This is a genomic window from Photobacterium iliopiscarium (assembly GCF_003026395.1).
GTDB lineage: Bacteria > Pseudomonadota > Gammaproteobacteria > Enterobacterales > Vibrionaceae > Photobacterium > Photobacterium iliopiscarium.
This window is the reverse complement of the sequence record NZ_PYOO01000004.1, coordinates 115,343-346,028: the sequence shown is the minus strand read 5'-3', so window position 1 is coordinate 346,028 and position 230,686 is coordinate 115,343. Positions and strand designations below refer to the sequence as shown.

The 230,686-nt window shown below is 37.2% G+C and carries 196 protein-coding genes and 8 pseudogenes (2 of these 204 cut by a window edge); 96 read left to right on the top strand and 108 right to left on the bottom strand.

What is annotated here, in order from left to right; genetic code table 11:
- Together C9J51_RS09220 and C9J51_RS09215 are read right to left on the bottom strand one after the other, a co-directional pair.
- Nucleotides 1-362: the start of an FUSC family protein gene (locus C9J51_RS09220; protein WP_107274982.1), read on the bottom strand. The gene continues 1,579 nt to the left of window position 1, outside the view; 362 of the gene's 1,941 nt are visible here — the first part of the coding sequence; it begins with the start codon at nt 360-362; the stop codon falls past the left edge of the window.
- Nucleotides 363-553: 191 nt separating this feature from the next.
- A complete protein-coding gene (locus C9J51_RS09215; protein WP_045040258.1) occupies nt 554-913 on the bottom strand; it encodes a hypothetical protein in 360 nt (119 codons plus the stop codon).
- Between the two features lie 293 nt (nt 914-1,206).
- Here C9J51_RS09215 and C9J51_RS09210 point away from each other — a divergent pair, with 293 nt between their 5' ends.
- Complete coding sequence (locus tag C9J51_RS09210; RefSeq protein WP_045036130.1) at nt 1,207-1,488, top strand: hypothetical protein; 282 nt, start codon at nt 1,207-1,209, stop codon at nt 1,486-1,488.
- A gap of 148 nt (nt 1,489-1,636) precedes the next feature.
- On the opposite strand, the gene C9J51_RS09205 is transcribed toward C9J51_RS09210, so the two are convergent.
- Both C9J51_RS09205 and C9J51_RS09200 read right to left on the bottom strand, forming a co-directional pair.
- Nucleotides 1,637-3,139, bottom strand: coding sequence for an alanine/glycine:cation symporter family protein (locus C9J51_RS09205; RefSeq protein WP_045036129.1), 1,503 nt, complete (start codon nt 3,137-3,139; stop codon nt 1,637-1,639).
- Between the two features lie 565 nt (nt 3,140-3,704).
- Entirely contained in the window at nt 3,705-4,724 is a 1,020-nt protein-coding gene (locus C9J51_RS09200) for a ribonuclease T2 family protein (RefSeq protein WP_045040259.1), read from the bottom strand.
- Between the two features lie 463 nt (nt 4,725-5,187).
- On the opposite strand from C9J51_RS09200, the gene C9J51_RS09195 reads away from it, so the two are divergent.
- From C9J51_RS09195 to C9J51_RS09185, 3 genes are all read left to right on the top strand, one after another.
- Nucleotides 5,188-5,502 carry a hypothetical protein gene (locus C9J51_RS09195; RefSeq protein ID WP_045036127.1) on the top strand — a complete coding sequence of 105 codons (315 nt, stop codon included), beginning with the start codon at nt 5,188-5,190 and terminating at the stop codon, nt 5,500-5,502.
- Nucleotides 5,503-5,891: 389 nt separating this feature from the next.
- The gene (locus C9J51_RS09190; protein ID WP_082301501.1) at nt 5,892-6,764 is read left to right on the top strand and encodes an ABC transporter ATP-binding protein; all 873 of its coding nucleotides are present in this window, start codon (nt 5,892-5,894) and stop codon (nt 6,762-6,764) included.
- Complete coding sequence (locus tag C9J51_RS09185; protein ID WP_045040260.1) at nt 6,764-7,594, top strand: hypothetical protein; 831 nt, start codon at nt 6,764-6,766, stop codon at nt 7,592-7,594. The genes C9J51_RS09190 and C9J51_RS09185 overlap by 1 nt, the downstream gene beginning before the upstream one ends.
- 136 nt (nt 7,595-7,730) lie before the next feature.
- Here C9J51_RS09185 and C9J51_RS09180 read toward each other — a convergent pair whose 3' ends face one another.
- The 4 genes from C9J51_RS09180 to C9J51_RS09165 all read right to left on the bottom strand — a co-directional run bounded on the left by C9J51_RS09180 (nt 7,731) and on the right by C9J51_RS09165 (nt 13,811).
- On the bottom strand, nt 7,731-7,934 hold the full coding sequence (locus C9J51_RS09180; protein WP_036795050.1) for a hypothetical protein: 204 nt from the start codon (nt 7,932-7,934) through the stop codon (nt 7,731-7,733).
- Nucleotides 7,935-8,265: 331 nt separating this feature from the next.
- Nucleotides 8,266-11,139 (bottom strand): Hsp70 family protein, encoded by a 2,874-nt coding sequence (locus C9J51_RS09175; protein ID WP_045036125.1) that lies wholly within the window; start codon nt 11,137-11,139, stop codon nt 8,266-8,268.
- A 168-nt stretch (nt 11,140-11,307) separates the two neighbouring features.
- The gene (locus tag C9J51_RS09170) at nt 11,308-13,143 is read right to left on the bottom strand and encodes an Hsp70 family protein (RefSeq protein ID WP_045036124.1); all 1,836 of its coding nucleotides are present in this window, start codon (nt 13,141-13,143) and stop codon (nt 11,308-11,310) included.
- Complete coding sequence (locus C9J51_RS09165) at nt 13,143-13,811, bottom strand: DUF2760 domain-containing protein (RefSeq protein WP_045036214.1); 669 nt, start codon at nt 13,809-13,811, stop codon at nt 13,143-13,145. The genes C9J51_RS09170 and C9J51_RS09165 overlap by 1 nt, the downstream gene beginning before the upstream one ends.
- 476 nt (nt 13,812-14,287) lie before the next feature.
- On the opposite strand from C9J51_RS09165, the gene C9J51_RS09160 reads away from it, so the two are divergent.
- Nucleotides 14,288-14,641 (top strand): YajD family HNH nuclease, encoded by a 354-nt coding sequence (locus tag C9J51_RS09160; RefSeq protein WP_045036123.1) that lies wholly within the window; start codon nt 14,288-14,290, stop codon nt 14,639-14,641.
- A 133-nt stretch (nt 14,642-14,774) separates the two neighbouring features.
- Here the strand turns inward: C9J51_RS09160 and C9J51_RS09155 are convergent, their stop codons facing one another.
- The gene (locus C9J51_RS09155) at nt 14,775-15,857 is read right to left on the bottom strand and encodes a site-2 protease family protein (RefSeq protein ID WP_045040261.1); all 1,083 of its coding nucleotides are present in this window, start codon (nt 15,855-15,857) and stop codon (nt 14,775-14,777) included.
- Nucleotides 15,858-16,209: 352 nt separating this feature from the next.
- Between C9J51_RS09155 and C9J51_RS09150 the strand changes: the two genes are divergently transcribed.
- Nucleotides 16,210-17,136: an LpxL/LpxP family Kdo(2)-lipid IV(A) lauroyl/palmitoleoyl acyltransferase gene (locus tag C9J51_RS09150; protein WP_045036121.1), complete on the top strand. Its 927-nt coding sequence runs from the start codon at nt 16,210-16,212 to the stop codon at nt 17,134-17,136.
- Nucleotides 17,137-17,407: 271 nt separating this feature from the next.
- On the top strand, nt 17,408-18,343 hold the full coding sequence (gene lpxL / locus C9J51_RS09145; protein WP_045040262.1) for an LpxL/LpxP family Kdo(2)-lipid IV(A) lauroyl/palmitoleoyl acyltransferase: 936 nt from the start codon (nt 17,408-17,410) through the stop codon (nt 18,341-18,343).
- Nucleotides 18,344-18,412: 69 nt separating this feature from the next.
- Here lpxL and C9J51_RS09140 read toward each other — a convergent pair whose 3' ends face one another.
- The 3 genes from C9J51_RS09140 to C9J51_RS09130 form a co-directional block, all read right to left on the bottom strand.
- The gene (locus C9J51_RS09140; protein ID WP_045040263.1) at nt 18,413-19,702 is read right to left on the bottom strand and encodes a serine/threonine transporter; all 1,290 of its coding nucleotides are present in this window, start codon (nt 19,700-19,702) and stop codon (nt 18,413-18,415) included.
- 546 nt (nt 19,703-20,248) lie between these two features.
- Entirely contained in the window at nt 20,249-20,731 is a 483-nt protein-coding gene (locus C9J51_RS09135) for a YajQ family cyclic di-GMP-binding protein (RefSeq protein WP_045036118.1), read from the bottom strand.
- A gap of 137 nt (nt 20,732-20,868) precedes the next feature.
- Nucleotides 20,869-21,927 (bottom strand): 3-deoxy-7-phosphoheptulonate synthase, encoded by a 1,059-nt coding sequence (locus C9J51_RS09130; protein ID WP_045040264.1) that lies wholly within the window; start codon nt 21,925-21,927, stop codon nt 20,869-20,871.
- A gap of 318 nt (nt 21,928-22,245) precedes the next feature.
- Between C9J51_RS09130 and C9J51_RS09125 the strand changes: the two genes are divergently transcribed.
- On the top strand, nt 22,246-23,151 hold the full coding sequence (locus tag C9J51_RS09125; protein ID WP_045040265.1) for a putative PEP-binding protein: 906 nt from the start codon (nt 22,246-22,248) through the stop codon (nt 23,149-23,151).
- Between the two features lie 315 nt (nt 23,152-23,466).
- Here the strand turns inward: C9J51_RS09125 and C9J51_RS19765 are convergent.
- The 4 genes and pseudogenes from C9J51_RS19765 to cra all read right to left on the bottom strand — a co-directional run.
- Nucleotides 23,467-23,529, bottom strand: a pseudogene (locus C9J51_RS19765) (hypothetical protein); the annotation flags it as partial.
- A gap of 27 nt (nt 23,530-23,556) precedes the next feature.
- A complete protein-coding gene (locus C9J51_RS09115) occupies nt 23,557-23,769 on the bottom strand; it encodes a cold-shock protein (protein ID WP_045036117.1) in 213 nt (70 codons plus the stop codon).
- 690 nt (nt 23,770-24,459) lie between these two features.
- The gene (locus C9J51_RS09110; protein ID WP_045040266.1) at nt 24,460-25,494 is read right to left on the bottom strand and encodes an FUSC family protein; all 1,035 of its coding nucleotides are present in this window, start codon (nt 25,492-25,494) and stop codon (nt 24,460-24,462) included.
- 98 nt (nt 25,495-25,592) lie between these two features.
- Nucleotides 25,593-26,576 (bottom strand): catabolite repressor/activator, encoded by a 984-nt coding sequence (gene cra / locus C9J51_RS09105; protein WP_045040267.1) that lies wholly within the window; start codon nt 26,574-26,576, stop codon nt 25,593-25,595.
- Nucleotides 26,577-26,926: 350 nt separating this feature from the next.
- Here cra and fruB point away from each other — a divergent pair, with 350 nt between their 5' ends.
- The 5 genes from fruB to C9J51_RS09080 all read left to right on the top strand — a co-directional run bounded on the left by fruB (nt 26,927) and on the right by C9J51_RS09080 (nt 32,793).
- Nucleotides 26,927-28,045 (top strand): fused PTS fructose transporter subunit IIA/HPr protein, encoded by a 1,119-nt coding sequence (gene fruB, locus C9J51_RS09100; protein WP_045040268.1) that lies wholly within the window; start codon nt 26,927-26,929, stop codon nt 28,043-28,045.
- Nucleotides 28,046-28,092: 47 nt separating this feature from the next.
- Nucleotides 28,093-29,037 carry a 1-phosphofructokinase gene (gene pfkB / locus C9J51_RS09095; protein ID WP_045040276.1) on the top strand — a complete coding sequence of 315 codons (945 nt, stop codon included), beginning with the start codon at nt 28,093-28,095 and terminating at the stop codon, nt 29,035-29,037.
- Nucleotides 29,038-29,115: 78 nt separating this feature from the next.
- Nucleotides 29,116-30,870 carry a PTS fructose transporter subunit IIBC gene (gene fruA, locus C9J51_RS09090; protein WP_045040269.1) on the top strand — a complete coding sequence of 585 codons (1,755 nt, stop codon included), beginning with the start codon at nt 29,116-29,118 and terminating at the stop codon, nt 30,868-30,870.
- A 1,342-nt stretch (nt 30,871-32,212) separates the two neighbouring features.
- Complete coding sequence (locus C9J51_RS09085) at nt 32,213-32,455, top strand: hypothetical protein (RefSeq protein WP_107274981.1); 243 nt, start codon at nt 32,213-32,215, stop codon at nt 32,453-32,455.
- Between the two features lie 14 nt (nt 32,456-32,469).
- Entirely contained in the window at nt 32,470-32,793 is a 324-nt protein-coding gene (locus C9J51_RS09080) for a hypothetical protein (RefSeq protein ID WP_107274980.1), read from the top strand.
- Between the two features lie 403 nt (nt 32,794-33,196).
- On the opposite strand, the gene C9J51_RS19760 is transcribed toward C9J51_RS09080, so the two are convergent.
- Nucleotides 33,197-33,331 carry a hypothetical protein gene (locus tag C9J51_RS19760; RefSeq protein ID WP_407675582.1) on the bottom strand — a complete coding sequence of 45 codons (135 nt, stop codon included), beginning with the start codon at nt 33,329-33,331 and terminating at the stop codon, nt 33,197-33,199.
- Between the two features lie 187 nt (nt 33,332-33,518).
- On the opposite strand from C9J51_RS19760, the gene C9J51_RS09065 reads away from it, so the two are divergent.
- Nucleotides 33,519-34,007: a hypothetical protein gene (locus C9J51_RS09065; RefSeq protein ID WP_107274979.1), complete on the top strand. Its 489-nt coding sequence runs from the start codon at nt 33,519-33,521 to the stop codon at nt 34,005-34,007.
- A gap of 349 nt (nt 34,008-34,356) precedes the next feature.
- Here C9J51_RS09065 and C9J51_RS19725 read toward each other — a convergent pair.
- The 11 genes and pseudogenes from C9J51_RS19725 to C9J51_RS09010 form a co-directional block, all read right to left on the bottom strand.
- Nucleotides 34,357-34,624, bottom strand: a pseudogene (locus tag C9J51_RS19725) (site-specific integrase); the annotation flags it as partial.
- 178 nt (nt 34,625-34,802) lie between these two features.
- Nucleotides 34,803-35,144, bottom strand: a complete 342-nt coding sequence (locus C9J51_RS09055; protein ID WP_280522915.1) for a GNAT family N-acetyltransferase — start codon at nt 35,142-35,144, stop codon at nt 34,803-34,805.
- A 202-nt stretch (nt 35,145-35,346) separates the two neighbouring features.
- Nucleotides 35,347-35,555, bottom strand: a pseudogene (locus C9J51_RS09050) (site-specific integrase); the annotation flags it as partial.
- Between the two features lie 249 nt (nt 35,556-35,804).
- Entirely contained in the window at nt 35,805-36,311 is a 507-nt protein-coding gene (locus tag C9J51_RS09045; RefSeq protein WP_175354183.1) for a GNAT family N-acetyltransferase, read from the bottom strand.
- Entirely contained in the window at nt 36,308-36,580 is a 273-nt protein-coding gene (locus tag C9J51_RS09040; protein ID WP_016961200.1) for a type II toxin-antitoxin system TacA family antitoxin, read from the bottom strand. Before C9J51_RS09040 ends, C9J51_RS09045 begins: the two co-directional genes overlap by 4 nt.
- Nucleotides 36,581-36,708: 128 nt before the next feature.
- Nucleotides 36,709-36,887, bottom strand: a pseudogene (locus tag C9J51_RS19640) (phage integrase N-terminal SAM-like domain-containing protein); the annotation flags it as partial.
- A 323-nt stretch (nt 36,888-37,210) separates the two neighbouring features.
- Nucleotides 37,211-38,698: an oligopeptide:H+ symporter gene (locus C9J51_RS09030; RefSeq protein WP_045040951.1), complete on the bottom strand. Its 1,488-nt coding sequence runs from the start codon at nt 38,696-38,698 to the stop codon at nt 37,211-37,213.
- Nucleotides 38,699-38,847: 149 nt separating this feature from the next.
- A pseudogene (locus C9J51_RS19635) lies at nt 38,848-39,002 on the bottom strand (phage integrase N-terminal SAM-like domain-containing protein); the annotation flags it as partial.
- Between the two features lie 37 nt (nt 39,003-39,039).
- Nucleotides 39,040-39,219, bottom strand: a pseudogene (locus C9J51_RS19630) (phage integrase N-terminal SAM-like domain-containing protein); the annotation flags it as partial.
- 191 nt (nt 39,220-39,410) lie between these two features.
- A pseudogene (locus tag C9J51_RS09015) lies at nt 39,411-39,512 on the bottom strand (type II toxin-antitoxin system mRNA interferase toxin, RelE/StbE family); the annotation flags it as partial.
- Between the two features lie 197 nt (nt 39,513-39,709).
- Complete coding sequence (locus tag C9J51_RS09010; RefSeq protein ID WP_045040952.1) at nt 39,710-40,096, bottom strand: hypothetical protein; 387 nt, start codon at nt 40,094-40,096, stop codon at nt 39,710-39,712.
- Nucleotides 40,097-40,361: 265 nt separating this feature from the next.
- On the opposite strand from C9J51_RS09010, the gene C9J51_RS09005 reads away from it, so the two are divergent.
- The 4 genes from C9J51_RS09005 (at nt 40,362) to C9J51_RS08990 (ending at nt 43,228) form a co-directional block, all read left to right on the top strand.
- Entirely contained in the window at nt 40,362-40,769 is a 408-nt protein-coding gene (locus C9J51_RS09005; RefSeq protein ID WP_045040953.1) for a VOC family protein, read from the top strand.
- 54 nt (nt 40,770-40,823) lie between these two features.
- The gene (locus C9J51_RS09000) at nt 40,824-41,333 is read left to right on the top strand and encodes a GNAT family N-acetyltransferase (RefSeq protein ID WP_045040954.1); all 510 of its coding nucleotides are present in this window, start codon (nt 40,824-40,826) and stop codon (nt 41,331-41,333) included.
- Nucleotides 41,334-41,386: 53 nt separating this feature from the next.
- On the top strand, nt 41,387-42,082 hold the full coding sequence (locus C9J51_RS08995; protein WP_045040955.1) for an aspartate/glutamate racemase family protein: 696 nt from the start codon (nt 41,387-41,389) through the stop codon (nt 42,080-42,082).
- A gap of 126 nt (nt 42,083-42,208) precedes the next feature.
- Nucleotides 42,209-43,228, top strand: a complete 1,020-nt coding sequence (locus C9J51_RS08990) for a transposase (RefSeq protein ID WP_107274978.1) — start codon at nt 42,209-42,211, stop codon at nt 43,226-43,228.
- 351 nt (nt 43,229-43,579) lie between these two features.
- On the opposite strand, the gene C9J51_RS08985 is transcribed toward C9J51_RS08990, so the two are convergent.
- From C9J51_RS08985 to C9J51_RS08975, 3 genes are all read right to left on the bottom strand, one after another.
- Complete coding sequence (locus tag C9J51_RS08985) at nt 43,580-44,926, bottom strand: DEAD/DEAH box helicase (protein WP_045039615.1); 1,347 nt, start codon at nt 44,924-44,926, stop codon at nt 43,580-43,582.
- A gap of 93 nt (nt 44,927-45,019) precedes the next feature.
- Nucleotides 45,020-45,298, bottom strand: a complete 279-nt coding sequence (locus tag C9J51_RS08980) for a hypothetical protein (protein WP_045038647.1) — start codon at nt 45,296-45,298, stop codon at nt 45,020-45,022.
- A gap of 229 nt (nt 45,299-45,527) precedes the next feature.
- Nucleotides 45,528-47,726, bottom strand: a complete 2,199-nt coding sequence (locus C9J51_RS08975) for an immunoglobulin-like domain-containing protein (RefSeq protein ID WP_045039614.1) — start codon at nt 47,724-47,726, stop codon at nt 45,528-45,530.
- A 490-nt stretch (nt 47,727-48,216) separates the two neighbouring features.
- Here C9J51_RS08975 and def point away from each other — a divergent pair, with 490 nt between their 5' ends.
- A complete protein-coding gene (gene def, locus C9J51_RS08970) occupies nt 48,217-48,729 on the top strand; it encodes a peptide deformylase (RefSeq protein WP_045038649.1) in 513 nt (170 codons plus the stop codon).
- 85 nt (nt 48,730-48,814) lie between these two features.
- Here def and C9J51_RS08965 read toward each other — a convergent pair whose 3' ends face one another.
- Complete coding sequence (locus C9J51_RS08965) at nt 48,815-49,783, bottom strand: LD-carboxypeptidase (RefSeq protein ID WP_107274977.1); 969 nt, start codon at nt 49,781-49,783, stop codon at nt 48,815-48,817.
- A 317-nt stretch (nt 49,784-50,100) separates the two neighbouring features.
- On the opposite strand from C9J51_RS08965, the gene wecB reads away from it, so the two are divergent.
- From wecB to C9J51_RS08945, 4 genes are read left to right on the top strand one after another with little or no spacing between them, the layout of a single operon-like run.
- Nucleotides 50,101-51,186, top strand: a complete 1,086-nt coding sequence (gene wecB, locus C9J51_RS08960) for a non-hydrolyzing UDP-N-acetylglucosamine 2-epimerase (RefSeq protein ID WP_045039612.1) — start codon at nt 50,101-50,103, stop codon at nt 51,184-51,186.
- Nucleotides 51,176-53,377 carry a glycosyl transferase family protein gene (locus C9J51_RS08955; RefSeq protein WP_107249740.1) on the top strand — a complete coding sequence of 734 codons (2,202 nt, stop codon included), beginning with the start codon at nt 51,176-51,178 and terminating at the stop codon, nt 53,375-53,377. The genes wecB and C9J51_RS08955 overlap by 11 nt, the downstream gene beginning before the upstream one ends.
- Complete coding sequence (locus tag C9J51_RS08950; protein WP_107274976.1) at nt 53,370-56,471, top strand: NfrA family protein; 3,102 nt, start codon at nt 53,370-53,372, stop codon at nt 56,469-56,471. Before C9J51_RS08955 ends, C9J51_RS08950 begins: the two co-directional genes overlap by 8 nt.
- On the top strand, nt 56,393-57,316 hold the full coding sequence (locus C9J51_RS08945; RefSeq protein ID WP_082301454.1) for a DUF4434 domain-containing protein: 924 nt from the start codon (nt 56,393-56,395) through the stop codon (nt 57,314-57,316). The genes C9J51_RS08950 and C9J51_RS08945 overlap by 79 nt, the downstream gene beginning before the upstream one ends.
- Before the next feature lie 7 nt (nt 57,317-57,323).
- Here the strand turns inward: C9J51_RS08945 and C9J51_RS08940 are convergent, their stop codons facing one another.
- From C9J51_RS08940 to C9J51_RS08930, 3 genes are all read right to left on the bottom strand, one after another.
- A complete protein-coding gene (locus C9J51_RS08940; RefSeq protein ID WP_107274975.1) occupies nt 57,324-58,451 on the bottom strand; it encodes an anhydro-N-acetylmuramic acid kinase in 1,128 nt (375 codons plus the stop codon).
- Between the two features lie 150 nt (nt 58,452-58,601).
- A complete protein-coding gene (locus C9J51_RS08935) occupies nt 58,602-58,889 on the bottom strand; it encodes a hypothetical protein (protein ID WP_045039606.1) in 288 nt (95 codons plus the stop codon).
- Nucleotides 58,890-59,075: 186 nt separating this feature from the next.
- Entirely contained in the window at nt 59,076-59,987 is a 912-nt protein-coding gene (locus C9J51_RS08930; protein WP_045039605.1) for a LysR family transcriptional regulator, read from the bottom strand.
- A 289-nt stretch (nt 59,988-60,276) separates the two neighbouring features.
- Between C9J51_RS08930 and C9J51_RS08925 the strand changes: the two genes are divergently transcribed.
- The 5 genes from C9J51_RS08925 to C9J51_RS08905 all read left to right on the top strand — a co-directional run bounded on the left by C9J51_RS08925 (nt 60,277) and on the right by C9J51_RS08905 (nt 65,528).
- Nucleotides 60,277-61,470: a glycine C-acetyltransferase gene (locus C9J51_RS08925; RefSeq protein WP_045039604.1), complete on the top strand. Its 1,194-nt coding sequence runs from the start codon at nt 60,277-60,279 to the stop codon at nt 61,468-61,470.
- 102 nt (nt 61,471-61,572) lie between these two features.
- On the top strand, nt 61,573-62,604 hold the full coding sequence (tdh, locus tag C9J51_RS08920; RefSeq protein ID WP_045038662.1) for an L-threonine 3-dehydrogenase: 1,032 nt from the start codon (nt 61,573-61,575) through the stop codon (nt 62,602-62,604).
- 128 nt (nt 62,605-62,732) lie between these two features.
- Nucleotides 62,733-63,206: a VF530 family protein gene (locus C9J51_RS08915; protein WP_373455626.1), complete on the top strand. Its 474-nt coding sequence runs from the start codon at nt 62,733-62,735 to the stop codon at nt 63,204-63,206.
- 145 nt (nt 63,207-63,351) lie between these two features.
- Nucleotides 63,352-64,947 carry an ABC-F family ATPase gene (locus C9J51_RS08910; protein WP_045038665.1) on the top strand — a complete coding sequence of 532 codons (1,596 nt, stop codon included), beginning with the start codon at nt 63,352-63,354 and terminating at the stop codon, nt 64,945-64,947.
- A gap of 125 nt (nt 64,948-65,072) precedes the next feature.
- A complete protein-coding gene (locus C9J51_RS08905) occupies nt 65,073-65,528 on the top strand; it encodes a YaiI/YqxD family protein (RefSeq protein ID WP_045038663.1) in 456 nt (151 codons plus the stop codon).
- A 364-nt stretch (nt 65,529-65,892) separates the two neighbouring features.
- On the opposite strand, the gene C9J51_RS08900 is transcribed toward C9J51_RS08905, so the two are convergent.
- Together C9J51_RS08900 and C9J51_RS19575 are read right to left on the bottom strand one after the other, a co-directional pair.
- Complete coding sequence (locus C9J51_RS08900; protein WP_107274974.1) at nt 65,893-67,410, bottom strand: hypothetical protein; 1,518 nt, start codon at nt 67,408-67,410, stop codon at nt 65,893-65,895.
- Nucleotides 67,411-67,581: 171 nt separating this feature from the next.
- A complete protein-coding gene (locus C9J51_RS19575; protein WP_209428646.1) occupies nt 67,582-67,863 on the bottom strand; it encodes a site-specific integrase in 282 nt (93 codons plus the stop codon).
- A 622-nt stretch (nt 67,864-68,485) separates the two neighbouring features.
- On the opposite strand from C9J51_RS19575, the gene C9J51_RS08890 reads away from it, so the two are divergent.
- From C9J51_RS08890 to C9J51_RS08880, 3 genes are all read left to right on the top strand, one after another.
- Nucleotides 68,486-70,195, top strand: coding sequence for a L,D-transpeptidase family protein (locus C9J51_RS08890; RefSeq protein ID WP_045039601.1), 1,710 nt, complete (start codon nt 68,486-68,488; stop codon nt 70,193-70,195).
- A 384-nt stretch (nt 70,196-70,579) separates the two neighbouring features.
- Nucleotides 70,580-71,140 (top strand): class IV adenylate cyclase, encoded by a 561-nt coding sequence (cyaB, locus tag C9J51_RS08885; protein WP_045039600.1) that lies wholly within the window; start codon nt 70,580-70,582, stop codon nt 71,138-71,140.
- Between the two features lie 240 nt (nt 71,141-71,380).
- Nucleotides 71,381-72,460 carry a type I restriction endonuclease gene (locus C9J51_RS08880; RefSeq protein WP_045038569.1) on the top strand — a complete coding sequence of 360 codons (1,080 nt, stop codon included), beginning with the start codon at nt 71,381-71,383 and terminating at the stop codon, nt 72,458-72,460.
- 171 nt (nt 72,461-72,631) lie between these two features.
- On the opposite strand, the gene C9J51_RS08875 is transcribed toward C9J51_RS08880, so the two are convergent.
- Entirely contained in the window at nt 72,632-73,267 is a 636-nt protein-coding gene (locus C9J51_RS08875) for an SDR family NAD(P)-dependent oxidoreductase (RefSeq protein ID WP_107274973.1), read from the bottom strand.
- Between the two features lie 250 nt (nt 73,268-73,517).
- Between C9J51_RS08875 and putA the strand changes: the two genes are divergently transcribed.
- Together putA and C9J51_RS08865 are read left to right on the top strand one after the other, a co-directional pair.
- Complete coding sequence (gene putA, locus C9J51_RS08870; protein WP_045039599.1) at nt 73,518-76,667, top strand: bifunctional proline dehydrogenase/L-glutamate gamma-semialdehyde dehydrogenase PutA; 3,150 nt, start codon at nt 73,518-73,520, stop codon at nt 76,665-76,667.
- A gap of 3 nt (nt 76,668-76,670) precedes the next feature.
- Nucleotides 76,671-77,372, top strand: coding sequence for a proline dehydrogenase (locus tag C9J51_RS08865; RefSeq protein ID WP_045039598.1), 702 nt, complete (start codon nt 76,671-76,673; stop codon nt 77,370-77,372).
- Between the two features lie 96 nt (nt 77,373-77,468).
- Here C9J51_RS08865 and C9J51_RS08860 read toward each other — a convergent pair whose 3' ends face one another.
- Nucleotides 77,469-77,771, bottom strand: coding sequence for an antibiotic biosynthesis monooxygenase family protein (locus C9J51_RS08860; RefSeq protein WP_045038572.1), 303 nt, complete (start codon nt 77,769-77,771; stop codon nt 77,469-77,471).
- 341 nt (nt 77,772-78,112) lie between these two features.
- Between C9J51_RS08860 and C9J51_RS08855 the strand changes: the two genes are divergently transcribed.
- Nucleotides 78,113-78,346, top strand: coding sequence for a hypothetical protein (locus tag C9J51_RS08855; protein ID WP_045039597.1), 234 nt, complete (start codon nt 78,113-78,115; stop codon nt 78,344-78,346).
- A gap of 84 nt (nt 78,347-78,430) precedes the next feature.
- Here C9J51_RS08855 and C9J51_RS08850 read toward each other — a convergent pair whose 3' ends face one another.
- The gene (locus tag C9J51_RS08850) at nt 78,431-79,375 is read right to left on the bottom strand and encodes a DMT family transporter (RefSeq protein ID WP_045038574.1); all 945 of its coding nucleotides are present in this window, start codon (nt 79,373-79,375) and stop codon (nt 78,431-78,433) included.
- Nucleotides 79,376-79,700: 325 nt separating this feature from the next.
- Here C9J51_RS08850 and C9J51_RS08845 point away from each other — a divergent pair, with 325 nt between their 5' ends.
- Together C9J51_RS08845 and C9J51_RS08840 are read left to right on the top strand one after the other, a co-directional pair.
- A complete protein-coding gene (locus C9J51_RS08845; RefSeq protein ID WP_107180552.1) occupies nt 79,701-80,144 on the top strand; it encodes a hypothetical protein in 444 nt (147 codons plus the stop codon).
- A gap of 102 nt (nt 80,145-80,246) precedes the next feature.
- A complete protein-coding gene (locus C9J51_RS08840; RefSeq protein ID WP_045038577.1) occupies nt 80,247-80,867 on the top strand; it encodes an HAD-IA family hydrolase in 621 nt (206 codons plus the stop codon).
- Between the two features lie 133 nt (nt 80,868-81,000).
- On the opposite strand, the gene C9J51_RS08835 is transcribed toward C9J51_RS08840, so the two are convergent.
- Together C9J51_RS08835 and C9J51_RS08830 are read right to left on the bottom strand one after the other, a co-directional pair.
- The gene (locus tag C9J51_RS08835) at nt 81,001-82,641 is read right to left on the bottom strand and encodes a SulP family inorganic anion transporter (RefSeq protein ID WP_052667865.1); all 1,641 of its coding nucleotides are present in this window, start codon (nt 82,639-82,641) and stop codon (nt 81,001-81,003) included.
- Between the two features lie 300 nt (nt 82,642-82,941).
- Entirely contained in the window at nt 82,942-84,153 is a 1,212-nt protein-coding gene (locus tag C9J51_RS08830) for an MFS transporter (RefSeq protein ID WP_107274972.1), read from the bottom strand.
- A gap of 98 nt (nt 84,154-84,251) precedes the next feature.
- Here C9J51_RS08830 and C9J51_RS08825 point away from each other — a divergent pair, with 98 nt between their 5' ends.
- From C9J51_RS08825 to C9J51_RS08815, 3 genes are all read left to right on the top strand, one after another.
- On the top strand, nt 84,252-85,202 hold the full coding sequence (locus C9J51_RS08825) for a LysR family transcriptional regulator (RefSeq protein ID WP_045038579.1): 951 nt from the start codon (nt 84,252-84,254) through the stop codon (nt 85,200-85,202).
- A 223-nt stretch (nt 85,203-85,425) separates the two neighbouring features.
- A complete protein-coding gene (locus C9J51_RS08820; RefSeq protein WP_107274971.1) occupies nt 85,426-86,826 on the top strand; it encodes a Na+/H+ antiporter NhaC family protein in 1,401 nt (466 codons plus the stop codon).
- Nucleotides 86,826-88,913 (top strand): molybdopterin-containing oxidoreductase family protein, encoded by a 2,088-nt coding sequence (locus C9J51_RS08815; RefSeq protein ID WP_045039596.1) that lies wholly within the window; start codon nt 86,826-86,828, stop codon nt 88,911-88,913. The genes C9J51_RS08820 and C9J51_RS08815 overlap by 1 nt, the downstream gene beginning before the upstream one ends.
- A 52-nt stretch (nt 88,914-88,965) precedes the next feature.
- On the opposite strand, the gene C9J51_RS08810 is transcribed toward C9J51_RS08815, so the two are convergent.
- The 9 genes from C9J51_RS08810 to C9J51_RS08770 form a co-directional block, all read right to left on the bottom strand.
- The gene (locus C9J51_RS08810) at nt 88,966-90,342 is read right to left on the bottom strand and encodes a sensor histidine kinase (RefSeq protein ID WP_045039595.1); all 1,377 of its coding nucleotides are present in this window, start codon (nt 90,340-90,342) and stop codon (nt 88,966-88,968) included.
- Nucleotides 90,343-90,348: 6 nt separating this feature from the next.
- The gene (locus C9J51_RS08805; protein ID WP_045039594.1) at nt 90,349-91,026 is read right to left on the bottom strand and encodes a response regulator transcription factor; all 678 of its coding nucleotides are present in this window, start codon (nt 91,024-91,026) and stop codon (nt 90,349-90,351) included.
- A gap of 76 nt (nt 91,027-91,102) precedes the next feature.
- The gene (locus tag C9J51_RS08800; protein WP_244907423.1) at nt 91,103-92,719 is read right to left on the bottom strand and encodes a phosphoethanolamine transferase; all 1,617 of its coding nucleotides are present in this window, start codon (nt 92,717-92,719) and stop codon (nt 91,103-91,105) included.
- 380 nt (nt 92,720-93,099) lie between these two features.
- The gene (locus C9J51_RS08795) at nt 93,100-93,843 is read right to left on the bottom strand and encodes an EAL domain-containing protein (RefSeq protein ID WP_107274970.1); all 744 of its coding nucleotides are present in this window, start codon (nt 93,841-93,843) and stop codon (nt 93,100-93,102) included.
- A 9-nt stretch (nt 93,844-93,852) separates the two neighbouring features.
- Nucleotides 93,853-94,164: a helix-turn-helix transcriptional regulator gene (locus C9J51_RS19755; RefSeq protein WP_045038229.1), complete on the bottom strand. Its 312-nt coding sequence runs from the start codon at nt 94,162-94,164 to the stop codon at nt 93,853-93,855.
- A gap of 178 nt (nt 94,165-94,342) precedes the next feature.
- Nucleotides 94,343-94,648, bottom strand: a complete 306-nt coding sequence (locus tag C9J51_RS08785) for a helix-turn-helix domain-containing protein (RefSeq protein WP_045038230.1) — start codon at nt 94,646-94,648, stop codon at nt 94,343-94,345.
- A 428-nt stretch (nt 94,649-95,076) separates the two neighbouring features.
- Nucleotides 95,077-96,234, bottom strand: a complete 1,158-nt coding sequence (locus C9J51_RS08780) for a lysozyme inhibitor LprI family protein (protein WP_107274969.1) — start codon at nt 96,232-96,234, stop codon at nt 95,077-95,079.
- A gap of 254 nt (nt 96,235-96,488) precedes the next feature.
- Complete coding sequence (locus tag C9J51_RS08775; RefSeq protein ID WP_045038259.1) at nt 96,489-96,737, bottom strand: hypothetical protein; 249 nt, start codon at nt 96,735-96,737, stop codon at nt 96,489-96,491.
- Nucleotides 96,738-96,873: 136 nt separating this feature from the next.
- On the bottom strand, nt 96,874-97,359 hold the full coding sequence (locus C9J51_RS08770; protein ID WP_045038232.1) for a hypothetical protein: 486 nt from the start codon (nt 97,357-97,359) through the stop codon (nt 96,874-96,876).
- A gap of 165 nt (nt 97,360-97,524) precedes the next feature.
- Here C9J51_RS08770 and metC point away from each other — a divergent pair, with 165 nt between their 5' ends.
- Nucleotides 97,525-98,712, top strand: coding sequence for a cystathionine beta-lyase (gene metC / locus C9J51_RS08765; protein ID WP_107274968.1), 1,188 nt, complete (start codon nt 97,525-97,527; stop codon nt 98,710-98,712).
- A gap of 94 nt (nt 98,713-98,806) precedes the next feature.
- Here the strand turns inward: metC and C9J51_RS08760 are convergent, their stop codons facing one another.
- Nucleotides 98,807-100,273: a protein adenylyltransferase SelO gene (locus tag C9J51_RS08760; RefSeq protein ID WP_107274967.1), complete on the bottom strand. Its 1,467-nt coding sequence runs from the start codon at nt 100,271-100,273 to the stop codon at nt 98,807-98,809.
- Nucleotides 100,274-100,654: 381 nt separating this feature from the next.
- On the opposite strand from C9J51_RS08760, the gene cfa reads away from it, so the two are divergent.
- Nucleotides 100,655-101,797 carry a cyclopropane fatty acyl phospholipid synthase gene (gene cfa / locus C9J51_RS08755; protein WP_107237057.1) on the top strand — a complete coding sequence of 381 codons (1,143 nt, stop codon included), beginning with the start codon at nt 100,655-100,657 and terminating at the stop codon, nt 101,795-101,797.
- A gap of 71 nt (nt 101,798-101,868) precedes the next feature.
- Here the strand turns inward: cfa and C9J51_RS08750 are convergent, their stop codons facing one another.
- Nucleotides 101,869-103,266, bottom strand: a complete 1,398-nt coding sequence (locus C9J51_RS08750) for a hypothetical protein (RefSeq protein ID WP_045038236.1) — start codon at nt 103,264-103,266, stop codon at nt 101,869-101,871.
- 325 nt (nt 103,267-103,591) lie between these two features.
- Between C9J51_RS08750 and C9J51_RS08745 the strand changes: the two genes are divergently transcribed.
- The gene (locus tag C9J51_RS08745; protein ID WP_045038237.1) at nt 103,592-104,434 is read left to right on the top strand and encodes a CvfB family protein; all 843 of its coding nucleotides are present in this window, start codon (nt 103,592-103,594) and stop codon (nt 104,432-104,434) included.
- A 97-nt stretch (nt 104,435-104,531) separates the two neighbouring features.
- Here C9J51_RS08745 and C9J51_RS08740 read toward each other — a convergent pair whose 3' ends face one another.
- The 3 genes from C9J51_RS08740 to moeA form a co-directional block, all read right to left on the bottom strand.
- A complete protein-coding gene (locus tag C9J51_RS08740; protein WP_045038238.1) occupies nt 104,532-104,765 on the bottom strand; it encodes a glutaredoxin family protein in 234 nt (77 codons plus the stop codon).
- A 21-nt stretch (nt 104,766-104,786) separates the two neighbouring features.
- The gene (moeB, locus tag C9J51_RS08735) at nt 104,787-105,554 is read right to left on the bottom strand and encodes a molybdopterin-synthase adenylyltransferase MoeB (protein WP_045039591.1); all 768 of its coding nucleotides are present in this window, start codon (nt 105,552-105,554) and stop codon (nt 104,787-104,789) included.
- Between the two features lie 116 nt (nt 105,555-105,670).
- The gene (gene moeA / locus C9J51_RS08730; RefSeq protein WP_045039590.1) at nt 105,671-106,906 is read right to left on the bottom strand and encodes a molybdopterin molybdotransferase MoeA; all 1,236 of its coding nucleotides are present in this window, start codon (nt 106,904-106,906) and stop codon (nt 105,671-105,673) included.
- Between the two features lie 310 nt (nt 106,907-107,216).
- On the opposite strand from moeA, the gene folE reads away from it, so the two are divergent.
- Nucleotides 107,217-107,870, top strand: a complete 654-nt coding sequence (folE, locus tag C9J51_RS08725; protein WP_045038241.1) for a GTP cyclohydrolase I FolE — start codon at nt 107,217-107,219, stop codon at nt 107,868-107,870.
- 88 nt (nt 107,871-107,958) lie between these two features.
- Nucleotides 107,959-108,894 carry a LysR family transcriptional regulator gene (locus tag C9J51_RS08720; protein ID WP_045039589.1) on the top strand — a complete coding sequence of 312 codons (936 nt, stop codon included), beginning with the start codon at nt 107,959-107,961 and terminating at the stop codon, nt 108,892-108,894.
- Here the strand turns inward: C9J51_RS08720 and C9J51_RS08715 are convergent.
- On the bottom strand, nt 108,885-109,757 hold the full coding sequence (locus C9J51_RS08715) for a YjjW family glycine radical enzyme activase (RefSeq protein WP_045039588.1): 873 nt from the start codon (nt 109,755-109,757) through the stop codon (nt 108,885-108,887). The two genes, C9J51_RS08720 and C9J51_RS08715, sit on opposite strands and share 10 nt — an antisense overlap.
- A gap of 16 nt (nt 109,758-109,773) precedes the next feature.
- The gene (locus C9J51_RS08710; RefSeq protein ID WP_045039587.1) at nt 109,774-111,306 is read right to left on the bottom strand and encodes a YjjI family glycine radical enzyme; all 1,533 of its coding nucleotides are present in this window, start codon (nt 111,304-111,306) and stop codon (nt 109,774-109,776) included.
- 629 nt (nt 111,307-111,935) lie between these two features.
- On the opposite strand from C9J51_RS08710, the gene C9J51_RS08705 reads away from it, so the two are divergent.
- Complete coding sequence (locus C9J51_RS08705; protein WP_045038244.1) at nt 111,936-113,717, top strand: L,D-transpeptidase family protein; 1,782 nt, start codon at nt 111,936-111,938, stop codon at nt 113,715-113,717.
- A gap of 147 nt (nt 113,718-113,864) precedes the next feature.
- Nucleotides 113,865-114,596: an HAD family hydrolase gene (locus tag C9J51_RS08700; protein WP_045039586.1), complete on the top strand. Its 732-nt coding sequence runs from the start codon at nt 113,865-113,867 to the stop codon at nt 114,594-114,596.
- Nucleotides 114,597-114,694: 98 nt separating this feature from the next.
- Here the strand turns inward: C9J51_RS08700 and C9J51_RS08695 are convergent, their stop codons facing one another.
- Complete coding sequence (locus C9J51_RS08695; RefSeq protein WP_045039585.1) at nt 114,695-115,648, bottom strand: TerC family protein; 954 nt, start codon at nt 115,646-115,648, stop codon at nt 114,695-114,697.
- Nucleotides 115,649-116,571: 923 nt separating this feature from the next.
- On the opposite strand from C9J51_RS08695, the gene C9J51_RS08690 reads away from it, so the two are divergent.
- Nucleotides 116,572-116,970: a hypothetical protein gene (locus tag C9J51_RS08690; protein WP_107274966.1), complete on the top strand. Its 399-nt coding sequence runs from the start codon at nt 116,572-116,574 to the stop codon at nt 116,968-116,970.
- A gap of 72 nt (nt 116,971-117,042) precedes the next feature.
- Here the strand turns inward: C9J51_RS08690 and C9J51_RS08685 are convergent, their stop codons facing one another.
- From C9J51_RS08685 to C9J51_RS08670, 4 genes are all read right to left on the bottom strand, one after another.
- Nucleotides 117,043-118,413 carry an SLC13 family permease gene (locus C9J51_RS08685; RefSeq protein WP_045039584.1) on the bottom strand — a complete coding sequence of 457 codons (1,371 nt, stop codon included), beginning with the start codon at nt 118,411-118,413 and terminating at the stop codon, nt 117,043-117,045.
- 500 nt (nt 118,414-118,913) lie between these two features.
- Nucleotides 118,914-119,654 carry a SanA/YdcF family protein gene (locus tag C9J51_RS08680; RefSeq protein WP_107249852.1) on the bottom strand — a complete coding sequence of 247 codons (741 nt, stop codon included), beginning with the start codon at nt 119,652-119,654 and terminating at the stop codon, nt 118,914-118,916.
- Between the two features lie 198 nt (nt 119,655-119,852).
- Nucleotides 119,853-121,541, bottom strand: coding sequence for an NAD-dependent malic enzyme (locus tag C9J51_RS08675; RefSeq protein ID WP_045039583.1), 1,689 nt, complete (start codon nt 121,539-121,541; stop codon nt 119,853-119,855).
- 291 nt (nt 121,542-121,832) lie between these two features.
- Nucleotides 121,833-122,729, bottom strand: coding sequence for a 1,4-dihydroxy-2-naphthoyl-CoA synthase (locus C9J51_RS08670; RefSeq protein ID WP_045039582.1), 897 nt, complete (start codon nt 122,727-122,729; stop codon nt 121,833-121,835).
- Nucleotides 122,730-122,927: 198 nt separating this feature from the next.
- On the opposite strand from C9J51_RS08670, the gene C9J51_RS08665 reads away from it, so the two are divergent.
- A complete protein-coding gene (locus C9J51_RS08665) occupies nt 122,928-125,327 on the top strand; it encodes a helicase-related protein (RefSeq protein WP_107274965.1) in 2,400 nt (799 codons plus the stop codon).
- Nucleotides 125,328-125,439: 112 nt separating this feature from the next.
- Here the strand turns inward: C9J51_RS08665 and C9J51_RS08660 are convergent, their stop codons facing one another.
- The 3 genes from C9J51_RS08660 to C9J51_RS08650 form a co-directional block, all read right to left on the bottom strand.
- The gene (locus C9J51_RS08660; protein ID WP_045039581.1) at nt 125,440-125,895 is read right to left on the bottom strand and encodes a tellurite resistance TerB family protein; all 456 of its coding nucleotides are present in this window, start codon (nt 125,893-125,895) and stop codon (nt 125,440-125,442) included.
- A 104-nt stretch (nt 125,896-125,999) separates the two neighbouring features.
- Nucleotides 126,000-126,974 (bottom strand): zinc transporter ZntB, encoded by a 975-nt coding sequence (locus C9J51_RS08655; protein ID WP_045038253.1) that lies wholly within the window; start codon nt 126,972-126,974, stop codon nt 126,000-126,002.
- A gap of 124 nt (nt 126,975-127,098) precedes the next feature.
- Nucleotides 127,099-127,959, bottom strand: a complete 861-nt coding sequence (locus C9J51_RS08650; protein ID WP_045039580.1) for a helix-turn-helix transcriptional regulator — start codon at nt 127,957-127,959, stop codon at nt 127,099-127,101.
- Between the two features lie 126 nt (nt 127,960-128,085).
- Here C9J51_RS08650 and C9J51_RS08645 point away from each other — a divergent pair, with 126 nt between their 5' ends.
- Both C9J51_RS08645 and hrpA read left to right on the top strand, forming a co-directional pair.
- A complete protein-coding gene (locus C9J51_RS08645; RefSeq protein WP_045039579.1) occupies nt 128,086-129,477 on the top strand; it encodes an MATE family efflux transporter in 1,392 nt (463 codons plus the stop codon).
- A gap of 258 nt (nt 129,478-129,735) precedes the next feature.
- On the top strand, nt 129,736-133,617 hold the full coding sequence (gene hrpA / locus C9J51_RS08640; protein ID WP_373455669.1) for an ATP-dependent RNA helicase HrpA: 3,882 nt from the start codon (nt 129,736-129,738) through the stop codon (nt 133,615-133,617).
- 89 nt (nt 133,618-133,706) lie between these two features.
- Here the strand turns inward: hrpA and C9J51_RS08635 are convergent, their stop codons facing one another.
- The 3 genes from C9J51_RS08635 to C9J51_RS08625 form a co-directional block, all read right to left on the bottom strand.
- Entirely contained in the window at nt 133,707-135,152 is a 1,446-nt protein-coding gene (locus C9J51_RS08635; RefSeq protein ID WP_045039578.1) for an amino acid permease, read from the bottom strand.
- Nucleotides 135,153-135,578: 426 nt separating this feature from the next.
- Nucleotides 135,579-136,883 (bottom strand): inosine/guanosine kinase, encoded by a 1,305-nt coding sequence (locus tag C9J51_RS08630; protein ID WP_045038257.1) that lies wholly within the window; start codon nt 136,881-136,883, stop codon nt 135,579-135,581.
- Nucleotides 136,884-137,179: 296 nt separating this feature from the next.
- Nucleotides 137,180-137,878 carry a DUF2786 domain-containing protein gene (locus C9J51_RS08625; protein WP_045039577.1) on the bottom strand — a complete coding sequence of 233 codons (699 nt, stop codon included), beginning with the start codon at nt 137,876-137,878 and terminating at the stop codon, nt 137,180-137,182.
- Nucleotides 137,879-138,482: 604 nt separating this feature from the next.
- Between C9J51_RS08625 and C9J51_RS08620 the strand changes: the two genes are divergently transcribed.
- From C9J51_RS08620 to yghU, 13 genes are all read left to right on the top strand, one after another.
- The gene (locus C9J51_RS08620) at nt 138,483-139,730 is read left to right on the top strand and encodes an oligosaccharide flippase family protein (protein ID WP_107237891.1); all 1,248 of its coding nucleotides are present in this window, start codon (nt 138,483-138,485) and stop codon (nt 139,728-139,730) included.
- Entirely contained in the window at nt 139,723-140,655 is a 933-nt protein-coding gene (locus C9J51_RS08615; protein WP_045039576.1) for a glycosyltransferase family 2 protein, read from the top strand. Before C9J51_RS08620 ends, C9J51_RS08615 begins: the two co-directional genes overlap by 8 nt.
- Before the next feature lie 305 nt (nt 140,656-140,960).
- Nucleotides 140,961-143,087, top strand: a complete 2,127-nt coding sequence (locus tag C9J51_RS08610) for a polysaccharide biosynthesis tyrosine autokinase (protein ID WP_170073310.1) — start codon at nt 140,961-140,963, stop codon at nt 143,085-143,087.
- 30 nt (nt 143,088-143,117) lie between these two features.
- Nucleotides 143,118-144,221: an EpsG family protein gene (locus C9J51_RS08605; RefSeq protein ID WP_170073309.1), complete on the top strand. Its 1,104-nt coding sequence runs from the start codon at nt 143,118-143,120 to the stop codon at nt 144,219-144,221.
- Nucleotide 144,222: 1 nt separating this feature from the next.
- Nucleotides 144,223-145,026: a glycosyltransferase family 2 protein gene (locus C9J51_RS08600; protein ID WP_107237894.1), complete on the top strand. Its 804-nt coding sequence runs from the start codon at nt 144,223-144,225 to the stop codon at nt 145,024-145,026.
- A complete protein-coding gene (locus C9J51_RS08595; protein WP_045039574.1) occupies nt 145,026-146,114 on the top strand; it encodes a glycosyltransferase family 4 protein in 1,089 nt (362 codons plus the stop codon). Before C9J51_RS08600 ends, C9J51_RS08595 begins: the two co-directional genes overlap by 1 nt.
- On the top strand, nt 146,104-147,213 hold the full coding sequence (locus tag C9J51_RS08590; RefSeq protein ID WP_052667849.1) for a glycosyltransferase: 1,110 nt from the start codon (nt 146,104-146,106) through the stop codon (nt 147,211-147,213). Before C9J51_RS08595 ends, C9J51_RS08590 begins: the two co-directional genes overlap by 11 nt.
- Before the next feature lies 1 nt (nt 147,214).
- The gene (locus C9J51_RS08585) at nt 147,215-148,285 is read left to right on the top strand and encodes a glycosyltransferase (RefSeq protein ID WP_107237895.1); all 1,071 of its coding nucleotides are present in this window, start codon (nt 147,215-147,217) and stop codon (nt 148,283-148,285) included.
- A 448-nt stretch (nt 148,286-148,733) separates the two neighbouring features.
- The gene (locus C9J51_RS08580; protein ID WP_107274964.1) at nt 148,734-151,355 is read left to right on the top strand and encodes a phage tail-collar fiber domain-containing protein; all 2,622 of its coding nucleotides are present in this window, start codon (nt 148,734-148,736) and stop codon (nt 151,353-151,355) included.
- Between the two features lie 268 nt (nt 151,356-151,623).
- A complete protein-coding gene (locus C9J51_RS08575) occupies nt 151,624-151,761 on the top strand; it encodes a zinc ribbon-containing protein (RefSeq protein WP_045038041.1) in 138 nt (45 codons plus the stop codon).
- A 2-nt stretch (nt 151,762-151,763) separates the two neighbouring features.
- Nucleotides 151,764-151,991 (top strand): DUF2188 domain-containing protein, encoded by a 228-nt coding sequence (locus tag C9J51_RS08570; RefSeq protein WP_107237897.1) that lies wholly within the window; start codon nt 151,764-151,766, stop codon nt 151,989-151,991.
- Between the two features lie 391 nt (nt 151,992-152,382).
- Entirely contained in the window at nt 152,383-153,057 is a 675-nt protein-coding gene (locus C9J51_RS08565) for a haloacid dehalogenase type II (protein ID WP_045039569.1), read from the top strand.
- 50 nt (nt 153,058-153,107) lie between these two features.
- Nucleotides 153,108-153,965 carry a glutathione-dependent disulfide-bond oxidoreductase gene (gene yghU, locus C9J51_RS08560; RefSeq protein ID WP_045039568.1) on the top strand — a complete coding sequence of 286 codons (858 nt, stop codon included), beginning with the start codon at nt 153,108-153,110 and terminating at the stop codon, nt 153,963-153,965.
- Between the two features lie 101 nt (nt 153,966-154,066).
- Here yghU and C9J51_RS08555 read toward each other — a convergent pair whose 3' ends face one another.
- Nucleotides 154,067-154,447 (bottom strand): DUF4156 domain-containing protein, encoded by a 381-nt coding sequence (locus C9J51_RS08555; protein WP_045039567.1) that lies wholly within the window; start codon nt 154,445-154,447, stop codon nt 154,067-154,069.
- Nucleotides 154,448-154,629: 182 nt separating this feature from the next.
- Complete coding sequence (locus C9J51_RS08550) at nt 154,630-154,932, bottom strand: DUF3861 domain-containing protein (RefSeq protein WP_045038037.1); 303 nt, start codon at nt 154,930-154,932, stop codon at nt 154,630-154,632.
- 108 nt (nt 154,933-155,040) lie between these two features.
- Here C9J51_RS08550 and C9J51_RS08545 point away from each other — a divergent pair, with 108 nt between their 5' ends.
- Both C9J51_RS08545 and C9J51_RS08540 read left to right on the top strand, forming a co-directional pair.
- Nucleotides 155,041-155,469 carry a MarR family winged helix-turn-helix transcriptional regulator gene (locus C9J51_RS08545; protein WP_045039566.1) on the top strand — a complete coding sequence of 143 codons (429 nt, stop codon included), beginning with the start codon at nt 155,041-155,043 and terminating at the stop codon, nt 155,467-155,469.
- A gap of 65 nt (nt 155,470-155,534) precedes the next feature.
- The gene (locus tag C9J51_RS08540; RefSeq protein WP_045039565.1) at nt 155,535-156,494 is read left to right on the top strand and encodes a hypothetical protein; all 960 of its coding nucleotides are present in this window, start codon (nt 155,535-155,537) and stop codon (nt 156,492-156,494) included.
- 114 nt (nt 156,495-156,608) lie between these two features.
- On the opposite strand, the gene C9J51_RS08535 is transcribed toward C9J51_RS08540, so the two are convergent.
- Complete coding sequence (locus tag C9J51_RS08535) at nt 156,609-157,076, bottom strand: DUF411 domain-containing protein (RefSeq protein WP_244907481.1); 468 nt, start codon at nt 157,074-157,076, stop codon at nt 156,609-156,611.
- 94 nt (nt 157,077-157,170) lie between these two features.
- Nucleotides 157,171-157,509, bottom strand: coding sequence for a hypothetical protein (locus tag C9J51_RS08530; protein ID WP_045038034.1), 339 nt, complete (start codon nt 157,507-157,509; stop codon nt 157,171-157,173).
- Between the two features lie 243 nt (nt 157,510-157,752).
- Here C9J51_RS08530 and C9J51_RS08525 point away from each other — a divergent pair, with 243 nt between their 5' ends.
- Complete coding sequence (locus C9J51_RS08525; RefSeq protein WP_045038033.1) at nt 157,753-158,109, top strand: hypothetical protein; 357 nt, start codon at nt 157,753-157,755, stop codon at nt 158,107-158,109.
- A gap of 79 nt (nt 158,110-158,188) precedes the next feature.
- Here C9J51_RS08525 and C9J51_RS08520 read toward each other — a convergent pair whose 3' ends face one another.
- Nucleotides 158,189-158,911: a phosphatase PAP2 family protein gene (locus C9J51_RS08520; RefSeq protein WP_045038032.1), complete on the bottom strand. Its 723-nt coding sequence runs from the start codon at nt 158,909-158,911 to the stop codon at nt 158,189-158,191.
- A gap of 452 nt (nt 158,912-159,363) precedes the next feature.
- Between C9J51_RS08520 and nagE the strand changes: the two genes are divergently transcribed.
- The 3 genes from nagE (at nt 159,364) to C9J51_RS08505 (ending at nt 162,919) form a co-directional block, all read left to right on the top strand.
- Entirely contained in the window at nt 159,364-160,746 is a 1,383-nt protein-coding gene (gene nagE, locus C9J51_RS08515; RefSeq protein ID WP_045038031.1) for an N-acetylglucosamine-specific PTS transporter subunit IIBC, read from the top strand.
- Between the two features lie 180 nt (nt 160,747-160,926).
- Nucleotides 160,927-161,604, top strand: coding sequence for a response regulator transcription factor (locus C9J51_RS08510; RefSeq protein WP_045039564.1), 678 nt, complete (start codon nt 160,927-160,929; stop codon nt 161,602-161,604).
- The gene (locus C9J51_RS08505) at nt 161,585-162,919 is read left to right on the top strand and encodes a sensor histidine kinase (RefSeq protein WP_107237903.1); all 1,335 of its coding nucleotides are present in this window, start codon (nt 161,585-161,587) and stop codon (nt 162,917-162,919) included. The genes C9J51_RS08510 and C9J51_RS08505 overlap by 20 nt, the downstream gene beginning before the upstream one ends.
- A 132-nt stretch (nt 162,920-163,051) precedes the next feature.
- On the opposite strand, the gene C9J51_RS08500 is transcribed toward C9J51_RS08505, so the two are convergent.
- The 6 genes from C9J51_RS08500 to C9J51_RS08475 all read right to left on the bottom strand — a co-directional run bounded on the left by C9J51_RS08500 (nt 163,052) and on the right by C9J51_RS08475 (nt 168,665).
- On the bottom strand, nt 163,052-163,768 hold the full coding sequence (locus tag C9J51_RS08500; RefSeq protein WP_045039563.1) for a DUF3581 domain-containing protein: 717 nt from the start codon (nt 163,766-163,768) through the stop codon (nt 163,052-163,054).
- 186 nt (nt 163,769-163,954) lie between these two features.
- Complete coding sequence (locus C9J51_RS08495; RefSeq protein ID WP_045039562.1) at nt 163,955-165,733, bottom strand: bifunctional molybdopterin-guanine dinucleotide biosynthesis adaptor protein MobB/molybdopterin molybdotransferase MoeA; 1,779 nt, start codon at nt 165,731-165,733, stop codon at nt 163,955-163,957.
- The gene (gene mobA, locus C9J51_RS08490) at nt 165,720-166,313 is read right to left on the bottom strand and encodes a molybdenum cofactor guanylyltransferase MobA (protein WP_045039561.1); all 594 of its coding nucleotides are present in this window, start codon (nt 166,311-166,313) and stop codon (nt 165,720-165,722) included. Before mobA ends, C9J51_RS08495 begins: the two co-directional genes overlap by 14 nt.
- A complete protein-coding gene (locus C9J51_RS08485) occupies nt 166,300-167,013 on the bottom strand; it encodes an ATP-binding cassette domain-containing protein (RefSeq protein WP_107249776.1) in 714 nt (237 codons plus the stop codon). Before C9J51_RS08485 ends, mobA begins: the two co-directional genes overlap by 14 nt.
- A gap of 16 nt (nt 167,014-167,029) precedes the next feature.
- Nucleotides 167,030-167,731, bottom strand: a complete 702-nt coding sequence (locus C9J51_RS08480) for an ABC transporter permease (protein WP_045039560.1) — start codon at nt 167,729-167,731, stop codon at nt 167,030-167,032.
- A 160-nt stretch (nt 167,732-167,891) separates the two neighbouring features.
- A complete protein-coding gene (locus C9J51_RS08475; protein ID WP_231579437.1) occupies nt 167,892-168,665 on the bottom strand; it encodes a substrate-binding domain-containing protein in 774 nt (257 codons plus the stop codon).
- 363 nt (nt 168,666-169,028) lie between these two features.
- Between C9J51_RS08475 and C9J51_RS08470 the strand changes: the two genes are divergently transcribed.
- Together C9J51_RS08470 and C9J51_RS08465 are read left to right on the top strand one after the other, a co-directional pair.
- Nucleotides 169,029-170,486, top strand: a complete 1,458-nt coding sequence (locus C9J51_RS08470) for a sigma-54-dependent transcriptional regulator (protein ID WP_045039559.1) — start codon at nt 169,029-169,031, stop codon at nt 170,484-170,486.
- A 61-nt stretch (nt 170,487-170,547) separates the two neighbouring features.
- Nucleotides 170,548-172,542: a sensor histidine kinase gene (locus C9J51_RS08465; protein WP_197076370.1), complete on the top strand. Its 1,995-nt coding sequence runs from the start codon at nt 170,548-170,550 to the stop codon at nt 172,540-172,542.
- 345 nt (nt 172,543-172,887) lie between these two features.
- On the opposite strand, the gene C9J51_RS08460 is transcribed toward C9J51_RS08465, so the two are convergent.
- The 4 genes from C9J51_RS08460 to fdhD all read right to left on the bottom strand — a co-directional run bounded on the left by C9J51_RS08460 (nt 172,888) and on the right by fdhD (nt 177,892).
- Nucleotides 172,888-174,522: a C45 family autoproteolytic acyltransferase/hydolase gene (locus tag C9J51_RS08460; RefSeq protein ID WP_107274962.1), complete on the bottom strand. Its 1,635-nt coding sequence runs from the start codon at nt 174,520-174,522 to the stop codon at nt 172,888-172,890.
- A gap of 301 nt (nt 174,523-174,823) precedes the next feature.
- Nucleotides 174,824-175,723: a D-alanyl-D-alanine endopeptidase gene (pbpG, locus tag C9J51_RS08455; RefSeq protein WP_045038019.1), complete on the bottom strand. Its 900-nt coding sequence runs from the start codon at nt 175,721-175,723 to the stop codon at nt 174,824-174,826.
- A gap of 412 nt (nt 175,724-176,135) precedes the next feature.
- Complete coding sequence (locus C9J51_RS08450; protein WP_045039557.1) at nt 176,136-177,047, bottom strand: helix-turn-helix transcriptional regulator; 912 nt, start codon at nt 177,045-177,047, stop codon at nt 176,136-176,138.
- Nucleotides 177,047-177,892 (bottom strand): formate dehydrogenase accessory sulfurtransferase FdhD, encoded by an 846-nt coding sequence (fdhD, locus tag C9J51_RS08445; RefSeq protein ID WP_045038017.1) that lies wholly within the window; start codon nt 177,890-177,892, stop codon nt 177,047-177,049. The genes C9J51_RS08450 and fdhD overlap by 1 nt, the downstream gene beginning before the upstream one ends.
- A gap of 278 nt (nt 177,893-178,170) precedes the next feature.
- Here fdhD and C9J51_RS08440 point away from each other — a divergent pair, with 278 nt between their 5' ends.
- The 10 genes from C9J51_RS08440 (at nt 178,171) to C9J51_RS19405 (ending at nt 188,309) form a co-directional block, all read left to right on the top strand.
- The gene (locus C9J51_RS08440) at nt 178,171-178,662 is read left to right on the top strand and encodes a DUF3305 domain-containing protein (RefSeq protein WP_045038016.1); all 492 of its coding nucleotides are present in this window, start codon (nt 178,171-178,173) and stop codon (nt 178,660-178,662) included.
- Entirely contained in the window at nt 178,652-179,398 is a 747-nt protein-coding gene (locus tag C9J51_RS08435; RefSeq protein ID WP_052667846.1) for a DUF3306 domain-containing protein, read from the top strand. Before C9J51_RS08440 ends, C9J51_RS08435 begins: the two co-directional genes overlap by 11 nt.
- Before the next feature lie 294 nt (nt 179,399-179,692).
- The gene (locus C9J51_RS08430) at nt 179,693-181,402 is read left to right on the top strand and encodes a 4Fe-4S dicluster domain-containing protein (RefSeq protein ID WP_045039556.1); all 1,710 of its coding nucleotides are present in this window, start codon (nt 179,693-179,695) and stop codon (nt 181,400-181,402) included.
- A gap of 9 nt (nt 181,403-181,411) precedes the next feature.
- Nucleotides 181,412-182,029, top strand: a complete 618-nt coding sequence (locus C9J51_RS08425; RefSeq protein ID WP_045039555.1) for a TorD/DmsD family molecular chaperone — start codon at nt 181,412-181,414, stop codon at nt 182,027-182,029.
- Between the two features lie 66 nt (nt 182,030-182,095).
- Nucleotides 182,096-182,293 carry a twin-arginine translocation signal domain-containing protein gene (locus C9J51_RS08420; protein WP_045039554.1) on the top strand — a complete coding sequence of 66 codons (198 nt, stop codon included), beginning with the start codon at nt 182,096-182,098 and terminating at the stop codon, nt 182,291-182,293.
- A gap of 12 nt (nt 182,294-182,305) precedes the next feature.
- On the top strand, nt 182,306-185,164 hold the full coding sequence (locus tag C9J51_RS08415) for a formate dehydrogenase subunit alpha (RefSeq protein WP_045039553.1): 2,859 nt from the start codon (nt 182,306-182,308) through the stop codon (nt 185,162-185,164).
- Between the two features lie 11 nt (nt 185,165-185,175).
- Nucleotides 185,176-185,793, top strand: a complete 618-nt coding sequence (gene fdh3B / locus C9J51_RS08410; protein WP_045030423.1) for a formate dehydrogenase FDH3 subunit beta — start codon at nt 185,176-185,178, stop codon at nt 185,791-185,793.
- A 169-nt stretch (nt 185,794-185,962) separates the two neighbouring features.
- Nucleotides 185,963-186,973, top strand: coding sequence for a formate dehydrogenase subunit gamma (locus tag C9J51_RS08405; RefSeq protein WP_407675583.1), 1,011 nt, complete (start codon nt 185,963-185,965; stop codon nt 186,971-186,973).
- 199 nt (nt 186,974-187,172) lie between these two features.
- Nucleotides 187,173-187,892, top strand: a complete 720-nt coding sequence (cobB, locus tag C9J51_RS08400) for a Sir2 family NAD+-dependent deacetylase (RefSeq protein ID WP_045038009.1) — start codon at nt 187,173-187,175, stop codon at nt 187,890-187,892.
- A gap of 174 nt (nt 187,893-188,066) precedes the next feature.
- Complete coding sequence (locus C9J51_RS19405) at nt 188,067-188,309, top strand: hypothetical protein (RefSeq protein ID WP_146144495.1); 243 nt, start codon at nt 188,067-188,069, stop codon at nt 188,307-188,309.
- Between the two features lie 79 nt (nt 188,310-188,388).
- Here the strand turns inward: C9J51_RS19405 and potD are convergent, their stop codons facing one another.
- The 4 genes from potD to potA form a co-directional block, all read right to left on the bottom strand.
- A complete protein-coding gene (gene potD / locus C9J51_RS08395) occupies nt 188,389-189,441 on the bottom strand; it encodes a spermidine/putrescine ABC transporter substrate-binding protein PotD (RefSeq protein ID WP_045038008.1) in 1,053 nt (350 codons plus the stop codon).
- A 446-nt stretch (nt 189,442-189,887) separates the two neighbouring features.
- Nucleotides 189,888-190,655: a spermidine/putrescine ABC transporter permease PotC gene (gene potC / locus C9J51_RS08390; RefSeq protein ID WP_045038007.1), complete on the bottom strand. Its 768-nt coding sequence runs from the start codon at nt 190,653-190,655 to the stop codon at nt 189,888-189,890.
- Nucleotides 190,655-191,512, bottom strand: coding sequence for a spermidine/putrescine ABC transporter permease PotB (gene potB, locus C9J51_RS08385; RefSeq protein ID WP_045038006.1), 858 nt, complete (start codon nt 191,510-191,512; stop codon nt 190,655-190,657). Before potB ends, potC begins: the two co-directional genes overlap by 1 nt.
- Nucleotides 191,496-192,614: a spermidine/putrescine ABC transporter ATP-binding protein PotA gene (gene potA, locus C9J51_RS08380; RefSeq protein ID WP_045038005.1), complete on the bottom strand. Its 1,119-nt coding sequence runs from the start codon at nt 192,612-192,614 to the stop codon at nt 191,496-191,498. Before potA ends, potB begins: the two co-directional genes overlap by 17 nt.
- A 444-nt stretch (nt 192,615-193,058) precedes the next feature.
- Here potA and C9J51_RS08375 point away from each other — a divergent pair, with 444 nt between their 5' ends.
- Together C9J51_RS08375 and pepT are read left to right on the top strand one after the other, a co-directional pair.
- Nucleotides 193,059-193,889, top strand: coding sequence for a membrane protein (locus C9J51_RS08375; protein ID WP_045039617.1), 831 nt, complete (start codon nt 193,059-193,061; stop codon nt 193,887-193,889).
- 308 nt (nt 193,890-194,197) lie between these two features.
- Nucleotides 194,198-195,427 (top strand): peptidase T, encoded by a 1,230-nt coding sequence (gene pepT / locus C9J51_RS08370; protein WP_045039550.1) that lies wholly within the window; start codon nt 194,198-194,200, stop codon nt 195,425-195,427.
- 89 nt (nt 195,428-195,516) lie between these two features.
- Here the strand turns inward: pepT and C9J51_RS08365 are convergent, their stop codons facing one another.
- Complete coding sequence (locus C9J51_RS08365) at nt 195,517-195,759, bottom strand: hypothetical protein (RefSeq protein WP_045039549.1); 243 nt, start codon at nt 195,757-195,759, stop codon at nt 195,517-195,519.
- 154 nt (nt 195,760-195,913) lie between these two features.
- Nucleotides 195,914-197,398 carry a carboxypeptidase M32 gene (locus C9J51_RS08360; RefSeq protein ID WP_045039548.1) on the bottom strand — a complete coding sequence of 495 codons (1,485 nt, stop codon included), beginning with the start codon at nt 197,396-197,398 and terminating at the stop codon, nt 195,914-195,916.
- A 345-nt stretch (nt 197,399-197,743) separates the two neighbouring features.
- Between C9J51_RS08360 and C9J51_RS08355 the strand changes: the two genes are divergently transcribed.
- The 3 genes from C9J51_RS08355 (at nt 197,744) to C9J51_RS08345 (ending at nt 200,406) form a co-directional block, all read left to right on the top strand.
- Entirely contained in the window at nt 197,744-198,922 is a 1,179-nt protein-coding gene (locus C9J51_RS08355) for a D-alanyl-D-alanine carboxypeptidase family protein (protein ID WP_045038001.1), read from the top strand.
- A 162-nt stretch (nt 198,923-199,084) separates the two neighbouring features.
- Nucleotides 199,085-199,978 (top strand): tRNA 2-thiocytidine(32) synthetase TtcA, encoded by an 894-nt coding sequence (ttcA, locus tag C9J51_RS08350; protein ID WP_045030442.1) that lies wholly within the window; start codon nt 199,085-199,087, stop codon nt 199,976-199,978.
- Nucleotides 199,979-200,097: 119 nt separating this feature from the next.
- Nucleotides 200,098-200,406, top strand: a complete 309-nt coding sequence (locus C9J51_RS08345) for a hypothetical protein (RefSeq protein ID WP_045037999.1) — start codon at nt 200,098-200,100, stop codon at nt 200,404-200,406.
- 53 nt (nt 200,407-200,459) lie between these two features.
- Here the strand turns inward: C9J51_RS08345 and uspE are convergent, their stop codons facing one another.
- The 5 genes from uspE to C9J51_RS08320 all read right to left on the bottom strand — a co-directional run bounded on the left by uspE (nt 200,460) and on the right by C9J51_RS08320 (nt 205,776).
- Nucleotides 200,460-201,407: a universal stress protein UspE gene (uspE, locus tag C9J51_RS08340; RefSeq protein ID WP_045037998.1), complete on the bottom strand. Its 948-nt coding sequence runs from the start codon at nt 201,405-201,407 to the stop codon at nt 200,460-200,462.
- A 274-nt stretch (nt 201,408-201,681) separates the two neighbouring features.
- The gene (locus tag C9J51_RS08335) at nt 201,682-202,437 is read right to left on the bottom strand and encodes an FNR family transcription factor (protein WP_045037997.1); all 756 of its coding nucleotides are present in this window, start codon (nt 202,435-202,437) and stop codon (nt 201,682-201,684) included.
- Nucleotides 202,438-202,511: 74 nt separating this feature from the next.
- Nucleotides 202,512-203,189, bottom strand: coding sequence for a sulfite exporter TauE/SafE family protein (locus C9J51_RS08330; RefSeq protein ID WP_045039547.1), 678 nt, complete (start codon nt 203,187-203,189; stop codon nt 202,512-202,514).
- Entirely contained in the window at nt 203,176-203,385 is a 210-nt protein-coding gene (gene ccoS, locus C9J51_RS08325; RefSeq protein ID WP_045037995.1) for a cbb3-type cytochrome oxidase assembly protein CcoS, read from the bottom strand. The genes C9J51_RS08330 and ccoS overlap by 14 nt, the downstream gene beginning before the upstream one ends.
- On the bottom strand, nt 203,386-205,776 hold the full coding sequence (locus C9J51_RS08320) for a heavy metal translocating P-type ATPase (RefSeq protein WP_045039616.1): 2,391 nt from the start codon (nt 205,774-205,776) through the stop codon (nt 203,386-203,388).
- A gap of 154 nt (nt 205,777-205,930) precedes the next feature.
- Between C9J51_RS08320 and C9J51_RS08315 the strand changes: the two genes are divergently transcribed.
- Complete coding sequence (locus tag C9J51_RS08315) at nt 205,931-206,374, top strand: hypothetical protein (protein WP_045039546.1); 444 nt, start codon at nt 205,931-205,933, stop codon at nt 206,372-206,374.
- Between the two features lie 63 nt (nt 206,375-206,437).
- On the opposite strand, the gene C9J51_RS08310 is transcribed toward C9J51_RS08315, so the two are convergent.
- Nucleotides 206,438-206,596: an SDR family oxidoreductase gene (locus tag C9J51_RS08310; RefSeq protein WP_082064236.1), complete on the bottom strand. Its 159-nt coding sequence runs from the start codon at nt 206,594-206,596 to the stop codon at nt 206,438-206,440.
- Between the two features lie 172 nt (nt 206,597-206,768).
- Between C9J51_RS08310 and C9J51_RS08305 the strand changes: the two genes are divergently transcribed.
- The 7 genes and pseudogenes from C9J51_RS08305 to C9J51_RS08275 all read left to right on the top strand — a co-directional run bounded on the left by C9J51_RS08305 (nt 206,769) and on the right by C9J51_RS08275 (nt 214,956).
- Nucleotides 206,769-207,932, top strand: a complete 1,164-nt coding sequence (locus tag C9J51_RS08305) for an FIST signal transduction protein (RefSeq protein ID WP_045038043.1) — start codon at nt 206,769-206,771, stop codon at nt 207,930-207,932.
- Between the two features lie 5 nt (nt 207,933-207,937).
- A complete protein-coding gene (locus C9J51_RS08300; protein WP_107274960.1) occupies nt 207,938-210,037 on the top strand; it encodes an ATP-binding protein in 2,100 nt (699 codons plus the stop codon).
- A 440-nt stretch (nt 210,038-210,477) separates the two neighbouring features.
- The gene (locus C9J51_RS08295) at nt 210,478-211,830 is read left to right on the top strand and encodes an ISNCY family transposase (protein WP_107274985.1); all 1,353 of its coding nucleotides are present in this window, start codon (nt 210,478-210,480) and stop codon (nt 211,828-211,830) included.
- 214 nt (nt 211,831-212,044) lie between these two features.
- Nucleotides 212,045-212,961, top strand: a pseudogene (locus tag C9J51_RS08290) (ISNCY family transposase); the annotation flags it as partial.
- A 427-nt stretch (nt 212,962-213,388) separates the two neighbouring features.
- Complete coding sequence (locus tag C9J51_RS08285; protein ID WP_107237035.1) at nt 213,389-214,183, top strand: winged helix-turn-helix domain-containing protein; 795 nt, start codon at nt 213,389-213,391, stop codon at nt 214,181-214,183.
- On the top strand, nt 214,173-214,589 hold the full coding sequence (locus C9J51_RS08280) for a hypothetical protein (protein ID WP_045040743.1): 417 nt from the start codon (nt 214,173-214,175) through the stop codon (nt 214,587-214,589). Before C9J51_RS08285 ends, C9J51_RS08280 begins: the two co-directional genes overlap by 11 nt.
- A 121-nt stretch (nt 214,590-214,710) precedes the next feature.
- Nucleotides 214,711-214,956: a hypothetical protein gene (locus C9J51_RS08275; RefSeq protein WP_045038295.1), complete on the top strand. Its 246-nt coding sequence runs from the start codon at nt 214,711-214,713 to the stop codon at nt 214,954-214,956.
- 34 nt (nt 214,957-214,990) lie between these two features.
- Here the strand turns inward: C9J51_RS08275 and C9J51_RS08270 are convergent, their stop codons facing one another.
- The 3 genes from C9J51_RS08270 to matP all read right to left on the bottom strand — a co-directional run bounded on the left by C9J51_RS08270 (nt 214,991) and on the right by matP (nt 216,290).
- A complete protein-coding gene (locus tag C9J51_RS08270) occupies nt 214,991-215,392 on the bottom strand; it encodes a PPC domain-containing DNA-binding protein (protein WP_045040742.1) in 402 nt (133 codons plus the stop codon).
- A 65-nt stretch (nt 215,393-215,457) separates the two neighbouring features.
- Nucleotides 215,458-215,763, bottom strand: a complete 306-nt coding sequence (locus tag C9J51_RS08265; protein ID WP_045040741.1) for a DUF3634 family protein — start codon at nt 215,761-215,763, stop codon at nt 215,458-215,460.
- Between the two features lie 65 nt (nt 215,764-215,828).
- A complete protein-coding gene (gene matP / locus C9J51_RS08260) occupies nt 215,829-216,290 on the bottom strand; it encodes a macrodomain Ter protein MatP (protein ID WP_045038292.1) in 462 nt (153 codons plus the stop codon).
- A 195-nt stretch (nt 216,291-216,485) separates the two neighbouring features.
- On the opposite strand from matP, the gene C9J51_RS08255 reads away from it, so the two are divergent.
- Nucleotides 216,486-218,201 (top strand): AAA family ATPase, encoded by a 1,716-nt coding sequence (locus tag C9J51_RS08255; RefSeq protein ID WP_045038291.1) that lies wholly within the window; start codon nt 216,486-216,488, stop codon nt 218,199-218,201.
- Nucleotides 218,202-218,269: 68 nt separating this feature from the next.
- Complete coding sequence (fabA, locus tag C9J51_RS08250; protein ID WP_045029019.1) at nt 218,270-218,785, top strand: 3-hydroxyacyl-[acyl-carrier-protein] dehydratase FabA; 516 nt, start codon at nt 218,270-218,272, stop codon at nt 218,783-218,785.
- 317 nt (nt 218,786-219,102) lie between these two features.
- Here the strand turns inward: fabA and rmf are convergent, their stop codons facing one another.
- The 9 genes from rmf to pepN all read right to left on the bottom strand — a co-directional run.
- Nucleotides 219,103-219,276, bottom strand: coding sequence for a ribosome modulation factor (rmf, locus tag C9J51_RS08245; protein ID WP_045029021.1), 174 nt, complete (start codon nt 219,274-219,276; stop codon nt 219,103-219,105).
- A 173-nt stretch (nt 219,277-219,449) separates the two neighbouring features.
- Nucleotides 219,450-221,504, bottom strand: coding sequence for a DUF3466 family protein (locus tag C9J51_RS08240; RefSeq protein WP_045040740.1), 2,055 nt, complete (start codon nt 221,502-221,504; stop codon nt 219,450-219,452).
- Between the two features lie 11 nt (nt 221,505-221,515).
- On the bottom strand, nt 221,516-223,438 hold the full coding sequence (uup, locus tag C9J51_RS08235; RefSeq protein ID WP_045040739.1) for an ATP-binding cassette ATPase Uup: 1,923 nt from the start codon (nt 223,436-223,438) through the stop codon (nt 221,516-221,518).
- Nucleotides 223,439-223,444: 6 nt separating this feature from the next.
- On the bottom strand, nt 223,445-223,705 hold the full coding sequence (locus C9J51_RS08230; protein WP_045040738.1) for a glutaredoxin family protein: 261 nt from the start codon (nt 223,703-223,705) through the stop codon (nt 223,445-223,447).
- A complete protein-coding gene (rlmKL, locus tag C9J51_RS08225) occupies nt 223,706-225,844 on the bottom strand; it encodes a bifunctional 23S rRNA (guanine(2069)-N(7))-methyltransferase RlmK/23S rRNA (guanine(2445)-N(2))-methyltransferase RlmL (protein WP_045040737.1) in 2,139 nt (712 codons plus the stop codon).
- A 967-nt stretch (nt 225,845-226,811) separates the two neighbouring features.
- Nucleotides 226,812-227,354: a cell division protein ZapC gene (locus tag C9J51_RS08220; protein ID WP_045040736.1), complete on the bottom strand. Its 543-nt coding sequence runs from the start codon at nt 227,352-227,354 to the stop codon at nt 226,812-226,814.
- A gap of 212 nt (nt 227,355-227,566) precedes the next feature.
- A complete protein-coding gene (gene pyrD, locus C9J51_RS08215) occupies nt 227,567-228,577 on the bottom strand; it encodes a quinone-dependent dihydroorotate dehydrogenase (RefSeq protein WP_045038284.1) in 1,011 nt (336 codons plus the stop codon).
- A gap of 558 nt (nt 228,578-229,135) precedes the next feature.
- Nucleotides 229,136-229,354 (bottom strand): DUF2835 domain-containing protein, encoded by a 219-nt coding sequence (locus C9J51_RS08210; protein ID WP_045038283.1) that lies wholly within the window; start codon nt 229,352-229,354, stop codon nt 229,136-229,138.
- A gap of 120 nt (nt 229,355-229,474) precedes the next feature.
- Nucleotides 229,475-230,686, bottom strand: the 3' end of a protein-coding gene (pepN, locus tag C9J51_RS08205) for an aminopeptidase N (RefSeq protein WP_045040735.1). The gene runs 1,419 nt beyond the window's last position; 1,212 of the gene's 2,631 nt are visible here — the last part of the coding sequence; its start codon lies beyond the right edge, outside the window; it ends in the stop codon at nt 229,475-229,477.

Here is a 230,686-nt window from a genome sequence, read left to right as displayed (position 1 = left end):
CCAAAGAGACGAATATGAGGGCGCTGGTTAGACATTAAGCCATAAAGAATAGCAATTGAGCATAAGGTAATCGCACTTAACCACATGTCACTAAAGACTAAAAATGCCAAATAGGTCGCAACAACAGTGACTATTATTGAAATAGACAGTATCTGTAGTCGCTTCAAATAGGGCAGGTTACGGGCTTGAACCCCAAGTAACCATGCTGTAATTAAGCCTGAGATCCCTGCACTAGTAAAACCTAAACTATAGAATACGCCTAGGCTAACTAACATTGGAGCAGTTATACGAATTGAGTCAGGGATGTCTGCTGCATTGGAAAACCAGCGGCTAAACATAGTCGTTAACGTTGTTATTTTCATTATGGCGGCTTGTTAATAGTGAAACATGTAGATACGACTAAATATAGTGGTAAAGTAAAACTACAATTAGACGTAGATATATAATAAATAACGCAATACAAGGAATGCATTATTGATGAAATGGCTGATGGTATTAATGAAAAAGTAGGCAGTGTTTCTTATTAAACGCTGCCTTTTTTATAATATTATGTTTATTTTAGTAATAACTGACCAAGACAATTCATAGCGAAAGCGGCATCTTGTGCTGCTGTATTTACTTGTGTGATTAATTGTTGTGCACGTTCATCATCATCTTTTAGTGCGATTTTTATTTTATTAGTTAGCTGCTCTGCCATTTCTGTCTTTTGTTTACAGTCGTTAAATAATGCAGAAATAACTGCAACATCGATTTCACCACCTTTTGCAAACAAATCAGCTGCAATGCTATATACCGTATGAAATTGATTTGCAGTATCTTTTTTTCCTGCTTCAACATCTTTAGCCCACTCCGTAGACCATGTTTTAAAAATAACGGCAAGTTGTGGGTTAGGTTGTACTTGTATTGGTTGCATTATGTTGTCCTTGAAGTGGTTATACCTAGCATAGTAATGCAGCTTATAACGGGTTTAAAGGGCAATTTTTAGAAAGTGATGTCATCAAGTGAATTTAATATTAGTTGGATATTTTTAACGCGGAAAGTGGTGGTTAACTGTTCGATATTGAGATGAGTGTCACATAATTTAGTTATATATACCATTTTATATCAACATCTTTGAGAAACGGCTTGCATGCGACACTGTAACGTTTTACGTTAAACTTAGCCCTTGGCAGTAGTGATAGCCAAATAGGAGCTAAGGAGGAACTCATGATTAATGTGAACTTCGAATTGGCAAAGCAAGCCTATGCTAAAGTGTTAATGTATCCTTATGGTGGTGAAATTGAACAGCATGAATATACAGCACTGCGTGCCTTCCGTTGGGATTTAGCACGATCTGGCAAGCCAATTGATAAGGCCTTTGATTTAAGACTGCAAGCAAGTGGTTATCGAAAAATAGCGACACAGCCTGCAAAAGCCCATCGTCCACTTCCTGCGTGTGTTCTAGCACAAATGAGTGAAAGCTGGAAAAGCCAACATGGTTATCTATAATGTGTAAATATGCCTAAGGCTAAAGAATATATTTCTTTAGCCTTTTTTTATTTCTATTTTTTGATGAATATAATTAATACTCAAAATAAAGATAAAAAAAACCAGTCATTGCTGACTGGTTTCAATCGATAAATACTACCTAGTTATTCTATTTATTAAACGTATTGCCATTGGCTTCACGTGCTTCTGCAATAGTATCTGGGTGCCATGCACCTTCAATATCTTTTAGTTCTTTAAACTTAGAGCGATCAAATTCTGGTGTTTTACCTGCTTTAAGTTGTTCTTCATAATCTTTGATAACTTTAATCGCCAACCCAGATAAGAAGATAAGAGCAACAATATTAACCAGTGCCATTAAGCCCATAGAAACGTCAGCTAAACTCCAAACAACAGGCAGTGAAGCTACAGCGCCAAACATTACCATGCCTAAGACACAAAGGCGGAACAAGAGTAAACCTTTCTTTGTATTGCCGTTTAAGAACATAATATTTGTTTCTGCATAGGTGTAGTTTGCAATAATTGATGAGAAACAAAATAGTAAGATAGCTGAGGCAATGAAATAGGTTGTCCAATCACCTAATTGATTACTTAGGGCTTGTTGAAGTAGACCGATACCAGTAGCTGCATCCGGTGAGTTCATTACGCCTGATAGCATGATCATTGCCGCTGATGCGGTACAGATGACAATAGTATCAACAAATACGCCGAGCATTTGCACAAAGCCTTGTGAAGCGGGGTGGTTAGGGTTTGGTGTTGCACTTGCCGCTACGTTAGCCGCTGAACCCATACCGGCTTCATTTGAAAATAAACCACGCGCAATACCACTTTGCATTGCTTGTGAAGCTGTAAATGCTACACCGCCAGCAACCGCTTCATGCCAACCAAAGGCACTTTTTACAATAAGAGCAAGTACGGCAGGTAGTTCAGTAATGTTCATTGCAACAATAACGAGTGCAATCGCTAAATAACCCACCGCCATGATAGGAACAATTTTTGTTGATGCTGTCGCAACACGGCGTAAACCACCCATAATAAAGAAGGCAGTAAAGATAACAATAACGATACCTTGTGTCGTTTCATCCCAACCAAAAGAGTGGTGTAGTGCATCTGTGATGGTATTTGCTTGAACGGCATTAAAAACAAAGCCGAAAGCAATAATAAGGCAAATTGAAAAAAGAGTACCCATCCAGCGCTTGCCAAGACCTTGCTCCATATAATAAGCAGGTCCGCCACGGTATTGACCGTCAACATCTTTTACTTTGTAAACTTGTGCCAAGGTTGATTCAATAAAAGCCGTCGCCATACCAAAGATAGCAATCAGCCACATCCAAAAAATAGCACCTGGGCCACCAATGGTTAGTGCAACCGCAACGCCGGCCATGTTACCGGTACCAACACGTGCAGCCATTGATGTACAAAATACTTGATAAGAGCTAATACCGTTTTCTATTTCACGGCCGCTTTTTAATACATCAATGGAATGGCGGAATTGGCGAATTTGGATAAAACCAAGACGAACACTAAAGTAAATTCCCACACCTACCAATAAATAAACAAGAAGTTGTCCCCATAAAATGCCGTTTATTGAACCAATAATCGCCATTAAGGTATCGTTGATTGAACCCAGTATATTTCCATTCGTAGAAGTCATATTTTTTCCTGTTAATAAAACTATGCAACCTTGAAGGGCTACTTAGTGAAGAGGAACATTCATCACTTGTGAGTGCTCTTGTCATCGGTTTCTATAATAGGTTTTTTATTGCTCATAATTTGTAATATACATTGTTATTATTTATTACAATTATTAAACATGTAACCGATTTCATTGCCATCTAAGGCGATGCAAGTTAGCACAAAAAATCAAAAATCCTAGGTGATTTATATCACAAAAAAAGAATTATTACTATGTAACAAATTACATTTCCAATGATGATGGGTGTTTTTATTCTTTACAATCAGCAAGTTACAAAAGCGCGTGAGGATGAGCGTATAAAGGCTATTGTACGTTGTACATTATCATATGTTGAGATTTTACGAGTAAAAAACGGGTATTTATATTTTTAATATTAGTGGCGGTTATTATATTAGCGCTAGATTAATATCAACAATCATCGTAATTAACGCATTGAATGTAGAATATGAGGCAGTAAAGGAGATAGAGAGCAATATAATCAATTGCTCTCTTATTACATGGTAAGAACTAAATATGAGAATCGTTACTTTCCAGCGGCTTCAATATGTATTTTCTTATGACAATTACCGTAGAAGGGACGTCCTTTAGGACCTGATTCAAGTAGCTCTTGAAGGTTATTGTTAACATTAAATGATTTTCCTATATTCAATCGTACTTCATTTAAGTATTTACCTTGGCTACAAGCTAAGCTTATACGGTCAACGGCATTTGCACCAAAGTGAGAGATAAGATTTTTCTTAAAACTGGCTGTTGAGACATTATTACCAATATTGGCTTTGATAAATTGACCAATTGCAGAGGCATCTACTTTTTCAACCAGTTTAGTGGCTGTTAAAAAATAGTCATTAGCGTCGAGGTTTTGACAAACACCGTGTTTTTTCCATTCATATTCGCCAAATTTTGTTTGGTAATAAAAATTGGGCATCCATGGTGCAATGTCTTTTATTGTTGATGCTGAAAGATCTAAGCGAGCATAACGGTCACAATAGCCATATTTTGTGCCACAACTGGCTTTATTTGGCCATAATCCATGTAGCGTTAAATTAGTGATGTTTAATTTACCGTCATTAATTGCCGTACATTCAGGTTTATTACCTTTGTAGTTAACATGTTCACAAAATCCAGGTTGCCATGTTAATGCTAATACATATGAATCAAAGTCATTGCGGGTGTCACAACTTTTTGATGATGTTTTTAATGAAGTAGAAGTAGAAGTCGATGTAGAAGATTTAGTGAGGTCATCACTATTAAACTGTGTTGTGCCACATGATTTACTGACCCAACGCATTGCTGGGGATGCATTAGGGATAAGTATTTGTACCCAATCAAAATCTTTTTTATTAATGGCTTTTATTGCATATTGTTTATTGTTTACTAGTTGGGTGTTATCAGGATTAGTTTGTTTACGAAAAGATTGATAAGCCTCACATTGGCCATTTGACGTAAAGTTACCCGATGAATGAATTGATGCATTGGCAGCAAAGCTAGATAAAGAAATGATATTACCGACAATAACGGTAACTAAAAGAGAATTAAGACGCACAATTTGCCTACGATTGAATGATAATTTAATGCTAACTATAGTTGATTATTACACTTTTATTAAGGGATATAAGGTAGGGCATAGAATAATTAGATGTGATGTTGCCCGAAAAACAGCGTCAAAAAAGAACATACATACGATTTAAAGTGAATAAATTGACGATTTTTTTAAATTAGTGTTCACAATAAAGCTAACTCAGAGTAATATTCACAGAAGTAGCGTCCCCTGTTACACGAAAATGAAAAGATCAATTATAATAAAAGAGTCTTTAATCTGAATAAGTCATTTTAAAGAATGTTGGTCGGTAAAACACCAATCTCATTTATTCATCTGAGGTTACTAATTTCATTTAGCTAAATATAGAACAATGTTAATTTTTATTATTAAGATTGCTCATTTTATCAATGCATGCTTTGTCACTCTTATGTACAAGGCAAATTTGTATTATTATCCGAGGTTATTAATGGACAGTTTCGCGGCGGCAGAAAAAGCGCTCAGTGCAATGTTAAAAAGTGTAGAAGCGACAGGTGAAGTAAAGGAAGCTCGTGTTGACTATCGCCAAATTTTAATCGATTTTGCTGATGAAGTTCCCGGTCGTCAAAAAGCAGTAATTAAGCGTATTCCCCTTCAAAAAATAAATAATCTGATTGCCGTATTACATGAGTTTAAACAAGAATCACGTCATTCTCGTATGATTGAGCTTTTAGCTATGATGGAAAAGGATGAAGTGTCACCACATGATCTTGTTATTGAAGAGCCATCTAATAAAGTTGAATAGCGATATAAATCAATGATTAAACTAATAAAGTATGTTTAATTATTGCAATATAATTATGTTTATACTGCCGATGTTTTAATGCTATATTTATTGAGTAATTTCGATTACAGCCTTCTTATTTTAATATAGTAAGTTGCATTCTTATATTAACCACTTATTTGGTATACAGAGTTAATTATATTAGCTTTGTATACTCTCGCCTTACTTTTCATTATTAACTCATATTTTTGTGCATAGTGTATTTTATTATTAGCATCTGATTATCGGTATCATATAATCAAACGTTGTTTTATTTTTAAGATCCCATTTTGTCAGCTATCAATTTATAAAATAATTTTTTCTGTTATAACTAAACATTATTTCGATTCATTGGTCATTAAGGATTCTATGTGAGTAATATAAACTGTGATGAACCTTTTATTAAAGCTCAACACATTACCAAGTCTTATCATGATAAAAAAGCATTGGAAAACATTAGCTTTAGTTTATCGAGCGGCCAAGTCCTTGGATTACTTGGTCATAATGGTGCAGGTAAATCAACGTTAATTAAAACGTTATTAGGTATGCATAGTTGTACTGGTACATTGAGTATTTTTAACCTAACACCTGAAAAAAGTCGTGAAAAAATAGTTAAACATCTTGCTTATATTTCTGATGCTGAGTCTTTACCAGAATGGATGACAGTAAAGCAATTAATGGCATATACCATGGGTGTCCATCCTCGCTTTGAACAGCAAAAAATGCAGCAATATTTAGCACAAACGAAGATCAATATTAATAGCAAAATAAAAACCTTATCGAAAGGCATGAAAGTGCAGTTACATTTGGCACTGGTGATGTCTACCAATGTTAATGTACTTATATTAGATGAACCGACGCTGGGGCTTGATCTCATGTATCGTTCGACATTTTATCGCACTCTGATGGCATGGTTTTCTGAGGGGGATCGGGCATTAATTATTGCGAGCCATGAAGTCAATGAAATAGCCCATTTATTGACAGATGTTTTAGTGCTTAAAAATGGTCAAGTGGTTTTACAAGCTTCTTTATCCTCATTGGAGACAGAGTTTACGATATTATCCGTTAATGAAGAGAATATTGTTGCTGCAAAACAATTAAAGCCATTAACGGTGAACTGTCAGCTTGGGCAATACCGATTGTTGTTTGAGGGGGTTGAAAACGCTAAATTGGCATTGTTAGGTGATATTAGTCAACCCAGTCTTGCTGATATATTTTTAGCGAAACAGCAGGAGATGGCATAATGAAACAAAGCTATACCTTGGTAAAAACTGAATTATTAGAGCATAAAATTATTATACGGTTACCGTTGTTTTTAGCGTTATTTGCAACGGTATTAGTAGTAATGATTTTAAGTAATATTAATAATTTCTCGTTTAATATTCAGATGGGTGATATTGATGGCTGGCAACCACCCATTATCGCATCATCATTTGCAGGTGTTGTTGGCTCTATATCCTTTTTTATTGCTGGTATTGTTTCTTTATTGAGTTTTTTTACTTATTCAGCAAGAGCGCTCGCAAAAGAACGTAAAGAAGGCTCTTTGGCTTTTTGGCATTCAATGCCAGTAAGCGACAGGAAAGCCATTGCGATTAAATTGTTCATTGCATTAGTTATTATTCCCTTGTTTTCATCATTATTGTTATTGTTTGTTGATGTTATCGTCTGGATCGTTGCGATGTGGGTTATGCCTGCGGATATGCTAGTTGAGAATTCACTTTCTTTAGTGGCTATTGTGATGCATTGGGGGCAATTTATCTCAATGATGGCGGCAATGAGTTTAGCGTTATTACCTATTGCTTGTGTAATCTTTTGTGCATCTCAGTTAACAGATCATCCATTGCTAGTGTTGTTTGTTGCGATAACACTCGTTAAGTTCATCAGTTATATGCTGTTTGACTCAATGGCGATAGGGGCTTGGTTAAACCGCGTCAGTAATTTGGCGTTTAATATCTTAACTAATGCTCACCCTTGGCAAACATTAGCGAGTGTAGGATCAATAACATTATTGGGATTATTAATAGCGGCGGTAGGGTTATTTAAAATCAGTGTTTATCTGAGGAGTGGTGACTAGTCATTATTGCTTAGTGTTTTTTAAAAGAGAATGTAGAGCTACATTCTCTTTTATTTAACTTATAACTGAAAATGATTATTTTATTTCATATATACATTAAGTATATTGGTTCAGTTATAAATAATATAATTATCAATTAAGCAGCAGAAACAGATTCGATGTATTGTACTTCGTTTTTATATTTACGAACATTACGAGATAATGTGCCTTTTGGTAACTCATAACGCTTCTCTGCTTCGTAGCTTGATAACCCATCAAAAACCACAGCAGCAACAGCAACACGTTGGTTCTCTGACTTGAAGATACGTTGTGCGATTAAATCATATTGTGTATTTGTCATAATCTTGCCTATTTGATTTTTTGAGAGTGGGATAATGGTCGTTCCAATTCGTCCACTCAATGCTTGAAAAATGGTCGACTTGTTATATATATAACAAGTAAACAAATGCTGTTAGCAAGACAATAGCAATATGAACCTTAACAGAAGATTAATAGAATTATTTTTATAGTTTAATTTTTGCGTAAAAATGGAAAAATTAAATCAAAAGAGCTTTTTTTAAGTATAAAGGCAGTAATTACGCCTTATTTTTAAATAAGAAATGTTAGATTGAATATATGAAGTCAAATAACGGAAGGGATTAGCTCCCGTTATTTGATTATATTGATATTAATTAACCAATAAGACGTAAACCATTGGGTAATGCATCACCGAATACGCGTTTCGTTTCTTCCTCTGTCAATATTTTGACCTCAGATACCATTTCGATCCAACTGGCAGGTGCTTTGCTTTGCTTTAACTTAGTAATGACTTGTTGGCGTAGTTCATCATTAATGTCTAATGTGCGATCCCCCGTCATTCGCGTCATCATTACTGCCGCAAAGCCAATGTATGATTCTTTACGCCAATCATAATTCATTAGCTCTGGTAAGCAGTAAGAGACATGCTCCGCGGACAATAGGTTATGAGCACTGCCATAAAATGGTGAACGGGTTGCAATACGACCAATAGCCCACCAATGCGCTTGTGCATATTGTGTTTTCTGTAGGCGACCAAATAACCACTCAATCAGCTGTAGCTTCTTATCAAACGGTAAGTGTTCTAAAGAGGCCGCTAAGCGTACCATGTCTTCGTAGCTACGCTCTTGTAGCTCTTTATTAAGCTTAGCGTTACGACTTGCGCCAGGCGTAATATACTTAGCAAGATCTTTATAGATAAGTAGTTGCTGCTCTTGGGTTAAACCGCCAGAGACGCGACGCCAGAATGTCCACCAATCACACCATGTTTGAGTATTGGTATCAAATTGAATGCCATGTTGGTATAGCGGCCAAATTTGTTCCATACGGTATTCATCAGCAGGGTAGCCAAAGCCAGGGCGCATAGTAAAGCCCGCTAGCTTTAACCAGTTACGTTCATGGAGATCTGAGCGGCGGCGGCGTTTTTTACTATCAAGTAATGCATTGGCAAGTTCACGTAAACACGGTGTTTCCCATGCATCACGTTTACCTAAGATTTTATCGAGATCATTGCGCAGTGTTTTAACCGCTTTATTGTTATCGGTGGTTTTCGTGCCACCAAAAACTTTCTTAACAGCATCAATTGCTTCTGGCATTCTCGCCGGAAGTTCACTTTCAGCTAGCGTGCTATCACTGTCATCATTACCACGGTTTAAACGGGCTAAGTCTTTACGAATAGCAAATTCAACTTTCCAACGCTTAGCATTGTCATTAAGGCTGACGGCTTCAATTTGCAGGGTGCCTACTTCAGTTAACTGACAAGCTAGGGTTACTTCTTCACGATCTTTTTGGTTCGCAGCCAGTTGGTCACGGTCACGATCACTGTCTAAGGTCGCAATAAAAGGCGGCAGGTTAATATAACCATCACCTAATATTTCAATCAGTTCACCGACATCGTGATGTTTATCATTGGTAGAAGAAACTAAGTTAAACCGTACTGGTTCACCTAATGTTAGTGCAAATTTGCGGTGGGTTAGCGTGACTTCAATCCCTTCTTCAATCCCTTTAGGTAATAAGCAGATCCCTTGTTTGGTGCCTTTATTTTCACCAATAGTTAAGAAGAACGAACGGGCAGAGCCACCACCAATTTTTAGTTGTGCGCCATGACGGGCTTTAGCATAAGCAACAGCGCCAAAGGCAACCGCTAAATCAGGGTGCAAGTTTTTAAGTTCAGTGACGGGAGCGCCGCGCCAGCGAGAAATAATATCTAGCGTACGCGCTGATAGTAGGGGGCTGTTAAACACACCACCATTGAGTAGTACGGCAACCGGAATTGCAGGTTGATCATCACTAATAACGATTGAATCTGGATGATGCAAGTTAAAATCATTAAACGCTTCACGGCACACATTGTCATGCAGATCAATAAACTGCGCGACATGCTTACTGATAGCAGGATCTGCCGCATAGGGAAGTCCAAACTCAACCATCGCCGCTTGGCGTTGATTAGGTTGATCAGTAAAGGCGGTGATAGGGAAAAAACCATCAAGGGCGATGCTATGCACTTCTTCACGGTTTAACTCAATACTTTTAGCACCACCAATCAAACGTGAGCCACTGCCGAGCATGGTCACTTTGGCGTTGTCTGGTGCATTGCCTGATAATAACTTTTCTTTCACTTTTCGCGTTTGCTGAATCAGCTTTGATAACGCGGCAGGGCTGAGTTTTTTAGATTCGCCATGTAATCGTTGTTCGGCAACGTGTGCTAATGCTAAATCGAGATTATCGCCGCCTAACATTAAGTGATCGCCAACCCCAATACGATCAAGGGTCAACTTACCTTCATCAGTGCCGACTTTGATTAAACTTAAATCGGTTGTACCACCGCCGACATCACATACCATTAATAATGGAATGTCTTTTAATAATTCATCGGCATGTTGACGGTTTTGAGCATACCAGTCATAACAAACCGCTTGTGGCTCTTCAAGGAGTAATACTTTTTGCAATCCAGCCAGTTCCGCAGCTTCTAATGTTAGTGCGCGTGCTGATTCATCAAAAGAGGCAGGAACAGTAATTACAACTTCTTGCTGTGCCAGTAAGTCATTTTTATGGTGGTAATCCCATGCTTGACGCACGTGGTTAAGGTAACTTGCACTTGCAATAACCGGAGAGACTTTCTTTACATCAGACGTTGAGGCCGTTGATGACCACGGTAGAATGGCTTCGTTACGATCAACATGTTGATGAGATAACCAACTTTTAGCACTAACAACTTGGCGACCTTCCACTTTTGCACCTAATTCACGTGCAAATTCACCAATAATCACACTTGGAATTTCACCCGCAACAGGTTCAGCATTCCAAGGTAATACCAGTTGTGTTGAATCCATTTCACCTTCCGCGGGATGATAGCGAAATGAGGGTAATAGTGGTTTGCGCGCAACTTCACCCGGTGCAATTAATTGATCAATTTCAAAAATATGCATCGGACTTGTTTCTAACGTATCTGTGATTTCACAATAAGCGACAACGGTGTGTGTTGTACCAAGGTCAATACCAACGAGATAACGTGGAGAAGATGAAGACATGCTGGCTCCATAAAATAATTGAGATGAGAACATAGCCAGATGAGAAACGTTTGATGTGTCAGTGTGTTGCGGGTAATAAATAGGTGAAAGCATACCCCTGACATGTTTCATTGGCTGGTGGATAGATAAATAAACGGCGCACTATAAAGTGCGCCGTTGTGCGAACAATTATGCTTCGCGGACGTCAAATTCAACTTGCCATTTCTGACCATTATCAGTCGCAATGGCTTCAAGGCATAACATACCTAATTCGGTCACGTGTGACGCTAGTTTGACAGGAATAACCTCGCCAGCGCTACGACCTTCAGAGACAGGTAATGTCATTTGAATTGTTGGTAATTCTTCCATTTCTTCTGGCTGCCACCAATCAAGGTGCGTACCTGCAACATCATCACGACGTACAGTTGAACCGAAGAACTTAAATTGTACTGGTTGGCCGATAATCAAACCAAATTCTTGGCTTGGTACATTTGCTTGGCTGCCTTCTTCCATACCAAAAGGAGCAACACATAGCGCTTCTAGTGGTGGTTCCATTCCAGGAATAGCAGGCATTGCACTTTCAATACCAACGTAGTAACTACTTGCGATACCACCACGAATACGTACACCTTTACCACGACGTACAAAACCGTAGTATGAAGCGCCACTTGCAACGGCAAGATCAAGATCAAGTCCTGAAAGTAGTTTAGCTTCTGTAGAACCAGCGGTTGTTAGCCAGCCATTAATCGTTGTTAAGAGACGATCTGACAATAATGAAGATTTAAGTACACCACCGTTAAACAAAATAGCGGTTGGGCGAATAAAGCCTTCGTGCTGTTGTTCATACTGTGCAAAGAGTTCTTCAACTGCTTGGCTTTGACGGCTTAAGAAACTTGCTACATGGCGCGATACCGCAGCATCTTGTGCATATGGTAGACCCATTTGGGTTAATGCGCCGCGAGCTGTTTGTACAGGTAATTCTTCAATAGCAGTTTGAGGGAAGAAACCTTCAACTAGCGTTTGTTGAACTTCTTCTTGGGTTAGTTCAGTTTGTAACGTACCACCCAATAATTTAGAACCACGGCTTGGAACAACAATCGGCATAGATTGTAATTTAGCATCGTTCAGTAGCGCTTCTTTCGCATCACGACATGCATGCGTAATAGCCAGTACTTGCCATGGTTGTAATTGTTTGCCTTCTTGCGCAAGCTTCATCTTTAAGCGATAAGCGAGAGCAAGATCCATGTTGTCACCACCCAAAAGGATGTGATCGCCAACTGCAACACGATTAAGGGTTAAATTACCGTCTTCTTCAGTAACAGCAACTAACGATAAATCTGTCGTACCACCACCGATATCGACCACGAGGATGATATCGCCAACAGCGACTTGGTCACGCCAGTTTTCGTCGTTATTTTTGATCCAGCTATAAACAGCTGCTTGTGGTTCTTCAAGCAGAGTAAGGTGCTTAAAGCCAACATTGCGTGCTGCTTCTGCGGTTAATTCACGCGCAGCAGGATCGAACGATGCAGGTACTGTGAGTGTTACGTCTTGATCACAAATAGGCGTTTCAGGATGTTGGAAATTCCACGCATCAGCCATGTGCTCAAGGTATTTTTGAGTCGCTTCTAATGGCGAGACTTTAATGACTTCTTCTGGGCTATTGAGTGGCAAGAATGCGTCACGACGATTTACGCCACCGTGACAAAGCCAACTTTTAGCACTGGAAATAAGACGAATAGGGGTCTTACTACCTAAGTTTCGTGCCATTGCACCAACAATAGCATTAGGTTTTGCATTCCAAGGAAGTGCAGTATCACCTTCAGCTAGCTCTGATTCATGAGCTTGGTACATAAATGACGGTAATTGATTTTTTTCTTCCACATTACCAGGCGTGGTTAATTGTGGAATCGCCATTACGGTGACGTCAGCGTTTTCATTTTCAAGATCAACATAAGACAGCACACAGTGTGTTGTGCCTAAGTCAATACCCACGCTGTAGCGATGTTGTTGTGTTTCTTGCATTATAGTTCTACCTCAGCGGCTGCGATGATATGTACATCATGGCCTTCTGCCAATTTAGGCAATTTAACATTTGTCACTTTCCAACCGCGATGGATTAAAGTGCCATTAAATGGTGCTTCACCAACGACGTTACCCGTTAGGCGTACTTCAGATGCGTTAAACCCTTGGGGTAGGGTAATACGTGATTCTTCTTCTTCAGCACGAACAGGTGCGAAGCTAAAGTATTCGTTAAGTACTTTCTGACCACCTTCATGAATAACACGAGCAGCGGCACCAATATCAGCATCTGCAAAGCCTTTAAGATCTTCTTGCATAAAATCAATAAAGCGCGCGTCTTGTTGTAAAAGTGACAGTAGTTGGAGAGCTGAATCGGGTGTTGATGTTTTTAGTTTAGGTTCAACTTCTACTTCAACGATCTTCTCAACAATTTTTTCTACTTCAACAATTTTTTCAACAGGTTTCTCGACGATCTTCTCAACGATTATCTCGACGGGTTTTTCAATCTCAACGATTTTTTCTACTTCAATCTCTTTTTCAACAATTTTTTCGATCTCAACAGGTTTACCTTTTTTCATTAGATACATTAACAAAAAGATCACTGCTAGTGCGCCTAAGATTGCGTGCCCCATGTCGATACTCTTTGGCATCGCCGACAAATCTACGTGCATCGCTGATAATTCAGTGAGCATATTGGAAACATCAAAAGCCATATTTGTTTACTCTTAGCGGTTAAAGGTCGATTCGTGAAACGTTCTGTTAGAATCAGCTTCAAATAATTGAATGAATATTAGCATAGACCTTTTACAAAGGTGTTATCTATACAAGGTTTTATCTTCTAAAATCTCGAATAAAAGGTCTCTTCGCTTAAATTACAGCCAAAATATTAAGTTAAATACAATGAAATTCTGTGTGATTTTTAACAGAAAAGATGGCTGACTTTTTATATGGAGGCTGTTAAAAACGATTTCAAGCTAACTGGTTGTATTAAAAGATCAACCTAGATTAAATTGTGATAGAGAACAGAAGAGCTGAAACTTTACTTGAAATTTGTTGTTCGGTGATGGTTCAATACGGCAATCGGCAGTAAGTTGCCTAAACTACTAGAGAGACTAGTGGTTTATTTCTTTATAAAATAGGTCAAGATATGTCGTCTGATTATACAGGTACTAGTGCTGCTTATGCTCGCCAAGAAGCGGGCTACCGTGAAAAAGCATTAAAAATTTATCCTTGGGTATGTGGTCGTTGTTCGCGTGAATTTGTTTATTCAAATTTGCGTGAGCTAACTGTTCACCACGTGGATCATGATCATACTAATAACCCTCAAGATGGTAGTAACTGGGAATTATTATGCTTATTTTGTCATGATCATGAACATGAAAAATACACCGATGCAGATAATGGTCAGGGCAGTGTAATTCGTGCGGGTGAAGATGATCATCAAGCAGCGACGTTTAATCCTTTTGCTGATCTTAAAGCAATGATGGAAAAGAAGAAATAATATAATACGCGAATAAGAATTAGATGCTGTTATTGATTATAACAGCAAAGAAAAGCCAGCAATTATTATTTGAATGCTGGCTTTTTTATTGTTACTTTTTGTCGTGTTGCTCTATGTGGTTAAGCTAACGTAATTAAGTGCCTAAAATTTGTAGCGGCAAGCTAAGTAAGCTGTCACCTAAGCTCGCAAAATACGCAATAATACCCATAAAAGCAGCGACAAGGCTGACATACCATATCGTTGAGAAAATTTGACCGTAGCGATCTAACGGTAATAAATGACTTTGGTGACGTTGTCGCCATTCAAAGATAATTTCTAAGCTACCCATGATCAAGAGAAAGCCAAATAATGTCAGCCCTAGTCGATAGCTTAAAATAATTCCTGCAACTGCTGCTAATGCACAAGCAATAATACCTATCTTACTGTTCATTGAAAAACTAATGCTTTTTAGAACATGACCGCCATCGAGAGGCAGAATAGGCAATAAATTAAACAGATTTAACAGTGCATTAAAGACAGCTAAGCCAGCAAAGAACATTTCACCGGTGATCCAATAGGCAATCATGCACGCTAATGACATGATTAAACCAAATGCAGGCCCCATGATTGAAATCACCACATCTTGCCAGCGAGTATTAATTTTCTCGTCGCTTAATGCTAATCCACCCAAGAAAGGAATTAAGTAAATACCTTTGGTTTTCATGCCAAAATATTTCATAGCACGAATATGACCGTATTCATGGAACACTAAACAAGCCAATAACGCTAATGCAAATTGAATTGAGAATAGCCATGAATAAGCCGCGAGACTTGCAGAGGCGAGAACCACTTTAATTAATTTAGCACTTTTGAGTGCTTTCATGCCCAATGATGCTAATCCAATTAAGCTGAATCTTTTTTCTGGGACGATCACTTGTTGTGGTTGTTGACGCTCAATATCTTTATCATTACGTTCGCCTTGTGTAATGATTTGTTGATCTGCACTCGCTTGGTAATGGATCAGAAACGGTTGCCAACTCAAGCTACCATTAAGTTGGCATTGAATGGTTTGTTCATTATTTGAAAGCTCAAACTGATGTGTAAACTGATCTGTATCGGTTGGCGCTGCTGCTATTTGTGAGACTAAGGTGTTATCCCAAAATAATTGTTGCCATCCGGCCATTGAGCCTTCAAGTCGTAACGGCTTACCTAAAAAATCGATAACCAATAATTCCAATGCATTATATCCACAGAATAAAAAAAGATAAGGCGATTATACGGGAAAAAGCAGAATGGACGAGTCCCTGTTACGGGTTGTTACATATTACATGTTATAAGCAGAAAGAATTGCTATTGGCTATAAATAACATTTTGATAATTAAGAGATTTAATTATTGATAATATTTTAATGTGATTATTTTTCATACGTTTTTTTTGAAAAGTTTGCTTAGCGTCAATTTTCATCATAAATAAGCGAGTTTTACTTTTTACTATTATAGTTAGGCCTTATTATAGACAGTCATCTAATTATTATATTTTTTGTATTTTTTTGGATAAAAAATAACGAAAAAAATGGGTCACAATATCGCATGAGTTTTAAAAATAAACCTGTATTTACACGATCATTACTTCACCCTCGTTATTGGGGTACATTAGCATTAGTAGGGTTAATGTATTCACTTAGTTTACTACCGTATTCGGTTCAATTGTTTTTAGGGAAACATATTGGTCGTTTAGCGATTAAATTAATGAAAAAGCGTCAACATATCATTCATCGTAATCTAGAATTATGCTTTCCGTTAATGAGTGTGAGTGAACGAGAAAGTCTAGTTAAAGAAAATATTGATAACACGGGATTAGCACTGTTCGAAACAGGCATGGCATGGTTTTGGTCTGATGCACGTGTTTGTCGTCATGTTACGATTAAGGGCATGGAGCATATGGAGCAATTAGAACGTGAAGGTAAAGGCGCGTTAATGGTTGCGGTGCATTCAATGAACCTTGAGCTTGGCGCACGTGCTTTTGGTATTAAAAAAACAGGTATGGGTGTTTACCGTCCTAATAATAATCCGTGTTTTGATTATTTCCAATATCAAGGTCGTTCACGATCTAACCGTACTTTAATCGATCGTAAAGACGTTAAAGGCATGCTACGAGCATTAAAAACAGGTAAGCGTGTATGGTATGCGCCGGATCATGATTATGGTTTACGACGTTCAACTTTTGCCCCTTTATTTGCGGTAAAAGACGCTTGTACAACAACAGGAACCAGTTTGTTGGTTGATGCATCACATTGTGCTGTCGTGCCATTTACCATGGTACGTGATAATGATTCAGGTCATTATACGTTAACGATATGCCCGCCAGTTGAAGGTTTTCCTCACAAAGATTCTGATGCCGCAGCTGTGTTTATTAATAAGATTGTAGAGCAATCTATCATGGCGGCACCTAGTCAATATATGTGGTTACACCGTCGTTTTAAAAATCGTCCAGAAGGGCAGTCAAGTCTTTATTAATTAAAGCAACATCATAAAAATACTGCGAAAGCTCACTTTTTAAGTGGGCTTTTTTTATTTTATATATAGCCAATAATTAAAGTTGATTTATTAACCAAATAATAACTAAACTTAATCTTTGCTGTATAGCAATTATTGGGATATTACATTGACTTGCATTCAATAAAGTATTTTACATAATATAATGGCACGATTAGTTATGTGAGTTTTTTAAGAGACTGTTTAGAATACGTATTCTTAAAATATGAGCAGAGGAACCCTGTGTTTTATTATGAGTAGATTTACTGAGCCAGCATTTCGTAAAGCTTTCTTACATCCGCGTTATTGGCCTGTTTTAATATTAATAGGAATAATGTATTTGCTAAGTTGGCTGCCTTATTTTATTCAGTTTCGTTTAGGGCAATGTATTGGCCGATTAGTCATGAAGATGATGTCCGGTCGCCGCGATACAGTCCAGCAAAATATCGCTCTGTGTTTTCCCTTTATGGCGGAAGAAGAGCAACAACATATAATGAAGCAGAATATAGATAACGCTGGGCTGGCCTTATTTGAAACGGCAATGGCGTGGTTTTGGCCTGATATTCGTGTAGAACGGCATGTTGAGGTCGAAGGATTAGAGCATCTAGAACAGTTACAACAGCAAGGAAAGGGTATTTTACTAATAGCAGTACACTCTATGAACTTAGAATTAGGTGCACGTGCTTTTGGTTTAAAGACTCCAGGTGTTGGCGTATATAGACCGAATAATAATCCCTGTTTTGATTACTTCCAGTTTAAAGGTCGTGTACGTTCCAATAAATATATGCTTGATCGTAAAAATGTGAAAGGCATGCTTAAAGGCTTAAAAAATGGTGAGATATTATGGTATGCGCCGGATCAAGATTATGGTCATGGTCGTAACTCAACCTTTGCTCCTTTATTTGCAGTAAAAGAGGCCTGTACGACAACCGGCACCAGTTTGTTGGTTGATGCTTCAGGTGCGGTGCCTTTGGCTTTTGCGATGATTCGTAATAGTAACAGTGGTAAATATACGTTAAAAATATTTCCGCCATTAACTGAGTTTCCACATAAGGATCCTCATGCTGCTGCGGTGTATATCAATAAAGCAGTTGAACGTTCTATTATGTCTGCACCAAGTCAATATATGTGGTTACATCGACGGTTTAAAACCCGTCCTGAAGGTGAGCCGAGCTTATATCATTCATAAGCCATTGATGTGAGAAAATAAAAAACCGAGCTTTTAGAGCTCGGTTTTTTTGTATGATGGCGTGCAATATTACTGTGCTAATGAGTAGAAAATAGCAGAGATAGACATTAAACCAATAATCGTTACAAAAATATTACTGATAGCCCCTGAATATTTTTTCATCGCGGGTACTTTCTTTATTGCATACATTGGCATAATAAACAGCAACATCGCAATAACGGGTCCACCTAAGTTCTCAATCATACCTAAAATACTTGGGTTTAATGTTGCAACTGCCCAAGTGGTAAGCAGCATAAACAAGGCAGTGAAGCGGTTAAGTTTTTTATCTGAAAGTGTCTTGTTATTATCACGAGCGACTTTATGAATAATACCATTCAAACCTTCACTAGCGCCTAAATAGTGGCCTAAGAACGATTTTGTTATCGCAATAATTGCCACAATCGGCGCAGCATAAGCAATAACAGGGGTATCAAAATGATTCGCTAGGTAAGTCAAAATTGAGGCATTTTGTGCTTTAGCTTCGATGAGGTTAGCAGGCGTTAAGCTTAATACGCAACTGCAAACAAAAAACATCACCGTAATAACCATCATAATATGGGCGCGTAATAAAATACGAGAGCCTTGACGTTCAGCGTTAGCACCATATTCTTTTTCTTTAGCGACAGCGAATGAAGAAATAACAGGTGAATGGTTAAACGAAAATACCATCACTGGTAAAATTAACCATACGGCCATTATTACCGTACTGCTACTGCCATTTTGAGGAATAATATCTGTGAAAATCGCATTATTCCAATGAGGGACAAGATATAACGCAAGCATCAGTAGAACCGCAACAAAAGGGAAGACTAAGATGCTCATTGCTTTTACGATCAGTTGTTCACCTAAACGAACAATGGCCATTAAAACCAGAATTAAGATCAAAGCCAAAATTGCACGTGCTGGTGGTTCAATACCGAGCTGAAACTTCATAAAGCTTTCAACAGTGTTAGTTAAAGCCACACTATAAACGAGTAAAATAGGGTAGATGGCAAAGAAATATAAAATGGTAATAAGTTTACCCATATTTTTACCAAAGTGCTCTTCAACCACCTCTGTAATATCAGCACCAGGGTTAGCACTTGATAGTACAAAACGCATCATCGCTCGGTGAGCAAAAAAGGTCATTGGTAACGCTAAAATCATCATTACGATAAGGGGAATTAAGCCGCCAACCCCCGCATTGATTGGTAAAAATAAAGTGCCAGCACCAACTGCTGTGCCATATAAACCGAGCATCCATACGGTATCACTTTTACTCCAGCCGAGCTTTTGGGTATTTTCGGTTGTTGCAGTTGTTTTCTGTTGTGCGGTGCCCATTATGGACATCTCCTTTATTTTCTTTTCAGTCACTGCATACCGAGATAAGTGAAGCCAAACAAACAAGCAAGCAAATAGATAGTGATATACAACAATGACAATTGCTGTAAGAGGTGAGCGTTCCGTGATCGTAATAAGCATTTCCGTGCTAGTTATCGTTGCTGTTGTTGTTACCTACCTTAGTTAGCCATAGAGAATGAAAAATAATTAACCATTATTGAGGTGGGTGATTATAGGGTATAAGCATGCGTCGCAACAATTTTTGCAAATAAAAAAATTTGTTTGCTTAAAAAGTATTCTTTGATGTGATTTTTATGTTGATAATGTTATTTGGTGGTTTTTTAATGGGGTTATTTTGATTATTTGATGTTTAAGAAGTGTTTTATTTTATATTTGTATGACGTATTTGCGCATAACAGTAAAGTATAATTTTAATAATTACAGTTTAAATGTTATTACTTTTTTTAAACACTATCAAAAATAGTTGAATAATTAAATCAAAAAAAAGGAAGCGTTGATACGCTTCCCTTATGATATTTGCAGTGATTAGTCACGGAAATTATCAAATTGGAACGGTTGACCAAGATCTTGTGAGCGAACTAATGCCATTGTTGCTTGTAAATCGTCACGCTTTTTAGCCGTTACACGTAATTTTTCACCTTGAATTGCAACTTGAACTTTTAATTTAGCGTCTTTAATCGCTTTAACTAATTTTTTAGCGTTGGTGGTTTCAACACCTTGCTTAAATTCAATGTTCTGTGACGCTGTTTTACCTGAGAAATTGATTGATTTACGCTCAAGTGCATTGGCATCAACACCACGTTTAGCAAGGTTGCCACGTAAAATTGCTACAATTTGATCAAGTTGAAATTCTGATTCTGAAGTAATTTTTACGATTTCTTTGTTTAATTCTACGTTGGCTTCAACACCACGAAAATCAAAACGAGTACTAATTTCTCGGATTGAATTATCTACCGCATTTTTGATTTCTACGGTATCTACTTCGGAAATAATATCAAAACATGGCATGTTATTGGCCTCTAACCTGAATATGGGAAAATTATCCCGTTATGAATTAACGCGTACATTATACTGTTAATTTAATATGAGGAAAGGAGCAACAATATATTGGTGCTCCTTTATTATATTAAAAGAGTAAAACAAAATTATGCGTTGGCATCTTTAATGGCACTGGCCAGCATATCAAGCATCACTAACGTGTCATTCCAATCGATACAAGGATCTGTTATCGATTGACCATAAACAAGTTTGCTTTCTTTACCGCAGATAACCGCTTGATTGCCTTCTTCGATAAAGCTTTCAGCCATAATGCCTGCAATAGACGTGCTGCCATTACGAATTTGCTCACAAATATCAGCCGTAACATCAAGCTGGCGTTTGTGTTGTTTTTGGCAATTACCATGGCTAAAGTCGACAATTAACTTCGGTGCTAACTCAAATTCAGCCAATGTCTCGCAGGCTATCGTTATATCTTGCTGGTGGTAATTTGGCATTTTGCCACCACGAAGAATAATATGACCATACGGATTACCAGCAGTACGATAAATGGTCATTTGACCATTTTTATCTGGCGAGCAAAATAAATGTGATGCGCGCGTAGCACGAATAGCGTCAATCGCAATTTTAATATTGCCATCAGTGCCATTTTTAAAGCCAACAGGGCAAGACAGTGCTGATGCCATTTCACGGTGAATTTGAGATTCAGTGGTGCGGGCACCAATGGCTCCCCATGTAATAAGATCTGCAATATATTGACCGGTGATCATATCTAAAAACTCAGTCGCAGTGGGTAGCCCTAGCGCATTAATATCAATTAATAATTTACGCGCTTTATGCAACCCAGTAGCCAGATCAAGGCTACCATCTAAATGTGGATCTGAGATTAAGCCTTTCCAACCAACAACAGTACGCGGCTTTTCAAAATAAGTACGCATAACGATAAATAGTTGGTCTTTATATATTTCTTGTACAGCCACAAGGCGTTTCGCATAGTCCATAGCAGCGTCGGTGTCATGAATTGAACATGGCCCTACAATCACCAAAAGACGTGAATCTTTACCTGATAAGATTGCTTCTACTTGCTTACGTGCACTATCAACATGCACCGCAATAGCATCTGTTATTGGTGACGCTATTTCTACTTCTGCTGGGGTCGGCATTCGGCCGAGACTTATTGTGCGAAGCTCATCTGTTTTCATTGGCATAATAGTTTGCCTACCTTGGGATTTCTGTAATAACCCCGTTAAGATAGCCCAAATCAGCACTGGAATAAACCAAACTTGTGATAACAAATAGGTTTTTAATGAATAATTGTGGATATTGTTAGCTGAAAGGGTGATTTTGCATGCAATTATTCATCAACATAAACACGGTGGCATATACTTAAAACGTTGAATAATTGTTATCACATATCGTTTTGTTCTTGCGTGAAAATTAAACACACAGTAAGGTCAATAAAGGTCTATTTTATTGGTGTAAATGGATAGGCATTAGGTTATTTAACATGGAGGTATAGGTAGAGTATGACAACACAAACTGAATTAATGTTGGCAACAACAGCGGTGTTACACAATGCACAACAATTAGCGACGCTAAATAATGACGGTATTGGGTTAGTTTCGTTAGATGATCTTATTGCTACCGACGTTGGTATTCATCCGTTAGTTTTTACCCAACAAAATCTTTTATCTGATGCGACTCAGCAAGCGTTACAACAAAAAATAGCTGATCAATATGGTCAACAGACTGTCGCGTTGGCTGAATATTATGTTGCTTTGTTGGCTGAGTTATTAGTGTCCGCAGCAAGACAACAAGGATCTGCGCCATTAAAAGTACAATTAGCAGGGGCTAATGCCGAATGTCGATGCCAACTATTAGGTGCTGAACTAGAAGCCATTGAAACTAATCCACAATTAGGATTACGCGGTGCGAGTCTTTATGCTGACGTTAATTATAAGACCAGTTTTGCGTTGCAATGTGAGGCGATTAAACGTGCTCGTGCAGCTGTTGGTGGTGACACGATTGAATTGGTAGTACCGTTTGTACGTACTTTTAGTGAAGCGGCAACTATGATTGATTTGTTGGCTGAACAAGGTTTATGTCGAGGTGCAAATGACTTAAAAGTCCATATGCTTTGTTCTGTGCCTGCAAATGCATTATTAGCGGATACTTTTATTCATTATTTTGATGGTTTTGTCGTGGATGTTACGCAATTAGCACAATTGGCATTAGGACAAGACTTTGCCAATGCCAAACTTCATTATCGGGTTGATACTCAAAATGATGCGATAATAACACTATTAAAAATGTTGTTAGCTGTTACGGGGAATGCGTCAAAAGAGTGCGATATTTATTATGATGCTATTTCACAAGCGCCACGTTTACAACGGTGGCTGATGGATCATGAAGTGATAACGGTTATTTGTTAAGAAGAGAAACCTGCGCTATTAATAAGACATAATAACGCAGGCTTGTTGTTTTTTCTGATTACCACTATGTAAGGGCCATGTTATGTTCAAATAAATTGTCATATTGTAGGCAGACACATAACCAATGAACCATGTAATGCGGATAAATATTAAATCCCTGTCTTTAGCTCACGCTTTACCGTGAGATAGCAATATTAAACGGCTATAATAAGGAACGTCCATTTCGTCACCGTTTATTTAGTCAGTAGTAAGTTAAATTCTAAATATTAAATAAAAGTAAACATCTTACTTTTATTTAAATAAGTTGGGTCTATATTAAATAATTAAGTAAATATATATGAAAATAACAGATATAAAAAATGCCGGCCATAGCCAGCATTTTTATTATTTATCAGCGAGGATAAATTATAAAGCTACAACATTTGAAGCTAGAAGACCTTTAGGACCTTCTGATACTTCAAAAGATACTTTTTGGCCTTCAGCTAATGTTTTAAAACCATCTGAAGCAATAGCAGCGAAGTGAACGAATACGTCAGCACCGCCGTTGTCTTGAGAAAGGAAACCAAAACCTTTTGCTTCGTTAAACCATTTTACTAGACCAGTTGTTTGATTAGACATGTAATGTCCCTTATATAAATATGATTAATTAACCGCTAAAATGCGATGTGCTAAGTGGTTAAATTATTAATGTTGCTGCCAATACAAGGGAAACACTGAAGTACAAAACGATAACGTTACTGTAGCTGAGGGTTTAACTATTACTTGGTGTTGCATTTAATAACTCTTTAAACAACAGAGCAAGACGCTATAATACCACTTGATTATTTTATGTACATCTATTTTTATTAATAATAATATTATTATTGATTGAGTTTCTGTAACTTATTGAAGTTAGTATGTAATTAATAAATAGTTCAACGCTTAAATGAAAATAGTAACCATAAATAATGATTACTATTTAAGATAAATAACGTTTCAATTATTAAATTGAATAATTAACCACCTAATTACTGCTATTTAACCGCCATAGTTAAATAATATTTTATCCTTCAATATATTGCAGGATAGGGTAAACGCCATGCTTAAAAATTAATCCAATTTCAGAAAGGCTTATCTATATTCGAAATTCGAATTTATACACATGTACGAAATTGAAAAATAAGGTGGAGAACGTTTATTTAATCTGCGTTGGAAAATGGTGATATTTGTCCTGAATGTTATGCAAAATCACCACCGATACTTGAGAAAGTATTAACCTTGGCTGAGTCTCGGTGGTAATTAGGTATTTTTAAGAAGAGAACAACAGTTTTATTGATTGATAATCCGCAATTGAATGATTAACGCCTCTAGTCGACTCATAAATTGGCGAGTTAGCCAAAAATAGCCATAAATACCCAGCGCATTAGCCGTATCATCTGGCGATATTGCTTCTGCCATTGTGGGTAACAGATCCATATTTGGTAATGTATCAATGTTCGATAAACTACTATGATTAATTGAAGCCTGCTCTAACTGACTTAAAATAGTAATAATATGTTGTTGATAGACTTTTAGATCGTTTTGAGCCAGTAATTGACGACGGCTAATATCTGAACTCCAATGAGTTTCAATTAATTGTTCAGTTACACTAATTAATGAACGTTGCACGGTAATAATTGTTCGATAATGACCCGCAAGTTTATGCCTTTCTTTTTGCACATTAGGCAATAGAATGATCATCTTCATGTGTCGTTCTAATACTTCACGTTTCATGGCATTTAACTGCTTAATACTTAGCATGTGGGCTGAAGCGTGTGCTTGGTAAAGCTGACGTAATGCGCGTAAATTTTGATTAAACAGTAAATTCCAACCGGTTATCGCACGAATAGGTAATAGTAAAGAAAAGGCAATCGCAATCAAACTACCAATAAGAATATTAGCAACACGCCATAATGCGACGCTAACCTCTAACGCAGTGTCTCCTTGATAAGAAACAATGATGAGTGTCATTACGGCTAAAAAGAAGAAATAGATATTTTTACCGTAAGATTTTAAAGACAGTAAAAAGACCCACGCCAACATCCATACCGGAATCAGGTAATCAAACTGATCAGGGAATAGCACCGTTAAAAGTCCTAATATAGCCCCTAATAATGTGCCTCCAATACGCTGAAAGCCTTTATAAACAATCGCACCAGCGTAAGGTTGCATCATAACGACAACCACGGTGACAGGACCCCACATTGAATGTGGAACGTGGACAACAGCATAAAAGGCAAGCGTAAAAGCAATCGCCAATGTTACCCGTAAAGCATGAGAGAATTGTGCATGCGATATTAATAATGCTTTAAGACGTAAATACATGGTGGAGCCTATAGCAACCTAGTAAAAAGAGATAATGATAAGTAATCGTGTATTTTTTCATTATTGTTATTATTCTGCAATGAATAATAGCAATATCATTAACGATGAATGACTTGGCGCGGAATTACCTCAACATTCGGTTCATAGCTACCTTTTATTGCTTCTAGTGCCAATGTAAGCGCATGATCGGCGATAACTTCAAATTGTTGTGGTAATGACTGTATTTTATTGGGTAAAAAATCCAATAGGCGGTTATCACCAAACGTTGCAAGATAAGTACGACTCATTAGTTGTGGATTTTTAAGTAAACAATCCAGTACCCCTTCAAACAAGGTATAGGATGTTGCTAATATCGCATCAGGAAAACAGTCATCATCAATCCATTGCTGAACCATACGTTGCCCATTTTGCTGACTAAAATGCTCCCCATAACTCATAATAGTCGTCACAGGTTGTGAATGGCGGTTAATCGCTGCGGTAAAGCCTTGCTGGCGTTCTTTCGATACTCCTAAATCTGCAACGGCACCAATAAGACCAATACTGTTAATGGGCTTTCTCAATAATGATTGTGTCAGTTGATAAGCACCTTCTAAATCTTCACTGATCACTGAGATAAAAAACTCATCGTCTAATGCACGGTCAATGGCAATTACAGGTACGCCATTGGCTTGAATCTTTCGATAAAATGTGTTATCAGAAGCAAGGGCACTGGCGACAATTAATGCATCAGTTCGACGGCTTAATAGCATGTCGGCAACCTTCATTTCGGTTGCAGGATCATCATCAGAGCAAGAGATAATCATTTGATAACCGGCTTTGCGCGCATCACGCTCTAATAACTTAGCAATTTTGGCATAACTGCTGTTTTCTAAATCAGGAATGATCAGCCCGAGTGAATGGCTGTTTCCAACTCGAAGCGAGGTAGCAGCATGATCGGGGCGATAGTTATGTTCTTCAACAACAGCCATTACTTTGAGCTGAGTTTTTTCACTAATACGATATTGTTTTGCTTTACCGTTAATAACATAACTTGCCGTTGTTCGAGACACGCCTGCTAGTTTTGCGATTTCATCCAATGTCATTATCGTTATCCGTTGTGAATTCATGTTAGGGAAAGCATCAGAGATCTAATCGGGCTGATTGTTATTTACTAAATATAAGTTTGTGCGCTTGATCATATATTCACTTAATGCATACTTATCAGTGTTTGCAATTCTAGCTGAAACGATTCAGTATGCAAGCTGAAAGGTTTCAGCAGGGTGTTGTTAAGCGATAAACACCCGTTGTGAACATTTTTTATTTCCCGTTTTGCTGAAACGATTCAGCTATTGATAAGCACATACTGCGATGAAGTGAATAGGGTTTATCAATAGCTTAATGAACAGCACTATAAATAGCGACGATCTCACAGAGAATTGAATCGGAGAGTTACATGTTATCACTGTCTAAAAATGATATTTCGATGCAGCAAACGGCATCTAACAAACAAGACGCAATCAAAGCGTTGGCGGCTGATCTTGAAGCAACGGGATTAGTACAGACAGGGTATGTCAATGGCATGCTTGCCCGTGAACAACAAAATTCAACGTATTTAGGCAACGGTATTGCGATCCCACATGGTACGACTGAAACCCGTGATTTAGTTAACCATACCGGAGTGAAAATTCATCACTTTCCACAAGGTGTGCCATGGGGCAATGATAATACGGCTTATATTGCGATAGGGATTGCGGCTCAATCGGATGAGCATTTAGGCATTCTAAAACAGTTAACCAAAGTGTTATCTGCTGATGGTATTGAAGAAAAATTACGCCATTGTGAGTCTGAGCAAGCGATCATTACCTTATTAAGTGGTGATGAGCAGCAAGAGGCTGAGTGTAATGCTGAGCTTATTTTGAAGCAATTTCCTGCGCAAGATTTATTACAGTTAACCGCTGTTGCTGCGGGCTTAATTAAATACCAAGGATTTGCAGAAACAGCCACCGTCACTGATGCGATTAGCCAAGGGGCAAGTTATTTAGGGCAAGGCTTATGGTTAGTTAAAAGTAATAAGCAGGTTAAACGTACCGCGATTGCAGTGGTAACACCTCAAGAGCCTTTTGAAGAATTAGGTCACCCTGTGGCGGGTATGATCATGATCGCGGCCAATAATACTGCTCATAAAGCGAACCTTGAATACCTCACATCTTTGATTTATCAAGGCAAGATTGCGCAATGGTTAGCATCATCAGCACAAGAAATGGTAACCGCACTGACGCAAGTCGCATTAGAAGGCAATCAAGCTATATTTACGATTCGTAATCCCCATGGTTTACATGCCCGCCCTGGTGCAATGTTAGTTAATACTACCAAGAAATTCGATGCGGATATTCAAGTGGTTAATATCACCAGCGACAGTAAGCCCGTTAATGCGAAAAGTTTAATGAAAGTGATTGGTCTTGGTGTGAAATGCGGTAATGAATTGCAATTTACCGCACATGGCAGTGATGCAGACGCGGCATTAACGGCAATCGGTCAAGCTATTGCTGATGGCTTAGGCGAAAAACTATAAGGATCGCAGCAATGACAATTTCAACCTTACAGACAGAGATTCAAACCATGCACCATGTTGTTAAACCTAACGTTGTTGCGGTAACACTCAACCCAGCATTAGATCTTACTGGAAGTCTAGCGACCATTTCGCTAGGCCGTGTCAATGTGGTTGAACACGGTAATTTACATCCTGCGGGTAAAGGCGTGAACGTTGCTAAAGTCTTAGCAGAGCTTGGTGCTGATGTGACAGTAACGGGTTTATTAGGAGCTGATAACCAAGAACCTTTTTGCCAATTGTTTGAGCAAATCGGCGCAACAGATAAGTTTATTCGCGTGGCGGGTGCAAGCCGGATTAATGTTAAATTAGTCGAAAAAAATGGTCAGGTAAGTGACATTAATTTTCCTGGCGTTGCCGTTACAGCTGCCAATATTTTAGCCTTTGAAAAAACATTATTTGAATTAGCAGTCACCCATGATGTATTTGTGATTGCAGGTAGCTTGCCACAAGGTATTACTCCTGACATGTGCGCTAATTGGTTAGAAAAATTACATCAATTGGGCAAAAAAGTGTTGTTTGATAGCAGTAAATCAGCATTAGAAGCAGGTTTAGAAGCCCATCCGTGGTTGGTTAAACCGAATGATGAAGAACTGGCTGAATGGGCAGGACAAGCATTAGAAACGCAACAACAATGTATGGACGTTGCGGAACAAATTGCAGCTAAAGGGATCACAAATGTTGTGGTATCACTCGGTGCAAAAGGGGTGATGTGGCTTAACCATGAAGGCTGGTTACATGCTCAACCGCCAAAAATGGACGTAGTGAGTACCGTTGGCGCAGGTGATACTTTAGTTGCTGGTTTATGTTGGGGTGAACTTAATCAACATTCAAAAGCACAGTCATTACAATTTGCGACGGCATTATCAGCAGTAGCGGTGACACAAGTGGGTGTTGGTGTTGAGAATATCAATAAAGTTAATGATATTGCTAAACATGTCATTGTAACTCAATAGCTTAAGTACATAGAGATTAATCACATCATTGCTTAACGACAGAAGAACATGTGAAGCAACATTGACCAAGGTGTAAATATGAAAATAGCATTAGTAACAGCTTGTCCTAGCGGCATCGCAACCACCATTATCGCAGCGGGTTTATTAGAAAAAGCCGCCGCAGAGCTACAATGGCAAGCAAGCATTGAATGCCAAACTGCATTTAATCCAACCAAAGAACTGACTCAACAACAGATTGATGATGCTGAAGTGATCATCATTGCGGCAGGAATCGCTGTTGATGATACCCGTTTTGTGGGTAAAAAAGTTTATCAAGCTGATATCACCGCTTGTTTTGAAAATACCAAAGCATGGCTAACAGACGCCGTTACACAAGCACAAGTATTAACGGCAGCCAGCACTCAACCTGTCGCTGATGAAACCGAAAATGCGATTAAGAAAATTGTCGCGATCACCGCTTGTCCAACGGGTGTTGCTCATACTTTTATGGCAGCAGAAGCGTTGACAGAAGAAGGTCAGCGTCAGGGTTATGATATTAAAGTTGAAACCCGTGGCTCAGTTGGCGCTAAAAACCAATTAACAGATGCGGAGATTGCAGCCGCAGATTTAGTCATTATCGCTGCCGATATTGAAGTAGACTTAGCCCGATTTAATGGCAAAAAGCTTTACAAAACCAGCACAGGATTAGCACTCAAGAAAACCAAACCAGAAATTGAAAAAGCCTTTGCAACTGCTACTGTATATCAACATTCTGGAAATACTAACGCTCAAAACACAGATACAAAAACTGAAAAAGCAGGGCCGTATAAACACCTAATGACAGGTGTGTCTTACATGTTGCCATTAGTGGTAGCTGGTGGTTTATCCATTGCCTTATCGTTTGTATTTGGTATCGAAGCCTTTAAACAAGAAGGCACGTTAGCCGCAGCCCTAATGACCATCGGTGGTGGTTCAGCATTTGCGTTAATGGTGCCAGTATTGGCGGGTTTCATCGCATTCTCAATTGCAGATCGCCCAGGTTTAGCACCGGGTTTAATTGGCGGTATGTTAGCTAGTACCACGGGCGCGGGTTTCTTAGGCGGCATCGTTGCCGGTTTCCTTGCAGGTTACAGTGCTAAATTTTTGGTTGAAAAAATCAAACTGCCACAATCAATGGAAGCGCTAAAACCGATTTTGATTGTGCCATTATTAGCCAGCTTAATTACCGGCTTGGTAATGATTTACATTGTTGGTGGTCCAGTATCAGCAGCAATGGCAGGTTTAACCACATTCTTAAACAACATGGGTTCAGCGAACGCGGTATTACTGGGTATTATCCTTGGTTGTATGATGTGTTTCGACTTAGGTGGTCCTGTAAACAAAGCCGCTTATACCTTTGGTGTTGGCTTGTTAGCTTCACAAACCTATGCCCCAATGGCAGCAGTAATGGCAGCAGGTATGGTGCCAGCAATGGGTATGGGTTTAGCAACATTCCTTGCGAAGCGTAAGTTCTCAGCCAGCGAAAATGAAGCAGGTAAAGCCTCGTTTGTATTAGGCATGTGCTTTATTACTGAAGGCGCGATCCCATTTGCAGCCCGCGATCCAATGCGTGTTATTCCAAGCTGTATGATTGGTGGCGCATTAACAGGTGCATTATCAATGTTGTTTGGCGCAAAACTAATGGCTCCACATGGTGGCTTGTTTGTTCTGCTCATTCCAAACGCAATTTCACCAGCGCTACTTTACCTTGTCGCCATTGCTGCGGGTACGGTAGTAACAGGCGTGATGTACGCATTCTTAAAGCGTCCAGAAGAAGGCTCTGTTGCTGCTCAAACGGCACAAGCTAACGCGTAATTAATAGCGAATACACCATTATTTAAAGCCGACTTCATTGTCGGCTTTTTTGTGGGGGGATAAAGGGGATAGATTGTAAGGGACGAGGGATTAGGAATAGCGCATATTGTTATAAAAGCCACAATAGCTCGTCATTCCCTACAGTGAGATTACGAACGAGATAGGGAATCTATTTGCAGCGCGTTGAAGTGTTATTATTTTTGATATTTTTAAGCGCTTACTGAAAATTCCGAGAGTAAATACAAAACCCACCCTCGTCATTCCCTACAGTGAGGTTACGAACGGGATAGGGAATCTACTTACAGCGCGTTGTAGTGTTATTACATTTTGATGTTTTTAAACGCTCACTGAAAATTCCAAGAGTAAATACAAAACCCACCCCGTCATTTCCTACAGTGAGGTTACGAACGCGATAGGGAATCTATTTACAGCGCGTTGTAGTGTTATTATTTTTTGATATTTTTAAACGCTCACTGAAAATTCCAAGAGTAAATGTAAAACCCACCCTGTCATTCCCTATAGTGAGGTTACGAACGTGATAGGGAATCTATTTATAGCGTGTTGTAGTGTTATTATTTTTTGATATTTTTAAACGCTCACTGAAAATTCCTAGAGTAAATACAAAACCCACCCCGTCATTCCCTACAGTGAGGTTACGAACGCGATAGGGAATCTATTTATAGCGTGTTGTAGTGTTATTATATTTTGATATTTTTAAACGCTCATTGAAAATACTGAGAGTGAATACAAAAACCATCCCGTCATTCCCTACAATGAGGTTGCTAACGCGATAGGGAATCTATTTATATCGTGTTGTAGTGTTATTATTTTTTGATATTTTTAAGTGCTCACTGAAAATTCCGAGAGTGAATGCAAAACCCACCCCCGTCATTCCCTACAGTGAGGTTACGAACGAGATAGGGAATCTACTTACAGCGTGTTGAATCGTTATTAATTATTATTTTTTAAATGTGGTGATTGGTTATTTAAATAAGACAGAAATTGTTCAATATCATCATTATCTAATTTGTCAGGATGTTTTATATATATGTATTCTTTTATATAAGTTAGAAAGAGAGAAGCCATTGCGCACCTTTTATACTGTTAATACATACAGCAATTAGTATTAGTAAAAAAAGTGGAAACTAAAAGGCAGGTGCCCGATTTTGTGACTTCTATCGGGCAACCAATGTAATAATGTTTTTGATTTATAATGTTTTTTGTATAATGACGAATTAAATACGGGCGCAGGTTCAAAGAACAAATTCGGGCAAGTTGTTAATATAATAAGTTGTTATATTTTCGGTGATACATCAGTAATGTATTTAGAGGTTGTAATACTATGGATTGGAAAAACAAGTTAAAAATTAATGATGGCGATGTGGTTAAATTTGTCAGCAAATTTGAAGCTGGAAATTTAGGGCAGAATGAACGATATAAGTATGAGATTGTAAATTCTCAAGGTCAAACTGTTGGTTCTATAAAGTACGTCGAGTATACATCAATTAAAGCTCCATTTAATCAAACATACTCTCTTCAACAGTTTGATATTGATGATAATGAAGTGGTTTTTGAACGTTGGTAAGTAAGGGGTTATAAATGATCACAGTAAAAATAAATAAAATAAATGTTCAAACGGTTAGTAAAGACGATGTTGAGTCACAAGTTAACGCATTAAATGATATGACGTTTTTAGATTTCAAAAATCTACACAAATCAGCTATTGATAATGCCGTTACGAATAACCTTAATTCAGATGATTATCTAAATGTAGTATCTGTCTATTTATCCATGAACAACATTAAAGTTAATGATGTTAAGTGGTTCAGGATAGAAAGCAGTAGCGTTGGTATTATTTGTTGTCACGGTACAGAACAAAGTGATAATGACATTATACAGTCTATGCTTGTTCAGCTGTCCTAATGAAAATATAACAGATAAGGATATGTGTCGCGCAGCCGACACCTATCCGAAGTGTTGGACAAGCCCGAGCGGCTTTATATAAGTAAATATTGCGAATGTAATGAAGTGTGATGCTAAAAAGAAGTTGAGCGTTATCCTTGGCGTGAACCAATCAAATTAATTTATTGATTTATAATTAGATCCTCTTTAATTATTACGCGTTAATGCCATTATCCTTATTGTTTTACGTTTTTATCTGGGTCGAAAAATCCCCGCCAATTGCATGACATGCTGAAAACATAGGACACCCATAATATTCGTAAACCACTACGATCAATTCTAACGGTGCTCCATGAATGGGTTTTAATCAGTTGGGCAAAGTATCGCTTGAGATCATCAGTGGTTAACGTATCAGGTGATTTATTCAATGGTGAGTAATGCGACGAAGTGCACGACTATAACCATCAATAGTAGCTGGACGTTTACCTTGCAAGGTTAGGTGGGTAACATGTTGTTCATAAAGATAATCTGAACGTTGTTGTTGTTCGTTATTCATCATTAGGCGTATTAAAGGTAGTTTAATCGCTGTCTGCTTTACTCTGCCGCGCAGCGGCTTCGTTCAACAAACGGTTTAAGAGTGATTCGCAACGCGTGGCATTTTTACTATGCGTTGCGTTCAGTGAGGTGGTATGCGGAAGCATCGGTATTTCGTTGCTCACACCTTAACAGGGCGTAAGGTTTCAAAAATGAACATAAAGAAAGTTTGGTTAATTTTAAGCTCAGTTTGGATAGCGTTGTGGAGTTATCTTTATGTCCCAGTTTTACTTGAGGAGGTTGAGTCTTTCGAAAGTAGTGTAAGTGAGCAGTTTAGAAGTGATGTTTTACTGAATTTTAAGAAGTGTCTTTTGGATAATGGTACGGATTATCTGTCAGTCAAACTAGACTCCGTAACTTACTGTAAAGACTATGTTGCGAAACAATGCGGTAACGTTCTGTTTTGTAGTAAAGACCTGTTTCGTGAATTATGTTTTAAAAGTTATATTGAGCCATGCAGACACTTTGCTTTCGTTGATCCAAACAAGATGGATGGGGTAGATCGCTCCTTGAAAAGGAAAGCTGGATTGTTTATCGAAAAAGGCTATTATTTAGCGTTCCTGTTCTATATCGCTTTTGTGGTGATCATTCCCTATTTAATGTCCTTAGCTCCAAAAATTAAGAAATGGTTATATACGTGAGATGAAGCCTAACAGATAAGGATATGTGTCGCGCAGCCGACACCTATTCAAGTGTTGGACAAGTCCGAGCGGCTTCATATAAGTAAATATTGCGAATGTCATGAAAGGTAATGTTGAAAAGAAGCCGTCATTCCCTACAGTGAATGCCCGTGAGGGCGATAGGGAATTGTGGTCGCCACAACGAATCTACCATTAGCGTGTCGTAGAATTACTATTTCATTGGTGTCTTTTAGGCTCGATCACGCTATTAATAGATCACGGATAGCTCATGCTTCGCTTCCGAGATGACGGATAATAGGCAGTGAATTCTTTGTTGCTATACGTAAATTAATTCTCGCCATTCTCAATCACGTTGAAGTACATGCTTAAAGAAAAACTGTAATCCATTACGATCAATTCTAACGATGCTCCATGAATGGGTTTTAATCAGTTGAGCAAAGTATCGCTTGAGATCATCAGTGGTTAACGTATCAGGTGATTTACCTAAATGGTGAGTAATGCGACGAAGTGCACGACTATAACCATCAATAGTGGCTGGACGTTTACCTTGTAAAGTTTAGGTGGGTAACATGTTGTGTATAAAGATAATCTTAACGTTGTTGTTGTTCGTTATTCATCATTAGTCTTATTAAAGGTAGCTTAATAGTTGTCGGCTTTACTCTGCCGCGCAGCGGCTTCGTTCAACAAATGTATCAATACGATGCTTATAACATTCGGCGTTTTTGGTTTGAAGTATAATTGGTTTTGAAAGTTGGTCGTCAGCACGTGTTATGGCGGAGTTAACTGCTTCTTGGTTTAAATTAATTCACCGATACTAGCTCTAATGTCTGCAATTGTAATAAACAGTTTGTTATCAGCGTCTTTAAATGCGGTAAAACCGTATTTTTCATAGAAATCCTCAGCGCCATCTTTTGCATCAACAATGACGACAGGGAAGGCGACCGTTTCACTTGCCATTAATAGTTTTCTAAGCGCATCAATCAAAAGCCATTCACCGAAACCCTGACCTTTGTATCTATGGTCAACGGCTAAGCGGGCAATCAAACCACCAGAAGTTATACCAAAACATAGGACACCCATAACTTTCCATTTCGAAAATAGATAATAATTAACGTGATTATCTGAGCTTACAATCATCATTCCCTACAGTGAATGTCTGCGAGAGCGATAGCGCGATTACCATTAGCGTGTCGTAGAATTACTATTTTATTGATATCTTTTAAGCTCGATCACGTGATGAATAGATCACGGATAGCTCATGCTTCGCTTCCGAGATGACGGATAATAGGCAGTGAATTCTTTGTTGCTATACGTAAATTAATTCTCGCCATTCTCAATCACGTTGAAGTACATGCTTAAAGAAAAACTGTAATCCATTACGATTAATTCTAACGGTGCTCCATGAATGGGTTTTAATCAGTTGAGCAAAGTATCGCTTGAGATCATTAGTGGTTAACGTATCAGGTGATTTATTCAATGGTGACTAATGCAACGAAGTGCACGACTATAACCATCAATAGTGGCTGGACGTTTACCTTGTAAGGTTAGCTAGGTAACATGTTGTTAATAAAGATAATCTTAACGTTGGTGTTATTCGTTATTCATCATTAATACTCCATTATAAGGAGTATTAAAGGTAGCTTAATCGCAGTCTGCTTTATTCTGCCGCGCAACAGCTTCGTTCAACAAAGCTATCAACACGATGTTTATAATATTCGGCATTTTTGGTTTGAAGTATAATTGGTTTTGAAAGTTGCTCGTCAGCACGTGTTATGGTGGCGTTAACTGCTTCTTGGTTTAAATTAATTCACCGATACTAGCTCTAATGTCTGCAATTGTAATAAACAGTTTGTTATCAGCGTCTTTAAATGCGGTAAAACCGTATTTTTCATAGAAATACTCAGCGCCATCTTTTGCATCAACAATGACGACAGGGAAGGCGACCGTTTCACTTGCCATTAATAGTTTTCTAAGCGCATCAATCAAAAGCCATTCACCGAAACCCTGGCCTTTGTATCTATGGTCAACGGCTAAGCGGGCAATCAAACCACCAGAGGTTACACTGTGATGTTTCTTCTGTAATTTAGGAGGTAAATCCTGAATATCAATCGGTGTCATTGTCAATGTGTAATAACCAATAATGTGCTCAGGACATTGCTTATCTTCAAGAACAAAAGTACGAGTATTGTCTTTCTTAGCTTGTTGGCTTGCCATAACTTTTAAGTAATTATTGAGTGCGGTAATACCACAATCAAAACGATTTCGGTCATGTTTAGCTTTTTCTAATTGGACAGTATTCATTATTGAGTTTTATCCATATAACGTGAAGCGGCTTTTTGTAATTTACTATTTGGTTTAGCTGGTTGGTCTAACGCAGTCATTAAAGTCATAGCATCTTGCTGGCTTAGTTGTAGGGCTCGTTCACGTTCCATAATAGTTTTTGCTTTTTCTACAGCTGCACTAAGCACAAATGAGTTAATGCTAGACATACCGGCAATAGCCGCAGCTTGAGATAGTAGTTCTTGTGTATCAATATCTACACGTGCTGTAATACGAGGTAATGTAGTAGCCATAATAATCTCCATTCAGTGTCAAAGTGGCACAGGTGAATTGTAGTTTAATTATTATACGCTGACAAGTTTTGTGCCATTTTGGCACGCTGTAAGAGATGGTAAGAAAAGAGATAGGACACCCATAACTTTCGTAATCCATTACGATCAATTCTGACTGTACTCCATGAATGGATTTTAATCAGTTGAGCAAAGTATCGCTTGAGATCATCAGTGGTTAATGTATCGGGGGATTTATTTAATGGTGAGTAATACGACGAAGTGCACGACTATAACTATCAATAGTAGCTGGACATTTACCTTGTAAAATTAGGTGGGTAACATGTTGTTCATAAAGATAATCTAAACGTTATTGTTCGTTATTCATCATTAATACTCCATTATAAGGAGTATTAAAATTGGTGTGGTGCTTGCTATGCGACGGCAGCAATTAATCAGATATTGCCTAATGAGTTAGAAATACAGTCAGAATTTTGTATGCAAATCCTGGCGATGTTGAATCTGTTTTACCCTGAAATGTAAAAATCAACGTGTAGTTCTTCACACGCTTACAAAACAATAATAAAAAGCAGAATGAGCATCAAGCTTCATTCTGCTGTTGTGTTTAAGTCAGATGATTCTTATTGATTGAACTTAATGTTGCTTAATCAACTCAAGAGATTCAGATTGTGAATTTGTCATCATGCGATTCAATTTTGGTACTGTGATCGCCATTACAATAGCAACCGCTAGAGTAATAAAACCAATGTTTTGGAATAACTCAGTGTAAACAGGCAGTGTATCTAGAGGATCAGTAAGATGCTCTGGTGTCACACTAAAAGTAGCAACATAGCCACCAATAATAAATGATGCCGCCTGAGTTAAGAACCATGCACCCATAGTAAAGCCCATCAAACGTTGTGGTACTAAGCTAGCAACCATCGCAAGGCCAAGACCACTGATCATTAGTTCACCTAAACTTTGGAATAAATAAACTAAAACCATCCACCAAATAGAGACCATACCTGCTTGGTCTGCAAACCAGTTTCCCGCAGCTGCTACTGATAAAAAACCGAATGCGCTCATAAACATACCAACCGTAAATTTACCCGGCATGGATAAGTCTTTATTTTTATTTCCATAATATGTATATAAGTAAGCCAAGATAGGACTACAAAATACAACCCAAAATGGGTTTAATGCTTGTAAGCTCACAGGGTTTATATTGATACCGAATAATTCAGTATGAACGTTATTAATAGCAAAGAAGTTTAATGACGTTGGCATTTGTGCGTATAACACGTAGAAAATAATGGCTTGCAGCATAAGGATAAAGGCAACGATCATTTTGTTACGTTGTTCGCCCGTTTCTTTTAACGTTTCTTTTAAGAAAAATCCAACAACCCCGATACCAATTGCACCAAGAGCCAAGTTAGCCATCATAATATTTTGCAGTAACCATGCACAAATTAAAGTAGAGGCAATAGTTCCAATTAGTACAATTAAGGCTTTAGTTTTATTTAGTGGTTGAGAATCTGGTTCTGAACCTATCCCTTGCACTGTGCTACGAAGAGAAAAGTAGCTAAATAGGCTAGCTATTAATCCTAAACCACAGATTAAAAAGGCATATTCATAACCATAATTATTCGCAATTACAGGGCTTAAAGAAAGCGAAACGAGTGAGCCAATATTGATTGACATATAATAAAGGGTAAATGCACCATCTAGGCGTGAGTCACCTTCTTCATAACATTTAGCTAATAAGCTTGATGGATTTGCTTTAAATAAACCATTACCTACCGCAATAGAACCAAGCGCTAAATAGATAAAATTAGGGTTCAGGATGGAGAAGCCCATCAAGAAATAACCTAAAGCAAGAACAATGGCTCCAAAGACCATGGTGCGCTTAGTACCTAGAACATAATCTCCGACGTAGCCACCGACAGAGACAAGCCCGTAAACTAAGGCGGCAAATGCACCAAAGGTAACGAAAGAGTCTTGCATGCTAAAACCAAGCTTATCTACGAAGTAGACGGCGAGGATCCCTTGAAGTCCGTAGTAACCAAATCGCTCCCATAATTCAATGAAAAATATCATTTTGAATGGTTTCGGTTGGTTTAATATACTTGATTTATTTCCCATATTAGTTATTTAACCTAGCAAGTAGATGTTGTGGTGGTATTAAACGTTAAGTTAGATCTTATTAACGTGATATTCATTTGCTTTGAGTTAGTTTTACTGTGAGGTAAGTCCCATTAGATCAAATAAAAAACATAGGACACCCATAACTTTTGTAATCCATTACGATCAATTCTGACAGTGCTCGATGAATGGGTTTTAATTAGTTGATCAAAGTATCGCTTGAGATCACTCGTGGTTAACGTATCGGGGGATTTATTTAATGGTGAGTAATGCGACGAAGTGCACGACTATAACTATCAATAGTGATTAAACTAAAAAACATAGGACACCCATAACTTTCATTATTGATTACAGTGAATTCTGACGGTGCTCGATGAATGGATTTTAATTAGTTGATCAAAGTATCGCTTGAGATCACTCGTGGTTAACGTATCGGGCGATTTATTCAAATGGTGAGTAATACGACGAAGTGCACGACTATAACCATCAATAGTGATTAAACGTTTATCTTGTAGAGTTAGGTAGGTAACATGTTGTTAATAAAGATAATCTGAATGTTGCTGTTGTTCGTCCAATAATCGCATCAATACGATTTGCTACATTCGGTGTTGTAGGTTTGTCTTTGGTTTAGGTGTTTTAGGAGGTAAAATTCAGCTAGGTCTACATAGTAGTAAACGTGTTATGCAGGCGTTAGTTTGCCCACTGACTACAATCAGTCGGTAGGGAATTTTTGCTTATGGTGTAGAACTCGCATTACACGAATTGCTGAGCCATCAACCCAGTAGGAAACGATCATTGAGATTTCCGGGATTAAAAAACATAGGACACCCATAACTTTCCATTTCGAAAATAGATAAGAATTAACGCGATTCTCTGAGTTGACCGTCTATTTGCCTTGAGTTGAAATATTGTTGAGTATAAATAACGGTGTACTATTGCTGGTTGTTGGATGTTTATAGTTATTGATGACACTCGGACGGTTAGTTTGCCGAGTATCTTTATTTTAAACTGTTAATTCAAATGTAAGGTTAAATATTTAGAAACAGATATGGATTCAATAAAAGAATTAGCATCTAAAGGATAAGATATATGAGAGCTAATTATCGCAGCATTATATAAACAATAAACCAATTCTACTTTGATTATATTATTATCTAATTCATCACCATTAATTAACTCTTCATTTTCACCGTTAGCTATTGCATTAATGGCTTTTTGTAAGGAGATGCTTAATAATCGAGATTCTGAATCATAATTAAATGAATGTACTGCAAATTCATCAATAGAGATATCAGCTCGATTGTTACTATAAGTATCAATAAAAATAGGCTTAATATGTCGCTTGAAGTCTATTGAAATATTGCCATGTAAATCAAATGGGTATCTAATTGTTTTCATTGCATTAAACCTGTAGTTATTTTCTACATTTTAGCTAAATTTATTCGTTATTAAGATAGCATTTTGTTTTTTTTATTTAAGCGAGTGCTAATATGAATGGTGTGATCCGGTAAGTTTTTAACTATGAATACCCACTTTTTATAAAAGACAGATGCTTTCACGATGCTTACAAATATTCTTCGGTTTATTTAATATTCATCATATGCTCCATGAGTTTATGGCAGAAATCAGGTAGAATTCTGTTTTTACATAGGGTGAGAATGATATGAATAAGCTTGTTGAACAAAGAATTGGTAATATTGCTTTAGTTGTTGAAAACTATGATGATGCGATTGATTTTTATACTAAGAAACTGCAATTCGAGCTTATCGAAGACACAGATTTAGGCGGTGGTAAACGGTGGGTTCAAATTTCGCCACCAAACTCTACAGGAACTCATTTACTTCTCGCACAAGCAAGTAATGATGAGCAATTAAAGTCTGTTGGTCATCAAGCGGGTGGTCGTGTCTTCCTATTTCTTCAAACGAATGATTTCTGGCGTGACTATAAGTTTATGCAAGCGCAAGGTGTTGAATTTACAGAAGAGCCGCGTGTAGAAGAATACGGTACGGTTGTCGTGTTTAAAGACTTATATGGTACTAAGTGGGATTTGTTACAATTAAACCAAAAATAATTGGTTCGTAAAGAAGATGTTTGAACAGTATTACTATTTTTAGGAACCTATTTGATGAAACTAATATCTGAAACAGAACAACTAATAATAAGACAATTAACGCTAGATGATGCTGAATTTATTATACAGTTATTGAATGAAGAAGCGTTTATTCGTTATATAGCAGATAAAAATGTTCGAACACATGCAGATGCTGTGAATTATTTAACTAATGGGCCATTAGCGAGTTATCGTGATTATGGTTTTGGATTAAATTTAGTGTTATTGAAAGAGACAGCAACGCCGATTGGGATCTGTGGTTTATTAAAAAGAGAAGAATTAGATTATCCTGACTTAGGCTATGCATTTTTGACTGAGTTTTGTAAAAAAGGGTACGCAACTGAAGCAGCTTCTTCTGTGCTTAATGTCGGAATGAAAGATCACTCTTTAAACACAGTCTTAGCGGTTACATTACTTGATAATGAAGGCTCTAATCGGTTATTACAAAAAATAGGGTTTGAGCTTAAAGGAACAATGGCGTTGTACGGTTCTCAAAACAATTTATATGAGTATACGTCGGCATAAAGGTAGGACAGCCATAACAGTTCTATATCATTTTTTAAAGCATGGAGTGCAGTATGAAAACAATCGGAATGTTAGGTGGCATGAGTTGGGAATCGACGGCAAGTTACTACAAATCTATTAATGAAGGTATAAAAGCTGAACTCGGCGGGCTTAGTTCTGCAAAAATTTGTTTATACAGTGTGAACTTTGAAGAAATTGAAAAATTACAGCATCAAGGGCGGTGGAATGAAACGGCTCTTATTCTTACACAGGCAGCAAAAGCGGTTGAGGCTGGCGGTGCTGATTTTTTAATTATCTGTACTAATACTATGCATAAAGTTGCTTCAGAAATTGAAGCCGAGATATCGATTCCTATTCTTCATATTGCAGACGCAACGGCGGAAAAATTAGTCAATGATGGCGTTAAAAAAGTTGGGCTATTGGGTACACGTTTTACAATGGAACAAGATTTCTATAAAAGTCGGTTAACGGATAAGTTTGAAATTGAAGTTATTGTACCAAACGCTGATAGCCAAACTATTGTTCATGACATCATTTACGATGAGCTTTGTAGAGGAATTATTACCGCAACATCTAGAGAGCAATATTTAAATATTATCAATGAATTATATAAAAGTGGTGCTGAAGCTGTGATTTTAGGTTGCACAGAAATAGCGTTATTGGTTCAACAGCAACATACCAACATTCCGTTATATGACACCACTGAAATTCATGCGCTCGAAGCCGTTCAGTTAGCGCTCTCAAAATAGTTAGGACAGCCATAAAAGAAATATAGAAAGAAAAAATACGGGACAGCAAAATACAGGACAGCCAAAACATTGCAGACTCTCTATAAGTTACTACACTTAAGCTTCACGTTGCTTATGGTGGAAGAAATGACAGTCTCAAGACGTAAATTGATCGAACCTCAAATTACTCCGTATTATCATATTATTAATCGCTGTGTTCGGCGGGCTTATTTGTGTGGTGATGATCCGTATAGTGGTAAGAATTACCAACATCGACGAGGTCGGATCGTGAATAAAATCAAGCAATTGTCTGAGGTGTTTTGTATTGATGTTTGTGCTTATGCCGTCATGAATAACCACTATCATTTAGTCTTGAAAATTGACATACAGCAGCAACAGACATTATCACTTCAAGAGGTCATTTCCCGTTGGTTACAGCTGTTTAATGGTCATCCTATTGCGGTAGATTTTGTTAATAATGGCAATGTTGGTGCAGATAAGAAACAAGCGTTATCAACATTGGTTGCAGAATGGCAGTCACGATTAGGCAGTATTAGTTGGTTTATGCGCTGTTTAAATGAAGAAATCGCTCGTAAAGCCAATAAAGAAGATGATTGTACTGGTGCTTTTTGGGAAGGGCGTTTTAAATCTCAAGCGTTGTTAGATGAACAAGCATTACTTTCTTGCATGATGTACGTTGATTTGAATCCGATTCGAGCCGGACTGACAACATCGTTGCACGACTCTGATTTTACTTCAATTCAACAGCGAATAGCAGAATGCCATCAAACGTCTATAGCAAAAAAATCGACCTTAAATTCATCATTAATTAAGCGCTCTAAAATTGGATTATTGCCTTTTGTTGGCGCTGAGCATCAGGCTAAACAGGCGGGGATTCAGTTTGATTTTGTTGATTATTTAGAGCTGATTGATTGGACTGGACGTAGTATTCGTGATGATAAAAAAGGCTTTATTCCTGCCACTCAACCTAAATTATTACAACAAATGGGCGTTAATGCAGAAGCGTGGTTAGATAATAGTAATGACTTTATGGAGCACTATACTAATGTGAGTGGTAAATGGTCGCGAATGTGTTCGTTTCAACAGCATTTTGGTGGCCGTTGGTGTAAAGGTAAGGTCGCTAGTCAAAGATTACACCCTCACTAAATTTCTTTTTGTAATTACAGAAGCTTATTACCGCAATAATCGTTTATTGTGGAATTTGGCGATCTTGTTAAACAAGAAATAAGGTATTTTATTATTGTGAGGTTGGTTTTTGTTACATTCAAAACCGAAGTAAATGGTATGTGGTTGTTATTGTCTCAGTGTGTAGTGGTTTTGATGCTAGAAAGATATGGCTGTCCTATTTTAGTTTATTTTAGTTATGGCTGTCCCATATTAAAACGGTCTTGCTGGATTGTTAGCTTGGATTTGGAAAAGATATGCCTGTCCTGTCTTAGGAGGGGAGAAAATATCGCCATAAAATTGTATAACAGATCTTATGGCGATTTATATCAATTAAACGGATTTAGGCTTACGCGTTCCGCGTGGAATGCCGGTATCACGATCAGTGATTGGTTTACGGTTTCTTGGTTTCTTTGCCTTTGGTTTATCAGTGCTTGGTGAATTGCTACGCGGCTTATCGTTGCGACGTGGCTTGTCACCGTTACTATTATCATCTTCAGGTTTTTGATATTTAGGCTTGAAGTTTAAAATAGAAATCGGCACTTCTTTGGTTGGTACAAAACCTTCAATTTCTTTACGAACGATTAGGTGACCTAATAAACGTTCAATCATGCATAAGTTTTTGAAGTTATCGCGTGATACAAATGAAATCGCTTCACCTTTAGAGCCCGCACGACCCGTACGACCGATGCGGTGAACATACTCTTCAGGTGGGAAGGGAAGATCATAGTTAACAACACGGGTTAGCTCATCAATATCAAGACCACGAGCCGCAACGCCTGTCGCGATTAAGTATTTTACTTTACCTGCTTTAAAATCTTCTAATACTTGTGCACGAGAACCTTGGCTACGCCCACTGTGGATTGCTTCTGCGGCAATACCACGTTTTTCAAGTTGGCTTACTAATTTAGCGGCACCGTGCTTGGTTTCGATGAAGATCAATGCTTGATCCCATTGTTGCTCATTAATTAAATGGCTCAATAGAGAAGACTTCATGTCTTTATCAACAGTGATCAAACATTGGTCAATTTTAGGTTGTGATGCTTCATCTTTAGCAACGCTAATTTCAACAGGATTACGAACAGCTGTTTTAGCAAGAAGACGCACTTGAGATGATAGTGTTGCCGAGAACAACATGTTTTGGCGATCAAGCGGTAAACGTTCGATGATCTTATTGATATCTTCGATAAAGCCCATATCTAACATACGGTCAGCTTCATCAAGCACTAAAATTTCAATCGCATCAAAGTGGATAGCACGTTTGGTGTACATATCCAATAAACGACCAGGTGTCGCCACTAAAATATCAACACCTTCAATTAGGCGACGTTTTTGTGGTTCGTAATCAACACCACCGTACATTGCCATTGAAGTTAAATTAGTGTGTTTGCTGTATTGAACAATATTTGCTTCAACCTGAACCGCAAGTTCACGTGTAGGCGCAAGAATTAATGCACGAACGCGTTTAGCTCGCACTTGCTGGCCATCATCAAGCATTTGCAGAATAGGAAGAACAAAACTGGCCGTTTTACCGGTACCTGTTTGTGCTGCTGCAAGTAAGTTTTTGCCGGTTAGTGCCACCGGAATGGCTTTTTCTTGAATCGGCGTAGGAGTGGTGTAACCCATATCGGTTACTGCTTTAACGATAGCGTCGCTTAATCCAAGCTTAGAGAAAGGCATGTAGAATCTCAGATAAATAAATCAAATAACGGCTATCTCTAAAAGTTAAAGTAATAGCCGACGAACAATGCCGTGGATTATAGCACGGCTACCTTAGGTCATTATATTATTTCGCATTAAGCCACGGCGGACGTTTTTACATAACTTTCCAAACTGGCGAATTTCATCAAATTGTGGCGTTACCCCACGTTCAATCGCATGTTCCCAGTAACTGACTTCGGTATCGACTAGTTCTAATAATTTCTTAGGGCAGCCAATACATTTATTATCTGGTCCACAAACAAAGGTTTCAGGTTCATAAAGTGGAAATGCCTGTTTAACCTCAGTCAGAAGTTGGCGCATTGCCGTTTGACGATCAGGTTTTTTATTCATGGTATCACGTGTATCTGGGCTAAATTGGTATTCTAATTAAGCATAGTTAAAATAACCATGTTTATCTTATGCAAAGGTATTATTGGAAGGTATTGTTACAAATGTTATTAAAAAGATGAATTGATTGGTATTAGGGCTAGAAAGTTGATTTTGTCATCATAAAAAAACCAGCAATAAGTTATTTACTTACCGCTGGCTTATTATTAATTACCCATAGTTATTTGGATAATTATAATTTATCCCAAGCATCAGCCCAGTATTGGCTTGTTGCTGGTGCGTATGATGCACTTGCACACCAACCTGTGTATGGCCATGGTTTACATTGGTATACATTGCCATCAGACGCTAATACTTTATCACCTGCAAGATAAGCTTTACCTGCTTCATAAGCTGGTGCATCTGTAACTGGTGGCTCAATAGTGCCTTTATCTTCTAAAGTGAAATGTGCACGTTGTTCTACGCTGTCATTGTTTGATTCAGCAATCATACGCAATGAGTATGTGCCAGCAACAACATTATCAAGCACCATATTAATGGTTTTGCTGTTATCGACCTTAGCCGTAAATTGACCACCTGAAACAGGGTAGCCCATTGCATCAATAACATCGATTTGTACTGAAGCTGCTTTATTTGCACTGTAATTAAGGGTTAATTTTGCAGTGCCATTAGTGATGGTGTAGTTGCTATTAATGCCTGTTAAACTCGCAGTAAAATCAAGCTCAGGTTGCTCTGTATCACCACAATCTGTGTCGCCAACTTCACGCCATACACCCCATTCGCCAGTGGTACCCGGTTCATGACCTTGTGTCCACCAACCTGCTTGCCACTCTTTATTGTTATGGCTGACAACATCACCTTCAACATAAGTTGCATCTGCTTTCCATGCTGGCGTACATACGATAGAACCATCGTTAACCACCACAACACGTTTTACGGTTACTGTTTGGTTTGCACTATCAGTAATGCGGTAAATCAATTCATATGAACCTGCAATTGCTGTGTTTACTGTGCCAGAAACAGAAATGTTTGTTGTTAGATCGCCGTCTTCAGCATCTGTTGCAGAAACGCCAGCCATTGGGTCAAAGATGTCACCCACTTTGATAACGCTATTAGCTATGCCAGTAAATGTTGGTAGGGCGCTAAAGACAGTGACTTTACGTGGTGATACGGTCTCGTTGTCATTTGAATCTGTTACTGAGTAAGTCAGCACATAATCACCAACACGTTGAGTATCAACATTACCCGTTACCGCGATTGAATCGGTTAGATTGCCATCTTCTTTATCCGTTGCAGTAACACCAGCTAATGGGTTAAAAGTGGTTTTATGTTGAACGCGAGCATCAGTAATACCTGCAATGGTTGGTTTTCCAGGTTGAACAACAGGCGGAGTTTGGCTGTGAACAAATGGACCATAGGTTTCAATAAAGCTGCTGTTGTACGCTTTACCTGATGCGTCAGTACCGATATCCCAGTTAATTGACCATGTCATTATACCGCGAAGAGGTTGTGATTGTTTTTCAAGACGTGCAAAAGCATTAAATAGGTCTTGAGGATTCTTAATAAAACCAGTTGCTGCGGCGTCAATGTTAGTTGGAATACCAAACACTAATTTGTCGTGTGGAATAGTGGTAAAACCACGGGTGCCATTAACCAATGAATCCGCAATGTAATAGATGAACTCTTCTTTTAATGTATCGTTGTTTTGTGCAATCCAGCCTGGGCCTTCAACGTAAACACCGTCGCCACCTTGGTTGTAAAATTGAGGGTTGATCCAATCGTAGTAACCATCAAGAGCGGTGATATAAGGAATATATTTACCCGCAGCGGTTAAGTATGGGAACTCAGGAGCCATAGTGATAAGGAAGTTTTTACCTTGTTCACGGTAGTGATCTTTTACGATGCGCAATGCAGCAGGAATAACAATTTGGTTATCTTTTGCATCAATAGCCGCTTGCTCAAGATCGATATCAAGGCCATCAAAGCCATAAACATCAGTGAGGCGAATAATTTCAGCGGCAAAAGCATTTTCATCGCCTTTTTGTAGCTCAACGTGTGCATCTGCACCACCAAGTGCCAGTATAACGGCACGACCTTGATCGTTCAGTAGCTTAATTTGGTCGATAAATTGTGATTCAGTTAAACCTGTTGCTGGGTCTAAATGAAAAGTAGGGATACGACCTTCGGCAGTGTCATAAACTTTCATAAAAGAAACAGCAACCACATTATACATTGGGTTAGTGGCTTTAAGGCTCATAGCGGGAGCATTACCTGCTTTATAACCACGACCGTCAGCCCAGTTATGCCAATAACCAACAACCACGTCATTTTCAGGGTTAACCATTTTTTCACCAGCATTGGCAGTGAAACTCATTGAGGTTAACGCAAGAGCAATAGCGTTTAATGTGAGAAATGTTGTTTTTTTATTCATTTATTTGACCCTGAAAGAGGTAAGAATGGTAATGATAGAGCGAATAAATGCTACCACAATGATTATTGATTAGAAGCGTGATTGTGTAACAAAAAACATTGAAATCATTCGGTTATTTGTCAATTAATTGTCGGATAAGTATCATTTTTACTTGTAATTGAACAATGAATTATTAGATGATGTTTTTTTGGAATTAAGAATGAATAAAGTAAGCGGAAATATGAAAAATCAGATGAAAAAAGGAAATATGCTGTAAGGGATGGTTGTGATTATATTATGAACAAATATTAATAAAACAGTTCTTTTTATTATAATTAAACCATTGGATTAGATTCACTTATTGAATTAATTGTTATTATCAATTGTTGCTGAAGCCATTTTTTAGGTAAAATAACGCCATCAACAGAATATCGTAGGGATTTTGATCCTTCGCGAGAATCTGATAAGTTACCGCAAAGTAACCTAAATACTAGATTAAGTAAGAGATAAAATGGCAATTTTACAAGTAATAACCGCACCAGACCCACGACTAAATATTCAAGCTGAAGCAGTAACTGATGTTAAATCTGAATCTGTTCAACAACTTGTAGATGATCTACTTGAGACATTATACGGTACAAGTAATGGTGTTGGTCTTGCAGCTACTCAAGTTGGCCGCAAAGAAGCCATTGTTGTTATTGATATCTCAGAAGAACGTGATCAACCATTGGTGTTAATTAACCCTGTTGTTGAAAGTGGCGAAAATAAAGTAATGGGGCAGGAAGGGTGTCTGTCTGTACCTGATTACTATGCTGATGTAGAGCGTTTTGAGGCGGTTGTTGTAACAGCGCTAGATCGTGAAGGTAATGAATTACGTTTTGATCGTGATGACTTCCTTGCCATTGTGATGCAGCATGAAATCGATCATCTTAAAGGTACATTATTCATTGATTATCTTTCACCGTTGAAGCGTCAGATGGCGATGAAGAAAGTGAAAAAATACATTAAGACGATGGCTAATTAATAACGCGATCTGATTTGATAAAAAGGCTGTTGAGTTAATCTCAGCAGCCTTTTTTTATGCGGTTTGTATGGAAGAAATTGCCTCTTTAATGAGGTTTTTGACATAATGTTACGTATTCTATATTAGCCAACTCAGAAATATCTTGGTTACACTGTAACTTAATGGTATCACCTAATATAAATGGTTGGTTATATTTGCCATGACCAAAGAAAGGAAAGTAATACACGGGCTTATTACATTGATCAGCAAATCGTTGTAATACTGTTTTGTACATCATTCGTTCTTGATCTGTTGGATCGATAGAATAATATTGACCAAAAATAATCGCCTCTACATTGAAATCATTTAAAAACAATAATTGCTGTAAGTAGCGATCTAATTGACGAAAGGTCACACCGATATCTTCGAGCAAGACTACCTTACCCGTGAATTCTGGCTGATATTGAGTACCAAACGTTGCGGCAACAAGAGTGTGGTTACCACCAACTAAAGTCCCATTCATTGCCGTCGCTTGGTGTGCCAATGCATTAAGTGGCAATACGTTATTATAGGAAATACCGCTGTTCATTATCTCTGATATATCAGGTAACGGTTGCTGATTTGTTGTGCCCATATCAAGGTGGTTATTCGCATTAACACCATGAATTGAACGCCATCCTAGTTCATTATTTAGAAAACTATGAATAGCAGTAACATCACTGAACCCAACAATCACTTTTGCTGGAATGGCTAATAGCTGCTGCTTATAACGGTGTAGGTACGGTAATAAGTTTAATGCACCACCGCCACCACGATAAAACCACAACACATCAATTGTTGAATCAAGTAATGCTTTAATTAAGTTATGGGCTCGAGCTTGATCGGTATCAACATAGCCAAAATCTGAAATGTTTTGCTGTAAATAATGGCAATTGACGTGATAGCCATGACTCTCTAAAACGCTAACCACTTGTGGTACTTGCGTTGGGTCAAATTGAGTAGAGCAAGCAATTAAGGCAACATTTTTATAATGACAAGGCTCTTTATTTGGCAAGGGTATGGCTTTTTTTTTCATTTTAGTTCTCAAAAATAAAGAATGCGATTATTTTAAGGGTATTAATCTTACTTGTAAATTAAAGTTTATTTTATAATATTAACTTATAAAATATAGACATATAGATAATAAATTCCATGATGGTATTTTACTATCAAATATTAATTCTTTATTGGTATCTTATTGTCAGTTATATTCTATAATTATTATGATACATATAAATAAATATTATCGTGGTTTTTTTTAATGTTTTTTATCTTGTTTTTTATTATGTTTTTTGTTATTAAGTTAATATATTAATGTCATAATTTATGTTGGTAGAATAATAAGGTTATTTTATGGTAGATAATAAGAAAATATTAATTATTACAGGAACAAGGCCTGAAGTTATTAAAATGGCTCCTGTTTTTCATGCACTAAAAAGAAATAATGTTTATGTTGACTGGTGTCATACAGGACAACATGATGAATTAGCTATGCAAGCTTTTAATATATTTAATATTAAGCCTACTTATATATTATCACGACCTGAAGGTAATAGTGTGACATCATTATTGTCAGGTTTAATGAATAATGTTCAGCAAATCCTTGAAATGATAAGTTATGACGCGGTATTGGTTCATGGCGATACAGCAACGACATTAGCAGGAGCAAAAGCGGCATTTTATAATCAGATTCCAATCATTGCTCATGTTGAAGCAGGTTTACGTTCTGGGGATTTACGTCATCCATTCCCTGAAGAATCAAATCGCATATTAGTCAGTAAGTTAGCAACAAAGCATTATGCTCCAACATTATTAGCTTATGCTGCTCTTGTTTCTGAAGGAGTGCCTACATCAAATATAATGTTAACGGGTAATACCGTTGTTGATGCTCAACTTTATTTATTAGAACAAGGGCTATTACCGAATGAAAAAAGTAACAATATTATTGTAACTGCGCATAGACGTGAAAATTGGAATAATATTAAAACTATTTGTAATGCATTAATTAAACTATCAGAATTAAGACCTGATCTTATTTTTAAGTTTGCGGTTCATCCAAACCCTATTGTAAGAACTCAAGTAGAAGAAGCATTATTAGGTCAAGATAAAATACATATTATTGACTCATTAGACTATTTTGAATTACAAAAATCATTAGTATCCGCTAAGCTTGTTATTACAGATTCCGGAGGCATCCAAGAGGAAACACCAACATACCGTATTCCAACTGTTGTTTTAAGAAAAACGACAGAACGACCAGAGGCTATTAATGAGGGTTTTTCTATTTTAGCGGGTGCAGAGTGCGAAGAGGAGATAGTAAAAGCATGTTTATTGATGCTGGATAAAACTATATCTGATGAAATGAAGAATCCATTTGGTGACGGTAAAGCATCATTAAAAATAGCGGATGATTTAGTGAGAATGCTTAATGCTTTTTGATTTTTTTATAAACTATTTATATGCCCTAAAATATATATCGTTAGTTCTGATGTTTTTTCTTGCTATTTTTGGTATTGATGATCTGTTTATTGATGTTTATTTTTGGACAAGAAAACTGTGGCGTAAAGTCACGGTGTACCGTCGTCATGATCATATGGACGCGGATGAATTACTGGTTAAATCCGAACAACCTATCGCGATTATGGTACCTGCGTGGCAAGAGCACGGTGTCATTGATAAAATGGCACATTTAGCTGCAACTGGCTTAGACTATGAAAACTATCAAATTTTTGTAGGTACTTACCCTAATGATCCACAAACACAAACAGATGTTGATAATGTGTGTGCGCAATTTTCACATGTACATAAAGTTGTTTGTGCTCAACCCGGCCCTACAAGTAAAGCTGATTGCCTTAATAATATTATTGCTTCAATTATTGAGTTTGAGAAGAAAGCTAAAATAGAGTTTGCCGGCTTTGTATTACATGATTCGGAAGATGTTATTTCAGCGCTAGAATTACGTTTATTTAATCATTTATTACCTCGAAAAGATCTTATCCAATTACCCGTTTATCCTTATGCGCGTAAATGGTATCAAATGACCCCTGCTCATTATGTGGATGAATTTGCTGAATTACACGGTAAAGACGTTATTGTACGTGAGTCATTAGCTGGGCAAGTACCTAGCGCGGGTGTCGGCACATGCTTTAGTCGTCAAGCTATTTTACGCTTATCCGTAGAGGGTGATGGTCTGCCGTTTGATGTGCAATCTTTAACGGAAGATTACGACATTGGTTTTCGTTTAAAGCAATGGGGCATGGAAGAAATCTTCGTGCGTTTTCCTGTTATGGGAAAAGATCATGTGACGTTACGTGAATATCATTTTGGAGTATCAAAGCGAGAAGGAAGCGTTGTATGCGTGCGTGAATATTTTCCAACCACTTTTAATACCGCCGTACGACAAAAAACGCGCTGGATCATCGGAATTGTTTTTCAGGGAATGAAAAACCACAAATGGACCAAAGATTGGAAAATTAATTACTTTTTGTGGCGTGATCGTCGTGGAGCGATGAGTAACCTTGGCGGATTTTTAGCTATGTTGCTTTTATTTCAGATGGTTGCATTAACGCTATACAGTACATTTGTTCCTGATAGCTATCACTTTTTATCATTATTAAGTGATGATCCTATGGTTAAAGTCTTGCTCTATATTAATTTTATTTTATTTTTTAATCGTACATTCCAACGGGCTTTCTTTGTCACTCAGTATTATGGCTTCTGGCAAGGATTCTTGTCATTTCCGCGGATGGTGTGGGGCAATATTATTAACTTTTTTGCTAATGTTCGTGCGATCCGTCAAGTTGTAGAACAAGGTGACCCTCGTCGTGTTGCTTGGGATAAAACTACCCATGATTTTCCCATCGTTGATGACACCATTCGCCGTATACCGTTAGGTCAAATACTAATAGAAAAAGGGCAGATCACTGAAAAGCAATTAGAACAAGCGTTGGTGGCTAAACCGACGAATATGCTTTTTGGTACACATTTGGTATTAAAACATTATGTCACTAATGAACAATTAAGTGCGGCAATTGCAGTTCAGGTTGATGCCAAGTATCAAGCTTGTGATCCTTTTGAATTAGATCCTCGTACCATCGATCGATTACCTAAAACGTTAGCTTTAAAATATTCAGTCTTGCCCATTAAGTATGACAATGGAACACTTATTTTAGGCTGTAATAAACGCCTAAATCCAGTTGCAATTAATGTTATTAAGCGCCAGTTACAGTGTGAAGTGTCATGGGTAATTATTACCAATGGTGCTGTTATGTTGGGATTACGCTATTGGTATTTTGATCAGCAAGAAACTAATCCATCAATTAAATTAGACCAAGCGGTGGCAGAGAAACAACTTCCTGTATCTGAACGTCAGTATGTTATGGATCAATATTATGCTTCTCGCATGCAATTGGGCGATTATTTATTAGCATTAAAACTGATAGAACCAACGGTATTAAATCAAGCAGTGTTAGCGTTTGCTCGTACATTAGATATTAGGTTTGGTGACTTTTTAGTTTCTCAACAATATGTTTCATCAGCCGCTATTAGTGCTGCGATGGAACTAAAAACCAAACAAGAAATGAGTGTCAGTCAACTGATACAAGCACAAGGAGCTGGTTTAGGTGAGTAATAAATTACACAGCTTATCTTTATGTTTGCTAGTGACATCAACTGTGACGCTTGCCTATGATGATAAAGCCCTAAATATTAGTAAGGGCATGACGGAATATCAACATTTTGCTACTTATCCTTTTATTGATAAAGCAATGCGTGATGAAAAGAATGGTCAGTACAAGGAAGCATTTACTGAATTAGAGCATGCATTAAAAAAAGCACCTAATAACCATGAGTTATTAAAATATGGCATTGAATTATCGATAAAAATGGATAATTACCAATTGATGGAGCCTTGGCTTGAAAAGTTACCATTAGCCCAACGGAATGCCTTAAGTGTACATTTAAAGTTGACGCAACTTAATCATCCGAAGTTATTGACTTACTTTGAGTTACATCAGTTATTAGAAGGGTTGTCACTACACGATCAAGAATTAGGTTATCAAACCTTATTTTATGCGAATTTGCATCATTATGGTGCTAAGAAAACGCTGGCTTGGAGTCAGTCGATTCCCTTTAATCTTAAAGTGAAATCAGCGATAGCACCTGAAGCACAACTTGCTTTTTCGCAGAAAGATTACGTTGGGACTATCGATGCTTTGGCTCATTTAGCTCAAGTTGATAAGCTTTCAAGGGATGATCGCTACATACTTGCGCTTTCCTATTTGAAACTTGGGCAAATTAAGCCTGCGTTAGCATTAGCGAATACTGATCCTAATAGTCATACTTCTAATCGAATACTAACTGAATATGCTTTCCATCTACTTGGTCAGAAAGACTATGTTAAAGCGATGGCTGTATTTAGTGAGCTTGAAAAAAACAAAGGGCTAAATGCAGAAGCTTCTGTCGCTTATCAAGATCTGAAAAAATTAACAACCGAGCAAATAGCCCAGAAAGCAGCGCTTGAATATACACCGTGTACTCAAGAAGTGGTTGAGGCCTTACCAAATAAGCACCAAGCCAGAATATTACTTGCAGGTTGTGATCCTACAACTCATTCAGCGCAATGGCTTAATTTGGCTGAAGCGAGTAATGCGATAAACTTATTAGAAAAAACATCATTTTCTAATCAACGCTTAGCGAAAAAAAGAATCAATATTCTAGTAAATAGTTATGTAAAAACAAATAACTGGAAAGCGATTACACGTTTATCAAAACAACTTCATCAACCATCACAATTATCTGTTCTTGCTACAAGTTATGACAAGCTCAAGCAATATCCACAAGCGGCAACAATTTGGCTTAAATTATATCAGCAGCAGAGAAAAATTAGCTTGTTGAAATCGGCTCTTTATGCGTTATCAAAGGCTAATAACCATGATGAGATGAGCCAGTTATTATCTAGCTTATTGAAACAAAACAGTACTGCATTACGGTATTCTGCGATCACTGGTGCATTTGTTGATGACTTTTATGCAGCAAGCGATGCTTATTCACTGACACAAGTTAGACAATTAAATCAACATCTTTCAATGAGTAAACAAATAAAGAGCGATTATTGGGTAAATGCCAACCAATGTGACGATGTAATCAATACAGATCTTAGTGCTCAGCCTGCATTCGCGATTATGGCAGTTGCCCAATGTAAAGCTGAAACAAATAAGCAGCAAGCTATCACGATAGTTGAAGCGATTGAACCTAAAGGGATCATGGAACAATTGTTATTAGGCTCTTGGTATGCGGATATTAATAATAATCAACAAGCTATTACACATTGGCAATCAGTTCCTCAACCGCAATTAAATGATTATCAATTTCATCAGTATATTAATAGCTTATTAGATCTTAAATTATTGCAACAAGCGCAAAGTTTATGGCGTCAGCGATCTATTAATAGCTCTCAGTGGCAGCGTATTGATGGCAGTAGGATTTTTCTAGGTTTAGGTAATGCAACCGAAGCCGAACGTTTACTGACACAAGCGCATGATCCTTTTAAAAAAGAGCCAGAAGCGATCGCATTGTTTCATGTCTACCAGCAGACCCAGCAAACAGCAAAGGTCACCTCAGTTTATAACCAAATTCAAGCTCGATATGGTGCTAATAATCAGTTAATGCAAGAATATGCATTTTATTTGAGTCGACATCAGCCCCAGCAAGCTGCGTATGTTATGCAACGCTTGTTTGAACAACCAAACTATCAACCTAATGTCTTTATATTGACCGCATATGGGGATGTACTCGCTAAATTAGACCATAATAAACAAGCTAAAATTCGCTATCAGCAAGCGATAGATTTGCTATTGGAAGACAAGAAACCATTAACTGAAACAGATAAAAAATTGCAGCATTATCTTCAAGATTCACATCGTAATGTGTATCAGGGCTGGGCTTTTTCTGTCGCTGGATGGGTTGGTCAAAATGCAAGTAGTCGCTCGTCGTTAATTACCGGTCAAACGGGGGATTATTACCAACAGCTTGAAGCTAAATACTATTTTAATGAAACCCAGTGGCAATTACCAAGATCTGCTCTATACATTAACTATGGGTATAGTACCAATTTTACGGATAGCGTATCTGTTGGTGGCGATCAGCAAAATTATGGTAAAGGGTTTAATGATGCGGTAGAGGTTGGCCTAGAATGGAAACCATTGAAAGAGTATACGGTATTTATTCGCGGAGGCTTAAAATCACAGAAAACCATGAATGATTATCAAGTAAATCCATATTTAACTATTCGTGGCGATCTACTTGCCAATGATGCATGGAGTAAGGCGTGGAAATACGATCAACAGCAATGGTGGTTTCAACAATTATATGCCGAAGGGGTCGCCAACCTTGCTAATATTGATAATTTATCATTCTTTGGTCGTTATGATTTAGGCCGTGTTGTTAAAGTTTCTGATAACCATAAGCAGCGTATTGTCCCCTATGGTTTTATGCAATATAGCTACTCTTCATATGATGCAGAAGAGACATTAAATATCAAAACAACAGATAACGATGTACGTTATGGATTAGGCGTGCTGTGGTTAAGCGAATGGATGAGTAACCATTATGATGGATATAAACTCATATCCGAATTGGGGATGGAATGGCAGTATGTAGGGCAAAGCAGTACCGCAAAAGAGGGCGACAATGCCTTTTTATTACGCTATGCATTGTATTACTGATTATTACTGGTTGTTATTTAACTAAACCAAAGGCTGATATTGGATTTCTGTATCAGCCTTTGAATCGTGATAAACCAATAACAATGCAGGAATGGAAAACGTTGCTGGTTGATATTCAACAGCAACGTATGAATTCGTTGCTGATTCAGTGGTCGCAGTATGGTACAGAAAAATTTGATGGCACAAATGGCTGGCTAGCAAAACGTATTGAAGCATGGTTTGCTCAAGGTGGAACGGTGTGGTTTGGCTTGTATTCAGATCCAGCGTATTTTAAGCGCATCCATACGCAATCATTGTCGCAACAAGCGGATTATTTGAATCATTATTTTGTTGAGCTTGAAAAAACATATCAGCGCTGGAAGCCATGGTTAACTCAGCATTCAGCATCGATTAAAGGCTTTTATTTGCCGCTTGAGCTGAGTGATTATGATTTTCCAACATTACAGCAGCGACAGCAACTTACGGCATTATTGGCGACACAAGCGCATAACTATAATAAACCATTGATGGTAAGTTTATATTTATCTGCCACTATTGATGCGCCAGCTATTGTTCAGTGGGTTGAGCAGTTAACAGAGGCGGGTATTAAAGTGATTGTGCAAGATGGTAGTGGTACGCAAGCCTTAACTGAGAAGGTGAGACAACAGTACCTGTCATTATTACCGTCAAAAAGTGGCATTATTAGAGAAATCTTTAAACAATCTTCAGCAACGCCTTTTGTCGCTCAACGATTGCCATATTCTTATTATCAACAAGCGACGCAACAAGAAATAAACAGGGATACCTACTATTTTTCATTAAGGTATGCCCCATTTAGTCAGGGTGTATTAAAGCTTGCTGATTAGTTATTTGTTAATCCGCAGGATAAATCGCGCCTAATTGGGCTAAACGACTGGCTCCAGTCACTTCGGGTAAATTACCTGATTGATGATGCATGGTGCGATAGGCAAGCCATGCAAACGCCATTGCTTCCATGTTATCAATATCTACACCACGATCTGCGGTTGTCATAACCTGCCAGCTTGGTAGCAGTTCTGCAAGTCGCTGCATTAAAATCGGGTTATGGGCGCCGCCACCACAGACTAATAGTTCATTTGGTGTAACGGCAGGGGTTAGGCCTGTTTTTTTAACGTCATTAGCAATAGTTTGCGCGGTATATTCAGTGAGTGTTGCTTGAATATCACAAGCAGAGAGTTGCAGTTCAGCAATAGCAGGTTCTGCTAAATACTGTTGTAACCATGTTAGGTTAAATAATTCTCGGCCAGTACTTTTAGGGGCTGATAGCTGCAAATACGGTTCAGACAATAAGCGAGTTAATAATACTGAACTCACTGTTCCTAGACGGGCCCAATTACCATTCTCATCATAACTTTTTTGCTGGTGGAGGTTGATCCATGCATCCATCAACATATTACCAGGGCCAGTATCAAAGCCTGTTACCGCTTTATTGGGTTCTAATACGGTAATGTTAGCAATGCCGCCAATATTTAAAATAACCCGAGTACATTGGGTTGTACTAAAAAGTTGTTGATGGAAAGCGGGCACTAACGGTGCACCTTGACCACCAAATGCCATGTCTTTGCGACGAAAATCAGCAACGGTAGTAATACCTGTTTTGGCGGCAATAATATTGGCATCACCAATTTGCATCGTAAACGCATATTCTGTGTGGGGAGAATGAAAGACGGTTTGACCGTGGCTACCGATAGCGGTGATACCTGTAGCATCTGTTTGGGTTTTATTCAGCAGCGCTAATACGGCATCTGCAAAAAGGTGACCTAAACGGTGGTCTAGTTCACCCAATGTTTGCAAATTGGTTGGTTGGCCTAAACAAATATCTAATAAAGATTGTTTGAGATTATTACCCATAGCAAAGGGATGCGAACCAAGTAATCGAATATTATTGTTGTCAATTTCTACGAGAACAGCATCAACGCCATCCATGCTGGTGCCTGACATTAAACCAATATATTTTTCCATCGCTGTTCCCACTGTATTTCAATTTAACGGCTGCTGTTTATCATAACCGTTAAGCAGTTAATTATACTGTTCGAAGTATAAGCTATACCGTCACTCTAATCAGAAGTGACTGAGAAATAAAGTAGCGATGGAATATTTACGTTAATTGTTTTAATGCATGACACTACGAGAAGCGGCAAGACTATTAGCCCCTTGCTGTTGAACGACGTTGTTCATTTTATTCGCAAATTCAGCTAATTCATGGCTCACCGCAGAGCTAGCAATAATCGCATCATCAAGATCGAAAATTTCAATCATATGGCCAGTTGTACCGTCATCATAAGTGCCTGAAACAAAATGAATGGCAGTATCAGTTAGAATTGAACGGCCATAGGTATTCTCGACTAAACGCATCCAGTGGATTAATTCATCATGATTTTCTATGATTTTTGAGTGCATTAACACTGATCCTTTTGCATTGGAGGCATACATTGAGGGGACCGATTGTCCTTTATTTTGTGATGGCCTTTTATGCACTAAGTGTATCAGTTCAGTGAAAATGATAACTTTAGCGTTACTACAAAAATAAGTGTCAAAAAAAACAAAAAGTGACAAAAACGCACATTTTCTTATTTAATCAATGATTTACGAGTTAAAATTTGCTGTTATGTAGTCAATAAATGCTCTTAGTCGGGCGGGCATAAATTTAGTTTGAGCGTATTGCAGCGCAATATCTCCATGATAATTACCACGAATCGTCCATGCAGGTAATACTTGTATAACCGCACCTGTGAGCAAAGCATCTTTGATCACAAAATCAGGGAAAATACCAATCCCTAAGTTATCTTTTACACCATTAAGTCGCATTTGAGAGTGATTAACCGCATAACGACCACTTACGGTAACGCGATGGCGTGTATGTTGTTGTTCAAAATCCCAAATATTGTCAGTATTGGTTTCCCCTAAATACAAACAATCATGATGGACAAGATCTAGTGGTGTTTTGGGCGTGCCACGTTGTGCTAAGTATTCAGGGCTGGCACATAGCATTAGATCGACTTTACCTATTTGCTTTAAAACTAAATCCTCACTGGGCTTTTCAGTTAGCCTAAATACCACATCAATCCCTTCTTTTATAATATCAATATCGCCATCACGGGCTTTAAGCTTTAATTGAATATCAGGGTATTGGGTTAAAAATGGCGTTACTAAAGGTTGCAATACAATCGCTAAAAACGCTTTGGGAGCCGCGACGGTAATCATGCCCGCAGGCACAATTGGCTCTGAATGTGAGATTTCAATCGCTTGTTTAGCGGCATCAAACATTATCGTACATTGGTTATAAATACGTTTACCCGACTCACTGATCATTAATGTACGCGTAGTACGTTCTAATAATTTAACGGAAAGTGCAGTCTCTAAGCGTGATATTTGTTTACTCAACGCAGAAGGGGTGACATTGAGCTTTTTAGCTGCCGCAGTATAACTGCCTTCATCAACCACCACGATAAATACCGCCAGATCTGGCATTAGTGCGATTAGCTTATTAGTTTCCATTCATTTGTGCCTGAGAGTCAATAATCATTTTCCATGGTATGGGATAATACTGTGGTTAGGTTTGAATTAGAATGCTGAAAAGTGACCAATTAAGTTCTAGTTCAAAGTGTTGATAAAAAGCACCAAATAGTTAGCGATTTTCAAATAAAAAAGGTGTAAAAGGAAAGTTACTCCCTAGACTTCGATATTTAATGCTGCTGTTGCAGGATGTTATTGGTCTGAAAGAGTAGCTTTTAGGTTTTATTAGCAATTGCGCTTAGTTACCATCCAATAAATCTGTGAGGAACACATGTCTTCTGCATTCTATAAGCAAATTAATCAGCAAATTGAAGATGTTAAAGCTGAAGGACTATACAAATCTGAGCGTATTATTACATCTGCACAACAAGCAGCCGTAACGATCCAATCGGGTGAAGAAGTATTAAACTTCTGTGCAAATAATTACTTAGGTTTAGCTAACCACCCTGAATTGATTGCTGCTGCAAAAGCAGGTATGGATCAACACGGTTTTGGTATGGCATCGGTACGTTTTATTTGTGGTACACAAGACGCGCATAAAGAATTAGAGCAAAAACTATCGAATTTCCTAGGAATGGAAGACACCATTCTTTATACCTCATGTTTTGATGCGAATACGGGTCTATTTGAAACGATTTTAGATGCTGAAGATGCCATCATTTCAGATGCACTAAACCACGCCTCTATTATTGATGGTGTACGTTTATGTAAAGCAATGCGATTCCGTTACTCAAATAACAACATGGAAGAGCTTGAGCAACAATTGATCGCAGCTAAAGAAGCGGGCGCACGTAATACATTGATCGTAACTGACGGTGTGTTCTCAATGGATGGCGTAGTGGCTAACTTGCCTGCTATCTGTGATTTAGCCGAGAAATATGGCGCACTTGTGATGGTTGATGATTCTCACGCTGTTGGCTTTATGGGCGCAAATGGGCGTGGTACACACGAGCACCATAATGTAATGGATCGTATTGATATCATTACAGGTACGCTTGGTAAAGCAATGGGTGGTGCATCAGGTGGTTACACATCAGGTAAGAAAGAAGTGATTGATTGGTTACGCCAGCGTTCACGTCCATACTTGTTCTCAAACTCTGTTGCGCCAGCGATTGTAGCTGCATCAAACCGTGTTATTGATCTATTAGCTGAAAGTGGTGATTTACGCGATAACTTATGGATTAATGCGGCGCATTTCCGTACCCGTATGACAGATGCTGGCTTTACTATGGCCGGTGCTGATCACGCAATCATTCCAATTATGTTGGGTGATGCAAAAGTAGCAGCAGAATTTGCTGAGCGCGCACTCGCAAAAGGTATTTACGTCGTCGGGTTCTCATTCCCAGTAGTACCAAACGGTAAAGCGCGTATTCGTACTCAAATGTCAGCAGCACATACCCGTGAGCAACTTGATAAAGCGATTGATGTCTTTATCGAAGTAGGCAAAGAGATGGCTATTATCTAGTTCGTTTTTCGTTGTTAACATCGGCACGACTTTAGCCATTCGCTAAGGTCATTATATAGAACACCGCTAAACGGTTGTTCTAGCTTTCATGGAATAAGTGTTATGAAAATCAAAGCTCTGTCTAAATTAAAGCCTGAAGAAGGTATCTGGATGACTGAAGTAGATAAGCCGCAAATGGGGCATAATGATCTACTTATTCGTATTAAGAAAACAGCTATCTGTGGTACAGACGTACATATCTACAACTGGGATGAGTGGTCACAAAAAACCATTCCTGTACCTATGGTTGTCGGTCATGAATATGTGGGCGAAGTTGTAGGCATGGGACAAGAAGTGCGTGGCTTTAACTTAGGCGATCGTGTTTCTGGTGAAGGGCACATCACCTGTGGACATTGCCGTAACTGTCGCGGTGGTCGTACCCATTTATGCCGTAATACCGTTGGTGTTGGCGTTAACCGTGAAGGTGCGTTTGCAGAGTTTTTGGTTATTCCTGCGTTTAATGCATTTAAAATTCCAGATGATATCTCAGATGATTTAGCGTCAATTTTCGACCCATTTGGTAACGCGGTTCATACTGCATTATCGTTTGATCTTGTCGGTGAAGATGTATTGATCACCGGTGCTGGCCCAATTGGTATTATGGCAGCCGCGGTTGCAAAACATGTTGGTGCGCGCCATGTTGTGATCACCGATGTTAACGAATACCGCTTAGATCTTGCGCGTAAAATGGGTGTGACTCGCGCAGTTAACGTTGCCAATGAAAACCTAACTGATGTTATGGCTGAATTAGGCATGAAAGAAGGCTTTGATGTCGGCTTAGAAATGTCAGGCAATCCAATGGCATTTAACAGCATGTTATCTAGCATGAACCATGGCGGTAAGGTTGCATTACTTGGCATTCCACCATCAGACATGGGCATTGACTGGACACAAGTTATCTTTAAAGGCTTAATCATTAAAGGTATCTACGGTCGTGAAATGTTTGAAACATGGTACAAAATGGCAAGCTTGATTCAATCAGGCCTAGATCTAACGCCAATTATTACACACCATTACAAGATTGATGACTTCCAGCAAGGCTTTGACGTTATGCGTTCAGGCATGTCGGGTAAAGTGATTCTTGATTGGGAATAATGATATCAATAGCAACAAATAGTTGATTAATAATAGGCGAGCTTAATGCTCGCTTTTTTTATTAATGATTATTTTGCTATTATTAGTATAATGCGCGCCACTCAGCGACTACTTGTTAGGAAATAGACATGCAAGAACTAGAACAACAACCAGAAAAAAAAGTAAAAGAAATGACGCTAGAGCAGCAATTACTACAAAATAACCCATTACATGGTCTTAGCTTAGAGAAAATGCTAACAGAGTTAGTTGATCATTACGGCTGGGAAATCCTTGATACTGCAATGCGTATGAATTGTTTTAATACAAAGCCTTCGATTGCAAGCAGCATTAAGTACTTAAAAAAAACAGAATGGGCACGTGAAAAAGTAGAGGCATTTTATTTGTCTCGTTTTAAACGTATGCCACGCGCATCTGAAGCTGAATTTGAACTTCCACCACGCATGCGTACGTTTGCTCATGGTATTAGCCCAAAAACACCAATGGAATTAACGGTTGAATCTATTTTGCTATCACAAGCAAAAGCAGCATCAGCGCATAAAGAACGTTCAAACAGTGGTCGTAATGGTGGTGGCCGCAGTAACGGTGGTCGTTCTCGCCGTTAATCATTGGTTACTAAATAGCAGCACTAATTTAGGGTGATGTATGTCACGAAAGCTGCTATACTAGTCAACAATTTAGAGAAAAAGTCGCCTATCTTGAGCGGCTTTTTTAATGCTTGATATATTCACAAATTTTGGAAACAGTACATTGATTTCAACAGCTAATATCACAATGCAATTTGGCGATAAGCCATTATTTGAAAACATCTCAGTTAAATTTGGTGGTGGCAACCGTTACGGCCTGATCGGCGCAAATGGTTGTGGTAAATCGACATTCATGAAAATCTTGGGTGGCGAACTAGAGCAATCTGGTGGCACTGTTTCTCTTGATCCTAACGAGCGCATGGCTAAGTTAGGTCAGGATCAATTTGCATTTGAAAACTACAGCGTTATTGACACTGTAATCATGGGCCATAAAGAACTATGGACTGTGAAAGAAGAGCGTGACCGCATTTACTCACTGCCTGATATGACAGAAGACGACGGCATGCGTGTTGCTGATCTTGAAGTTGAATTCGCAGAAATGGACGGCTACTCATCAGAAGCGCGTGCAGGTGAACTTCTTCTTGGTCTTGGTATTTCAGAAGATCAACACTTTGGTCTTATGAGTGCTGTTGCTCCAGGTCTTAAAGTTCGTGTGTTATTGGCTCAAGTATTGTTTGCTAACCCAGACATCATGCTTCTTGACGAACCAACGAACAACTTGGACATCCATACAATTGCATGGCTTGAACAACTTCTTCTTGCACGTAACTGCACAATGATCATCATTTCGCACGACCGTCACTTCCTAAACAGTGTATGTACACACATGGCTGACTTAGATTACGGTGAGATGCGTTTGTTCCCTGGTAACTACGACGAATACATGATTGCAGCAGAGCAATCACGTGATCAGTTACAAGCTGACAATGCGAAGAAGAAAGCACAAATTGCTGAACTACAAACGTTCGTAAGCCGCTTCTCTGCAAACGCATCAAAAGCAAAACAAGCAACATCTCGTCAAAAGCAACTAGACAAGATTCAAATCACAGCTGTTAAAGCGTCTAGCCGTCAATCTCCATTCATTCGTTTCGATCAGGAAAAAGAACTGTTCCGTAACGCACTTGAAGTTGAAAACCTAAAACAAGGTTACGGCGATAACATTCTTATCAATGGTGTAAACTTATTGGTAGAAGTGGGCGAGCGCATTGCGATCATCGGTGAAAATGGTATTGGTAAATCAACTTTCCTAAATACACTTGCGGGTCAAATGGACCCAATGGAAGGTATGGTTAAGTGGTCTGAAAACAACAATATCGGCTTCTATGCGCAGGATCACAGCTCAGATTTCGCTGAAGACATCACACTACTAGAGTGGATGGGTCAGTGGAAGAAAGAAGGTGACGACGAGCAAGTTGTTCGTGGTATCCTTGGTCGTATGCTGTTCTCACAAAACGATATCAAGAAATCAGTTAAAGTGATTTCTGGTGGTGAGCAAGGTCGTATGCTGTTTGGTAAGCTAATCATGCAACGTCCTAACATCCTACTAATGGATGAACCAACAAACCACATGGACATGGAATCTATTGAAGCACTTAACCTTGCGTTAGAGCACTTCAAAGGTACATTGATGTTCGTATCACACGACCGTCAGTTTGTAACGTCAGTTGCAACACGTATTATTGAGATCACTCCAGCAGGCGTTGAAGACTTCCACGGCACTTACGATGAGTACATTGCTAAGAAAGCGCTAATTGGTTAAGTTTCATTATTAATGAAGCGGCCTAAGCCAAAGAATTAAATAAAAGCCGCCTTTATTAAGGGCGGTTTTTTTATAGATAAATTTAACGTGTTCATTCACGTAATCTCAATATTTAAGGGAAATCTATGAAAATTTGGGTTGATGCAGATGCATGTCCAAACGTAGTGAAAGAGATTCTTTTTCGCGCAGCAGATCGCGCTAAAATAAGTGTAACGCTGGTGGCGAATCAATATATCCGCACACCACCATCACCATTTTTACGCTCGATTCAAGTAGAGCAAGGCTTTGATGTGGCTGATAACTATATTGTTCAGGAATGCGAAGTAGGGGACTTGGTGATCACCGCTGATATTCCTTTGGCTGATGAACTGATCACCAAAGGCGCACACGCATTAAACCCACGCGGTGAGCTTTATACTAAAGACACCATCAAGCAACGCCTACAAATGCGTGATTTCATGGAAACCATGCGCAGTAGTGGAATTCAGACTGGTGGACCGTCTGCATTAACACAAGCAGATCGCCAAAATTTTGCTAATAAGCTAGATGCTTTCTTGGCTAAAAATCATAAGATACAATAAGTTATAGCTATGGGGTGAACTCAGTTTCACCTCCTTTTTTCCCTTCAGTTGTATTCACATTTCTTCTTATTTTCCTGATAAATACCAATTGCTAACGTTTTGCTAATATGAACTGCTAATATAAATGATTATTTTGAGTTTTTTTAGAAAATGTACGTGCATAATTATTTAAAATAAGTGAATTTTATGAATGTGAGATGAGGCGATTAATATTGTCTATAATGGTCAGAATTAATTATTGAAATAAAGTTTAAATTTATTTATATGTAATATTTTTATAAAATCTCTATGGGTTTTGGTAAATAATAGATAGCCATATATCGTTTATGAGCTAGCAATTTAGCTAACTCATACAATTTTTCAGTTAATTATGCTCGTCTATATACCTTTTTATCGATTGATTTTCAAGTTTGTTGATTTGTTCGTTGGTAGGAATATGATCATTAAAGGACAACGTATCTAGAATTTCAACTTTATAAGCTTGGTATATGAAATCTTCTGTATTGCGAGCAAATACTAGAGTAATAGCACCAAATGCAGAGCTACCTAATACTACGATGAAACTAACTGGTTGCTTTATTTCTTCAAGTTTCTTTTCTGGCGTGTCTTTAGCCCTTAATTGAAGGCTATCGACATCGTTTTGGAGAAGTTTACATAAGGCTTGGATTCTATTTTCGTCTTGAATTAGTTGTTCCATATGAACTTCTAAAGAACTATCTATATCAAACTTATTTTTTAAAAACTGAAGGTTATTGACTAAATCAGAGAAATCACCATGATTATGTTTTATATCGCATTGATAAGACATTGATCCATTTTCTATCCCGAAGTCGAGCTCTAGAAAAAGAGGTTTACCAGAGTTACTAGGACTAAACACTTTGAAAAAACGGATGCATTCTTCTATCGACACTTTTTTATCGAGTGTTTCATGAAGCTTAATGTTTTCAAATGAGTCTTTAGTCATTATTCCAAGTTCAATGGAAAATAAATTTGATTTAAATAACAATCTATTATATTCAGTTAGTACACTTGGAACCTGTACTAGTTCAGCGTCAAATGATATGGATGATGAATAAATACTAGTTTTAAAACGTAGCTTGCATTTACTATGTATTTTTGGAGATACTTCAATTTCAGCTTCGTCGGATTCTTTAATGTTTATCCCGTTTAGCTTAAATCGCGTGTCTTGTATGAGTGCATCCTTAATATCCAAAGAAGTAGCTAAGCCTAATGCTTTATTCATAAAGTAGTCTTCTAATTCTTTACCACTTGTTTTGAAGTGGAGTTGGTAACCACCATTTTCGTAGCCTACAGTTTTAGTTAATTTATCTTTATCTTGCTGGTATTTAGCAATGCCATCAGGAGTAAAATTAACTATTTCATCTCTTAGTACTTCACCAGTATTCTCTCGTAGTTTATTATTCTTTCCGTAGCTTACTTTTAATTCAATTTTGTTTAGTTTTTTTGGCGTTTTTAATAAATGGTTTTGACGGATTTTCTTTAATATTCTTGTTATTAGTTTCTCGTCTACGTGAACTAGATATGAGTGTTCAAGTACGGGAGATATAGAGTTGTCATATTCGTAAAAAAGGATAAAGGCGGGAGAGGTATAATCTACTAATCTCTTCAAAGCTGATAGTTTTATATTAACACTTTTATCAGTACGTTGAGTGGATTTTAGTTGTATTTTACATTCAATAGGTTTTTCTTGTTTATCCTGAGGTGCGTCTGATTTTATGTAAGGAAATTCTACTAAATGATCCCATCCCATAGTATCCTCTTCTAGAGAACGATTTGCTATAAGTCCTGCCGATGTACACCATCGAGATAACTCTTCTTCACCAAGCTTTCCTAAATTGACGTTATATTCGAAATCGGACAATTTAAACCTCTTTATATGTTTATTTTTCTTAAAATATTAAATGCATATCATATCATATGTAAAGTGAGTTTATTTTATTGGTATATTGAATCTAGGTTAATGCATTTAGTTGAATTATTAATTTATTGACTATAATGCAAAAAGCCCTCATTCAAATAGGAGAGCTTTTTGCTATTGATCACTCTTTGGTTTATTAATATTTTTTAGGTTAAGTGGTGGCACCATATTTACTTTACGATCATAGGTATTAACTTGAGCAAATTCTTTATGGCCAGAGAACCGTTGTTTATCAGCCATTGTTCCTTCGTAATCGGAAATACCTTTAGCTTTTAAATCATGGAATGTGAAATCAGTATTGATGCCATATTCTAAAGCGGCTTTCTTTTTTGCTGCCTGCCAATAATCTTGTAGTGAACGACCGTGAACCTTTTGGCCATTAGGCCGACGAAGCACAAAGTTAGTTGTTTTTCAGCTAACGTTTCAGATAGGGCAATTGCTTCACGTAAGCGTGGTGACCACATCTTGATTTGTTTCTTGCCAGTTTTAGACTGAGTAATGAAAATACCATCTTCTAATAAATGCGAGTACTCAAGCTTTAATATGTCGCCTTTACGAGCAGCACATAAATAGGCCAGCTCCATTGCAACTTTGGCGTCTTTTAAGGCTCGATCACGTGATGAGTAGATCACGGATAGCTTCGTTCCTCAACTTCCGAGATTACGGATAATAACCAATGTCATATTGGCGCTGTTATGCATAATTCTTTACTCTCAATCCGTTGAAGTAATTGCTTAAAGAAAAACTGTAATTCAGTATGTTTAATACTGACGGTGCTCTGTGAATAAGCTTTAGTTGAACAATGAATATTCGCTAGAAGGTGGGAGTGCCGATCACCAGTGATTCACCAAATAACCACTATAGCGAATGCTTTGTGTTCCATTTGGTTATAAATGGATCGCAAACGGCTCCTTTTTAACTTTTTACTCATCATTCTTGAAATCTTTGTCACTTTTAATGGTGAATGCTTTTAATTCTAAAAAAGCATATTCTTACTTTTTTAGTAAAGGACCGTTGAATGAAATTTAATCGAAAAAAAATGACAACATTGATTCGTTCAGTAATGACCGTTTCAGCATTACTAACCTGTGGATCAGCTTTGGCTGCTGATAATGCGGTGACCAATACGTTAGATTTACATGTTCTAGATAGCGTTACAGTGAATAGCACCGCATCTTTGTGTTCAAACTCAACGGTCAAAGTGTGTAACGGTAGTATTTTGAATGCGCTGTATGCCAAAAATAACTTCATGCCATATTGGTTAAACCCAGTGCTTGTCAATGCGATCATGCCGCAATTACAAGCGCTGGCAGATTCCAATACGCTACCAGGTATGAAGCAGCGTCTAAAAGAGTTGAAGAAATTAGCAGTATTGCCAGATCAGCGCGGATATGATTTGTTATTAACCGATACGTATCTAGTTTACGTGGATTATGTGCATCAATTAATGCAAGATCCTCGCCCATTATACAATTCACATCCAGTAACATTGGCGCCTTTGACATTAAAAATGGTGCAGAGTTATTTCCCATTAACGGTTCAAAAGATCAATTCTCTTATTCCTTCTTCGCAGTTTGTTCCTACAATGGGGGTGATTAACCACCTATTAAGCTTGCCAGCTAATCCACTTGATTCGAGTAATGTTCACTTTGATAAGGTTGTTTACCTCGGTGATGCCATCCCTTATGGTCCTAAAGTGGCGACAGTGCTTTGGAATTTAGGTTATTTAACTCAGCCTCAGTATCAACAGATTATTGCTCAAGCGACGATTACAAATACCGGTGTGATGAATCAAGCGATTAAAACCTTTGAAGGGAATTATGGTTTGAAGATGGACGGTATTATGGGACCTGACGTTGTAAGCCAATTAACACGCCCTTATTCTAGTTTGGCGCGTATTACGGCATTGAACTTACAACGTGAACGTTTTGCGCAATTGGAAGGGAATGGTCCACAAATTATTGTCAATATTCCTGATTTCAAAATGACGCTATACGATAACAACAAGCCTGTATTTGAATCGAATATTATCGATGGTATGCCAAAACGCCCAACCAATTTGTTTCAGTCATACATTAATACGGTTGTGATTAACCCTTACTGGTATGTACCTGAAACAATTAAAGTTAAGAATATTATTCCAGCGGCTAAAGCTAATCCTAATTTTCTAAAGAATAACCGTATTGATGTTATTGAAAGTTGGAGTGATCGCTCTGTCGTGCCACCACTTTCAATAGACTGGGCAACAGTGAACCCAAAGACATTTACACATCAGTTCCGTCAAGATACCGGCCCTGAAAACGCCTTAGGCCGAGTGGCATTCTTGATGCCTGATTCGTTTGCGGTGTATATGCATGATGAATCAAAATCAGAGTATCCATTGTTTAAACGCCATCACCGCGATTTCAGTTCTGGTTGTATGCGTGTTCAAAAACCACGCCAGATGGCTACGATGATTTTGTCTTATCAAAATATGCCGACGTTACCTTCTGTTGACGATATGATTAATACCAACAATCACCGTGAGATTGGCTTGAAGGTGCGTGTGAATCTTGATGTGGCTTATTTAACGGCTTGGGTAACACCAACGGGTCAGTTAGAGATGCGTCATGATATTTACGGTTACGATAACCCTCGATCTAAACCGATTCAGAATCAATTTATTTCGATTCCAAACTATCGTACACATCAACGTATTAAATTGGCATTGAATGGTCAAAGTAGCTAATTGAAACATTTGAGAAACATAGGACACCCATAACTCTTTTAAAAATAGCAGGGAAAATCTGATCTTCTTTGCTGCCCGTTCAGTGCAGTCAGATAAATGTAATATTGAAGATCTAACGTTCAATGTAAAAAGCCCTCACTTTAAGTATGAGGGCTTTTTTGTTATTGGTTATTTTAAGGAAAAGACAGGACACCCATAACTTTCCATTATCATCATTTTCTATTAAATATCCATAATAATGAAATGGATACTTAATAGAACAGATATGGCTGTCCTATGTTTTGCTACTGGTTTTTTGTTATTAATAGTAATCATACATAGTTAACATAAACCTCTGGGTCGGTGTGTTAATCTGCGCTCTTTATAATTCAGTAAGTAGCAATGATGGTTTCAGATCATTTTAATGGTAAATTTGAAGTCGAGCTTAAATATCGATTGAAGTCTATATCTCAGTTTTTAGCAATATTAAAATCAATGACGCATGAAATTATGCTTCAAGATAATATAGAATCTGATTGTTACTTTGATACCCCAAAACAACAGCTTTTAGCTGAAAATAAAAGCCTTTGCATTCGTGAAATGGCACCGTCAGGCATTAAGCTTTGGATCGTAAAAGGACCAGAAGCTGATCGCTGTGAAGCTGTAAATATTACCGATGTTAATAAAGCAAAAAGCATGCTTACCACAATGGGTTATCAAATTGTATTGGCGATGAAGAAAACCCGCAGTATTTATTTTGTGGGTAAGTTTCATATTACTGTTGATCATCTTGATGGGGTAGGTGACTTCGCTGAATTTGCCATTATGACTGATGATGAAAGTTTACTGGATAGTTATCGAGCTGAATTGGTTATATTAGCTAATAAGTTTGGTTTGAGTGCAATAGATCTAGAACAACGTTCTTACCGACAAATGTATTTTGAAACCTGTGTTAAAAATAAATGAACCCCATAACTTTTCATCTAAGAATATAGATAATAATGAACATTGTTATTTCAGCAGACGATCGCCATTCTTTAAAGTAAGTGTTATCAATATCAATAGGTAATATATTTATTTCGTATTAAAAATTATACATAGATCAAATAATAACAATTTATGCTAGCGTTTTAGTGCTTTTATATAAAGTTAATATGATACATTGCTATATGCAATTAATTTAATCGTTTAATTAGTGGTGTATAAATGGACTTTATCGATCGTTTACAGAATCTTTCAAAAAAAATATCACAGATAGGTTCTACATTAGAGACAGAAGAAGCAACAAAGAACGCGCTTATTATGCCATTCTTACATACAGTTTTGGGTTACGATGTTTTTGATCCAACAGAGGTTGTGCCTGAATTTAATGCAGATACAGGTACTAAAAAAGGAGAAAAAGTGGATTATGCTCTCCTTAAAGATGGTGAAGTTCAAATTTTAATTGAATGTAAAAAATTTGGTGAAAAGTTATTAACTAAGCATGCAAGCCAACTTTTTCGATATTTTTCAGTTACTAATGCACGTATTGCTATTCTTACTAATGGTGATATTTATGAGTTTTATACAGATTTAGATGCCCCAAATAAAATGGATGAAAAACCATTTTTGATCTTGAATATGTCGGATTTAGACGAACATATTGTCCCTGAAGTGAAAAAACTGACTAAGTCTTCATTTGATGTGGATTCAGTTGTTGATGCTGCTGGAGAGCTTAAATACCTTAATCAGATCAAAGCTGTATTGAAAGAACAGTTTAATGCTCCAGAAGAGGAGTTTGTTAAATTCTTTACATCTAGGGTATATGAAGGTGTACAAACTGCAAAAGTTAAAGCTCAATTTTTAGATATTACAACTAAAGCTTTAAAGCAATTTTTAAATGATAGTATTAATAATCGGTTGAAGTCTGCTATCGGCACTAATGACGAAATTCCAGTGAATGCGCAGCTAATATCTGAGTCTGTCACTGAAATTGATATAGTAGAAGAAAAATCAAAAGTTGATACAACTCAAGATGAGCTAGATGGCTTTAATATTATCAAAGCCATTTTACGGTCAAAATTTGCAGTTTCACGTATTACTCATCGAGATACACAAAGTTATTTTGGTGTGTTGTTAGATGATAATAATAGAAAGCCATTATGCAGATTACATTTTAATGCAAAGCAAAAATATTTGGGTGTTGTCGGTGAAGATAAGAAAGAAATTCGTCATCCAATTGAAGCATTAGATGATATTTTTATGCATAGCGATTTATTGCTAGAAGCGGCATCTAAATTTGAATAACAAATAGAACACCCATAAATTTAACTTAGAAAGCGGATAATAAGCACTGATATTATCTTCATTCTCGACAGTAAATTCTCGCGAGAGCGACGCATAACGACATAATGAATAATCACAAGGAGGTAAGCATGGCATTACCTCCTTGTCTTTTACTGCTGTGAGTCGTGATGTTTAGTAAGGTGCGATATTAGGATCTACACACTGAAATGTTTGATTAATACTCGCGTTATTTAACAGTAATTCATGGCTTAATCGTGCTACTTCGCCGCGAGTAATCGCACCGTGTACTTCTTCATTTTGTGATAACTGACCGTGGTGTGTTGGCTCTCCATCTTTAAGCCCACCCGGACGCAGAATCGTAAAATTCAATGCACTGCTTTTAAGCCACGCTTCCGCCAGTGTTTTTTCTCGTAATGCTCTACCAAAGACGTTTTTAGCGCGATCTGACATAAATTGCCATGAATCGCCACAGCCTAAAGATGTAATCAGTAATAGACGTTTAGAGGTGCTTTTTTCAAGCGTATCAATCAAATAACGATGACCAATATAATCCACAGGGATATCCGCATGAAAGCTGCCCATTGTTGAAATGTTGAGCGTATTGTCAGGCAGTATAGCAACCGCATTTTCAACTTGTGTTTTATCTGTCGCATCGCAAGTAATAGACATGAGATCGTACTGTGCAATGTGAGGGTTTTTGGTTGGGTTTCTGGCAATAGCTATTACATTGAAGCCTTGCTCATGGAAGTAGTCGACCATGGCTGCACCTAATCCACTGCTTGCACCCCATATGGCTATATTATTCATTATTACAGTCCAGTTGTTGATAATGATAATAGTTTGCATGTTTATAAAAAAATAGCCAGCACGTAATGAATGAAAGCCTCGCTAATTAAATAAAAACTCAAATATCTTTTATTGGAATATTTTGATATTGACCTCATATTGTTACCTTTTTGTTATGTAGTGTGGTAATTAAAAGGTAATGTCATAGTAGAGAAGGATAATCACGCCACAAACGCTGATTTATAACGCAGATTATATCGAGGGATTTATTATGTTTAATGCCGCTGATGTTTTACAGCCATCTTTTATTGAACAACCTCTTGATCGGTTGTGGGCGTTGATTTCTCCTTATTATGCGGTTGATGAGTCAGAGTGGTTAGCGCAATTAATACCATTAGCAACACCGTCATTACAAGAACATCTAGATATGGATCAGCACGCGGCGGCATTAATTGCTCGTGTTCGCGCGGACAAAAATGCGATTCAAATGATAGATGCATTGTTGCTTGAATATAGCTTAGACACCAAAGAAGGGGTGTTATTAATGTGCTTAGCTGAGGCATTAATGCGTATTCCTGATACTGCGACGGCTGATGCTTTGATTCGAGATAAATTAAGCGTTGCGGATTGGAAATCTCACCTCAAACATTCAGATTCTTTGTTTGTAAATGCTTCGACATGGGGGTTGATGCTAACTGGAAAAGTTGTTGGGTTAGAGATATCGAAAGATGGTTCTGCAACGGATGTTATTAATCGATTAGTGAATAAAATGTCGGAGCCCGTGATCCGCCAAGCCATGCATCAAGCGATGAAAATTATGGGCTATCAGTTTGTATTAGGGCGTGATATTACCGAGGCAATGAAGCAAGGGCAATTAAAGCGCGATCAAGGCTTTAGTTATTCGTTTGATATGCTAGGTGAAGCAGCATTAACGGCTGATGATGCCACTAAGTATTATCAAGATTATATGACGGCGATTGTTGCAGTCGGGCGTGATAGTTATTCGACCATCGATGGGGCGCTTCATCATTCCTTAAATTCGACAGTCTCTATTAAGTTATCTGCATTACATCCTCGCTATGATGTTGCTAACACCGAACGTGTCGTTACTGAAATGTATGACGCGTTATTGTCATTATTGTGCTGTGCGCGTGAACATAATGTTGGAATTACGATTGACGCTGAAGAAGCCGATCGGTTGGAGCTTTCACTGTTATTATTTCAAAAGTTATATCAATCACCACAACTGCAAGGTTGGGGGCAATTTGGCATTGTTGTTCAAGCTTATTCAAAGCGAGCCTTAGCTGTATTAGCGTGGGTGGCGGCACTAGCCAAAAAACAGGGTGATAGTATTCCATTGCGACTTGTAAAAGGTGCTTATTGGGATAGTGAACTGAAAATTAGTCAGCAAGGCGGATATAGCGCTTATCCGGTATTTACTCGTAAAGAAGCGACCGATACATCGTACTTAGCGTGCGCGCGGCTGTTGTTATCTCCCGCGCTTAACGGGGTTATTTATCCGCAATTTGCTACCCATAACGCCCATACTGTGAGTGCTATTGTTGCGATGGCTACACATGATAAGTTTGAGTTTCAGCGTTTACATGGTATGGGAGATGCGCTGTATAACCATGCGATGGCGATGCACAATGTTGCGGTGCGTATTTATGCTCCCGTTGGTAGTCATAAAGATCTATTGCCTTATTTGGTGCGGCGATTATTAGAAAATGGGGCTAATAGTTCGTTTGTTCATCGGCTCGTTGATGCTGATTGTCCTATTGAAGCACTCATTGAGCATCCTGTTGAGACACTAAAAAAACGGTTAACATTACATAATAGTTTGATTCCTTTACCGCCTGATATTTTTGGTGCTGAGCGCCGTAATTCAGTTGCGATTAATATTGATATTGAATCGCAATGGCAGCCATTTAATGCGGCAGTAACGGCTTTTTCTGAGTATCAATGGCAAGCTGCGCCGTTACCTCAATATCATTTGATGAGTGATGTTATCGCAGAAATAATGACAGTAACTGCACCTTATGATCGCCGTGAAGTTGTCGGTAAAGTCATCTTTGCCAATGAAGAACATGTCGAGATGGCTATAACACAGGCGGCTGATGCGTTTGCTAATTGGTCTACATCTTCCGCTTCTGTTCGATGCAGTTATTTATTACAACTGGCTGATAAATTAGCGTTACACCAGCATGAATTAGTTGCGTTATGTCACCGTGAAGCGGGAAAAACCATTCAAGATTCGATTGATGAAATACGTGAAGCGGTGGATTTTTGCCGTTATTACGCTCAACAAGCAATCCTTAATTTTGAATCACCACAACAGATCACTACTTATGACGACATTGAGCAACAATTACGTTATCAAGGACGGGGCGTTTTTGTCTGTATTAGTCCGTGGAATTTTCCATTAGCTATTTTCATTGGTCAAATCAGTGCTGCACTCGCTGCTGGTAATACTGTGGTTGCAAAACCTGCGGAACAAACGTCATTAATTGCTTATCGCGCGATTGAGTTATTGTTGGAAACAGGGCTACCACAAGGGGTTATTCATCTGTTACCTGGGCGTGGCGCGCAGATAGGTTCACAATTATTATCCGATGAACGCATTGCTGGTGTGGTATTTACGGGCTCGACCCCAACAGCACAAACAATAAACCGTATTTTAGCTGCAAGGGAATGTGCACCAGTACCGTTGATTGCTGAAACGGGAGGGCAAAATGCCATGATTGTTGATAGCACTGCATTACCTGAACAAGTGGTGCGTGATGTTATTCGTTCGGCATTTGCTTCTGCGGGTCAGCGTTGTTCTGCCTTACGGGTATTGTTTGTTCAAGCTGATATTGCAGATCGAGTGATTGAGCTTATCAAAGGCGCAATGGCTGAGCTGAGTGTTGGTTGTCCTCAATACCATAGCACCAATGTTGGCCCTGTAATTGATGCCGTTGCTCGTGAAAAGCTACTAACGCATATTGAAACATTAACTCATCAAGCAACATTAATTGCACAAACACCCTTGGCCGCTGAGTGTCAATTTGGTGATTTTGTTCCTCCGACAGCCATTGAAATTAATAATCTTGATTTACTTCAACAAGAGCATTTTGGCCCTATTTTGCATGTGGTGCGCTTTAAATCCTGTGAATTACATCAAGTTATTGACCAAATAAATCAGACCGGATTTGGATTAACGATGGCAATTCATAGTCGCAATCAATGTACCTATTTTGATATTGAGCAACGTGCCCAAGTGGGAAATTGTTATATCAATCGAGATCAAGTTGGTGCTGCTGTTGGCGTTCAACCGTTTGGTGGGCAAGGATTATCAGGAACAGGTCCTAAAGCGGGGGGACCGCATTATTTATACCGTTTTACTCAAGAGTATGTGCAACCTATTCATCATAAGGAGTAATTGATGCAGCATAATGTAACTACAGTGCAGCGGTTAATTGATACGAGTCATGCTGCAATGATCTTATGGAATCAGCTTGGTTTTGAACTGCGGGCTGAAATTTTACGAGGTTGGGCGCAACAACTGCCGTTAAAGTCTGCCGCGATGGTGCAATTTCAATGTGCTAATGCACTTAAATATGCCGCTAAACATGTATTAATGCCTGGGCCAACAGGTGAGAGCAATACCCTTTATTGTAGTGGGCGAGGTGTCTTTATTGTTACTACGCAAGAGGGCATAACCGAAGAAGCAATTGTCGGTCAATTAACCGCTGCATTGGTATGTGGCAATTCAGTCTTAGTGTGTTTGGCGGATACTCAGTATGCCGAACGAATTGTTGCTCAACTTGAACACGTTGAGAGCCTCGCTAATGTGATCACCGTGGTCAGTGGTAGCGCGCTAGATACGTTAGTTCAGCACTCATCAACGGTTGGTGTTGCTTATTGTGGTGATGTTCAAGGTGCGCAGCAATTGGCGCGGCAGTTAGCACAACGAGAGGGATTATTGGCTCAATTAGTTGTTGAACTTGATGGTATCACACTGCCTATTATTGGCAGTCAGCGTTATTGTTTACGGTTTATTACTGAACGTACACGCACGATTAATATTACTGCGGTAGGGGGAAATGCAACCTTGTTAGAACTAGGAAGTGGGGATATTGGATAAATAAAAAGCCCTTAATGAATAAACTGACCATTTCTAAATGGGATCTTCAGTTCATTTACGTAGTAAGGGCTTTATGTCAGCTATGATTTTTATAGATTAAAGGCAGCTTTCAAACCCTTCAAAGTTTGGCGCACCTAAATAGATCTCTTTGTTGCCTCGCGCGTTAGCATGGGCTTTGCGGAATTGTTCTGACTGTGTCCAATCTTCAAATGCTTGGCGAGAGTGCCACACTGAATGAGATGCAAACAGAGTATATTCATCATTAGACGTCCCTTGCAGTAAATCAAATGACTGAAAACCAGGGACAGTATCTAGATAAGTATCACGATTTTTCCAGATATCGATAAATTCTTGTTCAGAACCTAAACGAATTTTGAAACGGTTCATTGCAACGTACATACGATGTCCTTAGTGAGTTTTGCTATACATAATAACTATTATTATCATATCAGTGGTCAATTTTACCACTGATAAAAATAGAATATGTATTTGCTAAAAAAGAACACCAGAAAAAGAAAATAGAGAAAAGAAACATAGGACACCCATAAGATTACTCGTTTTTTAATGCTTCTTCTATTTTGTGATCAATGACTAAGTTGGTAATTCTCTCAAGGTATAAACTGATGCCAATTCAAGAAAATAGATAGCATGATCATTATTATATTCATATGGTTACATGAGATCATTCCTATCTTTGAGCTTGATAGTCACGTTAATGAATTTGTGATTTGGAGAGGCAAATGAAGGCTGTTTTTTCTGGTAAAGATTGTAATAAAGAAAGTTCTACATATTGGTTTGATGTATCAATCAATATTATTGGTGAGGCCGATGGTCTTGTTCTCGGTGTTGTCGAAAGCCAGAATGAAGATATTTGTATTGTAGACTGTGAATCACATGGTATTAAAGGAGCATGGTTTGCGCCTTATGTAACGAATTTGCCAGATTATGTATCTAATGTAGAAAGAGCGATGTAGTCGTTTTCACACTTTTTAATGGCATGTTTGATGGGTGGCCTAATGAGCCACCCTTTTTGTTGTTAATTATAAGATGACGAACAATTAATTAAGCTGTTCAATCGGCTTATTTTTTTTCAATAAATGCGGTAATAATTGCATGGTTGCCACCGAGCCAACAATGACAATAATACCTATTATTGATAATGAAGTGAGATGAGCGGCTTTTATAATATTAGGCCACCATCCCATACTGACAACAAAAGCCGTTGACATAAAACTGATCACTGGGGCAACAGCAACAACAGCACTCACTTGAGCCGCAGGCCAGAAAACTAACGCTTTAGCTAATGCACTATAAGCAATTAACGTATTGAATGCACAAAATAAAGCAATACTCCAATCAAACGTTGTTAGTGCGGTAAATTGAGTAAAATCCGTTAATGGTGTTAATAGAACCATACCAATACCAAACACACACAGTAAAACGTTAGAGGTCGATATTTTAGCCATTAATGATTTTTGTAATAGGGTATAACACGCCCAAGATAATGCTGAAAATTCAATAATGCCAACACCAATTAGAACTTTACTTCCTGTATTTATATGCCCACTAATATTGGGATGGAAGAACAGAATAATACCAACAGCTAATGTAAATAAGCACGAAAGTTGGATTGCCGTTAAGCGTTCTTTAAAAAATAACAGGCTACCAAAAGCAAGAAAAAATGGGGCGACTTGAAAATTTAATTGTGCTTCACCTGGTGATAAATATTTTAAGGTTAATACAAAAGTAACATAGTTAAGTGTTAAGAATACGCCAGCAAATAAAAGTTTAATGATTTCCTTTATTGTTATTTTTCGAAATTGCTGCAAATTATTAGAGGTTAATTGAAGAATAAAAAGGATAATAAAAGCAATAAAGAAACGGAACCAACTCAATGATGTTGCATCAATAAATTTTTCAGAAAGTTTTAGAGCTATAGGCAATATTCCCCAGAATAAAAGTGTAATACTACTGTAAAGTAGGCCAAGCTTATTATTTGTCATAATGATTGTTCTTTATGTAATGATATAAATCTCAAGTAATATAAATGAAGTGCCAATAGTATTGTATGACAAATATCAAGATGGGAATGATTGAGCGTATATCTATATTTATTTAATTGATTTATATATTTATAAATCTAGTCATTTGTGTTTTTTGATGTTATTTTTTGTTTGAAAATTGAGAATTAAAATAGTTAATGCTGATAAGGTTAGGATTTTCTTATAGTTAAAGTTGTTGTTGCCTGCTTTCATCAGCCTCGGTATTGGGTATAATTACTTAATCATTAATGTATTTACATGTGTAAGCATCATTTAAGAGGTAGTTATGTCTAACAAATATGAGTCAATGGTCGGTGATTATTGTGTTGTTGTAAACGCAATTGAGTCTTACGTCGCTTCTAAAATTACAGACTTTGAGTATTGGGATGCTGAAGGTTCTAAGTTTTTTGTAGATACTGAATCAGCAACATATATGTATGACTATGTTGAAGCCGCTATCATTCTGGGTGTTTCAGAAGTACAAATGCAGCACTTTTTTGTGGTGCATTGTTGCCTAGGTGATTACTTAGATGGCCTAATCGGTGAAAAAGATCCTGAAGCTTGGGATATGAAAGATCAACAATTAGTGGTGACTTACACTGATAATTCAGAAGATGTATTTCAAATCGCTGATATCTGTGAATTAATGAGTAAAACTGAAGCAGTAGGTTGGACTTTTGCTGATTTAGTGAAAGCTGAGAAAGTATTGCAACAACAAGCAAATAGTTAATATTACGTATTAGATTGGATATGTGCCGTAATAGTGGCACGTATTCTAACCCTTGTTGTGATATTTGTTGTGTATTTCTACGTTAAGTGTAAGTGGTTATAAATGGTTTTAATTTTTGATTTTGATGGAACAATTGCAGATACATTTAATTTGTATATTGATGTAATGAGAAAGATCTATCATGAATATAATTTTAAATATATTGATGATGACGATATTGAATTATGTCGAGCGATGACCAGCAAAGAGATCATTCAATATTTAGGAATATCACCGTTACAAATACCAATGATAGCCCATCGAATTCGTGGTGATTTTACTCAGCGAATGAAAGAGCAAAAAATATTCACGGGGGTTGATTCTGTTCTTGAAAGCTTAAAACAAGAAGGGCATAAACTCTTTATATTGAGCTCTAATTCGGAAGAAAATATTAACATTTTTTTAAGATTAAATAATATTACTCAGTTTGATGCTGTCTTTTCTAAGTCAAGTATCTTTGGTAAATCAGGGATCATAAAAAAGATCATCAATAAGAATAAGATTATTACTGATGATGTTTATTATATTGGCGATGAAACACGAGATATTGAAGCAACTAAAAAAATTAATATTAAAAGTATTGCTGTTACATGGGGATATAACAATCGAAAGGCGCTTCTCGATAAAAACCCTGATTATATTATAGATAAGCCGCAACAACTTCTCGCATTATTAGCGATGTAAAATACATCAAAAAGACATTAAAGACAGGACACCCATAAGATCGCTATTTTGTGATAACCCATTGTTATATCTTCAATGTGGTCATACTTTTCTGGTGTATAAGTTATGGCTGTCCTATCTTATCTTTCTGAGTTTAACGGTATGCTGTAATCGCAACCTCAATATTTTTATACTCTATTTCTTGTCCTAATATGGTTAGCAAATTAGTTGTTTCAACTAAACGTCTAAATCTTGGGTGTTCAATATTAATAAAGATCAACGTTATGTTTCGGTGGGCTAATTTTTGACTTAATACTTCAATTTTATCAACGGCCGTTAAATCCATATCACTAATACTGCTGGCATCAATAATAACTAGGCGTAGTAAAGGGCGAGTATTGACGAGATTTAGAATACGCTCTTCAAAATATGAAAAAGTGGTGAAATATAAAGGTGCTGAAAAGTGAAGTACAGCAACATCTTCTTCTGCGGATAAGTTATGTTCTGGATTTAAACGAGAACGGTGTCCCCAGTGATCACCGTTAGGCTCACGAAATAATTCTTCACAGTTTGGGCGTGTAATAATAAATACGCTATGTAGTAATGATAATAAAACACCAAACATGACACCAATATCAATACGAAAAGTAACGATCATCAATATCGTTGTTAAACATAAATAGAATTCTTGGCGGTTTTGATGATAGATCCGTTTAATCTCATTCCATTTAAAAATACTCAAACCCACATACATTAAAATTCCAGCCAAGGTTGCTTTGGGAATTAAATGGAAAATGTTTTGAGCATAGAGTAAAACAAGGCAAATAACGGCAGCAGAAAATAATGCTGCCCATTTTGAGTGCGCGCCACCTTGTTGAATTAACATGCTACGTGGTGGGCTAGCATTACCAGGGAAGCCTCCGATTAAACCAGACAACACTGAACCTAAGCCAATACCTGCAAAATCACGATTAAAATTAGGCGTTGTATTACGATCTTTAATGGTACTAGACACCGCTGATGTTTGGACAATACAAATCATGGCGATCAATAATGCTAACGGAAAAATTGTTAACGCTTGATGCCAAGGTAAGCCAATAAAAGCCCAATGAAGTTCAAAACCAGCAGGATTTGATAATGTTGGAATATCGATGCTGTGTGAATTTAACGCGACTTCAATTGCGATGCTAATCGCTAAAGCAACAAGCGCTGCGGGAAAACGTTTATATTGGCGACTAAACCAGAAGATAAAGGCAAACACGCCGCCACCGATGAATGTCGTGATGAGATTCAGCTGTGTGATGTGCTGCGCTAAGTGGTAAAGCGTTTGAAATGGCGATGCTGAACTGTGCGGTAAGCCTAAAATCGAAGGCAGTTGGCTAACAATGATATGAATTGATACGCCCGCTAAAAAGCCTAGGGTTACCGGATAAGACAGTAAATTAGAGACCCAACCTAACTTAAATATATAAACACACAGTAAAATTCCACCTACCAGTAATGCTAATAATGACGCTAGTGCCATATATTGTACGCTAAATAATGTGGCGTAACTGGCAAGACTGACAGCAAAAATAGGGGCAATAGTTGAATCAGCACCACATGATAAATAACGATTGTTTCCAAAGATAAAAAAACCAAGACTGGATACAACAAAAACGTATAAACCATAAATAACAGGGAAACCAGCTAAATGTGCAGTTGCCATTTGAGCGGGAAGGGCAATTGCCGCAACTGATAATCCTGCAAAAATATCCTGACGCCACGCCATCATATTATGTACTTTATTTTGCATTTGATACTCCGATATCAAGATGACGTTATATAATTGGCGTGCATAATCTCATTCTTTATAAGAATATCAAAATAGATAATGCAACATGGATGGTGGTAACACTTTGAATAGGTAAAGATAAATGTATGATAGCCGTAGATAAAGGCAATAATGGCTATTTTATATTGCGAATGGTCTTGTTTTATATTTCAGATAGTTAGGTGTTGTATGTGAGCAACATACTGGGACATATAGAATATACGATCTGTTATTAAAATGAAGTGATGAGTGTTACCTCATCAGCTTCGTTGAGATGAAAATTTAAGCCGTGTGAGTGCGGGTATTTGGTTTTAATCGCACAATTAATGCGATTAATGGCGTTACGATAGCAAGCACTAAAATGCCGTTCCATCCTACATGTTGGTAAAGGTAGCCGCCGAAAGCAGATCCTATTGCCATTCCAATAAATACAAATGTAAACAAGATCGAATTAAGACGTCCTCTGGCTTCAGGCTGTAGGCTGTAAACAATCGTTTGATGTGATACTAACGATGCGTTAATACCAAAATCAAACAAGATGACACACACAACTAAAAACGCGATCTGAAAATGTATGGCGAGTAATGGAATAAGGAACATTGCGATAAACGACACTATAACAATACTAATCGTCAATAAGAGTATTTTATTTGCGCCTAAACGATCGGCTAGTCCGCCAGCTAACGGTGCAGCGATAGCCCCCGCGGCTCCGGCTAATCCAAACAGCCCCGCTGTGGCACTGCCTAAGTTGTAGTTATGTAATAAAAATACCGCGAGGGTTGTCCAAAATGCGCTAAATGCAACTGATAGTAATCCTTGAGCGATAACTGATTGTCTTAATTGCGGATATTGATGCCATAGTGGTTTTAATGATCGCATTATCTGTTGATAAGTAAGTGTATTTTGAGCCGGCATAGTGGGTAATGAAACCCAAAAATACACCATTAACATCATGATAGAGGCGGCGGCTAGTTGAAAGATAGCTTCCCATCCCCAAAATTGACCAATAATACCGCTAAAGACGCGTGATAAGAGTATGCCTGACAATAAGCCTGTCATGACAATACCAACTGATTTTCCTCTTTGACTAGGTGGCGCGATTGCAGTGCTTGCGAGCACGATATCTTGTGCTGTTGTTGCTAAGATGCCAATGAGTAAGCTTGTTATTAATAAATTTGGAAAAGTGGCACTAAGGCTACATAAGCCAAGTGCGCCACAAAGCAATGCTAATTTAGTAATGATCAGTTTTTTTCGATTGATCATGTCACCAAGAGGAACTAGGAAAAAAATACCTAGCGCATAACCGATTTGCGTTAACGTTGGAACCAGTCCTACTTCACTGATTTTTAGCTGAAAGGCGTGTGATAATAAGCCAATAATAGGCTGGCTGTAATAAATTGAAGCGACACTAAATCCTGCCCCGACAGATAAGCCCAATAGTTGTTTAAACGGTAATATTTCATTGTTTTTCAGTGTATTAGTATTGAGTGTCATCTTTGTTTCCGAGAACTAAAAATCTTTAGTAGGAATATGCCTGAACACGATACAATTTTGTAGAGGGCATTATCGTAATATTGTTATACACTCAGCGTATGAATATACATAATCCTAAAAATCTCGATCGAATTTTGTTACTGACAACGTGGGTAAGAATTGTTGAGGCTGGCAGTTTAAGTGCCGCAGCTAAACAGTTAAAGACGACTCAGCCTACGGTCAGTCGACGGTTACAATCGTTAGAACAGATGTTTAAATGCAAGTTAATGCTTCGCACGACACATCAATTAAAATTAACCGATGAGGGAGACACTTGCTATCAGTATGCTAAGCAGTTATTAGAGCAGTGGTCGATATTAGAAGATACGGTAGGGAGTGATACGACGTTAATTAAAGGTCGATTAAGGGTAAGAGCGCCACATGCTTTTGGACAACAACAATTAATCAAACCGTTAATGAAATATTTAACTATTTATCCTGAAATGCGTATTGATTGGCTCTTGAATGATACATCGCCTGACTTTCTTGCTGATAATATTGATTGTGCTATTCATGTTGGTGCAATTACAAATCCAAATGTTGTGGCGAAACTGATTGGTTATGTGCCACGTATTATTGTTGCAGCACCTGAGGTAATAAAAAAACACGGTGATATTAAGAATATTTCTGAATTACAACAATGGCCTTGGATCGCGGTTAGTACATTTTATAATCATGAGTTAATACTAAAAAATACGCTATCAAATGAGTTATCGGTATTAGGGATTGATCCGATTTTATCAACCGATAATCTTTATTCAGCATTGGAGTGTATTAAAGGTGGGCTTGGCATCGGTGCAATATCATCATGGTTAGTTAAACCTTATTTACTGACCGGCCAACTTGTCCATATGGCAGAGCATTGGCAAGCAGATCCATTACCTGTTTATTTTGTTTATCCCTATTCAAATTATTATTCGAAAAGATTGCGGTTATTTATGGAAATTATGACGATAGGGATCCAACAAATGATCGGAATAGATCCTAACGGTGATTATTCTAATCTGTAGATTATCTATAAGATTCCAACGCTAATGAGCAATGATAATGATACTTACATTGCTCTTAGAACAATCGGCGTTAAGTCACCAAATGTAATCGACAGTAGTTCTGATGTTACAAGTGATTGATTATCTAAATATATTGCATGTTTATGAATGTTATATTCCAATACAGAATACATTTAATCTGTATAATTATTCGCTCACTTTCATGTACCATGGGAATTAAACCATGCTGTCAGATACACCTCGATTACCAACTGTCACAGAATCATCTTTTTTATTAAGTATGATTACTCTTATATTAATGGCTGGAATATTATATGCAGGCCTTGATGTGCATATCTTATTAATTTGTACCGTTGTTCTTACGATGCTATTTAGTTATCGTTGTGGTTATGGTCTCACTAAACAAATAGATCTTATTGGTGATAGTTTAAAAGAAGCAACAGGCGCAATGTTTGCTTTTATTCTTATTGGTATGATCATTGGTGTTTGGATTTTATCCGGCACTATTCCTGCCTTAATTTATTATGGTCTTAATTTTGTTTCCGCTGCGTATTTCTTACCCGCAGGATTTTTAGTTTGTTGTGCAATCACTTATGCGACAGGCACGAATTGGGGCGCAGCCTCTACGATTGGCGTCGCGTTAATTGGTATGGGGTTAAGCTTAGGATTTCCTTTGCCTGTTATCGCCGGTATGATCATTTCTGGTGGGGTTTTTGGGGTGAATTTGTCACCTGTTTCAGACGTCACTATATTGGCATCAGCCACTGTTGGTAGCCAAGTACAAGACCATCTTAAATCACTTTCTATTGTTGGCTTACCGACAGTGATTATCGCGACAGTTATCTATTACTTTATGGGTAATTACTATATTGGAATGGGGACAACGAGCGTAAATCATATTGTCGAATTACAAAATACAATTAGCCATATTTTTCAGATTACTCCTATTGTTTTATTACCAATAATAATCACATTGGGAATGACTTTATTTAAAGTACCCTCACAGATAGCCTTATTTTGTGGTATTTTTTGTGGTGCGATCATTGCGATAATTATTCAGAGCCAACCATTAAATCAAATATTCTCATCCTTAAATATGGGGTATCAAATTCCATCTGGCGATCCTCTTCTCGATAAATTACTTATTCGTGGTGGGATCCAAAGTATGATGTGGACTTTCTCTTTAGCTTTTATTGCATTAGGTATGGGTGGATTATTACAGCATGTTGGTTTTCTTCGCGTATTATTAAAACGTATTTTACCGCATATTCGCTCTACTTTTAGTTTGGTTGCAACAACGCTTTTTACCTGTGTACTTGGTAATATGGCAACCAGTGAAGTTTATATCTCAATGATTTTAAATGGTTCACTTTATAAAGAAGTGTATGCTGATCGCGGTTTATCCCCACATATGTTAAGCCGATTACTTAATGAAGGCGCAATGACCTCGGGTATGTTGATTCCATGGACAACGGCAGGGGCATTTATGACGGCAACATTAGGTGTTAGTCCCTTTGTATATGCGCCTTATGCGGTATATGTGTGGCTTGTTCCTTTAATTACTTTGATGTCTGTTGCTATTGGTAAAACAGTATTAATTCCAACCTTATCAGAGAATGTATAATGAACAATGTTATAACTACAACATGTGGATTATGCAGTACTGGTTGCCGTATTAATGTTGATTGTAATGAGCATAATCAATACTCAATAAAAGGCGATAAATGCGATCCCGTTACGCATGGCGCATTATGTAAAAAAGGGCTTCATGCTATTGATATTATGCTTCATCCTGAACGCTTAACTCAACCATTAAAGCGCACAGGTAAGCGTGGTGAAGATCAATGGATAACGATCAGTTGGCAGCAAGCGCTTGATGAAATTGCTTTAAAGTTTAATCACACTCAAAATACGTTTGGTGACAATAGCTTATTTTTTAGTTACGGCTACTCAAAAGATTTTATTAATACTCAGTTATTGAAATTAGCCAATGCTGCTAATAGCGTTAATATTCATGGCCCGGAAACAGTCTGTTGGGCGCCATCAAAATACGGTAAAGAATATACGCTAGGCTATAATCCTGGCGCTGATATTAATCAACATACTGATTGTATTATATTTTGGGGTGTTAATAAGCATAATACCCGTTTTACTGAAATGCGGGCTATTAACCATGCAATAGAGCATGGTGCTACAACGATTTGTGTTGATCCTCAACAAACGCATCATGCTAAAAATGCAAATTATTGGTTACCACTGGTGCCAGGATCTGATCTTGCGTTAGCGATGGCAATGATTAAAATTATTATCGATAAAGCGTGGTATGACACCGTATTTGTTGCTGATTTTTGTTATGGTTTTTCAGCATTACAAAGTCATATTGATCAATTAGATTTATCTTATCTTGCTAATGAGTGTCAATTATCCATTGAGATGATCACTGATATTACACAGCAATATATCAACGCTAAATCTGCGGTAATAATAACAGGTAATGCGCTTGACCATAATCCGGATAGTTTTCAAGTTAATCGGGCTATTGCAATATTAATGGCGTTATCCGGTAATATTGAAATTCAAGGCGGACAATCAAAACCCCAAGGCAAATCATTAGTTAATGGTCGGTGGCCTTATGATCCACAAGATGTTGATCAAATATCGCCAACGATCAGGCAGCACAGTGTTGGATCACCACCGATCCCTGAGTCTTTCAGAGCCACCAGTCAGGGATTAATGGATGCGATGTTAACGGGTCAGCCTTATTCAATAAAAGCAGGGTTGATTGTTGGTACTAATCCAATGACCAGTTGGCCTGACAGTAATAAAGTTAAGCAGGCTTTTGAACAACTTGATTTTTTAGTAGTATCTGAATTATTTATGACGCCAACAGCCATGATGGCGGATATCGTATTGCCAGCCGCCAGTTTTTTTGAGTATGCAGGTGTGACTCAAGGACAAGACGGATCGATTCATTATCAGGCGTCATTACAACAGGTTGGTGATGCAAAGCCTGATCATCAAATTATTACTGAAATTGGTCACGCAATGGGGATCATGCCTGTTTATAATGACAATGATTTTTGGAAATCAGCGTTATCACCCGTTAATATTGATTTAATGCAATTAAAAGCACAAACAAGCATTCTTGCAGCTGTTGAGAACCAACAGACATTATCTTATTTATCGGTAGGTTTTGATACCCCCTCAGGGAAAGTTGAATTATATAGCCAAAAATTGCATGAATTAACCTTGGATCCTATTCCCGTATATAGACCTAATTTATCCGTAACAGATCGCTATCCATTAAGAGTCACTACGGCTAAATCTCGACATTATATGTTTTCTCATGGACGTCAAATATCATCATTAAGAGCGAGGCATCCTTTTCCTATTGTGAAAATTCATTCATCGTTAGGGGAAAAGGAGCACTTAAAAGAGGGTGATATTGCGGCAATAGAAACTGCGCCAGACAAGATTATTTATCAACGAGTTAAATTTGATGATAATTTAAATATTGATACCATTATTGCGGATTTGAGTTGGTGGTTTCCTGAAATGAAAAGTAAGCAATTATCAGGTGCTTTTATATCAAATTATAATGTATTAACGACTACAGATACCGGTACTCATTCAGATATAGGTAGCTTTTATATTAATGGCTTGCCTTGTCGTATATATAAAGCGACTAATATCGAATTGTCGACGATCTAAATAGAGAAAACCACATCTTATTTTTAATTGATAAGGTGTGGTTTTATTCTCTTTATTGAGCAATAGATACTGTAACCGTAAAATCACCCGTTATTGTCTGTGTGATCGACAATGGGTATTGATTAATCTTACAAATATTATTAATAATCGATAGTCCTAAACCGTAGCGGTTATCATCTGATCTTGAACTATCATATTGATATAAAGGTTGAATTAACTTTTTAATTTCAGTTTCTGAGTAGTTGCTCGTCGCAACATTTATCACTTCGATAATGATATTGTGTGTATTATTAAGCACATTTATTTGAATGGTAGAGGCGGGTGGGCTGTAAAATAAAGCATTATCAATAAGGTTAGTTAAGATTGTTTTTAGGCTAAAGTTATCGGCAGTAATCACTGTATCTAAGTGTGCTTTAAGCTGTATTCTATTCGCAATGTCTTGATATTTAAACGTAAGTTCATGCTGAATGCTATTTAGTAATAAGGTGATATCAATCGGTTCTTTGTAGAGTTCGATGGTTGATGATGTTCGCTGAAGTAATAATAAATTTTCAACAATAACTCGCATTCTATTGGATATCTGTAAAATATCATCAGTAAATGTTTCTGCTAATCTGGCATCATTAGGAAAGCGCTGGTGGACTTCAGTTAACGTAATCAGCTCTGCAATCGGGGTTTTTATTTCATGTGCAATATCAGATGTGATCCGCTTTTCATTTTCAATACTATTGCGGTGAATATTCAGAAAATTATTTAATTCTTTGATGATTAAATCTATTTCTGAATAATGTTTCTGTTCATAAAATGCAAAATCGTTATTTGAGTAAGTGTTATTATTGTTGAATTTTTTAATTTGTTGGTTTAATGATTCTAAAGGAGATAAACCTTGGAGTACGATTTTTTTTGCCACAATTCGCATTATTATCATTGATAATAAAAAGCTGCCAATAAGTAATATATCTAATATGCTCGTAATACGATCAAGGCTTTGGGTTGATGTTGAGACTGTAATATACATATAGTCACTTGATCCATCTTTGTTTCTGTGAATATATGAGGATAATAGTGCTTGTCCTGGTTCGTTGTTTGGCATTGTCACATCAACGAATTTATATGAATTAATAGGAATTTTGGTGTGAAGTAAGTCTAATTCAGGGTAGGGACGAAGCGATGTTGAGCGTTTGATTGTTTGGTTGTCTTGCCATATTTGGTAAGCATAATGGCTATCTGAACTATCAGTGTTTGATATGATATTATCATGAGCTAATGATTTTATTTGATTTACTTTTTCTTTTAGTTCTATTTTGAATTGTTGCTGAACCCAGTCATCAACACTGACATCAACAAAGGTAAACACAATGATAATAAATAATCCAAAAATAGCTGAAATAGAATTAATGAGATTTCTTTTTATTGAGCGTGTTTTCATTATTAGTTACCCCTCAATATAATAGCCAAAACCGCGTTTGTTTTTAATTGGAAAGGGCGCATTAATCATATTTGATTTTATTTTTTTACGTATAGTGGAAATATGCGCTTCAATGGTATTTTTGGACATATAATCAAAATTATTGGCAATATTATCACTGATCATTGTTGCACTAAGAACTTGATTTTTATGATTAAAAAGGTATTCAATGATTTTGAATTCATTAGGTGTGAGCTCAATATCGATCATTTTATAACGCAAACTCATGGTGTTTGAATCTAAAATAAAACCATTAATATTGATGGTGTTAGTGAAATTATTAATAATACCACGACGGGCAATAGCAATGACTCTAGCGTGTAGTTCATCAAACGAAAACGGCTTGGTAAGATAGTCGTCTGCACCTTGGAGCAATCCATTAATGCGATCTTGATGTTGGCTGTTGGCTGATAAAATAAGAATTCGTGTTTGAATTGCTGATTGTCTTAATTGTTTGAGTATTTCCATACCATTTATGCCCGGCAGCATAAGATCTAAAATAATAATATCGTAAGGGTTATTAAGCGCTAAGCTGAGTCCATCCGTACCGTTACTTGCCTCATCCGTTGTTATGCCTAAATTATTGAACCCAACCACTAAACTACGGCGTAATGCAGAGGAATCTTCGATGATTAATAACTTCATTATAAACTCAAATTGAAAATGTATACTTATACAATATGTATAAGTATACATTAAATTATAATGTTATCTTAGTCGTTTAAGATGGAACTCGACAGCTTGTGCTAATATCAAGTGCAGGATTGATCACCTTAGACTTAACGCCATAAAGCCCTAATAAACTATGGAACAAATTATCGTGTGATAAGTGGCCAATGTCTTCTTTGCTTCTTAGGCAACTCAGGTTAATGCCTTTTTGTTGAGCATATTGGGTTGGTATCCACAGTAACCATGGCACATGTTTTTGTTCTTTCGGTGCGATTGGAAAAGGTGCGCCATGTAGATAAAAACCATTTTCACCCAGAGATTCACCATGGTCTGACATATATAGCATTGCTACATTGTATTTCCCTTCGTTTTTCTTCAATAACTTAATCACTTGCTCATCGACATAGTCGGTGTAGAGAATAGTATTGTCATAAACGTTTTTAATTTCTTGGTCAGTACAGTTTTCAATATCACTACGGTTACAAGACGGTTTGAATTGATCAAACTGTTTTGGATAACGTTGGAAATACGTTGGACCATGGCTACCAATTAAGTGTAAGACTAATAATTTGTTCTTATCATCTTTATTAATAAAATCAGCAGCTTTCTTTAGCATTACGCCATCGTAACAACTTGTTCCATCACAGTATTGATTGTGTTGTGACGTGTCAGTTGTTACATACGGTACTCTAGCGGCAACGCCTTTTGAGCCACCATCATTATCAATCCATAATACTTCAGCGCCAGCACGATGGATAATATCAACGGCATTATCTTGGCTGTAAGCGCGATCTTGATTGTAGTGAGCGCGAGTTAAATTAGAGAACATGCAAGGAACAGATAGTGCTGTATAAGTGCCGCAAGATTCAACATTTTTAAATGAAATAATGCCTTCGTTTTTAGTGTAAGGGTTAGTATCTCGTTTATAGCCGTTGTAAGCGTAGTCATAAGTACGTGCAGTTTCACCTAATACCATAACAAATAACGTTGGTTTATGATTTTCAGTTGGCAGTAGTTTTGCATCTAAGCCTTGTTTTTTGTAGGGTAGAGGCTTGTAAATAAACTCTTTGTATAAGTATTTTCCACCAGCGTAAACATGGCCTGGAATGATCATTCTATTTAAATAATGGTTATTACGACCCACTGCGGCATAACTTTTATAGTTAGTGAGTGCGATAATAAGCAATGCTGTCATTGCTATGCCAATAAGAATAATTCGAGCAATGATTTCTTTTAAAAAGGTTTTACGCTTGGTTATTTTTACACAAGCGATCCAAATACTGGGTAGTAAACCAAATACAACGATATAGGTTATAGAGTGTAAATTAACATACGACCATGCTTCATCTGAGCGTGTTTGGAAGATACTTTCAATAATGGCATTATCAAATAAAGTGTGGTAATTCACTTCAGCAAACAAAGCCATTGATGATGTTATCGTTAAGAAAATCATGATGGTTTTGAAGATATAAGGCCAACATAAACAACTAAAAATAATAATAAAAGCAGCGATTAAAACAATGGGTGCAGTATAGGGGAAAATTGGATTAGCGACGTTATGACTAAGCGAAAATATTTTCGCTAACGTTGGAAAATTAAATAATAAGGCAAAATAAAGGGATAGCCAGACAATGAAACTCGTCATTTTTAAGTGGAAAATATTGCGCATTGTTTACTCTTTATCAGCAAAGGAATGTCGCTATTATCGATTGTGTAACTTAAGACTTACTTAAGGTTATTGAAAAAATAAATGACATTGCCATCACTGGAATCGATTTATAAACCAAGTTGAGCAAATAAACTACAATTCTCAGTTTTTATTGTGATAGATAAAAGTTTTATTTATACATTATGCATAATCAATAATTGATATCGGTGGTTGTTATTAAAGTGGAGCAATATAAAGATGTCAGAGTATGCTATTGAGGGATTTTTTTATGTGCTACATTTTACATAAGGTTTGTGGTGCTTTATCGTTAATGATTATGTTTAAGTAAATTAAAGCACCGTAATTGATGAAATGTTATCTGTTTTCGAAATTATCACTTATTAGAAAGAGGGTTGGTATAGTTTATCTTTTAAGGCGACAGGTTTAGAGAATAGATATCCTTGATACATTTCTATATCTAATGTTGTCAATTTTCTAAAAACACGTTCGTTTTCTACACCTTCAGCGATGATAGGTAGATTAAAGTAATGTATTAGCTTTATCATTGATTGTAATGATTTTAGTTTTTCTAAATCATGATCGATGTCTTGAACAAATAATTTATCTATTTTTACGTAATCGAAAGGGTAGTCAAATAATCGATCATTAATATTATTACCACAACCAAAGTCATCAAGTGCTATTTTTATACCTTTAATTTTCAAATAATGTAATATTATTTTAAAATTATTAATATTACTTATATCATCATTTTCTAATATTTCAATAACAACATTTACAAATATGTTTAATTGAGTCAATAAATGGATAACCGAGCTCGTTAAACTATGACTGTATATATTAATCGATACGAATAAATTATTATTTTTATATAATGTGAAATGTTTAATTAATTGTTGTAATAAACTTATTGTTAAACGTTCAGAGAGCTGTTGGTCATCTTTTATTATGGGGATAAAATGTAAAGGTAATCGGATCTTATGTTCAGAGACAATCCATCGAGCAAGAACCTCATATCCGACTAACTTTTTGTTTATATTGACTATTGGTTGAACAAAAGGTTGTATTTTTCCTGTTGAAATCGCATCAGTTATTTGTGTTTTTTTGATTGCAATACTGTTCATATTCGACCATTAAGACAAATGATTATTTAGGTGTTTTTCTATTAATAACTCTAGCAGTTTAATATAATGATTTTTTTCTATTTCTGTTTTCCCTTGGAATAAAAAAGTAAGGTTATCTAATTTGCTTGAGTAATAGTCATTATAGAAAAAAGTAATATTTTTTTTAGTTATCAAAGAAATGTTAAATAGCACATCAGAACGTGGTATTCGTGTTCCATTTTCAATATCAATATAGGATTGTCTTGATATTTTCAATAAATCGGACATTTCTAATTGTGATATTTTTGATTCTATTCGAGCTGTTTTTATGTTGTTATGCATAAAAATTAGAGATTATCTCCATTATTTAAAGTAATTATTATTGATAATTCTTTAACTTTTAAATAGTATAGATTTAGAAGTTGTTCTATATCTGATAAATCATCATTTAATATTTTTTGTTGTATAAAGTTTCGCATTATTTTTACGGAAACTAAGCTTTTGTCATAATGTTTTTCTATCATAATTTACCGCTAATTATATCTTCTTCTTCTATTTGTTTGATTAATAAAGATAAAATATCATTACTAACGTTGTGCTCAGTGATGATGTTTTGTATTTTCTTTATATGTTTATCTTCAGAGTGATAAAAATAACTAATTTCCTTTCCTGATAAAATAGATAATTTTTTAATGATATCTGCTTTAGGTAATATCTCACCTCGTTCTATTCTAACTAAAGTACTTCTTGATATACCTAGGGCAAAGGCCATATCGTTTTGCGATAGCTTTAATGAATATCTAAGCCTAAGTATTATTATATTCATTTGAAATTGATTAGTTAGCAGAACATTGGTGTATTCTACAATATGGTTCTACTTTTTTTAAATAAAATAATAGATAAAATATGCTTTTGTATTAAAAATAGGACATAGAATAAAAGTAACATTCAAACGGATAAATGCCTATTTGGAATATTTTTGTAATTAATAATTCAGCATTAATTATTTGATTTTTTGAATGAGTTATCATATTAATTAAATATTTATTTAAACTTTTTATATTTTTTTATAAATATATTTTTCAATTCTCAGTATGTGATAATTGCGAGTAATGATAATAACTTGGTTTATGATAAGTTTGTACTTACCTTGGTTGTTAGTATGAAGAGCAAGAGATATATCAGTGATATTGAAACTAACCGCATTTCTGATTTAGATCTGCGGTTATTTATTATTAATAGATGTAATAAAAACTAAGGTAATGTTATTTTTTCTTGGGTTGTAGTGCGAGTGCTACAACTAAGAGAATCTTCAGTTCTTGGGCACTGACTACCAAAACTATGTCGGGTTGTGGTGATTGTCATGGTATGACTTGCAGTATTGATATTTTTAATCGCATAACTGGTATCAGTGTGTTCTTTCGTCATTAACACTTCATCTGTGTTTACATTTTTAATGACTAATTTCCCGTTATTAGAACCGCCACCGGGTTGTGGATAGTTAGGTAATAAGGGGGAATTTTCTAAATAAGCAATGCGACTATTGTTGGCATAAAAATGGGCATTATATGGGGCTAAGTAATGTTGTGTCGTTGCAGAAAGCTGTTGTTTATCATTATGAATAATCACATCATAACCATAATTTATATTACCACCACCAGCAGGTTGCATCATAGCTTTTAAAATGACATTTTTACCATTAGGGCTAAATTTATAAGGTACAAAAATAGCACTGCTATTACCGGTTCGACTGGTAGAGGCTAATGTACCAATAATATAAGGATGTTGATTGTTTGCATCAGAAGCTACGAGTTTGAGTTGCCAGTTATTACAACGGTTGTTTTTAAGAGAGCTACATCCTACAAACGTTCGTACTACTGTATTGCATTGGGCATTAACTAAAGATTTAGCGTAAACGTATTGACTTGGAATTAATTGAGTCACATTTTTAGGGGGACGACGGGTAATACCTGAGCATTGCTGAGTGTTATTTTTTACGTTGTTTGCATATTTTCGTAATGTGCTATCTAAACGTTGCCATTTTTTACTGACAGTGACTAACGCTGTTGCATTATGCTTAATATCATACAATTGACGTTGAATATTAAGTTGAATACAACCTTGCATATATTTTTGTTGGTTGCATTGCTTTTTTATATGTTCATGCCACTGATTTTGCGTATTTGTTGTTACTACTTGATCAACAGGGGACTGTGTTTTTTTTAATTGCGCATACGCTTGCTCAAGTCGGTTATTCATTTTGGTTAATGCCGAGGAAGCGCAGATCGTTTTTTCTATTGCAGAGGCTGGGTTATTGCATTGCAGACCTTGAGCATTAACGTTAACACTAATGATGAGAGCACTACCCATAATCACCAAAGGTAATAATGGTTTGTAAGAAGATAATGGCATTGATAATGTCCTTCAAAATTTTAGTCAGTTATGTTGTTGGCGTTATCTTGCCGTAGGATTATAAATAAGGTGGTTAATATTAAAATGGATAACGATATTTATAAGGTAAATGTATCTATATATTTAACTCTGATAGTAGATCATTAACTTATAAAATAGCAAACCATTGTTTATCGGTTTTTTTTATTGATGAAAAAAACGCCTATCATTATTAATGAGGCGTTTTCTATATAATGGAGAGATAATTGTATTAATTAATGAGTACGGCGAGGGCCTTTGCTGACTAATTCTTTGCCGTTTTCAAAGACAGCATCGCTCACCCAGCGTCCGTAAATAAGCTGTTGTTGGTTATTAAAAACAGCAACAAAGTGACGACCATCAGTGTTGTTAGTTGCCATACCGATACCTTCGACACTTTGTAAGCCAAGGCCACCGTTTTCAACTGAAAGTAAAAAGGCTTCTAGTTCTTCAAGGCTATCGATAACGCTTAGTTCATTATTAATCATTGTTGTACTCTTTGAGTGGTTACATGTTGCGATGGCATATTTTAAGGAAAAACGATCAATTACACTAGCCTAATTGTTGCAATGATAAGTTGAAATAATAGTGATTAATAATCAATGGGTTATTATCTTGTCATCATTGTAATTGTTGGGATAACAGTAATGCTGCGATAATAAAGCCATCTTGATGTTGGTTATTTCCTTCAATATAAGCACTGGCAATTGTACTATTATTGGTTGATAACCATAACGTACCATTGGGTTTAATGATGGCATTAGCAACGGTGCCATGGTTATCCTGTAACCAAATTTGATTACCACTACGCAAGATTGCAAATGGAGGTTGAGTGCTTATTTCATTAACCCATATTTGATTGTTTTTAATAACAATAACCCCCTGATTATTTGTTAATGCTTGGGTGATTTTATTCTGATCCATTTGGTCAAAAATAACAAAATTAGGTGTCTGGGTTTGATTGGTTGGTAACCAAATTTGATGATTTTTTATTATGGCATTGGGTGTAATACTTTTGTTATTGCTATTTAACCAGATATTACTGTCGGCAAAAGCATGACTAGAAAATAGTGCTATGGTCAGTATTACGAGATATATTTTTTTCATTGGTCTGTTACCTAAATCTAGAATGTAAATAATATACATTATTAGCGTTAGCTTGTGATGGTCGAATAGTAGTAATTAATAACTTTTCGTTTCTAGTTAGATATGCTTATTCGTGTTATACAATGAAGATTCAATAACATACTGACGGCACATTGAGGGAGTAACATGTCTAGTCATAAAATAAATACTCAACTAATCACAGCTGGGCGATCAAAGAAATTTGGTTTAGGGGCTGTAAATAGTGTTATTCAACGAGCATCTTCATTAGTATTTGATTCTGTCGCAGATAAAAAGCAAGCCACGATCAATCGTGCTAATGGTGAATTGTTTTATGGTCGTCGAGGCACATTAACCCATTTCTCATTACAACAAGCGATGGTTGAAATTGAAGGTGGTGCTGGATGTTATCTTTATCCTTGTGGTGCGGCGGCGGTAGCAAATTCAATTTTAGCATTTGTGAAAGCGGGCGATCACCTGTTAATGACTGGCGCGGCTTATGAACCAACTCAAGATTTCTGTAATGTGGTATTGAAAGGGCTTAATGTTGACACGACTTATTATGATCCTCTCATTGGCGCTAGTATTGCGGACAAAGTGCAACCCAATACTAAAGTGGTGTTTTTAGAATCACCAAGTTCAATCACCATGGAAGTGCAAGATATTCCGGCTATTGTTAAAGCGGTTAGGGCGATTAACCCTGAAGCGGTGATCATTGTTGATAATACATGGGCTGCTGGGGTGTTATTTAAAGCACTCGATCATGATGTAGACATCTCTGTTCAAGCTGGCACTAAATATATAGTGGGTCATTCTGATGCAATGTTAGGTACTGCGGTTGCAAATAATCGTTGTTGGAATCAATTGCAAGAACGCTCATATTTAATGGGGCAAATGGTGGATGCTGATACTGCTTATATTGCGGCTCGCGGTTTACGCACAATGGGAGTACGTTTAAAGCAACACCACGAGAGCAGTATTAAAATTGCAGAATGGTTAGCGCAACATCCTCAAGTTGAACGGGTTAACCATCCCGCGTTACCTAGTTGTAAAGGTCACGAATTTTTCCTACGTGATTTCAATGGTAGCTGTGGTTTATTTTCTTTTGTATTAAAAAAACGTCTTGATAGTCAGCAGATTGCGGATTTCTTGGATAATTTTAAACACTTCAGTATGGCGTATTCATGGGGCGGTTATGAATCTCTTATTTTAGCTAATCAGCCGGAAGAGCTTAATCGTATTCGTCCTGCGGGTAAGGTTGATTTTGAAGGTACATTGATACGGGTTCATATTGGATTAGAAGATTGTGATGATCTGCTTGATGATCTTGCGCAAGGGTTAATGCGTATAGCGTAAGTTTTATAAATTAAACGCCTTAGCATCAATATATTAAGGCGTTTAATCAATTAATTTTAAATATTTATTATCTCAAATGATCAATGTTGGTCTTTTATGATGAACAACTTATCTCAAGATGCTTACCCCAATGTGGCGGTAGTTGAGCTAATATTTCTGCGTTTTTATGCTCATCAAAGGGGCGGGCTAATACCGTCATTAATTGATCTATGAGTTGATAGTCACCTTGTTGTGCTTTTTCAATGGCTTGTTGAGCAAGGTAATTACGTAGAATATATTTAGGGTTATGTTGCTGCATCACGGCTAAACGTTGGTTATCGTTAGGTTCAAGTAATAATCGTTGCTGATAACGATCTAACCATTTTTTAAGATCTGAAGTACATGGGAATAATTCACTGAATAAAGAACAGCTGTGAGGTAAGTCTGTCACCGTAATATATGACAATGTTCGAAAGAATAAACTGTAGTCAACATGATGCTGCTGTAACAATTGCAACAGATCTGAAAATAAGGCGCTATCGACATCGTTCGTTAGTGTTAATCCTAATTTTTGGCGCATGTTATGGCTATATTGTTGTTGCAGCTGGTGTTGGTAATGCTCTAAACCATGATCTATCTCTGTTTTATCTAAGAGTGGCGTTAGGGCGTAACCTAAAGCTGATAAGTTCCATAAAGCGATTGAGGGTTGTTGATCAAAAGCATAACGGCCAGAATAATCTGAATGATTACAAATATAATGAGGGTCATAATCGTCAAGAAAACCAAATGGACCATAATCAAATGTTAGTCCGAGTATCGACATATTATCAGTGTTCATAACGCCATGTGCAAATCCTACTGCTTGCCAAGCTGCGATCATTATTGCGGTGCGATGACAGATCTGTTTAAACATCTCGGCGTAAGGGGAGTCTGTTGTGGTTAACTCAGCAAAATGATGTTCAATCACATAATCGGCTAATTGTTGCAGTTCTGCATGTTGGCCGCTATAAAACAGGTATTCAAAATGCCCAAAACGGAGATGACTTTCAGCAACGCGAATAAGTGTGGCGGCTGTTTCTATTTTTTCTCGTGCAACAGGTGTTTCACTACCTATAATTGCTAATGCATGTGTTGTTGCAATGCCAAGGCCTTCCATCGCCGCACTGGCAAGGTATTCACGAATTGATGAGCGTAAAACCGCGCGTCCATCACCCGTTCTAGAGTAAGGTGTTTTGCCCGAACCTTTTAAATGTAAATCCCATTTTCTACCGTTACTTGTAATAATGTCACCAAGCAGTAGTCCACGACCGTCCCCAAGATCGGGATTATATTGACCAAATTGATGTCCACAATATTTCATTGCTAAAGGTGATAATCCTACCAATGTTGCGTTACCGCTAAAGATATCAACAAAGCTTGGGTCAAGTGCTGTAATGGAAGTAAGCTCAAGTTTTTCTGCGACAAGTGGATTAAAATGCACTAGAAAAGGGCTATCTAAAGGCTGTGGTGTAACCCGTGTTCCAAGACTGTCAGGAAGATCACAATAGCTATTAGTAAATGTCAGTGTCGATAATGTTTTCATGGGCATACCTATAGCTAAAGAAGGGCGTTATTTAAGCTTATCGAGTTATGATAAATAAACAAGGGATGAAAAGTAGGGGTATTAGTTACATTGTGGAATCAATTTCTTTTTTATAAAATTAACCGTTAATTTAATAAAATAATAAACAAGTATAAATCTATTAATTATTCATGCGATGTTCATTAGGAACATATTATAAATAAGGCTGAAATATATATAAAAACTATTTTGTTGGATTTTTCCGTTTATATTTTTTGTAACTTTAGATTTAAATAATGTATGGGAAAAATTGTTAAATCTTATTTTTCAACAATTGAACTTGTTGTCGACCTTATTTAAAGGCAATTTGTCATATAAATCGTTATATAAGGAATATTAGTGATGACAAATGAAAAGTTTTTCCAAAATCTATTATCTCATGCTGATGTAATTATTAATGGCTCTCGCCCTTGGGATCTTCACGTTCATGATGAACGGTTATATGATCGTGTATTAACTGATGGTTCATTAGGTTTTGGTGAAAGCTATATGGATGGCTGGTGGAGTTGTAATGCGATTGATGAAATGATCAATCGTGTATTACATGCCCGTATTGATGAAAAGCTAGATTTATCGACTAAACTGGCTGTTGGTTTAAAAATTGGCGCATCAAAAGTAAAACACCTTTTTAATCATCAAAGTATTGATCGAGTTACTAAGGATGTACCTTTCCATTATGACTTAGGTAATGATTTATTCGCATCAATGCTTGATAAACGAATGACATATACCTGTGGGTATTGGAAAGATGCAACCGATCTTGATAGTGCTCAAGAGGCCAAACTTGATTTAGTGTGCCGTAAAATGGGGCTTAAACCAGGTATGCGCTTACTGGATATTGGGTGTGGTTGGGGCAGTTTTATGAATTATGCAGCAGAACATTATGGGGTTATTTGCGATGGTTTAACGCTGTCAAAAGAGCAATCGGCACTGGGTCAACAACGTGCTGATGATTTAAACCTTCCTGTCAAATTTATTGTACAAGATTATCGTCTACATACACCGGAACAACCTTATGATCGTGTGGTTTCTATTGGTATGATGGAACATGTCGGCCCTGATAATTATTCTGATTATTTTAAAGCCGCTTACCGCTATCTGGCTGATGATGGAATATTTTTATTACATACCATTGGTAGCCCCAACTCTAAAACAGAAACAGACGCATGGATAAATAAATATATCTTCCCAAATGGTGTGGTGCCATCAATGACGCAGATTGGCTCGGCTGCGGAAGATTATTTTAATATTGAAGATGTGCAAAATATCGGCCCTGATTACGATAAAACATTAGTCGCATGGAACGAAAAATTTGAGCAGAATTGGCCTGAAATTTCAGAACATTATGGTGAAAAATTCTATCGTATGTGGCGTTACTATTTATTGTCATGTGCGGGCGCATTTCGTTGTCGTGATCTCAATGTGTGGCAATTTGGATTAACAAAAAAAGGCGCTGAATTACCCGAGTGTGTACGCTCTAATTAATGATAAGTAGTTATGGTTATTAATGAGAATGCCCTCGAGATGAGGGTATTCTCATTTGTACGGGTTATAAATTATGAGTTACTGACGTTGATAGCTTGTTTAGGCTTCGATTTTTTAGGCTCTGGTGTAATAATAACTTCAATATCAACAATTTTTGAACGACTCATGATGATTTTCCACCGTTGAATTCGTACAGTTTTATCTTCATCTGTTTCTTTGGTGATCAAGTTAATTAAATGTCTTTTTTCTACCGACTCTTTGGTGACTTGACCGTCTTTGAGTTGATAGAGACGTTGTGAGCCTTTTTCCATTAATGTTGCAATCGCACGTAGGTCAAGAATAATTGACTCTCGAGTTTGTTCATAACCACTTAAAAATTTAGTGGGTGACATTCTGGTGGTACTTTTATAATGCAAAATGGTTTCTTCACGGTGAGACACATTATGCTTACGTGTTTTTCGAATAACTTCGGGTAAACTGTCGTAACTAATAAATTCTAACCATTCAAGCTGTTGTCCAATAACATTACCCGTATTGGCATCAAAAAATTGCTTTCTCCAACGAGCTTTACCTTTTCTCATCCATCGCCAGAGCATGGTTTTTAAGTCATCTTTAAAGACTTCACGTGCCGCATAAATAAATGACAGTACAACAATGAATGAGGCAGTAATATCACCCAACATACCGCGTGCTTTTATCAGTATTAAGGTCACGAAAATCATGACAATGCCGGCCGCTGCCCCTGTGACAATTTTACGGGTATTTTTACCTAATTCGATTGTCTTTTCACTCATGGTGACAGGGTATTCAATTAATCGACGCAATAATCGCATTTTATTCGACATTCGCGTTGGGTCTTGCATTGCTCTGACGGAGTTATAATTGTTATCGGTACGGTGTTGGGCTTCTCTTTGACAGATTTCTAATAGCTGTGGCTTAATTTCATTATACTCAGTCCCTCGGGGTAAATGGGCGATGAGTTGTAGCAGTCGTTGTTCTGTAAACCAAGATAAATAGTTATCAATATTCTCATAATATTTAAGTAGTTTTTTATCGGTTGGAATGTTACGACGTAATCGCTTTAGAATACGAACGGCTAGCTGTGCTGCTTCTTCGATCTCTTCTTGTTTAGATTCATTGCTATCACCTAATAATTGCTGCGTTGTTTTTTCCAAGGCTAACGCATATTGGTAGGCGTAAAGGCTCAAACTTAAACGGTACTGCTCAATAGATAATTTTCCTCGACTAGCAAGGCGACTATGCACTAAAGGCAGGTGGTTTATATCACTGAAATAAGTACGTTTGCCATGAATGGCATTATGATAAAACTCTTCTTCAGAGATGATATTGGCATTTAACCCCAGCTCTCCTGGGATAAATATGTACATATCAAGCTGTCGATTAGTTGTTTCTTGAATCACATGAGATATTTTGAGTTTATGCCCATCTTTTTTATCGACAGTAATCACTTTTAGTTAGCCCTCCGAGGCGAATGCTAAATGGCATAAATAGGTTATCATTGAGATTATATGAGAATATTTTTTTGTCTATTATTTATAAATCACAATTATTGAGGCTAATAGAATGAAAAAACATCAAATAATTGCAGATAGGTTGGGCGAAGGGTCGCAACATCACGTATAATGCCGACATCATAAGCGCAACCCGTTCATTATAACGTATTGCCTAGTCAGTGATAGTTAATTAATTATTGCGGCTAAAAATTGCTTGATAAAGATATTGAACCAACTGCACTGTAAGCGTGTTGTTGCCTATAAAGAGAGTACCTGATACATGATTAAAATTGGACAATACAACACTCTAGAAGTTATCAAATTGGTAGATTTTGGTGTGTTCCTTAATGGTGGTGATGATTTCGGTAATATCTTGTTACCAAAGAACACTGTGCCAGCAGGTACTAAGCTCGGCGACAAGCTTAAAGTTTTTATTTACTTTGACTCTGAAGATGAAGTGATTGCAACCACGGATGAACCATTGGTTGAAGTGGGTGGTTTTGCTAAATTACGTATTGTTGGTGCAACGACTATCGGTGCATTCGCTGATTGGGGTTTACGTAAAGACTTGCTAATTCCGTTTAGTGAGCAACGTCGTCGCTTAGAAGAAGGCGAAGAAATCATGGTTCGTGTTTACACGGATCGTGCATCTGGTCGTATCGTTGGTTCAACTAAGTTTAACCGTTTCCTTGATCTTACACCTGCTAATTATAAAGTGGGCCAAGAAGTACAAGTGATCATTGCTGAAACGACAGAACTTGGTTACAAAGCGGTTATTAATGGTGAGCACTGGGGTTTATTCTTTAAAACAGAAGCTTTTGGCAAACTGTTTATTGGTAAGCAACTAAAAGCATACATTCAAGAAATTCGTCCAGATGGCAAAATTAACCTATCTCTACAAAAAGTAGGTTTAGGTAAAGTTGACGATTTAGCGGATAAGATCTTAACATCTTTAGAGATCAAAGGTGGCTTTATTCCTGTTAGTGATAAATCTAGCCCTGAAGATATTTTCCGTGTATTCCGTACCAGTAAAGCAACGTTTAAAAAGACGATTGGTGGCTTGTACAAAAAAGGTTTAATTGTGATTGAAAAAGACGGTATTCGTCTGAATGATAACGATTAATCACCACTAATTTCGCGTTTAGTGAAGATAAAAAAAACCGACATTCAACTAGAAATAGTAAAAATGTCGGTTTTTTTATGCATTTTTTGTGGCTATATTAATCGTTGTCGTGCAATAGTTTTTCGAATTTGGTCATATTCCAGCCCATAAGCACACTATCCCCAATTTTTATAACAGGGACAGAGCGAGCGCCCGTTCGACTTAATTCTTTTCTACCTTGTGGGCTTGCCACATCGACTAAACGAAATGGATAACCTTTTGTTTTCATATATTGCTGAGCATCTTTACAATGCGCGCAATTTTTTTGAGTAAACAGGGTAATACGTTTCATAATAATTAATTCATTACTCTATTAGCCACATACAGGACAGCTTGGCTGTTGCATTAGTTTCATCTCGCGCCAACTCATGCTCATAGCATCGAGCATCAAGATTTTACCCGTTAATGGCGTGCCAACATTGGTGGCTACTTTTATTGCTTCCATGGCTTGTACTGCGCCAACAATACCGACAACAGGTGACATAATGCCAGCCTCAACACAGGTTAATGTTTGTTGACCAAAAAGGGCACTTAAGCATTGGTAGCAAGGCTCTCCATCACGATAACTATAAACACTTATTTGGCCTTCCATTCGAATAGCCGCACCAGAAACTAATGGTGTTTTAGTCTCAAAGCATAAGCGATTTAGCTGGTTACGGGTATCAACGTTATCACAGCAATCCAACACTAAGTTGTGCTGTTTAATAAGTGGTAGTAACTCTTCATCGGTTAATCGTTTAGCGATAGTCTCAACGGTTAAATAAGGGTTTATTGCTGTTAATGCTTGTTTGGCCGATTCAACTTTGAGCATGCCGACAGTCGCATCAGTATGCAAAACTTGGCGCTGTAAGTTAGAAACTTCAACTTTATCATCATCAATCAAGGTAATTTTACCCACGCCAGCTGCTGCAAGGTATTGTGATGATGCACAACCTAAACCGCCTGCACCTAAGATTAACATTGAAGCGGCTTTTAATGCTTCTTGGCCTTCAAAATCAAATTGGCGCAGAATAATTTGGCGATTATAGCGCAGCATTTCTTGATCTGATAATTCAGCATGAGTGTGTTGTTGTGTTGTCATAAGTGAAATTACCGTTATTAGCTGGTGATTCGAGTACACGTTATTTGAGGTTAGATTCAGCTGCTAATGTATTAGCCCTTTATTTATTACTGAGCGGCTAATACATTAATCATTAATTAGTACATGGTGTGGTTAAACATTTCAATGGTTACAAGTTCGCCTGCTTCAACACGGCCACGATCTTGTTCTAGTACCACAAAGCAATTGGCATGGTGCATTGAACTAAATGCGCCTGAGCCTTGGTTGCCTGTTGTTGCAACTTCAAATTGACCATCGCTATTAATGCTATAAATACCACGTTGGAAGTCAGTTCGTCCTGGGCGTTTTTTAAACATTGAGGTTGCTTTAGCTTGTAAACGAACAGGGGGTTGGTATTGGCTATGACCCGCCAGTTTTGCCAGCATTGGTTGTACTAATTGATATAAGGTCAGCATTGCAGATACTGGATTACCAGGAAGACCACAGAACCATGCATTGTTAATTGTACCAAATGCAAATGGTTTGCCCGGTTTCATGGCAATTTTCCAGAAACCAATTTTGCCTTCTTGGTCTAAAATATCTTTGGTGTAATCTGCTTCACCGACGCTAACGCCACCGGATGTAACCACAACATCAGCGTCTGTTGATGCAGTTATAAAGGCTTGACGTAGTTTCTCTGGGCAATCAGGAATAATACCAAGATCTAATACATCACAACCGAATTTATCTAATAACGCTTTCATACCATAACGGTTGCTATCGTAAATTTGACCCGCTGCAAGTGTTTCACCTACAGGGCGTAATTCATCACCGGTTGAGAAAAAAGCCACTTTAGGACGACGATATACAGCAAAAGAAGCAATACCTAATGATGCGAGTAATGGCATTTCACGTGCCGTTAGACGTGTACCTTTTACTAATACTGTTTCACCGTAATGGACATCATCACCAATAGGGCGAATGTTGTCGTTTGCTTTAGGCTTGACGTTAAATTGAATGCTATTGCCATCAACATGTGTTTCTTCTTGCATGATAACAACATCAGTTCCTGCTGGAATTTCAGCGCCTGTCATAATACGAACACATTGGCCTGCTTCACATGTTCCAGTAAAAGGAATGCCTGCAAATGACTTACCAATCATGGTTAGAGTATCGGTATGCTCAAGATCAGCAGCGCGAAGAGCATAGCCATCCATTGCTGAGTTAGCAAAAGGCGGTACATTAATAGGGGAAAGAATATCTTCAGCAAGCACCATACCCATAGCATCAGTTAATGCTACCGTGGTGATTATTGCTAACGGTGAAACTTGAGTCATAATATTATCTAACGCAGTTTCAATAGTCATTAAACCAGGTACGTCACAGCATCCCATAATCGTGTCCATTTTATTTATTAGTGATAATGAAAGTGAGCAGGTCTGAAAAATTCTCAGTTTGAGGCGGTATGTTTTACTCAGTTTCTTACTAAGTATTGTTCAGATTGCTAGTTATTGGGTAGTTTACCCTTTATTGACTACCGCTGTAAGGGATTGAATATACTAAAATACGTTAGATGTACGTCTTCCTAGGTAATTTGGTGGTGAAATTATTCTCATTTGGAGGTATTCTGCTAAGGATTTTAGCGCTGGCAAGGTCAGAAGGGTATGTCTTTTTTATTCTACCTAGGTCAGCTGGAGGAAAAGAATGACAGCATTAAGTGTATCTGCAATACAAGTACGTGACGCCTTAGCCGCCCGTGATCTAGAAACCCCGATGACGGCCGATGTTGTAAGTCGAGAAGAAAAGAAAGAAAAAATTGAATACCATATGCGTGAGATCTTATCGTTATTAGCGTTAGATCTGACGGATGACAGCTTGGTGGAAACACCACATCGCATTGCGAAAATGTATGTTGATGAGATTTTTTCAGGTTTGGACTACACCAATTTCCCTAAAATTACAGTGATTGAAAATAAAATGCACTGTGATGAAATGGTGCGCGTAAAAGACATTACATTAACCAGTACCTGTGAACATCATTTAATCACCATTGATGGTAAAGCGACGGTGGCTTATATTCCTCGTAGTAAGATCATTGGCTTATCTAAAATTAATCGTATTGTGCGCTTCTTTTCTCAGCGTCCACAAGTGCAAGAGCGTCTAACGCAACAAATTCTAGTCGCATTACAAACGCTACTTGAAAGTGAAGATGTTGCGGTTACTATTGATGCTACTCATTATTGTGTTAAATCACGTGGTGTAATGGATGCAACTAGCGTAACAACAACAACCGCTTTAGGTGGGATTTTTAAACGAAATCCAGCCACGCGTGCCGAGTTTCTAAGTGGTATTCGTTAAGCTGATTCTCGTTGTAACTGATTGTAATTTAGATGCTGGTCAATAGATTGTTGACTGGCATTTTTTATTGGTATTCTAGAGACGGTAAATGGATTTAATTAAGTTATCCCGCATTAGCATGAAGCATCTTATTACTCTACATGTAATGCTAGATACTCTCAGTGTGACTGCGTGCGCACAACGACTTTGTGTTAGCCCTTCGTCAGTCAGTAAAACATTAAGTCAGCTTCGAAAGACACTTAATGATGAATTGTTTTATCGCAATGGTAATCGATTAGTTTCAACACCATTAGCACGCCGTTTAGGCCCAACAGTGCATCAAATGATCAGTGATATGAATCAGATCATGACTCAAGAAGAGTTTGATGTTGCTAATTATGCAGGCAGCTTTTCATTGTCGATGCGAGAAAGCACCTTTGAATTAATTACAGCACCTTTGTGTGAACATATATTAAAACTTGCACCGAATATTCGGTTAGATATTTGGTCTAAAGATAATATTGGTGTCAGTGGTTTAGCAAAAGGGGTGTTGGATTTTATTATTTTGCCTCATGATCTCAGCCAGCCACCGAATATCGATAACAACTTAGTTTGGGAAACCTTATTTACGGATGGAATGGTGTGTTTAATGTCACCTGAACACCCGTTAGTCGAACAGTCACTGACGATTGATGATTATTTGCGGTATGATCATATTGGGATTGTTGATAATGATCTTAGTGTACCATTTTTTGAAATGCAGCTTATTCAGCAACATCGTAAGCGGAAAGTCATGGTGAATGTGGCTGATTTTGGTGCTGCGGCGACACTGTGTAAAACAACTGAGTTATTGTTTACTTGCTCAAAAAAATGGGCAGAAGTGGCAGCGCAAGCACAATCATTGATCATGAAAGAACTACCGTTTAATTATGGTCAAGTAGGGTACAGTTTAGTGTGGTATCAACCAAGCATGAATGATCCTGCGTTGCGGTGGCTGTATCAGCAAATTACAACGGTTGGACATAAAATTGGTCGTTATGCATAAACCGTTGGCAGAATTAGATTAGTGATATTACGTTCGGTTAGCTGCATTGCTAATGTTTCAATATCGGCTTGGTTACAGGTTACCCAGTTTAAGGATTCACCTGTTACGCCATGATGTTGAAACGCATTAAGCTTTATACGAACGTCATTATTTAATGTTGTTAAGTAAGCTGCAACGTCATCGATATATTGTTCATAATCGGTGATTTCAGGGATTTGCAATAACCGTATTTCATATAATTTTTGGTGTTGACTTAACCAAGAAATACTCGCCAATACTCGGTCATTATCACGGCCGGTTAGCCATCGATGAGTGGTGTTATTCCATGCTTTTAAATCAATCATCGCCCCATCAAGATAAGGGGAGACTGATTGCCATCCTGTAATGCTTAAACTACCGTTACTGTCGATCATACAACTGAGATGTTGCAAGCTGGAATCGGATTTAATCGCCTTAAAAAGGGCAATTATATACGGTAACTGTAATGTTGCTTCACCGCCTGTTACCGTAATGCCATTAATAAAGAATAAATTATCTCTAATTAATGCCAAGGTATCAGTGACTGTTAACTGCTGTGTTTTTGGTGTTGATTGTTTATTACACGTGGTTAGGCATGCATCACACTCAGTACAAGTTGCCATATTCCATACTACAAACGGTTTATTGTTTTGTGTGATAAGTTGCAATGATTGCGTTGGGCAGCTTGGTACACAATCACCACATTGATTACACATATCAATTGTTTGTGGATTATGGCAGTTTTTGCAGCGGTAGTTACACCCCTGCAAAAACAGCACCATACGATTACCTGGCCCATCAACACATGAGTAGTTCAATATTTTGCTGACGGTAGCAGAAATCATAGTAGGTATTCTTCATTTATTTTGATGGGTAAACAGGTGACATTTCACGGCTAACAACACGTGGTTGGCGCTCTAGAATATGTGTGTTTTCCGATGCTTCAGTACCTAACCAGGTTGTATTTGTTCGTGAACCTTGTTGTTTGAATTTCGCAATATCAGATAACTTAACCATGTAACCCGTCACTCGCACAAGATCATTACTGGCAACGTTAGCTGTAAACTCACGGAAACCTAACGCTAATGCACCTTTACATAATTGCACTAATGCGAGTGGGTTGTTCTTAATGGTCTCTTCAATCGTTAAAATTTCACTGATACCCGATGTATAGTATTTATGGTGTGCTGCTAGCGCCTTAATATGAACCACAGGATCGGGTTCGGTACCGTAAGGAATACGAATCCCTGGTGTAACGTCGTGATCGCAACTGATACCCCCTTGGGAGTGTAATAATGCTCGACCATTGAAACCGTATTTCACTGGGGTTGTTGTTACAATGTCACTTAATGTTTCACTGATTTTTAATCCGATGGCATTCGCATCTTCATTATGACCATATTTTGCCGTTGAACCTGATTTCTCCATCAGTATATTAACGGCTTCTGCCATGCCATAAATACCAAACATTGGGGCAAAACGATCTTCATAAATTAAACCTTCGGTGGTTAAGAAGCCCGTAAAGAAGTTTGATTCTTGATGTAAGAAAGTTGAGCGTGCGTCAATAAGTTCAAACATCAGCGTACTGTAATATGGCAGGGTTGTTGTGAGAAAGTCGTCAATGCTATTACTACGTAGCGCGACTTCTTTTAAACTCATACGTACTAATGTGTTTGCACCACCTGCAAGCGGAAGAGAGTTGTAGCAACTTACAATACCGAATCCCTGTTTGCCAAAAGCATCTGAGAACATTGGATAGTTAGCGATATGTGGCTTACTGCACTCACAGATATTATTACAGGCTTGTTGTAGCAGGCTCTCTGGCGTGATTGTTGGGTCATACATAAAGGTTAAATTAGGTGCGACTTGTTTAAGTTCGGCATCAATAGTTAAAATCAGACGGCAAACAATGTTGTCTGTTGGGCCAATGTTGACGTGCATAAAAGCATCTGGCAGGGTGCGATCTAGCATGATCCAGAAGTTTTTCAGCTTACGGTAAAGAGCCTCTTCGCTGATGTCGCTAACAAAAGGCAGCAAGATTTGATCGAGTTGACCAAGGTAAACGGGAATATTGGTAACAGAAGGTACGTGATGGTAAAGAATAGTCAGCAGGTTGATGGCTTCATCTAAATTTGTCGCAGGCTCAAGTTCTAAGTACTTTGAACCTTGTTGTAAAAATTTGGCGTAATCGGGAAGAACATAACGAGGTTTGAATGGTGCGTTACCTTCAAACATATCACAAATAATGTCAGCATTTTTGGCCGCTAAAACCGCGTTAGGGATTGGCATATAGTCTATAAGTGCTTCAGCTTCTAATGACAGGAATAATGTTTTTTGTTTCGTGCTTAATGTCGCATCAGTAATGATGTTTTTAATTTTAGTTTGTAATGTCATTGCTATGCTCTTCTTATATCCATAAATTTTATACGGTTAATCTACCGTATGTTATTTATTTCCAGAAGTGAAAAAGAACGAATTGTGTTTTTCTAAAATGGAAATCCATGGTGCGATTATCTTTCAGCAACAAGAAATGATTAAAACATTGTATTAATATATTGTATAGTATCGGGTCGATAGATTGTTATACCGCAGGCTAAGGTTAGAATAAGTGGTTATTACTGTATCTTAGTAGTAACAAACTGATTGAAGAGTGGGCGTTATATCGAGAAAATAACAACTATGCTTAATTATTAAGCGAGGTGTGCGCTAAAAAGCAAAAATTCCATTTTTTTAACACAAAACTATTTTTTCAATAAAAGAATTAAGCAATAAAAATTAATACGTTTTTAATCATGATGTTATGTGTTTTTTTTGTAAGATTTATAGATAAAAAATCATGAGATGGCATAATTAATTTTTTAAGTTTCATTTTTTGAATTGTATCATTTGTCAAAATTTGTCTAAATATACCTAGTTAGTTTTTTATGAACTATAGATTGCCGTCATTGCATATCAATAAGATAAGCTGTAATGCTAGGTATGGTATTTTTCGTTCTATTTTATAGGTAAGGATCGCTTTGACGATGTTTAATCCTCAACGTGTTGTTGCTAAACGAGTTAGCAAACTTTTAATGCTGTCGCTGATGGTACCCGGTAGTGTTTTTGCTGCTGAGGTTAGTCCTGCTGTACCACATAATGTCGCAGCTGTATCACAAAATAATAATGTGCCGATTGTCGGTTCTAGTGCGGTATTACCCAAAATGCCGGCTGATACACGAACCGCACCGTTAACTGCTGGCAGTGTTGATTGGTCTTCATTGAATAATCAGCATTTACAAAGCACAAAGATGTTATGTGGTGATACGACAAGTAACGTTTGTTTCGCATCGCAAATAGAACAAGCTTATGCACAAAATAAGTTTTACCCTCTTTGGAATACTGTAGCATTACGTAATGAACTAACATTACAACTTCAAGTGCTTGCTGACAGCAAAATGCTACCCGGTATTGCACAGCGTTTAGCTGAAATGAAGCAACTTGAACAAGAAGGCAATCTACGTGGCTATGATTTATTAGCGACAGATACTTACTATGTTTATCGTGCCTTCCAGAATTATATTGCTCAACATCGTAGTGTTTTATTTTTGTCTGAGCCTGTCAATATGACCCATAGCATGTTGGAATATGCAAAAGGTGATGACGCGTATCCAATGACAATGGCTAAATTAACAATGTATCGTCCTACATATGTTGATTTTGAACCAACGATAAAAGTTATTCAAAAATTTGAAAATTTAGCACCGCACCATTTATCGGCATCAAATTTTAAAAGCGTATATCGCCAAGGTGCTGTATTGCCAAAAGGACATGAAATTGCTCAGGTTCTATATAACCTAGGTGATATGTCAGCAGCTGATCGTGATACATTATTAGCTCAGCCAACAATTACTAATACTGGTCTAATGTTTAGTAGCATTAAGACGTTCCAAAAACGTCATGGTTTAAGCATTGATGGTATTGTTGGACCGGGTACAGTTAAACAATTAGTGATGCCTTATAGTGATATCGCACGTATTCTTGCATTGAATACATTACGTTTATCGGCTTTAAACCGTAATAATGATACTCGTGCACATATTTGGGTAAATATTCCCAACTATAAATTAGAAGTATTCGACAATGGTAAAAAAGTCTTTGAGTCTAAAGTTATTGTTGGCCGAGATACGCGTCCGACGAACTTATTCTCATCTGCAATTACAACCATGGTTGTTAATCCATACTGGAATGTGCCGATTACAATTAAACAGAATGATGTAATTCCGAAAGTTAAAATGTCTCGTAATTACTTGAAAGCACATAACATGCAGATTCTGAATAGCTGGCGTGATCGTACTGTTATTTCACCAAGCAGTATTGACTGGGCAACAGTAAATCCTAAAACATTCCCACATGAATTCCAGCAAGGTCCTGGTCCTCATAATTCATTGGGTAATGTTAAGTTTCTAATGCCAAATGATTACGCTATATTCTTACATGATACGCCTGCACATGGTCTATTTAGCCGCAATAAGCGAGACTTAAGCTCTGGTTGTGTCCGTGTTGAGCGTGCTGATGATCTTGCAAATTATGTTATTAATTATCAAAATCGCAGTAATATTGCACCCTTTAAAACAATGCTAGATACTAAGCAGCATAAAGTGGTGAGCTTATCTAAGCGTATTGATGTTGATTTTGTATACTTAACAGCATGGGTTGATCAAGATGGTCATCTACAAATGCGTAGTGACATTTATGGTTATGACTCACCACAAGCTAAGCCTATTAAAGCTAAATTTATTACGATGAAAGATTTTGTTAAACACTAATTTAGTATTGATTGCATAATCTGTTAAAGCCAGCACTAAGATGCTGGCTTTTTTATGTGCGCAATTTGCGTACTCAAGGTAGAATTTAGATATTATTTTAAAACAACATAGTTAGGGTGTCGTGATGTGCGGCGCAATGGGAATGTAATGTTAAAAGCTATTTTTTTAGATATGGATGAAACCTTATGTGCGACATCAGTTGCAGATAAACAAGCATTGGCGACGTTAAAACATTATGTTCAATCACAGTTTCCGACATTGAATGCAGATGTTTTTTGCGAACGTTATATCGCTGGAATTTATAAGAAACTCAATGGTGAATTTCCGCAACTAATAATGCTATTAGATAATGAATTACTGTTTCGTCAAACGTTAGTACAAACACTATTTTCTCAGCAACAGATCTCTCTTTCTTTTGAGCAAGCAAAGGCTATTCAAGCAGCGTTTGATGAGGGGCGTATGGCTGGATTTGATTTTTTTCCTGAAGTTAAAACGATGCTTGCGACGCTACGTCAGCAGTATAAGCTGGTGGTGATCACTAACGGCCCTGTTTTTTCTCAATATCCTAAACTTGCCGCCACAGAAATGGATCAACATGTAGATCATATTATTATTGGTGGGGAAGAAGCGGAAGAGAAACCTGCATTCAGTATTTTCAAAAAAGCATTAGATTTAGTAGGCTGTGAGCCAAGTGAAGCTCTACATATGGGGGATTCATTAGCGGCTGATATTGCTGGTGCAAATGGGGCGGGTATTGCTAGTGTGTGGGTTGATACTGGCAAGGAAAGCGATCATGACAAGCTTTCGCAAATCACACCATCATATATTGTGACGCAACCACAACAGCTCTTGAATGTGATAACGCAACATTTTGCTTAGTAAATAGTTAATGATTATAAAGTAAACAATAAAAATGCCACTGGTTATCGATTTTAGTTAGCAGTGGCATTTTTAATTTAATCAGTAATCAGCAGTGATTATTGTTCAGTTGTTTCAATATTACGTGTCTTCCATAGTGATGCACTGATAGCAATCGTAATGGAAAGAATGATTACGCAAAGTGAAATCACTGTTGGAATTGCATACGGTGAACCAACAAGTAACATTTTGATACCAATGAAGCTTAATATAAATGCTAACGCAACACGTAAATAACAGAAGCGGGTTAACATGCCTTCTAATACGAAATACAGTGAGCGTAAACCGAGTAGGGCAAACACGTTAGCAGTAAAGACTAAGAATGCTTCTTGAGTAACAGCAAAAATTGCAGGAATTGAATCCAGTGCAAACATTACATCTGTTAGTGAAATAACCGCGACCACAACTAATAGTGGTGTTGCTAACCAGCCTTTGTCATCTTTAACAAACATTTTATGATCATGATAATCATCTGAGACTCTAAAGAAGCGTTTTACAATACGTACAGGTGCTGAATTTGAGAAATCTTCTTGCTCTTCTTCACCGTCACGCCAAAGCTTAAAGCCTGTGTAAAGTAAGAAAACAGCGAAGATGTATAGGATCCAATGGTAATCAGCTAATAGTTTTGCACCAACGCCAATCAAACCTGCCCGTAAGAAAAGAGCACCAACAATACCCAACATTAGAATGCGAGGACGTAAACGTTCTGGTACCGTAAATTGACTAAAGATTAAGGCAAAGACAAATAAATTATCAACACTTAGAGATTTTTCTAATAAGTAACCTGTGATAAACGATGTTGCTGCTTGTTTATTAGTATATGTGCTTTCTGGCGCCATTTGTGGCCAATATAGATAAATAAAGCCCATAAAAATGAAAGCTAAACATACCCAAAAAACACTCCAAAGTGCCGCTGTTTTAATTGATATTTTACCGCCACGTGTTTGGTATAAATCCAATGCAAACATTAATACTGTTAATACAGCAAACCCTTCATAACTAAAAATACTCATAGAGTTCTCTCTTTTATATAAATATCGAGTGCATTAATTTATTGCTATTAGTCTTGTTGTTTATGTGACGATATTTATGAAAATTGAGTCAAATAAAACAGTACTTATAACAATGTATTATTGCAAAGAATAAAATACGAAAGGTATGCCATAGGCGAGCCTAAACAAAACCTTCCGCACATTAAAAAAACCCATGCAATTATGTTGCATAGGTTCGATTACATTTTTATGTAAACGATAATGGCATTGGTCTCGTCAAAATGGTGCTAGCAGTGGTGTCTATTGCAGACAAAAGTTACTGCGAGCAAATCCATTCACGGCTGCCGGAAGTGTATGACTTCGAGATGACGACAGGCGAACAATTGTGACTACTCCCCAAACGAGGCAATTTTAGACTTGTAATCCATAAGTTTCCAGTCGTTTTTGGGTTAATTGGGAACAATCTTCTAAATGGCTTTAATTTAGGACAATTAATTGTAAAGTTGCTGAATAAATTACCGTTTTATTATTGGGTTGTATGGACGCGATATCGTCATTGACGGATAACAAGTATTTATGAAGACGGTAAGAATTGTTCATATTAGGTTAGATTTGAGAATAATTATTGATGAGAGAGTAAATATTTTAATATTGATTATATTACTTACTGATTGCAATTTATTGCTACTAAGGATTTTGTCTTACTATAGAATGATTTTATAGATATTATGTTTTTTATAAAGCATTTGTTGTATTCTTAATGTTAAATAATTGTTTTTATTGTGTTTTTTATTGTGGTTGTGTAAATAGAACGTGATATCCATCACATACTTTAATTCTGAAGCGTACAATAAAAATTGATATAGACGTATAGTGATAATACAGGATGATTTCCGAACGATTTTGAAATTAAATGAATATTATGTTTCTGACTAAGGATAGCTATGGAAACAGTAATTGATAAAGTTATAGAAAAGGATGTGATTTTTGATTATACGGAGTTTCTATCTAAATCATGCCAGCAACGTTTGTCATTTATGGATGCTTTAAAATATTTAATCCCTTTATTTAAAGTGACAACAAGCACAATAGGGAAAACGCCTTTATCTTGTACTGAACGCTTAGAAAAAAAAGCATTAACAATACTATCAAGTAATACTAGTGATATTAATAACTTAATCCGACTATCATCGTTAGCTAAACAAGAAGGTATTATGCGACTTGTTGTTTATCTTCCATACTCGCTTGAAGCACAACAATTAGTTGAATTGAAGAGCGAAATAAAAGGCTCAATTGATTTTGTTCAGGGTAATAGCGAGCGATTATTGTTTATTTTAGACTAAAGTAAGCACAGAAAAGGTGACGATTATCGCCACCTTTTATAATGTTTTATTTTTCTGTGCTAGAGTGCTTTGTTACCAAAAGAGCCATGTAAACACGGTTAAAAATATAATGCAGACGATATTTAAATAAAAACCGACTCGCATCATTTCACTTTGCTTTATATAACCGGTGCTAAATACAATTGCATTGGGTGGCGTAGCAACCGGTAACATAAATGCACAAGATGCACTAATGGCAATTAATGCAGAGAGTATAACGGGTGATACACCTAATGCTTCAGCAACGGTTGCAAACACAGGGACTAATAAAGCAGCACTTGCTGTATTACTTGCAAATTCAGTAAGAAAGACTACAAAAATAGCCACCCCAAGGATGGTGAGTAAAAGACCTGCTTGTTGCAACATATTACTGAGTTCGTTAGCCAAAAAGACGCTAGTACCAGTGGCTTTAAGAATATTACTTAAACAAATACCACCACCAAACAGTAATAAAACCCCCCAATCCGTTGAGTTTTTAATATCCTTCCATTCAACAACTCGTGATACTGCCAACATGATGATAGCGCTTAAAGCAACTAAGGTATCAAACTTGGAATAACCACCTAAAAAAGCATTAATCGGATTACTGAAAACCCACAAAGTAACGGTCACTAAAAAGATCGCCATTGTGATTAACTTACCATTACTCCATTGAATTGGGCGGTGATCGAGTTCAAATTGATGGTTTAGGTCGGGTTTTAATATTACATACAATAGGGTAACGGTAACCGGTAATAGAATAATAGTAACGGGAACCCCAAAGGCCATCCATTCAGTAAAACTTAAACCCACTTCAGCCGCTGCAATCGCATTGGGTGGACTACCAACGATGGTTGCGATACCACCAATACTGGCACAATAAGCCGTACCTAATAACACAAAAACATAGGTATTATGGCCACTTTTTGTATTGACCTTACTTAAGACACCGAGTACAAGTGGCAGCATCATCGCGGTGGTGGCGGTATTACTGATCCACATTGATAACCCAGCAGTTACACCAAACAGCATGAATACAGCAACGGACATACGACCTTTAGCTGCAATTAGCACTTTATCAGCAATAACTTGGTCAAGTTGCTGTTTGTGTAATGCTGCGGCAAGTGCAAATCCTCCTAGAAATAAGAAGATAATAGGATTGGAAAAACTGCTTAACGCTTTTGATGTATCAAAAACACCAAATCCGACAGCAAGAAGCGGTACGAGTAAGGCTGTAATACTGACGTGAATGGCTTCAGTTAACCACATAACAGCAATAAAAAATAAGATACTTAAACCAATTACAACATTACGTTCAAAAGGTAAGGTGTTAATGAGTATAAGCATTATTAAGCTATTGCTGATTAGAATTAAGCTACTTCTATTAAATAACCAATGTTTAAGTGTGAGAGCGAGGGTTGTCATAGGTGAATCTTCCATATATTGAGGCTACATTATTTTTATTGTTAGCTTTAATAAGCGGAAATGATAATACGTTGTGTTGTGGTAGTGTGAATGTGATGGAGGTATATTAATGAGGTATGTTTGTTGGGTATTTGTGCGTATTGTGATCTTAATGTAATTTTATGATTGGCTGGGTTCTATTTGTAGAAGCTATTTATGGCGGTAATATCGCATTTTATCTTTATATTATTTTGTAAAATATAATCAGTGCTGTACGTCTTAGCGTGTGATAATATTCGCACTGCAATGGAGTGCTTATAATCATAATGGTTAGCGGACAATGAAAGAAAAAAAGATTGGCTTAACTAAAAAAATTCATAAAGAAGCTCAAGAACATATGAAGTGTGTTCGACAACGGGTTTTTGACAAAATGAAGAATAAAAAAGACAGTTAGTTATAGGGTTTAATTAAAGACTAACTGAAAGCCAGATGTTTATACGTCTGGCTTTTTTAATGTGTTGTTATTGTGATTCTGAGCGTGTTTTTATCGCTGCGGATGGCACAATTATCTTGTCGGCGATAGGCGTGGGATCATGTTTGATAGGCGCTTGTATCAATGGATCAATAATTGGCTCTTTAGGTCCTAAAAATTTAGGCTGTACATGTAATATAAATAAATCAATCATTGCTTTAATACGAGCAAATACTTCACGTACTCTAATTTTAAAACTTGCCATACCACGTCGAGGTTCTTGAACCGCTAAACAGGTTGCGTTGATATTATAGTGATTGGCAATAAACAGCGCACGTTCACAATGAAACTGCTGAGTAATAATAACAAAGCGATTAGTATCAAAAACTTCTTTTGCTCGAACAACCGAGTCAAGAGTACGAAAGCCAGCATAATCCAGTACTATTTCATTTTTAGCCACGCCGGCTTTTAATAAGTCACGCTTCATTGTACGAGGCTCATTATACGATCGATGTGCGTTATCACCACTAACTAAAAAAACATCAACTTTATGTTTGTTATAGAGATCGACCGCGGCAGACATGCGGTAGGTGTAATAAGGATTGAGGGTTTTAGCGATGTATTTACTGGTGCCTAAAACTAACCCCACTTTATACGCGGGTAGTTTTGCCGGATCATGATAAATTTGACTTTCAGTTTGTGCTGAAACCCAACGATCAAGTAATAACAGTGTCGCAACAAAGATAATAAAGAGAACTGCAAGAGTGCGAATAATGTTGAGCAGTTTCATAATCATCCAAACTGAAAATGTAATCATTTATTAATATCTTACCCTAATAAATGATGTTTTTGTTTAAAAAATCGCAAACAGCAGCACTAATAGCAACGGTTTGTATGTTTTGCATTCAATACAATGCGTGAAATTACGTGTAATAAAAATCCGAAGTGTTCTGTACACTTCGGATATTAGATATAGGTTACTGTTTCGTTAGAATGAAGTACGTTTGTAACGACGGTATCCTGATTTCCAGAAATTAGCGTCAATTTTCTCACGAATACGTTCATCTGAATGTTTAGGTGCTTTATGCTGCTCGACGGCTTTTTTAGCTACAGCAAAAGCAATTTTACGTGATACTTTTTGAATATCTTCAAGTCCGGGAAGTAGTGGGCCTTCACCATGAATGGCTAATGGTGAGCACTCAGCTAAGGCGCGGCTACTTTCCATCAACATTTCGCTAGTAACTCGATGAGCATTAACGGCTAGTACACCTAAACCAATACCAGGGAAAATATAAATATTATTACATTGAACAATCGGGTAGGTTTTACCTTCATAAACAACAGGCGCAAAGGGTGAGCCTGTCGCGACTAATGCGTTACCTTCTGTCCAATGAATTAAATCAAATGGTGTTGCTTCAACACGACTGGTTGGGTTTGATAGTGGAAAGATAATAGGGCGAGGACAGTGAGCGTACATTTCACGAATAACTTCTTCACTGAATAATCCCGGCACACCAGAAACACCAATCAGTACGGTTGGTTTTGCATTTCGCATAACATCTAATAATGAGATGTTGTTATCCGATAGTTCCCAATCTTTAATATTGGTGTTCTTTTGGATCAGTGCTTGCTGGAAGTTAAGTAGGTTTGGCATGTTTTCAACTAACAAACCCCAACGATCCACCATATAGACTTGGCTACGTGCTTGAGCATCTGTAATACCATCAGCTGTCATTTGCGCGATAATAGCTTCTGCAATACCACAGCCAGCAGAACCTGCACCTAAGAAAGCAATACGTTGATCAGAGAACTTAGTGCCAGCGGCTTTACATGCTGCTAATAATGAACCAACAGTGACCGCCGCAGTGCCTTGAATATCATCATTAAAACAACATACTTTATCTTTATAACGCTCAAGTAATGGCATCGCATTTTTTTGAGCAAAATCTTCAAATTGAATTAATGCTTCAGGCCAACGATGTTTAACGGCTTGAATGAAATCATCAACAAAGTTGTCATATTCAGCGCCCGTAATTCGAGTATGACGCCAACCCATGTACATTGGATCAGACAGTCGTTGTGGGTTATTAGTACCTACATCAAGTACAACCGGTAAGGTGTAAGCCGGGCTAATACCACCACAAGCGGTGTAAAGCGATAGTTTACCAATAGGAATACCCATGCCACCGATACCTTGATCGCCTAGGCCTAGAATACGTTCACCATCGGTAACCACAATGACTTTTACATTTTGGCGTGAGGCATTGTTAAGCATGTCTTCAATACGATCACGGTTTGGGTATGAAATGAATAATCCACGACCGCGACGATAGATATTTGAAAAATCTTCACAGGCAGAACCAACCGTCGGTGTATAAATGATCGGCATCATTTCTGTAATGTGGTTTTCTACAAGACGATGGAAAAGTGTTTCATTAGTATCTTGAATATTGCGTAAGTAAATATGCTTATCCATGTCGTTATCGAACTTCTGATATTGCTTATAAGCACGTTCAGTTTGTTCTTCTATTGATTCGATAGCTTCAGGAAGAAGACCTTCTAAGTTGAAGAACATACGCTCTTCAATGGAGAATGCACTGCCTTTATTTAATAGTGGCGTCTCAAGAAGTATTGGGCCAGCATAAGGAATATATAAGGGTCTTTTATTATTGTTCATACGATAAACTCTGTTGCGATTAAGCCAGAAAATGGGCTAAGAATTTCTATGCTGCTAATGCTAGAACTTCATCGTTGATAATTCAAAGGCTAGAGTGATTTATTTCGAGAAAGCGGTCATGTTTCTGATGTTTATTTTATTAATAAGCAAAAATATGACTGTTTTTTATGGCAACTAACAATTTTGGTAAAATAAAAGCCCTTTGATAAGAGCTTTCATTTATAAGATGAGATATGTATCGGTGTTACTAACGCAATAGGATCATCTTGTTACTATTTTTTGCTACACGTATCAATAATGCCAAGGGAACTTACTGAAATCTTTATCGCGTTTTTCAAGGAAGGCATCACGACCTTCTTGCGCTTCTTCCGACGCGTAAGCTAAGCGGGTTGCTTCACCGGCAAATAATTGCTGACCGACAAGACCATCGTCTGGCAGGTTAAAGCCGTATTTAAGCATACGCATTGCAGTTGGCGATTTACTGTTAATTTCTTTCGCCCAACGTAGTGCTTCTTCTTCAAGCTCAAAGTGATCAACTGCTTTGTTAACCATACCCATGTCATAGGCTTCTTGAGCGCTGTAGTTAAAGCCACAGAAGAATATTTCACGTGCACGTTTTTGACCGATCATTTTTGCAAGGTATGCAGAGCCATAACCTGAGTCAAATGATGCTACATCAGGGTCTGTTTGTTTAAATACCGCATGCTCTTTAGAAGCAAGGGTTAAGTCGCAAACAACGTGTAAACTATGACCGCCGCCAACAGCCCAACCAGGAACAACCGCAATCACGACTTTTGGCATAAAACGAATAAGGCGTTGTACTTCAAGGATATGCAATCGACCCATACGCGCAATATCAGCCGTACCAGCATCAGCGCCTTCGTATTTATAGCCATCTTTACCACGGACACGTTGATCGCCACCTGATGAGAAAGACCACTGTCCTTTATGAGATGGACCGTTACCTGTAATTAATACACAGCCTACATCTGACCATTGACGAGCGTGATCAAGCGCAGTGTAAAGTTCATCGACAGTTTTAGGGCGAAAGGCATTTAAGCAATCAGGACGATCAATGGCAATACGTACTGTTCCATGCGCTTTAGCACGATGGTAAGTGATATCTTCAAAGTTAAAGCCTGGAACGGTTTCCCATAATTCAGGGTTAAAAATGGTTTTGCTAGTCATACGGCACAGCCTCCATAAGTTGATGCTGTAAGGCTAGGGAGTTACAGCAAAAAGTCAATTATTGTAGCGGTAAACTGACATATTTACTGAAATTTAGTGTTGATTGTTTATGGAATCAACAACTATGACGGCTAGCCAATGACAACATCGTTGAATATTGTCACAATGACAACGTCAGAATCAGTAATAGATTGAATTATGTACGCTTCATTGCCTATCGATAACCTTAAATCCGATTTTTTAGCCGCATTATCTCAGCAACACATTGTGGTAGAGGCTGAGACTGGCTCAGGAAAGTCAACCCGCTTACCGTTGTGGGCTGCTGAGTTAGGTCGAGTCTTAGTCGTGGAACCGCGACGAGTTGCTTGTACTTCATTAGCTGACTATCTCACCACAAAAACCGCGAATCCACAGCAAATTTCAGTGGGTTATGCGATTCGTTTTGAACAACATTTTAATGCTGATACACAAGTCGTTTTTGCGACACCGGGAGTTGCATTACGCTGGTTAAGTGATGATCAGTTAGCCTTATTTGATACTGTGATCATTGATGAATTTCATGAACGGCGTTGGGATACTGATTTACTGCTCGCTCTTTTAAAACAGCGTCAAAGCCATCGTTTAGTTGCCACCTCGGCGACAATGGATAGCCAACGGTTAGTGAAATATTTAGCGGCGACGCATTTGCATGCTACTGGGCGTAATTTTAAGGTAGATGTTTATCATCATGCAACTGATACTCAAACTATGCCCAGTAGTGATCGTCTAGAACAACGGATTGTTAAATTAGTCAGTCAGCACTATGCTGATCATCAAGATATCTTAGTATTTTTACCCGGTAGAAAAGAAATAACAGCTGCTACGCAAGCATTGAGTCGTTATTTTGCTGCTGCCATTGCCGCCGATGAAATAGATGTGATCCCGCTACATGCTTCTGTTACCGATGATGAACGTCAACGGGCATTAACCGCAAGCAATAAGCAACGTATTATTTTAGCGACCAATGTTGCTGAAACATCACTGACGATTCCGGGTGTTACGCTCATTGTTGATTCAGGGTTAGAGCGCCGTACCCACCAGCGTAATGGTCGTACGGTGTTATCACTACATGCAATTTCAAAAGCCAGTGCAGATCAACGTAAAGGCCGTGCGGGTCGTGTGAAAGACGGTGTTTGTTTACGTTTATACGGTAAAGCGGCACCACTTGAGCGATTAACGCCCGCAGAATTACAACGTGAAGAGTTAGTTGAACCCTATTTAGCCGCGTTGTGCTGCGAGGCTAAATTTTCACAATTAGCGTTTATTGATCCTTTGCCAGAAAAAACGTTAATGAGTGCGTTTCAAACATTACAAACGATGAAAGCGGTAACGAATGATGAAGTGGTGACCGATTATGGTCGACGTTTATATCAACTACCGATTGACAGTTTATTTGCCCATTTGATTACTGCAATGCCTGAGCGCCGTCATCAAGAAGCAATGGTTGACTTAGCTGCTGCATTATCGATTCCGCAAAAACTGTGGCAGCCTCCTAAATCAGAACAAGATCAACAGGCGCTATTTTTATGGTTAGGGCAACAATATTGCGATGCGACAGCGTTAATTAAAATTGTAAGGGCTGATGTTGTACCCGAATGGCTAACCGTTGATGACAATATGCGCGCAGAAGCACGACTATTGGCAGCAAAAATGCGAGAGGTGCTGCAATTACCGCAGCTTGAGGCTGCTAGTGCTTTTCGTCGTCAACCGTGGATAGATGCTGTTATTACCGCAGTGCCTGAACTTGTTTATGTGCGTCGAGAGCGGCGACGACAAGCTTTGGGTAATGGTTTTAATGAAGTAACCTTAAGCCGCGATACTTTATTTGGTATTGAACATGACCAAGCAACAGAAGCTGCGATCGTATTTGATCAGTTTGCATTGCCAGGAAAGGGAATCAAACAAAACCTCGTGTTAGCAACGTGTATTGCACCTGTGACGCTGTCACAAATGGTTGCGCTTGATCTTGGTGAAAACCAGCAAGGGCAAACCGTTGAAACCAGTAAGGGGCATTTTCAAACCGCGATTAAACGAGTATATGCGGGGCGAGTGATTGATACACAATGGCAAGATGTTAGTGGCGGTGCGGCAAGTACTGCGATTGTTGATTTGATTTTAGCGAATGAAGTTTTAACGGGGTTGGCAACTCGAATCGTCACCGATATTCAACAATGGAATTTGTACCTTGGATTAGGACGTTATCAAGCGGATATTTGTCAGCGAAAGCCTGAAATTGTTGATGCGGGGATGTGGCTATTACAACAAATTGAAGATCTTGGGATTGAAACGATTGATGATATTGTTTTGTTCAATGCTGATGATTTTGTGTTTGATGGCATTCCTGAATGGGAGCGGGAAGAATTTGATAGTCAATATCCACACCGCGTGAATTTAAATGATTTTGAGATGCGAATTGAATATCAGATCAGCCGTAAAACGGTAATTGCACATTATCTTCAAGGTAATCGTAAACAAGATCCTAAGCGGTGGGAGTTACCACGTTGGCAAGGGTGGCGAATTAAATATAAAAAAGCCAGTCGAACAATCGATATCCATTAATGGTTATTTGATTTATCGTTTAAACAACAAGCCCACGATAGTGAATATCTACCGTGGGCTTGTTTTGTTAATGATCAGATTAGTGAGTAACTCATGCTAATCATTGATTGAATTATGACGCTAGTTTACCGGCATTGAGTTTAGCGCGAATATATTCAGAGTGATCTAAATAGATCAAGTCAGACACTTGTCTGATCACTGCTTCCTCTTGAGGATCAATCACACCATCCGCGTAAGCAACTTGCCACATGGCTTCGATTAACTGGTAGCGTTGTGGTTGTGATAATTCACGTAATTTATTAGTGAACTCATATAAAGAGATTGATTGTTGGCTTTGCTCTTGTGCTTGGCTTAGTAATACCGTTGCTTGTTCTTCTGTGGTATCAAGCAGTTTAATTAACAGTTGCACTTTAGCTTGTTCTTCTCGTGGATCACGATCATGGTCGGCATTTGCCACTTCACATAATAGTGATGCCATTGCTAAATTAAGTGTTGGCGTATCTACTGCACCAGCGCTGGCACTTTCATTCATAACTTGTCTAAACAAAGTTCGTAATGTTGAAAACATTGTGGCCCTTATTCTGATGATTATTACATATAACGAGTGTTTAAGTTTATATCGATATACGATAAAAATAAAAGTCACTAAAAATACGTTTGCAGTTTTATCTGTTATATCCACTTACGACGATAAAATAGTGCCAATTGTAAGATTAATACTCCAACCAATAATCCACAGAAGATTGAAAATGATAAATGATTTTCAGCCCCTGGAATACCATCGAGATTAACCCCAAATAAACCCGTTAAAAAGCCAAGAGGTAAGAATACCGTGGTGATAAGTGACAGAAAATATAAACGTTGGTTTAATGCTTCTGATTGCAGGCTCATTAACTCTTCTTGGGTCACATTAGCGCGTTCGCGAATAGCATTAAGATCATCAAGCGCATGACTGATTTTTTCATCAACTTCATGGATTTTTTGACGTTCAGCTAAAGATAGCAGTGGGGTGTCGATAGTAATTAATTTGGCTAATGCATCGCGTTGTGGTGTCATTGAATGGCGTAACTTTACCGTTTCACGACGTAATACAGCGATATTATTGCGTAATTTCATATCGCTATCGGTCATCACTTGCTCTTCAAGCTCTGTTAATTGCTCATCAAGAGTATCAATCACCGTCATTTTATGACTTACCAAATGATCACATAAGCTTAAAATAAAGTTACCAATAGTTGTGGGTCCAAACCCCCCGTTAATATGATCTGCGATACGCGAGATAGCGACAACTGGTTGATTAGAGGTGGTAACAATTAGGTTTTTAGTAAAATAACCACGAATAGAAACCATGCTATCTGACGGTTTATTTTGGGTGTTTTTATCAATGTCAATGCCGCGTAATGCCAAGAAAAAGCCATCTTTGGTTTGATTTAATCGTGGTCGTTCTCGATCATTGGTCAGGGAATCTTTTTCGATGTCAGGCAGCTGACTTTGCTGGATCCATTGCTGTGCTTGTGGTTGGGTATAGTTGAGATGTAACCAAAGTAGGTCATCCGTGGGTTGCCAGTTATTAATTTTATCAAGGGTCAATGCGGGTTTGGAATGATCGCCATTAAGTCGATAACAGTAAGCAAAACAATTTGGCATGGTGGATCCCTTTAATAGCACTAAGTACTTAAGTCTTATTTATTCTATACCTATAAGCTTAACCGATATAAGCCACCGATAGAAAATAAAATACAGAATGTTTATTGATTCTAACGAGCAGTGTTCAAGATCTGTGCTGAAAGCGAGCTCTAAATTGCCGTGGGCTAAAAGAACTCCAACGTTTAAAGCGGGTACTAAAATTGGTTGGGTTTGGATAACCACAAAAATCACTGATATGTTGAATTGGCCATGAGGTGGTAGTTAATAAACCGGCGGCATGTTCCATGCGTAAATGTGTTAAACGCGCCATGGGTGCTTGACTATAATATTGCTGACATAAACGGTGTAAATGTGGTTCAGAGCATGGATATAACGCCGCGAGATCTTTTACTGTCCATGGATGATGTAATTGTTGTTTTGCGTGTTGAAATACACGTTCTAAACGTTGTAATGCTAATGGTGAATGAGGCGAAGTGCGATGAGTAACTAATAAGCACAGTTGTTCAGTGATATTACTGGATAGTTGATCCGCAAGGGGATAGCTCAAACACAGTGCTTGTTGAAGACAACCGATAGTTTGAAATAATAATGAGCCTGATTGGGTTGGATAATAAGTTATCTCATGAGGGAAACGTTGATCCCAATAACTTTGTTGTTCAAGCATTACCCACGCCATATCCCAAATAAGATCAGGATTCTCGTTGGGATTGATATCAAAGCCGTTCTCATACCCAGGTGGTACATAAATCACATAGTCAGGTTGTAAATCCCATTTTTTGGCTGGAGTGCTAAGTATACCGCGGCCTTTGAGGGTAAATAGCAACATGTGCATATCAGGATTACGGCGGTAAAGAGTAAACGCTTCTTTGCCATAATTAATGCCGCACTGAATGATGTGCTTTTGTTCGAGAGCTAATGATTGCACTTGGTCAATAATGATTGATTGGCATTGTGGTGAGATATTTAAATGTTCAAACCATGCCATTAAAAAGTCCTTTTTTCATTAAAGTTGATAGTTTGGCAAACGTTTTTGATGGCTTAGAATAACCGTAAATTAACAATTTTAGGTATGATCATTGTCACAAGGTAACCGTTAATTGAGTATTTAATTATGACAACATGGCGCACATCAGCAGATAGAAATTTTTGGCAAAAAACATGGCGATTAGCATTACCTGTTTCTATGCAGTCAATGCTATTTGCATTACTGGGTTTAGTTGATGTGCTAATGGTGTCAAAACTGGGTGAATCACCAGTTGCTGCTGTGGGTATTGGTAACCGTATTTTCTTTTTTAACTTATTGCTGGTGGTCGGTGTCAGTGGTGCGGTTGGAGTATTAGCCGCTCAATATTTTGGTGCTGGCAGAATGGACGGTGTGCGTCGCACCTTATTGCAATCTTGGGTGTGTGCGATTGTTTTCACGTTACCTTTTGCGATTATCTATCGTTTATTTCCACAACAAATTGTGAGTGTTATTAGCGATCAGGCTGATTTTGTTATACATGCCAAAGACTATTTGTACGTTTGTGGTTGGAGCATTATTTTTACTGCGATTGTTGTGCCATTAGAGGCGGCTTTGCGTGCTGTTGGTGAAGCAAAAATGCCCACCTATGTTGGTTTGGTGGCGGTATTATTAAATGCGACTTTAAATGCATTATTGATTTTTGGTTTATATGGCTTTCCTGAAATGGGTGTTGCTGGCGCAGCATTGGGAACAACAATCTCTCGTGGTATTCAAACGGTGATTCTGTTGGTTGCAACGTATTATCGTCATCGTGAAATCTTACCTCTAGCGATTGATATTGATACAGCTAAAACGCCACAAGCACGTAAACGTTATTTAACTATTGCATTACCGATGATCATTCATGATGCAGGTTGGGCGATGGGGGTATTGGTTTACAGTTTTATTTTTGCCCAGTTAGGTGTGACAGAGCTTGCAATCATTAGTCTGTTATCACCGATTGAAGGGGTACTTATTTCTGCCTTTATTGGTTTTTCTGTGGCCGCTTCGACTATTTTAGGGCATGAATTAGGCGCTGAAAATTACCAACGAGCTTGGCATCAATCATGGCTCTTTATTGGGCTAAGTGTATCGATGGCCTTTGTGTTGGGTATTACGATTTGGCTAGCAAGTGACACGGTAAGCCTATGGCTACAACGGGCAGATACACCAAACTTAGCTATGTCGTTGAATGTGACAATGGTACTTGCTCTTGGGCTATTTTTGAAAGTGTTTAACATGGTGGGTATTGGCGGTGTATTACGCAGTGGTGGTGATATTAAATTCAGTATTTTCATTGATTTGTTTGGTCAATGGGGCATAGGAATTCCATTGGCTATTTTCACGGGAATATTTCTTGGTTGGCCTTTGCATTGGGTGTTAATAGCTATTTTGGCTGAAGAAGTGGTTAAGGTGGGGTTAACGGCTTATCGTATTCGTGGACGGAAGTGGTTAGCTAATTTGATTAATGATACCGACTCAGTATTAGTATCGGCCTAGTTGCTATTGCTGTTTATAAGTAAGATATCGCCCATTTGTGTGTACTCATAAATGGGCTTTTTTTATGACAGATTAGGACGTTGTTGGTAATTGTCTTTTTAGCGCGCTGCAATGGTCTGATTTTGTGATAGAATTAACAAAAATTTTGTAGTATTTCTATACTCAACACATGCTTAAAGCTTGTAGGTTGGGTTTTACTTAGTCATTGAAAAGTCAGGAATAACATTGAGTCAGTCTAACCAAACTCAACCAGACGTTTTGAATAATGAAAAAACGTTAAAAGCCGCGATTAAAGATTGCATGATGCGCGATCGTTTTCGATTGCACAAACGTGTGCAAGGTGCGGCACGAATTAAAAATGAAAAAGCCAAGCACGCGGTATTTGATGAAATTGCGTTAGATATTGCTAAATCGATGCAAATGGTGGAATTACGCCGTAATCATCGTCCTAAAATCATTTACCCAGCTCAATTGCCTGTTAGTCAGAAGAAAGACGACATTGCAGAAGCCATTAAACATAATCAAGTGGTTATTGTTGCCGGTGAAACAGGCTCGGGTAAAACGACTCAGTTACCGAAAATCTGTTTAGAACTGGGCCGTGGTACACACGGTATGATTGGTCATACTCAGCCTCGTCGTCTTGCTGCTCGTACTGTTGCAACACGTATTGCCGAGGAAATGGAGTGTGAGCTTGGTTCGCATGTCGGCTATAAAGTCCGATTTAATGATCAGGTTTCTGATCGTAGCCACGTTAAGTTAATGACTGACGGTATCTTGCTGGCTGAAATTCAGCATGACCGTTTTTTAAGTCAATACGACACCATCATTATCGATGAAGCGCACGAACGTAGTCTTAATATTGACTTTATCATGGGTTACTTACGCGAATTATTGCCTAAGCGCCCAGATTTAAAAGTTATTATTACATCGGCAACAATCGACCCTGAGCGTTTTTCAAAGCACTTTAATAATGCTCCGATCATTGAAGTTTCAGGTCGTACATTCCCAGTAGAAGTGCGTTATCGTCCTGTTATTGAAGATGGCGATGACACTGATCGTGACCAACTTGATGCGATTTTTGACGCGGTTGATGAACTGTGCGATGAAGGCATGGGCGATATTCTGATCTTCATGAACGGTGAGCGTGAAATTCGTGATACCGCCGATGCATTAGAAAAACGTAATATACGTCATACTGAAGTATTGCCGCTGTACGCGCGTTTATCTGCTAACGAACAAAATCGAGTGTTCCAGTCACATGCTGGTCGTCGGATTGTTTTATCAACCAACGTTGCTGAAACCTCGTTAACTGTTCCTGGGATCAAATATGTTATTGACCCCGGTACTGCACGTATTAGTCGTTATAGTTACCGTACTAAAGTACAACGTCTGCCTATTGAAGCGATTTCACAAGCCAGTGCAAATCAGCGGATGGGTCGTTGTGGTCGTGTACAAGAAGGTATCTGTATTCGTTTATATTCTGAGGATGATTTCTTATCTCGCCCAGAATTTACTGATCCAGAAATTCTACGTACTAACTTAGCGTCAGTTATTTTGCAAATGACGGCGATTGGTTTAGGTGATATTCAAGCCTTCCCATTTTTAGAAGCACCTGATAACCGTAATATTCAAGATGGTATTCGTTTGCTGGAAGAATTAGGTGCTATTAATCCTAAGGCAACCGATCCTCGTAAGCGTTTATCAAATCTTGGACGTCAGTTAGCACGTTTGCCGATTGATCCTCGTTTAGCGCGAATGGTATTAGAAGCACCTAAAACAGGATCATTACGTGAAGTGATGATCATTGCTTGTGCGCTATCCATTCAAGATCCGCGCGAACGTCCATCAGATAAAAAGCAACAATCAGATGAAAAACACCGTCGTTTTTACGATAAAGACTCTGATTTTGTCACGTTTGTAAACCTATGGGATTACATTCAAGAACAACAGAAAGAATTATCTAATAACCATTTCCGCCGTTTGTGTAAGAAAGAATACTTAAACTACCTACGTATTCGTGAGTGGCAAGATATTTATTACCAAGTTAACCAAGTTGTTAAAGAGCTTGATTTAAAGATAAATGGTAATGAAGCCAGTTATGACGGTATTCATATCGCACTGTTAAGTGGTTTGCTATCGCATATCGGTATGAAAGATCAAGAGAAGAATGAATATCAAGGTGCGCGTAATGCACGCTTTAATATCTTCCCAGGATCGGGCATTTTCAAGAAACAGCCTAAATGGGTGATGGTTGCCGAACTGGTTGAAACCTCGCGCTTATGGGGACGCGTTGCAGCAAAGATTGAGCCTGAATGGGTTGAACCTTTAGCGGAACATTTGATCAAGCGTAGTTACAGTGAGCCGCATTGGGAGAAAAAATCAGCCGCAGTACATGCGTTTGAAAAAATCACCTTGTATGGCATTCCGGTAGTTAGTCAACGCAAAGTTAACTACGGTAATATTGATCCTGCTTTGTCTCGTGAAATATTCATTCGTTCAGCATTAGTTGAAGGTGATTGGGATACTAAGCATAAGTTCTATCAGCAAAACCGTAAGCTATTGCGTGAAGTTGAAGAACTTGAGCATAAATCACGTCGCCGTGACATCTTGATTGATGATGACGAACTGTTTAATTTCTATGATCAGCGGATTGATTTAAGCGTAACGTCAGGTCGTCATTTTGATGGCTGGTGGAAGAAAGCCTCTAAAGAAAATCCAGAGCTGCTTAACTTTGAACGTGAAATGTTGTTCCGTGGTGATGCAAGCCATGTTACCGATCTTGATTATCCTAACTTTTGGCACCAAGGAAACTTGAAGCTTAAATTAAGTTATCAGTTCGAGCCGGGTGAAGATAACGATGGTGTGACGGTGCATGTACCACTAGCGATTTTAAACCAAGTGAAACCTGATGGTTTTGATTGGCAAATTCCGGGTTTACGCCATGAGCTTGTGGTTGCGTTAATTAAATCATTACCGAAACCGTTACGCCGTAACTTTGTGCCAGCACCTAACTATGCAGATGCTTTCCTTGCGCGTGTTAAGCCAATGGAAATGCCACTACTCGATGCACTTGAGAAAGAGCTAAAACGAATGAGTGGTGTTACTCTGGTGCGTGAAGATTGGAAATTAGAGCAGATCCCCGATCACCTTAAGATTACCTATCGTGCCGTTGATCATCGCAACCGTAAGTTACGTGAAAGTAAAGATATCTATGGCTTAAAAGAAAACTTGAAAGAAAAGGTACAAGAAACCTTATCGCAAGTGGCTGATGATGATATTGAGCAAGAAGGTTTGAAATCATGGACCTTTGGCGCGTTGCCTGAACGTTATCAACAAAAGCGTGGTGGGTTTGAAGTTAAAGCCTTCCCTGCGTTAACAGATAACAAAGACTCTGTTGGTATTAAACTGTTTGAAACCGAAGAAGAACAACATAACGCTATGCAAGCGGGTCAACGTCGTTTGATTTTATTAAACGTACCGTCACCGATTAAATATTTGCATGCAAACCTACCAAATAAATCGAAGTTAGGTTTGTATTTTAACCCATACGGTCGTGTGCTTGATTTGATTGATGACTGCATTGCGTGTGGTATTGATAAGCTAATAGAACAAAAGGGCGGTTTAGCTTGGCAGCCTGAGACGTTTGAAGCACTGAAAGAATATGTTCGTGCAGAACTTGGCGATACAGTGGTTGAGATTGCTAAGCAAGTAGAAGCCATTCTAACAACTGCATTTAATATTTCTAAGCGTTTAAAAGGTCGTATTGATTTACGTATGGCATTTGCAATGTCAGATATTAAAGCACAAATTGAAAGTTTAATATTTAAAGGCTTTGCGACTGAATGTGGTTGGAAGCGCTTACCTGATATTTTACGTTACATGCGTGCCATTGAACGTCGTATGGAAAAACTGCCGATTGATCCTAATAAAGATCGAGTTCATATTCTAAAAGTTGAATCTGTGGTTAATGACTACAACGAGTTGTTAAACAAGATCCCTAAAGGTCAACCCGTACCTGATAAGGTAAAAGAAATCCGCTGGATGCTTGAAGAACTACGTGTAAGTTTCTTTGCTCAACAGTTAGGTACGCCTTATCCAATTTCAGATAAGCGGGTGCGTAATGCAATTAATGAGTGCTAGTCACTTAATTTAGTAGCAATATAAACCCTATCAATGAAAAGGCCGATGCGATAACCGCATCGGCCTTTTTTTAGGGGGAATATTACTCATTAGTGAGTTTGAGTTACTGTTTTATTTTTTGTTGATGTTGATGTTGATGTTGATGTTTTAGCCGCTTTTTTCTCAAAGCGAGAGATCCACAAGTAAGCTAATCCTGCAAATACGGCAGTCATGAATACATTGATAAAGAAAGCCTTAACAAGATCAACACCAGGAGGGAAAGCAGACGCTGTCATACTGACCATAAAGATAACAATCAATACTGATACCATGCCCATACCAAACCGTCGCGAGCCCATGCGGAAATTACGTGGAGTATTATCATGCTTAAGGCGGAATACAAAGTAAGCCACCATAATAAAGATTGGCGGTAACATTGCTGTACCCGCGGTTAAGTTAATTGCGGTACTCATCATTTCTTGTACAGATTCAGAACCGAATCCGTTAGCGATTAGCATCACTAATACAAATCCAAACTGCCACCATGCAGCACGAACAGGTACACCATGTTCATTTAGCTGAGTTGTTTTCTCTCCGTAAACACCTTTAGGAATTTCAGAGAAGTGGATTTTAACCGGTGCCGCTGTCCACATCATCATTGCACCAAACATGGCAATAAACAGTATTACGCCAACAAAACGTCCGACTAACGGTGCTGAAAGGTTAAAATAGTGCGCCATACCTGTAAAGATCTCAACCATGCCACCAGAGTAAGAGAGATCACCACGTGCAACAAATACGTTAACCAATAACGAGCCAATCGCATACATGCTACCAATGATCACACCAGCGGTAATGATTACTTTAATAAACGATTTCTGGCCGCCTTTAACATCATTCAAATAAGCGGCGGCTGTTTCTGCGCCACCAGCAGCTTGGAAAATCCAACACATAATACCTAAAGTTGCCCAGTTAATGGTTGGCGTCATAGCTTCTAATGTGATCGGCTCTGCTGGTGGCGTGTCACCATTTAATGCCATTAAGGCACCAATAACATAAACAGCAAAGAGAGCGAAAACACCATAAGCAACAATTTCTGAAATTTTACCTAACCACGATGCACCCTTGGTTGAGATATGCGTCGCTGCGGCAAATAATACAATTGAAATCATTGACGTTACCATTGGTGAGAATGCATATTCATAACCGAGCATCGCATACGAAGCATAAGCAATAACGTTAGGTAACAATGAGATAAACCAGAATAGATTCACAAACCAGTATAAGAACGAGCCCATATAAGCGGCTTTTGTACCTAGTGGTTTTTTGATCCAATCATACATACCTGATTCAGAGTTCTTATTCGCAGAGACAAATTCAGCAATAATGAAAACAAAAGGAATGAAATAAACCAATGTGGCAAAAAGAAAAATGGGGGCTGAGCTTAGCCCTAATTCAATGTTGTTGTTAACGATATTACGGACATTGAAGACTGCTGCAAATGTCATCGACAGTAGAGCAAATTTTCCAATCGTACCGCGCATAGATTCAGACATGATGTCCTCCGTGGTTCAGATCGATGATAACTCAGACAGAAAGCGAAAGTATTACCAAAAGATGTGAGAAATAAATGACCAACTCAAAGCTCTAAAGCAACTGAGTCAGTTAACATGGAGTGAATTTTAGTAAAACTTTTACTAAAATATAGTAATGAAAACGTTTTCCTTTAACTTGGTCACAGTTTGTTGTCCATTGGGTGTCGACAATGTGATCTTAGTTAATAGTTGTTATTGGATTATAAATCATGCAAGAAAATGCATTAAAATGATGATTATTAGGTGTGTTTTTATATTTGTTGTTTTATTTCAAGTTATTAGAATGACGGTGATGAATCATTGAGGAGGCATTATGCGTGGTAAAATGGAGATAATAAAAAAGAGCGACAAATCGCTCTTTTTTGAAAAATAGTAATCTAGTCGTGATTAACGTTCCCAGTATGCTTCTTCAAGACAATCTTCATGTTCAGGTAAACCATGAGAAAGGCGAGGAGCATGCTGAGTTAGCACTTCATAACTTACGCGGTTTGAATATTGGCAAATTTGTGAGAATGAAGAATACGACAAGAATTGTGCAATATGTTTAGCAGAGTTGGGTACATTGATTTTATGGAAACGGTTCGCTGACATATCATGTAGCAGAGCAGATAGTGCTGCATCACCTGCACCATTGGTATTTTTTATCTCCATCGGGCCGCCAAGATAAGGGGAGATGTGAGAGTAAACACGGACAGGGTTGACGCAATCAGCTTTTGCCATTGGACGACTGAATTCATATTTATTAAATTCAGGAATACGGCCAGGTAATAGTGGCAGTGTTGATTCGCGTTTTAGCTCGTCATCAGTGTAACCCGCCATGTAAAGACCAGCAGGGCCCGCAGTACACAATACCATATCAACCCATTCTAGTGCTTTATCAGCAGCCATTAGTGGATCTTTTTCGCCAGTTAGTGCTTCGGCTTCTTCTTCGTTCATTGCGATACAAGTTACGTGTTCTTTGATGAATTCAATCCACCATTCACGCTTATCTTCAATTACGTATTTAGTGCCAAGCGTTAGTACAACCGGTACATTATTCTTTTTTGCAAATTCAATCGCTTTAAGTGCAGCATCTTTCATTGGGTCGGTTGGTTTACCGCGAACCAAATAAGAAGAAAGAACTAATGCAGAAGCTTGCTTAAATGCACATTCAGGAATGCTATCAGGGCTGAGTTGGTTCATTTGACCTTCATTGATAGCAAACGTACGTTCACCATCTTTGGTAATCAATGTGTAGCAACGACCAATAGGACCACAAACAGGCTGAAGGTAATCAAGATCAATACGACTAGAAGTATTGCAAAGGTAGCGGTAAGCGTAAGATCCAATTTTAAGATCTTTACTCATCACACCCAATAAGATGGATTTATCATCAGCAAGAACAGAGTAATTATGTAACGTATTACCAATGGTATCGCCAGGGTATTCATGGCTGATTAGTTTACGTTCTTTTAATTCTTGATATAGCAGTTCTGCTTTATCTTCATCAAGAACTAAAGAATGGCCTTTACTTAGAGCATGTCTGGCTAAGAAGTCATCATCTACACGGGCTTCAATATCAACAATCGTTTGACCTACGCCAACAAGATGTGATTTAGCTAATGGGTTTTCTTGTTGAATTTGAACAACCAATGGATCGCGAGCATTGACGGGGAAGTAATGCTTTGACTTACGTTGACCAGGAAATTTCATGTCTAAAGGCTATAGAAATAAGGGATTTTGATTCATTCTATCATAAAAATGAGAGATAAATCCCACTTCTTTGATGTTCTTACATTGAAACTGATTCTTTTGCTGATTTTTTAAACGACTTGTTCAAAAAGCTACGGTTAGATGCTAATAACGTAAGTTTGATGGTGCTTTTATTGTTCAATTGGTATGTTTAACTATAAATAAGTTAGACGTTCTTTATTGCTATAACTGGTTACGGAAAGAGATAGTTATAAAAAAAGCCGCAAAAGCGACTTTTTTGTTCAGAAACGATAAATTTAGTTTAAGCGTTTAAGTTCTTGTTGAGCACTTGTACCACCAACAGGACGACTTACAGAGATAGAACGGCCTTTTTTCATGCCTTTTTCATAATCATCAGTGAGCGCTTTCATCGCTTCTTGAAGTTGTTTCTTGAACGTTTCACGATCTAAATTCTCAAACTGCTTATCGATATAGTTCGCCATGCGTTGGTCATGATCATCATCAGTATTTAATACGGGCAGTTTTTCTAATGCGCCTTCAAGCCAGCCTGCTAGAAATGATGATACACGACGGGTTACTTCTGATGTACTGGTACCGGTACCCGCAAAACTATTACGAAATTGACCTGTCTGCTGGTTCATCTCTCGGTAAACAATATCAAATGCAAATGCAGCAAAAATTGCCCGTTCAGCAGCACCAATAAACTCCGCTTGTTTTAAGCCTTTGTAATTAGTAAGAACACACTCAACCCCAAAACGACGATTAATACCACGAATGATTTTTAGAATTTGAGAGCTAATATCCGTGGGTAATAATGTTTTTGACTTGGTTTTGCCCATCTTAATAAATTCAATATCGTCTTGTTCTAGACCATATTTGAGCATGAGGCGGTGAGCCATACGAATGGCTTGGGCTGCTTCGTTCACATTTGCTGAATTACCCAACTCAAGGCATTTTGCAATTTTCTTGAGGGCCTTTCGCTTCTGTTCTGACATTAAACATTCTCATGACTAAAAGAGGGCACATATTTTACCGCTTTATGGCCTCATACTACAAGTACGTAATTGCGATAATGGTGCGAATTGCCGTGAATTACGATAGGAGATTGATATGTTAGTTAGAAAGATCCTGCTTGAAGTGTAAAAATAGGTTCTTTGAGATTATTTTCCACGTATCGTAATTTTATATTTAAAACAAAAATTATGATTGTTATTATATTATTTAAATATTTATGAGATGAAGTTTTTGGAATTAATTGGTAATAGATGTTTTATTTAGATATATAATTGACGGTGATTATAATAAAGGATTTAAATATAATTTTTAATTATACTTAATAAGTAAAATTTTATAACTAATACGTATTTTTAAATTTAAAATAAGTATCAATAACTTGAAGGGAAGCTCTCTGGCTGATAGAATAGCTATTTTTATGATTCAGTTTGTTATCTAATTAATAATGTATTTAACATACTAATATTTTATAAAAGTATATATTTTTTAATACTAAGTATCATTAATATAGTAAGTAAAAAATTAGTTATGCAGTTATGTGTTTAATGAATATTTCTGGATTTTATTTTATAAAGTAGTGATTTTATGTTAAAAAGTATGATTTCTTTGTTATTTGTTCAAGGGAGTAATTATTTAATACCACTGTTAACATTACCATATTTAAGCCGAGTTTTAGGTATAGAAGGGTTTGGTAAATATGGTTTAACCTTATCAACAATACAATATTTTGTAATGATAGTTGATTTTGGCTTTAATTTATCAGCAACAAAAAAAATAGCAGAGATTCAAAACGATAAAAAAAAATTGTCGATTGTTTTTTATGAAACAATGATTGCAAAAATAACATTATGTTTAGTATCTATACTGGCAATTGTTGTCTTAGTATCATCTAATGTTAACCATATATTTTCTTCAACATTATATTATTCGATACTAATGTTAGTAGGAACTGTTCTATTACCAATGTGGTTTTTTCAAGGAATAGAAAAAATACCCGTAATTTCTTTTTTAATGGTGGTTACTAAATTATTATCATTACCTCTGTTTTTTATTTATGTAAAAGATAATTCAGATATTGGTATTGCTATTCTTATTCAATCATCAACAAACTTTATTGTTGGATTTTTCGCAATAATTTATATTGTTAAAAATAAGTTATTAGTATCGGTTAAATATAAAGAGCTATCAATTTATAAATCAATCCATGAAGCATCACCAATATTCTTAGCATCTTTTGCAATAAGCTTATATACAATGAGTACAACTATTATTATAAGTCTATCTTCTAGTATTACAGAGGTTGGCTTATTTTCTGCAGCGGATCGATTAAGAGGTGCTGTACTTGGTGTTTTCTTCATTATGGGGAATGTGATTTATCCTCGAGTTAATAAGTTATTAATGAGTGATACTCGAGAAGCTTATCGAGTAATAAAAATGACTTTTGTCATTCAAGGCATTTTGTCGATAGCAATTATCTTATTCATATTTGCTTTTAATAAAGAAATTGTATCTATTTTTTATAGTTCGGAATATAAAAGTGCAGGTGGAGTATTAATGATACTTTCATTTACAATATTATTAACCCTTGAATCAACTGTATTGGGTAATTATATATTATTACCTCATGGATATAAGAGAGAGTATACGATATTACCAATGATCGTTGCTGTTATTCACGTTCCATTATGTTATTACTTATCTCATAAATATGGTGCTATTGGTGGTGCTGCTTCAATTGTTTTTGTTGAATTATTAAGTTTTATAATACTATTAATAGTAGTAGCTAGAAAAAATCTTTTACGTAAAATATTTATTGGAGGCGAATATGCCTAAATTATTGTCAATAATTATTCCTGTATACAATGTTGAATTATATTTAGATGAATGTTTAAAATCCGTTTTTGATCAAATCAATGATGATGTTGAAGTCATTTTGATTAATGATGGATCTACAGATAGATCAAATGAGATAATAGAAAAATATAATAATGAATATCAATTCAAATATATTAATCAAGTTAATCAAGGTATATCAGCCACTCGAAATATAGGCTTGAAGGAGTCATCTTCAAAATATATTACTTTTTTAGATTCTGATGATATTTTAGCTAATGGAATTATTGATAAGATAATAGCAGAAATAAAAACATCTAAAATTGATCTCTATAAATTTAAATATAAAAAGTTTATAGATGGTGAAGATATAGATAAATCAACTTTACCATCAGGCAATGATGTTTTTATTAGTCGGAATGATATTGCAGAAGAAACTGATTTTTATTGCTGGCAGTATGTATTCAAACATTCATTATTTGAAGGGATCAGTTTTGATTGTGGTCGATGTTTTGAAGACCAATTAGTTATACCTTTAGTTATATATAAAGCATCAACATGTAAATTGATAGATAGTATAATTGTTTATTATCGAATGCGAAATTTTAGCATAACGAATACTGTTGAACTGTCTCATGTTGATGATGCTTTATTTGGGTTGAATCGATATTCAAAAAAATATAGCGAAGACAAAATTTATTTCTCCAAAATTTTAGCTGAGCAATACATATCATTTTTATCTAAATGTGCTAGGGCTGATCATTTAGATCATTTAAATGTAATAAAGACAATAGAAAAAGCTAATAAATTAATTTCTATACAAATGATGATAAATTCAAAGAATATAAAAGCAATAATATTTAGAGTGCTAAATAAAATGGTTTTTTATCGGTTACGAATAGTGACGAAGAAAGATTATTGTTAATATTGAATTAATAGTATTATAAAGCACGGGCTATATAATTAATATTATTATGAATTAACCTTTAATTATCTATATTTGATATGTATGGTTTTTATGACATTAAAGTATATTGAAATGTACTATAGTGGATATTAAGGATTGTAATCATGATATTTTATCGTTATTATGTATAAAGAAGGTCGTACTTAATTTGTTTTAGTTATATTTTTAAATGTAATTAATAGCTTTTGTTTTATAATGAAAATATATCCATTATTAATATAATGGATATTTAGGTTGTTATGGTTGTTATGGTTATGCCTGATATGAAAAACACTGCAATAATTGATAAAGATGAAATAGATATTTTTGAGTATATTAAAATAATCAAAGATAATCGTTGGTTTATTATATTATGTATGGCTATTTTTATTGTTGTGGGTGTTTGTTATGTAAGATTGTCTACACCTGTTTATCAGGCAAATGTTATATTTAAAATTGATAGTGATAAATCTAGAATAAGTAATTTAGGCCAAAATATTGCTAATTTATTTTCATTATCATCAAGTACTACTATTGAAAGTGAGATTATTAAATCACGTGGTTTTTTGCGTAGAACTATAGATGATTTAAATTTAACAATAGTTGTGACACCACAAAAAACATCGTTTTTTAATTCGATTGTGGCTGGATTGTCTCGAGATCCCAAAGTTATAACTATTGATAAATTAGTAACAATAAAAAATGAGAATGAACATTTTAAACTAGTTGTTACTAATGAAAAATTAGGTCGCTATACATTAACTAATATGGCAACTAATACGAAATCAAATGGTGAAGTTGGGAAGTTAGAAAGAAATTCCGATTCAACTATTTTGGTTTCATCAATTAACGCGAAGAACGGTGATGTTTTTAATATCAATATAATTGATGGCTATCAAGCTGCCATTAATTTACAAAGTAGATTACAGATAAAAGAAATAGGTAAGAGTAGTATTGGTGGTACTGGTATACTTGAAATATCATTAACAGGAACGAATAAAAATAAAATTCAACATATTTTAGCTAATATTAGTGATAACTATTTATTATTTAATAAAAAACGCTATGCATTAGAAGCAGAACGTAGTTTGGCTTTTCTTCATGCGGAAATACCAATAGTAAAGAAACGTTTAATTTTATCTGAAAATAAGCTTGAAAAATACCGTGAAAGTAATGGATCAGTTGATCTTAGTATAGAGTCAAAATTAGCTCTAGGTTCATTAACAAATATTGAAACTCAGTTAAATGAGTTAGTGTATGAAGAGAGTAATATCGCAACAAAATACACTAAAAAACATCCGATTTATATTGCTTTGATAAATAAGCGTAAAATACTATTAACTGAAAAATTAAGACTTAGTAAGAAGATTGATAAATTTCCAACAACTCAACGTGAAATATTACGATTAACTCGAGTTGTTAAGTCTGATTCTCAAATTTATAACCAATTAAAACAAAAAGAGCAAGAATTAAGTGTTGTTAAGCAAACAGCGATAGGTACAGTAACTATATTAGATAGTGCGCATAGTTTTTCTCAGCCAATAAAGCCTAAAAAAACGCTTATTGTTATTATGTTTACATTCTTGGGATTTATTATATCAACAGTTATTGTGTTTTTAAGATATATGATGATAAAGGGTATTATATCTACTAATGAAATTAATGATCTTGGTTTTGAAATATATGGAAATATTCCATATTCAAAAAATCAAAAAAAGATAGTTAAAAATAAGAAAAATGAAGGTACTAATTTATTAGCAATTAGGCATCATGATGATATTGCTATTGAAGCTTTACGATTATTGCGAACTAATATTTATTTTTTACAGAAAAAAATGGATGCGAAAATTGTAATGTTATGTAGTCCTGATATCGGTGCTGGTAAATCATTTATAACTACGAATTTAGCTACCTTATTTGCAAAATCAGGAAAAAAAGTATTAGTTATTGATGCTAATATGAAAAATGGATCTATAGCCAATCTTTTTTCAATAAAAGCTACACTTGGATTAAGTGATTATTTAAAAGGGGATATCACAGTAGACACAATTATAACATCAAGTCAATTGGTTAATAATCTTGATGTTATTTGTTGTGGTAGTTTTGTTGATAACTCATCTGAATTGTTAATGACACCTAAACTTGAATCTTTAATGACTAAAGTATCATCTGATTACGATATAGTTATTGTTGATACTCCAGCAAGTTTAGCTATGTCAGATAGTGTGCTTATTAGTGAATATTGTAAATTACGTTTGGTTGTTGGTTATTTTAGTAAAACATCTCAAAAAGAGATCATGACTTTGAAAAAAATATTTTTAAAAAATGATATAGATATTACAGGATTCATTGTTAATGGTATTGATCAAAAGTCTAGTATTAATTGTGAATTCTCACATTATACGAAATAATTAACATTATTAATATTAATGATTTCTAATATGTATCAGTTCGATTATATTTATGATGTTATACCATTTTTAATAATTACATTATTAAGTATTTCTTGTATCAATAAAAAGGCAAATGGAATTTGTCTTTTTATTGCTGCTATTGTTGTTTATGGTATTGTTTCGTCTAGAGGGCTAGGTGTTGATCGTGATGCATTAGTATATCATTCTGTATTTAACGTTGTTCGTAATATACCTTTTGGCGAAATATCGAAATATTCATCTGTGATAGGACAGGAAGTAGGTTTCTTATCTCTAGAAAAACTTGCTAGTATTTGTGGTTTAGATTTTTTTGAGTTTAGATTTGTATTTAATCTTTTATGTTTAATTGCTTTACTTTATATAATATTCGAGTATATCCCTGGTAAATTTAGAATAATATCATATTTTATATATGTATCTATGTTTTTATTATTCAGAGACTTTACTCAAATTAGATTGTGTTTTGCATGTTTATTATCTGCAATATCAATACTAAAAATGTTAGATAATAAGCCATATAAAAGCTTTCTTTTATTTTATATTGCTGTGTTGTTCCATAATACATCATTAATTGTATTTGGTGTTTTATTGGTTGTACGATTTGTTAATGAAAAAACATTGTACAATATTAAGTTTGCATTATTTGTTATTTCTATTTGCGCTTTTTTATCGATATTAAAGCCTGCGAATTATTTAATAACTTTACCATTTATGCCATCTCAATTAACACGATACCAGGGGACTAACGATTTAAATGGTGCAACATTAGGCGTGAATTTCATTTTCTCTATCGTTTTGGCTGTTTTATTAGCTTTTTATTACAATAGGAAAGAAAGGAGAAATATTGGTTATAAATATCTTTATATATCAATGTTAGGGTCAACTTGCATCGCATTAGTATTTAATGGTGTCCCTATATTAATGAGAATGCAATTACTATGTTTTACTGGATTTATTTTTTTTCCGGCAATTTTATATGATATTTTTATGAAAAAGTCGTTGCTTGGAAACTATATATTTCAATTAGCAATTGCTGTTGTATTTGTTCTTAATTTTTATAAGAACTTATCCTCAGGCATTGTCTATGCTTATGTACCTTTTTGGATAAGATAAAATGTTAACAATATTTACTCCAACGTTTAATCGAGATGCTCATTTGATTAAATGTTATAACAGTTTATTAACGCAAAGTTATCGTGATTTTGAGTGGCTGATTGTTGATGATGGTTCAACTGATTCTACAAAAAAAGTCGTTGAAGCATTTCAGGAAGAAAACAAGATAACAATTAGATATATCTATCAGGAAAACGCAGGTAAACAATCAGCTTGGAATCGTGCTGTATTAAATGCTAATGGAAAGTATTTTATAGGTGTTGATTCTGATGATGCGTTAATTGAAGATTCTTTAGCATTGTTTTTTGAAAAATATATTCCAATGATTGAAAACAATGATGAAGTTATCGGAATTCGGGCTTTATCTAAACGCGAATCATCACAAACAGCAGATAGTACTTATTCTATTGATAATGAATATTCTATTAATTCATGGTTTGATGAGTTTGGTAGTCGAATTATTGGAGAGAGAATTGATATTTTCAAAACGAATATTTTAAAGGACTATCTATATCCTGTGAACGATAAGATTAAATTTGTTCCTGAAATCTGGTTTTATTCAACAATATCAACGAAATATAAGTTTTTATATGTTAATAAATTTTTGGGTTTTTTCTTTGATGATCACGGTGATAATAGATTGAGTCGTTCTGCTTTAGAGAAACATGCGAAAGGGCATTTAATTTCTCGTTCAGCGATGTTAAAAAAAATTCCTCTTCGTTGTTTTTTAAGTAATCCAGTAGCATTAGCTAAAACGATTATTCGATGGATTCAAGCTTCATATTTTGTTATTAAGAATAAGTGATGAAAAAAATTGTTTTTTTTACCGGTTCATTGAACCGTACTGGTGGTACAGAAAGAGTTGCTGCCATTATTGCTAATCAATTGTCTGAAAAGGGTTTTTCAGTGCAATTTTTAAGCTTATATGATGGGGAGCATTCTGCATTCCCACTAAATGACGATATTAAAAAAGATACCTTATTTGAATATAAATTGGTATTCAAAAAACATTACCATAAGGTAATTGCTAAATTAAGAAAATATATTAAGTCAAATGATATTGATATACTAATTAATATTGAGTCTATGTTGGCCTTGTATTCAGTTCCTGCTTGTTTGGGAATAAATATAAGGAATATTTGCTGGGAACATTTCAATTTTAATGTTGATCTAGGATTGAAACTTAGAAAGATATCTCGACAACTTGCAGCATTTTGTTGTGATGATGTTATTACATTAACTGAAACAGATAAAAAGCTTTGGTTAAAGAATGCTCGTTGCCGCGCTAATATTACGGCAATTTCAAATCCAGCATCTTTTGAATTAAGTCTCCCTCGACAATCGGTAAAGTCGAAAATTGCAATTTCAGCAGGACGTTTAACTTATCAAAAAGGATTTGATTTTTTATTAGATGCTTGGGCTTTAGTTATTAAGCAACGACAAGACTGGAAGTTACGTATTGTCGGTAGTGGCGAAGACGAGGCAGCATTAAAAGCACAAGCAGAAAAGCTTGGTTTAACTAATCATATCGAATGGATTTCTCATGTAAGTGACATGAAAGAGCAGTATCAGTTAGCTGATTTGTATGTCATGAGTTCTCGTTTTGAGGGGTTACCAATGGTGTTATTAGAAGCTATCTCTTCTGGTTTACCTTTGGTTTCTTTTGATTGTAAAACGGGTCCGAAAGAAATTATTGATTCAACGTGTGGTTGGTTAGCAAAAGATGGTGATATTTCATCATTAGCAGAGAAAATATTAATAGCATTTACAGTTTTTGATAATGATTCAGAGTATGCAAAATATAGTCAAGCTGCTATTAATAAATGCCGTTCAGAATTTGCTATTGAACCTATTATAAATCTATGGATGAAGTTATTAAATAATGAAAAATAAAATTTGTTTTATTACAACAGACTTAGGTATGGGGGGAGCTGAACGACAGATATGCGATTTAGCTGATGAGTTATGTGATTTGGGTAATCAAATTATGATAATTTCATTAACAGGAAAACAAGATGTTAAACCTAAAAATCCTGATATTGAAATTGTCGATCTCGGCATGGAAAAAACATTTTTAGGCCTACTCAAAGCGCTTTACTCTTGTCATTTTGTAGTGAAAAAATTTGCTCCGAATGTGGTTCATAGCCACATGATTCACGGTAATATGTTTGCTCGACTATTAAGATTGTTCACGAAAATGCCAAGATTAGTATGTACTGCTCATAATACAAATGAAGGCGGTAAAGGGCGAATCCTAGCATATAAATATACAAATTTTTTAGCTGATATTAATACAAATGTTAGCGATGAAGCAGTAGAAGCTTTTGTAAAATCTGGTGCGGTAAAAGAAAATCAAATGATTACTGTTGGTAATGGATTTGATGATAAAAAATTTGTTTTTTCACAGCAAGCAAGAACATTAAAACGTCAAGAATTAGGTATTGATGATGATACGTTTCTATATTTAGCTGTTGGACGATTAGAAGAACAGAAAGATTATCCTAATATGTTAAATGCAATGGTTATTGTTGTAAAACATGCCGTTGAACAGGGTAAAAAAATTAAGCTTGCTATTATTGGACAAAGTTATCTTGAGCAAGAATTAAAACAATTAACGAAAACACTAGGTTTAGATGATTTTGTAACATTCCTTGGCTTACAACGTGATGTTGAATGTTGGCTTTCTGCTGCTGACTGTTTTGTCTTGTCATCAGAATATGAAGGTTTTTGTTTGGTTACGGCTGAAGCATTATTAACGCAGTGTTTAGTTGTTGCTACTGATTGTGGTGGAGTAAAAGAAGGTGTTGGTGATGGCGGTTTTGTTGTCCCACCTCAAAATTCTAAAGCTTTAGCTGATGCGATGATAACTGCATTAACTATACCAAAAGAAGAAAAAGACAAATTAATAAAAAAAGGAAGAGATAGAATTATTAATCATTATTCTATTTCGGCGATTACAAAAACATGGTTGAAAATATATCAGAGCAAATAAAATGAAAAAAATATTGATTCTACATAATTCAACAAAAACAGCTTACTTATTTAGATTTAATTATATTAAATCATTAATTAGTAAAGGACATAAAGTTAAATTACTATCAGTATCTGATGATTATCTATCTGAGGAAAAATTGAAAGAAATTGGTGTTGAATTAGTATTGATAAAAAAAAGTAGACTTAGTACGTTCTTTTTATATAAAGAATTATTAACATTAGGTCGATGGGCTGATGTGATCATATCACATTTTTTAGCTTGTTCAATTTTATTATCTCCGATACTTTTTCTTTTTAGAAATAAAGTAACTGTAGTTGTTGAAGGATTAGGTACATTAGGTGAGTTAAATCATCGTTTTCTTTATTTCATCAAAAAAATCGTATCATTAATATCAGTTAAAAGAGTATTTATGAATGGCGATGAATATTCTAAACTCGGTAAAAAAGGTGATTTGGTTTTAAATGGTATTGGTATTGAATTAGAGAAATATAAAAATAATAATAATGAGATATTAAACAATAAAATCAAAATTTGTTATGTTGGTAGACTGATAAGACAGAAAGGTGTTGATGATTTATTTAAGATTATAGGTGATTTAAATCAAGAAGGATTTGAGTTTGAATTTCATTTCTTTGGCGATATATACCCATCTAATCCATCATCATTAAATGGGGAAGATATTTTAAAATTCAAAAACAAATTTAAAGAACAGGTTTTTTTTCATGGTTTTAAACAACCAATCATGCAGTATATTGATAAAATGAATGTTCTTATATTACCATCGCGAAGAGAAGGTTTTCCTGTTGTTGTCATGGAAGCAAATGCTCTGGGTATACCTGTTTTATGTTATAATGTACCAGGTTGTATTGATAGTGTTACTGATGGTATCAATGGTTTTATTTTTGAATATGGTGATTATCTTTCTATGAGTAAGAAAATTATACAGTTATCATCATTTGACAAAAACAGTTTTGAAGAATTATCGAATTCATGTGTGAAATTATCTAAAGATAATTTTGATGCCAATGATAAGAGCGCTATATTTATACGATATATTCTGGGTAACTAATTCATAAATATTTTATATTATAAATCCATTTATGAAAGAGATCTTACTTATAAGGTAATCACTGATTATTGAGTGTTATTTTTCGCTTTGTAAACTAAGATGTTAATTTAAACATATGTATAAATATTGTTGTGACGTTAAATTTATGTTTAATATTTGTGTTAATTAAAAATATCATGATAGTTAAAAATACGTAAGTTATAAATTTGGATGTATTTACTATAGTTATGTTAATAGTGACAATAACTATAGAATATATGACATTATAATTGTTAACTTATGAGTTTTATTAAAAAATAATTACAAATTATAGCACATATATTTTTATAATATATGTGCTATTTTTACATTTGCGGTTGTGAATTTTTATATTTTATATTTAATTCTTGATATATAGATTAAAGTGATTTATATATAATTATTATTTATTCTTAATAGGTATATAATCTTGAAGCAAAATAACTCTAGTCTTTCTCGGCGTTCATTTATTAAAAATTCATCAATGTTGGTCGGCGGGGTAGTTGTAGGTAGCTCTGCTTCTGCGGGGGAAGTTTATACTGTAGTAGCTAAAAAAGAGAACAATAAAAAAGATCCAGCTAATATTATTATAACAGATAGTGGTAGACTTATTTTTTCTAAACTAAGAGATAATGGGAATATAATAATATGTGATAAAATCATATTTGGTTATAAACCATATCGAAGTGATCTTCCTAATGAAAATGAAAATATTAATGACGATGAAATCGTTTATCGTGCTGATGTTACTGAACAAGCTCGTATTAATGATAATTCTGTAATATTTACGGCAATACTTTCTAATAATATTGGTGGTTTTGTATTTAATTGGGTGGGTTTATATTCTACTAAATATGATGCAATTATTGCAGTTAATTATCCTTCTGTTACTGTAAAAACAGTAAACGCTGGAGTTTTAATACAATCTATTATTTTAGATTATAAAGGGTTAGCTAAAATTACTAATATTACAAATGACCCTAAAAGTTGGCAATTTAATACAGCAAAGCGTATTGATCAAATTGATTATAATTTATCTCAAATGGTTATTGATCAAAATGGTAAAGATTGGTTTGTTGATGATAGTTTTTTAGTTACAAAAAACAAAGAGAGTGTAAAAATAAAAGCAGGTTCTGTATATTTAGATGGCATGAGAATTAAATTAAATGCAGATAAAATACTTGATTTTTTTAATGATAAATATATTTATGTAGATGTTTATTATGAAGAGTTAGATTTTGGTGAAAAAAAAGCGATATTGAACTTTAGTTCAAGTAAGCAACGAGTAGACGATTATGTAGATAGTAATGGTTATAAACATAAGATATATAATCTTTGCCATATAAATTCAGATGGTAGTTTTCGGGATTTACGACAGTTAGGGAAGACGACAAATGTTAATACTCGTCAATATTATGCACCTGATTATATAAAAAATCGCCAATGCTCATCCAGAGAAATGAATGAACTTATTCGGAAAGTACAAGCACACGGAGGTGGTGATATTATTTTAGGTGATCATGATTATGGTGTTGATGCTGTATTAAGACAAGATGATGGTTATCAAACTGGTTGGCATGTGCCGTTTACGCCAGCACAAGGTCAATCACAAACACAAGGTGTTTGTTTTATTTTAAGTTCGGGCACTAAAATTAGAGCGTTATCAAATAATATGATTATTTTGCGTGCGTCTAATAATTTTACTCGAATTTGTGGTACTGGTGCTTTTTCATCTGGTTTTCGAAATGTATTGCATATTGGTTTTATTCCGAATGATATGAATCAATCACAATTAGGATCTCAACAATTTTGTTATGTATCTACAAACATATCATTTTCAGGAGGATACTCTTGTGTTGTTTTTCAACCAGCAGCATCTATAGATGGACGTAGTTCAGGTAGTTATTATCATTCTATTGGTTTTAATTTTTACGATGTTAATTATCCAGTGTGGTTTAAACAGCCGTTATATTCAGATGATAATCTTACTACAACGACTTTTTTGGAAGGGATTAGAGGTCATCTATGCATAAGTGCTGGTAAATTTGAAGCTTGTGATGTGCACATGCAAAACTGTGCCTTTGAAGGAATGAGTGGAGAAGTAATTGATTTTATCACTTCTGGTTCATATGAGAATGTGTTTCATAACTCATTAAAAATATCAAATACAGATTTTGAAGTTTTTCAAGCCGCTACGCATGTATCTCGCTGGGGAATTATTTTAGGTCAAAATGTCAAATTTGTTAATGGTGATGTTGAAATTGATGCGACTCGATCTCCAAATGTTCAATATGGGAAGCAAGTTTTTGGTTCTTATGGCACAGTGAATATAAATACTCATGTTATTGAGCATGTGGTAGGAAAAGGAGACGATGAGAAAAAGTTATCTCATATTATGGATAACGATGGGTATCTTCAATATTCACGTAATTGCCCGGTAACCATTGATATTACTGATTATAAGTTTAATTATTCAGTATCTTTTCGAAATAAAGAAACAGTTATTGGTGGCAATTTAGCTGGAGGGGGGGAATATCGTCAAAATAATACTGAATATGGCTATATTGTTTTACCTAGTAGCTCAGAGCTAGCTAATGGTGGCTATGGTTATGGTGTTTGGATGGTGGAAGATCTTCCTGACTATAAACCTTTTTATGTTAAAGATCGTCATCACACAACTAAATATACAGTTGAGGCTGATGGTTCAGTATTAAATGCAACTGGCTCTTATGGTGTGATATCTGATCCAAGAACTAAAACAGATTTTACCGATGCTAGGGATTATACTGCGGATTTTATGAAATTGCGTATAGGTACTTATCATTCTAAGATTACTGGAAATAAACAAATTGGTTTATTAGCATCAGATTTACAAAAAGTATTTCCTTCTTTAGTTGGTAATATTGGTGATTTAACTTTAGCTAACGGTAATAAAATTCAAGATTGTTTAGTTGATAAATCAACACCATTAATATATATGCTTGTAAAGGTTGTCCAAGAACAGCAGAAAAAAATCGAACTATTAAGCGAAAAATTATTATCGGATAGATAAGGAAGAAATTATCTTCACTTTTTATTTTTAGGCCGAAATACCGCGATTATCATCAGGATTGTGGTTTTTGTCGATCCTGAAATATTTTATTTTTTTAGGGCACTATTCAATAGTAAAAGATTTGGCTGTCCAGAGTGATCTTTCCAGAGTGCTCTTATGAAGATAATTTGGAGTGACTTCGCAAAACACCGTTATTTTTAAGAGCATAATGACATTATATCCAGTAGTTTTGATGGGTATATCCTTGATTCAATATGGAGAAGATATAATGGCAACAACGGGAGAAAAACCGGGTAAAGGTGCTTATTATTGTGAAAAATGTGGTCAACGAGTTGATTTAGATGATCATACTGACACACTTCCACCTTGTCCTAAATGTGCTCATACCAAATACAAAAAAGGGTGATGATGACAAAAAAAAGTACCCATGTAATTTCAAACTCTGACGGTGGTTGGGATATTAAACAAAGTGGAGGACAAAGATCTTCAGGTCATTTTGAGACGAAGCAAGAAGCTGTCGATCGTGCAAGAACGATTAGTTTGAATCAAGAATCAGAATTAGTGATTCATAATAAAGACGGTAAAATTGCAGAAAAAGATAGTCACGGAAATGATCCATATCCACCCAAGGGGTAAATCATATTAATATTAGTTATGACACTCGGCATTATTATGTCGAGTGTTTTTTGGTTTAGAACCTGATATTTAAGGATATTCGTGTAGTTATAGCGATATATTTAATAGGGATTGATTGTAAATATGTTAGACGTGTCATTTTCTAAGTGTCGAGTAGTCAAAAAATATAAGGCTGATATCTAACGCGTCAATACGGTGATCTATTATAAAATAGAATATATCGCACATCAGGGATGCTGCGCAGTAAAATCTGTCACTTTGCTTTTAGAATATATCATCTAATTAATCGGTATATAGAATATTGGACAAGTTGAATTATCAATGTTAAGTATAGTTACTCTACGATAAGGATATCGTTTATGCGTTTTAACTTATTGTAAAGAGTAATTATATGAACAAGAAAGTGATACTTTTTGATATAAATGAGACGGTTTTAAATTTAGGGGCTTTAAAGCCAATATTTAAGGCCGCTTTTGGTAGCGAAGATGCGTTGTCTCTCTGGTTTTCAAAGTTACTGCATCTTTCTACGGTCTGTATTACGACAACAGTTAAAAGCAATTTTGCAGAGCTAGCCCGTATTACTCTTGATACGGTGGCTGCTAATTATAAGATTCAATTAACAAAAGGCCAGCGAACCGAGTTACTTGGCACTTTTTCAAATTTATCGCCTTATTCTGATATAAAGCCAGCACTTAGTAAGTTGCGCCAACACGGGTTTAAAGTTGTCGTTTTATCTAATTCATCATTAACCCTCATTGCAACACAAATGGAATATGCACAATTAACTGACTATTTCGATGACATTATTTCTGTAGAAGAGACAGGAAGTTTCAAACCTGATCCTACCGTTTATAAATTTGCGGCTCAAAAATTACAACAACCGATAGACCAATTATGTTTAGTCGCAACTCATGACTGGGATACACATGGCGCTTTATCGGTAGGCTTGAATGCTGCTTATATTGATAGAACGGGTGTACCGTATAATCCGTTGTATTTAAAACCAAAAATGTATTCAAATTCAATGATGGATCTTATTGATATGATCATTGCAGATAAACAATAATGCGATCAACTCGACTATTAGTAAACAAATAACAATTGTTAGGAGTTAACATGACAAATCAATACATTCCACCTAAACAATGGCAATTTGATAATAACAATGGTGGTCAATGGGCACAGATCAATCGTCCCGTGTCAGGTGCTACACATGATAAGGCACTACCGATAGGTAAGCATCCATTGCAGCTTTATTCTATGGGGACACCCAACGGACAAAAAATAACGATCATGCTTGAAGAGTTGTTAGCGGCGGGTAAATCTGACGCTGATTATGACGCGCATTTGATTAATATTTCTGAAGGTGATCAATTCTCTTCTGGCTTTGTTGATATTAACCCTAACTCAAAAATTCCAGCATTAGTGGATCATTCACAAGGTCAAGCGGTTAATATTTTTGAGTCTGGTTCAATCTTATTTTATTTAGCTGAAAAATTTGACCTGTTCTTACCTCCGTCAATTAACGATCGTACACAAGTAATGAACTGGTTATTTTGGTTACAAGGTTCAGCACCTTATCTTGGTGGTGGTTTTGGTCATTTTTATGCTTATGCAGATGAAAAACTAGAATACCCAATTAATCGTTTTACGATGGAAGTAAAACGCCAATTAGATGTGTTAGATAAACAGCTTGCGTCTCATCAATATATTGCAGGTGATGAATACAGTATTGCGGATATCGCAATGTGGCCGTGGTATGGCAATTTAGTATTAGGCCATCTTTATAATGCGAGCGAGTTTCTTGATGTGGTAAGTTATACTCATGTTCAACGCTGGGCAACAATGATACTTAATCGCCCTGCGGTACAAAGAGGACGCATTGTTAATCGTACTTGGGGCGAAGTATGGGAACAATTGCCTGAGCGTCATGATGCTCAAGACATTACAACCGTGTTATCACAGAAACCTTAGTTAATGTTAGGGCAGTCATTACAAACAATGGCTGTCCTAAATTTAGCGGTCATAAATTCAGAATTTGGCACAAGAATGCGAAACCAATGCCTGTTATGTTGTTATTTAACAGCGGGTATTATTTCAGGTTTAACGATTGAAGTAACGACTGGTTGCTGACATAAATAAGCATTAGCAAACATGGTTACTGAAGTAGAAAAACCAAGTGGTTGATAGAGATACACGGTGTTTGCACCTAATGCAGCGGCTTTAATACGCATTTGGTTTATTGTTCCCCAGAGCATGTCTTTATCCGCATGGAACCAATAGTCATAAAAATGACCTTCTGAACCATATACAATCCCTAGGCGTTGACAATTTTCAACAGCTTTCACATCATCCCAAATAACATCAACGTTGGCTGATTCTGTAGTAGGGAAAGTAACACAACCACTTAATAACAGTGTTGAGGCTAACATTGAGCTAACCATTAGTTTTTTCATGTAAGGATCACGGATAAAATAAATATCGCGCGAGTGTATTTAAAAAAAGATCATTAGCAAGAGAATAAAATCAATATTCAGACTGCTGCAACATTAATTAATGAGTAGTTTAATATTATGCGCAATGTAGTCTCGGTATTGATATTTTTACCTCCCCAAGAAAGATATTTCAGCTGATGAAATCACTTATCGATTAATGATTGTTTAACGGTATTTTTAAGTGACTGCATAAATGTTTTAAAGTGGGGCATAAAGTCAGCAAAAAGTGGATGTTTGCGGTTCATCACCATAACCGGGCCTAATAATCGCAGAGCAACACCGACTCTTGTTGCTTGCGTTGCATCTAACTCACAGCCTTCCTTCAAGTTTTTAACGATCTTAAACAGATCTTCTCTATCTTGAAATTCAAATTGCATGGTTTGGGCAGTAGATGACGGAGACTCTACTTCTTCAATGGTAATACGATAGGTTTTTTTATTAGGCATAATTGTACTCTTATTTGAAATAAACATAAACATAGTTGATAATATCAACTATACTTAGATTTGATTGATATTGTCAACTATATAATCCTTGGACATAGCGGAAATATAATGGTTAATAACAAAACGCTAGATAATTTATTTCAATTGGTACATGCGTTAAAACGTCAATTACATGAGCATATTGAACAACTTGATCTGGATATTACACCGATGCATGTTCGAGTAATTAAGATCATTAATAAAATAACACCGTGTACCGCTATTGATATAGCAACAGTGTTAGAACGAGATAAAGCACAAATTACACGGTTAGTTAACACATTAATAGATAAAGAATTTATTACTAAGGTAGCCCATCCAACAGACAAGCGAAGTTCGTATTTATGTGTTACTGATCGTGGTATAGAGATTGTCGCCAAACTGGCGATTATTGATAATACGATGCAGGAAAAAATAACAAAAAACATTAGTCTCGATGAGATAGCGTTGTTTCAACAGTTAGCCGATAAAATGACGGATAACCTTCGTTACAAATAACCTTGTTGTTCGGTGGCAGTCTTTGCATAATACTCAACGTACTTTAACTTATAAATAGCAGATAAATGACTTCTTCATACCATAATATTGATGTGCCTTTTAATTACCGTCATACCTGCTGGTTTTGCGGTGAACCGTATTTTGATAGCCATGCTTTTATGGCTGTCCCAAATTATGATAATCAAACTTTGCCGATTATGCTGCCGTGTTGCCAAGAGTGTTTTACTTTTGCTAATGCTGTAAAGGTCAGTAGCTTAGATTTACTGCGCGACAAAGTGAAACAGCAACTGCATAAGAAATACCATAAACATCTACAAATTGGGGTTAACTGGACCAAAGAAGAACTTGAATCGTCTGAAATGGAGGGTAAAGCTCTTGAAGGTTTTCGTTTTAGTGGTTGGAAGATGTTTGAAATTGCTAAAGATCGAGTCAATTACGCGGGATGGCCAATCAACATTGATGGCTTGCCTTGCTATGATGTGACGACGACATTTCAATTTGAATTTGATGGCATAATTTATACGAGTTTAAATCACGCAGTGACTCAGTTGGCAGCGTTGTATGCTATTCCTCAGCCTTATTTAGAACAAGTGATAGAGCTGGTCGGGCGTGAAAAAATGACCTATGCCTTACGTTTTTGTAAAACGACTTATGGCTATTCACCGGCAGAGCGTGAGTCAAGTCTTGGTAGTTTACGGGCGTTATTGGCAGAAGAGCAGGCTAATACACAAGTATCACATCGTTCGACGAAAGAACTACATAAAGTCGCGTTGGCTGATATTAAACAATTGATGCTGTACCGTACCATTATTGCACCGCCTGCGATTCAATGGGCATTAGAACGCGGTATTCAAACACTAGTCGAGTTAGCGGATCACGAAGACGTATTTTTTGAGCATTTTGGTAAAGATTCAGAGTTAACTGCTTTTACCTATTTTAATGGTTTACAAATTTACTTTGAAAAACGCGAATTAGATCCCGAGTGGGCTGAAAATGATGATCCTAATCGAGCATTATTTCAGTAACAGAATCCAATAAATAAGCCCGTTGATGTGTTTATCTCTTTGAGTATAAGCAAGGTCAACGGGCTTTTTTGTTTTATTATTGCTATTTAATGACAAGTGAATGGGTGATCGTGATTAATTATGTTTAGCCCACACCATCGTGCGACCTTTATCATCAAACGCGACTACGTTATAGCTGTCTTTCTTATCACCATATTCCATACCAGGGGATCCCATTGGCATTCCTCCAACAGCCAAGCCTTTCATTCTTGTTGGTTTGCTCGCTAAAAAACGTTTGATATCAGCCGCAGGAACATGACCTTCAAAAGTATAACCTTCAATTTGAGCGGTATGACAAGACGCATACTCAGGTAATACGCCTAGTTTGATTTTTGTGGGGGTGAGATTTTCTTGATAAACGTTTTCTAACTCAAAGCCATTATCTTTCATATGTGCGACCCATTCTTTACAGCAACCACAATACGGTGATAAATAATTCGTGCCTTTGATAATAGGTGCTGTTGTTACTGTTTTTGTGTGTGTAGTTGCCGCAACCGTTGTTGCTGAAACGAAAAGAGCACAAGTTAATAAAGTACGTTTGATGATCATAATAACATTCCTAAATAACGCGATGCATGCCATTAAACTATGGCTGCAAATAAATGATGTAAGTAAGTGGATAAATATAGCGAAGCACTTACGCCATCGGTGGTTTTAGTAATGGTTCATGATAATAACGAGGAGAATGGCATAATTCATTTGTGAGTATTTCGGTACTACGAAAGGATTGAAAACTAAAGTTAGATAACAATGCTGGCTGATGTTGTGATGAACAATCATTGTCATTACAGTCATCATAACAATGAGTGCTAAGAGTGTTGGTTACAGTTGTTGTATTATCACAACAATGAGTAAGTTCTACATCATTACAATGGGTGATTGGCATTATTGTTGAGGTGTACGCATATGCTGTATTGGTTAATACAGTAATGATAAGTACGCTATGAACAATAAAATAGAACCAATGACGTCGCATTTTTAGATTAACTTACTCTTTAATGATTTTTTGCATTATAGGTTTAATACGCCATACAACAATGAATAACTTGTAATAAAGTATTAAATACACCTATATTACATTGCTTACATGAATGTCTGACACATATTCTTACAGCTAATTTATGGATAAAAAAATCAATTCGTTTAAATTCATCCTTGCGCACTGTGATGAATAACGTTGGGTTTATTCAATGTATTAAATGCGCTTTTAGGAAAGAAGATGCAATATACTGAAAAAGATCGTCGAGTTTTGCACGACACATGGATGAGCTACAAAGCAAAAATGCGTATAACTCAAATAGAAATGGCGAAAAAGCTGGAGTTAACGCAACTTGAATTTTCAGACATTCTGCGAGGGGATTCTGTTATTCAACAGCAGTTTGTTAATGATTTTTGCGGTATTTTAAATATTGATCCGGTGTTGATTCTGCCTTCGTTACGTGAAGCCGTGCAAAAGGGATCGTTAGCTAATTCAATAATCAAAAATACGTTTATCTTTGATGGTGAGATTAAGAAAGTAACGTATGTTGGTAATCAGCTTATTGTTGAATACGAACATACACCAAGCATCAGTTAGATTAGATGTGAGGTATTGCTATTTATTCTAGAAAAAAGGCTCATCGCATTATGCTATGAGCCTTTTTTATTGTTCGATATTATTTTTTGTTTTTCTTTGCATTCTCGTCCCATTCAGGGATAAAGAAATAAAGTATTGCTGCTGAAAGTATGGAACCCATTACATCAGAAGGGAAGTGCATACCAAGCCATAAACGACTAATACCAACGCCTGTTGCCCAAATAATTAGGCCACCAGCTAAAAGATATTTACCTCGACGAATAAAGAAACCGCCCCAGAATAAAACACAGATAGCAGCAAAAATAGTATGACCTGATGGGAATGAGTAGTTAGTTTCACCTTCCCAACTACGTAAACGCCAAGGACTAACATAAACTCCCGCTTCCTTTACAACGTTATCTTTAGCAGCTGAATCTAACGCATAGAAAGCGGCCGGAGAATCAACTAAATGTAAGCGTTGTAATTCATAGGTATAAGGGCGAGGAATAGCGGTTTCATGTTTTAATACTGTTTTAGTGACAAAACTTAACACTAATAAAATACCAAATTGAATCCATACTTTAGTGATGGTTTTCTTTGGTAATCGCATGAAAACAGGTGTCAGGCATAATAATGCAGCGGTAATAAGGAAGAATGGACTGCCAGCACTGCCAGTTAATAAGGCAAATGAAATACCTGCTGCATTACTTACCGGTGTCGTTAATGCTGAGACTGGAACAATATGGATTGCAATAAATAGCAATATAGCAAATAAACCTAATGCGAAAAAATTAGGTAATTTTTTAGATATAAAAGTCATCATCGAGAGCGTTCTATCTTGTCATGTAATAATAATTAAGTAAGCCATAAAAAAAACTGTCGACTGTCATAAAATTGACAGTTTTTCATGATTTAAAACGGCTGCCTTTTTCGCATAAATAACACAAAATGTCATTAAGAAAATCGTTGAACAACAATTTCTATACTTATTTGTCAGGTGATGTTCATGTTTCTCAACTTATTAACAATGAAATAATAATTTAAATGCAGAGTATTTACAAAATTATCGGTTGTAATAATGTAAATTTTGTAAGTTTTATGAGGGTGTTTTAGTGATATTTCTCAATTTGTGAAGGCTATCACGTGAAAAGGTGCAAACATTAAGAAAACTTAATGTTTATCTTAAACTAAGTTTAGCTAACTACTGTATGGTTAGCACATGCTTAAACGACATATGTTGTTTATTAATTTTGATGTAATGATATGGAGAAGGGAATGAGTATTCTTGGACATTTCCAAAAGCTCGGAAACGCGATAATGTTTCCAATCGCAGTATTGCCTATTGCTGGTATTTTATTGCGTATTGGACAACCCGATCTATTAAATATACCTTTTATTGCAGCGGGTGGTCAGGCGGTTTTTACCAACTTAGCGCTTCTATTTGCAATGGGTGTTGCGGGTGGTTTTTCAAAAGATAATTCAGCAGCAGCAGCGATTGCCGCAGCAGTTGGTTATTTCATTATGATGGCTGCAATTAAGACGCTTAATGCTGATGTTGATCCCGGTGTTGCTGGCGGTATTATTATTGGTGTCTGTGCGGGTCTATTATATAACCGTTTCCATGCAATCAAATTGCCAGAGTTCCTTGGCTTCTTTGGTGGTAAACGTTTTGTTCCTATCATTACCGGTTTAGTTGCACTGATTCTTGCTTTTGCATTCAGTGTTATATGGCCTCCTGTTCAAGATGGTATTAACCATTTAGGTCAATGGATCCTAACGAGTGGCGTACCTGGCGAATTCGTTTATGGTGTTGCTAACCGTCTATTGATTCCACTTGGTCTGCACCACATTCTTAACAGTATGGTTTGGTTTGTATTTGGTAACTATACAGATCCTGCTACTGGTCAAGTGGTTACTGGTGAAATCTCACGTTTCTTCGCGGGTGACCCATCTGCGGGACGTATTCTAAGTGGTTTCTTCCCTGTAGTAATGTTTGGTCTTCCAAGTGCGGCATTAGCTTTCTATGTAACCGCTAAGAAAGAGAACAAGAAAGTTGTTGGTGGTATGTTGTTAAGTGTTGCATTAACTGCATTCTTAACTGGTATCACTGAACCAATCGAATTCATGTTCATGTTCCTAGCACCAGGCTTGTATGTAGTACACGCTATCTTGATGGGTCTTAGTATTGTTGTTGCATCAATGCTTAATATCCACATGGCGTTTAGCTTCTCATCTGGTTTGATTGACTACATCCTGAACTTTAACGCTCCAGCAGCGCATAATTCATGGGAAATTATCCCAATGGGTCTAGTGGTTGGTGCGCTTTACTTCGTGATCTTTGTTGGTGCGATTAAGATGTTTAATCTTAAAACACCGGGTCGTGAAGATGCACCTGAAGAAGATTCAAACCCAGATTCAGACAGCAAGGCTGATTTAGCAGTACAATACCTAGCAGCACTAGGTGGCAAAGATAACTTAACTGATATTTCTGCTTGTATTACTCGTCTTCGCCTAGGTATTGTTGACCGTACAATCATCAATGACGCTAAACTAAAACAGTTAGGTGCGAAGGGTGTTGTAAACGTAGGTTCAAATAACCTTCAAGTTATTATTGGTCCACAAGCTGAAATTATTGCTAACCAAATGAAAGCACTTTAAGTCTTCATTCGTTAAGTAATAGAAGTATTCGCGATTTCATAACTTCCCCCTATGGTCGCGTTAAACGGTCTACCTCTGGTAGGCCGTTTTTTTATATCTAAAAATAAAAGTGGACGGTGTATAATACCGATCATTATCAACAAAGTATTAATGAGTGATTAGATCTAGGTTCGGCATGAAATGAAAATATTAATAATTGAAGATGACCTGACTACGCGTGAATTTGTTGCGAGGGGATTACGAGAGCAGGGTTTTGTTGTCGATGAAGCTGAGGATGGTCACCAAGGCTTAATGATGGCAACCCGTTGTGAATACCAGCTAATTATTTTAGATCGCATGTTACCGCAATTAGACGGTCTTAAAGTGCTAGGTGCATTAAGAGCGACGGAAAACCATACGCCAGTATTAATATTAAGCGCGATGGACAGTGTTGAAGATCGGGTTATCGGGTTAACAGCTGGGAGTGACGATTATCTTACAAAGCCCTTTGCTTTAGCTGAGCTTGTTGCTCGCGCCAATATTCTTGTCAAACGTAATCAATTAGTCGCAACGGTTTTGTCTGAATATAGCTATGATGATTTACGATTAGATATTAAATCACACCGTGTATGGCGTGGTTCTCGGTTAATTAACTTACAGCAAAAAGAGTTCTTGTTACTGCAATATTTGATGGAACATGTTGAAAGTGTTGTTTCACGAATGAGCCTATTTGAATCGGTTTGGAGTTATCATTTTGATCCCAAAACCAATGTGATCGATGTTCATATTGCTAATTTACGAAAGAAACTAGAATTAGATGGTGAGCCAAGTTTAATTCATACTGTTCGAGGGGCTGGTTATGTCTTACGCCGGGTCTGAAAACCTGTCGCGATCAACTATTTTTAAAGTGTTGATGTATTTTATTACCTGTGTCGCTTTTATTTTTATTCTATTTATCAATCAGGTAGTGGTTAGTTCTGAAACGTTTTATCACCAGCAATTAAAACGTGATTTGGTTAATGAAGCTAATTTGTTTTCGATGATAGTTAATAAAGGTGATAGCGCTGCTTTATATAGAACGATAGCACAACGTAAACTAAGTAATACGACATTTAGCTACGTCATACAGCCAACAAAGCGTATTAACAAAGAGTTATTAATATATCCAACAGCGTCTTTTATCTTTGGTCATGGTAAAACATCGCAATTATCTCAAGTGGTACCGTTGCCTTTGGGAATGGAATTAGTCATAAAGATTAATCCTCAATTTATGCAATCGTACCGACAAACTGTTATTCCGATGTTGCTTTCTGGTATAGCGGTGCCTGTGATTCTTATGTTGGCTGGAGCATCATTATTTGCGGTGGTCATTTTAAAAAAATTAGCCCGGGTTAATCAGGGTATGAACCGCGTTATATTGGGTGAGAAAGGGGTTAAGTTACCAGTAAGTGCCAATGATGATGAATTTGATGTGTTAGCGATGCATCTGAATTTTTTGATTGAACAGGTAGAAAAAAAGGAAACATCGTTAAAGGAATTATCGGTTGGAATGGCACATGATTTACGTACTCCAATTGCTCGTATGAAATTACGCTTAGAACGGTTATTAACCCAAAATACAGCACCGCACACCAAAGAATTAGAAGCGTGTCATGATGACTTAGAAGTCTTATTAAGTATGTTTAATGGCATGTTGGAAATTGCTAATTTAAACAGTGGCAAGCAGCATATTGACAAAGAATGGGTTGATTTGTCTCAAGTGTGTCGTGATGTTGTTGAGTTTTTATTGCCTATTTCAGATGAGAAACAACAACGACTGAGCTTTAGAGAAGACCAACCATACCGATTACAAGGTGAACCTAGTTTATTATTTAGGGCTGTCTATAATCTGGTTGAAAATTCAATTAAGTACACGCCTGAGCAGGGTGTTATTGATGTTATCGTTGATCATTTTGGCGTGGTTGTGATTGATAATGGCATGGGGGTATCAAATGAAGATAAAAAACGTATTCGTGAACCTATGTTTCGCGCTGATCGTAGCCGTACCCATCAAGGTTTTGGATTAGGATTATCGCTAGTTGAAGCGGTGGTTATTCGCCATAATGGTGAGTTAGTTTTCAGTGATAATCATCCAGGATTACGATCACGACTGTATTTACCACTCGCGTCTGAAGTTAGCAATAAAGATCAATAAAACATCACTAAATACCATCACCATCAAAAAAGCCCAATCGATAGTCGGTTGGGCTTTTTCTTAGTAATACATTTTTGAGTAATAATGAATGAGACTGATTAACGATGACTTAATTAACTATTAACTATTTTGTTAATTGTTAATAGCGTTAAATTTGTCTTTGCGCTCATTAAAACGTGACACTAAGTCATCAATACTATCTTGGCAATAAGGCTTTAAGCCACTCATTACCATGCGCTTACTGCCTGTACCTACAATCTCTCCGTTTTCTTTAAAGCAGAAATGAAGAGTAACATTGCCACGTTTGCCTTCTACTTCAATAATAGAATCGGTTAGTTCAACAGTGGGCGCAGTAAGGTCTAAACGAGTGAAATCAAGTTCCATACATTCATAGATCACCAATGGGCGTGTTGGGTTGATCATGATGTCTTTAGATTTCATCAATGGAACCATGATGTGAGGAAAGTTCATTCCTGAAAATTGCACATAGTTTTTAGTGACTTGTGAAATTAACACTTCATTTTTTGTTGTTTCACCGCTACGTTTAACATCCATGTAAACTTTACCCTTACAGTCGATCACTGCTAGCTCTGTAGGGGATTTTATATCTATAAGTAGGCAGCTTGATTCATTGATCATGCCTGCAAATTCGAAACGCATTTTTTGGCTAAGGCCAACATTTGCTAAAAGAACCGAAAATAGCAGATCGCCAGGTACACAAAAACGCTTGTTATCTTCATCGTGAATAGGGTTAAAGTCACCGGCTACACGTTTTGCAAAATGGCTTGCTTGTGCACGAGTAAAAGATAATTCACCGCTGTTATCTGAATAATATGAATCTAAAAACATGTTTACTTATAATACCTAAAAATAAGACTGCCGCTATTCTACAACATAAACATCACTTTAATGGTCTAGCCAGATGATATTAATGTAAATACATATATTGATGAAATGCATAGTAATAATAGTCGGCAAAAAAAGTCCAACTAAATACGGTTGGACTTAGTAAGACAGCCAGAATAGCCGTATTGGTTACAAACGGATATCGAGTGGGATCACTGTAACACTATCACCAATTTGTGCATATTCTTGTTGTGGTGAAATTTCTATTAGACAATTAGCCTCGCTCATTGAACGTAAAATACCAGATCCTTGTGAACCAATTGTTTTGACGGTAAGACGACCGTTAGCATCCCACTTAAAATAACCACGTAAATATTCAGTGCGTCCAAGACGAGAACGCAGAGGTTCTGCTGCAATGGCAGTATATGTTTGTGGTTGCCAATCTTGATAACCTTGTTGTTTACGAATCGCGGGCTCTACAAATTGTAAAAATGTCACCATAACAGCGACAGGATTTCCCGGTAAACCAAAGAACGGGATATCATTAATATGACCAAAGGCGAGTGGACGACCAGGGCGCATATTGATTCGCCAGAAATTAATTTCACCTAGCTTATCAAGAATAGTTTTAATGTAGTCAGCATCACCAACAGAGACGCCTCCTGAAGAGAGAATCATGTCAGCTTGTTGGCTAGCTTGGTTCAATGTCGCTTCAAGCGCGGTTTCACTGTCTTCAATAATACCTAAATCAACGACTTCACAACCTAGACGAGTCAGTAAAGCAAATAAGCTATAGCGGTTGGAATCATAAATACAGTTTTGGCGTTGTGCTTCACCGGGGGCTTGTACTTCATCACCGGTTGAGAAAATAGCGACACGAAGAGGAGTATTAATGGTTATTTCATTGAGCCCAAGTGATGCGACCATGCCAAGCTCTGGTGCTGTGATGGTTTGTCCTTTTGCGACCGCAACTTGATCAATCGCAAGATCTTCACCCGCTAAACGGACATTTTGACCTGCTTTAATCGCACCCATAGCAAGATTGAACGTGACAGTGTCACCATCTTGATGTGCTTGTTCACGCATAACCACGGTATCAGCAGCTTGAGGAACGGGTGCGCCTGTCATGATACGTACTGCTTCACCTGCTTGTAGCGGGTGTGGATAATGATGCCCAGCAAGCACTTGACCGACAACGGTATAGCTATTGAGATTAATATCTGTGCCACGAATAGCGTAACCATCCATTGCTGAATTAGTATGTTGTGGCACATTTACAGGTGAGAGAATATCAGTATGTACGATATGATCCAGTGCGTGTTTAAGCTCAACGATCAGTGGGTTATCAATGGTCTTTATTTGCGCAAGAATACGCTGGCGACCTTGTTCAACCGATAATAGACCTTGTGGCTGAACATCATCACAACTGGCTGTTTTTATTGGCTGTTGTTGTGATTGAAAACTGTATTGCACCACGAAATCGGTTAATTGTTCGAGATCATCAATGCTTATTTGCGGTAAGGCTGTGTCGGCTTTAATGTCACTCGCAATCGCAATAATATTGTTATCGTCTTGAAATAACCACGGTTTATTAATCACTTGACGGTGTAATTCAATTTTAGGGAAATCGAGTGATTTAAAACCTTCGACTAAAATTAGATCAAGCTGAGTTTGATCTAATTGGTTAATTAGATAGGGCAAAGTTGCTTCAGTTGTTGGTGTTTCACTGATTAATGCTCGGCGATAACGCGAGGAGATAAGCATTTGGCTTGCACCTGCTTTGCGTAATCGGTAGCTATCTTTGCCTGGCTCATCAAGATCAAAATTATGGTGTGCGTGTTTAATAACGGCAACGCGTAACCCACGTTCGACCAATTTAGGTAACATAGCTTCAAGTAGGGTGGTTTTTCCGGTACCACTGAATGCAGCAAAGCCTAATAATGGTACTGATGCGTTAATTTGAGTCATGGCGTGCTCCAAATTGTGATAATTCATCAGGGGTATTAAGGTTAATAAAAGCATCAGTTTGGTCACTAAAATCAACCGTGATCATATTGCATTGGCGATAAAGTAAAATGATTTTACGATCACCATTAGCTAAGAAAGCTTCTAATTTAGGTAAGATACGACGATGAAGTAGTGTTACAACAGGTTGAATGTAATCACCATTATGAGCAACCGCTATATCAGTGTCAGGTTGACATGCCGCTGCCATTCGAGAAACTAAATCATGAGGGAGTTGCGGGCAATCACAAGGTACAAATCCAATCCAATCGTTATCAATGTGGTGTAAAGCTGCATGCATGCCACCGAGCGGGCCGGGATAGTTTTCAATGCTATCACCAAACACATCACCATATTGGCTGTAGATATTCTGATTACGGTTAGCATTAATGCTGATATGAGATGTTTGGGGAGTCAGTGTATCAATAACATGTTGAATAAAGGGTTGACCTGCAAGTTCAATCAGGCCTTTATCGTTGCCTCCCATACGGCTGGCTTGGCCACCCGCTAAAATGACCCAATGGGTTTGTTCAGGCGTAGGCATAATTATCCTTATTGTTTTTGATATCTGTAACGAGTTGGAGATCGGCTCGTTCAATTAATTGGGTGTCATTGATTGTCCATTGACGGCGACAAAGTGCAGTGAGTGCATTTTGCTGGTGGCTGGTGATCACTAAACTGGTGCCACGTGATAATAAATCTTCCGCTAAAATGACTTGGCGATTGATGGATTCTTGATCCATGCTGGCACTGGATTCATCCATTAATAATACGCTAGGTTTAAGTACCCATGCGCGTGCCATAGCGACGCGTTGGCGTTCACCACCAGACAATACCGAGACATGTTCATCAGCTAACGTTTCAAGGCCGACCATGCGTAGTGCATTTATCGCTTCGTTTCGACGTTTTTGGCGATCTTTAATCGCAAATCTTAATCCATAGCATACATTGTTAAACACGGTAGCATCAAACATGTACGGTGTTTGGTGTAAGTAGATAATACTCCCTTCATAGCATCCACTAAAGAGGCGTTTAAAAAAAGTATGTTGGTGAATATTAACACTGCCAGTGGTCGGCTTTTGTAATCCGGCTAAGACTTTCAATAAGGTCGTTTTACCTACGCCGTTATCACCCGTTAAATAAATGGCATCTCGAGGGGCTAAATTTAGTTGAGGAATGTGAAACAGTAATCGGCTTTTAAAACGAACAGAGAGGTCGAGTGCCTGAATAGAAGCTGGAGTCATAAGAGGCCTCGCTTAGTTAGTTAGTTCGCAAATGGGCTTTGCCACGCGCGATAGATAAAATAAAGTTTAGACCCAAGGCTAAAATAAGTAACACCATTCCTAATGCGACCCCTTGAGCAAATGCACCTTTTGAGCTTTCAAGTGCAATGGCAGTTGGAATATTTCGCGTTGAATTTAAAATATTGCCTCCCACCATCATTGAACAACCGACTTCAGTGATTACGCGACTAAAAGACGCCACAACAGCGGCAAGTAATGGAAATCGGCTCTCCCACATTAAACTGAGTAAAGCACGAGGATAGCTAGAGCCTAATGTTAATGCGGTTTCCCATGCGCGACGATCACTGTTTTGAAATGCGGCATGCATCATTGATATTAGTAACGGAAAACAGATTAGCACTTGGCCTAATATCATCGCTTTTTGAGTAAACAACATTTGCCAATTGCCGAGGGGGCCTGCACGTGAGAGCAACATATAAAGCAGTAAACCAATGACGACGGTAGGTACTGATTGTAAGGTGTTAATTAACGACAATGTTAGCCAACGCCCAGGAAATTTGCCATAAGCTAAAGCAAAGGCAATTAACAATGAAGGAATAATCACCAAGGCGATGGCAAAGAGAGACACAGAAAATGATACGCCAACAATGCCCCAAAGTGCGCCATCGCCGCTAAAGAGAAGTTGAGTCGCTTGTTGCGTTGTCTGCCAAATATTCATTGTGGTGTATGTTCTAACCTAAAAAATACGCCGATGAATGCCATCATTCACGTTATTAACAGTAAGTCTAAAGCGTTATGTTATAACTGTGATCTCATTATAGTTAATGAGTGAATAAACATTTATCGGCGAAGTGTTACATTAAATTAAGATGTTATTTTTATTGCGTTTGTGCATCAGCAACGAATAATTGCTTACCGTGACGTTGGTAGTTATTAATCAGTTTCTGTGCTTTAGGGTTAACTAACCAATCACTGAATGTTTTAGCGCCTTGGTAGTTAAGATCAGGGTAGCGGCTTGGGTTAATCAAAATAACTTGGTAGGGGTTAAATAAACGCTTATCACCCTCAACCATGATTTCAAGATCAAGTTTGGTTTCATAGGCTAACCATGTACCGCGATCTGTTAATGTATAAGCTTGTAATTCTGACGCCATGTTAAGTGTTGGACCCATACCTTGACCAACCGCTTTGTAGCCACCGAAGTTAGGCTCCATTTTTGTTTGAGCCCAGATATTAAGTTCTTTTTTATTCGTACCTGAATCATCACCGCGAGAAATAAACACCGCATTATCTGTCGCTATTTCTTTTAATGCATGTGCGACATTTTTATCCCCTTTGATTTTCGCAGGATCATTTTTCGGGCCAACTAAAACGAAATCGTTGTACATTAATTTACGCGGTAATACGCCAAAGCCTTTTTCAACAAACTGTGCTTCTGATTGTGGAGCATGCGTCATAACGAGATCAACATCACCGTGTTCACCCATGCGCAATGCTTTACCTGTCCCTGCGGCTAGCACTTCGACGGTATAACCGGTGTCTTTAGTAAATACAGGCAATAAGTAATCCAGTAATCCTGAATGATAGGTGCTGGTGGTCGTCGCTAGACGTACCGTCTTATTCATTGCTGTTTCTGTGGTCGCATAAGCCATCGTTGCCGATGCGCAGCCAAGAATAACTAAAGTTGTTTTTAATAAGTTCATCAACGTTCCTGATCGATTGGTTTGCATTAAAAAATGCTGAGATGATAAGTCACAAGTTTTTGGCGCTGAATATATGCGGCAAAATGACCCATCTTCCCGCAATAAAGAGCACTGCTCAGCTATAAGCAAATAAAGTGCCACCTTTTAAATGTTGATGAAAAGGTCTTATTATGTGATTTTGGTATCAAATATTACGTAAAATAGGTTAAAGATAACCGAAGTTGTACTTAATGATAAAACAATTTTGACTTAATGATTCGTAGTGAGACAAAATGTCGCAAATTTTAGTTTGGTTAAAATGTCTCGGTATCTATGTCTGATTTTAGTTTGTCTTCATCTTGGACTGCGGTTTCTGTATTAGTGGTTGATGATGAGCCAGGAATGCGCACGATTTTAAAGAAAGCGTTAAGTAAAAAATTTGCTCAAGTTGATACCGCAGGAAGTATTGAAGAAGCTGAAGAGATTCGTAAACGTTGCCATTTCGATTTATTAATTGTTGATATTAACTTGCCCGGTCGTTCTGGTATTGAATGGCATGAAGCGTTTGATCCGACAACACGTCGTAGTGATGTGATTTTTATGACCGGTTATGCGGATTTAGAAATGGCAATCCAAGCCTTACGTGCTGGTGCGTCTGACTTTATTCTAAAACCGTTTAATCTTGATCAGATGATGCAATCAGTGAATCGTTGTATTGAACGTCGGTTAGTGGAACGTCAAAATTTCGCATTGCAACGTGATGTTGAGCGTAGTTACCCCGTGAATATCATTGGTGATGCGCCGGCGACACAAAAGATGAAAAAGCTGATCGCTCAAGTTGCACCATCTATTGCTGCGGTATTAGTGGAAGGTGAATCGGGTACAGGTAAAGAATTGGTTGCGCGCGCTTTACATCAATTAAGTAAGCGTACTGGGCCTTTTGTTCCTATTAACTGTGCCGCCATTGCCCCTGAACTTTTAGAAAGTGAATTGTTTGGGCATGTCTCTGGTGCATTTACTGGCGCGAAGAAAAGCCGTGAAGGTCTGTTTCGGGTTGCCAATAATGGCACGTTGTTTCTCGATGAAATTGGTGAAATGCCATTAGCTATGCAGTCATCATTGTTACGCGCCCTAGAACAAAAAGCGATTCGTCCTGTGGGCTCTGAGCGAGAAATTCAAATTGATGTTCGTATTGTTGCGGCGACTAACCGTAACTTAAAACTTGAAGTTGAAGAAGGGCGTTTTCGTCGAGATTTGTATTATCGACTTAATGTATTAACCATTGATTTGCCATCATTACGTGAACGTGTAGAAGATATTCCGTCATTAACCCATCATTTTACACAGCAACTCTCAAAAGATTTAGGTATGAAAACGGTTAATTGGACCCATGAAGATATTTTGGCAATGCAGGCCTATTCATGGCCCGGTAATATTCGTGAATTACGTAACATGATGGAACGCTGTATTTTGCTGGGTAAGCCACCAGCAGATTATTGGCGTGAATTACAAGGTGATGCATTACCTGTTTCTGTAACCAATACGCAGGGAGTGACAGGCGAAGAATTAGAGATACATGCCACACATCCGCAACGACCATGTCAATGCCATGAAGACGGTGAAGATCAGTATTGTTACCCAGTTACGTGGACATTAAAAGAAGTTGAAAAAGCACATATTATGCAAGTTGTTGATGCTAGCGATGGTAATAAATCAGCAGCAGCTCGTCAGCTCGGTGTGGCAAGGAAAACATTAGAGCGTAAATACAAAGAATGGACTGATGAATTATGATAAAAATAATCTTATGAAAGTAAAAGCATTTATCTTAATGTGGCTCTGGCGCTTTAAAACCATGGTGCGTTATCGACTTTTAGTGCTTACATCTGTGCCTATATTTCTTACATTATTAGCGCTAATTGCAATTACCTTTTATTGGACGATAACCTACACTTGGCAAAATGCATTAATGAATGTAAGAGCTGATTTAGCGGTGGCTCATCACAGTATGGTGCTTTTAAAAAAAGAACAGCGGATGGAGTTACAAGCATTGGCTAATTCTTACGGTTTTCAGCGACGGTTACGTTTTAATGAAACGGCATTAGATGAGTGGGTACGTCAGCAAGATAAAAATCATCAATTAGATTTTGTGGTATTACATTCAGTAAATGATATTGGAATGTTTTCAGCACAAGAGCAACAGTTATTACGTGCAGGAAAAGAGCAGACTTTTTTTCAAGTACTAAACAGTACAGCGCTTTATGATTTAAATCCCAATTTACCCGCAAAAGCGCAATTACCGTTACTTAAAGAAGGCACGATTGAACAAAAAGGACTGGTTAGTCGTAGTTTAGTCCCTATTTTTAATCAGCAAGGTTCTCTTAAATGGATTTTAGACGGCGGTATTTTATTAAACAATAGTACTTCGCTGGTGGATCGTATTCGTAATTTAGTTTACGCCGATGGTACGTTACCAAAGGGAAGTCTTGGTACTGTCACTTTATTTATGGGTGATGTTCGCATTAGTACTAATGTGCCATTAGACAGTGCTAATCTTATTGGTCGAGCGGTAGGAACCCGTGTTTCGAAAGAGGTTAAACAACATGTCTTGCAACAAGGGAAAACGTTTGTTGATCGCGCCTTTGTGTATGATAGTTGGTATGTTTCTGCTTATGAGCCGTTACATGCGAATAACGGTAACGTAGTCGGAATGCTTTATACGGGCTATTTGCAATGGCCATTAATTTATCGGCATCTAACCAATATTATTGAAATGGGGATTAGCATTATGTTGGTATTGTTATTCACCAGCATTATTGTTTATAGAGGTTCGCGTGATTTATTTTTACCAATAGAGAAAATTTACCAAGTTGCAAAAGCGGTACAAATGGGGTTAAAGCGACGTGTTGGTAAATTAGATTTGTGCGAAGGGCATGAATTACAAATATTAGGCGCGCAATTTGATTCTATGTTGGATCAACTAGAGCAACGTAACGGACTTATTAAGTTGACCGCGAAAGAGTTGGAAGACAAAGTTGAACAGCGCACCCAGAGTCTGCATCAAAAAACAGAAGAACTAGAACGTCATATTCAGTTATTACATCAAGCACGTTCTAAGCTGGTGGCCACAGAAAAACTAGCCGCACTGGGTGAGTTAACTGCGGGTATTGCGCATGAGATCAATAATCCGGTTGCTGTTATTTTAGGAAACATTGAATTAATTCAGCTAGAGCTTGGTGATAGCACGGCTGATGTTCAAGAAGAGCTGGCCGCCATTCATCTTCAAATTGATCGTATTCGTAATATTACTCGTAGTTTATTGCAATATAGCCGTCAAGGTGGTGTGCAAGATGAAGTGACATGGCATCACTTAAACTTGATTGTAGAAGAAAGCTTAACACTTGTGCGCTCTGGTACTAAAAAGATGGATGTTCAATTTGAAGTTAACCTTAAAGCTAAATGCAGTGTTGAAGCGAATCGTCATCAACTCTTGCAAGTGTTAGTTAATTTACAGATGAACGGTATCCATGCGATGGATGATAAAGGATTATTGAAGATAGCTACCGATGATTGGATTGATGAACAAGGTGAGGTATTAGGGGCGATGGTTGTTATTACCGATCATGGTTGTGGTATTTCAGTACAAAATATGAAACGTATTTTTGATCCTTTTTTCACGACCCGTCGTTCAGGAACAGGATTAGGTTTATCGGTCAGTCAGAGTATTGTGGCTAATGTCGGTGGAGAAATAACGGTTGAATCTGTTGAAGGTCAGGGTTCAATATTTACTGTGTATCTGAAACATAAGAAAGAATCGCCGAGTGAGCTGGATCTTCATGTGACAGCGTAACAAAGAAGAAGGTTAATGAATAACAAAAAGCCCCTTGGTAACTGCAATGAACAAGCAGTTACCAAGGGGCTTTTTTGTCGCGTTACATAATGGATAAACCAAGGATAAGAAACAGTGATGCGGTAAGAGATATTCGGCTAATAAGCCCTAGTGAGGAAGGGATAATCATTTCGGTATGCGGCATAGATGCTCCTTTTGTTTTAAGACAATTTAAAGCATAGCTTATATGTTTGTATCATATTGTTTTAATGTTTAATTTTTTCGATAAAATGAGAGTTAAAACAATAATCGCGGTCATATTGAATCAAAAAGGTGACTAATGACCGCGATATGAGGTTCTATTAATTAGATAAATTTCATCTCTGTCCATGGTTCAGATGGGCGACTTAATAAATAACCTGATTGCCATCCCCATTGCTGGTGGGCTTTAATAAAGGCTTTTGCATCAAATGGTGCGCCATTCGCACGACCAAAACGCGCATTGATAGTTAAGTTTTTAATATCATTGCTGTTGGCAACTTTACCATCAACAGAGCCTGCTGGTGTAAAGGGTACGTTCCATACGGCTGCTGGATCAGAGACATACGGTTGTGAATCTTTATCATATTCAGCACAAATATTACGTGATGATGCATCCATTTTGTTTAGGTAGACATCATAAGTATCACCGAGCATTTTTTGACCTGTTGCCACATTAATTTTACCGTTGTATTTATGCATCAGTTGGATCCAACGTAAACGACGAGCACCTTCTTGTTGACGAATATCGTTGTAGTCAACATCAGAACCTTCAATATAGCGTAAACGTGGATCAACAGAGACGTTTTCGCCAGTGAAGTAGCCTGATTTTAATTCATTGAAGTATTGATAAACACGACCTTGACCAAACTTAGCAATATGGTTGTTATTAATATCACCGATGAGCCATGTATTAGCATAACCACCATTGTTGCTTTTTTCTTCAAGCTTGATCCAACTATCAATGTTATTAGCATACTGACTTGCTTCACGAACTCGAATAAATTCAGGAGTGCCACCGGCTTTCCAATCCATCACGTTGGCTAATGTGGTTTCTACAACGGCAAGACCTGCGCCTGTTTCCCAGAAGTCGGTACCAGATTCAATCATACCAGGTGTTGTTTGGAAGGCCATTTTGTAACCTTTATCTGGTGTAATATCTAAAATGACGTTAGAAAATTGACCAGACCAGAAATCATTAAAGGTTTCGTGACCAATGACAATACCTTTATTATTTGTCGCGTTGCCTGTTGCGATAAAGGCACTGCAATTACCTTTAGCACCTTCAATGTTGGCACTGTTTTTACTTAGTTCAACATTATTGGTGTTCATTTCAGCTTTAGTATACGGGGCAGGGAATGCGGATGTATTAATTAAACCAGGATCAACCCACTTGGTATAATTATGCATCCCCACTGAAGGCCACCAGTAACCTGTAAGCTCAATCATGTCGTTCCAAGTAATGATGTCAGCAAGAGTGACATGCAAACCTGCGGCATTAAGACCTTTTGCAATTCCTTCCATCTCTTGGCGAAGTTCTGCTGGGATCTTACTTTTTGTTTGTTCTAGCGCAGCTTTCTGCCATGAACTATAAGGCACACCGGTTGTTAGGTAGGTCATGCTCCAACTGTCTTTCCACGCTAATTTAAAATCAGGCGCGATAAGATAACCATATTGGAAACCACGATCAAAAGCGTTGCCTTTAATACCGACATGCCACCAGCCATTCTTTTTCACTAATTTAGCTTGATCAACAATTTTTTGTTGTTGCTCAGTTAATTTGGTTTTGTATAACGCGCCAGTCACAGGAGCTGTAATTTGCTCAAGTAAGGGTTTCGGTGGGTATTGAGTTAAATTTTGTGTATCAGAAGTTGATGCGTTGGCATAACTCACAGATGCAAGGGCAATAACACATGCAAGCACTGTCTTTTTACCTAGATGATGTTGTGAAATATTATTCATAATAAATATGTTGTTTGAGGTGAGAAAGAGGTGCTCATTATCCCCACTTTTTTCTGTTCAACAAGACATTGAGCAGTAGTGATTACTTTATAAAATGTAAACATAACCTGCCATTTTTTATATAATTCTTATTGGTTAGAAATACAAAAAAGAAGATTAATTTTTAATGATAACCAAATAATTTTGTTACTAATAGTCGTTAAAGTGAGATGTTAAATTGCTAAATGTAGGGTTATTGAAATAAAAAAGCCAGCATCATGAATGCTGGCTTTTTACGATATGAACTAACAACAATAATTAATTATTTGGTTAATTCTTTCAGTTTTTTATGTTGGTAATATTTAGCATCAGCAGTAATTGATGTGCTCTTACCTGTTTGTAGCCATTGCTTAATACGGCCAGCATCACCAATTGGTGTCATTTTGCCTTGTGAATCAAGCATCACCATTAGGATCTTCTTACCATCAATCGTTGTTACCATCGCTAAACAACGACCAGCTTCATCAAGAAAGCCCGTTTTGCTTAGATTAACTGTCCACTTTTTACCACGTACTAGCGCATTGGTATTGGTGTAACCTAATTTATAACGAGGGTTAGTAAAGTAAGCGGTGTGAACTGCACCATTAGTGCTGTAGTTACGAATGGCAGAATACTTGTAAGCAGCGCGTACCATCTTAGCAACGTCTGATGCTGTTGAGCGGTTTTTAGGGTTAAGACCTGAACTATCAACAAAGTGAGTGTGGGTCATACCGAGTGCTTTAGCTTTAGCATTCATTGCGCGAATAAACGCGTTGTAACCACCTGGGTAGTTAGCAGCAAGGGCAGCAGCCGCTAAGTTTTCAGATGACATTAATGCAATGTGCATTGTCTCGCCACGGCTTAATTGTGAACCAATACGAACGCGAGAATATGTATTGTACATATGCTCTTTATCCGTTTTAGTGAACGTGATTTTTTGGTTCAGCGGTAACTTCGCGTCTAATGTTACCATCGCGGTCATTAGTTTTGTTAGTGACGCAATTGGCATCACGACATTGGAATTTTTATGATAAAGCGTTTTCCCTGAGCTTAGATCAATTACATAACTACTCACAGAAGCAGTCTGAAGATTACTTGGTTTGAGTTTGCTGGTGTTGATACTTGCGAAAGAAGAAAAGCTGACACTTGCAAGTGTAAAAAATAAAATTAAAGCGTTGCGCACAATGGCTCCTTGGATCCCATTTAAGAGGGAAATAATTATCCTGATATTGTCATCTTTTCGATTGTGGTTAAGCAAGTCATGTTTGTGTAAATCCTATTTATAATCGTTCATAAAACCAGCAGTTAAACCGAAGTTGCTAATGAAACACGATTCAATAAAATAATTGTTTAATATATTCACGATAAAATTAATTCTAACGCATTTAATTACCTCTAGTGATGACGTGAAATGAGGGGCGTTATTTTAAAGACCAGCATGATGAATGAAAATGGTTGTTATGGAGGCATTTTTCTTGTTATTTATTGTTGTGTTGGTTGTTTGATTTCTTTTTGTGGGCAGGAGATCTAACTGACTCGCTTAGAATGCAATCATTAAGGTCATAGTGCTATGACCTTTGATTTTTACTTGTAAATTAATTAGCACTCCATACTTGTTGGCCTGTACGGATAAAATTATAGCCGCCTAATTGGTCACCATGTGCTTGAATTTCACTATTGGTTAATGATTGTAATAGCTGTTGTTGTAAGGTACGGAAGTAAATATTTTTAGGGATAACCAGTTCAAATGCTTCTGTACATAGCGGTATAAAACCTAATCCAAATTCTCCTGCGGTACTTTGACTCGCGCAACCAATATCTGCTTGTTCTCTGGCAATCGCAGAAGCTAATTCACGTTCACTGTTACAACAATCAACTTGATTAAGCATCGCCATATTATAGCCATGACCATGGATCCATTCTTCTAATGCTCGCATACTTCCTGCGCCTTGTTGACGTAATGCCCAACGCCAACGTGGTGACAGTAATTCATGCAATTGAATAGAGCGGCTATTAACGGTATCTGCCAATGTAGGACTTACGACTAAGCCTTGTTTTCGCTCAAAGGCATGGACTAAGACCCAGTTTTTATGCCCAGGATATTGTTGCAATAAGGCCGGATGTCGCAAACTGGCTTCTTCTACATTTCCCCAATGGATAGCACAGATATCAACATGACCTTTGCTTAACATCGCCAGTCCTTGACGAGTTCCTGTTGAGGTATAACCAACAAGGGCAGTACTACCGAGTTGATTTGCCATTTTACCGACAATGCATTGTAGTAATGGATCATCAGAGCCTGCAATCAGTAACCGATCGTTTAAAACGCCATTATGGCAAGATTCTAACAACCACTTATCAAGCATGGCTTTAGGAAATAGCCATTTACCTGTTACTTTCGTTGCAGGCAGTAGCCCATCATTAGCTAAGGCATACACTTTCTTTTCATTAAGGTCGAGATATTCAGCTACCAATTTGGCATTCATAAATTCAGGGAAATCAGCCATTAGTCTTGATTACCTTTACTTTCGTGACCTTTAACATCCAGTTCGATGTTGTCGCTACCATTATAGATTTGAAAACGCAGTCCTTTAGCGCGAGCAATCATGGTAATACCGAGTTTCTTAGCAAGATCGTAGCCCATTTGAGTTGCACCCGATCGAGACAACAATACAGGAATACCCATTTGCGCGACTTTAATGACCATTTCAGAGGTTAAGCGCCCCGTGGTGTAGAAAACCTTATCTTCACCCGTTTGTTGTTGTAGCCACATTTCACCGGCAAGGGTATCTACTGCGTTATGACGACCTACATCTTCCACAAACGATAAAATCTCTGTGCCTTTACACACGGCACAACCATGAACAGCGCCGGCGGCTTTATAGGTTTCATTATGATGGGTCAATGCTTCAAGTAAACCATATAACATCGATTGTTTAATTTGTGGTTGCGGTAGGGTTATACCTTCAAGCTTTTTCATGACATTGCCATACATGGTGCCTTGACCACAGCCAGAGGTAACGGTTTTCTTTTCTAATTGTTGCGCTAAGTTTTCAGTATTTTCATGTGTGATGACAACTGCGGCATTGGTTTCCCAATCGATCATTACAGATTCGATCGCGCTAAGATCATTAATAAAGCCTTGGTTTTTTAAATAGCCTAATACTAATGCCGATGGACGTTCACCTAAGGTCATAAGGGTTACTACTTCAACCCAATTAAGGTACACCGTTAACGGATGCTCACAGGCAATCTCTTTTGTGTGTCGATCTCCATACTCATCAATAATGTCTACTGACATCGTTTGCTGCACTGTCGCTTTGGTTTTTATGATTTTAGGCAATGTCGCCATTTGAGATCCCTGCGTAATAAGTGTGGTGTGTTTAATTATGGATGTTGAAACCATAAGTTAAGCAAAGATTGTTCCAATATTACGTAAATTAACGCATTCATTATTAATCAGTAGATATTGATAAAAATGCGCACTTTTAATGTGGTTTCTTTTTATTGGTCTAATATTTGCTTATAGCTCCTTAATACGTGAAATCTTAATAAGTGAAATGCCGTTTCACATCAACAGTTTTCAATAACAAGATAAAGGCGGAATAGAACCCGCTAGTAGGAGTGAATGTGCCAAAACAAGCAGAACTTGAATTAAAGAAAAATGAACATGTTTGGCCAATTAATTTTCGCTTGCAAGCTGAAGAACGCCAAGTAGGTCGTTGGACAACTCATGCATGGACAATTGAAGATATTTGTTTGTATGAAGAAGATCTTGCTGTTGATATGACAATTGCTGATATAGGGGCTGGTAACTACATGATGCCTCTAGAACTTTTTCGTGATGAACGGATGGAATATCGGTTTAACTTAAATTCGCAAAGCCCACATTTATTCTTTATTTGTGCTGAAGAGGACGAGCAATTAAAACCTGTTTTAGTCACTGCTGCGCAAGGTGTCGCGGCACGTTATATGGATGGTGATTATGTGGTTCTACATATAGATATTCCATTAGCGATTCAAGCATGGATGGAAGCATTCTTAGGTCGTCATGGTGAATTGTTTGAATTTAAACGTAAACGTGGCGGCGATAAGAAAAAAGGACGTTCAAGTGGCAACTAATTTCTTTCAACGTTGGTCAAGCCGTAAGTTAACCCCTGTTGATAATACAGAAAGCACTAATACAGAAACGATGACTGAGACTGAAGCCGTTGATGATCCACTGACTCTTAATGTTTTAGATACCGCTGTAGAGGATGTCACTAATACCCGTGATAGTGAACAAACATCAATTGTTTCTTCTGCGACATCAGTTTCCCCAGCAACATCACTAGATGCTATAGCAGAAGAGTCGGTTATTGAATTGACGATTAATGATGCTGATAACGTGACTTATGACTCGGGAGTTGCGTCATTTATGCAACAACAAGTGACTAAGTCCGTAAAAAAGGCGGCATTACGTAAATTGTTTCATTCTGAAGAGTTTAATTATATCAGTGATATGGATGATAGCACTGAAGACTTCAGTAATATGCAAGGCTTAGCACCAGAAATTGCATCACAAATGCGGAGTTGGATTAATACCGTCACGGAGACAGCAACTGAAGCACTCAAAGATGATGGAATAACAGCATTAACATCAACGGCTGAGATTAATGCGGCTGATTCTATTATTGATTCTACAACCGTTGATTTGCCAGCTAACCATATAGCGATAGCCAGTGAGGATACAGCGAATGATGGGCTCGTTAATCATGTAGATACAACACATACCGATGAAGAGGTTATCCCTACGGCTGATTTATCGTTAACGCCCATTATTGATCGTGATCTTAAAAGTGATGAACAGAAATCCTAACGCGAAAAAATAAAAGCGTTTGAGAATTATTAATACTAATCATAAAAACAGACTGGGACAAAAAGGGAAGATTAATAAAATCGTAAAGAGAGACAATTTGGCGCGTTAGTTCGCTACAGGTAAGACAAAATGTCTCATTTGTTTATAACGCAATATCCTCGTTATGATTTTAGTTCCTTTTAGGTCATTTTATTCCGTGAAAAGTTGGATCGGTTATTGCTCTATATAGAGTAGAAGAAAAGTCATTATTTTCTAACGACACTGATTAGCGGTAGTGAGCAAACAGGAATAACAATGTTAAAAAGTACATTAAATGCATTTACTGATATTAATGGTGTCGCACGAGCTGCTGCCATTACAGGAACAATAGAACTTGCCAATCTTATTCCGCCAACAGTGACGTATGAAAGTCGTGGTAATTTATTGATCATTGGTGAAGCTGAACAACTACTTCACGTTGCCGATCAATTTGAAGCACTAAACAGTGTGACGTTACTGGCGACAGATTCAAAAACATGTGAAACCAAAACAGCGCATACCTTGTATTACAGTCAATCAATTACCGTAAAAGGATATCTGGGTGCATTTGATGTTCATTGCCGTATAGGGCATGACGCGACAGCCCTTGATATTAATGCACTTGAAACGAACTTAGCGAAAATAGCTATTGGACGTCAATGCTTTGATATTGTGCTTGATATGACAGCAACTGGGGTTATGAATGTTGAAATTCCAGCAGCGGGTTATTATGCCGTTGGTCAAGGTTCTGCATCTCAAGCATCAAAAAAACGTGTTGCTGAAAAACTAGCGACGCTGGTGGAAGATCTCCCTTCTATGATAGGGACATTTGATAAGCCTAAATACTTTCGTCTAAATCCTGATTTATGTGCGCATTCATCACGAAGTGTAAAAGGTTGTGATCGTTGTATTGATGCGTGTCCTGCGGGAGCATTAAGTTCAGACGGTATTGCAATTGCAATTGATCCTTACCTTTGTCAGGGAGTAGGAACATGTGCGACGGCATGTCCAACGGAAGCGATCAGTTATGCCTTACCTGATCCTCAAATTACGCAAAATTTTGTTCATAGTGTTTTAGCGCGTTATAAGCAAGAAGGTGGTCAATCTCCGACACTGTTACTTTATGGTGATCGTGATACTGCTGTGGTTAAAAAGGCTCTTGCTGTACTTCCAACGTCTGTTATTACGATTGCATTAGAAGAATTGGCAACTGTAGGGATTGATACTTGGTTTAGTGCCTTAGCTTATGGTGCACATCAAGTTCTATTAGCAACCAATACTACATACATTCCTGCAACGATTGATGCTGTATTAACTAATGAACTAACGATTGCTCAAAACTTCTTAACTGAATTGGGTTATGACGCTGATCGTATTTGTTTATTTGATTTTGCTGATAGTGCGAATTTTAAATGTTATGAAGCAGCCCTTGTTGATCCGATTGAAACGGCACTAACAGGCACTAAGCGTGAAAAACTATTTACTGTTTTAGAAGCGCTTAATCAGACAAGTCCAGCTCAACCAACCCATTCAGCTGTAGCGGCTAATGCCCCTTATGGCTCTGTAACATGTAAGACAGAAGATTGTACGTTATGTATGAGTTGTGTAGCGGTTTGTCCAACCCGTGCCTTACATGCCATTGGTGATCGCCCAGGCTTACTATTTGTAGAACAAGATTGTATTCAATGTGGTATGTGTGAAACCGCATGTCCTGAGAAAGTGATTACCCTAGAAGCCGGTTTTAATTGGGATTGGCAAACACGTAAAGCCGATAAACTTGTTCATGAAGAACCTGCTGCATGTTGTATTAGTTGTGGAAAACCTTTTGCCCCAGCATCTATGGTGAAAATGTTGACAGAAAAACTTCAAAGTCATTCACATTTTCAAGGAGAAGCTATTCGTCGTTTATCTATGTGTGAAGATTGTCGTGTTCGCGATATTTTCGAAAAGATGGAACAAGATCCACAAAGTCAGACAAGGGTATAAGGTCATTATATGGAAAACGCAGCTATGAATACTCACACTAATCCTGCCGATCAAGATGATTTGTTACGTATTGAAATTTATAACATGTTGGCACATTTATGTCGTCAAGCCCCTGAAAAATCTGCGCTTGAATTTCTTGCAAATCTAGATGTTGATACGGCACAAACATTTCAACGTCAGACCATGGCTTCAGCTTGGCCTTTATTAAAATTAGCGGCTCAGAAAACGACATTATTGAGTGTTGAAGAAGAATATCAAGATGTATTTATTGGTATTGGTCGTGGGGAAGTTATTCCATTTGGATCATGGTATTTAACCGGGTCTTTAATGGAAATGCCTCTGGCTTATTTACGTCAAGACTTAAAACAAATGGGTTTTGAACGTGCTCAATCTGTTATTGAACCAGAAGATCATATATCCGCATTGTTAGAGGTTATGGCTATGCTGGTGGAAGGTGGTGATGAACACCTTCAACAGACATTTTTTAATCGTCATCTTTCCCAATGGTGTGAAAAATTTTGTACCGATTTAAAAGCGGCTAAAAGTGCTGTGTTTTATACCGCTGTTGGTGAATTAGCTTGGCAATTTTTGACAATAGAAAAGACCCGTTTTTTAGAGTCCCAGTAAAAAGATACTCGCGATAATAAAAAATCGACATCTGTTCATAAGAATGTCGATAGAGGAGCAAACGCAATGAGTGAGCAAAAAACAAATGATAGCCGTCGCCAATTGTTAAAAAACATTGGTTTAACGGTAGCTGCTGGTGCTGTAGTAGCGGGAACGACAACTGCCGTTCAAGCTTCAACAACAGACACCGAAAAGAAAGATCCTAAAACAAAAAAAGGGTATCACGAAACCCAACATATTCGTGATTACTACAATACCCTATAAGCGGAGCCTGAAATGAAACTGACTAAACGTTCCGATAAAGTGAGCAAAGATGAAAACCAACTAGGTATTTCTCGTCGTTCTTTTATTCGTAATTCTTCTCTTGCTGCCGCTGGTGGTGTTGCAGGTGCAAGCCTTTTTGCACCTGGTTTTATGCGCAAGGCAGAAGCTTTCCCTGAAGCTGATTACAACGCACCTAAAGTGGTTAAACGTACCATTTGTTCTCACTGTTCTGTTGGTTGTGGCATTTATGCTGAAACGCAAGATGGTGTATGGACCCATCAGGAACCCGCTTTCGATCATCCTTTTAACGCTGGTGGACATTGTGCAAAAGGGGCGGCATTACGTGAACATGGCCATGGTGCTAAGCGCGTAAAATACCCAATGAAGTTGGTCAACGGTAAGTGGAAAAAATTAAGTTGGGAACAAGCATTAGACGAAGTTAGCCAGCAGGTACTTAAAATTCGTCAAGAATCAGGCCCAGATTCTGTTTACTTTTTAGGTTCAGCAAAGCACAACAACGAACAAGCATATTTGTTCCGTAAAATGGTGTCGCTATGGGGTTCAAATAACGTCGATCACCAAGCGCGTATTTGTCACTCAACCACAGTTGCAGGTGTAGCAAATACGTGGGGTTACGGTGCAATGACCAACTCACTGAACGACATGCATAATTGTAAGTCGATTCTGTTTATTGGTTCTAACCCCGCAGAAGCTCACCCAGTAGCAATGCAGCATATTCTGATCGCTAAAGAAACCAATGGTTGTAAGATTGTAGTGGTTGATCCTCGTCGTACACGTACGGCGGCAAAAGCTGATCACTTTGTTTCTTTACGTCCGGGTACGGATGTTGCCTTTGTTTGGGGTGTGCTATATCACATCTTCAATAATGGCTGGGAAGACAAAGAATTTATTCGTCAACGTGTTTATGGCATGGAAGAAGTGCGTGAACAAGTGGCGAAGTGGAACCCGAAAGAAGTTGAACGCGTAACGGGTGTACCTGAAGATCAAGTTTATCAAACGGCAAAAATGCTGTCTGAAAACCGTCCTGGCTGTGTTGTTTGGTGTATGGGTGGTACTCAACATACAACAGGTAATAACAACACCCGTGCTTACTGTATTCTTGAATTAGCCCTTGGCAATATGGGTAAATCAGGTGGCGGCGCAAACATTTTCCGTGGCCATGACAACGTTCAGGGTGCAACTGACTTTGGCGTGTTATCTGATAACTTACCGGGCTATTACGGTTTATCAGAAGGTGCTTGGAAGCACTGGGCTGAAGTATGGGATATTGATTACTCATGGCTACAAGGCCGTTTTGATCAAAATACCTATAACGGTAAAAAGCCAATGAACAGCGCAGGTATTCCTGTTTCTCGTTGGATTGATGGTGTTTTAGAAAATAAAGATAATATCGAACAACGCGATAACATTCGTGCGATGTTCTATTGGGGTCATGCCGTTAACTCACAGACGCGTGGACCTGAAATGAAAACCGCGATGGGTAAACTGGATATGATGGTGATTGTCGACCCATACCCAGGCGTTGCTGCGGTGATGAATGGTCGTACTGATAACGTCTATCTTTTCCCTGCAACCACACAGTTTGAAACGTATGGTTCAGTAACTGCAACTAACCGTTCGATTCAGTGGCGTGATCAGGTAATTGAACCGTTGTTTGATGCTAAACCCGATCATGAAATCATGTACTTATTGACTAAGCGTTTGGGTTTCTCTGATCAATTATTTAAACACATCAAAGTGGAGAATAATAAACCAAACATTGAAGACATTACTCGTGAATACAACAAGGGTATGTGGACAATTGGTTATACAGGTCAAAGCCCTGAGCGTTTGAAAGAGCATCAGAAAAACTGGGGTACGTTTGATTTCACTACCCTTGAAGCTATTGGCGGGCCGGTGAACGGTGAAACCTATGGTCTACCATGGCCATGTTGGGGTACGCCAGAAATGAAGCACCCAGGTACACATATTCTTTACGATACGTCAAAAACAGTCGCAGAAGGTGGCGGTAATTTCCGTGCCCGTTTTGGTGTTGAGCGTAATGGTGTCAGTATGCTGGCTGATGATAGTTATTCATTAGGCTGTGAACTTGAAGATGGTTACCCAGAATTTACCGCGAAGATGCTAAAGCAACTTGGATGGTGGGATGACCTAACTGCAACTGAAAAAGTGGCAGCTGAAGGTAAAAACTGGAAGACAGACTTGTCTGGTGGTATTCAACGTGTTGCGATTAAACATGGTTGTATTCCATTTGGTAACGCGAAAGCCCGTACTGTTGTATGGACATTCCCTGATGCCGTGCCTATTCACCGTGAGCCGTTGTACACACCGCGTCGTGACTTATTGCCTGAGTACCAAACATGGGACGACAGCAAAGCGATGTTCCGTTTGCCAACACTTTTCAAATCAATTCAAGAAAAAGACGTATCAAAAGAATACCCAATTATTCTAACGTCTGGTCGTCTTGTTGAATATGAAGGTGGTGGTGAAGAAACACGTTCAAACCCATGGCTAGCTGAACTTCAAAAAGAAATGTTTGTTGAAATCAACCTCAAAGATGCCAACGATATTGGCATTAAAGATGGTGAGATGGTGTGGGTTGAAGGTGCAGAAAAAGGCCGAATTAAAGTGAAGGCGATGGTAACCCCACGTGTTCGTGAAGGATTGGCTTTCTTACCGTTCCACTTTGGTGGTGAATTTGAGGGTGTGAGTCTACGTGAGCATTACCCTGAAGGTTGTGCGCCTTATGTTTCAGGTGAAGCGGCCAATACGGCAACAACGTATGGCTATGATCCTGTTACCCAAATGCAAGAAACCAAAGTTACTTTGTGTAAAATCACTAAAGCGTAAGGAGTCACCTGATGGCACGTATGAAATTTCTTTGTGACTCTAAGCGTTGTATTGAGTGCAATGGTTGTGTAACAGCTTGTAAAAACGCCAATTCAGAAGCGGTTGGTTGGGGCATTCAACGTCGTCGCGTTGTGACCTTAAACGATGGTCTTCCAGGGGAGACATCAATCTCAGTAGCTTGTATGCACTGTAGTGATGCGCCTTGTATGGCGGTATGTCCTGCTGATTGTTTTAGCCAAACAGAAGATGGCATAGTGCAGCACGATAAAGATTTATGTATCGGCTGTGGTTATTGCTTATTTGCTTGTCCATTTGGTGCACCACAATTTCCTAAGCAAGATGCTTTTGCTGAACGTGGCAAAATGGATAAGTGCACTTATTGTTCTGGCGGCCCAAATACAGAGCCTGGTTCTGAAAAAGAACGCCTGCTTTATGGTGCAAACCGTATCGCAGAAGGTAAGTTACCAATGTGTGCTTCAATGTGTTCGACTAAATCATTACTTGCGGGTGATGCTGAAAAAATCTCTGAAATTTTCAGTAAGCGTGTTGTGGCCCGTGGTGCTAAAGATGCGGGCTGGGCAAGTACTGATGATCTAGCTTACGACGCAAGTAAAGTACGTAAAGCTTAATCATCTTTAAATGGATTTAACGAGGAATGTTAAGTCCATTTATCGACTCGTGTAATAGTTAGGCACACTGTTGTAATAGGTGTGCCAATTAATCTGCTTTTTAAAGTGGATAGGAGCTTTAATGACTAAGCGAATTCAACGCTGGTTAACTATCATAGTTACCGCTTTAATGATGGTGTTTTCAGTATCCACAATGGCGAGTGGTAGTGATACAACGACCGCTGGTGAAGCCGTAGTTAAAAAAGAAGTGATCGGTTTTGCTGGGGCTGATTACTGGCGTATGGTAAAAGATGGCGAGAAAGGTTACACCACATCTGGTTGGCCTGAGCATGATGTTTTAATCAGTGTGCCAGGACAAACGTGGTATATCCTTAAAGAAAAGTGGATGTCACCATTAGGTGCTTTAGCGATTTTTGGTAGCCTAGTAATGGTAACGTTGGCTTATGTGGTCATTGGACCGCTAAAGTTAAGTAAGCCCAAAACGGGTCGTAAAATCAAACGTTGGAGCCGTATTGATCGTGCATTGCACTGGAGCATGGCATTCACCTTCCTTACATTAGGATTCAGTGGCTTAACGTTAGTTTATGGTAAACATTTTATTAAGCCCATTGTTCCTAGTGAGATTTGGGGATGGATCATTCTTGCTGCCAAGCAATACCATAACTACATGGGACCTATTTTTGCGATTCTATTACTTGCTGTATTGATCAAGTGGTGGCGTAAAAGTACCTTTAATAAAGTCGATCTTGAGTGGTTTAAAAAGATGGGCGGCATGGTGGGTAAACATAAAGGATCACATCCATCAGCAGGTTTCTCTAATGGTGGTGAGAAAGTTATCTTTTGGCTATTGATCGTGTTTGGTTTCTCGATTGCAGCCAGTGGCTTTGTGTTAGATTTCCCAATTTTCGATCAAACCCGTCGTGATATGGAGCTATCAAACTTACTCCACATGTTATCAGCATTGATTTTAATCTGTGGCTTTATATTCCATATCTATATTGGTTTATTTGGCATGGAAGCGGGTCTTGATGGCATGGTAACTGGCGAAGTTGATGAAACATGGGCCCGTGAACACCATAACTTATGGTTTGATGAGGTAAAAGATTTACCTGAAAATCAACCGGGTTATGAGCCTGACAAGCAGAATGTGGAAAAACCGACATCATCTCTGGATCGTTAACGATTAAACATTAAATAAAGGCCGATACACTTTGTTATTGAAAGTGTATCGGCTTTTTTTATGGGCATAATTTATGATTAATGGCAATACACAAACTCTCAGACTAACGTCTAATAAAAAACACCGTTAAACCATATAAAATCAGTGGTATAAATAGAATATAAAGATTAACCATTATTATCACCATAGGGATATTGTTATGTTATTTCCTTACAAAAATATTGTCGTACTAACTGGAGCGGGTATTTCTGCTGAATCAGGGATACGTACTTTTCGTGCGGCAGACGGGTTGTGGGAAGAACATCGAGTTGAGGATGTCGCTACGCCTGAAGGCTATCAGCGTGATCCTGAATTAGTACAAGCGTTTTATAATGCACGTCGAGCACAAATAGAAAATGGATCTGTTGCCCCTAACGCTGCTCATTATGCATTAGCAAAGCTAGAAGCTGAATTAGATGGCACAGTAACGATTGTGACTCAAAATATCGATAATCTTCATGAACGAGCAGGTAGCCACAATGTAATTCACATGCATGGTGAGTTATTAAAAGCACGTTGTTGTGAATCAGGTCAAACGGTCGAATGGAAAGGGGATTTACATACTAGTGATCGTTGCCATTGCTGCCAAATACCAGCACCATTACGCCCTAATATTGTATGGTTTGGTGAAATGCCAATTGGTATGGATAAAATCCATGACGCGATTGTGAAGGCTGATCTGTTCATTGCGATTGGTACATCAGGCAATGTGTATCCTGCTGCGGGTTTTGTGCATGAAGCATCATTGCAAGGCGCACATACGGTAGAGCTTAATTTAGAACCAAGTAATGTTGGAAATGAGTTTGAAGAAAAACATTATGGTAAAGCGTCCGAATTGGTGCCTAAATTCGTAGAAGACATTATCAATGTAACCAAATAGAGCTCGAAAGGTATGCTATTTATTCTATATAAAAAGATATTAATTCTATATGGGATATAACGTGTTTTTGATAAGAAGCAATTAAATGCCTGTTAGCACATTTAAATATTTAACAAATAGAATGCCAATACTATAGTTATTGATATAAATCGCTAACTATAGTGCCTCCTGCATATGAAACAGAAACAATATTTATTGTTGGTAATATTATCACTTTTTAGTTCAATGACATTTGCTACATCCGTTTCATGGAGTGGTCGCGTGTTAACAGGTGATCCTATTAATATTAATACTGATGGGAAAGTTGTGACTTATGAGGCATGGAGATTACCTCAAGTTGAGTCACTTAAAATAAGTAATCAGTTTGAAGTAAAACCAATTAATAAAGAAGTTAGTATTCTGATGGTTAAATTGTGATATTTATTATCATCAGATAATTAAATATAAAAAAACCGAGCTAACAAGCTCGGTTTTTTTGTTTATCTAACGACAACTATTACTCGCCAGCTTTTAGCTTTTGGTAATATTGCTCGTATAGTTCACTTGCTGCGCCAACGCTGTTCTGCCATTCACCGGCATCCATTACTGATTGTGGTGGGTAGATACTTGGATCGTTAACGAAATCAGCAGGCAGTAATTTCTTCGCTGCGGCTACGGGTGTTGGGTAACCAATTTGCAGTGCAATTTTTGCTGCAATATCTGGGCGAAGTAAGAAGTTGATCATCTTGTATGCGTTATCAACATGCTTAGCATTGATTGGAATTGCTAGGCTATCCATCCAGAAGATTGCACCTTCTTTTGGCCATACGATGTCAATTGGAGCGCCTTCTTTACGTGCCATGTAGGCAGAACCATTCCACAACATACCTAGTGATGTTTCACCAGCCATGTAAGGGTTAGCAGGGAAGTCAGAGTTAAAGACTAATACGTTAGGCATTAGTTTTTTAAGCTCTTCATAAGCCGCTTTAATTTGCTTTGGATCTTGTGTGTTAGCTGAGTAGCCTAGCTTACGTAATGCAATGTGGAACACTTCACGTGCATCATCCATCATCATTAGCTGACCCTGCCATTTAGGATCCCATAAATCAGCCCAGCTAGTGATTTTTGATTTATCGATGACATCAGTATTTACACCGATACCTGTTGCACCCCAAATATAAGGGATAGAGTAATCGTTGTTAGGATCAAAAGGCTTGTCTAAATAGTTTTTATCGATACCAGCAAAATTAGGAATTTTTGATTTGTCGATTTTCTGAAGCATGCCTTCCTTACTCATTTTAGAAACGTAGTAAGTTGAAGGAACAATTAAATCGTAGCCTTTATCATAAGTTTTTAATTTAGCGTACATGGTCTCATTCGACTCGTAAGTCGAATAAATTACTTTAATACCGGTTTCTTTTGTGAACTGTTCTAATACATCATTTGGAATATATTCAGACCAGTTGTAAAAGTATAATTCATTACTCTTTGAATCTGCGGCAGTGGCAATGTTTGAGTACATTGACATAGCACAAACTGTACCGGCCATCATTAAAGACCATTTTTTCATTGTTGTTAGCTCCTAACTAAACAGGATATCGAGAGTGTTCTCTTGCGGCTTTTAACCGCCTCTCCTAATTTTGTGTTGTTTATAGACACTTAAATAAAGATGTTTTTTAAACAAATATGAATTGGTAAACGTTGCTAGTATAGCAGATAAAATCATACCACCATCACAAATATGAGCACTTCGATAAGATATTTATTTACAGAGTATTGATTAATAACAGGTAGTTAACGTTTAGATAATATTGTTATACAAATCAATGTTACGCCACATTAAAACTGAAAATAGAACCTGAGTGGTGATTGTGAGGTTAGTTGTGTAATGAGCACTATTGAAGAGGGATTGAAGTATTGATAGACCTTAAAAGTTTACATGCTGTGATAAACCGCAGCCAAAAAAATGGCTAACTTAAATAAGTTAGCCATTTTATTTTGCTAAAAGCCGTGATGCTATTTCTTTTCTCTTGCAAGTAATTGCGAACAAATCACAAGGAACAATGAAATGATCAGCATGATAGTTGCTAATGCATTGACCTCTGGTGAAATACCGACTTTAACCATCGAGTAAATCTTTAAAGGTAGAATTTCATAACTAGGACCTGTAACGAACGAACTCACAATTACGTCATCAAGTGATAATGTAAAGCTTAATAACCAACCAGCAGCAACTGCGGGCTTAGCTAGTGGTAGGATAATTTGTTTTAAAATCACCCATTCACTCGCGCCTAAGTCACGGGCTGCTTCAAGCATTTTTACATCAAAGCCTTTTAATCGACTGTAAACAGTGACGACAACAAAGGGCAGACAAAAAGTAATATGTGATAGTAATAACGTTAAGAAACCAAGATTTGCGCCAAGTAATAGGAACAAAGCCAGTAACGAAATTGCCATTACAATATCAGGTGACATCATAACTAAAAATAGCATACCTGATACAAACTTCTTACCTTTGAAGTTATAACGAAATAGAGCAACTGCCGTTAAACTACCAATTAATGATGCAGCGGTGGCTGAAATAACTGCGATCGTGATTGAGTGACCAGCAGCTTGCATCAAACTATCGTTATTGATCAGGTTTTCATACCATTTAGTGGTAAATCCCCCCCATTTCATGCCAAATTTACTCGCATTAAATGAGTTAATGATCAAAATTACGATCGGGGTATATAGAAAAAGATAGACCACTGACATAAAGCTGAATTTAAAAAAACGACCCATTATTCAAGCTCCACTTTTTTATTCAGTAATTTTCCTGCGCGATAGTAGGCATATAACATAATTGCCATTGCTAACGTCAGTGCAATACTGGTTGCAGAGCCGAATGGCCAGTCACGAGCGTTGAGTACTTGACTCTTAATCACGTTACCAATCAGCAAGTTTTTCGCACCACCGAGTAGATCTGATACATAGAACATACCTAATGCGGGCAGCAATACCAATAAACAGCCAGCAATGATGCCAGGCATTGTTAATGGGAAAATAACTTTAATGAATGTTTGAAGCTTATTTGCACCTAAATCGCGTGCTGCTTCAATATAGTTATTATCAAGCTTTTCAATCGCGGAGTACAAAGGCAGCACCATAAACGGCAATAGTATATAAACCAAGCCGATCATTACTGCATACTCGGTGTACATAATGCGAATGGGCTTATCAATAATATCTAAGTACATTAATGCATTATTTAGAATCCCTCGCGTACCGAGCATCAGCTTTAAGCCATATGTACGGATTAACGAGTTAGTCCAAAAGGGTACAATGACCATAAATAGCATAAATGGACGCCATTTTTCTGGCATCTTAGCAATGGCATACGCAAAAGGGTAGCCAATCAACAAACAGAAAATAGTTGCTGTAATTGCCATATTAAATGAATGCAAAAGTACTTTTGCATACATTGGATCGAAAAGGCGTTCATAGTTGTCTAACGTGAATACCATTTTGATCAAGTTTGCATCATCACGGGTTAAAAAACTCGTGCCGATAATCATAAGGTTTGGTACAAATACAAACAGTAGTAACCAACTTACAACAATCGTTATGATGATGTTTTGGAGATTAAACTTCTTGCTCATCTGCTAGCACCACTTCCCAACTTTCAACCCAAGTAATGGCAACTTTTTGATCAAGAGAGTGGTCTACGTCAGGATCATCTTCATTGAAGAATTCACTAACCATTACCGATTTCCCAGAATCTAGCTGTACCACAGAATCAAGCGTCATACCTTTATAAGTACGCTCTTTAACTTTGCCTAAAATACCCGTCGTGTGATCTCCGTTATGAATTTCTTCAATACGAATATCTTCTGGGCGTAATAGCACTTTCACTTTGTCGCCAATGGCAACATCAAGATCACAGTGGATTAAAGAGTGACGACCTTCTACATCTGCCATAATACGCTTACTGTCTAAGCGTTCTTTAACGATAGCATCAAACACGTTGATTTCGCCGATAAAGTGAGCAACAAAGAGGTTGGTCGGTTCTTCGTAAATTTCACGAGGGCTGCCATCTTGTTCAACATAACCATCGCGCATAACGATAATACGGTCGGACATAGATAGTGCTTCTTCTTGATCGTGAGTGACGAAAATAAAAGTAATACCAAGTTTTCGCTGAAGTTGTTTCAGTTCAAGCTGCATTTGTTTACGTAATTTGTAATCAAGCGCAGAAAGTGATTCATCAAGCAAAAGAACTTTTGGTTTATTAACAACTGCACGGGCAATAGCAACACGTTGTTGCTGGCCACCGGACAATTGATGAGGTTTACGAGGGGCAAACTTATCAAGTTGCACCATACGCAATGCTTCCATAACTCGAGGTTCAATGTCACTCGATGGCACTTTTTGCATGCGTAAACCAAACGCGACGTTCTCAAACACTGTCATATGTGGAAACAGTGCATAACTCTGAAACACCGTATTAACGAGACGTTGTTCAGCTGGAATGTCAGTAACATCTTTATTGGCAATGGTGATCTGACCGTCATCGGCAGTTTCAAAGCCAGCAATAAGACGAAGCACTGTGGTTTTACCACAGCCTGATGGACCTAAAATGGTTAAAAATTCACCATCGTTTACGTCTAGATCCAAACCTGTAATGATTTGCTTACCGTCAAAGCTTTTACAAAGACCCTTCAGCTGAATTACAGGTTTCTTAGATGTTTTTACAACGTTCAATTCTACGTTATCTCCACCTTGGGACAGATTGGTTAAGCCCCAATATTTTGGCTAAAATTAGGGGCGCATAATAGACCTGTAGTCTTTCAATTTAAAGCATTTTCTTACTAAATTTATAGATTAAGTGCTACTTCCTTTAATGATAGCACGTTGATTCATAGCAATATGGTCGCGATTACAAATATTACTGAAAAAATAAATTACGATTAAAGTAATAATCCCAATGATTTATTTTTAAGCTCAAAAAATTATTACTTATGTTCAACATGCAGTACGAGTGTTTACAATCAAGTATAAAAAACGCTAGTTATTCGTTTTACAAGTAATTTATTGTCGGTTTTTTATACATCAGCAGGGTTTTGACATAAATTTTTACGTGAATAGTGTTTTTGTACCATGATGAGTAACGTACAATACGCTTACCAAAATAATGATGATATGAGTATGAAAGAGACAATTAAGAAAGATTTTCATGTTGGCGGTTCTATTGAAAAAGCAATGACGGGTAATGTTGATCTACAACCGATCGCCGTTCTTCAAGAAGCGTTTAAAATTACAGCAAAGAATTTCACTAAATTTTTACCCGCTGTCATTTGTTTATTTATTGCACAAACTGCATTATTGCTATTAAGCCTAAAAGTACAGCTAGGTAACCCTAATGTGTTTTTTGATGCCTTTATTACGGGGAAGGGCTTTACTGCTGAGATTTTAAAAGCGGGCTTTATGGCTAACTTTTGGTCTGATGTCTTAATTGCGCCTTTATACGTTGGTGTGAGTTTAATGGCGCTTAATCATTCAGTAGGGCTGCCAACTAAACCAAGTCAAATCGTTAAAGGATTTTCATTTACATTAGTATCAATTATTACAATGCTATTAATCTCTTCTATTCAGGGGATTGGCAGCAGTATTTTCCCTTTAATCGGATTGTTTTTAACGATGGCATTAAGCATGGCTATCTTACTTGTGTGTGAGAAGCGAATAACACCGATTAAAGCGATTCAATATTCATTCATGGCAACTATTCGTAAAGTGATGCCAATGACTGCTATTTATTTAATCATGATGATCTTCTTTTTTATGTCAATTGCGACTGCTGGTATTGGCTTAATTTGGACATTGCCATTTTTCTTTAATGTTAAAGCGATTATCTATCGTAATATGTTTGGTATTACATTGCAGGTGACCTCTGTGCCTAATGCTGATGACGATAAGCCAGAATCTAAATCGGATACTAATGTTAGTGAACCGATTAATAATGATACATTTAATGCATAAGTTGAGTGTAGTATTTAAAAAATCTCCTTTATATAAGGGGATTTTTTTTAGCTATATAGCCTAATGCACTATAACTTTAAATGATTATGCTATAACTTCTCACACTCAACCTATCGTAATAACTTTTATTTTCAATGAAATACAGCCTAATACTTACAAGATCGTTTTAAAAATGGTGACTCATTTTACAAAAAAAAAGCATGATTGATGATGTATCTCAATGTCATTTATTTTCTATATAATCATAATATAATCAATAATAGATAGGGGCAGTATAAACTGTCAGCTCAAGCAAGAAAGGTAACTTTATGGATAAGTTAATAGAACGTTTTTTACGATATGTAAGTTTTGATACTCAATCTAACGATGCAGTTTCCTCTTGCCCGAGTACCGCAGGGCAACGTGTCTTGGCTGAGGCTCTTCAATCAGAAATGCTTGAGTTAGGGCTTAGTAACGTCACTCTAGATAACAATGGCTACCTTACTGCACTATTACCTGCAAATATGGATGGTGATATCCCTGCAATTGGCTTTATTGCGCATATGGATACTGCACCAGATGCTTCTGGAAAAAATGTTCGACCACAACTTGTTGAAAGCTATCGTGGTGGTGATATTGCATTAGGAATAGGGGATGAAATCCTTTCACCATTCCAATATCCAGATCTAAATAAGTTACATGGTCACAATATAATTACGACAGATGGTACAACGCTGCTTGGTGCTGATAATAAAGCGGGTGTTGCTGAAATCATGACAGCTATTGCTCATCTTATTGCCAATCCAACTATCAAGCATGGCGATATTTGCATTGGTTTTACTCCTGATGAAGAAATCGGTCGTGGCGCAAACTTATTTGATGTTGAAAAGTTTGGCGCGAAGTGGGCTTATACTATTGATGGTGGCCCAATTGGGGAGCTAGAGTTTGAAAACTTTAATGCAACCTCAGCTGATGTTATTTGTCATGGTGTTAATGTCCATCCAGGTACAGCAAAAAATAAAATGGTTAATTCCATGAATATTGCAGCACAATTTCAATTGATGATGCCTGCTGATGAAACACCTGAATCTACTGATGGCTATCAAGGTTTTTATCATCTTAAATCAATGGAAGCCTCGGTTGCTCGCACTGAATTAGGCTACATCATTCGTGATTTTGATCGTGATGGTCAAGAGAAGCGTAAAGCATTCATGCAACAAAAAGTAGACGAACTGAACAGCAAGCTGATACAGGGTCGAGTAGAACTTGTTCTAACAGATTCTTATTATAATATGCGTGAAATGGTTGAACCATTCCCACATATCATTGAAATTGCTCAACAAGCGATGCTGGATTGTGATGTTCAACCTGAAATAAAGCCTATTCGTGGCGGTACTGATGGTGCTCGACTATCATTTATGGGTTTACCTTGTCCTAATATCTTTACTGGCGGTTATAATTTCCACGGTATTCATGAATTTATCACTGTTGAAGGTATGGAACTCGCCGTTAAAGTGATTGTAAAAGTTGCCGAGAATACGGCGAATCGATACGCTTAATTCTGCTAATTAACAGATAAAAGAAAAGCCACTATCGTATAATGATAGTGGCTTTTTTATGAATATATTTATACGTTTTAGTTTGTAGTTTAAGCGTGATCGTTGCTTAGCATTTCATTTAAACGCTTTAAAATAGCATGAACAGCGTGACCTTTAGTGATTTCGCCACCTTTTTCAACTTCGATCTCATGCTTACTGTGAAGGCCGGTTTCATCTTCAGCAATATGTAACCAATCAGGATGCCAATAGAATGATTGACCGCCATCTGTGATCCAGTTATGCACACCACAATTTTCGCCGTGGTAATTGAGATCTGCTGCTTTATAAGTCATTCTTAAATCCTTTAATGGTAATCGTTATATCTATTAATAAAGAGTATAAAAAACAATGACAGTGATACTGTGATCTAACTATTGTTTTTTTGCTAAACATTACAACTAAATAAAATAATTACTGTTTTTTATCTATAGCCTATAAAAACAATGATTAATTATTTAAATAACGTTGTATTAAATGTTTTCTAAAATGCTCAGGGTTTAGTGTTTCCCCAGTTGCTTGCTCTACCAGTTCATCGGTTGATAACGTTGAGCCTTTGTTCCAAATATTGTCATGTAACCATTCAAAGATTGGCGTTAGGTTATGTTGAGCGACAAGCTGTTCAACATTCATTTCTTTATTGATGGTTGCCATGAATTGTGCAGCATACATTGCACCGAGGGTATAACTTGGGAAATAACCAAAACTACCGTCAGTCCAGTGAATATCTTGCATACACCCATCAGTGAAGTTTCCTTGCGTTGAAATACCAAGATATTGGGTCATTTTCTGATCCCAAATTGTTGGAATATCATCAACCTCAATCTTACCTTCAATTAAATCACGTTCAATTTCATAACGTAAAATAACATGTGCAGGATAGGTGACTTCGTCTGCGTCCACACGAATAAAGCCCGGTTTTACACGAGTATTAATCAAACGAAGGTTTTCTGCTGATAATGACGTTTCTGTTGAAGCAAATGATTTTTGTACCATTGGGGCTAATAAACCGCTAAATGCAGGACTACGCGCTAACTGCATTTCACAAAATAAGCTTTGTGATTCATGAATGCCCATTGAACGAGCTTCACCAACAGGAAGATCACGCCATTGTTGTGGCAAGCCTTGCTCATAACGAGCATGGCCTGTTTCATGAATGACGCCCATCAATGCAGAAGTGAAATCATTTTCATCATAGCGAGTCGTAATGCGAACATCCGTTGGTACGCCACCACAAAATGGGTGAGTACTAATATCTAGTCGTCCGTGGTCAAAATTAAATCCCAGTAATGCCATTGCATCAAGGCTTAGTGCTTGTTGTTTATCGATAGCAAATGGAGTCGATAATGGTAATATTTCTTCTGTCGCTTGTTTAGCTTCGACTTGTTGAATTAATTGAGGTAACCATGATTTTACGTCAGCAAAAATACCGTCGAGTACCGCCGATGTCATTCCTGGCTCATAAATATCTAGTAGGGCATCATAACGGCTTAAACCTGTGGCTTGTGAGCGAATAGTCGCTTCTTGGCGAGCTAACTCAACCACAGGCTTTAAGTTGGCTTTAAAGCCCTCCCAATCGTTTTCTTTACGTTGTGAGCGCCAAGCATGTTCACATTGAGAACCCGCCAGTGATTGTTGTTCAACGAGATCGGCAGGTAAAATATTCTGCATCATCCAATGACGTTTAAGGGCTGCAAGGCTGACGCGTTGTTCTGCGGTAAGATGTTCTTTTTCTGCGTCTGCAAACCAATTATCTAAGTAAGGAGCCGTGGCTAATTCATGCGAAATAACAGCAAGCTCAGCCATCGCTTCTGAACGTGCTTGTGCACCACCATTAGGCATCATTGCAGCCTGATCCCAACCACAAATAGCATTAAGATGGCCAAGTCGAGATAGTTTCTTAGCATGACGTTCTAATTTATTGTAATTATTCATACTTGTTCCTAAATTGATAAACAGCAATACAATAAATTTAACTCAACCTTTAACTATTTAATAGAGATACTCTGTTACTTCAGTAATAAAAATGCGAACACTACAGTATTTATTAATTAAAAATCAAATAAGAAGTAGTTAATTACTCGTAATGATTTATATTTAAAGCAATTAACGTTATAAATGTAATCAGTGATAGGAATTGGTAAGACAATGTTACTAAGACCTGTTTTATTATATTTTTTCGATATACTGGCAGCCAATCTCAATACCTATTAGGTTTCTGCAAGTCCTTAATAGCTATGTAGATTGATTTTATCGTTTTTTAAAGGAATTTTGCCTCTCATGGAAAAGACTACTCGGTTTTTGTCTCTTGTCGGTGCTACAGCGCTTTACTCTTTATCATCGTCAGCGTTCGCTGCAATGCCAACCGTTGTACCTGATGCACCAACATTAAGTGCAAAAGGCTATGTATTGATGGATTACAATACAGGTAAAATCTTAGTAGAGAAGGATGCAAACGAAAAATTAAATCCTGCAAGTTTAACGAAACTCATGACAAGTTATGTTGCTGGCCAAGAAATGAAACAAGGCAATATTAATGCGAAAGATCTTGTTGTTATTAGCCGTAATGCTTGGGCAAGAAATTTCCCTGATTCATCAAAAATGTTTATTGAAGTGGGCAGCGAAGTTCCATTAATGGATCTCTTTCGTGGCTTGATTATTCAATCAGGTAATGATGCCAGTGTGGCAATTGCAGAACACGTAGCAGGTTCTGAGCAATCCTTTGTAAGTTTAATGAACTCATGGGCGAAAAAATTAGGAATGAATAATTCTAATTTTGCTAACCCACATGGCCTAGATAATAACGACTTATATACCACGCCTTATGATATTGCCTTGTTAGGTCAGGCGCTAATTCGTGATTTGCCAAGCATTTACCCACTGTATAGTGAAAAATCATTCACCTATAACAATATTACCCAACGTAACCGTAATGGCTTACTTTATGATCCAAGTATGAATGTTGATGGTATGAAGACAGGTTACACCAGTGGTGCTGGTTATAGCTTAACCAGTTCAGCCACCGAAGGTGACATGCGTTTAATTGCCGTGGTTATGGGAACAAAAAGTACCAAAACACGTGAAATTGAAAGTAAGCAGTTATTAAATTACGGTTTCCGTTTTTTTGAAACAGTAACGCCTCATAAAGCGGGTGATGAGATCATTACTGAGCAAGTATGGTTTGGTGATAAAGACAAAATTAAGTTAGGTGTTGATAAAACCAGTTATGTTACGCTGTCACGTAATGAAACTAAAAAACTAACAGCTAGCGTTGAATTAAACAGTGAACTTGAAGCGCCAATAACGAAAGGTCAACAAGTTGGCGAAATCATTTATTCAGTTGATGATAAACAAGTAGGTAAACAAGCACTTGTTGCATTGGAACCGGTTGAAGAAGGCAGCTTCTTTAGCCGTTTGATTGACCAAGTTAAGAAGTTTGTAATGAGTTTTTTTAAGTAATTACTGATTCATTTAACGTAAAAAAGCCCAGCCATTGTGTGCTGGGCTTTTTTATTGTGGATAGCTATTTCCAGTCAACAATAAAATACGTATAATTCATGCCCTATAAATTCTTATCCCGCAATTCTACTATCGATGTTGTCGGTAGTTCGAGAAGTAGTAATGAATCAGACAGATAACCGTAAAGAAACACTTGAATATAACAAACTGCAAAAACGTCTTCGCCGCAATATGGGTAACGCTATTATTGATTACAACATGATCGAAGAAGGTGATGTTGTTATGGCTTGTATTAGTGGTGGCAAAGATTCATTTGCAATGCTGGATATTCTGCTTAATTTAAAGAAAGCTGCGCCAATTAATTTTGATGTTGTCGCGGTTAACCTTGATCAAAAGCAACCTGGCTTTCCTGAGCATATTTTGCCTGAGTATTTTCAAAGCTTAAATATTCCTTACTACATTGTCGATAAAGATACTTATTCTGTGGTTAAGGAAAAAGTCGAGGAAGGTAAAACAACGTGTGGCTTATGTTCACGTTTACGCCGTGGTACGTTGTATTCTTTTGCTGAAACGATTGGTGCAACTAAGATTGCCCTAGGACACCATTTAGACGATATCGTTGAAACATTATTCTTAAATATGTTCCATGGTTCACGTCTAAAAGCGATGCCACCTAAATTACGTTCTGATGATGGCCGTAACGTTGTTATTCGTCCATTAACATACTGTCGTGAAAAAGATCTGATCAAATACGCTGAATATAAGCAGTTCCCGATCATTCCTTGTAATCTTTGTGGCTCACAAGAAAATCTACAACGTCAAAGCATTAAAGCGATGTTGATGGATTGGGATAAAAAAACACCAGGTCGTGTTGATGCAATTTTCAAATCAATTCAAAATATCAGTCCAAGTCAACTAGCTGATAAGAACTTGTTTGATTTTGTTAACCTACCATTAGATCGCGAAGGTGATAGAGCTGAATATGCTTTCACTGAAGCTACAGTATCATCGACTAACATTGATGAAAGTATGTTCATTGATGTAACTAACGTTTAATTACGGTTAGTAGCAAAACGGCATTTTATTAGCGAATATGTGTCGTTTTGTTTTATATGCCATACCACTCACTTTTATTTATTGATATTATAAAAAAAACAAACATATTGGGATTAAAAATGATTAAACCACAGTTAATCGTATTAGCTGGGCTTTCTTTTATAGTGGTAGGGTGCAGTTCACATCAAGCTCAGCAGATGGGGATGCAAGGAAGTAGTGTTAATAGTTATGCGCGCCAGATGTCTAACAGTCAGCTTTGTGAAACGTATCTAGGTAAGCGAGCGACGAATCAAACTAAAGTATCACTGGCTGCTGAGTGGAAGTATAGAAAGTTAAGTCATGCTTATTGTTCAAAGCAAGAAAATGAATGGTATATAACTAAGTTTACTAAGTGGCTTGCCAATGAAAAAGAAGCTGAACCCAAATAATATAAACGCCTCAACTGAGGCGTTTATTGCTATATAAATATAGAGTGTAACATTTATTCATCAATAGAATTTGGGGCTAATGGACTAATATAACCATCAGGTTTTAAAGCCAACAAGTCACAATTTAAACTATCAATTGTATTTTCTGCCGTATTACCAATAAAGACCGCAGATAAACCAGTACGTCCAGTTGTTCCTAAAATGACAAGTTCTGCATTAATTTTATCTGCAACTTGTGGGATAACGTCTTCAGCTAATCCTTCAATAACATAAGTTTGCTCTTCATCAATAGCATATTTTTGACGTAGAGATTTCATTGTCATTAAGTGATATCCACGAACGGCATCTGTGTATGACGCGGGATCAAATTCAGGTAATTCAATCGTAATATTAACTGGAGTTGCAGGGTAAGCATTAACTAAATTAACCTGAGCCTTAGTGATTGAAGAAAAAGCAATCGCTTCTTTTACAATCTTATCGTTAAGATCTTCATGGGTTTCGTCTTCAGCAGATAAATTCACACAAGCAAGAACGTTACCATTTGTAGGCCAATTTTCCCCTTTTACTAATAAAACGGGAACCGGACATTTACGTAATAGATGCCAATCCGTTGGTGTAAAGATAACGGATCCTAACTTCGCATGTTCATGCGTTGCTTTGATTAATAGATCAATATCTTGACTGAAAACATCGGCAATAATGGACTCGTAAGGACGGTTGTGCCATACGACTTTAATTTCGATATTAATGCCTTGGTCTATATGCGGTTGTATAATTTCTTTTAACCATTCTTCTCGTTGCATAACGACACCACGACGCATTGCGTCACGTTCGTCAGAAGAAAGCATTGACGTCATTTCATATGAAAAATCATAAATAGCAAGGAAAACAATAATTTTTACATCGTCACAAGTCTTTGCTAAATGAATAGCTCGAGATATTGCAGGTTGTTGTTCACGTTCAGGATCCGCGACAACAAGTATGTTTTTATATTTTTGCATAATAATGTCTCCCTACGGCAGAATCTCTTTTCTGAATTAGTAAGAACAAAGAAAATACATTTGCCATTGTATTTATCAGATACACTTTTAAATCAAGTGATTAAAAAATTAACATAACATTTACTGTACTCTAAACCAGCCAAGATGGGGAGTAGTTTGAGTAATAAAATGCAAAAATGGGATAAATAAACAGTTATATACATTAGTGATAGATATAAAAACAGGCGCTAAAATAGCACCTGCTTATAAATAGATTGGATAGGGTATTATAAGGTTATAAATTATTATTCTTACTCACACCAGCAAGCTTAGCTAGTTCATCATGATCTAAGATTGTAATATATTTACCTTTTACACTTAACATTTCAGATTTTTGGAAACGACCCAATAAACGACTGATTGTTTCAACCGTTAAGCCTAAGTAGTTACCAATATCACCACGCGTCATTGTTAAACGGAACTCTCGAGGTGAAAAGCCTCGTTGAGAAAAACGCAATGATAAGTTATAAAGAAATGCCGCTAAACGTTCTTCAGCATTTTTCTTAGACAATAATAAAATCATTTCTTGATCGCCTTTGATTTCACTACTCATCAAACGCATGATCTGCTGGCGAAGTTTTGGCACTTTACCTGCCAAATCATCAAGAATTTCAAACGGTATTTCACAAACCATTGATGTTTCAAGTGATTGTGCAAAGCTAGGATGCTGCATTTCATTAATCGCATCAAAGCCAACCAAATCTCCCGCTAAATGGAATGCCGTGATTTGTTCATCACCTTGCTCTGTAATCGTGTAACTTTTAATGGTGCCGGAGCGAATAGCATACAATGATTTCAGTTCATCACCCGCTTTAAAGAGTTCCTGACCTTTCTGGATTGGTTTTTTACGTTCAATTATTTGATCCAGTTGATCTAACTCTGATTCATTCAACGTGAATGGAATACATAGCTGGCTAATACTGCAATCTTGACAGTGAATAGCACATCCACCTGATTGGATACGTTTTGTGGTAAATTTGTCTGAAATCATATGCCTATCTAACCAATTTGATGTAGGTCAATATTTTAACATATTATGAAGCAATATTACGAGTGTTAAAAACCTTACCATATTTGATTGATTGCAATGTAACCAGTATGCATACCATAAATGATGATAAATAATCCGTTAAAACGTTTAAAATAACTGTTGTTTAATAGCGATTTTAATTTATTAGCAAGAGAGCCAAGCGTTAACATCGCGGGTAATGTACCTAAACCAAAAGCTAGCATGATAATCATACCGTCGATAGCGCTACCAGAGACAGCTGCCCATGTTAATGTTGAATAGACAAGACCGCAGGGTAACCACCCCCAAAGAAAACCAAAAGGGATCGCTTTAATCGGTGATGTTAAGGGTAAAAAATATTTAGTTAACGGCAAAATAAAACGCCAGAGAACACGTCCTATACGCTCAATATGCGTTAGACCTGACCACCATTTTCCAATATACAACCCTAATATAATCATCATAACAGAAGCTAGTATTCGCATAATAATCAATATGTTAGTTGAACTGCTCAGTACGGAGACTTGAACAATAACTTGACTAACAATTAAACCAGCAATCATATAAGAACTGATTCTACCGAGGTTATAATAAAGTAAATATATCCAATGCTGTTGTGGTTTATTGGGCATCCCAATAGTAACAGCTGCCGCAATACCACCACACATGCTAATACAATGGCCCGCTCCTGTTAAACCAATAAGTAATGCCGCGACAAAATTAAGTTCGGTCATTATTTGAAATTGATCCTATCGAAGGATGTTTTTTAGATGTTTGTAGGGGCTTTTCTACATCATCATCAAACAAAATATTGTAACCTTGATGCTCTAAATCCTCAAATTGATTGCTGCGTACCGCCCATAAAAAAACAACAATTGTAAGACAAATAAAAAAGAGAGCAATGGGTATTAATATGTAAAGACTTGCCATTTATTTTAATAACCTTAAAGAATTTGATACAACAATCATTGAGCTTGCTGACATACCTAAAACAGCAATGTAAGGTGCAACAAGTCCAGTAATTGCTAATGGAAGAATAATTAAATTATAGCCTAATGCCCACGCTAAATTTTCGCGGATAATGTTACGAGTACGTAATGCTAATTTGCGAGCCGTTATAATAGACAATAAATTGTTACTCAATAACACCATATCTGCTGATGATTTAGCAATATCAGTCCCACTACTAAGAGCAATAGACAGATGAGCGCCAGCTAAAATAGGCGCGTCATTAATACCATCACCAATCATCAATGAAATATCTGTTGTTGGTATTTTATTTAAAAAATCCAATTTACTCATGGGGCTCATATTGGCGTATAAATGTTCAATATTGAGTTGTTTAGCAACGTGTTTAGCATGAATAGAATGATCACCTGTTAACATAGTTACTTTAATTCCCTGCTGTTTAAAGCTATTTATCAATTGCTTACTCTCTTTTCGCAATGGATCTTCAATTTTAAAAGCAGCAACGATATGACCATCGCATGATAGCCATATTGAATAGTCATCAGAGTATTCAATATCTGGAATATGATCTAAAAATGATTGATGTTGTCTAACAAAGTCATACTTACCAATTCGCCACTGGTGATGGTTTATAATGCCACTTAAACCATAACCTATGCTATTTTCAACATGATTAAAAAGTGGCGTTTTAGCCTGATAAGTAACGAAAGGTTGAGCTAGCGGATGATTTGCATAACGTTCAAGTTCTGCTGCATAAGTGAGAACGTCAGCGGTAGAATATTGACCAAAAGTATCCGTTGCGACTAACTGAATATTACCCTCAGTTAATGTACCTGTTTTATCGACGATAACATGATTCACTTTGTGCAATGTTTCTAATACATGGCTACGACGAACTAATAATCCTAATTGGCTTAAACTTGATGTTGCACATGTAAGTGCTGTTGGTGTTGCAAGTGATAAAGCACAAGGGCAGGTTGCAACTAAAACAGCCAATGTTATCCATAACGCATCTTGGGGACGATACATTTGCCAATATAACCATGTCATCAAAGCAACAATTAAAATAATACAAACAAAATAACGAGCAACATGATCAGCCATTACCGCTATTTTTGGTTTTGAATATAAAGCATGATCTTGTAGTCGTATAATATTAGACATAAATGCATCTTTGGGATTATGGCTCACTTTGATAGTGATATTTCCATTTCCATTCAGTGTGCCGGCAAATACTTGTGCGTTTTGAGTTCGTTTAACCGCAACAGATTCCCCAGTTAACATCGATTCATCTATCGTTGTTGTTCCTTGAATGATGATGCCATCAGCAGGGAGATATTCACCCGGCAAGACAGTGACAACGTCACTTATTTTTAATCTTTTTGCGGCAATTTTCTCACCAGAAATAAGCGTTGCCATTGTTGGAATACGTTTTAATAAGTTAGCACTCATTGCCGCCGCACGACGTCGTGCTCTCATTTCTAAGAATCGACCAAGAAGTAGGAAAAAAGTAAACATTGAAATTGATTCGAAATATACTTCACCTTGATCTGTAATGGTGGCATATAAACTCGCGCCATAAGCAAAAAGTAAAGCAATAGAAACGGGGACATCCATACCTAAAGTGAAAGCCCTAATATTTCGCCAAGCATTCTGGTAAAAAGGCAGCGCTGAATAGAGTAAAACTGGTGTTGTAATAAATAAACTTATCCAACGTAAATAATATCGAAAGCTATTTTCGTGTTTATCAAAAACATCAAAATAGAGCGCAATAGCTAACATCATAATCTGCATCGTCGCAATACCGGCGAGACCCAACTTATAGAGATAATGCCGCATTGTTTGTTGGTATTGTTGTTCTTGAAGATCAACTTCAAATGGCGCTGCTTTGTAACCTAATTGGTAAATAAGGGTCAACAAATAGCTTAATTTCACTATTGACGCATCCCAGACTAATAAAGCTCGATGGGTTGTAATATTTACTTCAATCGTGATTACACCTGTTTGTTTGTATAATTGTTTTTCTATTAACCATGCACATGCAGCGCAAGAAACACCATCAACAGAAAGTAATATTTCTTTATGATGTTGCGCATTTTCATTTACAAAATCATCTTGTATATCTTGATGATCATAAAGTAATAAAGTCTTTAAATGATAGGGGACTAATTCAGATTTTTGAGCCGGTTGGGTTCGATATTCGTAATAATTAGTTAAGCCATTTTCAACGATCATAGTTGCGACAGCTGTACACCCAGCACAGCATAAATATCGTGATTCACCAAGAATATCAACGCTAAAATTACATTTTTCAGGTATAGGTTCACCACAATGATAACAACCTTGAATCATGGGTGGTGTTATACTTGTTGAGGTCATTTATTGCTATACCTATGTAATTAAATAGAAAAAATATTAGCTCCTTATAAGATTAGCACTTAATATCACATATAACGTATTTTTAGCCTCAGAACATATCAGAATAGTAACGAAGGAATAAATAAACATGGCAGCACAAAAATTAACACGAGGACGGTTCATTCAACTTATTATTTTAATGATTATTTTGATCACTGCTTTTGTTTGGAGAACAGTAACATACCAACAAAAAACATCGACTCAAGCGCAGGTAAATACTTGTAATTTAAATGTTGGAGATTGTGTATTCAATATTAATAATAAGCAGGCAATAGTAACGTTATTACCGAAAAAACCACAAGCTGAGACACCACTTGAGCTGCATATTAGTAATATTGATGTAGCTCCAAGCGCAACTGTTAGCGGTATTACTATGAATATGGGTATATTGCCGATTGAATTTACGCAACAAAAGGATGGTTGGCTTGGTAAGTTTACAGTTCCTAATTGTACCCATGATAAGATGACATGGGTTATTGATCTTAAAGTTAATAACGATATTTATTCATCACAATTTACTGTCATTAAATAAATGCAATTCGACGCTATTTTGCGTCGAATATCTTATACAGAGTAAATAGATTGCGATTAATATTTACTCTATATAAATCACTTTCTTTGTCATTCCGCCATCAATAACAAAATTTTGTCCTGTAATAAATCCTGATTGAGTACAAATTAGAAGCTCAATCACTTCAGCAATATCATCCGTACGACCAACCCGTCCGATAGGATGTTGTTGACAAGATAACATTTTGAGAAGTTGAGTGTAACATAATCCTTCGAGAGTCTATTAACTGTACTATGATAGGAGATAACGGGTTAATTCTTAATAATAAAATAAAAAATAACAATTAAAAATGATTTGCTTACTGATCGTATTCAGAAAAATGATTATGATAAGGAAAAATTAAAAAGATATGGCTATGGATATTGCAACAAGTTTTTCGGTACTAACTAATTCTCACGATGCCATTATTGAAGCTATCAATAAATTAGATGAGAAAATAGCACCACCATCCTTATTATTATTGTATTTCTCGGAAGATTACGATTACGGCATATTACAATTAATATTAACTAAACATTACCCAAATACACCTTTTCTTGCCTGCACCTCTTGTCAGGGATTTATGACAGAAAACGGATATATAAAAGGACAAGGTATTGCACTTTGGGCAATTAACGACATTGTTGGTGCCTATGGAACATCTATTGTTTCATCTAATAACACTGTTTTTAATATAGCACGTCAAGCAATACTTAAAGCTATTAATAATAGTGGCCGTATTGGTGAAGCGCCTGCATTAATATTGCTTCATGCAACACCAGGAAATGAAGAAGAAGTAATTAGAGGTATAGAAGATGTTGTTGGTAAAAATATTGCTATTGTAGGTGGGAGTGCCGCTGATAATAATGTAGAAGGTAAGTGGCAAATATTTAATCAAGAACAACAAACACAACAAGGTGTTGGTATTGCGGTATTTTATCCAAATTGTGAAATAAGTTTTTCTTTTCATTCCGGTTATGCTGCGTCTACATATTCTGCTATTGCCACAAAAGTACGTGGTCGTGAACTTATTGAATTAGATCATCAACCTGCGGCTAATATATATCAAAAATGGATCAAACAAAAATTCAAAGCTAACAGTAGTATTATTCATGAAAGTAGTTTGAATCCTCTTGGACGTTTAGTTGGGACCATTCATGATTTACCTTATTTTAAATTAGCACATCCGTTAATGGTAACTCAAACTAATGGATTAAAAATGTTTGCTTCAATTATTGAAGGTGAACGATTATATTTTATGACAGGTACAGATGAACGCTTAATCACTCGTGCTGGTCGTGTTATTACGGCAACTAACGGTATTAAATTAGATCCAATTGGTGGGCTAACAATATACTGTGCAGGATGCATGCTTAAAGTTCAACAGCGAATGAATGAAGTTGCATTGTTTGTAAATATAGCAATGCATAATAAACCGTTTGTTTGTCCATTTACTTTTGGTGAGCAAGGACAATTTGTTACGGGTGAAAATGCGCATGGCAATCTAATGATTTCAGCTGTTGTTTTTCATAGGGACTAATAATAATGCTTAGTTGTGATTCAGAAAAGCTTCAAGAAACATTATTAGATCTTCAGCGTACCCAAGAAAGAGAAACTCAATTACGAATAGAGAATGCAGCTATTCTTGAAGGTGTTTCTGCAATGGCTGGCGCTAATAATAAACGACAAGTTTTTAATAGTCTACTCGAAGTATTACGCAAATTCATTGCCTTTGATAATGCTATTGTTTTAACACGTGATGATGAAGCTTCCGATTTACAAGTATTAATGAGTACTGTAATGGCTCTTGATTTAAGCCATTGGCAAGTAGGTAGTACGTTTAATCGTTGTATAAATGGAGAATGTATTGCTTTATATTCACCTAAAGATATTGAAGAATTTAAAAATAAAAGTACTGATTTATTAAATATCTGCCATTCCAGTTTAATTACGGGCGTAAAAATCAGTTCTGGCGATGCCATGATTATTTTAATGAGTAGTGAAAAGGGACATTTCACTTCTAGTTGTCGACGTGTTTTAAATAGATTTAGGCCATTACTTGAACGTGCAATTATTGATATCGATTATCGTGAACGATTACAATCATTAGTAACGGCGCGTACTCAAGAGTTAATTCATAGCCAACAACGATTTAAAGATTTTGCACGTACTGTTGGTGATTGGTTCTGGGAAATTGATACGGATTATAAATTCAGTTATATTTCAGCATCTCAAATTGCTAACCATCTAATAGATAAAGATAATATACTCGATTTCTTTGATGGCAATGAAGATTTTAAGCATAAATTTCGTTCACAATTACAACAAAATAAATCTTTTGAAGATCTAGAATGGCAATTATTCATTGATGAAAAAGAACAATGGCTAAGTTTTAGTGGCACACCTTATTATAATAAACATGGCCTATTACTTGGTTATCGTGGCACAGTAAAAAATATTAGTGTAAGAAAAAAACGATTATTTGATTTACAACAAGCACGTCAACAAGCGGAATCGGCGAATAAAGCCAAATCACAATTTATCGCAATGATGAGCCATGAAATACGGACCCCATTAAATGCAGTGCTGGGATTAATGGACATGCTGTCATCATCAGGATTAAAACACGAACAACAACAATGGTTAGGGCAAATGGAGCAATCAGCACATTTATTGTTAACCATTATCAATGATATCCTCGACTTATCACGGATTGAATCGGGTAGTTTCGAGTTATTTAATAGTAATATAAGCCTTTCTGAGAGTATTTCTTTAGTTAAAAACCAACTTCAACCAGAAGCGAATAAAAAAGGCATTCTATTAGAATGTAATATTTCCGAATTAATTCCAGAATACATTTTTGCAGATAAGAATAGAATCATTCAAATCATGTTTAATCTTATTGGCAATGCTATTAAATTTACCGACATAGGTTCAGTTAAAATAGTTGCTCAAAAAACAGATCATAATATTGAAGTTTCTGTTTTTGATACAGGAATCGGTATTGCAGAAGATGCCCAAGATAATCTCTTTAATCCATTTCATCAGGCTGATGGTAGTATCACGCGTAAATATGGTGGCACAGGATTAGGATTAACAATTAGCCAGTTATTAATTAAAAAAATGAATGGTGAGATTTCGCTTCAAAGTGAATTAGGTGTTGGTAGCTGTTTTAAGATAATATTTCCTATTCGTCCCGCAATCGCTAAAATCATAAACCCAGAAAAGAAAATATCAACACCATTAACGCAATCTTTAAATATATTATTAGCAGAAGATAGCCCAACAAATCAGTTGGTCGCAAAACTAATGTTAGAGCGCCGTGGTCACAGCGTCACCATAACTAATCATGGTGAAGAAGCTGTATTAAAACTGTTACAGTGTCACAAATCGTTTGATTTGGTGTTAATGGACATATCAATGCCAGTTTTAGATGGGTTAGAGGCCACAAAACACATAAGAAAGCTCAATATTAGTATTCCGATCGTTGCTTTAACGGCTAATGCCATGCAAAGTGACCAATTTCTTTACCATCAAGCTGGTATGGATGGCTTTTTAGCTAAACCAATACAACCGGAAGAATTAGACTTATTACTAGAGAAATACCAAAGTTTAAAAACAATCGATAATATTATTTCCCCATAAGTAGTGTTACAAGCAAATATTTTTTGATACTGCCTGCAATATCAGGAATGATAAACAAAACAGAAAGATTTAATGGTTGTCCGTTTTTTGAGCCGTAAGTAATTAACACTTAATTTAAGTACCAAGCAAAATGAACATGTGCGGCAGTATTTAAATTAAGTGTTAATTACCTATTTTATGGTAAATAGACAATACTGTTAAATAGAGCGCTTTTCCTGATAAAGCACAAGATAAGAGAGGAGTGCTTAAACGTAGGTTCATACAATATAGCATCAGATACTGAACATTTAATATCGTATTTAACATAATATACATAATGCGCACTGATGTTGTAGGTCCCATTTAGAAATGTCCGGTTTGAACCCGTTAGAAATGTCATGTTGAACTATCTTCAGATCATAGGTTTTGCTATGAACTGGAATCAATAAATGTTGCTCACTATGACTGAAAATGAATTAAGCCGAATCAACGTTATTCAAGATGTTTGTGATAAACAAATTACTGGTGTTGAAGCTGCCCGTCGACTTAACTTGAGTTGTCGTCAAGTATCACGATTAGTAAAACGCTTTACTCAGTTCGGTGCTGGCGGATTACTTTCACAACAACGCGGCGTGCCAAGTAATCATCGTTATGATGATAATCATAAGCTGCGTATTTTAAATCTCATCCACGAATATTACGCAGACTTCGGACCCACGTTAGCGCGTGAAAAACTGATTGAACGCCACGGCCTTAAAATTGGGTTAGAAACTTTACGTCAATGGATGATCGCTGATGGCCTTTGGGTTCCACATTTCAAACGTAAGCCTTGCGTCTATCAACCTCGTTATCGGCGCGATTGTTATGGTGAGTTAATTCAGATAGATGGTTCACATCATGATTGGTTTGAAGGCCGCAGCGACAAATGTTGTTTGTTGGTTTTCATTGATGATGCTACTGGTAAACTAATGAACTTGCGGTTTAGCGAAACAGAATCTGCGTTTGATTACATGGTGACAACGCGCGAATATGTTGAGCAACATGGCAAGCCTACTGCTTTTTACAGCGATCGACATGCGGTGTTTCATGTCAGTAAACGGGATGCAAAAACAAACCGCATGACTCAGTTTGGTCGTGTATTGCATGAGTTAAACATTGAATTGATTTGCGCAAATAGCTCTCAAGCCAAAGGCCGTGTTGAACGTGCCAATAAAACATTACAAGATCGCTTAGTCAAAGAAATGCGATTGCAACACATTGATAATATTGAACAAGCTAATGTATGGCTCCCCAACTTTATTGCTAATTTTAACCATCGTTTTGCTAAAGCTGCTCAATATCCTAAAGACATGCATCGACCATTACGAGAATCAGTAGATGAATTACATGATATTTTCTCATGGCAAGAACCAAGAAAAGTCTCAAAGTCACTGACATTTCAATACGACAAAGTTATCTATTTGATTGATCCAACCGAAGAAAATCAACGACTTGTGCATCAAGTCGTTAAGGTTCTTGATCGCCCAGATGGCACCATCGCGATCCAATATGGTCACCGAAAATTGGGTTTTAAAGTGTTTGATAAACTCGAAGACGTTGACCAAGGTCAGATAGTTGATAACAAACGTTTGGGTGCAGTATTAAAATTTGCCCAAGCAAAACAGCAACAATATGACCAACAACAAAAGCGTAGTCGCAGTAAAAGCGCCCCTAAACGTACAGCCCAACAACGGGCAATCCGTCAACTTGAAGAAATAAATCCAGTGTTAGTTCACCCAGAACAATTTAGACCGAGCACCAGAAAAAAGCCCTGACTTCCCTACTCTATAATCCATTTTTACCACAATGAACTATCTTAAAAGGAGACATTTTAATCGGGGAATAATGAGGACATTTAAAACTGGGAAAGACAGAGGTTGTAGCCCCCAAGGCAAAGTGTCTCTTTTCTGCAAAGCTAAAATGTCCTGTTTTTCTATAGTGATCAGTATCTGCTGATCAATTTGAGTTAAACAAAATATGTTGGTTACCATGAATGACAAAGAGATATTTCGCTTAGGTACAATTCGTGATGTCTGTGAAAAACGAATCAAACGTAAAGATGCTGCACAGCTTCTTAATGTCAGCGTTCGTCAGGTTCAACGATTAATAACACGCTATCGAGATCTCGGTGCTGTTGGTTTGGTTCATCAACGTCGCGGACAATCACCAGGCAATAAAATTAATGCTGATATGCGTCATCAATGTTTAAATCTCATCCACGAATATTACGCAGACTTCGGACCCACATTGGCACGTGAAAAACTGATTGAACGCCACAGTATTAAAATTGGATTAGAAACCTTACGCCAATGGATGATCGCTGATGGCCTTTGGGTTCCACATTTCAAACGTAAGCCTTGCGTTTATCAACCTCGTTATCGTCGCGATTGTTATGGTGAGTTAATTCAGATAGATGGTTCACATCATGATTGGTTTGAAGGCCGCAGCGACAAATGTTGTTTGTTGGTTTTCATTGATGATGCTACCGGTAAACTAATGAACTTGCGGTTTAGCGAAACAGAATCTGCGTTTGATTACATGGTCACAACACGTGAATATGTTGAGCAACATGGCAAGCCCACTGCTTTTTACAGCGATCGACATGCGGTGTTTCATGTCAATAAACGGGATGCAAAAACAAACCGCATCACTCAGTTTGGTCGTGTATTGCATGACTTAAACATTGAATTGATTTGCGCAAATAGCTCTCAAGCCAAAGGCCGTGTTGAACGTGCCAACAAAACATTACAAGATCGCTTAGTCAAAGAAATGCGATTACAACACATTGATAATATTGAACAAGCTAATGTATGGCTCCCCGACTTTATTGCTGATTTTAACCATCATTTTGCTAAAGCTGCTCAATATCTAAAGACATGCATCGACCATTACAAGAATCAGTAGATAGCACTGTTACAATCCAAGATGGTTACCGAGAATTGATTTTTAAAAGTGTTTGATAAACGATAAAATAACAAACTTCCCTACTCTAATTGCCATATTTTCACAAATGAAGCGCTTTAAGTATATTTGAAATTATTTATATTACTCATACCATAAAGTGATGAATACTACATATGTGAATTAAACATATAAAGTATCAATGCTTTTAATAAAAACACTTAGATTTAAGACGATTACGTATAGATTATCTGTACAGTAGAACAAATATTGTCGTTATGTCATCGTTTTTATGATAGTTATACTTGTTTCACAATTGCATATTTAGTGTTTTTGTATAAAATACTAAGACACTCTATCTATTTTGATATTGTGCATTTGATGACAATTTAGCTATTGTTTTATAGCTAAAACTGATAAATAAGAATAAAAATGAACGATGAAGTAAACGGCGGTTGTAAACGTCTTGGGCGTTTCGATGTTGATTTTGCACGTAGAACCATAACGCGGATTAGTGATGGTGCTTTTATTAAAGCATCACGATCAGAAACTTTAATTTTCACTCTTCTCGCTGAATCAGCTAATAATACAATATATAGAGAAATTCTATTAGCTGAATGTTGGCAAGGGAAAATTGTTACTAATAATTCGTTAACAGTTGCAATTAAAAATTTACGTACAGCTTTTGCAAAAATTGATGAGCATAAAATAATAACGACAGAACCAAAATTAGGCTACTGTATTCGAAAATTAGCACTTATTGATGATGGCTCTCACCCGCCAAAAAAAGAAGTGACCAGTAATGATGATAAAAAATTACATGCTTTAGATGAAGATCAACCGATTATTCTTATTGAGAAAAGCGAAGTTTTAATACAGCAAAAATTAAATAGTACCGTTGTTAAAAAAACGCGATTAAGTAATATTAAGGTTCTTGATATTGTAGTTGGTATTACATTTTTCTTTGTTACATTAATAATTTGTTATCGTTTTTTATTCTTTATTGATAGTACTTCTGTTGAGGGTCTTCCTGTTATTTATAATGGTATAGATTTACCTAAACCAGTACAGAATGCAATATTACAAAATGATAATAGTAGTATAAGCCAATGGTATGCATTTCCTATGAGTAAAGGTTGTAATTATTATCAATTATTTAGTGTAAGTAATGGTCATTTTGTTGATTACTCACCTATGATTAAACAGGAAATTTGTAGTGTTAAATAAAGCGCTTATTGGCATTATTAGTGCTCTTATTTTTGTAGTTCTACAAGCTGTTATTAGCTCCGTTAATACAAAAGCGACATATGAGTTTTCTACAAAAAATAATAATATTGCACAAGATACATTACAGTTAACATTAAATGATGGGCACGCATCAATGTTAATTTCTCGGAAATGTAATACTAATAATTACTCTAGCCACTTTAATGGCGTATTTTTGCGATTTCAAAATCATTATTACTTGTTAGGTATGGAACATATTGATAATAATAATTCGCAATTAATGTTTAGTAGTTTTTTTATGGATTCATTACGTTCAGGCGATGCTATTTATATATCACACTCACCTATTTCTTGTCAGAATAACTATTACTCTGATATTTTATTAGGCAAAAGAGTTATAAATTAAAAATTAAAAGCTATCGAAAGATGGCTTTTTTTTACATACGCAATAAAAGTTATAGTGCGTTAGAATTAAAGGTTTCAGAATATCTATCTTCTTGATATTATTAATAACAAAAGGAGACGTTATGGCAATTACTATTAGAGATATCGATCAGCACTATTATATGATTGAAGCATTAAAATCTCTAACAAAAACAAATGTAACAACAAAAGCATTAATCAACGGTGGTTATTTGGCCGTTGAAATAGGCGAACAATTAGAACAAGAAACTATTCGACGATTAAAAGCCGAAAAAGAACTGGCTGAATTAAAGGAAAAAGTTACTATTTTCATTAAAAGTAAAGAAGCATTAATTAAATCTATTGGATAATAATTACAGCCCAAGAATAAATAACTTGGGCTTATTAATCACGCTTCAATATAACCAATTCATCAAACCCAGTTTGATAGTCATATTCACATTCAAAATTTAAATTATTATATTCAATCATGCAGAGTTCTGCCGTATAAGACACTATACAACCAGGGACTAAATGACCACCATATACCCGCCCTTCTCCATCAGCCACAGATATATGTATATGAACATGCTTAGGCGTCAATGTTCCAGATAGTGATATAATTTCTAATGGCCCATCAAGATGTAATATTTTTTGCTCATTCGCTAATCTGATTTTAGCTTGAGATAAACAACCAACACCTGTTAATAAGGAACCCGATTGTATCTTCTTTAATTGAATAAATTCCAATAGTGAATGACGTAAATCATCCCCTTTTAATAATCGAGTTGCGTAAGGCGTTATCATTTTGAACCTTATTTAAATAAAAAACGCTACCGTTATTGATAGCGTTTTTTGTTTCAAATCCACGTTTATGCTCTTTTTCCACGTTTAGATGTAGACACATTATGAGGAAAAACATTCTTTATACGCTGCTTAACTTTAGTTGGAATGGTATTTGAAAAATCTAATTTGGTAGCAAATCTAGTTTTATATATCTTTACTCGCCCAGAAAATGGGGTTTTATGGGCAATATCTCGACAAGCAGTTTGAAATGCTGTGGGTACTTGTCCTTTTGTCTTAGTAAGGTCGCCATCTTTAAACTCTAATACCATTATGGGTCTATCTTTAAAAACAAGAAAAATCACCACAACAGCCAATAAAAGAACATATTCCATTACACACCCCTAATAATAAACTTCACGTTGAAAGAAAAGCACCAACAACAACATCAAAAAGTATATTACTCAAAAGAATCTGAATTAAGTAGTTGGTTAAGATCATTTTTTAAATTTGAAACGGTCTGACTTGCTTGCTCCGTTCGAGAGCTTTCACTGATCAAATACTCAATAGTATCTGATAATGTCGAACCTAATTCTTGTGACTTTTCAGCTAATTTTTCCCAAACACGGTAATCCAAATCAATGGATTTCTTTTTAGTATGCGTCTGCTCTGAATTAAAATGTCGCTTACGTTTGGCTCTAATGGCTTGTTTTAGTTTATTCTCTAAACTATTCGCCATATTATTATTAATCCACTCAATAACCTTGGTTGGTTCATGTTCAATCGCAAGCAAGGTTTGTATTGCTACGTCAGCTTCACTTTGATCAACAAAGCTTGTTATTGCCTCTCCTTCTTTCCATTTCTTAACCAAATAAGTCCATTTCCAACCTGCTTCAAGGTTCTCAAGTTGCTGATATTTCATAGGATTGATAATTCTCAAACTATTTAAGTTAACTGTTACAGTGTAACTCTTGATCGGTAAAATAACAATCTCTTCTCTTAATATTAAGTTGCCTTAATATTGAAATTTAAATATAGACGATAAGTGTCTATTATGAGCCCTTTGATTGCTTTATACTGCACATCTTTTCACAGTAACAATAGAAATCATAAATTTATGCATGAAGAATCTTGGCGTAACATGTTTCCAGATTACAGCCCGTATCAGCACGTATTAGATCAATATGATGATCTAGAACCTACTCTGGTCGGCATCCTTCAGTCTCGCTTATCAGATGCTATACGCCGCTTCACCGCGATGAATTTACAGCCACGCATTCTACGCATTACGGCTTCCGATAACACGTTATATCGTGATTACATTATTGAATTGCTAAAAAAAAGCATTAACAAATCAAGCAGCAATAATGAAAATACCGTAGAACAGCCAATTATCATTGCTGGTGACAACGTCACTCATGAGAAGTTATTTGGCGCAGTTTATCCGGCTAAAGACGGTGAGACACAACCCCAACGTAAACATGGTTTACTTCATCAAGCACATAACGGCTATCTTGTTTTATCTATTACTGCAATTTTAAGCGATCCAAGCTTATGGCCACAGTTAAAGAATGTTTTGATGAATGGTCAGCTTGAATGGCAACCAATCACCAATAAAAGTCTCTATGAATTGCCCGCGACAGAAACAGTTAACGTTAAGCTTATTATTATAGGTGAACGTTACCTAATGGCTGAACTTGATGCAGCCGAGCCTGATTTAAGTGATGGTATGGCGATGTACGGTGAATTTGAGCAAGATCTATTGCTTAATGAAGCAACGCTAACCGATTACATTAGTTATATTAAAGGTATTAGCCAATACTATAACTTACCCTCTCTTGCTGACTCAGATGCTATTCGTGCTCTGTTATTTGCAGGTGCTCGTCACGCAGAAGATCAAACACGCTTGCCTTTATGTCCATTGTGGCATTTGAATTTACTCTCAGAAGCGTCAGTAGAATCAGAAGGTAATCTAATCACTGCCGGACACATTAAAGCGTCATTAAGAGCAAAAGAATACCGCGAGTCATATTTACCTGAACGTGCTATTGCAGATATTCATCATGGCCAAGTATTAATTGCCACTGAAGGCGAAGAAATTGGTCAGGTCAATGGTTTAACCGTTGTTGAAATGCCAGGCCATCCAAGTGCTTATGGTGAGCCTGCTCGTATTTCATGTGTGGTCCATTTTGGTGATGGTGATATTACTGACGTTGAACGAAAAGTTGAACTTGGTGGTAATATTCACGCGAAAGGCATGATGATTATGCAAGCCTTTGTTGCAACAGCACTCGATTTAGATCAAGCGCTTCCCTACTCAGCATCAATTGTCTTTGAACAATCTTATTCAGAAGTCGATGGTGATAGTGCATCGTTAGCTGAACTTTGTGCATTAGTGTCGGCGTTGTCATTTCAACCCATTAATCAAGAAATTGCAGTCACAGGTGCTGTCGATCAATTTGGTCGTGTACAGGCTGTTGGCGGCATTAATCAAAAGATTGAAGGTTTCTATAAGGTTTGTGTTCATCGCGGCCTTACTGGTAACCAAGGTGTGATTTTACCGCATACTAACTTATCAAGTCTTTGCCTAAATGATGAAGTGATTGAAGCTATTAAAGCAAAACAATTCCATATCTGGGCGGTGAGTAATGTTGATGAAGCGATTCCTCGTCTTACAAATAAAGTCTTCCGCAGTGAAAATGAAGATGATGAAACAATCCTCTCTTTAATTGAAGAACGCATCGATTATTTCCACCATGGCGACCTTTCTGATCAGATTGGTATTATGAATCGACTTCGATTAATGATTTCCAACTGGTTGGGCCAGAACTGATCCGAGTTGTTTAGCGTACACGTGTAAGCTAAATTGCTTGCATACTTTTGAAGGAGTAAATGATTCTAATGACACGCCAGAATTCTTATACACACGAAGAACTAGTTGCATGTGGTAAAAGCGAGCTATACGGTCCTGAATTTCCATCATTACCAGTAGACAATATGCTGATGATTGACCGTGTAGTTAATATCTCTGCTGAAGGTGGAGACCACGGCAAAGGGTTTATCCATGCGGAATTAGATATCAATCCTGACCTATGGTTTTTTAATTGCCACTTTATTGGTGATCCAGTAATGCCCGGTTGTCTTGGCCTAGATGCTATGTGGCAACTTGTTGGCTTCTTCCTTGGTTGGTCTGGTGGTGAAGGTAAAGGCCGTGCACTGGGTGTTGGTGAAGTTAAATTTACAGGCCAAGTACTACCAACCGCTAAAAAAGTAACTTACGACATTCAACTTAAACGTGTTATTAACCGTAAACTTATTATGGGTGTTGCTGATGGCCGTGTACTTGTAGACGGTAAAGAGATCTATGTTGCTAAAGATCTTAAAGTAGGTTTATTCAAAGATACCGACAACTTTTAATTCGATTAGAAACTAAAACATTAAAGCCCTGAAGTCTTCTTCAGGGCTTTTTTTTACCTATTTTAGGGGCATAAATAATCTTTAATCTCATTTTAAGTCCACCAGCCATCACCTCAAAAAATATAACCACTCACACACTGTGTTTAAACCTAATGCTTGCTAATTTAAAACCCATAAAGCAAACACAGAAAATAGATAGCTTTTTATGCAACACTGATAAACACCATTGCAATGAAATGATGGCAATAATAACTTACGTAATAAAAAGCCCCTTCTCCTAAGGGGCGTCAGAAAGGTTAACCATGAGGGAGGTTATCTTATTTATAGAGACCTTGTTGCATTTCCTCTCTTGCGTCTCGCCAACCGCCAAGCCAATTCGTACGGGCATCTGTTCCATTATATGGACAATCTTCTGTAGAACGGCCATTCAAACCGGCTTGATAACCTCGAGCTTGTGCGCGTTCTAAACGATCCCGCTTTTGTCTCTTCATAGTTCGATCCTCATCCTTATCTGTTTGGTACTTTTTATTACAATAAAGTAATAACGGAGTGTTATATCAGCTCCCTTTTAAAAATGGGTCAGATTTTGAAATTGATCAAGTTTAAAAACAAAACGGGCCCACAAATTGTGAGCCCGTTATGATTAAATAATTTAATTAATAAATTATTTTCTTCTTCTGAAACCAATAAAACCTAACGCTGTCAAAGCTAAAATACCAAGTGAACCACCAGAACGCTTCAAAGGTTCATCTTCATCTTTTACACGTGCTTGAATATCATTAGCTGTTGCATTTGCATTAGGCACTAGCTTAACGATGACACGTTGCTCAGTACCATTACAGTGTGCAAGATTACTAAGGTTCTCATAGCCACCTTGACAATAATAAGCTGTCGCAGCAATCACACCTGCATCATTAACGCCAGTTGCATCTAAAATACGGTATGAGTTTGCTACAGAACCCGCGCCAGCATTTGGATCATTGGTTAGATCATCAAGCATCCACGCTTTATTGGGAGCAAGTACAACGTCACCATTGGCATTCTTAATCACAGAATTATTTGTCATATAAGTAAATGCACGATGACGAGCTTCTTTACCGCTACTCGCTTCAATATCAACCCAGCCTACAACTTGATCATTATCATTGACTGCTGCTGCATTACTGTTTGAATCTTTAAAGAAAATAGTCGGAGCTAGATCATCAAAGAACTGCGCTTTACTTTGTCCTGCTTTGTAAACAAATGCACGTTGTGGTTTCTCACCATTACCTTTTGCATCACCTACAATCACAGACTTACTATTAACGCCATTTGCAATAGTGTAAGTAAAGTCACGATCATCACCAGGCTTAATATCTAATCCAGGTATTAAAGTGCGTGTCCATGACGTTAAATCAGCCGATTTCGCAGTAAAGTATGCTGCTTGCATCGCATAGTAATCATCTCTAACATCTGCCGTTGAATAACCAACAGCAATGGGATCACCATTCGTATCTAATGCTACTGCTTGTGCTGATGCTTGGAATGATAGTGAATCATTGTCTTTATCAATAACAGCTAAACCATCACGATTATCACCGCTTCCCGCAGAAATAGCATGAGATGTTACAGTGCCATCAGTATCCACCAGCCAATATGCAGCTTCGTTTGCAAACGTACTAAATTGACATTCCCAATTCGCATACAGATTATCAGAGGCATTAGTCGCACACTGCTTCATTGTTTTAAAATTAAGCGGGTGTGACCCATTATTTAGGATGTCATCAGAACTTGGTAATTTATTCTCGTCTTCACGATCTTTACCATTACTATCTTTAGCAAAAAAACTTGCCGCATAAGATGATGAACCAACAACAAGTAGCTTATCGTTTTTCATAACAACAGCATCATTTGCTAGTGTCTGTCCCATATTAGAAACAAGCACATTTGATGTTGTTACAGGTGCTAATTGAACAGACTGACCATTTGTATTAACAAAACCACGCTTTTCAAACGCTCTAGGCATGCCAGATGCATTTTTAAATAGTGATGATGACGTAATACCATAAACAAAATCAGTCCCTACAGTGCCCTTTACAAGAGTATCTGTAGTGTTTGCAATAATATCACCAAGATTGGCTTTTTGAGTACCGCCATAGTTTGCAACATCAGTCGCAAAAGTATTTACAGGCGCACCATTAACTAAACCTTGAGCATTAGAATGATAGCCATTAACCCAAGCCGCTTGTTTTTTCTGTAAGCCACCTACGCCTTGACCATTCCATTCGTCATCATCAGTATAATTAAGACCAAAAAATTGACTCTCGGACCAAACATCACAGGTACCATAACCTAAATTATTATCGCAATAGCGTCGCAATTCATATTGACTCACGACCTCTTGGCTATTTTCATTATACGGTGTGACGTCTGCAATCGGTGTACCTTCTGTACCACGACGCGCAACACCTGTTACAGTGTAATCATCAGCAACACAATCAGTACCGGTAAAACAGTTAGCATTCTCAGCTGATGGCTTAATCCCAGTACTTGATACAGTGATCGGCGTACTGTTTGCGTTAGCTTGAGCTTCTGCAAAATAATCTTGACTCGCGAGTTGCTTAACACCTGCACTATCAGCATTTGCAACAGGCACAACAGTATATACAGCAGCACTCGCTTGTGACGCACCGGCAATTAAAATAGCAAGTGTAGAAAGCTTTAATATCTTATGTGGCATTAGGATTCCTTTTACATCGCGTCCAGCTCTTCCCATCGTTCAAATGCAACTTCAAATTCTGCTTCAAGCTTAGTTAAAGCTGTTAGCGTCGCTTGAGTATCATTCTTCGGATCCGAGAAGAACGCAGGATCATTAACGAGTGCCTGCAATTTTGCGATTTCATTTTCTAAGTCTTCAATTTTTTTCGGTAAAGCAGCTAACTCATGTTGAAGTGTAAAAGATAGCTTCTTACCTACGCGTTTTGGTGTTTCTTGTTGCTGCTTTTGTTCTTGTTCTGCTTTTTTCTTTTTTGCTAATTCAATTTGAGCTGCCTGCTCTTTCGCTTGATTAGCATAAGAATTTGCACGCTGAGATTGGGCATCATGGTAACCGCCAACGTATTCGTTAACAACACCATCGCCTTCAAAAATCCAGCTTGTAGTCACAGTATTATCAACAAATTGACGATCGTGACTTACTAAAAGCAATGTCCCTTGATAATTGGCAAGAATATCTTCCAAAAGTTCCAATGTTTCGATATCTAGATCGTTTGTTGGTTCATCGAGAACCAATAAGTTATTTGGTTTAAGGAACAATTTCGCCAATAGTAGACGGTTTTTCTCACCACCAGACAATGCTTTAACCGGTGTACGAGCACGACGTGGGTGGAATAAGAAATCTTGTAGGTAACCTAATGCATGGCGTGTTTTACCATTAATGGTTACTTCTTGCTTACCATCAGCAAGGTTATCGATTACTGTTTTTTCTGGATCTAGAATTTCACGATATTGGTCAAAGTAAGCAACTTCTAATTTAGTACCACAATGGAAATCACCACCGGTTACTTGCAGTTGATCAAGCATGACCTTGATTAGCGTACTCTTACCACAACCATTCGCGCCAATTAATGCGATACGATCGCCACGCATTACGTTAAAGCTAAAATCATTAACAATTGGCTTATTACCGTAACTATAACTGATGTTTTTCGCTTCAAAGACAATCTTACCTGAACGGTTCGCATCTTGTAGCTGCATATCGGCTTTACCAACAACGTCACGACGATCGCTACGTTCGTTACGTAATTCTTTCAATGCACGAACACGACCTTCATTACGCGTACGACGGGCTTTAACACCTTGACGGATCCACACTTCTTCTTGTGCGAGTTTCTTATCAAATAATGAGTTTTGCTCTGCTTCAACACGTAGCATCTCTTCTTTGCCATCAAGGTAACCTTCGTAGTCACCAGGGAAAGACGTTAATTGGCCACGATCAAGATCGACAATGCGTGTTGCCATTGAACGAATAAATGCACGGTCGTGAGAAATAAAGATGATTGAACCACGGAAGTCTTTTAGGAAACCTTCTAGCCATTCAATGGTTGTTACATCAAGGTGGTTCGTTGGCTCATCCAATAATAGGATATCTGGATTACACACTAGTGCACGAGCAAGTGCGGCTTTACGCTGCCAACCACCAGAGAGATCTGTTAATAATACAGTTGGTTCAAGTTTTAAACTTTCTAATACTGCGGCAATACGTGTATCAAGCTGCCAACCATTATGATGGTCTACTTGTTCTTGAATACGCGCTAGCTTATTAATATTTGCTTCACTTGGATCTTCTGTCACTAAATCTAACTGATGATGGTATTCACGTAATACACGACCAGCATCAGCAAGACCTTCAGCAACATAGTCAAAGACTGAGCCTTCAGCATTACGTGGTGGATCTTGTTCTAAGCGTGAAACCACCAGCTCGTTTTGACGTTGAACGCTGCCATCATCAAGTAATACTTCACCAGCAATTACTTTCATTAACGTTGATTTACCTGCACCATTACGGCCCACTAAACACACACGTTCATGAGAATGAAGAAGAAATTCTGCTTTATCAAGTAATGCATGATCGCCATAGGCTAGTTGAGCATTACTGATTTTAATTAGTGCCATCTTATTTTAACCAAGCTTATAAGTAGTTAACCATGCTGCTAACCTATTTCGGTCAAATGGCCAATGAAGTTCTGGCGCCGACATAGTGAGATCATCATGATTTGGAATTGAGAGTACGGGAGTAGTTACACCGTAACGAGAAAATAAAGCATCATTAACAGTAATATCAACAATGCTTACTTGATGCTGCACTTCCATCTCCACCAGCAAACCATAAGCTTGCTCGCAGAGATGACATCCTTGTGTGCTATAAAGTGTGATTAACACTTAGTCTTCCTTGTGGGTAATAATCCAACAGTTATGGATTTGCTTATTTTTAGCGAAATCAATTGGTAAGGTCTTATCTGAAATATTCTTCGCTTGTAGGCCAAGTTCAGTCAGTTTTTCAAGATCCATCTTGAAATGACGCTTGTTGTTAGAAAATATAATTTGTCCTTCTGGACGTAACATACGTTTTAGATTTTCCATCAACATGATGTGATCACGTTCAATGTCAAACGTCTGCTTCATACGCTTAGAGTTTGAGAACGTTGGTGGATCGATAAAGATCAGATCAAACGTATCATCAACTTCTTGTAACCATTGCAGACAGTCAGCTTGAACAAACTCATGTTGATCACCTACTTGGTTATTAAGCTCCATGTTCTCTTGAGCCCAACGCAAGTAAGTATTCGACATATCAACTGTTGTTGTTGATTTAGCGCCACCTACTGCTGCATGAACCGTTGCAGAACCAGTATAAGCAAACAAGTTAAGGAAATCTTTACCTGCTGCCATTTGACCAATCATACGACGCGTAATGCGGTGATCTAAGAATAGACCTGTATCAAGGTAGTCATAAAGATTTACTTTAAACTTAATACCGTATTCATCCACTGTCATGTGACGTTCTGCACTTGATAGCTTTTGATATTGATTACGGCCTTTTTGACGTTCACGCACTTTTAAAATAACTTTATTTGGCTCAACGCCTGTTACTTCAATCGTGGCACGTAATACATCCATAATACGACGACGTGCTGTTTCTTCAGAAACCGTCTTTGGTGCTGCGTATTCTTGAATGATGAGGTAATCATTGTATTTATCGATAGCGGCATTGTAGTTAGGTAAATCCGCATCATAAATACGGTAACAATCCACGCCTTCACGCTTAGCCCATTTACCTAACTTAGCGATGTTTTTCTTTAAGCGGTTAGCAAAATCAGGAGCAACGTCTTCTTGAACGATAACGCCTTCTTCTTCGCCTTCTTCTTTCTTAACACTACCCGAAGTAATTAAGTATGTTTTAAGTACACAATCAAGAGCACCATTACTTAATTTAAATTGTTTATCTGCACGCATACGCATACAACTTAGCAATTCATTAGAGCCAGAGTAGATAGCCGCAACTGAACCTTCAAAGGCAAGTTTCAAACGGTTACCAAACTCTTTATACAATGAGATAAGTTCAGATGTTGTTCCTAAACGCTCACCGTAAGGAGGGTTACAAAGAATGATGCCTGTTTCAAATCCTTCTGGGCGAATCAGTTGTGTTGCATCACCGTAGGCAAAATCAATCAAACCTTTAACACCAGCACGACCCGCATTATCACGAGCAATCGCTAATACACGTTGATCCATTTCACGACCAAAGAATTTTGTCGTTACTTTTGAAGGACCACGACGCGCTTTCACTGTCGCTTCAGCATGAATCTCTAACCATGCTTCTTTGTCAAAGTCTTTAATTGACTCAAAGCCCCAACGCTTACGTTTAAGGCCGGGTGCAATATCAGCCGCTATCATTGCAGCTTCAATGACTAACGTACCAGAACCACACATTGGATCTAACAATGCAGTTTCTGGTGTCCAGCCACTTTTCATCACTAATGCAGCAGCATGTGTTTCACGTAATGGCGCACGACCGGCTTCACTACGGTAGCCACGTTGGTGTAAACCGCTACCAGCCATATCTAGGCCAAGAATACCTTTCTCACCAGAAAGACGCATATGAATACGTAGATCTGGATTTTCACGATCGATATTTGGGCGACGAAGATCAGCTTTAGTAAAGCGGTCAACAATCGCATCTTTGATTTTCATTGCGCCGTATTGGCTATTACGGATTTCACGGTTAGTACCATTGAAATCAACCACAATACGCGTATTGCTATCAAAGTGGCTCATCCAATTAATTGCCGTTGCACCTAAGTATAAGTCCATATCATCACGGACATTAAACTCACTCAACACTTGGATGATTCGAGATGAAATACGTGTCCATAGACAGCAACGATAAGCCATTGCTTGATCGGCTTTAAAACGGACACCGGCATGCACAACTTGAATATCTTGTGCACCTAATTGTTCTAGTTCATCCGCAAGCAAGTTTTCTAGGCCGCGGGAAGTAATCGCTAAATATTGATTCATGGCGTTCTTTTCACACTAATATTGCGTCGAATTATAACTGAAATCACATTAAATACCTCGTTTTTACCACAATCAATTTGTTAATTAGATGAAAAAAACAGCCTTTGATAACTGATAGGCCTTTCAACCCCCTTTTTTGAACACAAATCCAGCGCATCTTTTTACTAGCAAATCATTCGTTCTATCACAAACACCATTAGCGCCACATGGAAACAATATGGCTCAATTTAACGATTTATGTTTAATAAAAACACCTTACAATACATTATCCTCACACAGAGACAATATTTAACATTTTGATTATAAAAGAAATAATCAACCAAGCATCTTCAATTCACCATAAAACCAAGGTTAATACAAAGCAGAAACCCCCCTTAAAATCATTAATTGGAATAATTGGAATAATTAAGCGCACTATTTTTAGACAACAGACTTAGTGTCTTTGAAATAAGGAAATTAACAGATAAATAATAAGGTTATTCGTAGCAATAAAGGGATGTTATTTAAGTATATCCATCTCTATATTGCTTATTTTTCAGACTACAATGATCATTTTTTTGAGATAGATCACACAGCTATTGATACTAATATCACTTTTTTGGCGCAATTTAATCAAAACCACCAGCAAACTAACAAGGTCATCGATGAAATAAGAACAAGGCTAAATAGTGAGAGATACCAGTCAATATGGCGATATTAAGAAATGATGGCTTGCAGCTAGAACGGTATAGCCATTCATTAATCTACAACAAACCAAACCAAGCTAATAACCGTGATAAAAATGTAAACAAAGCAGGGACAATAGAAAAATAGGAATAGGATCACATTATTATAGAAGATAGATGATGAAGTGATGAAGTGATGAAGTGATGAAGTGATGAAGTGATGAAGTGATGAAGTGATGAAGTGATGAAGTATTTTAAAACAACTCACTAGAGAAGATAGAGAATAACGAAAATACTATTCCTTACCCTACTAAAGCAAAGTTGATGGGCTTAGTGCCTAAATAGGATGTCATTCGATTATTCATTACACGGATCGTATCAGAAAAATTCATTACCTTATTATTATCTAATGCTATTGGCGTCACATCAGCTAACATACAAAGACTTGAATTGCCGTCATTTTCAACAACAATAAAACGAGCACGGCCATGATCCGTTTGTAACATAACAACTTCACCCCAATGAGGATCAGCCCCCACTTGCGGCGTAAAAAACCAACTTTTGGTCATCATCGGTTTTTGAAAACGATACGTAGCAACAGCATTTAATGCCAATTCAGATTTACGAGCATCAGAGAGTGTTAATGCATCCATCCCTTCTTTAAACGCTTGGTAAGCAGCAACATCCGTTACCGTAAAGACTTGCTTTGATATTGACCGAGCTTCTTCAACTAATTTTTTTGTTGGTATAGAAACACAAAATAATAATTCATTGCCAAGCTCAAGCATCAACATATTGCGCTTTATATCAAACCGCCAGTACCAAGAATTATCTGGATTTAGCATAGCTCCCTCGCTCTCTTACTCTATATCAACAATTATAGATAAAATTTTACTTCACAGATGACAAATTAAAAGGGGAAAAATGAGAGAGATAATCTTTTCTTAATTGTGTAGTTTTATTATTTTTTAATTCATAGCAATAAAAAAACCAAATTGAATGCATGATCCAATTTGGCTTATCAATAATAATTGTATGATGAACTTAACCGTTTATATTAAAGACCGTTAACAATGTCTTTAACTAAACGTGGTCCGTGGTAAATAAAGCCCGTATAGACTTGAACTAATTGCGCACCGGCTTGAATTTTTTCACGCGCAGAGACTGCTGAATCAATACCACCGACACCAATAATTGGTAATGCACCATTAAGGGCAATCGCCATTTTACGGATAACGTCAGTACTCTTATTTTGTAATGGACGACCACTTAAGCCTCCCATTTCATCACAATGATCCATGCCTTCAACCAAGGTACGATCCAATGTGGTATTCGTACCAATAACGCCATCAATATTATGACGAATAAGAGATTCACAAACCTGAACAATTTCATCATCATCAAGATCAGGGGCAATCTTAAGAGCTAACGGAACATACTTACCATGTAATTCAGCAAGCTCGATTTGTTTTTGTTTTAGCTGTGATAATAGATCATCTAATGCTTCGCCATATTGTAGCGAACGTAATCCCGGTGTGTTTGGTGAGGAGATGTTAACCGCAATATAGCCAGCGTACTGATAGACCTTTTCCATACAGATTAAATAGTCTTCAGCACCCTTTTCAATAGGTGTGTCTTTATTTTTACCGATGTTAATACCAATAACACCGTCATAAGTCGATTTCTTGACATTCTCAACAAGTTTATCGACACCTAAATTATTAAAACCAAAACGGTTAATAATACCTTCAGCAGGAATTAAACGAAATAAACGCGGTTTATCATTACCCAACTGAGGACGTGGCGTCACAGTACCAACTTCAATAAAACCAAACCCCATAGCGCCAAATGCATCAATACATTCGCCATTCTTATCTAGGCCAGCGGCTAGACCAACAGGATTTTTAAACGTAATACCCATAACTTCAACAGGACGTTCAGGAACATGTTGACGATAGAAGAAATCAAGAGGAGTGCCAGTAAAGCGAGAAAAGTTTTGAATAGCGAGGTCGTGTGCTTTTTCTGCATCCAGCTGGAAAATAGCGGATCGTGCGATGCGATATAACATTATAACTCCATTAAAAATCCCGTGTAAACGGGGTGGTATTATTCACAGTTACAAGGCTAAATACAATCCCTATTTGTTTGATTATTATCAATAAAACATAGACTTATATTTTATATCAATATTTACAATGAGTTATAAGTAGAGTTTATTTCAAATAATAACAACAAAAAGCAAACGTTTTCGTATAGTTCAGAAAAGCAACTCATTTAAGAACATTAACCTTACATAATAGTTACCTATTAATACATCCCATTTACGCTAAACATAAAACCCCAATGCTTTAACCCTTAACGTTAAAAGATGTAGATAAAATATTCAGTAAACGGATGGTGTATTACTGCTATAGCTATTATTTTAAAGCCGCTATTCTCATTAATAACTGCGAACGCATCCTCTCTTTTATTTTAATTTTGATTTTATTTTTTCATGATAAATCATAACAATATAAATAATGATGGCATTCTATGGGCGGCAAACAATGGCGGCGTCGTCAAATAGCATGCAATATCATTATCTGAGCCATTTTTAATAACCTATAAAATAAAGCAAAAATAAGCATTAAAGGCGTTCAATTGTCTCAAATTTATTATCCTTATTAACCATGACACGGAATTTTCCTGTAATACCGGCATGAGTTAGAAAACCTCGTAGTCTTATTGCAGGAAGTTGAAGCTTTAAGCCAGTATCAGTTAAAACCACCATATTACTGGCAGCACCCGCATAGTGTTGCAAAAAAAGAGTGTAACTAATATTAATGGTAAACGTAAAACTGCGCATCGCTAATCCCCCATTCGTTGTTATATAAATCTTTAAAACAAATAAGATAAAATAAAAGCCAGTGACTATTATCAATCAGTCACTGGCTTTCGCTTACACTCACGTTAAAACATCAATCACTTATTTTTGAACAAGTGTTTTTTGTACTTTTTCAAACAAGTCTTTAGCCAAATTATCCATAGCGGCTAACTTTTCAAGTTGCTCACGCATCAGTTGTTGACGGTTAGCATCGTATTGGCGAAGTTTAAGTAAAGGCTCAATCAAACGTGCCGCTACTTGTGGATTGCTGGTGTTTAGAATCGTTAATATTTCAGTTAAAAATGCATAACCAGAACCGTCTTTTGCATGGAAATGTACTGGGTTATTAGCACTGAAACCCGCCACTAAGCTACGAGTACGGTTAGGGTTTTTCAGGCTAAATGTTGGATGGTTCATAGTCTGGCGCACATTTGCTAATGCATCAGCCGCAGGATTGGTGCCTTGCAGCATAAACCACTTATCCATCACTAAACCATCGTGGCTCCACTTGTCGCTAAAATCAGCCATTTGTTCTGCACGACAAGCAAGTTCAGCATTATTAGCAGCCGACATTGCAGCCATCGTATCTGTCATGTTGTCAGCCACTTTATATTGCGCAGCAACTAATGCATTACCTTGCGCTGTATATGCTAGGTATGACAAACATTTATTACGCAGTGCGCGTTGTGCCATTGCCGCATGATCTAAGCTATAACTATCTTGCGTTAAGCTGTGATAAATCGCACTAAACTCATCTTCCATTTCAGAAGCAAGTAATTGGGTAAATGCCCCTACAACTTGATTGATCGCATCAACGTCAACCGTGGTATACCAACCTGCAATTTCATTCTCACTCGGCAGCGTTAGCATTTCGGCAATGAAAGCGGGATCAAGGTTTTCGTCCAGTAATGCGCCACGGAACGCATCAACTACAGCATCAGGTAACGTTACACTGTGACCTTGTTGTACTTGTTCAACATTTTGACGAATATATTTAGCCAATAGCATCTGACCCGCATCCCAACGAGCAAATTCATTTGATGCATTAACCATTAAGAAAATTAACTCATCGTCTGTGTAGTTATATTCTAAAATAACAGGCGCAGAGAATTCACGTAGCATTGAGATAACAGGCAGTTCTTCAACATTATCAAATACAAATGTTTGCTCGGCTTCTTTTACATCAAGTACGTTATGTACTGTTTCGCCATTGATTTGTAAGGCAATCACTTCACCTTTGCTATTGTATAGTTCAATATCAAACGGAATATGCAGTGGCTGCTTTTCAACTTGCTCGGCTGTTGGTAGCGTTTG

What these genes read in the sequence shown, in the direction of transcription:
- C9J51_RS08320 (WP_045039616.1), bottom strand. Translation starts at nt 205,776, where the DNA reads ATGATTCAAGGTTGTTATCATTGTGGTGAACCTATACCTGAAAAATGT.
- C9J51_RS08795 (WP_107274970.1), bottom strand. Translation starts at nt 93,843, where the DNA reads ATGAACAGTATTGCAATCAAAAAAACACAAATAACTGATGCGATTTCA.
- C9J51_RS08700 (WP_045039586.1), top strand. Translation starts at nt 113,865, where the DNA reads ATGTTAAAAGCTATTTTTTTAGATATGGATGAAACCTTATGTGCGACA.
- C9J51_RS08800 (WP_244907423.1), bottom strand. Translation starts at nt 92,719, where the DNA reads ATGCGCAATATTTTCCACTTAAAAATGACGAGTTTCATTGTCTGGCTA.
- C9J51_RS08275 (WP_045038295.1), top strand. Translation starts at nt 214,711, where the DNA reads ATGGCAATTACTATTAGAGATATCGATCAGCACTATTATATGATTGAA.
- lpxL (WP_045040262.1), top strand. Translation starts at nt 17,408, where the DNA reads ATGAGTAGATTTACTGAGCCAGCATTTCGTAAAGCTTTCTTACATCCG.
- C9J51_RS08375 (WP_045039617.1), top strand. Translation starts at nt 193,059, where the DNA reads ATGAAAGAGACAATTAAGAAAGATTTTCATGTTGGCGGTTCTATTGAA.
- C9J51_RS08880 (WP_045038569.1), top strand. Translation starts at nt 71,381, where the DNA reads ATGGACTTTATCGATCGTTTACAGAATCTTTCAAAAAAAATATCACAG.
- C9J51_RS09130 (WP_045040264.1), bottom strand. Translation starts at nt 21,927, where the DNA reads ATGCCAATGAAAACAGATGAGCTTCGCACAATAAGTCTCGGCCGAATG.
- C9J51_RS08975 (WP_045039614.1), bottom strand. Translation starts at nt 47,726, where the DNA reads ATGAATAAAAAAACAACATTTCTCACATTAAACGCTATTGCTCTTGCG.
- C9J51_RS08285 (WP_107237035.1), top strand. Translation starts at nt 213,389, where the DNA reads ATGAACGATGAAGTAAACGGCGGTTGTAAACGTCTTGGGCGTTTCGAT.
- C9J51_RS08305 (WP_045038043.1), top strand. Translation starts at nt 206,769, where the DNA reads ATGGATATTGCAACAAGTTTTTCGGTACTAACTAATTCTCACGATGCC.
- C9J51_RS08505 (WP_107237903.1), top strand. Translation starts at nt 161,585, where the DNA reads ATGTCTTACGCCGGGTCTGAAAACCTGTCGCGATCAACTATTTTTAAA.
- C9J51_RS09040 (WP_016961200.1), bottom strand. Translation starts at nt 36,580, where the DNA reads ATGGCTACTACATTACCTCGTATTACAGCACGTGTAGATATTGATACA.
- cra (WP_045040267.1), bottom strand. Translation starts at nt 26,576, where the DNA reads ATGACATTGGATGAAATCGCAAAACTAGCAGGCGTGTCTCGAACAACG.
- fdh3B (WP_045030423.1), top strand. Translation starts at nt 185,176, where the DNA reads ATGGCACGTATGAAATTTCTTTGTGACTCTAAGCGTTGTATTGAGTGC.
- C9J51_RS08495 (WP_045039562.1), bottom strand. Translation starts at nt 165,733, where the DNA reads ATGACTCAAATTAACGCATCAGTACCATTATTAGGCTTTGCTGCATTC.
- def (WP_045038649.1), top strand. Translation starts at nt 48,217, where the DNA reads ATGGCAATTTTACAAGTAATAACCGCACCAGACCCACGACTAAATATT.
- C9J51_RS08990 (WP_107274978.1), top strand. Translation starts at nt 42,209, where the DNA reads ATGACAGTCTCAAGACGTAAATTGATCGAACCTCAAATTACTCCGTAT.
- C9J51_RS08915 (WP_373455626.1), top strand. Translation starts at nt 62,733, where the DNA reads ATGCAAGAACTAGAACAACAACCAGAAAAAAAAGTAAAAGAAATGACG.
- C9J51_RS08605 (WP_170073309.1), top strand. Translation starts at nt 143,118, where the DNA reads ATGTATCAGTTCGATTATATTTATGATGTTATACCATTTTTAATAATT.
- uspE (WP_045037998.1), bottom strand. Translation starts at nt 201,407, where the DNA reads ATGCAAAAATATAAAAACATACTTGTTGTCGCGGATCCTGAACGTGAA.
- pfkB (WP_045040276.1), top strand. Translation starts at nt 28,093, where the DNA reads ATGCACCATGTTGTTAAACCTAACGTTGTTGCGGTAACACTCAACCCA.
- C9J51_RS08805 (WP_045039594.1), bottom strand. Translation starts at nt 91,026, where the DNA reads ATGAAGTTATTAATCATCGAAGATTCCTCTGCATTACGCCGTAGTTTA.
- C9J51_RS08635 (WP_045039578.1), bottom strand. Translation starts at nt 135,152, where the DNA reads ATGTCTGAATCTATGCGCGGTACGATTGGAAAATTTGCTCTACTGTCG.
- C9J51_RS08665 (WP_107274965.1), top strand. Translation starts at nt 122,928, where the DNA reads ATGTACGCTTCATTGCCTATCGATAACCTTAAATCCGATTTTTTAGCC.
- C9J51_RS08685 (WP_045039584.1), bottom strand. Translation starts at nt 118,413, where the DNA reads ATGACAACCCTCGCTCTCACACTTAAACATTGGTTATTTAATAGAAGT.
- C9J51_RS09125 (WP_045040265.1), top strand. Translation starts at nt 22,246, where the DNA reads ATGACAACACAAACTGAATTAATGTTGGCAACAACAGCGGTGTTACAC.
- C9J51_RS08355 (WP_045038001.1), top strand. Translation starts at nt 197,744, where the DNA reads ATGGAAAAGACTACTCGGTTTTTGTCTCTTGTCGGTGCTACAGCGCTT.
- folE (WP_045038241.1), top strand. Translation starts at nt 107,217, where the DNA reads ATGACAGCATTAAGTGTATCTGCAATACAAGTACGTGACGCCTTAGCC.
- C9J51_RS08945 (WP_082301454.1), top strand. Translation starts at nt 56,393, where the DNA reads ATGGCAGTATGTAGGGCAAAGCAGTACCGCAAAAGAGGGCGACAATGC.
- C9J51_RS08835 (WP_052667865.1), bottom strand. Translation starts at nt 82,641, where the DNA reads ATGCAAAATAAAGTACATAATATGATGGCGTGGCGTCAGGATATTTTT.
- C9J51_RS08315 (WP_045039546.1), top strand. Translation starts at nt 205,931, where the DNA reads ATGGCAGCACAAAAATTAACACGAGGACGGTTCATTCAACTTATTATT.
- C9J51_RS08600 (WP_107237894.1), top strand. Translation starts at nt 144,223, where the DNA reads ATGTTAACAATATTTACTCCAACGTTTAATCGAGATGCTCATTTGATT.
- C9J51_RS08210 (WP_045038283.1), bottom strand. Translation starts at nt 229,354, where the DNA reads ATGCGCAGTTTTACGTTTACCATTAATATTAGTTACACTCTTTTTTTG.
- C9J51_RS08675 (WP_045039583.1), bottom strand. Translation starts at nt 121,541, where the DNA reads ATGAACAATAATAAAAGACCCTTATATATTCCTTATGCTGGCCCAATA.
- C9J51_RS08770 (WP_045038232.1), bottom strand. Translation starts at nt 97,359, where the DNA reads ATGAAAAAAATATATCTCGTAATACTGACCATAGCACTATTTTCTAGT.
- fdhD (WP_045038017.1), bottom strand. Translation starts at nt 177,892, where the DNA reads ATGGCGACATTGCCTAAAATCATAAAAACCAAAGCGACAGTGCAGCAA.
- C9J51_RS09055 (WP_280522915.1), bottom strand. Translation starts at nt 35,144, where the DNA reads ATGATTGTAAGCTCAGATAATCACGTTAATTATTATCTATTTTCGAAA.
- C9J51_RS19760 (WP_407675582.1), bottom strand. Translation starts at nt 33,331, where the DNA reads ATGATGAATAACGAACAACAACAACGTTCAGATTATCTTTATGAACAA.
- fabA (WP_045029019.1), top strand. Translation starts at nt 218,270, where the DNA reads ATGACACGCCAGAATTCTTATACACACGAAGAACTAGTTGCATGTGGT.
- ttcA (WP_045030442.1), top strand. Translation starts at nt 199,085, where the DNA reads ATGAATCAGACAGATAACCGTAAAGAAACACTTGAATATAACAAACTG.
- C9J51_RS08590 (WP_052667849.1), top strand. Translation starts at nt 146,104, where the DNA reads ATGAAAAATAAAATTTGTTTTATTACAACAGACTTAGGTATGGGGGGA.
- C9J51_RS08690 (WP_107274966.1), top strand. Translation starts at nt 116,572, where the DNA reads ATGGAAACAGTAATTGATAAAGTTATAGAAAAGGATGTGATTTTTGAT.
- C9J51_RS08630 (WP_045038257.1), bottom strand. Translation starts at nt 136,883, where the DNA reads ATGAAATTTCCTGGTCAACGTAAGTCAAAGCATTACTTCCCCGTCAAT.
- C9J51_RS08620 (WP_107237891.1), top strand. Translation starts at nt 138,483, where the DNA reads ATGTTAAAAAGTATGATTTCTTTGTTATTTGTTCAAGGGAGTAATTAT.
- C9J51_RS08415 (WP_045039553.1), top strand. Translation starts at nt 182,306, where the DNA reads ATGAAACTGACTAAACGTTCCGATAAAGTGAGCAAAGATGAAAACCAA.
- C9J51_RS09185 (WP_045040260.1), top strand. Translation starts at nt 6,764, where the DNA reads ATGAAACAAAGCTATACCTTGGTAAAAACTGAATTATTAGAGCATAAA.
- C9J51_RS09140 (WP_045040263.1), bottom strand. Translation starts at nt 19,702, where the DNA reads ATGGGCACCGCACAACAGAAAACAACTGCAACAACCGAAAATACCCAA.
- C9J51_RS08610 (WP_170073310.1), top strand. Translation starts at nt 140,961, where the DNA reads ATGAAAAACACTGCAATAATTGATAAAGATGAAATAGATATTTTTGAG.
- C9J51_RS09005 (WP_045040953.1), top strand. Translation starts at nt 40,362, where the DNA reads ATGAATAAGCTTGTTGAACAAAGAATTGGTAATATTGCTTTAGTTGTT.
- nagE (WP_045038031.1), top strand. Translation starts at nt 159,364, where the DNA reads ATGAGTATTCTTGGACATTTCCAAAAGCTCGGAAACGCGATAATGTTT.
- moeB (WP_045039591.1), bottom strand. Translation starts at nt 105,554, where the DNA reads ATGACAACACAACAACACACTCATGCTGAATTATCAGATCAAGAAATG.
- C9J51_RS08830 (WP_107274972.1), bottom strand. Translation starts at nt 84,153, where the DNA reads ATGACACTCAATACTAATACACTGAAAAACAATGAAATATTACCGTTT.
- C9J51_RS09160 (WP_045036123.1), top strand. Translation starts at nt 14,288, where the DNA reads ATGTCGTCTGATTATACAGGTACTAGTGCTGCTTATGCTCGCCAAGAA.
- fruB (WP_045040268.1), top strand. Translation starts at nt 26,927, where the DNA reads ATGTTATCACTGTCTAAAAATGATATTTCGATGCAGCAAACGGCATCT.
- C9J51_RS08265 (WP_045040741.1), bottom strand. Translation starts at nt 215,763, where the DNA reads ATGGAATATGTTCTTTTATTGGCTGTTGTGGTGATTTTTCTTGTTTTT.
- C9J51_RS08995 (WP_045040955.1), top strand. Translation starts at nt 41,387, where the DNA reads ATGAAAACAATCGGAATGTTAGGTGGCATGAGTTGGGAATCGACGGCA.
- C9J51_RS08450 (WP_045039557.1), bottom strand. Translation starts at nt 177,047, where the DNA reads ATGGCTGATTTCCCTGAATTTATGAATGCCAAATTGGTAGCTGAATAT.
- C9J51_RS08935 (WP_045039606.1), bottom strand. Translation starts at nt 58,889, where the DNA reads ATGCACTCAAAAATCATAGAAAATCATGATGAATTAATCCACTGGATG.
- C9J51_RS08330 (WP_045039547.1), bottom strand. Translation starts at nt 203,189, where the DNA reads ATGACCGAACTTAATTTTGTCGCGGCATTACTTATTGGTTTAACAGGA.
- C9J51_RS09170 (WP_045036124.1), bottom strand. Translation starts at nt 13,143, where the DNA reads ATGCAAGAAACACAACAACATCGCTACAGCGTGGGTATTGACTTAGGC.
- C9J51_RS08925 (WP_045039604.1), top strand. Translation starts at nt 60,277, where the DNA reads ATGTCTTCTGCATTCTATAAGCAAATTAATCAGCAAATTGAAGATGTT.
- mobA (WP_045039561.1), bottom strand. Translation starts at nt 166,313, where the DNA reads ATGCCTACGCCTGAACAAACCCATTGGGTCATTTTAGCGGGTGGCCAA.
- cfa (WP_107237057.1), top strand. Translation starts at nt 100,655, where the DNA reads ATGACAAATGAAAAGTTTTTCCAAAATCTATTATCTCATGCTGATGTA.
- C9J51_RS08740 (WP_045038238.1), bottom strand. Translation starts at nt 104,765, where the DNA reads ATGAAACGTATTACCCTGTTTACTCAAAAAAATTGCGCGCATTGTAAA.
- C9J51_RS08405 (WP_407675583.1), top strand. Translation starts at nt 185,963, where the DNA reads ATGATGGTGTTTTCAGTATCCACAATGGCGAGTGGTAGTGATACAACG.
- putA (WP_045039599.1), top strand. Translation starts at nt 73,518, where the DNA reads ATGTTTAATGCCGCTGATGTTTTACAGCCATCTTTTATTGAACAACCT.
- C9J51_RS08335 (WP_045037997.1), bottom strand. Translation starts at nt 202,437, where the DNA reads ATGATTTCAGACAAATTTACCACAAAACGTATCCAATCAGGTGGATGT.
- C9J51_RS08860 (WP_045038572.1), bottom strand. Translation starts at nt 77,771, where the DNA reads ATGTACGTTGCAATGAACCGTTTCAAAATTCGTTTAGGTTCTGAACAA.
- tdh (WP_045038662.1), top strand. Translation starts at nt 61,573, where the DNA reads ATGAAAATCAAAGCTCTGTCTAAATTAAAGCCTGAAGAAGGTATCTGG.
- C9J51_RS08720 (WP_045039589.1), top strand. Translation starts at nt 107,959, where the DNA reads ATGGATTTAATTAAGTTATCCCGCATTAGCATGAAGCATCTTATTACT.
- C9J51_RS08760 (WP_107274967.1), bottom strand. Translation starts at nt 100,273, where the DNA reads ATGAAAACATTATCGACACTGACATTTACTAATAGCTATTGTGATCTT.
- potC (WP_045038007.1), bottom strand. Translation starts at nt 190,655, where the DNA reads ATGGGTCGTTTTTTTAAATTCAGCTTTATGTCAGTGGTCTATCTTTTT.
- C9J51_RS08310 (WP_082064236.1), bottom strand. Translation starts at nt 206,596, where the DNA reads ATGTTATCTTGTCAACAACATCCTATCGGACGGGTTGGTCGTACGGAT.
- C9J51_RS08555 (WP_045039567.1), bottom strand. Translation starts at nt 154,447, where the DNA reads ATGAAAAAACTAATGGTTAGCTCAATGTTAGCCTCAACACTGTTATTA.
- C9J51_RS09110 (WP_045040266.1), bottom strand. Translation starts at nt 25,494, where the DNA reads ATGTATTTACGTCTTAAAGCATTATTAATATCGCATGCACAATTCTCT.
- C9J51_RS09000 (WP_045040954.1), top strand. Translation starts at nt 40,824, where the DNA reads ATGAAACTAATATCTGAAACAGAACAACTAATAATAAGACAATTAACG.
- C9J51_RS09195 (WP_045036127.1), top strand. Translation starts at nt 5,188, where the DNA reads ATGGACAGTTTCGCGGCGGCAGAAAAAGCGCTCAGTGCAATGTTAAAA.
- C9J51_RS08425 (WP_045039555.1), top strand. Translation starts at nt 181,412, where the DNA reads ATGGAAAACGCAGCTATGAATACTCACACTAATCCTGCCGATCAAGAT.
- C9J51_RS09215 (WP_045040258.1), bottom strand. Translation starts at nt 913, where the DNA reads ATGCAACCAATACAAGTACAACCTAACCCACAACTTGCCGTTATTTTT.
- C9J51_RS09065 (WP_107274979.1), top strand. Translation starts at nt 33,519, where the DNA reads ATGAACATAAAGAAAGTTTGGTTAATTTTAAGCTCAGTTTGGATAGCG.
- C9J51_RS08655 (WP_045038253.1), bottom strand. Translation starts at nt 126,974, where the DNA reads ATGCCAAATTGTTTTGCTTACTGTTATCGACTTAATGGCGATCATTCC.
- potB (WP_045038006.1), bottom strand. Translation starts at nt 191,512, where the DNA reads ATGAGCAAGAAGTTTAATCTCCAAAACATCATCATAACGATTGTTGTA.
- C9J51_RS08575 (WP_045038041.1), top strand. Translation starts at nt 151,624, where the DNA reads ATGGCAACAACGGGAGAAAAACCGGGTAAAGGTGCTTATTATTGTGAA.
- C9J51_RS08270 (WP_045040742.1), bottom strand. Translation starts at nt 215,392, where the DNA reads ATGATAACGCCTTACGCAACTCGATTATTAAAAGGGGATGATTTACGT.
- C9J51_RS09030 (WP_045040951.1), bottom strand. Translation starts at nt 38,698, where the DNA reads ATGGGAAATAAATCAAGTATATTAAACCAACCGAAACCATTCAAAATG.
- C9J51_RS08845 (WP_107180552.1), top strand. Translation starts at nt 79,701, where the DNA reads ATGTCTAACAAATATGAGTCAATGGTCGGTGATTATTGTGTTGTTGTA.
- C9J51_RS08810 (WP_045039595.1), bottom strand. Translation starts at nt 90,342, where the DNA reads ATGAAAACACGCTCAATAAAAAGAAATCTCATTAATTCTATTTCAGCT.
- C9J51_RS08420 (WP_045039554.1), top strand. Translation starts at nt 182,096, where the DNA reads ATGAGTGAGCAAAAAACAAATGATAGCCGTCGCCAATTGTTAAAAAAC.
- C9J51_RS08825 (WP_045038579.1), top strand. Translation starts at nt 84,252, where the DNA reads ATGAATATACATAATCCTAAAAATCTCGATCGAATTTTGTTACTGACA.
- C9J51_RS08510 (WP_045039564.1), top strand. Translation starts at nt 160,927, where the DNA reads ATGAAAATATTAATAATTGAAGATGACCTGACTACGCGTGAATTTGTT.
- cyaB (WP_045039600.1), top strand. Translation starts at nt 70,580, where the DNA reads ATGGTTTCAGATCATTTTAATGGTAAATTTGAAGTCGAGCTTAAATAT.
- pyrD (WP_045038284.1), bottom strand. Translation starts at nt 228,577, where the DNA reads ATGTTATATCGCATCGCACGATCCGCTATTTTCCAGCTGGATGCAGAA.
- moeA (WP_045039590.1), bottom strand. Translation starts at nt 106,906, where the DNA reads ATGGGATGCTGTGACGTACCTGGTTTAATGACTATTGAAACTGCGTTA.
- C9J51_RS08855 (WP_045039597.1), top strand. Translation starts at nt 78,113, where the DNA reads ATGAAGGCTGTTTTTTCTGGTAAAGATTGTAATAAAGAAAGTTCTACA.
- C9J51_RS08905 (WP_045038663.1), top strand. Translation starts at nt 65,073, where the DNA reads ATGAAAATTTGGGTTGATGCAGATGCATGTCCAAACGTAGTGAAAGAG.
- C9J51_RS08980 (WP_045038647.1), bottom strand. Translation starts at nt 45,298, where the DNA reads ATGAATAAAAAACCTGATCGTCAAACGGCAATGCGCCAACTTCTGACT.
- C9J51_RS08525 (WP_045038033.1), top strand. Translation starts at nt 157,753, where the DNA reads ATGCAATATACTGAAAAAGATCGTCGAGTTTTGCACGACACATGGATG.
- C9J51_RS08930 (WP_045039605.1), bottom strand. Translation starts at nt 59,987, where the DNA reads ATGGAAACTAATAAGCTAATCGCACTAATGCCAGATCTGGCGGTATTT.
- uup (WP_045040739.1), bottom strand. Translation starts at nt 223,438, where the DNA reads ATGGCACTAATTAAAATCAGTAATGCTCAACTAGCCTATGGCGATCAT.
- C9J51_RS08660 (WP_045039581.1), bottom strand. Translation starts at nt 125,895, where the DNA reads ATGTTTTCAACATTACGAACTTTGTTTAGACAAGTTATGAATGAAAGT.
- C9J51_RS19755 (WP_045038229.1), bottom strand. Translation starts at nt 94,164, where the DNA reads ATGCATAACAACATAAAAACAGCTCGAATAGAATCAAAAATATCACAA.
- C9J51_RS08985 (WP_045039615.1), bottom strand. Translation starts at nt 44,926, where the DNA reads ATGCCTTTCTCTAAGCTTGGATTAAGCGACGCTATCGTTAAAGCAGTA.
- C9J51_RS09010 (WP_045040952.1), bottom strand. Translation starts at nt 40,096, where the DNA reads ATGAAAACAATTAGATACCCATTTGATTTACATGGCAATATTTCAATA.
- C9J51_RS09175 (WP_045036125.1), bottom strand. Translation starts at nt 11,139, where the DNA reads ATGTCTTCATCTTCTCCACGTTATCTCGTTGGTATTGACCTTGGTACA.
- C9J51_RS08570 (WP_107237897.1), top strand. Translation starts at nt 151,764, where the DNA reads ATGACAAAAAAAAGTACCCATGTAATTTCAAACTCTGACGGTGGTTGG.
- C9J51_RS08850 (WP_045038574.1), bottom strand. Translation starts at nt 79,375, where the DNA reads ATGACAAATAATAAGCTTGGCCTACTTTACAGTAGTATTACACTTTTA.
- potD (WP_045038008.1), bottom strand. Translation starts at nt 189,441, where the DNA reads ATGAAAAAATGGTCTTTAATGATGGCCGGTACAGTTTGTGCTATGTCA.
- C9J51_RS08815 (WP_045039596.1), top strand. Translation starts at nt 86,826, where the DNA reads ATGAACAATGTTATAACTACAACATGTGGATTATGCAGTACTGGTTGC.
- C9J51_RS08595 (WP_045039574.1), top strand. Translation starts at nt 145,026, where the DNA reads ATGAAAAAAATTGTTTTTTTTACCGGTTCATTGAACCGTACTGGTGGT.
- C9J51_RS08705 (WP_045038244.1), top strand. Translation starts at nt 111,936, where the DNA reads ATGTTTAATCCTCAACGTGTTGTTGCTAAACGAGTTAGCAAACTTTTA.
- C9J51_RS08550 (WP_045038037.1), bottom strand. Translation starts at nt 154,932, where the DNA reads ATGCCTAATAAAAAAACCTATCGTATTACCATTGAAGAAGTAGAGTCT.
- C9J51_RS08565 (WP_045039569.1), top strand. Translation starts at nt 152,383, where the DNA reads ATGAACAAGAAAGTGATACTTTTTGATATAAATGAGACGGTTTTAAAT.
- C9J51_RS08430 (WP_045039556.1), top strand. Translation starts at nt 179,693, where the DNA reads ATGTTAAAAAGTACATTAAATGCATTTACTGATATTAATGGTGTCGCA.
- C9J51_RS08890 (WP_045039601.1), top strand. Translation starts at nt 68,486, where the DNA reads ATGAAATTTAATCGAAAAAAAATGACAACATTGATTCGTTCAGTAATG.
- C9J51_RS08965 (WP_107274977.1), bottom strand. Translation starts at nt 49,783, where the DNA reads ATGAAAAAAAAAGCCATACCCTTGCCAAATAAAGAGCCTTGTCATTAT.
- metC (WP_107274968.1), top strand. Translation starts at nt 97,525, where the DNA reads ATGTCTAGTCATAAAATAAATACTCAACTAATCACAGCTGGGCGATCA.
- C9J51_RS08475 (WP_231579437.1), bottom strand. Translation starts at nt 168,665, where the DNA reads ATGGCTTATGCGACCACAGAAACAGCAATGAATAAGACGGTACGTCTA.
- C9J51_RS08585 (WP_107237895.1), top strand. Translation starts at nt 147,215, where the DNA reads ATGAAAAAAATATTGATTCTACATAATTCAACAAAAACAGCTTACTTA.
- C9J51_RS08865 (WP_045039598.1), top strand. Translation starts at nt 76,671, where the DNA reads ATGCAGCATAATGTAACTACAGTGCAGCGGTTAATTGATACGAGTCAT.
- C9J51_RS19405 (WP_146144495.1), top strand. Translation starts at nt 188,067, where the DNA reads ATGAAACAGAAACAATATTTATTGTTGGTAATATTATCACTTTTTAGT.
- C9J51_RS08360 (WP_045039548.1), bottom strand. Translation starts at nt 197,398, where the DNA reads ATGAATAATTACAATAAATTAGAACGTCATGCTAAGAAACTATCTCGA.
- C9J51_RS08715 (WP_045039588.1), bottom strand. Translation starts at nt 109,757, where the DNA reads ATGATTTCTGCTACCGTCAGCAAAATATTGAACTACTCATGTGTTGAT.
- fruA (WP_045040269.1), top strand. Translation starts at nt 29,116, where the DNA reads ATGAAAATAGCATTAGTAACAGCTTGTCCTAGCGGCATCGCAACCACC.
- C9J51_RS08650 (WP_045039580.1), bottom strand. Translation starts at nt 127,959, where the DNA reads ATGGCATGGTTTGAACATTTAAATATCTCACCACAATGCCAATCAATC.
- C9J51_RS08710 (WP_045039587.1), bottom strand. Translation starts at nt 111,306, where the DNA reads ATGACATTACAAACTAAAATTAAAAACATCATTACTGATGCGACATTA.
- C9J51_RS09115 (WP_045036117.1), bottom strand. Translation starts at nt 23,769, where the DNA reads ATGTCTAATCAAACAACTGGTCTAGTAAAATGGTTTAACGAAGCAAAA.
- C9J51_RS08530 (WP_045038034.1), bottom strand. Translation starts at nt 157,509, where the DNA reads ATGCGACGTCATTGGTTCTATTTTATTGTTCATAGCGTACTTATCATT.
- C9J51_RS08485 (WP_107249776.1), bottom strand. Translation starts at nt 167,013, where the DNA reads ATGACTCCAGCTTCTATTCAGGCACTCGACCTCTCTGTTCGTTTTAAA.
- C9J51_RS08460 (WP_107274962.1), bottom strand. Translation starts at nt 174,522, where the DNA reads ATGAATAATATTTCACAACATCATCTAGGTAAAAAGACAGTGCTTGCA.
- C9J51_RS08545 (WP_045039566.1), top strand. Translation starts at nt 155,041, where the DNA reads ATGGTTAATAACAAAACGCTAGATAATTTATTTCAATTGGTACATGCG.
- C9J51_RS08670 (WP_045039582.1), bottom strand. Translation starts at nt 122,729, where the DNA reads ATGACTAGCAAAACCATTTTTAACCCTGAATTATGGGAAACCGTTCCA.
- C9J51_RS08540 (WP_045039565.1), top strand. Translation starts at nt 155,535, where the DNA reads ATGACTTCTTCATACCATAATATTGATGTGCCTTTTAATTACCGTCAT.
- C9J51_RS08820 (WP_107274971.1), top strand. Translation starts at nt 85,426, where the DNA reads ATGCTGTCAGATACACCTCGATTACCAACTGTCACAGAATCATCTTTT.
- C9J51_RS08220 (WP_045040736.1), bottom strand. Translation starts at nt 227,354, where the DNA reads ATGCTAAATCCAGATAATTCTTGGTACTGGCGGTTTGATATAAAGCGC.
- C9J51_RS08520 (WP_045038032.1), bottom strand. Translation starts at nt 158,911, where the DNA reads ATGATGACTTTTATATCTAAAAAATTACCTAATTTTTTCGCATTAGGT.
- rmf (WP_045029021.1), bottom strand. Translation starts at nt 219,276, where the DNA reads ATGAAGAGACAAAAGCGGGATCGTTTAGAACGCGCACAAGCTCGAGGT.
- C9J51_RS08780 (WP_107274969.1), bottom strand. Translation starts at nt 96,234, where the DNA reads ATGCCATTATCTTCTTACAAACCATTATTACCTTTGGTGATTATGGGT.
- C9J51_RS09150 (WP_045036121.1), top strand. Translation starts at nt 16,210, where the DNA reads ATGAGTTTTAAAAATAAACCTGTATTTACACGATCATTACTTCACCCT.
- C9J51_RS08840 (WP_045038577.1), top strand. Translation starts at nt 80,247, where the DNA reads ATGGTTTTAATTTTTGATTTTGATGGAACAATTGCAGATACATTTAAT.
- C9J51_RS09080 (WP_107274980.1), top strand. Translation starts at nt 32,470, where the DNA reads ATGATCACAGTAAAAATAAATAAAATAAATGTTCAAACGGTTAGTAAA.
- matP (WP_045038292.1), bottom strand. Translation starts at nt 216,290, where the DNA reads ATGAAATATCAGCAACTTGAGAACCTTGAAGCAGGTTGGAAATGGACT.
- cobB (WP_045038009.1), top strand. Translation starts at nt 187,173, where the DNA reads ATGTTATTTCCTTACAAAAATATTGTCGTACTAACTGGAGCGGGTATT.
- C9J51_RS08345 (WP_045037999.1), top strand. Translation starts at nt 200,098, where the DNA reads ATGATTAAACCACAGTTAATCGTATTAGCTGGGCTTTCTTTTATAGTG.
- yghU (WP_045039568.1), top strand. Translation starts at nt 153,108, where the DNA reads ATGACAAATCAATACATTCCACCTAAACAATGGCAATTTGATAATAAC.
- C9J51_RS08470 (WP_045039559.1), top strand. Translation starts at nt 169,029, where the DNA reads ATGTCTGATTTTAGTTTGTCTTCATCTTGGACTGCGGTTTCTGTATTA.
- C9J51_RS08255 (WP_045038291.1), top strand. Translation starts at nt 216,486, where the DNA reads ATGCATGAAGAATCTTGGCGTAACATGTTTCCAGATTACAGCCCGTAT.
- C9J51_RS08785 (WP_045038230.1), bottom strand. Translation starts at nt 94,648, where the DNA reads ATGAATATAATAATACTTAGGCTTAGATATTCATTAAAGCTATCGCAA.
- pepT (WP_045039550.1), top strand. Translation starts at nt 194,198, where the DNA reads ATGGATAAGTTAATAGAACGTTTTTTACGATATGTAAGTTTTGATACT.
- ccoS (WP_045037995.1), bottom strand. Translation starts at nt 203,385, where the DNA reads ATGGCAAGTCTTTACATATTAATACCCATTGCTCTCTTTTTTATTTGT.
- rlmKL (WP_045040737.1), bottom strand. Translation starts at nt 225,844, where the DNA reads ATGAATCAATATTTAGCGATTACTTCCCGCGGCCTAGAAAACTTGCTT.
- C9J51_RS08480 (WP_045039560.1), bottom strand. Translation starts at nt 167,731, where the DNA reads ATGAATATTTGGCAGACAACGCAACAAGCGACTCAACTTCTCTTTAGC.
- C9J51_RS08500 (WP_045039563.1), bottom strand. Translation starts at nt 163,768, where the DNA reads ATGTTTTTAGATTCATATTATTCAGATAACAGCGGTGAATTATCTTTT.
- C9J51_RS08875 (WP_107274973.1), bottom strand. Translation starts at nt 73,267, where the DNA reads ATGAATAATATAGCCATATGGGGTGCAAGCAGTGGATTAGGTGCAGCC.
- C9J51_RS08695 (WP_045039585.1), bottom strand. Translation starts at nt 115,648, where the DNA reads ATGAGTATTTTTAGTTATGAAGGGTTTGCTGTATTAACAGTATTAATG.
- C9J51_RS09085 (WP_107274981.1), top strand. Translation starts at nt 32,213, where the DNA reads ATGGATTGGAAAAACAAGTTAAAAATTAATGATGGCGATGTGGTTAAA.
- wecB (WP_045039612.1), top strand. Translation starts at nt 50,101, where the DNA reads ATGGTAGATAATAAGAAAATATTAATTATTACAGGAACAAGGCCTGAA.
- C9J51_RS08240 (WP_045040740.1), bottom strand. Translation starts at nt 221,504, where the DNA reads ATGCCACATAAGATATTAAAGCTTTCTACACTTGCTATTTTAATTGCC.
- C9J51_RS09210 (WP_045036130.1), top strand. Translation starts at nt 1,207, where the DNA reads ATGATTAATGTGAACTTCGAATTGGCAAAGCAAGCCTATGCTAAAGTG.
- C9J51_RS08625 (WP_045039577.1), bottom strand. Translation starts at nt 137,878, where the DNA reads ATGTCAGAACAGAAGCGAAAGGCCCTCAAGAAAATTGCAAAATGCCTT.
- C9J51_RS08940 (WP_107274975.1), bottom strand. Translation starts at nt 58,451, where the DNA reads ATGGAAAAATATATTGGTTTAATGTCAGGCACCAGCATGGATGGCGTT.
- C9J51_RS09135 (WP_045036118.1), bottom strand. Translation starts at nt 20,731, where the DNA reads ATGCCATGTTTTGATATTATTTCCGAAGTAGATACCGTAGAAATCAAA.
- C9J51_RS08680 (WP_107249852.1), bottom strand. Translation starts at nt 119,654, where the DNA reads ATGAAACTGCTCAACATTATTCGCACTCTTGCAGTTCTCTTTATTATC.
- C9J51_RS09165 (WP_045036214.1), bottom strand. Translation starts at nt 13,811, where the DNA reads ATGCACGTAGATTTGTCGGCGATGCCAAAGAGTATCGACATGGGGCAC.
- C9J51_RS08300 (WP_107274960.1), top strand. Translation starts at nt 207,938, where the DNA reads ATGCTTAGTTGTGATTCAGAAAAGCTTCAAGAAACATTATTAGATCTT.
- C9J51_RS09180 (WP_036795050.1), bottom strand. Translation starts at nt 7,934, where the DNA reads ATGACAAATACACAATATGATTTAATCGCACAACGTATCTTCAAGTCA.
- C9J51_RS08465 (WP_197076370.1), top strand. Translation starts at nt 170,548, where the DNA reads ATGGTGCGTTATCGACTTTTAGTGCTTACATCTGTGCCTATATTTCTT.
- C9J51_RS08295 (WP_107274985.1), top strand. Translation starts at nt 210,478, where the DNA reads ATGACTGAAAATGAATTAAGCCGAATCAACGTTATTCAAGATGTTTGT.
- C9J51_RS09205 (WP_045036129.1), bottom strand. Translation starts at nt 3,139, where the DNA reads ATGACTTCTACGAATGGAAATATACTGGGTTCAATCAACGATACCTTA.
- C9J51_RS08745 (WP_045038237.1), top strand. Translation starts at nt 103,592, where the DNA reads ATGATTAAAATTGGACAATACAACACTCTAGAAGTTATCAAATTGGTA.
- C9J51_RS08615 (WP_045039576.1), top strand. Translation starts at nt 139,723, where the DNA reads ATGCCTAAATTATTGTCAATAATTATTCCTGTATACAATGTTGAATTA.
- C9J51_RS08365 (WP_045039549.1), bottom strand. Translation starts at nt 195,759, where the DNA reads ATGACTTATAAAGCAGCAGATCTCAATTACCACGGCGAAAATTGTGGT.
- C9J51_RS08645 (WP_045039579.1), top strand. Translation starts at nt 128,086, where the DNA reads ATGACAACATGGCGCACATCAGCAGATAGAAATTTTTGGCAAAAAACA.
- C9J51_RS08955 (WP_107249740.1), top strand. Translation starts at nt 51,176, where the DNA reads ATGCTTTTTGATTTTTTTATAAACTATTTATATGCCCTAAAATATATA.